This window comes from Pseudomonas sp. FG86 (assembly GCF_057808775.1).
The window spans coordinates 1-230,686 of sequence record NZ_JBMDIS010000001.1 but is presented as its reverse complement, the minus strand read 5'-3'; the positions used below and the strand labels follow the sequence as shown (position 1 = coordinate 230,686).

200 protein-coding genes and 4 pseudogenes (1 of these 204 cut by a window edge) are annotated in these 230,686 nt (G+C 59.8%); 105 read left to right on the top strand and 99 right to left on the bottom strand.

Annotated features, from left to right (window positions below):
* From alr to dadA, 3 genes are all read right to left on the bottom strand, one after another.
* Nucleotides 1-528, bottom strand: the start of a protein-coding gene (gene alr / locus ACODSV_RS01020; protein ID WP_150055499.1) for an alanine racemase. 546 nt of this gene lie to the left of the window's left edge; only the first 528 of its 1,074 coding nucleotides appear in the window; the start codon lies at nucleotides 526-528; its stop codon lies off the left edge, out of view.
* Between the two features lie 80 nt (nucleotides 529-608).
* Nucleotides 609-962 (bottom strand): RidA family protein, encoded by a 354-nt coding sequence (locus ACODSV_RS01015; protein ID WP_024078083.1) that lies wholly within the window; start codon nucleotides 960-962, stop codon nucleotides 609-611.
* Complete coding sequence (dadA, locus tag ACODSV_RS01010; RefSeq protein WP_024078084.1) at nucleotides 934-2,235, bottom strand: D-amino acid dehydrogenase; 1,302 nt, start codon at nucleotides 2,233-2,235, stop codon at nucleotides 934-936. The genes ACODSV_RS01015 and dadA overlap by 29 nt, the downstream gene beginning before the upstream one ends.
* A 155-nt stretch (nucleotides 2,236-2,390) precedes the next feature.
* Here dadA and ACODSV_RS01005 point away from each other — a divergent pair, with 155 nt between their 5' ends.
* Nucleotides 2,391-2,879, top strand: a complete 489-nt coding sequence (locus tag ACODSV_RS01005; protein ID WP_003176896.1) for an Lrp/AsnC ligand binding domain-containing protein — start codon at nucleotides 2,391-2,393, stop codon at nucleotides 2,877-2,879.
* A 60-nt stretch (nucleotides 2,880-2,939) separates the two neighbouring features.
* On the opposite strand, the gene ACODSV_RS01000 is transcribed toward ACODSV_RS01005, so the two are convergent.
* The gene (locus tag ACODSV_RS01000; protein WP_017135860.1) at nucleotides 2,940-3,293 is read right to left on the bottom strand and encodes a YkgJ family cysteine cluster protein; all 354 of its coding nucleotides are present in this window, start codon (nucleotides 3,291-3,293) and stop codon (nucleotides 2,940-2,942) included.
* 115 nt (nucleotides 3,294-3,408) lie between these two features.
* Between ACODSV_RS01000 and ACODSV_RS00995 the strand changes: the two genes are divergently transcribed.
* On the top strand, nucleotides 3,409-4,701 hold the full coding sequence (locus ACODSV_RS00995) for an NAD(P)/FAD-dependent oxidoreductase (protein WP_150295514.1): 1,293 nt from the start codon (nucleotides 3,409-3,411) through the stop codon (nucleotides 4,699-4,701).
* On the opposite strand, the gene ACODSV_RS00990 is transcribed toward ACODSV_RS00995, so the two are convergent.
* The gene (locus ACODSV_RS00990) at nucleotides 4,702-4,926 is read right to left on the bottom strand and encodes a DUF1127 domain-containing protein (protein ID WP_024078086.1); all 225 of its coding nucleotides are present in this window, start codon (nucleotides 4,924-4,926) and stop codon (nucleotides 4,702-4,704) included.
* Between the two features lie 165 nt (nucleotides 4,927-5,091).
* Between ACODSV_RS00990 and ACODSV_RS00985 the strand changes: the two genes are divergently transcribed.
* On the top strand, nucleotides 5,092-6,516 hold the full coding sequence (locus tag ACODSV_RS00985) for an aminotransferase-like domain-containing protein (RefSeq protein WP_150056380.1): 1,425 nt from the start codon (nucleotides 5,092-5,094) through the stop codon (nucleotides 6,514-6,516).
* Nucleotides 6,517-6,578: 62 nt separating this feature from the next.
* Nucleotides 6,579-8,147 (top strand): phospholipase D family protein, encoded by a 1,569-nt coding sequence (locus ACODSV_RS00980; protein ID WP_069077270.1) that lies wholly within the window; start codon nucleotides 6,579-6,581, stop codon nucleotides 8,145-8,147.
* Nucleotides 8,148-8,209: 62 nt separating this feature from the next.
* Here ACODSV_RS00980 and ACODSV_RS00975 read toward each other — a convergent pair whose 3' ends face one another.
* Both ACODSV_RS00975 and ACODSV_RS00970 read right to left on the bottom strand, forming a co-directional pair.
* Nucleotides 8,210-9,352, bottom strand: coding sequence for an MFS transporter (locus ACODSV_RS00975; protein WP_150056379.1), 1,143 nt, complete (start codon nucleotides 9,350-9,352; stop codon nucleotides 8,210-8,212).
* Between the two features lie 150 nt (nucleotides 9,353-9,502).
* Nucleotides 9,503-10,996 (bottom strand): aldehyde dehydrogenase, encoded by a 1,494-nt coding sequence (locus ACODSV_RS00970; RefSeq protein ID WP_024078090.1) that lies wholly within the window; start codon nucleotides 10,994-10,996, stop codon nucleotides 9,503-9,505.
* Between the two features lie 230 nt (nucleotides 10,997-11,226).
* On the opposite strand from ACODSV_RS00970, the gene ACODSV_RS00965 reads away from it, so the two are divergent.
* A complete protein-coding gene (locus tag ACODSV_RS00965) occupies nucleotides 11,227-11,589 on the top strand; it encodes a cupin domain-containing protein (RefSeq protein WP_024078091.1) in 363 nt (120 codons plus the stop codon).
* 71 nt (nucleotides 11,590-11,660) lie between these two features.
* Here the strand turns inward: ACODSV_RS00965 and rpmG are convergent, their stop codons facing one another.
* Together rpmG and rpmB are read right to left on the bottom strand one after the other, a co-directional pair.
* Complete coding sequence (gene rpmG, locus ACODSV_RS00960; RefSeq protein ID WP_003176906.1) at nucleotides 11,661-11,816, bottom strand: 50S ribosomal protein L33; 156 nt, start codon at nucleotides 11,814-11,816, stop codon at nucleotides 11,661-11,663.
* Nucleotides 11,817-11,827: 11 nt separating this feature from the next.
* The gene (gene rpmB / locus ACODSV_RS00955) at nucleotides 11,828-12,061 is read right to left on the bottom strand and encodes a 50S ribosomal protein L28 (protein WP_003176907.1); all 234 of its coding nucleotides are present in this window, start codon (nucleotides 12,059-12,061) and stop codon (nucleotides 11,828-11,830) included.
* A gap of 458 nt (nucleotides 12,062-12,519) precedes the next feature.
* On the opposite strand from rpmB, the gene ACODSV_RS00950 reads away from it, so the two are divergent.
* Nucleotides 12,520-14,112, top strand: a complete 1,593-nt coding sequence (locus ACODSV_RS00950) for an ABC transporter substrate-binding protein (RefSeq protein WP_069077268.1) — start codon at nucleotides 12,520-12,522, stop codon at nucleotides 14,110-14,112.
* A gap of 29 nt (nucleotides 14,113-14,141) precedes the next feature.
* Here the strand turns inward: ACODSV_RS00950 and ACODSV_RS00945 are convergent.
* Nucleotides 14,142-14,303, bottom strand: a pseudogene (locus tag ACODSV_RS00945) (JAB domain-containing protein); the annotation flags it as partial.
* A gap of 73 nt (nucleotides 14,304-14,376) precedes the next feature.
* Here ACODSV_RS00945 and ACODSV_RS00940 point away from each other — a divergent pair.
* Genes ACODSV_RS00940 through ACODSV_RS00925 form a run of 4 tightly spaced genes read left to right on the top strand, consistent with a single transcriptional unit; the run spans nucleotide 14,377 to nucleotide 19,898 of the window.
* Nucleotides 14,377-15,543 carry a tyrosine-type recombinase/integrase gene (locus ACODSV_RS00940; RefSeq protein WP_223817826.1) on the top strand — a complete coding sequence of 389 codons (1,167 nt, stop codon included), beginning with the start codon at nucleotides 14,377-14,379 and terminating at the stop codon, nucleotides 15,541-15,543.
* On the top strand, nucleotides 15,536-17,143 hold the full coding sequence (locus tag ACODSV_RS00935; RefSeq protein WP_003253494.1) for a site-specific integrase: 1,608 nt from the start codon (nucleotides 15,536-15,538) through the stop codon (nucleotides 17,141-17,143). Before ACODSV_RS00940 ends, ACODSV_RS00935 begins: the two co-directional genes overlap by 8 nt.
* Complete coding sequence (locus tag ACODSV_RS00930; RefSeq protein WP_003253492.1) at nucleotides 17,140-19,542, top strand: hypothetical protein; 2,403 nt, start codon at nucleotides 17,140-17,142, stop codon at nucleotides 19,540-19,542. The genes ACODSV_RS00935 and ACODSV_RS00930 overlap by 4 nt, the downstream gene beginning before the upstream one ends.
* A complete protein-coding gene (locus tag ACODSV_RS00925) occupies nucleotides 19,539-19,898 on the top strand; it encodes a hypothetical protein (protein ID WP_003253491.1) in 360 nt (119 codons plus the stop codon). The genes ACODSV_RS00930 and ACODSV_RS00925 overlap by 4 nt, the downstream gene beginning before the upstream one ends.
* Before the next feature lie 8 nt (nucleotides 19,899-19,906).
* On the opposite strand, the gene ACODSV_RS00920 is transcribed toward ACODSV_RS00925, so the two are convergent.
* Nucleotides 19,907-20,329, bottom strand: coding sequence for a hypothetical protein (locus tag ACODSV_RS00920; RefSeq protein ID WP_003253488.1), 423 nt, complete (start codon nucleotides 20,327-20,329; stop codon nucleotides 19,907-19,909).
* An 83-nt stretch (nucleotides 20,330-20,412) separates the two neighbouring features.
* Between ACODSV_RS00920 and ACODSV_RS00915 the strand changes: the two genes are divergently transcribed.
* The 3 genes from ACODSV_RS00915 to ACODSV_RS00905 all read left to right on the top strand — a co-directional run bounded on the left by ACODSV_RS00915 (nucleotide 20,413) and on the right by ACODSV_RS00905 (nucleotide 23,119).
* Nucleotides 20,413-20,733 carry a helix-turn-helix domain-containing protein gene (locus ACODSV_RS00915; RefSeq protein ID WP_003253486.1) on the top strand — a complete coding sequence of 107 codons (321 nt, stop codon included), beginning with the start codon at nucleotides 20,413-20,415 and terminating at the stop codon, nucleotides 20,731-20,733.
* A 149-nt stretch (nucleotides 20,734-20,882) separates the two neighbouring features.
* Complete coding sequence (locus tag ACODSV_RS00910; RefSeq protein ID WP_003253484.1) at nucleotides 20,883-21,242, top strand: histone-like nucleoid-structuring protein, MvaT/MvaU family; 360 nt, start codon at nucleotides 20,883-20,885, stop codon at nucleotides 21,240-21,242.
* A 956-nt stretch (nucleotides 21,243-22,198) separates the two neighbouring features.
* Nucleotides 22,199-23,119 (top strand): hypothetical protein, encoded by a 921-nt coding sequence (locus tag ACODSV_RS00905; RefSeq protein ID WP_003253479.1) that lies wholly within the window; start codon nucleotides 22,199-22,201, stop codon nucleotides 23,117-23,119.
* Nucleotides 23,120-23,249: 130 nt separating this feature from the next.
* Here ACODSV_RS00905 and ACODSV_RS00900 read toward each other — a convergent pair whose 3' ends face one another.
* The 3 genes from ACODSV_RS00900 to ACODSV_RS00890 form a co-directional block, all read right to left on the bottom strand.
* Complete coding sequence (locus tag ACODSV_RS00900; RefSeq protein ID WP_003253477.1) at nucleotides 23,250-25,079, bottom strand: CocE/NonD family hydrolase; 1,830 nt, start codon at nucleotides 25,077-25,079, stop codon at nucleotides 23,250-23,252.
* Nucleotides 25,080-25,123: 44 nt separating this feature from the next.
* Complete coding sequence (locus tag ACODSV_RS00895) at nucleotides 25,124-26,563, bottom strand: YfcC family protein (RefSeq protein ID WP_003253475.1); 1,440 nt, start codon at nucleotides 26,561-26,563, stop codon at nucleotides 25,124-25,126.
* 112 nt (nucleotides 26,564-26,675) lie between these two features.
* Entirely contained in the window at nucleotides 26,676-27,587 is a 912-nt protein-coding gene (locus ACODSV_RS00890) for a LysR family transcriptional regulator (RefSeq protein WP_003253472.1), read from the bottom strand.
* 202 nt (nucleotides 27,588-27,789) lie between these two features.
* On the opposite strand from ACODSV_RS00890, the gene ACODSV_RS00885 reads away from it, so the two are divergent.
* Complete coding sequence (locus ACODSV_RS00885; RefSeq protein WP_009682006.1) at nucleotides 27,790-29,016, top strand: OprD family porin; 1,227 nt, start codon at nucleotides 27,790-27,792, stop codon at nucleotides 29,014-29,016.
* 323 nt (nucleotides 29,017-29,339) lie between these two features.
* Here the strand turns inward: ACODSV_RS00885 and ACODSV_RS00880 are convergent, their stop codons facing one another.
* Both ACODSV_RS00880 and ACODSV_RS00875 read right to left on the bottom strand, forming a co-directional pair.
* On the bottom strand, nucleotides 29,340-31,037 hold the full coding sequence (locus tag ACODSV_RS00880; protein WP_003253466.1) for a phosphoethanolamine transferase: 1,698 nt from the start codon (nucleotides 31,035-31,037) through the stop codon (nucleotides 29,340-29,342).
* 440 nt (nucleotides 31,038-31,477) lie between these two features.
* Nucleotides 31,478-31,684, bottom strand: coding sequence for a hypothetical protein (locus tag ACODSV_RS00875; protein ID WP_003253464.1), 207 nt, complete (start codon nucleotides 31,682-31,684; stop codon nucleotides 31,478-31,480).
* Here ACODSV_RS00875 and ACODSV_RS00870 point away from each other — a divergent pair.
* The 3 genes from ACODSV_RS00870 to ACODSV_RS00860 all read left to right on the top strand — a co-directional run bounded on the left by ACODSV_RS00870 (nucleotide 31,664) and on the right by ACODSV_RS00860 (nucleotide 33,332).
* On the top strand, nucleotides 31,664-31,864 hold the full coding sequence (locus ACODSV_RS00870) for a zinc ribbon domain-containing protein (RefSeq protein ID WP_223255137.1): 201 nt from the start codon (nucleotides 31,664-31,666) through the stop codon (nucleotides 31,862-31,864). The genes ACODSV_RS00875 and ACODSV_RS00870 overlap by 21 nt on opposite strands.
* A gap of 54 nt (nucleotides 31,865-31,918) precedes the next feature.
* A complete protein-coding gene (locus ACODSV_RS00865) occupies nucleotides 31,919-32,824 on the top strand; it encodes a cation diffusion facilitator family transporter (RefSeq protein ID WP_003253462.1) in 906 nt (301 codons plus the stop codon).
* Nucleotides 32,825-32,981: 157 nt separating this feature from the next.
* Entirely contained in the window at nucleotides 32,982-33,332 is a 351-nt protein-coding gene (locus ACODSV_RS00860; protein ID WP_003253461.1) for a DUF3147 family protein, read from the top strand.
* Nucleotides 33,333-33,364: 32 nt separating this feature from the next.
* On the opposite strand, the gene ACODSV_RS00855 is transcribed toward ACODSV_RS00860, so the two are convergent.
* Entirely contained in the window at nucleotides 33,365-33,691 is a 327-nt protein-coding gene (locus ACODSV_RS00855) for a DUF2790 domain-containing protein (RefSeq protein WP_003253458.1), read from the bottom strand.
* A 689-nt stretch (nucleotides 33,692-34,380) separates the two neighbouring features.
* On the opposite strand from ACODSV_RS00855, the gene ACODSV_RS00850 reads away from it, so the two are divergent.
* Nucleotides 34,381-35,055, top strand: coding sequence for a heavy metal response regulator transcription factor (locus ACODSV_RS00850; protein ID WP_003253457.1), 675 nt, complete (start codon nucleotides 34,381-34,383; stop codon nucleotides 35,053-35,055).
* The gene (locus ACODSV_RS00845; protein WP_003253454.1) at nucleotides 35,052-36,458 is read left to right on the top strand and encodes a heavy metal sensor histidine kinase; all 1,407 of its coding nucleotides are present in this window, start codon (nucleotides 35,052-35,054) and stop codon (nucleotides 36,456-36,458) included. Before ACODSV_RS00850 ends, ACODSV_RS00845 begins: the two co-directional genes overlap by 4 nt.
* 68 nt (nucleotides 36,459-36,526) lie before the next feature.
* On the opposite strand, the gene ACODSV_RS00840 is transcribed toward ACODSV_RS00845, so the two are convergent.
* Entirely contained in the window at nucleotides 36,527-37,114 is a 588-nt protein-coding gene (locus ACODSV_RS00840) for a hypothetical protein (RefSeq protein WP_003253452.1), read from the bottom strand.
* 266 nt (nucleotides 37,115-37,380) lie between these two features.
* On the opposite strand from ACODSV_RS00840, the gene ACODSV_RS00835 reads away from it, so the two are divergent.
* Nucleotides 37,381-37,602, top strand: coding sequence for a hypothetical protein (locus tag ACODSV_RS00835; protein ID WP_003253450.1), 222 nt, complete (start codon nucleotides 37,381-37,383; stop codon nucleotides 37,600-37,602).
* Nucleotides 37,603-37,684: 82 nt separating this feature from the next.
* Here the strand turns inward: ACODSV_RS00835 and ACODSV_RS00830 are convergent, their stop codons facing one another.
* The 3 genes from ACODSV_RS00830 to ACODSV_RS00820 are packed head-to-tail and all read right to left on the bottom strand — an operon-like array spanning nucleotide 37,685 to nucleotide 40,501.
* Nucleotides 37,685-39,139, bottom strand: a complete 1,455-nt coding sequence (locus ACODSV_RS00830; protein WP_003253448.1) for an ArnT family glycosyltransferase — start codon at nucleotides 39,137-39,139, stop codon at nucleotides 37,685-37,687.
* Nucleotides 39,133-40,116 carry a glycosyltransferase family 2 protein gene (locus tag ACODSV_RS00825; protein ID WP_003253446.1) on the bottom strand — a complete coding sequence of 328 codons (984 nt, stop codon included), beginning with the start codon at nucleotides 40,114-40,116 and terminating at the stop codon, nucleotides 39,133-39,135. Before ACODSV_RS00825 ends, ACODSV_RS00830 begins: the two co-directional genes overlap by 7 nt.
* Nucleotides 40,082-40,501, bottom strand: a complete 420-nt coding sequence (locus ACODSV_RS00820) for a GtrA family protein (RefSeq protein ID WP_003253444.1) — start codon at nucleotides 40,499-40,501, stop codon at nucleotides 40,082-40,084. Before ACODSV_RS00820 ends, ACODSV_RS00825 begins: the two co-directional genes overlap by 35 nt.
* Nucleotides 40,502-40,758: 257 nt before the next feature.
* Between ACODSV_RS00820 and ACODSV_RS00815 the strand changes: the two genes are divergently transcribed.
* The 4 genes from ACODSV_RS00815 (at nucleotide 40,759) to ACODSV_RS00800 (ending at nucleotide 44,921) form a co-directional block, all read left to right on the top strand.
* Complete coding sequence (locus ACODSV_RS00815; protein WP_003253442.1) at nucleotides 40,759-41,727, top strand: LysR family transcriptional regulator; 969 nt, start codon at nucleotides 40,759-40,761, stop codon at nucleotides 41,725-41,727.
* Between the two features lie 210 nt (nucleotides 41,728-41,937).
* Nucleotides 41,938-43,245 carry an OprO/OprP family phosphate-selective porin gene (locus ACODSV_RS00810; RefSeq protein ID WP_003253440.1) on the top strand — a complete coding sequence of 436 codons (1,308 nt, stop codon included), beginning with the start codon at nucleotides 41,938-41,940 and terminating at the stop codon, nucleotides 43,243-43,245.
* 298 nt (nucleotides 43,246-43,543) lie between these two features.
* On the top strand, nucleotides 43,544-44,569 hold the full coding sequence (locus tag ACODSV_RS00805; RefSeq protein WP_150054644.1) for a hypothetical protein: 1,026 nt from the start codon (nucleotides 43,544-43,546) through the stop codon (nucleotides 44,567-44,569).
* Nucleotides 44,570-44,696: 127 nt separating this feature from the next.
* A complete protein-coding gene (locus tag ACODSV_RS00800) occupies nucleotides 44,697-44,921 on the top strand; it encodes a hypothetical protein (protein WP_003253436.1) in 225 nt (74 codons plus the stop codon).
* A gap of 90 nt (nucleotides 44,922-45,011) precedes the next feature.
* On the opposite strand, the gene ACODSV_RS00795 is transcribed toward ACODSV_RS00800, so the two are convergent.
* The 5 genes from ACODSV_RS00795 to ACODSV_RS00775 all read right to left on the bottom strand — a co-directional run bounded on the left by ACODSV_RS00795 (nucleotide 45,012) and on the right by ACODSV_RS00775 (nucleotide 53,473).
* Nucleotides 45,012-47,009, bottom strand: a complete 1,998-nt coding sequence (locus ACODSV_RS00795; protein WP_009682002.1) for a heavy metal translocating P-type ATPase — start codon at nucleotides 47,007-47,009, stop codon at nucleotides 45,012-45,014.
* A gap of 201 nt (nucleotides 47,010-47,210) precedes the next feature.
* The gene (locus tag ACODSV_RS00790) at nucleotides 47,211-47,534 is read right to left on the bottom strand and encodes a DUF2790 domain-containing protein (RefSeq protein ID WP_003253432.1); all 324 of its coding nucleotides are present in this window, start codon (nucleotides 47,532-47,534) and stop codon (nucleotides 47,211-47,213) included.
* A 162-nt stretch (nucleotides 47,535-47,696) separates the two neighbouring features.
* The gene (locus tag ACODSV_RS00785) at nucleotides 47,697-50,858 is read right to left on the bottom strand and encodes a CusA/CzcA family heavy metal efflux RND transporter (RefSeq protein WP_003253428.1); all 3,162 of its coding nucleotides are present in this window, start codon (nucleotides 50,856-50,858) and stop codon (nucleotides 47,697-47,699) included.
* 24 nt (nucleotides 50,859-50,882) lie between these two features.
* Entirely contained in the window at nucleotides 50,883-52,133 is a 1,251-nt protein-coding gene (locus tag ACODSV_RS00780; RefSeq protein ID WP_003253426.1) for an efflux RND transporter periplasmic adaptor subunit, read from the bottom strand.
* Between the two features lie 68 nt (nucleotides 52,134-52,201).
* Nucleotides 52,202-53,473 (bottom strand): TolC family protein, encoded by a 1,272-nt coding sequence (locus ACODSV_RS00775; protein ID WP_016712696.1) that lies wholly within the window; start codon nucleotides 53,471-53,473, stop codon nucleotides 52,202-52,204.
* Between the two features lie 404 nt (nucleotides 53,474-53,877).
* Here ACODSV_RS00775 and ACODSV_RS00770 point away from each other — a divergent pair, with 404 nt between their 5' ends.
* Complete coding sequence (locus ACODSV_RS00770; protein WP_003253422.1) at nucleotides 53,878-55,221, top strand: OprD family porin; 1,344 nt, start codon at nucleotides 53,878-53,880, stop codon at nucleotides 55,219-55,221.
* 489 nt (nucleotides 55,222-55,710) lie between these two features.
* Entirely contained in the window at nucleotides 55,711-56,385 is a 675-nt protein-coding gene (locus tag ACODSV_RS00765; RefSeq protein ID WP_003253420.1) for a heavy metal response regulator transcription factor, read from the top strand.
* A 535-nt stretch (nucleotides 56,386-56,920) separates the two neighbouring features.
* On the opposite strand, the gene ACODSV_RS00760 is transcribed toward ACODSV_RS00765, so the two are convergent.
* Nucleotides 56,921-57,157: a hypothetical protein gene (locus ACODSV_RS00760; protein ID WP_074059229.1), complete on the bottom strand. Its 237-nt coding sequence runs from the start codon at nucleotides 57,155-57,157 to the stop codon at nucleotides 56,921-56,923.
* Between the two features lie 275 nt (nucleotides 57,158-57,432).
* Nucleotides 57,433-57,972, bottom strand: coding sequence for a hypothetical protein (locus ACODSV_RS00755; protein ID WP_003253418.1), 540 nt, complete (start codon nucleotides 57,970-57,972; stop codon nucleotides 57,433-57,435).
* 99 nt (nucleotides 57,973-58,071) lie between these two features.
* Here ACODSV_RS00755 and ACODSV_RS00750 point away from each other — a divergent pair, with 99 nt between their 5' ends.
* Entirely contained in the window at nucleotides 58,072-58,605 is a 534-nt protein-coding gene (locus tag ACODSV_RS00750; protein WP_003253416.1) for a hypothetical protein, read from the top strand.
* On the opposite strand, the gene ACODSV_RS00745 is transcribed toward ACODSV_RS00750, so the two are convergent.
* The 4 genes and pseudogenes from ACODSV_RS00745 to radC form a co-directional block, all read right to left on the bottom strand.
* Nucleotides 58,598-59,494 (bottom strand): alpha/beta fold hydrolase, encoded by an 897-nt coding sequence (locus ACODSV_RS00745; RefSeq protein WP_014754857.1) that lies wholly within the window; start codon nucleotides 59,492-59,494, stop codon nucleotides 58,598-58,600. The two genes, ACODSV_RS00750 and ACODSV_RS00745, sit on opposite strands and share 8 nt — an antisense overlap.
* Nucleotides 59,491-59,865, bottom strand: coding sequence for a hypothetical protein (locus tag ACODSV_RS00740; RefSeq protein WP_223255136.1), 375 nt, complete (start codon nucleotides 59,863-59,865; stop codon nucleotides 59,491-59,493). The genes ACODSV_RS00745 and ACODSV_RS00740 overlap by 4 nt, the downstream gene beginning before the upstream one ends.
* On the bottom strand, nucleotides 59,831-60,868 hold the full coding sequence (locus ACODSV_RS00735; protein ID WP_003253411.1) for a hypothetical protein: 1,038 nt from the start codon (nucleotides 60,866-60,868) through the stop codon (nucleotides 59,831-59,833). Before ACODSV_RS00735 ends, ACODSV_RS00740 begins: the two co-directional genes overlap by 35 nt.
* Nucleotides 60,869-61,366: 498 nt before the next feature.
* A pseudogene (gene radC / locus ACODSV_RS00730) lies at nucleotides 61,367-61,879 on the bottom strand (RadC family protein); the annotation flags it as partial.
* A gap of 143 nt (nucleotides 61,880-62,022) precedes the next feature.
* Here radC and coaBC point away from each other — a divergent pair.
* From coaBC to argB, 4 genes and pseudogenes are all read left to right on the top strand, one after another.
* The gene (gene coaBC, locus ACODSV_RS00725) at nucleotides 62,023-63,231 is read left to right on the top strand and encodes a bifunctional phosphopantothenoylcysteine decarboxylase/phosphopantothenate--cysteine ligase CoaBC (RefSeq protein ID WP_024078094.1); all 1,209 of its coding nucleotides are present in this window, start codon (nucleotides 62,023-62,025) and stop codon (nucleotides 63,229-63,231) included.
* A gap of 5 nt (nucleotides 63,232-63,236) precedes the next feature.
* Entirely contained in the window at nucleotides 63,237-63,692 is a 456-nt protein-coding gene (gene dut / locus ACODSV_RS00720; RefSeq protein WP_041161320.1) for a dUTP diphosphatase, read from the top strand.
* 240 nt (nucleotides 63,693-63,932) lie between these two features.
* Nucleotides 63,933-65,354 (top strand): annotated as a pseudogene (locus ACODSV_RS00715) (phosphomannomutase/phosphoglucomutase); the annotation flags it as partial.
* A 21-nt stretch (nucleotides 65,355-65,375) separates the two neighbouring features.
* On the top strand, nucleotides 65,376-66,281 hold the full coding sequence (argB, locus tag ACODSV_RS00710) for an acetylglutamate kinase (RefSeq protein ID WP_024078097.1): 906 nt from the start codon (nucleotides 65,376-65,378) through the stop codon (nucleotides 66,279-66,281).
* 149 nt (nucleotides 66,282-66,430) lie between these two features.
* Here argB and pyrE read toward each other — a convergent pair whose 3' ends face one another.
* Nucleotides 66,431-67,078 carry an orotate phosphoribosyltransferase gene (pyrE, locus tag ACODSV_RS00705; RefSeq protein WP_024078099.1) on the bottom strand — a complete coding sequence of 216 codons (648 nt, stop codon included), beginning with the start codon at nucleotides 67,076-67,078 and terminating at the stop codon, nucleotides 66,431-66,433.
* Between the two features lie 82 nt (nucleotides 67,079-67,160).
* Between pyrE and crc the strand changes: the two genes are divergently transcribed.
* The gene (gene crc / locus ACODSV_RS00700) at nucleotides 67,161-67,940 is read left to right on the top strand and encodes a catabolite repression control protein Crc (RefSeq protein WP_003176915.1); all 780 of its coding nucleotides are present in this window, start codon (nucleotides 67,161-67,163) and stop codon (nucleotides 67,938-67,940) included.
* Between the two features lie 58 nt (nucleotides 67,941-67,998).
* Here crc and ACODSV_RS00695 read toward each other — a convergent pair whose 3' ends face one another.
* A complete protein-coding gene (locus ACODSV_RS00695; RefSeq protein WP_024078100.1) occupies nucleotides 67,999-68,367 on the bottom strand; it encodes a DUF4870 domain-containing protein in 369 nt (122 codons plus the stop codon).
* 22 nt (nucleotides 68,368-68,389) lie between these two features.
* On the bottom strand, nucleotides 68,390-69,112 hold the full coding sequence (gene rph / locus ACODSV_RS00690; RefSeq protein ID WP_024078101.1) for a ribonuclease PH: 723 nt from the start codon (nucleotides 69,110-69,112) through the stop codon (nucleotides 68,390-68,392).
* A gap of 228 nt (nucleotides 69,113-69,340) precedes the next feature.
* On the opposite strand from rph, the gene ACODSV_RS00685 reads away from it, so the two are divergent.
* The 7 genes from ACODSV_RS00685 (at nucleotide 69,341) to ACODSV_RS00655 (ending at nucleotide 75,454) form a co-directional block, all read left to right on the top strand.
* Nucleotides 69,341-70,204 carry a YicC/YloC family endoribonuclease gene (locus tag ACODSV_RS00685; protein ID WP_150055614.1) on the top strand — a complete coding sequence of 288 codons (864 nt, stop codon included), beginning with the start codon at nucleotides 69,341-69,343 and terminating at the stop codon, nucleotides 70,202-70,204.
* A 10-nt stretch (nucleotides 70,205-70,214) separates the two neighbouring features.
* Nucleotides 70,215-70,835, top strand: coding sequence for a guanylate kinase (gene gmk, locus ACODSV_RS00680; RefSeq protein WP_024078103.1), 621 nt, complete (start codon nucleotides 70,215-70,217; stop codon nucleotides 70,833-70,835).
* A 167-nt stretch (nucleotides 70,836-71,002) separates the two neighbouring features.
* On the top strand, nucleotides 71,003-71,266 hold the full coding sequence (gene rpoZ / locus ACODSV_RS00675; protein ID WP_003176920.1) for a DNA-directed RNA polymerase subunit omega: 264 nt from the start codon (nucleotides 71,003-71,005) through the stop codon (nucleotides 71,264-71,266).
* 60 nt (nucleotides 71,267-71,326) lie between these two features.
* On the top strand, nucleotides 71,327-73,432 hold the full coding sequence (gene spoT, locus ACODSV_RS00670) for a bifunctional GTP diphosphokinase/guanosine-3',5'-bis pyrophosphate 3'-pyrophosphohydrolase (RefSeq protein ID WP_024078104.1): 2,106 nt from the start codon (nucleotides 71,327-71,329) through the stop codon (nucleotides 73,430-73,432).
* A gap of 24 nt (nucleotides 73,433-73,456) precedes the next feature.
* Nucleotides 73,457-73,837 (top strand): RidA family protein, encoded by a 381-nt coding sequence (locus ACODSV_RS00665; protein WP_003176922.1) that lies wholly within the window; start codon nucleotides 73,457-73,459, stop codon nucleotides 73,835-73,837.
* A gap of 57 nt (nucleotides 73,838-73,894) precedes the next feature.
* The gene (locus ACODSV_RS00660; RefSeq protein ID WP_024078105.1) at nucleotides 73,895-74,638 is read left to right on the top strand and encodes a hypothetical protein; all 744 of its coding nucleotides are present in this window, start codon (nucleotides 73,895-73,897) and stop codon (nucleotides 74,636-74,638) included.
* A gap of 75 nt (nucleotides 74,639-74,713) precedes the next feature.
* The gene (locus ACODSV_RS00655) at nucleotides 74,714-75,454 is read left to right on the top strand and encodes a hypothetical protein (RefSeq protein WP_150055611.1); all 741 of its coding nucleotides are present in this window, start codon (nucleotides 74,714-74,716) and stop codon (nucleotides 75,452-75,454) included.
* Nucleotides 75,455-75,720: 266 nt separating this feature from the next.
* On the opposite strand, the gene ACODSV_RS00650 is transcribed toward ACODSV_RS00655, so the two are convergent.
* Nucleotides 75,721-76,578: an SDR family oxidoreductase gene (locus tag ACODSV_RS00650; protein WP_024078107.1), complete on the bottom strand. Its 858-nt coding sequence runs from the start codon at nucleotides 76,576-76,578 to the stop codon at nucleotides 75,721-75,723.
* A gap of 188 nt (nucleotides 76,579-76,766) precedes the next feature.
* Between ACODSV_RS00650 and exbB the strand changes: the two genes are divergently transcribed.
* The 9 genes from exbB (at nucleotide 76,767) to ACODSV_RS00605 (ending at nucleotide 85,377) form a co-directional block, all read left to right on the top strand.
* Nucleotides 76,767-77,726 (top strand): tonB-system energizer ExbB, encoded by a 960-nt coding sequence (gene exbB, locus ACODSV_RS00645; RefSeq protein WP_150055842.1) that lies wholly within the window; start codon nucleotides 76,767-76,769, stop codon nucleotides 77,724-77,726.
* Nucleotides 77,727-77,732: 6 nt separating this feature from the next.
* Nucleotides 77,733-78,158, top strand: a complete 426-nt coding sequence (exbD, locus tag ACODSV_RS00640; protein ID WP_003195519.1) for a TonB system transport protein ExbD — start codon at nucleotides 77,733-77,735, stop codon at nucleotides 78,156-78,158.
* The gene (locus ACODSV_RS00635; protein WP_102624892.1) at nucleotides 78,155-78,904 is read left to right on the top strand and encodes a TonB family protein; all 750 of its coding nucleotides are present in this window, start codon (nucleotides 78,155-78,157) and stop codon (nucleotides 78,902-78,904) included. Before exbD ends, ACODSV_RS00635 begins: the two co-directional genes overlap by 4 nt.
* 168 nt (nucleotides 78,905-79,072) lie before the next feature.
* Nucleotides 79,073-79,408, top strand: coding sequence for a cupredoxin domain-containing protein (locus ACODSV_RS00630; protein WP_024078110.1), 336 nt, complete (start codon nucleotides 79,073-79,075; stop codon nucleotides 79,406-79,408).
* A gap of 3 nt (nucleotides 79,409-79,411) precedes the next feature.
* A complete protein-coding gene (locus ACODSV_RS00625) occupies nucleotides 79,412-80,230 on the top strand; it encodes an FTR1 family iron permease (protein ID WP_150055841.1) in 819 nt (272 codons plus the stop codon).
* 20 nt (nucleotides 80,231-80,250) lie between these two features.
* On the top strand, nucleotides 80,251-80,781 hold the full coding sequence (locus ACODSV_RS00620) for an iron transporter (RefSeq protein WP_024078112.1): 531 nt from the start codon (nucleotides 80,251-80,253) through the stop codon (nucleotides 80,779-80,781).
* A gap of 113 nt (nucleotides 80,782-80,894) precedes the next feature.
* Nucleotides 80,895-81,815, top strand: coding sequence for a hydrogen peroxide-inducible genes activator (locus ACODSV_RS00615; RefSeq protein ID WP_024078113.1), 921 nt, complete (start codon nucleotides 80,895-80,897; stop codon nucleotides 81,813-81,815).
* Nucleotides 81,816-81,823: 8 nt separating this feature from the next.
* On the top strand, nucleotides 81,824-83,899 hold the full coding sequence (recG, locus tag ACODSV_RS00610; protein ID WP_454843998.1) for an ATP-dependent DNA helicase RecG: 2,076 nt from the start codon (nucleotides 81,824-81,826) through the stop codon (nucleotides 83,897-83,899).
* A gap of 77 nt (nucleotides 83,900-83,976) precedes the next feature.
* On the top strand, nucleotides 83,977-85,377 hold the full coding sequence (locus ACODSV_RS00605; protein WP_069077262.1) for an aminoacyl-tRNA deacylase and HDOD domain-containing protein: 1,401 nt from the start codon (nucleotides 83,977-83,979) through the stop codon (nucleotides 85,375-85,377).
* Between the two features lie 108 nt (nucleotides 85,378-85,485).
* Here ACODSV_RS00605 and ACODSV_RS00600 read toward each other — a convergent pair whose 3' ends face one another.
* The 13 genes from ACODSV_RS00600 to tagH form a co-directional block, all read right to left on the bottom strand.
* Nucleotides 85,486-85,860, bottom strand: coding sequence for a helicase (locus ACODSV_RS00600; protein ID WP_069077358.1), 375 nt, complete (start codon nucleotides 85,858-85,860; stop codon nucleotides 85,486-85,488).
* Between the two features lie 124 nt (nucleotides 85,861-85,984).
* Nucleotides 85,985-86,914, bottom strand: coding sequence for a type VI secretion system-associated lipoprotein TagQ (gene tagQ, locus ACODSV_RS00595; RefSeq protein WP_150055037.1), 930 nt, complete (start codon nucleotides 86,912-86,914; stop codon nucleotides 85,985-85,987).
* Nucleotides 86,915-86,998: 84 nt separating this feature from the next.
* Nucleotides 86,999-88,708: a formylglycine-generating enzyme family protein gene (locus tag ACODSV_RS00590; RefSeq protein ID WP_150095310.1), complete on the bottom strand. Its 1,710-nt coding sequence runs from the start codon at nucleotides 88,706-88,708 to the stop codon at nucleotides 86,999-87,001.
* Nucleotides 88,701-89,885: an ABC transporter permease family protein gene (locus ACODSV_RS00585; protein ID WP_150055039.1), complete on the bottom strand. Its 1,185-nt coding sequence runs from the start codon at nucleotides 89,883-89,885 to the stop codon at nucleotides 88,701-88,703. Before ACODSV_RS00585 ends, ACODSV_RS00590 begins: the two co-directional genes overlap by 8 nt.
* Nucleotides 89,885-90,589, bottom strand: coding sequence for an ABC transporter ATP-binding protein (locus tag ACODSV_RS00580; RefSeq protein ID WP_069077355.1), 705 nt, complete (start codon nucleotides 90,587-90,589; stop codon nucleotides 89,885-89,887). Before ACODSV_RS00580 ends, ACODSV_RS00585 begins: the two co-directional genes overlap by 1 nt.
* Complete coding sequence (locus tag ACODSV_RS00575) at nucleotides 90,589-93,600, bottom strand: serine/threonine-protein kinase (RefSeq protein WP_102624897.1); 3,012 nt, start codon at nucleotides 93,598-93,600, stop codon at nucleotides 90,589-90,591. Before ACODSV_RS00575 ends, ACODSV_RS00580 begins: the two co-directional genes overlap by 1 nt.
* Nucleotides 93,597-94,316 carry a PP2C family protein-serine/threonine phosphatase gene (locus ACODSV_RS00570; RefSeq protein WP_024078123.1) on the bottom strand — a complete coding sequence of 240 codons (720 nt, stop codon included), beginning with the start codon at nucleotides 94,314-94,316 and terminating at the stop codon, nucleotides 93,597-93,599. Before ACODSV_RS00570 ends, ACODSV_RS00575 begins: the two co-directional genes overlap by 4 nt.
* Entirely contained in the window at nucleotides 94,317-94,970 is a 654-nt protein-coding gene (tagF, locus tag ACODSV_RS00565) for a type VI secretion system-associated protein TagF (RefSeq protein ID WP_024078124.1), read from the bottom strand.
* Entirely contained in the window at nucleotides 94,967-98,467 is a 3,501-nt protein-coding gene (gene tssM / locus ACODSV_RS00560) for a type VI secretion system membrane subunit TssM (protein ID WP_150055040.1), read from the bottom strand. The genes tagF and tssM overlap by 4 nt, the downstream gene beginning before the upstream one ends.
* Nucleotides 98,464-99,753: a DotU family type VI secretion system protein gene (locus ACODSV_RS00555; RefSeq protein WP_024078126.1), complete on the bottom strand. Its 1,290-nt coding sequence runs from the start codon at nucleotides 99,751-99,753 to the stop codon at nucleotides 98,464-98,466. The genes tssM and ACODSV_RS00555 overlap by 4 nt, the downstream gene beginning before the upstream one ends.
* Nucleotides 99,754-99,759: 6 nt before the next feature.
* On the bottom strand, nucleotides 99,760-101,094 hold the full coding sequence (gene tssK, locus ACODSV_RS00550; protein WP_024078127.1) for a type VI secretion system baseplate subunit TssK: 1,335 nt from the start codon (nucleotides 101,092-101,094) through the stop codon (nucleotides 99,760-99,762).
* 18 nt (nucleotides 101,095-101,112) lie between these two features.
* A complete protein-coding gene (gene tssJ, locus ACODSV_RS00545) occupies nucleotides 101,113-101,622 on the bottom strand; it encodes a type VI secretion system lipoprotein TssJ (RefSeq protein WP_024078128.1) in 510 nt (169 codons plus the stop codon).
* Between the two features lie 51 nt (nucleotides 101,623-101,673).
* Nucleotides 101,674-103,029: a type VI secretion system-associated FHA domain protein TagH gene (tagH, locus tag ACODSV_RS00540; protein WP_150095311.1), complete on the bottom strand. Its 1,356-nt coding sequence runs from the start codon at nucleotides 103,027-103,029 to the stop codon at nucleotides 101,674-101,676.
* A 394-nt stretch (nucleotides 103,030-103,423) separates the two neighbouring features.
* Between tagH and tssA the strand changes: the two genes are divergently transcribed.
* The 13 genes and pseudogenes from tssA to ACODSV_RS00475 form a co-directional block, all read left to right on the top strand.
* A complete protein-coding gene (gene tssA / locus ACODSV_RS00535) occupies nucleotides 103,424-104,443 on the top strand; it encodes a type VI secretion system protein TssA (protein WP_150054569.1) in 1,020 nt (339 codons plus the stop codon).
* Between the two features lie 54 nt (nucleotides 104,444-104,497).
* The gene (gene tssB / locus ACODSV_RS00530) at nucleotides 104,498-105,004 is read left to right on the top strand and encodes a type VI secretion system contractile sheath small subunit (protein WP_003213340.1); all 507 of its coding nucleotides are present in this window, start codon (nucleotides 104,498-104,500) and stop codon (nucleotides 105,002-105,004) included.
* A 2-nt stretch (nucleotides 105,005-105,006) separates the two neighbouring features.
* Nucleotides 105,007-106,503, top strand: a complete 1,497-nt coding sequence (tssC, locus tag ACODSV_RS00525; protein ID WP_024078131.1) for a type VI secretion system contractile sheath large subunit — start codon at nucleotides 105,007-105,009, stop codon at nucleotides 106,501-106,503.
* Nucleotides 106,504-106,674: 171 nt separating this feature from the next.
* On the top strand, nucleotides 106,675-107,163 hold the full coding sequence (locus ACODSV_RS00520) for an Hcp family type VI secretion system effector (protein ID WP_024078132.1): 489 nt from the start codon (nucleotides 106,675-106,677) through the stop codon (nucleotides 107,161-107,163).
* 93 nt (nucleotides 107,164-107,256) lie between these two features.
* The gene (gene tssE, locus ACODSV_RS00515) at nucleotides 107,257-107,772 is read left to right on the top strand and encodes a type VI secretion system baseplate subunit TssE (protein WP_027608263.1); all 516 of its coding nucleotides are present in this window, start codon (nucleotides 107,257-107,259) and stop codon (nucleotides 107,770-107,772) included.
* Nucleotides 107,769-109,628, top strand: a complete 1,860-nt coding sequence (tssF, locus tag ACODSV_RS00510; protein ID WP_069077350.1) for a type VI secretion system baseplate subunit TssF — start codon at nucleotides 107,769-107,771, stop codon at nucleotides 109,626-109,628. Before tssE ends, tssF begins: the two co-directional genes overlap by 4 nt.
* Nucleotides 109,592-110,635, top strand: coding sequence for a type VI secretion system baseplate subunit TssG (gene tssG / locus ACODSV_RS00505; RefSeq protein WP_024078135.1), 1,044 nt, complete (start codon nucleotides 109,592-109,594; stop codon nucleotides 110,633-110,635). Before tssF ends, tssG begins: the two co-directional genes overlap by 37 nt.
* Nucleotides 110,628-113,282 carry a type VI secretion system ATPase TssH gene (tssH, locus tag ACODSV_RS00500; RefSeq protein ID WP_024078136.1) on the top strand — a complete coding sequence of 885 codons (2,655 nt, stop codon included), beginning with the start codon at nucleotides 110,628-110,630 and terminating at the stop codon, nucleotides 113,280-113,282. The genes tssG and tssH overlap by 8 nt, the downstream gene beginning before the upstream one ends.
* Nucleotides 113,283-113,439: 157 nt before the next feature.
* Entirely contained in the window at nucleotides 113,440-115,383 is a 1,944-nt protein-coding gene (locus ACODSV_RS00495) for a type VI secretion system Vgr family protein (RefSeq protein WP_150095517.1), read from the top strand.
* 14 nt (nucleotides 115,384-115,397) lie between these two features.
* Nucleotides 115,398-115,832, top strand: a complete 435-nt coding sequence (locus ACODSV_RS00490) for a DcrB-related protein (RefSeq protein WP_150055750.1) — start codon at nucleotides 115,398-115,400, stop codon at nucleotides 115,830-115,832.
* 12 nt (nucleotides 115,833-115,844) lie between these two features.
* The gene (locus ACODSV_RS00485; protein ID WP_150295491.1) at nucleotides 115,845-120,203 is read left to right on the top strand and encodes an RHS repeat-associated core domain-containing protein; all 4,359 of its coding nucleotides are present in this window, start codon (nucleotides 115,845-115,847) and stop codon (nucleotides 120,201-120,203) included.
* Complete coding sequence (locus tag ACODSV_RS00480; RefSeq protein ID WP_150095349.1) at nucleotides 120,196-121,338, top strand: ankyrin repeat domain-containing protein; 1,143 nt, start codon at nucleotides 120,196-120,198, stop codon at nucleotides 121,336-121,338. Before ACODSV_RS00485 ends, ACODSV_RS00480 begins: the two co-directional genes overlap by 8 nt.
* A gap of 83 nt (nucleotides 121,339-121,421) precedes the next feature.
* Nucleotides 121,422-121,713, top strand: a pseudogene (locus tag ACODSV_RS00475) (RHS domain-containing protein); the annotation flags it as partial.
* A gap of 294 nt (nucleotides 121,714-122,007) precedes the next feature.
* Here ACODSV_RS00475 and ACODSV_RS00470 read toward each other — a convergent pair.
* The 3 genes from ACODSV_RS00470 to ACODSV_RS00460 form a co-directional block, all read right to left on the bottom strand.
* Complete coding sequence (locus ACODSV_RS00470) at nucleotides 122,008-122,283, bottom strand: HU family DNA-binding protein (RefSeq protein ID WP_003176958.1); 276 nt, start codon at nucleotides 122,281-122,283, stop codon at nucleotides 122,008-122,010.
* Nucleotides 122,284-122,474: 191 nt separating this feature from the next.
* Complete coding sequence (locus ACODSV_RS00465) at nucleotides 122,475-123,623, bottom strand: NAD(P)/FAD-dependent oxidoreductase (protein ID WP_150056473.1); 1,149 nt, start codon at nucleotides 123,621-123,623, stop codon at nucleotides 122,475-122,477.
* 36 nt (nucleotides 123,624-123,659) lie between these two features.
* Nucleotides 123,660-123,827 carry a rubredoxin gene (locus ACODSV_RS00460; protein ID WP_003213373.1) on the bottom strand — a complete coding sequence of 56 codons (168 nt, stop codon included), beginning with the start codon at nucleotides 123,825-123,827 and terminating at the stop codon, nucleotides 123,660-123,662.
* Between the two features lie 197 nt (nucleotides 123,828-124,024).
* Here ACODSV_RS00460 and ACODSV_RS00455 point away from each other — a divergent pair, with 197 nt between their 5' ends.
* Nucleotides 124,025-124,588, top strand: coding sequence for a chorismate--pyruvate lyase family protein (locus ACODSV_RS00455; protein ID WP_024078144.1), 564 nt, complete (start codon nucleotides 124,025-124,027; stop codon nucleotides 124,586-124,588).
* Nucleotides 124,588-125,478, top strand: a complete 891-nt coding sequence (ubiA, locus tag ACODSV_RS00450; RefSeq protein ID WP_150056474.1) for a 4-hydroxybenzoate octaprenyltransferase — start codon at nucleotides 124,588-124,590, stop codon at nucleotides 125,476-125,478. The genes ACODSV_RS00455 and ubiA overlap by 1 nt, the downstream gene beginning before the upstream one ends.
* Nucleotides 125,479-125,597: 119 nt before the next feature.
* On the opposite strand, the gene ACODSV_RS00445 is transcribed toward ubiA, so the two are convergent.
* Nucleotides 125,598-125,978: a COG4315 family predicted lipoprotein gene (locus ACODSV_RS00445; RefSeq protein ID WP_150056315.1), complete on the bottom strand. Its 381-nt coding sequence runs from the start codon at nucleotides 125,976-125,978 to the stop codon at nucleotides 125,598-125,600.
* 154 nt (nucleotides 125,979-126,132) lie between these two features.
* Here ACODSV_RS00445 and phoB point away from each other — a divergent pair, with 154 nt between their 5' ends.
* From phoB to ACODSV_RS00430, 3 genes are all read left to right on the top strand, one after another.
* Nucleotides 126,133-126,822 carry a phosphate regulon transcriptional regulator PhoB gene (gene phoB, locus ACODSV_RS00440; protein WP_003176964.1) on the top strand — a complete coding sequence of 230 codons (690 nt, stop codon included), beginning with the start codon at nucleotides 126,133-126,135 and terminating at the stop codon, nucleotides 126,820-126,822.
* 94 nt (nucleotides 126,823-126,916) lie between these two features.
* On the top strand, nucleotides 126,917-128,203 hold the full coding sequence (gene phoR / locus ACODSV_RS00435; RefSeq protein ID WP_206379746.1) for a phosphate regulon sensor histidine kinase PhoR: 1,287 nt from the start codon (nucleotides 126,917-126,919) through the stop codon (nucleotides 128,201-128,203).
* A 258-nt stretch (nucleotides 128,204-128,461) separates the two neighbouring features.
* Complete coding sequence (locus ACODSV_RS00430; RefSeq protein WP_024078148.1) at nucleotides 128,462-129,802, top strand: hemolysin family protein; 1,341 nt, start codon at nucleotides 128,462-128,464, stop codon at nucleotides 129,800-129,802.
* A gap of 30 nt (nucleotides 129,803-129,832) precedes the next feature.
* On the opposite strand, the gene ACODSV_RS00425 is transcribed toward ACODSV_RS00430, so the two are convergent.
* From ACODSV_RS00425 to ACODSV_RS00390, 8 genes are all read right to left on the bottom strand, one after another.
* Nucleotides 129,833-130,495: a M23 family metallopeptidase gene (locus ACODSV_RS00425; protein WP_024078149.1), complete on the bottom strand. Its 663-nt coding sequence runs from the start codon at nucleotides 130,493-130,495 to the stop codon at nucleotides 129,833-129,835.
* 188 nt (nucleotides 130,496-130,683) lie between these two features.
* Nucleotides 130,684-131,592 carry a response regulator gene (locus tag ACODSV_RS00420; RefSeq protein WP_150054119.1) on the bottom strand — a complete coding sequence of 303 codons (909 nt, stop codon included), beginning with the start codon at nucleotides 131,590-131,592 and terminating at the stop codon, nucleotides 130,684-130,686.
* A 168-nt stretch (nucleotides 131,593-131,760) separates the two neighbouring features.
* A complete protein-coding gene (gene phoU / locus ACODSV_RS00415) occupies nucleotides 131,761-132,522 on the bottom strand; it encodes a phosphate signaling complex protein PhoU (RefSeq protein WP_024078151.1) in 762 nt (253 codons plus the stop codon).
* 70 nt (nucleotides 132,523-132,592) lie between these two features.
* A complete protein-coding gene (pstB, locus tag ACODSV_RS00410) occupies nucleotides 132,593-133,426 on the bottom strand; it encodes a phosphate ABC transporter ATP-binding protein PstB (RefSeq protein ID WP_024078152.1) in 834 nt (277 codons plus the stop codon).
* Between the two features lie 119 nt (nucleotides 133,427-133,545).
* Nucleotides 133,546-135,216, bottom strand: a complete 1,671-nt coding sequence (pstA, locus tag ACODSV_RS00405; protein WP_024078153.1) for a phosphate ABC transporter permease PstA — start codon at nucleotides 135,214-135,216, stop codon at nucleotides 133,546-133,548.
* A gap of 15 nt (nucleotides 135,217-135,231) precedes the next feature.
* A complete protein-coding gene (locus ACODSV_RS00400; RefSeq protein WP_173860558.1) occupies nucleotides 135,232-137,265 on the bottom strand; it encodes an ABC transporter permease subunit in 2,034 nt (677 codons plus the stop codon).
* Between the two features lie 386 nt (nucleotides 137,266-137,651).
* Nucleotides 137,652-138,638, bottom strand: a complete 987-nt coding sequence (locus ACODSV_RS00395) for a phosphate ABC transporter substrate-binding protein PstS (protein ID WP_016978637.1) — start codon at nucleotides 138,636-138,638, stop codon at nucleotides 137,652-137,654.
* 262 nt (nucleotides 138,639-138,900) lie between these two features.
* Nucleotides 138,901-140,190, bottom strand: a complete 1,290-nt coding sequence (locus ACODSV_RS00390) for an MFS transporter (RefSeq protein ID WP_024078155.1) — start codon at nucleotides 140,188-140,190, stop codon at nucleotides 138,901-138,903.
* Nucleotides 140,191-140,662: 472 nt separating this feature from the next.
* On the opposite strand from ACODSV_RS00390, the gene ACODSV_RS00385 reads away from it, so the two are divergent.
* Together ACODSV_RS00385 and ACODSV_RS00380 are read left to right on the top strand one after the other, a co-directional pair.
* Nucleotides 140,663-141,067 carry an acyl-CoA thioesterase gene (locus ACODSV_RS00385; RefSeq protein ID WP_010566936.1) on the top strand — a complete coding sequence of 135 codons (405 nt, stop codon included), beginning with the start codon at nucleotides 140,663-140,665 and terminating at the stop codon, nucleotides 141,065-141,067.
* 58 nt (nucleotides 141,068-141,125) lie between these two features.
* Nucleotides 141,126-142,025 carry a D-hexose-6-phosphate mutarotase gene (locus ACODSV_RS00380; protein WP_150055617.1) on the top strand — a complete coding sequence of 300 codons (900 nt, stop codon included), beginning with the start codon at nucleotides 141,126-141,128 and terminating at the stop codon, nucleotides 142,023-142,025.
* 119 nt (nucleotides 142,026-142,144) lie between these two features.
* Here ACODSV_RS00380 and ACODSV_RS00375 read toward each other — a convergent pair whose 3' ends face one another.
* The 5 genes from ACODSV_RS00375 to ACODSV_RS00355 form a co-directional block, all read right to left on the bottom strand.
* Nucleotides 142,145-142,681: a DUF3299 domain-containing protein gene (locus ACODSV_RS00375; protein WP_041161056.1), complete on the bottom strand. Its 537-nt coding sequence runs from the start codon at nucleotides 142,679-142,681 to the stop codon at nucleotides 142,145-142,147.
* Between the two features lie 78 nt (nucleotides 142,682-142,759).
* Nucleotides 142,760-143,005: a GlsB/YeaQ/YmgE family stress response membrane protein gene (locus tag ACODSV_RS00370; protein WP_024078158.1), complete on the bottom strand. Its 246-nt coding sequence runs from the start codon at nucleotides 143,003-143,005 to the stop codon at nucleotides 142,760-142,762.
* A 106-nt stretch (nucleotides 143,006-143,111) separates the two neighbouring features.
* The gene (locus ACODSV_RS00365; protein ID WP_024078159.1) at nucleotides 143,112-144,197 is read right to left on the bottom strand and encodes a 5-(carboxyamino)imidazole ribonucleotide synthase; all 1,086 of its coding nucleotides are present in this window, start codon (nucleotides 144,195-144,197) and stop codon (nucleotides 143,112-143,114) included.
* 11 nt (nucleotides 144,198-144,208) lie between these two features.
* On the bottom strand, nucleotides 144,209-144,700 hold the full coding sequence (gene purE / locus ACODSV_RS00360; protein ID WP_003213411.1) for a 5-(carboxyamino)imidazole ribonucleotide mutase: 492 nt from the start codon (nucleotides 144,698-144,700) through the stop codon (nucleotides 144,209-144,211).
* Between the two features lie 345 nt (nucleotides 144,701-145,045).
* Nucleotides 145,046-145,954: a LysR substrate-binding domain-containing protein gene (locus ACODSV_RS00355; protein WP_024078160.1), complete on the bottom strand. Its 909-nt coding sequence runs from the start codon at nucleotides 145,952-145,954 to the stop codon at nucleotides 145,046-145,048.
* Between the two features lie 182 nt (nucleotides 145,955-146,136).
* Here ACODSV_RS00355 and aspA point away from each other — a divergent pair, with 182 nt between their 5' ends.
* The 7 genes from aspA to ACODSV_RS00320 all read left to right on the top strand — a co-directional run bounded on the left by aspA (nucleotide 146,137) and on the right by ACODSV_RS00320 (nucleotide 158,473).
* Nucleotides 146,137-147,561, top strand: coding sequence for an aspartate ammonia-lyase (gene aspA / locus ACODSV_RS00350; protein WP_041161057.1), 1,425 nt, complete (start codon nucleotides 146,137-146,139; stop codon nucleotides 147,559-147,561).
* Between the two features lie 378 nt (nucleotides 147,562-147,939).
* Nucleotides 147,940-149,385 (top strand): alanine/glycine:cation symporter family protein, encoded by a 1,446-nt coding sequence (locus ACODSV_RS00345; RefSeq protein ID WP_150055877.1) that lies wholly within the window; start codon nucleotides 147,940-147,942, stop codon nucleotides 149,383-149,385.
* A gap of 80 nt (nucleotides 149,386-149,465) precedes the next feature.
* Entirely contained in the window at nucleotides 149,466-150,443 is a 978-nt protein-coding gene (locus tag ACODSV_RS00340; RefSeq protein ID WP_150055878.1) for an asparaginase, read from the top strand.
* Nucleotides 150,444-150,570: 127 nt separating this feature from the next.
* Entirely contained in the window at nucleotides 150,571-155,166 is a 4,596-nt protein-coding gene (locus ACODSV_RS00335; protein ID WP_150055879.1) for a dermonecrotic toxin domain-containing protein, read from the top strand.
* A 59-nt stretch (nucleotides 155,167-155,225) separates the two neighbouring features.
* Nucleotides 155,226-156,218, top strand: coding sequence for an AraC family transcriptional regulator (locus tag ACODSV_RS00330; protein ID WP_150055880.1), 993 nt, complete (start codon nucleotides 155,226-155,228; stop codon nucleotides 156,216-156,218).
* 132 nt (nucleotides 156,219-156,350) lie between these two features.
* Nucleotides 156,351-157,385, top strand: a complete 1,035-nt coding sequence (locus ACODSV_RS00325; RefSeq protein ID WP_024078166.1) for a histone deacetylase family protein — start codon at nucleotides 156,351-156,353, stop codon at nucleotides 157,383-157,385.
* A complete protein-coding gene (locus tag ACODSV_RS00320; protein ID WP_024078167.1) occupies nucleotides 157,382-158,473 on the top strand; it encodes a polyamine ABC transporter substrate-binding protein in 1,092 nt (363 codons plus the stop codon). Before ACODSV_RS00325 ends, ACODSV_RS00320 begins: the two co-directional genes overlap by 4 nt.
* A gap of 352 nt (nucleotides 158,474-158,825) precedes the next feature.
* On the opposite strand, the gene pdxR is transcribed toward ACODSV_RS00320, so the two are convergent.
* On the bottom strand, nucleotides 158,826-160,415 hold the full coding sequence (gene pdxR, locus ACODSV_RS00315; RefSeq protein WP_150053919.1) for a MocR-like pyridoxine biosynthesis transcription factor PdxR: 1,590 nt from the start codon (nucleotides 160,413-160,415) through the stop codon (nucleotides 158,826-158,828).
* 102 nt (nucleotides 160,416-160,517) lie between these two features.
* Here pdxR and ACODSV_RS00310 point away from each other — a divergent pair, with 102 nt between their 5' ends.
* Genes ACODSV_RS00310 through ACODSV_RS00300 form a run of 3 tightly spaced genes read left to right on the top strand, consistent with a single transcriptional unit; the run spans nucleotide 160,518 to nucleotide 162,290 of the window.
* Nucleotides 160,518-161,156, top strand: a complete 639-nt coding sequence (locus ACODSV_RS00310; RefSeq protein ID WP_150053920.1) for an FMN-binding negative transcriptional regulator — start codon at nucleotides 160,518-160,520, stop codon at nucleotides 161,154-161,156.
* The gene (locus ACODSV_RS00305) at nucleotides 161,153-161,599 is read left to right on the top strand and encodes a GNAT family N-acetyltransferase (protein ID WP_150053921.1); all 447 of its coding nucleotides are present in this window, start codon (nucleotides 161,153-161,155) and stop codon (nucleotides 161,597-161,599) included. Before ACODSV_RS00310 ends, ACODSV_RS00305 begins: the two co-directional genes overlap by 4 nt.
* Before the next feature lie 10 nt (nucleotides 161,600-161,609).
* Nucleotides 161,610-162,290 carry a GNAT family N-acetyltransferase gene (locus ACODSV_RS00300; RefSeq protein ID WP_150053922.1) on the top strand — a complete coding sequence of 227 codons (681 nt, stop codon included), beginning with the start codon at nucleotides 161,610-161,612 and terminating at the stop codon, nucleotides 162,288-162,290.
* Nucleotides 162,291-162,294: 4 nt separating this feature from the next.
* Here the strand turns inward: ACODSV_RS00300 and ACODSV_RS00295 are convergent, their stop codons facing one another.
* Nucleotides 162,295-163,194 (bottom strand): homocysteine S-methyltransferase family protein, encoded by a 900-nt coding sequence (locus ACODSV_RS00295; RefSeq protein ID WP_150053923.1) that lies wholly within the window; start codon nucleotides 163,192-163,194, stop codon nucleotides 162,295-162,297.
* 113 nt (nucleotides 163,195-163,307) lie between these two features.
* Between ACODSV_RS00295 and ACODSV_RS00290 the strand changes: the two genes are divergently transcribed.
* Both ACODSV_RS00290 and ACODSV_RS00285 read left to right on the top strand, forming a co-directional pair.
* Nucleotides 163,308-164,129 (top strand): ABC transporter substrate-binding protein, encoded by an 822-nt coding sequence (locus tag ACODSV_RS00290; RefSeq protein ID WP_024078174.1) that lies wholly within the window; start codon nucleotides 163,308-163,310, stop codon nucleotides 164,127-164,129.
* Nucleotides 164,126-164,956, top strand: a complete 831-nt coding sequence (locus ACODSV_RS00285; RefSeq protein ID WP_024078175.1) for an amino acid ABC transporter permease — start codon at nucleotides 164,126-164,128, stop codon at nucleotides 164,954-164,956. The genes ACODSV_RS00290 and ACODSV_RS00285 overlap by 4 nt, the downstream gene beginning before the upstream one ends.
* Here ACODSV_RS00285 and ACODSV_RS00280 read toward each other — a convergent pair.
* Entirely contained in the window at nucleotides 164,953-165,234 is a 282-nt protein-coding gene (locus tag ACODSV_RS00280; RefSeq protein WP_150053924.1) for a helix-turn-helix domain-containing protein, read from the bottom strand. The two genes, ACODSV_RS00285 and ACODSV_RS00280, sit on opposite strands and share 4 nt — an antisense overlap.
* Entirely contained in the window at nucleotides 165,231-165,476 is a 246-nt protein-coding gene (locus ACODSV_RS00275) for a hypothetical protein (RefSeq protein ID WP_024078177.1), read from the bottom strand. The genes ACODSV_RS00280 and ACODSV_RS00275 overlap by 4 nt, the downstream gene beginning before the upstream one ends.
* A gap of 301 nt (nucleotides 165,477-165,777) precedes the next feature.
* Between ACODSV_RS00275 and ACODSV_RS00270 the strand changes: the two genes are divergently transcribed.
* On the top strand, nucleotides 165,778-167,079 hold the full coding sequence (locus tag ACODSV_RS00270) for an autotransporter outer membrane beta-barrel domain-containing protein (protein WP_150053925.1): 1,302 nt from the start codon (nucleotides 165,778-165,780) through the stop codon (nucleotides 167,077-167,079).
* 109 nt (nucleotides 167,080-167,188) lie between these two features.
* Nucleotides 167,189-168,331, top strand: a complete 1,143-nt coding sequence (locus ACODSV_RS00265) for a hypothetical protein (RefSeq protein WP_150053926.1) — start codon at nucleotides 167,189-167,191, stop codon at nucleotides 168,329-168,331.
* A 75-nt stretch (nucleotides 168,332-168,406) separates the two neighbouring features.
* On the opposite strand, the gene oadA is transcribed toward ACODSV_RS00265, so the two are convergent.
* Entirely contained in the window at nucleotides 168,407-170,215 is a 1,809-nt protein-coding gene (gene oadA, locus ACODSV_RS00260; RefSeq protein ID WP_150053927.1) for a sodium-extruding oxaloacetate decarboxylase subunit alpha, read from the bottom strand.
* An 11-nt stretch (nucleotides 170,216-170,226) separates the two neighbouring features.
* On the bottom strand, nucleotides 170,227-171,642 hold the full coding sequence (locus ACODSV_RS00255) for an acetyl-CoA carboxylase biotin carboxylase subunit (protein ID WP_024078181.1): 1,416 nt from the start codon (nucleotides 171,640-171,642) through the stop codon (nucleotides 170,227-170,229).
* Between the two features lie 194 nt (nucleotides 171,643-171,836).
* On the opposite strand from ACODSV_RS00255, the gene ACODSV_RS00250 reads away from it, so the two are divergent.
* Complete coding sequence (locus tag ACODSV_RS00250) at nucleotides 171,837-172,811, top strand: LysR family transcriptional regulator (RefSeq protein ID WP_024078182.1); 975 nt, start codon at nucleotides 171,837-171,839, stop codon at nucleotides 172,809-172,811.
* Here the strand turns inward: ACODSV_RS00250 and ACODSV_RS00245 are convergent.
* From ACODSV_RS00245 to ACODSV_RS00235, 3 genes are all read right to left on the bottom strand, one after another.
* Entirely contained in the window at nucleotides 172,741-172,938 is a 198-nt protein-coding gene (locus ACODSV_RS00245; protein WP_081329271.1) for a PA3496 family putative envelope integrity protein, read from the bottom strand. The genes ACODSV_RS00250 and ACODSV_RS00245 overlap by 71 nt on opposite strands.
* A 152-nt stretch (nucleotides 172,939-173,090) precedes the next feature.
* Entirely contained in the window at nucleotides 173,091-173,957 is an 867-nt protein-coding gene (hexR, locus tag ACODSV_RS00240; RefSeq protein WP_010168370.1) for a transcriptional regulator HexR, read from the bottom strand.
* A 162-nt stretch (nucleotides 173,958-174,119) separates the two neighbouring features.
* The gene (locus ACODSV_RS00235; RefSeq protein WP_024078183.1) at nucleotides 174,120-176,993 is read right to left on the bottom strand and encodes an EAL domain-containing protein; all 2,874 of its coding nucleotides are present in this window, start codon (nucleotides 176,991-176,993) and stop codon (nucleotides 174,120-174,122) included.
* Between the two features lie 279 nt (nucleotides 176,994-177,272).
* Here ACODSV_RS00235 and uvrD point away from each other — a divergent pair, with 279 nt between their 5' ends.
* The 3 genes from uvrD (at nucleotide 177,273) to ACODSV_RS00220 (ending at nucleotide 181,057) form a co-directional block, all read left to right on the top strand.
* Nucleotides 177,273-179,456: a DNA helicase II gene (uvrD, locus tag ACODSV_RS00230; protein WP_024078184.1), complete on the top strand. Its 2,184-nt coding sequence runs from the start codon at nucleotides 177,273-177,275 to the stop codon at nucleotides 179,454-179,456.
* A 189-nt stretch (nucleotides 179,457-179,645) separates the two neighbouring features.
* Nucleotides 179,646-180,515, top strand: coding sequence for a Tim44 domain-containing protein (locus tag ACODSV_RS00225; RefSeq protein ID WP_024078185.1), 870 nt, complete (start codon nucleotides 179,646-179,648; stop codon nucleotides 180,513-180,515).
* Between the two features lie 134 nt (nucleotides 180,516-180,649).
* On the top strand, nucleotides 180,650-181,057 hold the full coding sequence (locus ACODSV_RS00220) for an SMI1/KNR4 family protein (RefSeq protein WP_150054999.1): 408 nt from the start codon (nucleotides 180,650-180,652) through the stop codon (nucleotides 181,055-181,057).
* A gap of 73 nt (nucleotides 181,058-181,130) precedes the next feature.
* Here ACODSV_RS00220 and ACODSV_RS00215 read toward each other — a convergent pair whose 3' ends face one another.
* Nucleotides 181,131-182,894 (bottom strand): cation:proton antiporter, encoded by a 1,764-nt coding sequence (locus ACODSV_RS00215; protein ID WP_150054436.1) that lies wholly within the window; start codon nucleotides 182,892-182,894, stop codon nucleotides 181,131-181,133.
* 291 nt (nucleotides 182,895-183,185) lie between these two features.
* Here ACODSV_RS00215 and ACODSV_RS00210 point away from each other — a divergent pair, with 291 nt between their 5' ends.
* The gene (locus ACODSV_RS00210; protein ID WP_003177014.1) at nucleotides 183,186-183,671 is read left to right on the top strand and encodes an acyl-CoA thioesterase; all 486 of its coding nucleotides are present in this window, start codon (nucleotides 183,186-183,188) and stop codon (nucleotides 183,669-183,671) included.
* 68 nt (nucleotides 183,672-183,739) lie between these two features.
* On the opposite strand, the gene pdxY is transcribed toward ACODSV_RS00210, so the two are convergent.
* Nucleotides 183,740-184,612, bottom strand: a complete 873-nt coding sequence (gene pdxY / locus ACODSV_RS00205; RefSeq protein ID WP_024078189.1) for a pyridoxal kinase PdxY — start codon at nucleotides 184,610-184,612, stop codon at nucleotides 183,740-183,742.
* A gap of 117 nt (nucleotides 184,613-184,729) precedes the next feature.
* On the opposite strand from pdxY, the gene ACODSV_RS00200 reads away from it, so the two are divergent.
* The gene (locus ACODSV_RS00200; protein WP_024078190.1) at nucleotides 184,730-185,125 is read left to right on the top strand and encodes a DUF3301 domain-containing protein; all 396 of its coding nucleotides are present in this window, start codon (nucleotides 184,730-184,732) and stop codon (nucleotides 185,123-185,125) included.
* On the opposite strand, the gene ACODSV_RS00195 is transcribed toward ACODSV_RS00200, so the two are convergent.
* The 4 genes from ACODSV_RS00195 to dksA are packed head-to-tail and all read right to left on the bottom strand — an operon-like array spanning nucleotide 185,119 to nucleotide 188,410.
* Nucleotides 185,119-186,081: a CobW family GTP-binding protein gene (locus ACODSV_RS00195; RefSeq protein ID WP_150054438.1), complete on the bottom strand. Its 963-nt coding sequence runs from the start codon at nucleotides 186,079-186,081 to the stop codon at nucleotides 185,119-185,121. The two genes, ACODSV_RS00200 and ACODSV_RS00195, sit on opposite strands and share 7 nt — an antisense overlap.
* Nucleotides 186,082-186,125: 44 nt before the next feature.
* On the bottom strand, nucleotides 186,126-186,770 hold the full coding sequence (locus tag ACODSV_RS00190) for a DUF1826 domain-containing protein (protein ID WP_150054439.1): 645 nt from the start codon (nucleotides 186,768-186,770) through the stop codon (nucleotides 186,126-186,128).
* On the bottom strand, nucleotides 186,770-187,978 hold the full coding sequence (gene zigA, locus ACODSV_RS00185; RefSeq protein ID WP_150054440.1) for a zinc metallochaperone GTPase ZigA: 1,209 nt from the start codon (nucleotides 187,976-187,978) through the stop codon (nucleotides 186,770-186,772). The genes ACODSV_RS00190 and zigA overlap by 1 nt, the downstream gene beginning before the upstream one ends.
* A gap of 27 nt (nucleotides 187,979-188,005) precedes the next feature.
* Entirely contained in the window at nucleotides 188,006-188,410 is a 405-nt protein-coding gene (dksA, locus tag ACODSV_RS00180; RefSeq protein ID WP_024078194.1) for an RNA polymerase-binding protein DksA, read from the bottom strand.
* Nucleotides 188,411-188,535: 125 nt separating this feature from the next.
* On the opposite strand from dksA, the gene ACODSV_RS00175 reads away from it, so the two are divergent.
* The gene (locus tag ACODSV_RS00175; protein ID WP_150054441.1) at nucleotides 188,536-188,904 is read left to right on the top strand and encodes a glutamine synthetase; all 369 of its coding nucleotides are present in this window, start codon (nucleotides 188,536-188,538) and stop codon (nucleotides 188,902-188,904) included.
* Here the strand turns inward: ACODSV_RS00175 and ACODSV_RS00170 are convergent.
* Nucleotides 188,901-190,112, bottom strand: a complete 1,212-nt coding sequence (locus ACODSV_RS00170; protein WP_024078196.1) for an N-acetylmuramoyl-L-alanine amidase — start codon at nucleotides 190,110-190,112, stop codon at nucleotides 188,901-188,903. The genes ACODSV_RS00175 and ACODSV_RS00170 overlap by 4 nt on opposite strands.
* Nucleotides 190,113-190,240: 128 nt before the next feature.
* On the opposite strand from ACODSV_RS00170, the gene folE2 reads away from it, so the two are divergent.
* The 6 genes from folE2 to ACODSV_RS00140 are packed head-to-tail and all read left to right on the top strand — an operon-like array spanning nucleotide 190,241 to nucleotide 195,450.
* A complete protein-coding gene (gene folE2 / locus ACODSV_RS00165) occupies nucleotides 190,241-191,131 on the top strand; it encodes a GTP cyclohydrolase FolE2 (RefSeq protein ID WP_024078197.1) in 891 nt (296 codons plus the stop codon).
* Nucleotides 191,128-191,796: a metal ABC transporter ATP-binding protein gene (locus ACODSV_RS00160; RefSeq protein WP_069077323.1), complete on the top strand. Its 669-nt coding sequence runs from the start codon at nucleotides 191,128-191,130 to the stop codon at nucleotides 191,794-191,796. The genes folE2 and ACODSV_RS00160 overlap by 4 nt, the downstream gene beginning before the upstream one ends.
* Nucleotides 191,796-192,662 (top strand): metal ABC transporter permease, encoded by an 867-nt coding sequence (locus ACODSV_RS00155; RefSeq protein ID WP_102623577.1) that lies wholly within the window; start codon nucleotides 191,796-191,798, stop codon nucleotides 192,660-192,662. The genes ACODSV_RS00160 and ACODSV_RS00155 overlap by 1 nt, the downstream gene beginning before the upstream one ends.
* Nucleotides 192,663-192,673: 11 nt before the next feature.
* Nucleotides 192,674-193,552, top strand: a complete 879-nt coding sequence (locus ACODSV_RS00150; RefSeq protein ID WP_102623576.1) for a metal ABC transporter substrate-binding protein — start codon at nucleotides 192,674-192,676, stop codon at nucleotides 193,550-193,552.
* Nucleotides 193,549-194,109 (top strand): gamma carbonic anhydrase family protein, encoded by a 561-nt coding sequence (locus tag ACODSV_RS00145; protein ID WP_150054442.1) that lies wholly within the window; start codon nucleotides 193,549-193,551, stop codon nucleotides 194,107-194,109. The genes ACODSV_RS00150 and ACODSV_RS00145 overlap by 4 nt, the downstream gene beginning before the upstream one ends.
* Nucleotides 194,110-194,112: 3 nt before the next feature.
* Nucleotides 194,113-195,450: a dihydroorotase gene (locus tag ACODSV_RS00140; RefSeq protein ID WP_150054443.1), complete on the top strand. Its 1,338-nt coding sequence runs from the start codon at nucleotides 194,113-194,115 to the stop codon at nucleotides 195,448-195,450.
* Here the strand turns inward: ACODSV_RS00140 and ACODSV_RS00135 are convergent.
* Nucleotides 195,447-195,968, bottom strand: a complete 522-nt coding sequence (locus ACODSV_RS00135) for a DUF3617 domain-containing protein (RefSeq protein ID WP_024078203.1) — start codon at nucleotides 195,966-195,968, stop codon at nucleotides 195,447-195,449. The genes ACODSV_RS00140 and ACODSV_RS00135 overlap by 4 nt on opposite strands.
* Nucleotides 195,969-196,098: 130 nt before the next feature.
* Between ACODSV_RS00135 and cls the strand changes: the two genes are divergently transcribed.
* Nucleotides 196,099-197,538 (top strand): cardiolipin synthase, encoded by a 1,440-nt coding sequence (cls, locus tag ACODSV_RS00130; RefSeq protein WP_024078204.1) that lies wholly within the window; start codon nucleotides 196,099-196,101, stop codon nucleotides 197,536-197,538.
* 78 nt (nucleotides 197,539-197,616) lie between these two features.
* On the opposite strand, the gene cfaB is transcribed toward cls, so the two are convergent.
* The 8 genes from cfaB to hflK (ACODSV_RS00090) form a co-directional block, all read right to left on the bottom strand.
* A complete protein-coding gene (gene cfaB, locus ACODSV_RS00125) occupies nucleotides 197,617-198,801 on the bottom strand; it encodes a C17 cyclopropane fatty acid synthase CfaB (RefSeq protein ID WP_024078205.1) in 1,185 nt (394 codons plus the stop codon).
* A gap of 87 nt (nucleotides 198,802-198,888) precedes the next feature.
* Complete coding sequence (locus tag ACODSV_RS00120; protein WP_150054188.1) at nucleotides 198,889-199,677, bottom strand: HvfC/BufC N-terminal domain-containing protein; 789 nt, start codon at nucleotides 199,675-199,677, stop codon at nucleotides 198,889-198,891.
* Nucleotides 199,668-200,513 carry an MNIO family bufferin maturase gene (gene bufB / locus ACODSV_RS00115; RefSeq protein WP_150054189.1) on the bottom strand — a complete coding sequence of 282 codons (846 nt, stop codon included), beginning with the start codon at nucleotides 200,511-200,513 and terminating at the stop codon, nucleotides 199,668-199,670. The genes ACODSV_RS00120 and bufB overlap by 10 nt, the downstream gene beginning before the upstream one ends.
* Before the next feature lie 65 nt (nucleotides 200,514-200,578).
* Nucleotides 200,579-200,830 carry a BufA2 family periplasmic bufferin-type metallophore gene (bufA2, locus tag ACODSV_RS00110; protein WP_024078208.1) on the bottom strand — a complete coding sequence of 84 codons (252 nt, stop codon included), beginning with the start codon at nucleotides 200,828-200,830 and terminating at the stop codon, nucleotides 200,579-200,581.
* Nucleotides 200,831-200,947: 117 nt separating this feature from the next.
* Entirely contained in the window at nucleotides 200,948-202,834 is a 1,887-nt protein-coding gene (locus ACODSV_RS00105; RefSeq protein ID WP_024078209.1) for a cation-translocating P-type ATPase, read from the bottom strand.
* A complete protein-coding gene (gene hflK, locus ACODSV_RS00100; protein WP_150054190.1) occupies nucleotides 202,831-203,865 on the bottom strand; it encodes a protease modulator HflK in 1,035 nt (344 codons plus the stop codon). The genes ACODSV_RS00105 and hflK (ACODSV_RS00100) overlap by 4 nt, the downstream gene beginning before the upstream one ends.
* Nucleotides 203,862-204,851 carry a protease modulator HflC gene (gene hflC, locus ACODSV_RS00095; protein ID WP_162163627.1) on the bottom strand — a complete coding sequence of 330 codons (990 nt, stop codon included), beginning with the start codon at nucleotides 204,849-204,851 and terminating at the stop codon, nucleotides 203,862-203,864. Before hflC ends, hflK (ACODSV_RS00100) begins: the two co-directional genes overlap by 4 nt.
* Nucleotides 204,852-204,860: 9 nt before the next feature.
* Nucleotides 204,861-206,786: a protease modulator HflK gene (gene hflK / locus ACODSV_RS00090; RefSeq protein ID WP_150054191.1), complete on the bottom strand. Its 1,926-nt coding sequence runs from the start codon at nucleotides 206,784-206,786 to the stop codon at nucleotides 204,861-204,863.
* A gap of 321 nt (nucleotides 206,787-207,107) precedes the next feature.
* On the opposite strand from hflK (ACODSV_RS00090), the gene ACODSV_RS00085 reads away from it, so the two are divergent.
* The 8 genes from ACODSV_RS00085 to pbpC all read left to right on the top strand — a co-directional run bounded on the left by ACODSV_RS00085 (nucleotide 207,108) and on the right by pbpC (nucleotide 221,025).
* Entirely contained in the window at nucleotides 207,108-207,731 is a 624-nt protein-coding gene (locus ACODSV_RS00085; protein ID WP_102623570.1) for a CDP-alcohol phosphatidyltransferase family protein, read from the top strand.
* A 10-nt stretch (nucleotides 207,732-207,741) separates the two neighbouring features.
* Complete coding sequence (locus ACODSV_RS00080) at nucleotides 207,742-209,496, top strand: bifunctional alpha/beta hydrolase/class I SAM-dependent methyltransferase (RefSeq protein ID WP_150095214.1); 1,755 nt, start codon at nucleotides 207,742-207,744, stop codon at nucleotides 209,494-209,496.
* 2 nt (nucleotides 209,497-209,498) lie between these two features.
* Nucleotides 209,499-210,794, top strand: coding sequence for a phosphatase PAP2/dual specificity phosphatase family protein (locus ACODSV_RS00075; protein ID WP_150054193.1), 1,296 nt, complete (start codon nucleotides 209,499-209,501; stop codon nucleotides 210,792-210,794).
* Nucleotides 210,784-211,227, top strand: coding sequence for a hypothetical protein (locus ACODSV_RS00070; RefSeq protein ID WP_024078216.1), 444 nt, complete (start codon nucleotides 210,784-210,786; stop codon nucleotides 211,225-211,227). Before ACODSV_RS00075 ends, ACODSV_RS00070 begins: the two co-directional genes overlap by 11 nt.
* A gap of 9 nt (nucleotides 211,228-211,236) precedes the next feature.
* Nucleotides 211,237-211,857 (top strand): lysophospholipid acyltransferase family protein, encoded by a 621-nt coding sequence (locus ACODSV_RS00065; protein WP_024078217.1) that lies wholly within the window; start codon nucleotides 211,237-211,239, stop codon nucleotides 211,855-211,857.
* Between the two features lies 1 nt (nucleotide 211,858).
* On the top strand, nucleotides 211,859-212,791 hold the full coding sequence (locus ACODSV_RS00060) for a phosphatidate cytidylyltransferase (protein ID WP_024078218.1): 933 nt from the start codon (nucleotides 211,859-211,861) through the stop codon (nucleotides 212,789-212,791).
* A gap of 148 nt (nucleotides 212,792-212,939) precedes the next feature.
* The gene (locus tag ACODSV_RS00055; protein ID WP_150095215.1) at nucleotides 212,940-218,747 is read left to right on the top strand and encodes an alpha-2-macroglobulin; all 5,808 of its coding nucleotides are present in this window, start codon (nucleotides 212,940-212,942) and stop codon (nucleotides 218,745-218,747) included.
* Nucleotides 218,728-221,025: a penicillin-binding protein 1C gene (gene pbpC / locus ACODSV_RS00050; protein ID WP_150095216.1), complete on the top strand. Its 2,298-nt coding sequence runs from the start codon at nucleotides 218,728-218,730 to the stop codon at nucleotides 221,023-221,025. The genes ACODSV_RS00055 and pbpC overlap by 20 nt, the downstream gene beginning before the upstream one ends.
* On the opposite strand, the gene ACODSV_RS00045 is transcribed toward pbpC, so the two are convergent.
* From ACODSV_RS00045 to ACODSV_RS00035, 3 genes are all read right to left on the bottom strand, one after another.
* Entirely contained in the window at nucleotides 221,022-221,399 is a 378-nt protein-coding gene (locus ACODSV_RS00045) for an avidin-fold protein (RefSeq protein ID WP_069077313.1), read from the bottom strand. The genes pbpC and ACODSV_RS00045 overlap by 4 nt on opposite strands.
* 266 nt (nucleotides 221,400-221,665) lie before the next feature.
* A complete protein-coding gene (locus ACODSV_RS00040) occupies nucleotides 221,666-222,106 on the bottom strand; it encodes a DUF6957 family protein (RefSeq protein WP_050587201.1) in 441 nt (146 codons plus the stop codon).
* 322 nt (nucleotides 222,107-222,428) lie between these two features.
* Entirely contained in the window at nucleotides 222,429-223,067 is a 639-nt protein-coding gene (locus tag ACODSV_RS00035; RefSeq protein ID WP_223817814.1) for an antitoxin Xre/MbcA/ParS toxin-binding domain-containing protein, read from the bottom strand.
* Between the two features lie 228 nt (nucleotides 223,068-223,295).
* On the opposite strand from ACODSV_RS00035, the gene ACODSV_RS00030 reads away from it, so the two are divergent.
* Nucleotides 223,296-223,844, top strand: a complete 549-nt coding sequence (locus tag ACODSV_RS00030) for a 3'-5' exonuclease (protein ID WP_150054195.1) — start codon at nucleotides 223,296-223,298, stop codon at nucleotides 223,842-223,844.
* Between the two features lie 29 nt (nucleotides 223,845-223,873).
* On the opposite strand, the gene ACODSV_RS00025 is transcribed toward ACODSV_RS00030, so the two are convergent.
* From ACODSV_RS00025 to ACODSV_RS00005, 5 genes are all read right to left on the bottom strand, one after another.
* On the bottom strand, nucleotides 223,874-224,356 hold the full coding sequence (locus ACODSV_RS00025) for a Mov34/MPN/PAD-1 family protein (RefSeq protein WP_150054196.1): 483 nt from the start codon (nucleotides 224,354-224,356) through the stop codon (nucleotides 223,874-223,876).
* A complete protein-coding gene (locus tag ACODSV_RS00020) occupies nucleotides 224,353-226,137 on the bottom strand; it encodes a HesA/MoeB/ThiF family protein (protein ID WP_150054197.1) in 1,785 nt (594 codons plus the stop codon). Before ACODSV_RS00020 ends, ACODSV_RS00025 begins: the two co-directional genes overlap by 4 nt.
* Nucleotides 226,121-227,371, bottom strand: a complete 1,251-nt coding sequence (locus ACODSV_RS00015) for a nucleotidyltransferase domain-containing protein (RefSeq protein WP_019334920.1) — start codon at nucleotides 227,369-227,371, stop codon at nucleotides 226,121-226,123. Before ACODSV_RS00015 ends, ACODSV_RS00020 begins: the two co-directional genes overlap by 17 nt.
* Nucleotides 227,372-228,538: an SAVED domain-containing protein gene (locus tag ACODSV_RS00010; RefSeq protein ID WP_032901848.1), complete on the bottom strand. Its 1,167-nt coding sequence runs from the start codon at nucleotides 228,536-228,538 to the stop codon at nucleotides 227,372-227,374. It abuts the gene before it with no gap.
* A gap of 370 nt (nucleotides 228,539-228,908) precedes the next feature.
* On the bottom strand, nucleotides 228,909-230,686 hold a 1,778-nt coding region (locus ACODSV_RS00005), incomplete at its 5' end, for an efflux RND transporter permease subunit (protein WP_489045438.1).

Genomic DNA, 230,686 nt, shown 5'->3' with positions numbered 1-230,686 from the left:
CACGGCTACCTGTTCATTGCTGCGCACACAATCGAGCTCATCGGCGCGAGCGAAATGGCTCATCAATACAATCTTGGCGACTTTGCCACTGGCCAGCAGCCGCTGGTACGCCGCAGGGTAATCCTTGGGATGCAGGCCCACGCGATGCATACCCGAGTCCAGCTTGAGCCAGATGGTCAGCGGCTTGCTCAGGGTGGCCTGTTCGATAGCTTCCAGTTGCCACAGCGAATGCACCACGCACCAGAAATCATGCTCAATGATCAGCGGCAGCTCATCGGCTTCGAAAAAACCTTCCAGCAATAACACCGGTGCGCGAATGCCGGCAGCTCGCAGTTCCAGTGCTTCTTCGATGCAGGCCACGGCAAACCCGTCGGCCTCGGCTTCCAACGCCTGGGCCACACGCACGGCACCATGGCCGTAGGCATCGGCCTTGATCACGGCGAGGGCCTTGGCCCCCGTGACTTCACGGGCCAATTGATAGTTGTGGCGCAGGGCTTGGAGGTCGATCAGGGCACGGGCTGGACGCATGGCGGCAGGCTTCTAGGCGGCAGAGTGGAGAAAAAACCGGCGCCGACTAACCGCGTCGGCACCGGGAGAGGGATCGTTGTTTATGGCAAAGCGGCCACGACGGACAGCTCTACCAGGATTTCCGGTTCGCACAGTTTCGCTTCAACCGTGGCACGGGCCGGGGCAGCACCTTTGGGCAACCACTTGTCCCATACCGCGTTCATACCGGCGAAGTCGGCATCGATGTCTTTCAGGTAGATCGTCACCGACAGCAACTTGGTCTTGTCGGTACCCGCCAGGTCCAGCAGGCGCTCGATATTGGCCAGGGTTTCACGGGTCTGCTGTTCAATCCCGGCGCTCATGTCGTCGCCGACTTGGCCTGCCAGATACACGGTACCGCTGTGGACAACGATCTGGCTCATGCGCTCATTGGTGAGCTGGCGCTGGATTGACATGTTTTGCGGACTCCTGGTGGTTGCCGTAACGGGAAATATCGAGGCCTTCGGCGCTGATCTGCGGGGTTTTCTTCGCCATCAGGTCAGCCAGCAAGCGGCCAGAGCCACAGGCCATGGTCCAACCGAGGGTGCCGTGGCCGGTATTGAGGAACAGATTCTTGAACGGGGTGGCGCCGACAATCGGTGTGCCGTCGGGTGTGGTCGGGCGCAGGCCGGTCCAGAAAGTGGCTTCAGTCAAATCGCCGCCCTGAGGATAAAGGTCGTTGACGATCATCTCCAGGGTTTCACGCCGACGCGGGTTAAGCGACAGGTCAAAACCGGCAATTTCAGCCATGCCACCCACGCGGATGCGGTTGTCGAAACGGGTGATCGCGACCTTGTAGGTTTCGTCGAGAATAGTCGAGGTGGGGGCCATCGCCGGGTTGGTGATCGGCACGGTCAACGAGTAGCCCTTGAGCGGGTACACCGGGGCCTTGATCCCCAACGGCTTGAGCAACTTCGGCGAGTAACTGCCAAGAGCCAGCACGTAGCGGTCGGCGGTTTCCAGCTTGCCGTCGATCCACACACCGTTGATGCGGTCGCCAGCGTAGTCGAGGCGCTGGATGTCCTGTTCGAAGCGGAACTCCACGCCCAGTTGCCTGCACATGTCGGCCAGGCGGGTGGTGAACATCTGGCAGTCGCCGGTCTGGTCGTTGGGCAGGCGCAGGGCACCGGCGAGGATATCGGTGACACTGGCCAAGGCTGGCTCAACACGGGCGATACCGGCGCGGTCGAGCAGCTCGAACGGCACCCCGGATTCTTTCAATACGGCGATGTCCTTGGCGGCGCCATCGAGCTGGGCCTGGGTGCGGAACAGCTGGGTGGTGCCGAGGCTGCGGCCTTCGTAGGCGATGCCGGTCTCGGCGCGCAGTTCGTCGAGGCAATCGCGGCTGTACTCGGACAGGCGCACCATGCGCTCCTTGTTCACCGCGTAGCGGCTGGCGGTGCAGTTACGCAGCATCTGCGCCATCCACAAGTATTGATCAATATCGGCCGTGGCCTTGATCGCCAGCGGGGCGTGGCGTTGCAGCAGCCACTTGATAGCCTTGAGGGGCACACCCGGCGCGGCCCATGGCGAGGCGTAGCCTGGGGACACCTGGCCGGCGTTGGCGAAACTGGTTTCCATGGCAGCGGCAGGCTGACGGTCGACCACGACGACTTCAAAGCCAGCCCGCGCCAAATAGTAGGCACTGGTCACACCAATGACGCCGCTACCCAAGACCAGAACGCGCATTTTTATATCCTCATCGCGGCTTGACCGCCGACGTGTGTTGTTCGAGCAATGATGTGCGCAGTATAAAAAGCAATCGCCAGTGCATTTCACTATATAACTGCCTATATTTGGCGACAATTCTCGGCAAAAACCCTTTTCACAGAGGCGTATCCCCTATGCGTACCAACACTCAGACCAAGCGGGAGCTGGACAAGATCGATCGCAACATCCTGCGCATCCTGCAAACCGACGGGCGAATTTCGTTCACCGAGCTGGGGGAAAAGGTCGGGCTCTCCACCACGCCGTGCACCGAGCGGGTACGGCGGCTGGAGCGCGAAGGGATCATCATGGGCTACAACGCACGGCTCAACCCCCAGCATTTGAAGGGAAGTTTGCTGGTATTTGTCGAGATCAGCCTCGATTACAAATCCGGCGACACCTTTGAAGAGTTCCGCCGCGCCGTGCTGAAACTGCCCCATGTGCTGGAATGCCACCTGGTGTCGGGGGACTTTGACTACCTGGTGAAAGCGCGGATTTCCGAGATGGCGTCGTACCGCAAATTGCTCGGCGATATCCTGCTCAAGCTGCCCCACGTGCGGGAGTCGAAGAGCTATATCGTGATGGAAGAGGTGAAAGAGAGCCTGAACCTGCCGATTCCGGACTGACTGACACAACGGGGTCAAAGGTGGGAGCAAGCCCCTCCCACATTTTGACCGCGTACATCGTTAGACCAGCACCTGCCGGGTACTCGCCATGTATTCATGGATCTGCTTCTCCACCCGTGGGTGAATCAGCTCCACCGGCCGCCGCCCATTGGGGCAAGGCAAGGTCTTGGTGGTGCCGAAAAGCCTGCAGATCAACGGCCGCTCGTCATACACCGTGCAGCCATTGGGCCCCAGGTGCACACAGTTCAGCTCGTCCATGGCGGCTTCCTGCTCGGCCGCGGTTTTGCGCGGCAGGCGGGACATTTCCTCGGGCGATGTAGTCACCGGCCCACAGCAATCGTGGCAACCGGGAACGCACTCGAACGAAGGAATCTGTCGGCGCAGCGCACTGATTTTCTGGCTGTTGCAACTCATCGAAACACGTACCGAACGGCGAATAGACGTAGATTCTGAAGCAAAACGCCCTGCGCAGACAGCTTCGTCCGACCGCTGTATCCTGCGTCAAATTTTCCAAACAGGGATGTTCCCCATGACTGCCAGCGCCCGGCACACCGCTTCCTACTACGCCGCCAGCAGCGTGCCGCAACCGGAATACCCGATGTTGACCGGCGAGGTGAGCGCTGATGTGTGCGTGATCGGCGGCGGTTTCTCCGGGCTCAATACGGCCCTGGAGTTGGCTGAGCGCGGCTTCAGCGTGGTGCTGCTGGAGGCGCGCAAGATCGCCTGGGGCGCCAGCGGGCGTAATGGCGGCCAGTTGATTCGCGGTGTCGGCCACGGGCTGGAGCAGTTCGCCAACGTGATTGGTAACGACGGCGTGCGCCAGATGAAACTCATGGGCCTGGAGGCCGTGGAGATCGTGCGTGAACGCGTCGAACGCTACCAGATCCCTTGCGACCTGACCTGGGGCTATTGCGACCTGGCCAACAAACCCCGCGACCTGCATGGCCTGGCCGAAGACGCCGAAGAACTGCGCAGCCTGGGTTATCGCCACGAAGTGCGCCTGTTGCAAGCCAGTGAGATGGGCAGCGTGATCGGCTCCGACCGCTACGTGGGCGGCATGATCGACATGGGCTCCGGCCATCTGCACCCGCTGAACCTGGCACTGGGTGAAGCGGCAGCCGCCGGGCAATTGGGCGTGCGCCTGTTCGAGCAGTCCGAAGTGACGCGCATCGACTATGGCCCCGAGGTCAACGTGCACACCACTCAGGGCAACGTACGCAGCAAGACCCTGGTGCTGGCCTGCAACGCCTACCTGAACGGCCTCAACCCGCAACTGAGCGGCAAGGTGCTGCCCGCCGGCAGCTACATCATCGCCACCGAACCCTTGAGCCCGGTACAAGCCGCCAACTTGTTGCCGCAGAACATGGCGGTGTGTGACCAACGGGTGACCGTGGATTATTTCCGCCTGTCCGCCGATCGTCGCCTGCTGTTCGGCGGGGCCTGCCATTATTCCGGACGCGATCCCAAGGACATCGGCGCCTACATGCGGCCAAAGATGTTGCAGGTGTTCCCACAGCTGGCTGACGTGAAGATCGACTACCAATGGGGCGGCATGATCGGCATCGGCGCCAACCGCCTGCCGCAGATAGGCCGGTTGGCGGATCAACCCAATGTGTATTACGCCCAGGCCTACGCTGGCCATGGCCTCAACGCCACACACCTGGCCGGCAAACTGCTGGCCGAAGCCATCAGCGGCCAACAGCAGGGCCGCTTCGATCTGTTCGCCCAGGTGCCGCACATCACCTTCCCCGGCGGCAAGCACCTGCGTTCGCCGCTGTTGGCGCTGGGGATGCTCTGGCACCGCCTTAAAGAATGGGTCTGATCAATCACGCCAGAAAGGCTTCAGGCCTTCCTGGCGTGCTTGCTCTGGGGTCAACCCAACGTCACGCAACTGCTCGCGGGTCAAGTGCAGCAAGGCCTTGCGCGTATGGCGGCGGTGCCAGAACAGACTCCAGCGGCTGATCTCGCGCGGCGACGTCGCCCGCTCTTGTCCAGCCTGCAATTCCTGACTGTGTAACATCAGCCGCACATCACTCATGCCGTTCATTTTGCTGCCCCTCATTTGCTTGTTGCCATGAGTGACTAGAATGGGCGAGCAGGCAAAACCATTACAGATCCAACCCATCTTTATTAAATCCATACAGAAACTGCCCATGCGCGGCTGAATCCTGTATTTTTCCCCTATCTGTACTGGTCTCCCGGAGCGACCGCCATGACGCTTTACGTTAACCTCGCCGAATTACTGGGCACGCGCATTGAACAGGGTTTCTATCGCCCCGGCGATCGACTGCCGTCCGTACGCGCCTTAAGCGTCGAGCACGGGGTCAGCCTGAGCACCGTGCAGCAGGCCTATCGGTTACTGGAAGACAATGGCCTGGCAATGCCCAAGCCTAAGTCAGGCTACTTTGTACCGGTGGGTCGGGAGTTGCCGGCGCTGCCCGAGGTCGGCCGCCCGGCCCAGCGCCCGGTGGAAATCTCCCAGTGGGATCAGGTGCTGGAATTGATTCGCGCGGTCCCGCGTAAAGATGTCATACAGATGGGTCGCGGCATGCCGGATGTATTGTCACCCACCCTCAAGCCCCTGCTGCGCAGCCTGGCTCGCGTCAGTCGGCGCCAGGATCTGCCGGGGTTGTATTACGACAACATCCTCGGCTGTATGGAATTACGCGAGCAAATCGCCCGACTGTCATTGGATTCCGGCTGCCAACTGAGTGCCGAAGACATCGTGATCACCACCGGCTGCCATGAAGCGTTGTCCGCCAGCATCCGTGCGATCTGCGAGCCCGGGGATATCGTGGCGGTGGACTCACCCAGCTTCCACGGTGCCATGCAGACCCTCAAGGGCCTGGGCATGAAGGCGCTGGAAATCCCCACGGACCCGCTCACCGGCATCAGCCTGGAAGCCCTGGAACTGGCGCTGGAACAGTGGCCGATCAAGGTCATCCAACTGACCCCCAACTGCAACAACCCCCTGGGCTACATCATGCCGGAGGCCCGCAAGCGAGCGTTGCTGACCCTGGCCCAGCGCTTTGACGTGGCAGTCATCGAAGACGATGTGTACGGCGAACTGGCCTACAGCTACCCGCGTCCGCGCACCATCAAGTCCTTCGACGAGGATGGCCGCGTGCTGCTGTGCAGTTCGTTCTCAAAAACCCTGGCGCCAGGCCTGCGCATCGGCTGGGTCGCGCCGGGTCGCTATCTGGAGCGGGTGCTGCACATGAAATACATCAGCACCGGCTCCACCGCCACCCAGCCGCAGATCGCTATCGCCGAATTCCTCAAGGGCGGCCATTTCGAACCGCATTTGCGGCGGATGCGCACGCAATACCAGCGTAATCGCGACTTGATGCTCGACTGGCTCAGCCGATACTTCCCGGCGGGCACCCGCGCCAGCCGGCCGCAAGGCAGTTTCATGCTGTGGATAGAACTGCCGGAGGGCTTCGACACCCTCAAGCTCAACCGCGTGCTGATGGAACAAGGCGTACAGGTGGCGGTGGGCAGCATCTTTTCGGCTTCCGGCAAGTACAGAAATTGCCTACGCATGAACTACGCTGCCAAGCCAACGCCACAGATTGAAGAAGCCGTGCGCAAGGTCGGCACCGCCGCGAGCAAGTTGCTGGCCGAGGCGGCCGACTGACCTTTCTTGGGAAATTGCCGTCATATGCCGACAACCGCCCTGATCTGGAAGCGACTCCCTTGATGATTCGACGGCTTTTACCGTTTTTCCTGCTGGGAGCCCTGGCCCTGGGCGGTTGCGCCACGGTCAATGCGCCACGCATCCCCAGCGACGCCCTGCCAGCGAAGGATTCGTCGTTCGGCCGCTCGATCCAGGCCCAGGCCGCGCCCTACCAAGGCCGCTCTGGCTTTCGCCTGCTGCCCAACAGCAGTGAAGCGTTCATGGCCCGCGCCGAGCTGATCCGTAACGCCCAGACCAGCCTCGACCTGCAGTACTACATCGTCCACGACGGCATCAGCACGCGCATGCTGGTGGATGAACTGCTCAAGGCCGCTGATCGTGGTGTGCGGGTGCGCATCCTGCTGGACGACACCACCAGCGATGGCCTCGACCAGATCATCGCCACCCTCGCCGCTCATCCCCAGATCGAGATTCGCCTGTTCAATCCTCTGCATCTGGGGCGCAGCACCGGCGTAACACGGACCATGGGGCGGCTGTTCAACCTGTCGCTGCAACACCGGCGCATGCACAACAAACTGTGGGTGGCGGACAACAGCGTGGCCATCGTCGGTGGACGTAACCTCGGGGACGAGTATTTCGACGCCGAACCCAACCTCAACTTCACCGATATCGACATGCTCAGTGTGGGCCCGGTGGCCGAGCAGCTGGGCCACAGCTTCGACCAGTACTGGAACAGCGCCCTGAGCAAACCCATTAATGAGTTCATCTCCAACCTGCCATCCAAAGGTGACCTGGCGACTGCACGGCTTCTCCTGGAGGAATCCCTGGCCCAATCCCGCCAGCAAAACCACGCCCTGTACAACCGCCTACGCGCCTACAAGACCAAACCGCGCATGGACATCTGGCGCCGCGAGTTGATCTGGGCCTGGAACCAGGCGTTGTGGGACGCGCCGAGCAAGGTGCTGGCCAAGAATGATCCGGATCCTCGACTCCTGCTGACTACCCAACTGTCGCCGGAACTGGAAGGCGTCAACCACGAGCTGATCATGATCTCGGCGTACTTCGTGCCTGGGCAGCCTGGGCTGGTGTACCTCACCGGTCGCGCCGACGCCGGCGTGTCGGTCAGCCTGCTGACCAACTCCCTTGAAGCCACCGACGTACCCGCTGTGCATGGCGGCTACGAGCCGTATCGCAAGGCGCTGCTGGAACATGGGGTAAAACTCTACGAATTGCGCCGCCAACCGGGTGCCCCTGGCGCAGGCAGCGGCCCACACCTGTTTCGCCGCGGCACGTTCAAGGGCTCGGACTCCAGCCTGCACAGCAAAGCGATGATCTTTGATCGGACGAAGTCGTTTATCGGCTCATTCAACTTCGACCCGCGCTCAGTGTTGTGGAACACCGAAGTGGGCGTATTGGTCGACAGCCCCGAATTGGCGGAACACGTACGCAACCTGGCACTGCAAGGCATGGCACCCGCCTTGAGTTATGAGGCGAAATTGCAGAATGGCCAAGTGGTGTGGGTGACCGAGGATAACGGTCAGTTACACACCTTGACCCGCGAGCCGGGCAGTTGGTGGCGCCGGTTCAATGCGTGGTTCGCCAACTCGGTCGGCCTGGAACGCATGCTCTAAGAACAGCGAAGATCCAATGTGGGAGGAGGCAAGCCCCCCTCCCACAGTTGATTGCTTCCAGATCAAGCGGGCTGCGCAGCACCAAATGCGCCCTGGCGCAACAACAGCACCACCAGCCCCAGCGCCCCGGCCGCCATCAGCCAAGGCAGGGCATGCCCGCTGATCCACTGGCTGCCTGCACCCGCCACCAACGGCCCGATCAAGCAGCCGATCCCCCACAGCTGCGCGATATGGGCATTGGCGCGCACCAGCGCATCGTCACGGTAGCGCTCGCCAATCAGAATCAGCGACAAGGTGAACAACCCTCCGGCACTGGCGCCGAACAGCACCCACACCGGCCAGATCAACACCGTCTGCATCAACAACGGAATCGCCAGGCTCGACGCCAGCAACAGCAGCGCACAACTCAAGAACAGCGTGCGCCGCGGCAAGTAATCGGCCAAGGCACCGATGGGCAATTGCAGCAGCGCATCACCCACCACCACGGTGCTGACCATCGCCAAGGCTATCTCGGCGGTGAAGCCCTGCTGCAGGCAATACACCGGCAACAGTGTCAGAATCATCGCTTCGAACGCGGCGAATAACGCCACCGCCCAGGCAATCGCCGGCAGTGTCAGGCAGAAGCGCCACAGGTCGCCAAGGGTCACACTGAAGGAATCGGCAGTCGGCGCGCCGGAACGCCCCAGCAGCAACAGCGGCGCGACCATCAGCAGCCCCGCACCCACCCAGAGACCGTAGTCATGATCAGTGCCGATCACACCCAGCAGCAGTGGCCCTGACAGCTGGCTCAAGGCATAGCTGCAGCCGTACAGCGCCACCAGCCGGCCGCGCCACTGCTCCACTACCAATTGGTTGATCCAGCTTTCACCCAGGATAAACACGATGGTCAGGATCACCCCGATCATCAACCGCAGCACCAGCCACACCGGGTAGCTGGGCAGGATCGCCAGCAAACCGATGGACACTGCACCGGCCCATAGGCACACACGCATCAGGTTGGCAGTGCCCAGCCAAGAGGCCAGGCGGCTGGAGACCTTGGCACCCAGCAGCACACCAAAGGCCGGCATCGCGGCCATCACGCCAATGGCGAAACTGCCGTAGCCCCAGCCCTCAAGGCGCAGGGATACCAGTGGCATGCTCACGCCCAGCGCCAGGCCGACACTGAGTACCGAGGCCAGGACGGCGAAATAAGTCGCCCAACGCATTTCCACGCTCCTGTGGATAATTCTTGAGAACACACAAAACAGTGTGGGAGGGGGCTCGCCCCCGATTGCGGTGGATCAGTGAGCACTGTTAGTGCCTGACACACTGCTATCGGGGGCAAGCCCCCTCCCACATTTGACCTGCGGTGTGGGCTAGAGCTTGATCCAGGTCGCCTTCAGCTCGGTGTACTTGTCGAACGCATGCAACGACTTGTCGCGACCGTTACCCGACTGCTTGAACCCCCCGAATGGCGCGGTCATGTCACCGCCATCGTACTGGTTGACCCACACGCTGCCGGCACGCAGGGCCTTGGCGGTCAGGTGCGCCTTGGAGATATCGGCCGTCCATACCGCCGCCGCCAGCCCATATTGGGTATCGTTGGCGATGGCGATGGCTTCTTCAGCGCTGTCGAAGGTAATGACCGACAGGACCGGGCCAAAGATTTCTTCCTGGGCGATCCTCATGGCGTTGGTCACACCATCGAAAATCGTGGGTTCGACGTAGGTGCCACCGGTTTCTTCGAGGGTACGCTTACCGCCTGCCACCAGCTTTGCACCGTCGGCATGGCCGGCTTCGATGTAGGACAGCACGGTGTTCATCTGTTGAGTGTCCACCAACGCGCCGACGTTAGTGGCCGGGTCCAGCGGGTTGCCTGGCTTCCAGCCCTTCAGCGCGGCGATCACCAGCGGCAGGAATTTATCCTTGATGGAGCGCTCCACCAGCAGGCGTGAACCGGCAGTGCAGACTTCACCTTGGTTAAAGGCAATGGCACCCGCGGCGGATTCGGCCGCGGCTTGCAGATCCGGGGCATCGGCGAACACGATGTTCGGGCTCTTGCCGCCCGCCTCCAGCCATACGCGTTTCATGTTCGATTCGCCGGAGCGGATCAACAGCTGTTTGGCGATCTTGGTCGAGCCGGTGAACACCAGGGTGTCGACATCCATGTGCAGCGCCAGCGCGTTACCCACGGTATGGCCATAGCCCGGCAGCACGTTGAACACGCCTTTTGGAATGCCGGCCTCAACGGCCAGGGCCGCAATGCGGATGGCAGTCAGCGGGGATTTTTCGGAGGGCTTGAGGATGACCGAGTTACCGGTGGACAGCGCCGGCCCCAGCTTCCAGCAGGCCATCATCAGCGGGAAGTTCCACGGCACGATGGCGCCGACGACACCAACCGGTTCACGGGTTACCAGGCCCAACTGATCGTGAGGGGTGGCGGCGACTTCGTCATAGATCTTGTCGATCGCCTCACCGCTCCAGCTCAGGGCATTGGCTGCGCCAGGCACGTCAATGTTCAGGGAGTCGCTGATCGGCTTGCCCATATCCAGGGTTTCAAGCAGCGCCAGCTCTTCGGCATTGGCCTTGAGCAACGCGGCGAAACGGATCATGACGGCCTTGCGCTTGGCCGGTGCCAGGCGCGACCAGGCGCCGGAATTGAAGGTGGCACGGGCATTTTCCACGGCGCGCTGGGCGTCGGCGGCATCGCAACTGGCAACGGTGGCGAGCAGGCGGCCATCGACCGGGCTGATGCATTCGAAGGTGTCACCGGAAGCGGCGGCAGTGTATTCGCCATTGATATAGGCGCGGCCTTCGATCTTCAGGTCCTTGGCGCGTTGTTCCCAGTCGGCACGGGTCAGGGTGGTCATGCGAGTGTCCTCCTCTTATTGAATACAAGGGCCAGGTGATGTCCCCCGGCAGCCTCAAAGAATTCTTGCCCGGCCAGCCTGCTGTTCGGCTCAAGGCAGCTGCCACCCTAAACCAGCGGCTGGGGATGTTTCAATATATTTGACATAACGGCGGTAAACGCCCTTGCGATGTTCATTTTAATAAACATAGACTTTGGGCTCTCCAACCGCAGGCCAGACGGGACACGCACATGAGCATCCAGGACATCGTCGACTTCAGCCAGGCCAACACGGCGCCCGACCGCTACCGCCCTGCCGCCGAGAAAATCCTCAAGGGCGACCCCGAACAAACGATCTACAACCACTACAACAGCCCATGCGGCCAGATGAGCGCCGGGGTTTGGGAAGGAGAAGTCGGGCAGTGGAAGGTCAACTATACCGAGCATGAATACTGCGAAATTGTGCAGGGGGTTTCGGTACTGCGCGACGGCGACGGTAACGCCAAGACCTTGCGCGCCGGCGACCGCTTCGTGATCCCCGCCGGCTTCAGTGGTACCTGGGAGGTGCTGGAACCGTGCCGCAAGATCTATGTGGTGTTCGAGCAGAAGGCCTGATCAACAAACGCCAGGCAAAAAAAAGCCCGCATCGTGAGATACGGGCTTTTTTTCACAAGGAAGAAAACCAATTACTTGATTTTGCCTTCTTTGTAGATCACGTGCTTGCGAACGCGCGGGTCGAACATTTTCTTTTCGAGCTTGTCCGGGGTAGTACGCTTGTTCTTGTCGGTAGTGTAGAAGTGACCAGTACCGGCGCTAGAGATCATTCGAATCAATTCACGCATGATAGAGCTCCTTAGATCTTGCCAGCGGCGCGGATTTCGGCCAGCACGACAGTGATGCCACGCTTGTCGATGATACGCATGCCTTTGGCAGATACACGCAGGCGAACAAAACGTTTCTCTTCTTCAACCCAGAAGCGGTGATGCTGCAGGTTCGGCAGGAAACGACGACGGGTTTTGTTATTTGCGTGGGAAATGTTATTCCCAGTCACCGGACCCTTACCGGTAACTTGACAGACTCTCGACATGCCTCAGCCCTCTAAAACCACATGCCCAACCCGGCATGGGTTGGCCGCTTAATCTCTCAGTCATTTGGCGCCAGGCGCCGCGTTTCTTTAGGGTCTTACCGGCTACACCTACAAGCGAAGGAACCGGGCCCCTAGAAAAGAGCGCTGCTTTATACCAGAAAGACCCAAGTGCAACAACAGCCCGTGTGTTTTTACCGGCGTAAATCTCGGCGACATACGCCCGAACCGTTGCCAGGAGGGGCCGCTGTAACAGCCGACCGCTCGTCGCACAGAATGACTTACAGCGCTCGCGCGCGCAGTGAGGCGCACAGCGAAACGCGCTGAGGCGCCATCAAAACAGCATTTGAGCCAAAAGCACAGGCAAAAATGGGCTAGTCATTTATGAATCAGACCACTACGGTAGGACTTTTCCAGACTGCACTCGCAGATGGGCCTTCGATCTGCAAAGGAAACCTAATATGCGCCTCGCTGCCCTACCGCTATTGCTAGCCCCTCTATTTGTCGTGCCGCAGGCCCTGGCGGCCACCAGTTTGAGCGTCTGCACCGAGGCCAGCCCCGAAGGGTTCGACGTGGTGCAATACAATTCGCTGACGACCACCAACGCCTCGGCCGACGTGCTGATGAACCGTCTGGTGGACTATGACGCCGCCAGTGGCAAGCTGGTGCCGAGCCTCGCCGATAGCTGGGAGGTTTCGCCGGATGGCCTGGCCTATACGTTCAAGCTGCACCCGGACGTAAAATTCCATCGCACCGAGTACTTCACCCCGAGTCGCACGCTGACTGCCGAAGACGTGCGCTTCAGCTTCGAGCGCATGCTTGACCCGGCCAACCCGTGGCACAAGATCGCCCAGAGCGGCTTCCCCCATGCCCAGTCGCTGCAATTGCCGACCCTGGTCAAGAAGATCGACGCCCTCGACCCACTGACCGTGCGCTTCACCCTGGACCACGCCGACTCCACCTTCCTGGCGGCCTTGAGCATGGGTTTTGCCTCGATCTACCCGGCCGAATACGCCGACAAATTACTCAAGGCGGGCACCCCGGAAAAACTCAACAGCCAACCGATCGGCACCGGGCCGTTCATCTTCACGCGCTTCCAGAAAGATGCCGTGGTTCGCTACAAGGCCAACCCCGACTACTTTGCCGGCAAACCGGCTGTGGATAACTTGATCTTCGCCATTACGCCAGACGCAAACGTGCGGCTGCAGAAATTGCACCGCAATGAATGCCAGATCGCCTTGTCCCCCAAACCGCTGGATGTCGGCGAAGCCGAGAAGGACCCCGCGCTCAAGGTGGAAAAAACCGCCGCATTCATGACCGCATTCGTTGCAATCAATAGCCAGCATCCGCCCCTGGACAAGCCGGAAGTGCGCCAGGCAATCAACCTGGCATTCGACAAGGCCAGCTACCTCAAGGCCGTGTTCGAAGGTACCGCCGAAGCCGCCGATGGCCCCTTCCCGCCCAACACCTGGAGCTACGCCAAAGAGCTGCCCGGTTATCCACAGGACCTCGCCAAGGCCAAGGCCTTGCTCGAACGTGCAGGGCTCAAGGACGGCTTCAAGACCACAATCTGGACACGCCCCACCGGCAGCCTGCTCAACCCGAACCCGAACCTCGGTGCGCAACTGCTGCAAGCGGACCTGGCCAAGGTCGGCATCCAGGCCGAAATCCGCGTGATCGAATGGGGCGAACTGATTCGCCGTGCCAAAGCCGGTGAGCACGACCTGCTGTTCATGGGCTGGGCCGGCGACAACGGCGACCCGGATAACTTCCTCACCCCGCAGTTCTCCTGCGCCGCCGTAAAATCCGGCACCAACTTCGCCCGCTACTGCGACCCGGCCCTGGACAAGCTGATCAGCGCCGGCAAGACCACCAGCGAACAAGGGGTGCGCAGCAAGCTGTACCAACAGGCCCAGGCGCAGATCCAGCAGCAGGCCTTGTGGTTGCCCCTGGCGCACCCGACGGCGTTTGCCTTGGCGCGCAAAACCGTCGAGGGCTACCAGGTGAGCCCGTTCGGGCGGCAGGACTTCTCGAAAGTCAGCGTCAAGCCCTGACCCAATAGCCCCCACCCAATGGGCGGGGGCTACATCCATCCGTATTCCGCCATCGACAACGGATCCCCATCCCCCACGATGATGTGATCCAGCACTCGCACATCCACCACTTCCAGGGCCTTTTGCAGCACCTTGGTCAATTTTCGATCAGCGGCGCTCGGCTCCACATTCCCCGAAGGATGGTTGTGACACTTATGGTATATGTTCGGAAACGTTGCAGATCTGGAGCTACCGATGCCAGACGTCCCTTTCTGCGAGATCCGAATGATTCGTACTGCCTCCAGCGGCCTCAGGCCATACCTGCTGGTGCAGGGGGTTCCAGTGATCCTAGCAAACCTCTGGGCGGAGGATTTGCTCCACAGATCGCGTCTCAATACCGTCGAAAATTACCTACGTGACATCGCTATCGCGTACGAGTGGGCTCTCAGCCGAGGTTCTCCACTGGAAGCGAAGCTTGAGCGCCTAGCGGTGTTCAGCTCAGCGGAACTGACATCGCTGGCCGAACGCCTCTGCTCCACCAAACGCGGTGCGGGTGCGAGCCAATCGACATGCACCCGACGACTCGAAGCTGTCAAATCATTCATAGATTTCTCCTTCGAGCACTACGTTGAGCTCAATCGACTAGGTCTACTTGAGCAAAGCCAAGCGGAAAAAAACAAAGCCAAGAATCTGCGAAATCTTCAAAAAAAAATCACCAAGATTGCATATCAATCAGAACCGCCGCTACCAGCAACGCCACTTGACTCCGGCGGACAAGCCTTATTCAAAGGGGTGCTCAGTCCTGATGACTTTAGGAACCCATTCCAAAGTAAACAGATACAGGCACGCAATTACTGTCTGTTCTTAGTAATGCTTGAAACACTTGCCAGGCGTGGCGAAGTGGTTCTCATAGAACTCGACGACGTTGACCTTGGTCCCTCACCTACAATACGCATCAAGCGCCCAAGCGATATCAACAGGGAGCGGAGACTGGACGGGGCTAGTCTCAAGACGCGCGGTCGGATAGTCCCCATAACCGCATCGGTAGCCGCGGTTCTGAACGAATACATTTCCGATCATCGCCCTAAACTGATCAAACCAAAAAGACCTTGTACAGCCCTATTCGTGAGTTCCCGTGACGGGAGACGGCTATCTGCGCGAACCGTAAACACCATTCTTCGTACCGTTGCAGCCAGCCTCGGCTTGCCAAACTTTTCAACACGAATTCATCCGCACGGCTTGAGGGCGACAGGGGCAAATATAGCTCGCAAAAAGTTTGAAAAAAGTGGCGCCAACAGCATTAATGTAAAAGATGCTCTGGCGTATCTGGGCGGATGGAGCCCCAGCAGCGAAAGTGTTCAGCGCTACTCTCGACAGGCCATATCTGATCGGCTCGGCGAAATAATCAGAAGCTCAGACAGCTCAAATTTTCGAGGCAATGAAGATGATTAAAATTTCGCCTGCCGAACTCGTAGCCGAGATTGAATGTCGCTTCGGCATCGAGGCCGATGCCTTTCCTTCCACAGTCAAATCCACCTTCGGTCAGGCTATAACAATTCACAACAATGATGCGTGGGTTGAGAGAATAACGGTAGAGATTGTCGGGTGTGCTCCGATGAATATTGCGTGGAGCAAGCCCCTACATTCTAACTTGTTAGTTGAGTGGCTACTCAGAGGGTGGTTCATCGACAGACTCCAAACCCACATCGACCTTAGGCCTCTGATTGTCGTCCAGCGGCTTCTGGCCCAGCATAAATTTTCGGGAAATGACGCGGATACTATTGGCAATAGGTTATCGACATTTGCTGTACGTGAATGCACTCGATTAAAAGCATCAAGCTGGTATGAGGAGCTAGTTGCTCTTCGAGTATTTTATCGATGGTGCTTGGATGAAGAAGTCCCAGGCTTCAACGAACATGACAGCCTTGAACTATCACAGCTTACAGTAAAGGCGCATGATAACAGGCATTTAGTCACGATGCGAGATGATGACTTTGGCCCTTTCACTCGCGTACAACTCGCGAACATTGAGATGAAGCTTGCCAACAATCCGCTCATCACTCATGCCCAACGCACGCTTTTTTTGCTCTGTCGCGACTGGGCTCTTCGCCCTATACAGTTGGCCCTAATGCAGGTTACTGACTTCGGGATCGATGAGGGCGGCCCCTTTGTAAAGGTGCCGAGTGTTAAAGGAATTAGACGTTCAAGGCTCAGGAGGCATCCGAGCAACCTGGTAAAACGTTACATCGCTAACGATACTGCAGAGGCAGTAGAACTTCAGTGCACTTTAGCTGAGACCCAATGCAATGCCGCATCGAAGGAAATCAACGCGATATGTGCCAGGCATGGAATAAGCACTCCAGTACTTCCTACGCCGTTGTTTCCCTCGGCGTACACAACCGAAAACCGCCTTTTACGCTTCCTCACCAACCCCAAGCTGACACCATTCACATTACATCTCGACAACCATAGAATAAGTTATGCGCTAACATCTCTCACTTGGATACTCCAGTTACCAGACCCTCATCGACCCATACAAAAAACAGAGCCCTTCATGCGGATCACCGCGTACCGACTGCGCAGGACCAAGGCTACTTCAATGGTTCTTTCCGGTGCATCCCCTGAAGAGGTCGCTGAAGCTTTAGATCATTCAAATCTGAACTCTATAAAGCACTACTTCCATTACAACCTTGAGCTGCAAGAGTTCATAAATACGACCCACATGGCAAGCCCGGAGATCAATGCAGCCGTGCAGATGTGGTGCGGCAAATTCATGGAAGAAATCCCTGACAGATCCGCGCTAAGGCCAATAAGTGGCTTAGGATCATGCAATTCTGAAGAGCCATGTCCTTACCACCCGACGGTCACTTGCTATGCATGCCCTAAATTCAGACCTAGCCGTCATGCTAATCATGAAGGGGCTTTAGCAGACATCACTAAATTCCAGCAGATGCTCGGGAGCAATTCCACTGGCGCTATGGCCCAACAGGTCGAAGCAGCAATTCACGGCGCTAAGTCAGTAATCATTGCTGTGAAGGAGTTGAAAGAATGAGCATATCAATGATGGTCTTAGACGACCGATACAAACATGCAGAGCAACAATTTAATGACCTCAAGGCCAACGGATTAGTAGCAGGAGATTTCGAGGGCAAGGTATGGCAGTATCGATCGAGTAATATTCCCTTCACATCACTCGATCCTCTCAACAGGCGAAATCAAGACCAACCCCCTCTCCCGCTAGTGATTGGCAAGCTTGCGCGCTGCTTTATAGTTAAAGAAATTCTGGCACATCCGTCAGCAGAGCTGATTATCGGCAGAATGGCCTCGATTAGGCATCTATCCGCAGTAATGGATAGCGAAAACATTGAGTGGAGCGACATAACGCGCAAAGTCTTCGACCGCACCGTAGACTCGATCAGGCATGGACGTTCAGACTCTACCATTTACCATAGAGCAAATGCCCTCAAGGCATTTGTTGATTTCCTCAACCAACTTAGCGTAATGGTCGATGGAGTACTGCTGCGATTCGTCGATAGGTTTATCAAATGGCAAACTGGGATACCCAACCCGACTCATAGTGCGCTTGAACTCACATCACGAGAGTTTCAGCAAAGAGAAGAAAATCTATACTCTTCTGACTTGCACAAAGGGATTGCACAAGCCAGGTGGTTGATCAAGCAGAACCCACATTTGGAGCCAACTGCGGGCTTCGATAGAATTCGACTTGAGGCGACCTGCTTTGGAATGGCGCTCGGTTTGAGAGTTGGTGAGATCGCGAATCTTCCAAAGAGTTGCCTTTTCCAAGATCCCAACACTCACACGACGTTCGTACGAGTGCCTGTAGAAAAAAACTGCATCCCCAACGCCGTACCCGTCGCAGACCTATGGAGCGCACCACTCACCGAAGCGTACGAGTACTTGCTGGCTGTCACTCAGGATGCTAGAGAGCGTGCTCTTGACATTGAAACCAATGGTTTCTCATTTATAGATAAAGCACTCGCAGCCTATCGCGCTAACCATCCGTTAGATCCCGGCGCGGTGGATCAACTCTCATCGTTGGATCTGCCCGTAGAACATCACTACTTTGTTGAGGAGATATGTAAGTGCTTCCCCGTATCTCCAAAAGAGCTCTACAGTGGTGGGCGATTTTACAGCAGCAGCGTTGAACTCCCTAGAATAACGGCCGCTCGAATCGCAATTTGGATAGATGAACGAATGCATAATTGGGATTGGTCTAATTTTCTCAATGAGTACAAAAAGAACTGTTATAGCGTATCCGTCATTGACATTGCAAAACACACAAAATCCTCCGAGGCGTCAGTAAAAAAGAGCAAATGGTTTGTAGATCACCTGCGCACCTTTCTCAAGGGAATGGTTCACGACGGGCTTTTCAAGCCTGGAAACAATCCTTCACATGCGCAACTCTTCGACATCCGGAATGAGTGGGCAAGCATCAGAGAACTTATGTTATCTCAAAGAGGATTCGGGGCGGGAGTACCATCCCTGGTCATAGATATCAGACTGCTCAAGCGCCTTTTAGAAGATAAATACAGATTTCACCTGCGACGCCATTTTGAAGAACAATTTTCAATGCCTGGTGATGGAAGTGAAGCACCTTATCATGCGAAGCACACTGCCAAAGGTTATCCTAGCAAGCTGAGTGACAACTTACTTGTAATCTGGGAAAACCAGTTTGACTCGATATCTGAGCTAGGGATCATCCCCCGCCCCCTATTTAGAGCCGATCTCTACAACTATCTCTCTTCGAACTCCTCAAAAAAAACAATCTTTCAGCGCCTTGACCTACGAGGGCAAGACGGTGAAATCTTTTCCATCACTCCTCATCAAATCCGTCGTTGGGTTACCACGGCAATTCTTCGTTCTGGTCCCTCTGAAACAGCTGTGGACCTATGGATGGGGCGAACCCCACGCCAAAGCCGTCAATATGACTACCGTACTGCCAAAGAGCGAGCAGAATATGTGAGATCTTTATACTTGGCCGTTGACCCTCCCCCAGACTTTTTGGGCAGGCTAGTAATCCGATGGCGGGAGGAGTCAATCGCTGACGAACAAATCGAAGAGATGATCATCGAGAAACTCAGCATTCTCAACCTAACGCCTTGGGGCGGGTGTACACGTGAGCTCTATATCAGTCCGTGCGACAGGGGCCTCATGTGTATCAGAGGCTTCGGTACAGATTCTGGATGTAAATCCTTTCACCTGAACCCTGATGATCTGGAAGCAAAGGCCGCTATCGAGAGCTTACTCAGCGAGTACGAGAAAATTTTGAGGGCAATTTTTGACAACCAAACTGACATCACGTCTAGTATTGAGGCTGAGCTCGATAATACTCACGCTTTCGATCAGCACGTTCTGTTTGTGATGGATATGGTTACGAGCTGCAAAACGGCCTTAGAAGCTTACTCAAAACCTAAGAAGGCTTCATCATGAAGCAGGAAAAAAAATGGAAGGACCACGTGCGGTCCATTCTCGCCGAATATGAGGCCGGACGGGTTCAGGAACCGCTCACCCAAAGTGGCCTTGCCCAGCAGGCGGGTGTTAGTCGTCAAACGCTCTGGAGAGATGAGGAAATACGATCTTTATATACGGCCACTCAGACCCATCTTAAAGACTTCAAAAAGGTCGGGCGTAAAAATAGTGATGCGAGAATTTATGCTCTCGAAGCACAGCTACAAAAAGCACGCATGGAGAACAATCGATTAATTCAGACAATCGTCAAAGCCGCTCAGCTAATGACCGAGGATGCAATTGACCCAAGACGATACTTCGAAGATACCACGAGCTGACTCACCAGCTATCCTCGTCTGTAAAGTTCCTTGAAGAAGCCATACTCACGGCACTCGGAGCTGTTAGGCTGGTAATACCGACGACCGCCTTGAACGGTGTAACACCTGTACAAACGATCCTCGCTTTCATGAATGACCTCCAGATGCTCCATCGCCCACCCGCTACTACCGTTCATCCACCCGGGAGTAACAATCTGAAGGGATAACTCAACGGCACCATTCAGGGTTAAACGCGTGAACTGCTCCAGCCCACGCATGTCCTCCAGAAAGAAGACCTCCACACACGTGTCCTCTCCCCGCTCCCTCGTCACCGTGATGTGAATCCATGGCGATGACAGCCGTTGCTCCACGAAATGCCAAGCCTGCTGATCCTCAGCCAGCCAGGCGAAGGAGCGATCCACCTCTGCCCATCGGTTGGTGATAAACATCATGACCCCCTCTCAAATGAACAGCATACATTGTAGTCATATACTGTTCACGGGTGCCTCATCTTTCCTTTTGCGGAAGATGCAAAGTGGAATTGAGACAGGCATTCGGTCGGGTTCTGAAGTGGATGCGAGTCCAGCAAAAGCTGACCCAAGAAGACTTCGCGACGGTGAGCAGTCGTACCTACATCAGCACGCTGGAAAGGGGACGATACGTCCCGACCATCGAGAAACTGGACACCATCGCACCAGTGCTGGGAGTTCATCCGATCACATTACTGGTTGGGAGCTATGCCCTCAAAGAGAACCGAGCAGTGGCAGAGTTACTCGCTCAAATCACTCAAGAAGCTGAACGCATGGACCTTGCAACGGCCTTCCCGGACTCAAGCAAAACCTCACACCAGAGCTGATCACCACCTGCTAATGCCGCGAAGCGATTGCCCAAGCGCCAATGGGGGGACTGGATTTTGCTCTATTGCAGGGCTGTTTAGGCCACAAGATACTTAGCACGCTTTCTGTCTAGCCTGATAAAATCTCAGGCCACTTCTTGGAGAATCTCATGTCCCGTCTCGCTGAATTTCGCCTTCTCGAACAACAGCTCGCCGCGCAGCTCGCCGAACTGGAAGCACTGAAGAATGATTCCGCCCTGAAGCAGGAAATGGAATTCGAAACGAAGCTCCGCAACCTGCTCAACGATTACGGCTACAGCCTGCGTCACGTGATCCAGATCATTGATCCGCAGCCCGTAGATTCCGGATCTATTGCACAAAAACCTGCACGGAAACCACGAGTAGTGAAAACCTACAAGAACCCGCATAGCGGAGAAGTCGTTGAGACGAAGGGGGGCAATCAGCGCACTCTGAAGGCCTGGAAGGCAGAGTACGGTGCCGAGGTGGTTGAGTCCTGGTTAGCCAACTGACTGTGCTGTAGTCGACCTGTGGCAGGAGCATAAACGTGAATCGTCGCCAAATGCGAATTCCCATTCTGGGGCGCGACGATTTTTTTGGTAGGTGGTAATGACACACCATTTATGCGCATTAAATAGAGGTCCACTTCAGAAACGGACGCTCCAAAATGCGCAATGCTCTCGTCACAATCTCAGTAAACACCCTCGCAAGCATCCTGGCTGGTCTCATGCTCCACTGGATCACCCCCCCTCCTACTGCCGAAGCCATTCGATCCGGGATCGCGACGCCTGTCTCACCGTCTAAGTCGGTTACCGAGCCTTGACATCTGCACCTCCGAATCATGTGGCCGGCTTACCCAGTGGATGCCTCAAAAAAGCAGAACTTGGGGACCAGTTCGCGCCCCGCCCGAAGCGCATGAAGTGATGTTCCGTTTTTAGACCAAGCGAGAGCACGCCAGGCTTACAAGTCAGTTGCATGATCAGCTGAACGAATTGCTGGAGCATTTCGTAAACCTCAACGAGGGGCTGTACTTCGGGGGCGGATGTCACGGTATTGCAGAATTTCACTATGCTCGATGCGGAGGATGAAGACTTCGTGCATTACAGCCTGCACGACTGGTTCAGTTTTGGAGACGCCATAGAAGACGACGATTTGCTGATTGAGCGGCCTTGATCGACGGTGCTGGGCCATAGCTGACGGCTGGTCTGCCTACCAACTGATCCGTTCCGTGGCAGGTGTTATTTTCTCTACAAGAATAGCCTCCACGCCTCGGGCGGGTCCCAGACCTGCACTGCGCACCAGGGGGTTAGTTGTTTCTGGGGCTCACAGACTCCTTACGGGGTAATCCCATGCTTCTGGCAAGGCCTGCCACCGGAGGGTGACCACCTAAGGGGCAGATAGGCCTTCCTGCTACCGAACTTCGCTGGGTACGATCAATAAACCCTCTATTGATACGGTTTTGGCAAAGATGGATGTGTACAAGCTCCGCATTGAAGACACTGAAAGCAAAACCATAGACAAGGATCGGTTCGAGTCTGAGACCTTCCGCAGGGAGCCGTGGTATCAGCCCGGAAGCGCGGGCAAGCTGGCTCAGTTCGCGGTGTGCCCGGCATGCGACAACCCTGTCCAGCTGGTAGGGCTGTATGAGTTACCCCCAAACGTAAAAAATCCCTTCGGAAAGCACGCGACGAAGAGCATTCGCGGTATCGCTCCATTTGATGGAGAGGCCCGTAACGATTGCCCATACTTCCAGCCCCGTCAGCACAAGAAGACCGACCGAAAAACCGGTTTTGACGGCGTACCGCGGAAGATTCTCAGGCTTTTGATAGAACAGTTTGACCGCGTGGTTTACATCCTGGAGAAGGAAACCCAGGTGGTGCTCTCGGAGAAAGCCTTGCGAGGCATGCTGCAGCGTTACAAAGGGGAGCGCGGCTACCTCTATACCGGTGCGACGCTACGCAACGTGCCATGGATCTTCGCCTATATGTCGGACGCCACTCGGCTCTTTGGCCAGAAGATAGGTGGGAATGCTGAGCTTGTGAAAGCGATAGAGTCTCAAGTGCCAGGGGCGGAAATCAGCACCAAAGGCCGGCTGGAGGCGAAGAGCCTTCCTGGGATGAAAGGCCCCTACTTCGATCTCAAGATGAGTTTCATCCGCCACCGGATCTCTAAGGATAACGAGGAATCCGGCCTGGTTGAGAGCATGGAGTTTGTAGTGTCCCAGCTTCGCAAAGGTGAGCTTGAGCACATTCACAAGCAGGTGCTCAAATTCGATCCGGCTTGGTTCGAGAGCCTCATCCGAATGCCTGTTGATCATCCCTATCGCAGGATGGACCGAGTGGATATGGCCCGTGAAGAGCTAGGCGATTTGCTGGTGTCGAACGGGTAGAGGTGAGCATCGTGTAAACCTATTTTTTTACCTGTTAACTACAGTGGTTAACAGGTAAAAAAACTGGTTTACAGGGACAGCGCTCGGCAGCTGTCCAGAACTGCTGCCAAGCGATAGCTCTATACCGCTATCAGCTACCAGCTGGTGCTTGGACGACCGTTAGCTGAATCCTGGAGGGCCGCTTAGCCCCCATATGTACGGTATTTCGAGCAGTCCTTTTTTTGTTCGCGCAGCCTTCCGGCTCACCGCTGTTGGGGTTTACGTCGAACCGTGGGAAATTGCTGCCGGCAATCTCAAGGCGCAAGCTGTGACCGCGCTTGAACAGGTTGCAGGTTGCAAACGGTTCGATCTGCACCTTGAAACATTCCCCAGGTACCGTCGGCTTCGGATCGTTCCAGCTGTCCCGGTATCGGCAACGAATGATGCCGTCTGTAATGTTCATGGCATACCCCTCTGGGAAGTCATCGCTTGGCGGATAGACGTCGACCACCTTAGCGGTAAAGTCAGTGTCTAAGCCGTCGGTCTCGACCCACAGCTGGATCGTTACCGGACCGGCGACAGCAAGGTCAGCTTCAAGCGGCTCAGTTTCGAAACACAGCACATCGCTGCGCTGGCAGATGGCACTGCCATCTCCGCGCGCGCCGAAGAAGCGTGGTGTTTCTCGCTGATCAAACGCTCCGCCTTCGAAGACAGGAGCGCCGGAAGTCAGCGCGCCGCCGATGGTCGGTACTGGATTAGATGGATCGGCGAGGAAGTGGCAAGCAGCATCGGTTGCCGCTGGCCCCCCTTTGCTCAACTGACCGTCAGGATGAAGATAAAGATCCAACCGCTGGCTGCCAGGTAATGGCCACTGCTGTGCATCAAGCCACTGACCACCATGATCTATTCGCGTGTCCTGAAGCTTGCGACCACTACCACCGCCCATCATGAATACCTGCACCTGTTGGGCTGGTGCAGTGATCTGTAGCTGCAGATGGTTTACAAACCACTCAATACGACAGGACAGCCAATCCTGCGCCACTTGCCCATCGAAAGCGGCGGCTGGGCCAAACTCGGCATCGCCGCTGTGGCTAATGTTGCGGTCGCCATGCAGCCAAGGGCCCATCACGAGTCGTTGTGGTGCCTTACCGTTCGCGACGAAGGCAGCAAAGTTATCCAGGGTTGAGCTGACATAGGCGTCATACCAGCTCGACATGTGCAGCACCGGAATATCGGGAATGTTGCTGCGATAGTGATCGGCGCAAATGCCCAACTGTTGCCAATAGGCATCGAAACAGCCGCGGCCCCATTGGTCGAACAGGTAGTCCTCATACGCTGGCGCATGACGCAGCGGTGAAAATCCTGGACGCCACGGCATATGGGCGAACCAATGCCGGATGTCTTCCTGCTCCAATGCTTCGCGCAATAGTGGATCGGCTTTGGCTGCCGGACTTTCCTTGGCCTGCTTGTATGCCCATGTGGCCTGTTTGAGCTCGAATGCGCCTCCTTGGCGGATGCCACATTGATAAGCGTTGGCGAAGCCTCCAGAGTCCAGCACCATCGTCTTCAGCCCTGGAGGATTTAAGCAGGCCATAGCGAGCTGAGTATGGGCTGCATAAGAAAGACCCATGCTTCCGACCTTCCCATTGCACCAAGGCTGCTCGACCAACCAGGCCAAAGTGTCGTAGCCGTCTTCTGCTTCGTTGACGTACTTGATGAATTCGCCTTCGGAGGCGTAGCGACCGCGGCAGTCCTGAAACACAGTGACGAAGCCATGTTCGGCAAAGGCTTGGGCCATCTCTTCACGCCCTAAGTGATGACCATTCAGGCATTTCTCCGAGCGTGAGGGCTTGCTCTTGTCGTATGGAGTGCGTTCGATCACCACTGGCCACACGCCGGTACTTTCATCAGGCAGGTAGACATCGGTGGCCAACCGAACGCCATCGCGCATCGGGACCATCAGGTTTCTGAGGATTTGCATGTTTGACACTCAAAGCAGTAGGGCCGCATACGCGGCCCGAGATTTCAGTAGCCGGTCAGAACGGCAATGGAGAGGAGGCACATGGCGATGGCCGCGAATACCAGGCACAACGGCCAGATGAATCGCGCCCATTGACCCCATCCGACTTGAGCGGTCGCAAGCAGCACTAGTAGGCCACTTGAGGTAGGAGTGATCAGGTTTGTTAGACCATTGCCCAGCAAAAAGGCATACACAGTGGTCTGAGCGCTCACACCTGACAATTGCCCCAACGGTCCGAAGATTGGCATGGTCACTGCTGCTTGCCCCGACGTGGACGGGATCAGGACATCCAGCCCGAGTTGTGCGAAGAACATGCCGTACGCCGAAACTAGAGGGCCGTGATCGCTGACCAGGTTGGAAAGGTTGTTGACGATAGTGTCGAGCACCTGGCCAGTGCTGAGGATGATCTCCACCGCAGTGGCGAGACCGATCAGCACGCCGGCCATTAGCACCTTCTTCATTCCGTCGACGAATGCGCCGGCAGCCTCGCTGGCACCGATGCCAGCCACCACACTGAACACCATGCTCATCGCCAAGTAGTACGCAGACAACTCTGGGTACTTCCAGTGCCAGCGATTGGAGGCATAAACCAGGAAGGCGACGCCCGCTCCCAGCAGTAGAAGGTTGAGACTGTGGCGTGGCGCTAGCGGTGTGCGCTTAAAAGTAAACTCAGCACTGGCGTCGTAACCCAGTCGGCGTACAGTCATTAACACGAAGCCAATGCCGACCAGCAGAAACACCAAGTAGGCTGCCACACGCATATTCAGCCCGCTGAACATTGGAACGCCCACTAGCGGCTGGGCAACCGCCAATGCCACGGGGTTGGTAATCGAACCCAGATAGCCGATTTTCACCGAGATCACCACGATCGCCAGACCAACAATGTTGGGCAGCCCCAGGCGATTGGCCATCGCTACCATTAGCGGGACGATCAGGATGAACTCTTTGGCCAGTCCCATGAACGTGCTACCGGCCGAGAACACCAGCATCAAGCAGGGTACCAGCACGTAGATGTTGCCCCGGGTAAGGCCAAGTATCCGCTCAAGACCAGCATCGATTGCCCCGGCCTTGTTCAGCACGCCAAACATTCCGCCGATGAACAAAACCATGAAGATCAGGCCGGCTCGCTTCTCGATGCCCTGTGGAATGGCCATGAAAGCCTCAACCAAGGAGACCGGACGTGCAGCAGAATCGGTTGTGGCACGCGGCTCTGTGGAAAATAGCTGGCTTAGAGAGGCGTCCTTTTCCAAGGTCTGGTACGAACCGGGGACAACAGCGATGTCTTTGCGCTGGAACTGGCCTGAATCGACGAAGTAGGTGAAGGCCAGAGCCATGAAAACAATGCTCAACAGGATCAACGCAGGATTGAGCTGCTTGGCCGGGCGAGGGATGTCTGCTTTTCCAGCAGGCGCGGCTTGCGCCGCCGGTGCATGAGGTAGGTTCATGGTGCGCGATCTCGATTATTGTTTTGTAGGGGCCCAGGGCTACAGGGCGCACACTAGTTCAATCGGATGCAGTCACTCAACGTTATGAGTAAATCGGGTTGGGCTATGCAATTTATTGCGTTGGCGTAGAACCATTCACCTCTGTGAGCCTGTTACGCATGTGCTCCGCGAAACTCTCAACCAGCAAAGAGCGTGGCTGGTCTTTGCGGAAAATCAGGCCAAAACGATAGCAAAGCGCAGGTCTCAGCGGCTTGGCGATCAAAGGAAGGCCACCAAACTCTTTGGCCAAAAGACCATTGATAATTGAGACCCCCATACCCTCTGCAACGAATGCGCAAGCAGCACTGACCGAGTGGACCTCTACGCGAACTTGAGGGGTAATTTCAGCCTCTCGGAAACGCAGGTCGAGTTCAGATCGAAGGCTCCTTTGCCGCCCCAGAAGCACGAGGGGTTCATACCGCAATGCTTCGAGACTGACCTCCGATAGCTCCGCCAGTGGATGGCTTTGGTGCATGACGCACATCCCTTCGGTCTCCAGTACCGGTAGCACTTCAAAATGCTGAAGTTCCGTAGGCAAACGCACGAAAGCGAAGTCAGCGCTTTTGTCGAGTACGGCCCTTTCCAGCGCATCGTATCCGCCGGTGATGACCTCTACGACGACGTCCTCACGGCCCTGCATGAATTCGGCAACGATCCTCGGTAGCAAGTGTTGAGACATGCTGGTCGGTACTGCAACCTTGAGCAGACTCCGGCGCGAATGACCCAGTCTCAGCTCATCTGCCATGCGTTGTACGCGCTGGAGGTTGTCTACGAGCTCCGCCACCTGTCCAAGGAGTTCTTCCGCCTCAGGAGTCGCCATCAATCTGCCCTTACGTCGAAGGAAGAGCGCGAGGCCTAAGTGATCTTCGAGCTGAGTTAACAAGCGGCTGACGGCCGATTGGGACAAGCCCATACGGGTAGCAGCTCCGATGGTAGAGCCCGTTGTCATGATGGCTTGAAAAGCTTCGAGTTGTTTGAGGTTCACAAGATACTCCGAGGTTTCTTACCAACTAAACGCATAGCCTCATGCGTATTACTCATAACGTTGTTGCCGATTCCACGACGGGTTAGTGTCCGCCGCATGAGTGAATCCCGTCCAGCATGACGCTGCGTAATCTGCGATGGATAGTACTGGGTCGCTCCATTTTGATGCTGCCAAAAATCACAATACACAGCAGAGATTTCCGATGAACACCCTCACAACATCGCGCACACTCGCGTGTGCAAGCGTCATTGCTAGCTTGTTCCCCAATTTTGCTGAAGCAGACTTCTTCAAAGACTCCGAGGGCCGGCTGGCTCTGCGAAATTACTATTTCAATGATGGATTTCGTGATGGGGGCGAAGATCGCAAAGAGTGGGCGCAGGGTTTTCTGCTCAAGCTACAGTCAGGTTACACCGAAGGACCTGTAGGCTTTGGTTTGGAGGCACTGGGACTTTCAGGAATCCGGCTCGACTCAAGCGCTAAGCATGCGGGGACAGGCCTTCTGCCGGTCCACGACGATGGTCGGGCAGCTAGCGAATATTCGAGTCTTGGCATTACCGCTAAGGCCAAATGGAATGACCTTTTGGTCAGTGGTGGCACTCTCCTCCCCAAAATCCCCGTCCTGGTTTACAACGATGGTCGACTACTACCTCAAACGTTCCGAGGTACCCAAGCGGAGTACACCGGTGTTGATCGGTTGTACCTTCAAGCTGGGCATCTAGACAAATTCAAAGCCCGAAACTCTACCGATAGCGTCGATATATTTCCTCAGGGATATTCCGGAGGTGGCGGTACGGACTTTGATTTTGCGGGGATGCGCTACGACCTCACCAAACAGCTCAGTTTTAGCAGCTACTACGGGGAACTTCGGGATTTCTACCGCCAACAATTTTTCGGGTTGGTTTACACACTGCCGCTTGGCCCAGGCAAGCTAACTAGCGATCTACGTTACTTTATCAGTGATGATGCTGGCGCAGCCCGTAATGGTGTAGTTGATAGCGATATGTTTAGCGGTTTACTCAGTTATCGTCTGGGTGGCCACACGTTCAGTGCTGGATATCAAAAGGTTGATGGCAGCACCGCACTTCCGTACGTGAGCGTAAGCACGGTCTACTCGTTCAGCAATGCTAGCGTTGGCAAATTCATTCAGCCCGGAGAGCGGACCTGGATGGCGAGGTACGACTACGATTTTACTAGCATGGGAATTCCTGGACTGAGCTTCATGACCCGCTACTACAAGGGCGAGGATGGGGTCTATCGTGGTCAGGAAGCCCGGGAGCACGAGTCCAATACGAACCTGAAATATGTGATCCAGGACGGGCTCTTCAAAGGTGTGGGGGCTGAGTTTCGATATGCAGTGGCCAGGAGCACGTACAGCAGCGACCGGGATAACTACCGCTTGTATCTGACGTACGACATTGCATTGTGGTGATAGCTTCAAGTTCCCCTTGAAGCCGTCATCTAAAGGCAGCTCCCGCAGTCGGGAGCTGCCTTGTTAACCTACTCCCCCTTTTTGTGCTTGTGGGGTTTCAGGTCCGGATGGTCCTTCTGCTTCTCAGGCGTGACTCGCTGCCTTTTATCCGGAGTGCCATCTTCGTTAGTTCGTTTAGGGCCTGGCTTGATGCTCATGCGAGATTTCCTTTATCGCTTGGGTTGGTGGGTGCTGCTATGTAGTTAGTCCAGCTTCTTATAGCTGTCAAAGCGGACGGGAGCAGAAGCACTTGGCATCCCAGAGGGGCCATCCTACTTCGTGTCTTAGAGGCCTGAGTAAGAGCCTCCTGGCAAGGGCTTGCACGGGGCAGTGAAATCCAAGGCTGAGCGGTACGAGGACGTCTGGACATTCATCATCCCGAGCACTGTGTGAAACAGGTTGTCGTGGCTAAGAGGTGAGCTTGCTTGAGCTTTCAAACAGCCGACGTTGAGCCTTTCACTCTTCGCAAGAGAATCGGACATCCAAAGCACCAATGGCACCTTGGTTTGCTCTTCAGGAGCCATCGCATAAGGCAGCCCATGCAGGTAGAGCCCACCCTCACCCAGTGATTCTCCGTGGTCAGAAACGTACAGGAGCCCAGTGTCGAATTTGGTGTTCGCTGCCAGGATGTCGATCAGCCCGGCTGTAACGTAGTCGGTGTAAAGGATCGAGTTATCGTAGGCATTGAGCACTTCCTGCTGCTTACATTTGTCGAGCTCGTTGGTCTCGCACACCGGCGCGAATTTCTTGAATTGCGCGGGGTAGCGCTTGTAGTAGGCCGGGCCATGGCTACCTTTGTAGTGGAGCACCAGGACAGCATCGCCTTCTTGACGCTTGATGAAGTCTTGCATCTCCGAGAGCAGCACCCCGTCCTTACACTCCTCGCTGGTGCAAAGTTGGGGATCCGCGTGAGAGGCAGCCTTGTGGTTGGGAACCCTGTCGCAGGCCCCTTTGCACCCCGAGTTGTTGTCAGTCCACATGACACTAATGCCTGCGCGTTGAAGCACGTCGAGCAGCCCTTCTCGGCTCTTGGCCAAGCCATCTTTGTACTCGGCCTTACCCACATCCAGGAACATGCATGGCAACGAAACTGCGGTGGCGGTGCCGCAGGAGCTGACGTTGGAGAAGCTGATGACGTTGCGTTTTTCCAGCTCCGGGTTCGTTTCACGGGTGTAGCCATTGAGGGAGAAGTTGGCGGAGCGGGCGGTCTCTCCTACAGCCAGTACCAGCAGCCTAGGTTTACGGGCCGCCCCCTGTCGATTAACTACCGCATCAGTTCCAATGGCCGTCAGCGTTTTAGGTGTGGCCAGCTGGCGCTTCAGGTAACCATGGCCAGCCGCAAACAAGTTGGTGGGTACCAGGATCAGTCGGATCTCCCGATTGTTGCGCAGCAAGGAGGCATATGACTGGTATTGACTCAGCACGATGCCAGACAAGGTCAACAGAGCGAGCGACAGAGCAATGACCCTGCTGACCAAAGCTCTGGCCCAAGGCTTGCGCCGGAGGGGAACCCGGGAGATCAGGTAGACGGGCAACACCCCAACCATTGCGACCCACAGACCGAGCTTCCAATTCAGCAGCTCGGTTGCCTCAGCGACGTCTGTCTCCACAACGTTGGTGAACATTGTGTAATCGATCACGATGCCATAGGCATTCATGAAGTAACTCGCAAAAGCCGCGCTGATCAGTACGAGACATAGAAAAGGTTTGGTCAGCCGCGCCCATGACAGCAAGCTCAGAACCGTAAACACCCATGCGAATACTATGACTGGGAGGCTAGCTGCTAGCAGCCAGTTCACTTCATCGGTTTTGAATACCAGCTTCCAGAGCACGCTCCAGAGCTCAGCATTCGCGAATAGCAGCAACCAAAGAGTTACCAGCCCAATGAGCAGATTAGTGCTGATGCCTTCCTGTCGGGCAGTGCGAATAGCAAAGATCCATTTACTTAACAGGGTGTGAACAATGGATTTTGAAGGTGTCATTATCAAACTCTGAGAGGCTGCTTATCCATGCGTTAGCTGTGGAGTTAGCGGGAGCTGCTTGGCAAACCATCGACAGATGCTGAGCGATTGCGCAATGTGCGGAGCGCCAGAGGCCTTAGGGCCTAGGCGTTGGAGACGCTTAGAATGTGTGAGGCATAGGGACAAAAGAGAAATAAATCTCGCTGAGCGCATTATTTCCGGCGCCTGATAACGACACGATGACCTCGTGATTACAATGCTGACAGAAATGCAATAACTGCTGTTTTAATTGCCATCGACCAGGCTATGATAAAAATTAGGGCGACACCATCTATTAAACGCAGAGCACCGCTCAGCTAGATAAATTTAATTTCACAAACAAAACGGCTTCGTTTTGACGTAGGCTAATTTTGAACTTTCACTTTAACTTACAAGTCTTTCTCGCGAGCAGAACATTCTTTTCAACTTTTGCTCGTTAATATGTCACCCATCAATGAGGGGCGAATACCATGAGCTTTTTCAAAAATATCCTGGGCGGGCACCATGGCCGTGGAAACCACGGTGGAGGCAAGCACCACAGCGGGGGACATGGGGCCGAGCAATACGATCGCCATGGCCGGCAGCAGGGCTGCGACGGCGGCAACCAGGTGTATGACGGCGGGCGCCATGCCACTCCAGCCCCCATTAAAGATCTGCAGGGCTGCAGGCAGTGCCGGACGGCCAACGATCCGTCAGCACGCTTTTGTCTAAACTGCGGAACACCACTATCGAGTGGTTGCACCGCCTGTGGCTCGTTGCTGAGCGCAGGAGCAAAATTCTGCAGTCAGTGTGGCCAAGCGACGCTCTAACGATAGGCAGACAGGAAGGCCAACGAGACCACAACCCTGCGCAAGGAGAAATACGTGGGTTCAAATCATGACCATGGCAGCGCTGCAGTACGCGAGGGGCATCAGAAGAAGCTAATCATGGCGCTCGCCTTGACTGGCAGCTTCATGATTGCAGAAGTGATCGGTGCGTGGATTACCGGCAGCCTGGCGCTGCTGTCTGACGCATCCCACATGTTCACAGATACTGCCGCCTTGGCGATCTCACTGATTGCACTTCAGATAGCCAAGCGCCCGGCGGATCAGAAAAGAACCTTCGGCTATGCGCGCCTGGAGATTCTGGCTTCGACGTTCAACGCCGTGCTGCTCTTCCTGGTGGCGATGTACATCTTGTACGAGGCCTACCAGCGCTTTTTCATGCCGGCGGAGATCGCTACCGGGGCGATGATGTGGATCGCAATCGCCGGCCTGATCATCAACCTAATCTCGATGCGCCTTCTGGCATCTGCGAGCAACGAGAGCCTTAACGTCAAAGGCGCCTACCTCGAAGTTTGGAGCGACATGCTCGGCTCGCTAGGCGTAATCATTGCAGCACTCATCATCCGCTTCACGGGCTGGACCTGGGTCGACACGATTGTCGCTGTGGCAATCGGACTTTGGGTACTGCCGCGGACGTGGCAGTTGCTTCGCGAAAGCCTGGGGATTCTCATGGAGGGTGTGCCGAGGGGGCTCGACGTTACGGCAATCGAGGCCACCATCCGCGGCGTAGATGGGGTCACGGACGTTCATGACTTGCACGTCTGGGCCGTCAGCAGTGGCAGCAACGTGATGACGTCGCACGTAGTGGTACGGGATTCTGCAGATGGGGATGCTGTGTTGGCGGCCGTCGTGGATGCTGTCAGCGATGGATTTGAAATCCATCACTGCACCATCCAGATCGAGCGGGCAGCTTTCCACGAGAGCGTTCCCTCGCCCTCGCACTGATCGATCGGTAAACACCATGCAGACACATCCCCTTCCTGGCTGAGGGGGATGTTGTAGAAGAAATGCGATGAGGGATGGCGTAAACGGCAGGAGCACTTCGAGAGGGGTTGGAGAATGGCTTCACCTCCCCCGTCCACAATCCCCAGAAGGTTCAGCGATGGCTTGGATCATCACGAAGTACCTACTCACTGCCGGAATAGTGATTCTCGTATCAGAGCTGGCGAAACGCAGTGACAAGCTGGGCGGCCTGGTCGCCGCCCTACCCCTGGTCACTGTCTTGACGCTGGTCTGGCTCTATTTGGAGAACCAGAGCATGGAGAAGATCTCCAATCATGCTTGGTACACGTTCTGGTACGTGCTTCCTACACTGCCGATGTTTATCGCGTTCCCGTTGCTGCTACCTAAGCTCGGCTTCTGGCCGACCCTTATCAGCAGCATCCTCATCACAATGGCCAGTTTCGGATGTTTCGCCGTACTGCTGCGCCGGTTCGGCATTGAGCTTCTATGATCCGGCGACCGCAGACATCATCTTGATGAGCCTTAACGGCTGTTAATACACTCGCCCTTCACCAGGTAGCGAACCATGTGCAGCTCGCCTTTCGAGTCTTCGTAGGTCATCATACTTCTTACATTACCGCAGTACCGCACGCTGGGTGATACATACACCAACTTACCAACGTCAAGGTCCATACCGTAGGCATAGTCTTCAAGTTGAGGCATGGGCTTTTTTACGCGCTGAGCATAATCCGCAGTAGCCTCTCTAGCAGAACGCTCAATGCGTTGGTTTATTTCCATACCGCTTTGTGCATTGGCTGTTAGTGATGTGAAGAGCATAAACACGGCGATCGCTGATACAGTAGTGTTCATAAGAAGTCCCTTAATAAAAAAGCGCCCGTAGGGGGGCGCTAAAATTCACCTACCAAAGGAGCGTATGGTTTACAGGTGAATGCATTGACGAGAACAACTGCCCGCTGCTCTTGCCAAGCTGCTTTGAAATGAGACAATTTCCAAAGCAGCGATGCCTCTTCCGCTGCCCTTAAACTAGCAAAGGAGGCTAACACCAAGATGATCGCGCAATTACAATTTGGACATGTAATAGATTGTAAGGTAATTATTCGGGAGACTACTGAGCCACCAAGTGAACTAATTCGCAGAAAGGCGTAGCAGTTCGCGGCCGTGCATGGGGACTGCCTGCGTGGCGCACTCGATGCAAGGCCAGCGCCAGTCTCTGCAAGCTGGCGACCGAAATACTGCCTGTCATGGCCGATTCCGCCTGTCAGGCGAAGCTGTCATACACCGTCGCAGACCCCAGAATCCGCTAAGCTCAGAGCTGGAGCCTGCATGACTGTCAGAAATCTTGCGGCTACATTACAAATTTGTAGGATTTCGCCGCGGCCAGCTTCTTCGCGTTAAGATTCAAGCGTCCTCAGGTGACCCGGCGTATGGACAGAGGTAGCGACTACCACATGCCATACCCTCAGCCTATCTTTCGAACAGCCTGCAACCATAATCTTGGCGGATTAGGCCAACTCCTTCCTCACACCTTGAGATAAGTTATGCGCGTTCTAGTTGTGGAAGACGAAATTAAAACTGCCGAATATCTTCAGCAGGGCCTATCCGAAAGCGGGTATGTCGTAGATATCGTGCACAACGGTGTAGATGCCCTGCACTTGTTCAACACTAATGTCTATTCGTTGGTCCTTCTGGACGTGAACCTCCCCGGTATCGACGGCTGGGACCTGCTGGAAACCATCCGTAAGACCAGCCGGGTCCGCATCATCATGCTGACCGCCCGCGGACGCATCAATGACAAGCTCAAGGGCTTGGACGGCGGCGCGGATGACTACCTTGTGAAGCCATTCGAATTCCCTGAACTGCTTGCTCGCATCCGTTCGCTGCAACGCCGTGGTGATGAGTTGGTCGAGAAGAGCTCGCTGAAAATTGCGGATCTGGAACTCGACTCCGTCCGCCATCGCGTCTTCCGCGGTGGCACACGCATCGATCTCACCACCAAGGAATTTGCGCTTCTGCACCTGCTCATGAGCCGAACGGGCGAAGCGCTGACTCGTTCCCAGATCATCTCGTTGGTCTGGGATATGAATTTCGATTGCGACACCAATGTCATCGATGTAGCCATCCGGCGCTTGCGCTCGAAGATCGATGACCCGTTTGAAACCAAGCTCATTCACACGCTTCGTGGCGTTGGGTACGTTTTTGAGGAACGCGCATGAGGCCATTCAGCCTGGCTGCAAAGCTGGGGTTAAAAGTTGGGTTGATGAGCGCAGCGTTGCTGCTTCTGTTCGCCACCTTTGGCTATCTGATGGTAGGTAAGGCTCTGGAAAGAAATGCCCGAGCGGACCTGGAAGTAAAGATGGCGGGGATGGCTCACAACCTGTCCACCATCCCGGATATCTCCGGCGTCAACGCAGATGCACATCAGCTTGTCGATTTGGTCATGGGCCACAACAACCTGTATGTGAGCATATTCGATACCTCACAGAATCAGACTCCTCTGCTCTCGATTGGCTCGAAACAGGTCAATCTGGAGGTGCACAAGTTTCAGCCGGCGGCCCAGCCTAAAGAGCATGAATGGCGTGATACGCAGGACCGTCCTCTGCTGAGTGCTTCTCGGATCATGCGCTTGGGCGATGGAACAGAGGTCAGCGTCTATATGACCATGGACCAGTCATCCAGTGAGGCACTGCTTGATGCGTTGCTGACTTGGGCCTTGATGATGTCCCCCGTCATCCTCGCACTGATCTTGGCCATTGGCTGGTGGACCGTGCGCAGAGGCCTGCTGCCGCTGACCAAATTCCTCAAGGTGGCGTCAAAGATCTCAACGGAGAGCCTCGACCATCGTCTTCCGACTGATGGGATGCCGGCAGAACTCAAGAAGCTCGCCGACGGCATCAACATCATGCTGGCTCGCCTGGATGATGGCGTTCAGCAGCTCTCGCAGTTCTCTGACGACCTTGCCCACGAACTTCGAGCACCGCTTTCCAACCTGATGGGCAAGGCCCAGGTTGCCTTGACCAGAGAAAGATCGCTTTCCGAGTACCGGGAGGTTCTAGAGTCGTGCACAGAAGAGTTGGACCGCATGAGCCGCATGGTTTCCGACATGCTGTTCTTGGCCCAGGTCAGTCACCCTGCGTCCATGGTGGAGTTCGAACCGGTGTCCCTGGTCGACGAGGTTCAGCGCGTATGCGACCTCTTCAGCATTTCGGCAGAGGAAGGCGAGATCCAGCTGCAGATTTCTGGGAGTGATGATGTGGTACGCGGGAACCGCCTGATGGTTCAACGGGCCGTCTCAAACCTCGTGTCGAACGCGATCCGCTACTGCCCTCGCGGCCGCACGGTCTACGTGAAGGTGCAGCATAGTGCGAGCGGTACGACCTTGAGTGTCGGCAACCCCGGCCGCGGTATTGCCAAGGAACACCATGCGCACTTATTTGAGCGGTTCTACCGTGTGGACAAGAGCCGAGCACGGAGCGAAGGCGGTACCGGTCTTGGCTTGGCCATTGTGCAGTCGATCATGAGCCTGCACCAAGGGTCGGCGAGCGTGGAGGTGACCGAAGAAAACTTCACCTGGTTCCACCTTCACTTTCCCGCAGCCAGCAACTGCAGCCAGCAATGACCGCCGCTTAAACCGCGCAGACATGATTAGGCCCGTCCATCGACGGGCCTTTTTGTTTGCTCAATGCATCAGTGCCGGAGGACCACAGGGTCCATAGGCGACCGCAGAATCACCGACTTGATGATCTTCTGCTCGTCAGGATTGGCGTTCTTCCACAGGTGTGAGAAGTACTGAGCATTCACTTTCTCTTGAGCACTTACGCTGCCGGCGGCATCGATCAGGCGCATGGTCGAGTAGACACAGATCAGCGCCAGAATGAAGAACGACGTGGCGACCACCATCACATAACGCTTGGCCAGCACCGGTGCCCGCTTGAGCTCCTGGATAGAGGCGTCCGCCGCCTTTGTCGCTGCTGTAAGCTCCGAGATCAGTGGCTGGATGGCGGTGTCGACTCCGCGGCATGCAGCTGAATACGCTGATGCAGCGGCGCGCAAGGCAACCTCCTCCGCGTTCGACCAAGCCTTCTCCGCCTTTCGCACCTCCTCCTGAATCTGCCGGCCGACAGCGTCCACCTGCTCCACCAGTTCGTTCGACCTCTCCAGAACAGCGCTGGAGGTCCGCGTCTGCGAGGTCAGCTCATCGAGCTGGACAGTGAGTTTTTCAGTGCAGCGGCGAAAGTCACCGATAGCAACTGCCCAGGGCTCTATGTCATTCATGGCTATCTCCTAGGGCGGCCAACAACGCCGCGCTGAATTAACGCGCTAGATATCAAAATTGTAATTTAAGAGAAAATTCTTAGTCGCCCTCGACAGTGCCGAGATAGACATGATCCTTCCAGATTTGAGGATTTAACGCATCCTGCCTGCCGCCAAAATTACGGAATTGTAATTATTGACTCACCTTGTCGTTAGCTTCGCGTTCCTAAACTACAAACCAACAAAGGCCGCTAATCAGGCAGGCCTAGTATGAACCGAGGTTCACAATGAAATTTGTCAAATCTATCGCTATTGGCAGCCTGCTGCTGGGTCTCATGGGTACCGCTTACGCTGAAGGTGGCTTCGAGCGAGCGAAACAGTTCAATGAAAACTTCCGAACCGAACAGGCTCGCCTATGGAGCGATGACTCTTCGGACCAGAACAAACAACAAGTCGCTCAAGAGCAAAAGAAAGAAAGCAAGGATGGTAAGGAACAAGCCGACAATTAATCGGCGGTTAAATAGGACTTCAAATGACGAAAGAAATCGACAAAAAAGCCAGGATAAAACCTGGCTTTTTTGTGCTTGGAATTTAGCCTTCGTTCTTGCGAGGCGTTTCCGCATTGCTTTCTCCAGCCAGACCCTCGGCACCTTGTACGGTACGTTTCCAATGGCACAGCATGAGCTGGCTGGCGTTCGCTTCGGTGATCGCTGTACATGCTAGATCAGCGGGCAGACCATCCTTGCTGTCTCGCAAGCGCCTGGACAGATAGAACGAGCCATCCTGCGGCCACTTGGCAGGATCCTTGATGTTCTCGGACTTTCCGCTGCTGTAAAACTCCGACGAGTATGAGCGGCGGCCAGGATAGATCAGGGGAGCGGAATGAGCAGACTGCACATTGAGCCAGGCTTGAACCACATCTCGCTGATTCTGAGGTCGCTCCTCAAGTACCCCGGCGTAGATGATGCCCGCACCGATGATTGGTAACACCAATGCACTCGCCGCGGCAGCCCATGTAGTCTTCGGGCCAACATCGCTGATCCGTCCGGATAGCAGCAATGCCCAGGCTGGCAGCGCAGGTAGCAGGTAGGTCCACAGAATGTTGCCTGCAAATGTGAAGAAGACCGGTGTCGCCAAGGCCCACAGCCAGAGGTAAGCCTCGAAGCGCTGCATTGATTCACGCTTGCGGATCAGTAATGGTAAGAAAAAGGCCCACGGCAGTAGCGACAGTCCGAGCTGGATCCAGATGGTGCCATATGGCTTGGCATGAGCACTGCCGTATAGGTCGCCCGCCCAGTTACTGACGACGTAGCGGCTCCAGTGCTCACCAACGAAGAAGTACTCCATGAAGCCGGGCGTTTTCATCTCGGCCGCGACATACCAAGGCACGGATATACCGAACATGAGTACAAGGCCGCTGATCCAGGGAAGCCTCAGTACCCGTCCCCATTCCTTGTAGATAACGAACCAGGCGAATGCCGGCGCCCCCATAAGCACTAGGGTCAGAGGGCCTTTGGCAAGCAAGCCCAGCCCGAGACCTGCGAACATCAGGTAGGCATCCGCCTTGCTGGCGCACTTCATCCAACGCCAGAAACCGTAGCTGGCCAGCAGAATCGAGAACGACAAAACAGGGTCGGTCAGCACGACACCGCTGGAGACTAGGCCAAGGGTGGTGCTGGAAAAGATAATGGCGGCCCAGATGCCGGCGTTACGGGAAATCTGCTGCGTGCCGAGTTTGATGATGATGAAACAGCTTGCCAGGTGCAGCAGCCACGCCGGGAAACGCGCAGCGAACTCGTTAACGCCGAAGACCGTCATGCTTGCGGCCTGGGTCCAGAAGGACAACGGTGGCTTGCCCCAGAACGGTACCCCGTAGTCGAACATGGGCGTGATCCAGTCATTCAACTCGACCATCTTGCGAGCCATTTCAGCGTAGCGAGCCTCCGATGTGTCCATCAGTGGATAGATGCCCAGCCCCACCAAACGCAAGAGCAAAATCGAACCCAGGATCCACCACAGCGTCCGCTCGTTTTTCAGGCTCAGCATTTCTTACCCTCGATCGAGGCCATCGAAGGGTGGAGTGACACGGGATCCGCCTTGCTGCTGTGCTTCAGGAAATAGAGAGGCCGGCGCTTCACTTCCGCGAGTGTCACGCCCAGGTACTCCCCCACCATGGCGACACCGACGCACATGAATGAAGCCATTCCGACGATCAGGTGATGGATGTCGAAACTTCCTGCCACAAGCGACGCAAGCATGTAGCAGATGCTGGAGACGAAAAGACCGAAACTGATGAGGCTGAAAATGCGCAGCGGTTTGCGAGAGAAGCTGACGATGCTTTCGATGGCCAGATTGAACAGGCCAGCTGCATTCCACTTGGTGCTGCCGGCATGGCGAACGGTGCGATTGTAGGGCAGCTCGATGGTACGGAAGCCTACCCAGCCGATCATGCCTTTGAGAATCCTGGAGCGTTCGTCCAGCGCCCGCAGTGCTGCCAGCGGCGCAGGCCCAATCAATCGGAAATCGCTGACATCGGCCGGCATGTCCACCTTCTCCACCAGGCGCTGCATGACCCAGTAGTAAGCCCGGGCACTCATGCGCTTAAACCACGAATCACCGACTCTCAGGTTGCGTTGCATGTTCACCACGTCGTAACCGCGTTGCCAGTGGTCCACCATGGCCGAGATGAGCTCTGGTGGGTCCTGCAGGTCGACATCGATGAAGATCAGCGCACTGCCACGGGCATGGTCTATCCCGGCGCTGAGTGCAGCCTCTTTGCCGAAGTTGCGACTCAGGGACAGACAACGTACAGATGACCCATCCTGATAGTGGCGAAGAATGTCGGCCGTTCGGTCGTTACTGCCATCGTCGATATAGAGGATTTCGCAGGAGACGGGTAAGCGCTTCACGACGCGGGTGATCCGCTGGTGGAACTCGGGGATGGTTTCCTCTTCCTGGAAGCAAGGGACGACGATGGTTAACAAGGGATCAGGGCGCTCGGGAAAGCGATGTAATGTCTGCATGATTGAATGTCCAAAAACGATGTGCAATGAATCCAAGTGCAGTGAGGCTTAAGGTCACTACAAGTTGGGAGATGAGCGGTGACAGATTCGACTTGATGAGGAACCACATACCCACGCCATTGCCGAAGTTTGTGGCTAACGCGACCAGTGCAAACCTGACAGGCTGAAACTTACGAGAGCCATCTGACACAAAGCAGAGCGCCCTATTTCCAATAAAGCTTGCGATAGCGCCAACCATGCCTCCACAGATACTGGCTAGCAATGGAGTAGATAATTCTGTCGTAACCAGCACTAGGAACACCGCATAATGGATTCCCGTTGCTATGAAGCCGATCCCCAGATAACGAATCAGTAAGGTAGTAAGAGGTAGGGTTTGATTTTCCATGCCCAAAGCCTATGGAGGCAAAGGTGAAAAAAAAGTGAACCAAATGTAAATGCGTAATTGGCTAAATTTAGATCTGCCAAGTAATGAAATTGGCGCGCTAGGCTAGCACGCTACAATATCAGCAAGATTGCTCGAAAATTACGCTTTCGAAATAAAACCTTCCGATAACGCATGCATGACCTGCGGATTACAATGCTGACAAGATAAGGAAATGCTGGGTGGCATTGAGATAGATTCCCCGAATTAAGGGGGACCCAATGGTTACACAAAATGAAACATTTACAAGCAGCGTTGTTCCTTACAGTCCTGACATATTGGATGATCTGCCAATTGATGATCAGCTGGCCGTAGAGTTTTTCGCAACAGCACGTTGTGCCAGTTTCAAACAGGCTGCCCGGGGGCTCAATGTGCCAGTGGTAGGCCTTCGGAAACGCTTGGAGAAACTGGAAGAGCACATTGGTGCTCCCGTGTTTGTATACAAACACAACAAGCTTGCCCTGACCCGCACTGGCGAGAGGGTCAGCCATTACCTGTGCCAGCTCTTCGGCCCAGACGGCCTTGGCAAGTCCGGTGAAAAGGAAGTCCCCAGGCTTACCATCGCGATCACGGAGCCAGTGTTGAGCGACATCGTAAACCGCGATCTAGTCGCCTACGTGCGCGATCATGCCGAAATGCAGCTTGAAATCCATTCAGAGTGCACAACGCAGATGCTCTCTGAGTGTGAAGTCGATGTGGGTATCGCTTTCGTGAGCCCAGATGATGAGGGCGCGTTTGATCGCCATCCTACGTATAGGTTTGAACGGCTTGGCCGGATTGGGCACTCGCTGTTCATTTCCAGCCGCTACTCAAGAAGCGTCACCCTTCCAGTGCAGAGCCTGGATTTGCACAACTTCATGCTCGTTATCCCTTGGGATGAAGAGATTTTGGCGGGCTCACGAAAGTGGGCATCGATAATGGCTGAGCATCAGGGCGGTACCACTCGGGTAAAGAACTATAACTTATCCCGTGGCCTTGTCGTAGGAGGCGCGTGTATCGGTGTGCTGCCCGACTATAGTCGAAAGATGGAGAGGAATATTCTGCCGATGCCGGGTTTTTTGGACGATCTGGAGGAGAAAGATGTCTATCTTGTTATCAAAACCAAGCTTGCCCGCAACCCGCACGTTCTGGAAATCCGTAGATTGATCAAGAAGAGCTTCTTTGATAAGAAGGACTGGCTTGTTCGGTAACAGTTTTGTTAGGTTTCAAACTCTCCTGTTAACACTACAGAAACACAACTGTCATATTCGCTTGCAATCTAGTCAGAGTGCTTAGAACAAAGGCATCTTGTTACAGCAGGTGACAACCGTGGCCTGCTCCCATCTGCAAGATAAATTTAGGCCGACGAAGGGCGAAATACAACGTCGGTAGCTAAGCACTTAACATACGAGAGGCAAGCAATGATCCGTTCTTCGAACATGCGGGAAAAGCTGTTGGCTGCCGCAATAATAGGCACATTTTCCTCGCAAGCATTCTCCGGAACAGTAACCACTGACGGAGCTGACATCGTTCTGAAGACCAAGGGCGGTCTTGAAGTATCGACTTCTGACAAGGAATTCAGTTTCAAACTGGGCGGTCGCGTTCAGGCCGACTACGGCCGTTTCGATGGTGTCTTCACCAAGAATGGCGATACCGCTGACGCCGGCTACTTCCGTCGCGCCTACCTTGAGCTCGGCGGCGTTCTGTACCGCGACTGGAAGTATCAGCTCAACTACGACCTTTCCCGCAACACGGGCAACGACTCCGACGGTTACTTCGACGAGGCCAGCCTGACCTACACCGGTTTCAAGCCCGTCCAACTGCGATTCGGTCGTTTCTACACCGACTTCGGTCTTGAGAAAGCCACCAGTTCGAAGTGGACCACTGCCATGGAGCGGAACCTCTCGTACGACCTGGCGGACTGGATCAACGACAACGCCGGCATGGGTGTTCAAGCCACCAGCACCATCGCTGACATGGCTTATGTCTCCGGTAGCGTTTTCAGCGAAACCAACAACAACTCGGATGGCGACAGCACCAAGCGCTACAACGCACGTGCCGTGTTCGCACCGCTGCACAGTGATGGCAACGTCCTGCACGTCGGTGCTCAGTACGCTTACCGCGACCTCAAAAACAGTGCGGTCGATACCCGGATTCGTTCGCGTCTTGGCGTTCGCGGTGTAGATACCAATGGCGGCGGCGATGCCGGCACCAACGGCAACCGCATGCTGTTTGGCGGTGCCGCCGCACAAGATGGCCTGTGGAAGGACGATTCGGTCTGGGGTCTCGAAGGTGCCTGGGCCACCGGCCCGTTCTCGGTGCAAGCGGAATACCTTCGCCGCAAGCTGAAAGCTGACCAGGCCAACAGCGACATGAAGGCCTCTGGTTACTACGCCCAGATGGCTTACACCCTGACCGGCGAGCCGCGTATCTACAAGCTCGACGGTGCCAAGTTCGACACTATCAAACCAGAGAACAAGGAACTGGGGGCCTGGGAAGTTTTCTACCGCTTTGACGATATCAAGGTCGAAGACGGCAACCTGGTCACCGCAGCGGATCAATCGAACGAGCGCAAGGCCAAGAGCCACACTGTGGGTGTGAACTGGTATGTCAACGAGGCAGTGAAACTCAGTGCCAACTACATCAACGTGCGTACTGACAATAACGAGAACACCGTGGGCGACGACAGCGGCAATGCAATCGTGACCCGCCTGCAATACGTCTTCTGATCCCTCTCATCAGTCTGACGTGAGAAAGCCGGAAGCGCTCAATGTGCTTCCGGCTTCCCTGTTTCTGACGTGATCGAGCTTGGAGCGTCCTCCTCCTACCTGCTCTCGCTCACCTGATGACCTCTCTTGCCAAAACTCGGCGAATCTGGTGTGATTGCCGCGTCGGGTTTTGCATGGTGGCCGTGCAAGCAAACCAAACCTGACTCCTACTCATGATTGAACCTGATTCGACGTCCAGCTTCGCGTCTAACGGCCCTACAAGCGCAGCTACCCCAACGTCGCTCATTAGGGGATAGTCATGTCTGCCAAAAAGCTGCTTCAACCTCTCGCTGCTCAGCTGCACGCCTCATTCTCGGCTTCCGGTCGCCCGTACGCTCACCAGCACATTCACCAGTTGCTCCACGCTGCCATTGGCTCCGTCTCCCCAGAAGTTGACTCCCAAGACAATCTGCCAATCCAGGTATGCCGTGACAGCGACAGGCAGTACAACCTCTACGAGACGATTGAGCGGGCGAAAAAGTGCTTGGGATTGACCGATCTTCAAGCAGTCGGCGTGGCTGAAGAAGTCATCGAAGTACTACGAGCTGCAGGGATAGGCGTGAACCAGGTTCGCCTGCTCCTCGACCCCTCCTTCACCTCGAAGACTCGTAAAAAGGCATTCAAAGCCCTTTGCAAGAATCTGGATCTGAACGAGCTCGGCGATCGATTCGTCCCGAAAACGGCGACGCTGGCCATTGCGGCGGGTATGGCACCGCCTCCGAAAATCACGTGGAAAGATCGCTTCGCACTGGCTGCAGATTTCCCTATACGGGGACAGAGCCAGCTCGTCGAAATGGTGACTCGAAGCGAGTGCTATCTGTGGGTATTTCCGCCGACTGATCATCAAGCTACGGCTTCGGCGAGTCACGAACGCTATTTCGGTGAACAGACCCATCCGAGCGCTGAGATGGGCATGGGGTTCACTATCATCGATTCCGGATCGACCCGCCCTAAATTTCCGATGCTCTCCAAACAGCCGGAAGAGACCTTCATCCAGTATTCACTTTCGGCGCCGATGTGGTTCTGGCGCGCACAAAGTAACACCTGGCGGCTGGGAAACATCCTGCGCTCCAAGATCCTTGACGGGGCTCCTTGGCATAACGAGCCCTTGAGCGATGTGCTGCCAGGTGGTCTGAAGTCTCTGCCGCGGATTTATGGGTGCACCACCTGCCAAACGCTGTTCGTCGAGAAACACAGCGGCTATCCGGATGTACCCACTCAGTGCCAATGCGGTGAGGCGAGCAGCACGCGTGACCAAAACGAGTCACCTGCTCTCAATAGCTGATTTTCCTTACGGTGGCGGGCTATGCCCCCCGTTAGGGATTGGCTATGGGAGCGGGATTCGCTCACCCCAAACCTGAAGGCGCCGCCATCTAACCGAGCGATATGAGCTGAATGCTCGCGGAGTAGATATGCAGAACAGTACCAACAAACAAGACACCCTGGCGGCGATCAATGCACTTGTGGAGATTGCGTATGATCAGGGATTTGCGAACGGACAAGGGGTCGGCAATCAAGTCGGTTTCGTAGCCGGTGTCATGAGTCTCAAAGCTGCGTTGGCCTGCGGCTTAAGGCACGGCTCACCTGAGTGTGGGAAGGCCCTTGAAAGCCTCAAGCGCATCGGGATCGACGAGTGAGAAAAGTACGGGTCGTGCGCTGATCGCGCACGACCCGTACTTCTACTTCAAGTCATTTCCCTGCTTAGCTTCATGATTGAAGCTCAGGGATCAGGAGCTTCTGCGGTAGGCCAACAACCGCAAGGCGTTGAAGACGACCAGCAGTGTGGAGCCCTCATGGATCGCAACGGCGGCACCAATGCTCAAGCCCATGATGGTAGACGGAACCAAGATGGCCACAATCCCCAAGCTGACGAACAGGTTCTGGCGGATGATCGATCGCGTGTGACGGCTCAGCCCCACCGCAAATGGGAGTTGCCTGATGTCGTCAGCCATAAGCGCGATATCAGCCGTTTCCAGGGCGACATCAGATCCGGCAGCCCCCATTGCGATGCCAACGCTCGAATTGGCCATGGCAGGGGCATCATTCACGCCGTCACCCACCATGGCCACCCTGGCGCTGAGGCGCAGGTTCTTGATGGCCTTGACCTTGTCTTCCGGCATTAGGTCTCCCCACGCCTCATCTAAGCCAACTTGTTTGGCTACCGCCTCTGCAACGCGGTTGTGGTCCCCAGAAATCATGACCATGCGGTCGATGCCCATCTCTCTGAGTTTCTGGAGTGCCTCTTTGGCACCCTCTCGGGGTGTGTCCAATAGCCCGATAGCGCCCAGATCCTTGTCAGCGCGACGTACCACCATGGTTGTGCGGCCCGACTGACGCAGACGCTCCGCAGCCTCCAAGGCTGCCTTGCTCAGTGCGGGAATACCATTGGTACCGAACATCTCGACCTTGCCAATCCAGACGAACTGCCCATCAAGCTCGGCACGTACGCCGCGGCCAATCATGTTGCTCATGTTCTTGGCTTGCAATCGGCGCCGTGTGCCAATCATCTCTTCACCGTCACGCACAATTGCCGCAGCCAGCGGATGGTCGCTCATCGACTCCACAGCGATGGCGACGTTTAGTAGATCCTCGATCTGCGTGCCGCCTACCGGTATTACATCGGTGATGCGTGGGCGCCCTTCGGTCAGGGTACCGGTCTTGTCGAATGCCATGGCATTCAAGGAGCCGAGCTCTTCAAGCGGTGCACCGCCCTTGATCAGCACGCCACCTCGGGCTGCCCTGGCGATGCCAGATAGAATGGCGCTTGGTGTTGCGATCGCCAGCGCGCAGGGGCTGGCTGCAACCAGTACGGCCATCGCCCGGTAGAACGAGTCACGGAACGGCTCATCAAGGAAAATGCCGGCAAATAGCAGCCCGACTACCAGCAGCAAAACCAACGGGACGAATATGCGTTGGAAGCGGTCCGTGAATCGCTGGGTCGGTGACTTCCTGACTTCGGCTTCACTGACCATCTTGATGACCCGCGCCAGGGTACTTTCCGTAGAGCGCCGTGTTACCTCAACCTCGATGAGCGTTTCGCCATTGATGGTACCGGCGAAGACTTTCGAGGCTGCATCCACTGCATCTGGCTTGCTGCGTGCGAGTTCGGCATCAGGGACAGGTTGCTTGTCCACGGGGACGCTCTCACCGGTTACTGGCGCCTGGTTGATACTTGAGGAGCCCACTACAACAAAACCATCGGCCGGTAGGCGGTCATTGGGGCGCACGATGACAACGTCACCGGGAACCAGCAGCTCCACAGGCATTTCCAACGTGCCATTTGCTCTGCGTACGATCGCGGTGGCTGGTGCGAGCTTGGACAGTGCCTCAATCGCTTTCTTGGCCCGCCCCATCGCGTAGCTTTCAAGGGAATGCCCCAGACTGAACAGGAACAGCAGCAGAGCCCCCTCCGCCCAGGCGCCAATGCTCGCGGCACCGGCTGCGGCGAGAAGCATCAGCGAATCGATCTCGAAGCGTTTCTGGCGGATGTTGCTGATCGCTTCCTTGGTGGTGAACCATCCACCGAACACATAGGCCGACACGTACAGAATCAGGGGCAGTCGATCAATCAGGTCAAGTTGTCCTGCGAGAGCTCCGGCACCCAGGAGGGCACCACAGATCAGCGCGAAAATCAGCTCCGTGTTCATGCCAAAAATGCCGCCATGCTCATGGCTATGACCTTCATGCCCAGCTTGGTCATCAGGGCGTTCAAGCAAACTCTTCATAACTCGTCCCTTCTGGGGTCAAGGCTTCCAATTGCCCTCTGCAGTTGGGAGCCGTCGCGGTTGGTTAGCTAAGACCTATTGCACGGTTTGCCCCGGCCCAGGCGTTAACATGTCAAAACCATGGGGCATCGGGCGTAATAAAAAATGCCAGGCACTGCCTGGCATTTATGAATTCTCTAATTGTTCTGTTCAAATCGTTTACTACTTGTTGTTGATGCATTGCGAATACATCGAGTAACGAACAGTCTTGAGCGTGCCCTGGGAGTCCTCGAAGGTCATCAACCGTGGGTAGACCTGGCAGGTACGTGGGTCCTGCGACTGACGTACGAACTTAGCAACGTCTATCTTCATGCCATATTTGTAATCCTGAATCTCTGGCATTGGCTTGCCATTTTTCTCCGCGTACTTGGCCACTGCGGTCTGGTGCTCCTTGGTGTATTGCAGCTGCTTGCTCTCGGAAAAAGTGTTGGCCTGCGAAGCCACCGAGAAAACAACAAGTGCAGCAGCGATAATTAGCTTTTTCATAAAACCCTCTCAATTTCAAAACTTCTCGGGCGTAACCTTAGCAATGCATAGGCATCACCGGCATGACGAGAAACTTACAATTTTGAAAGGTAAGTGCATCTACTTCACTTTAAACAAAAAAGCCCACAACACGTGTTGTGGGCTTCTCTTTAGCGGAGCCTGTTAGCTAACCACTTCGGCCTCGTCGCCGTCTTCATCCTTGCGGTGTGCCCAGTAATACAGGGCAGGCAGTACCAACAAGGTCAATGCGGTGGAGGACAGGATCCCGCCAATCACCACAGTCGCCAGTGGCCGCTGAACTTCTGCACCGGTACCGGTGGCCAAAGCCATCGGGATGAAGCCCAGGGAAGCTACCAAGGCAGTCATCAGAACAGGTCGCAGACGGGTTAATGCACCTTCATCGACTGCCTGCCTGAGCGTTCGCCCTTCCTCCCTTAGCCCGCGGATGAAGGCAATCATCACCAGGCCGTTCAGTACTGCAACGCCGGACAGTGCAATGAAGCCGACACCTGCCGAGATCGACAGTGGGATGTCCCGCAACCACAACGCCACAACACCACCGGTGAGTGCGAATGGAATACCGGTGAAGACCAGCATGCCGTCCTTCAGGTTGTTGAACATCAGGAACAACAAGGTCATGACCAGCAGCAAGGCGACTGGAACAACGATCTGCAGCCGTTTGGCAGCCGACTGCAGCTGCTCGAACTGGCCACCCCAAGTCGTCCAGTAGCCCGCAGGGATTTGCACCTTCTGATCCAGCGAAGCGGTCGCCTCCTCAACGAAGGATCCCAGGTCACGGCCTCGAACGTTGGCACTGACGATTACCAGACGCTTGCCGTTCTCGCGGCTGATTTGGTTCGGGCCCAGTTGCAGGTCCAGATTAGCGACCTGCGACAGCGGGATGAAACCGATCTGGTTGGCACCCTGAGCCGCATTGGCAGGCACCGGAATCAGCAAACTGGACATCCCCGCTACGTCGGTGCGAACGGTCTCAGGCAGGCGCACTACCATGTCGAACCGACGGTCGCCCTCATACAGCGTGCCGGCCTGGCGACCACCCACGGCGATAGCGATCGAGTTCTGAACATCCGCGATGTTCAGGCCGTAGCGTGCTGCTTTCTCGCGGTCGATGTTGATTGTCAGCACCGGCAGGCCGGATGTCTGCTCAACTTTCACTTCCGACGAGCCCGGTACCGCTTTGAGCGCTGCCGCGATCTTGTTGGCGGTGTTGTTGAGCACGTCCATGTCATCGCCGAAGACCTTCACAGCGACATCACTACGCACGCCCGAAATCAGCTCGTTGAAACGCAGTTGGATTGGCTGCGACAACTCGTAGTTGCTTCCTGGAACACCCGCTGCGGCCTTCTGCACCTCAGCAATCAGCTCATCGCGAGGCTTCTTGGGGTTAGGCCACTGATCCTGAGGCTTGAGCATGATGTAGGCGTCGGAGGCGTTCGGTGGCATCGGGTCAGATGCAATTTCCGCGGTACCCGAGCGTGCGAACATCCGCTCGACTTCAGGCACCTGCGCTATTACCGCTTTCTCCAGACGCTGCTGCATCTCGACGGACTGAGTGAGGCTCGTTCCAGGCACACGCATGGCCTGCATCGCAAAGTCACCCTCACTGAGGCTTGGGATGAACTCGCTACCCATACGACTTGCCAGCACACCACTGAGCACGACCAAGGCTACTGCGGCCGAGAAAGCGATGTTCCGATGTCCCAGCACCCATTGCAGAACCGGCTCATAGCGCAGTCGAGCTGTGCGCATGACCACGCCTTCCTCTTCCTTCACCTTGCCAGTGACGAACATGGCAATAGCTGCAGGAACAAAGGTAACGGACAGGATCATTGCGCCCAGCAGAGCCATCACAACGGTGAACGCCATAGGGTGGAACATTTTGCCTTCGACGCCGGTGAGGGCGAAGATCGGCAGGTACACCACCATGATGATCAGCTGACCGAAGATCAGCGGCCGGCGAGCTTCTCGCGCCGCGGCAAAGACCTCGTGGAAGCGTTCGGTTTTGGTGAGCATGCGGCCATGCTTATGCTGCGCATGAGCCAGTCGACGGATCGCGTTTTCTACAATAACCACGGCACCGTCGACGATGATGCCGAAGTCGAGTGCCCCCAAACTCATTAAGTTGGCACTGACCTTGTTGTTGAACATGCCTGTGAAGGTGAAAAGCATGGACAGCGGAATCACCATCGCGGTGATCAGGGCTGCACGGATGTTGCCGAGGAACAGGAACAGAATCGCGATTACCAAGATCGCGCCTTCTACCAGGTTCTTCTTCACCGTCGCGATGGCTTTTTCAACCAGGTTGGTACGGTCGTAAACGGTCACAGCCACCACGCCCTTTGGCAGGGTGCGGTTGATGTCCGCCAGTTTGGCGGCGACAGCTTGAGACACAGTACGGCTGTTTTCACCAATCAGCATGAACACGGTACCGAGCACGACTTCGCGGCCGTTCTCAGTAGCAGCACCTGTGCGGAGTTCTTTACCGATGCTGACGTCAGCAACGCTGCTGATGCGAATCGGTGCACCATCCACGCTGGTGATCACGATGTTGGCGATGTCTTCGATGTTGCCTACCTGGCCGGGCGCACGGATGAGCAACTGCTCACCATTACGTTCGATGTAGCCGGCGCCGACGTTGGCATTGTTACTTTCCAACGCTGCGACCAGGTCATTGAGGGTAAGCTTGTAGGTAGCCAGGCGCTTAGGATCTGGCGCAACCAGGAACTGCTTGGCATAGCCGCCGATGGTATTGATCTCGGCTACACCCGGGACGTTGCGCAGCTGAGGCTTGATGATCCAGTCTTGGATCACGCGCAGGTCGGTCGGGGTGTAAGGCGTACCGTCCTCTTTGACCGCGCCATCTTCGGCTTCAACGGTCCACAGGAAGATCTCGCCGAGGCCGGTAGATACCGGGCCCATAACGGCCTCTACGCCTTCTGGCAGCTGTTCCTTCGCAACCTGCAGCCGCTCGTTGATCAACTGGCGGGCAAAGAAGATGTCAGTGCCATCCTTGAAGATCACGGTGACCTGAGACAAGCCAGAGCGAGACAGGGAACGGGTCTGCTGAAGGCCCGGGAGACCGGCCATGGCCGTTTCAACTGGAAACGTGATCCGTTGTTCGGTTTCCAAAGGCGAATAACCAGGCGCTGCAGTGTTGATCTGCACCTGGACGTTGGTGATATCGGGTACCGCATCGATGGGCAGCTTTTGATAGCTGTAGATACCGATACCCGCCATGATCAGAACAGCGATCATTACTACGATGCGCTGCTCGATGGCGAATCTGATGATACGTTCAAACATGAGAAATCATCCTGTCAGTTCGCATCAGTGACCGTGTTCGGCAGAAGCTTTGCCGAGCTCGGACTTGAGTGTGAAGCTGCCACTGGTTGCTACCTGGGCGCCGGCTTCAATACCGTCGATGACTTCCACGTACCCATTGTCGCGACGACCCAGTTTTACCGGGCGGGTGTCAAACCCATCTGGGGTGCGTACGAATACCGAGGGTTTGTCTTCAACGGTCTGGACTGCGTGCTCAGGGACCGCTACGGCAACTCGATCAGTCTGGGAAGTGACCGCAATGTTCACGAACAGGCCTGGACGCCAGGCACCGTTGGGGTTGGTCAAGGTGACGCGGACAGTGGCTGCGCGGTTTTGCTCGCCCAGCAGGCTCCCGACATAACCCACCTTCCCTTCGACCTCGACATTCATGTCAGGCGAAGAGACTTTCACCGCACGACCAGTCGTGACCTTGCCCAGATCTGTAGGCGGGACGGCGAAGGTTGCCCAGACCTGATTCAGGTCAGAAAGGATGAAGGCGTTGGTCGCCTCGCTGACGACTTCGCCAACGGTCAGGTGTTTCTCCACCACCACGGCGTCGAAAGGAGCTCGGAGTTCGTAACGATTACCGCCAACGGAGTTAACCGAAGCACCGATCGCACCGACCTTCTGCTTGGCGTTGGCCAAGGAGATCTCCGCTTCTTGCAGCGCTTGGCGTGCTTGGAGGTAGTCTTGCTCCGCGGAAATCTTGTCCTGCCACAGCTGCTTCTCACGCTCGAAGGTCACTCGCGCCAGTTCGACGCGACGCTGTGCGGCCTGTTGTTCGCTGCGCAGGTCAGAGATCTGCTGGCTCGCGATTACAGCGAGGACCTGACCCTTTTTGACCGTCTCACCCAGGTCGGCTTGGACAGTCTCTACAACGCCAGGAACACGAGGAACCACGTGGGCGGTCCGGTCTTCATCGAAGCGAATTTCGCCCGGGAAGCTCACGACTGTACCCAAGTCACGCGGCGCTGCAGCTTCCAGGGCAACGCCGGCAGCCTTGATCTGCTCAGCGCTAAGCGTCAGCTTGCCCTCTTCTTCACCGCCCTCTTCGCTGTGGCCTTCTTCACCATGGCCCTCATCACCCTCCTCTTTGGCGGCAGATGCGGCTTTCTTTTCGTCGCCATGGCCATCGTTAGCGCCATGCTCGGCGGTACTAGCGGCCTGCTGTCCAGAACTGTTGTTCCAGGCAAGGCTGCCAAATCCGAGGGCTGCCACAGCGGCTACCGCGAGGGCGATCTTGCGTTTGTTATCCATTGCTACTCCTGCTGATCGTAGGCACCGGCTTGTTCAAGGCTGTGTGCCGAAGAAAATGTTTGGCCCGTTCAGCGAGCGCCGGCAGTTGAGCCGACTTCGCCATAAACCCTTTCCACCTGCGCACGCGCATTGGTCGCCGCTGCCAACGATTCGAGATATTGGCCACGAGCGACGATCAAGGTGCGCTGGGCATCCAGCACTTCGATGAAGCCGAATTTGCCCATCTCGAAGCCGCGGGTTGCGGTATCTACGGCTTGTTGGGCTGACGGCAGAATGGTCTTGTCGTAGGACTCGACCTCCTGCATGGCGGTGGACCACTGGTTCAACGCGGTTTGGGTTTCGGTGCGCAGCCGCAGCTCCACAGCATTGCGCTGGTCTCGGGCCTGATCTGCACGACGAGAAGCGGAAAGAATGTTGCCCTGGTTGCGATCAAACAGCGGCAAAGGCATAGAGACGCCCACAGTGTTGACACGCTCGCGCACAGAGCGGTCGTACTGGCTACCTACGCTGACGGTAAGGTTCGGGATACGCTGAGCTTTCTCTGAACCGAGCGAGGCATCGCTCTTGTCGATCTGTACCACGGCCTGGCGCATTTCTGCGGTCTGATCGAGCTTCGCCAGCAGCTCTTCAGTCCGCGGTGGCAGTCCCGGGGAGAGGGTTGGCGATTCGAGTCGATCAAAGACGGTGACCGAGCTCCCGGTAATTTGAGCGAGTTGCTGGTAAGCGGTCGTCTTTTCGGTTTCGGCACGTCGAACTTGCAGCTTTGCTTCGGCCAGTTGTACTTGGGCGCGGGTGGCCTCTACTGGAGACGATTTACCTGCGCGAACACGACCATCGACGATGCGGAGACCGCGCTCAGTCAGTTCGAGAGATTGCTTGGCCAGGTCAAGGCCTGTCTGGGCCCGCAATGCGGCGTAGAAGGCCTGTACGACGTCTGCCCGCAGACCGTTCACGCGACGGTCCAACTCCAGCTGTGCGGCGGTCTGCCCGTAAGTGGCGACGTCAACACGAGCTCCCCGCTTACCACCCAGCTCCAGGGTTTGGCTAAGCGACACGGTCGTCGTGCTGGTGTTACGACGGGTGTCTTCCACGTCGTACGAAATAGTGGGGTTGGGGATAAGCCCGGCCTGCTTGCGAGCACCATCAGCGATGCCAATCTCTTGCCGGGCCGCGGCCAGGTCAGGGTTGGCATCCATGGCCGTCGAAAGCGCCTGGGGCAAGCTGATGCTTTGAGCAAGAGCTGCAGGTGCCATCAATCCAGAGATGACTGCACAGAGTGCAGCGATCTTCCAGGGCGAGACGGAGGTCTTGGATAAGACATTGCGGTTATACCGGGGCACTTTGATGGTCCTCGTGCACAAACTTCGATAAAGCTTGGCGAGAACGCCGAAACAGCTGCCAAGCCCCACTTGATTAGGTGATGGCACTCTAATGAGCGGTAGCTATCAGAGGGGTGGCTAGAAAATTACAATTTCGTAAGAAAGTCCTGTAATGCCCGAAAATACTGGGAAACCAAACCCGGCACTAGGATTTCGTTACAAGCAACGGAGATGGCAAACACGCGGTGCGAAGGCGCCGAATAACAGGCAGATGACGAAATTGTAATTGTCCTATCACCCTCCCGTTATCTTCGGCCTGCAAATATGAGCTCGCGCTACGCTAGGCGCGCCGCCGGGTCAGAACAATTAACGACACCCGCGCCGGTAAACATAATAAAAACTGCCGTGAATCAAAGGAGCATCGGATGAAAATCAAAGTACCACTGTATTTGGCGGCAGTTTCTGCGCTGTCTGGAAGCTACGCTATTTCGGCACAAGCTGAAGACAAGCCAGAAGGCTTCATTGAAGGCAGCAGCCTTACAGTGTTGAACCGTAACTTCTACTTCAACCGTGATAATCGCGACAGCACCGCCCCCACTTACAACAGTGGCAAGGGCAATACCAACGGCTACTCCGAAGCCTGGGCGCACGCGATCATCAGTAAATTCAACTCTGGGTTTACCCAGGGTACCGTTGGCTTCGGCGTTGATGCCTTCGCCATGATCGGCCTCAAGCTCGACACCGGTGATGGGCGCAACGGCGGCCGTAGCTCCTTCGACGTGCTACCCGTTGATAACAAGGGCGAAGCTCGCGACGAATACACCAAGGTCGGCGGTGCAGCCAAAGTCCGCTTGTTCGATACCATCGTGAAAGTAGGTGATGTTTTCCCATCGACTCCGGTCGTTGCATCCGGTGACTCTCGCCTGCTGCCAGAAAGCTTCCGCGGCGTGACCGTTGAGAACACCAGCATCCAAGGCCTCACCCTTCAGGGTGGTCGACTGCACGCCATGAGCCAGCCAGTCTCCAGCAACCTGAACGACAACTTCGTGACCTTCTACGGCGGCCCGGTCAACTCGCCATGGATCGGTTACGGTGGTGGTGACTACTCGATCAACGACAACTGGACTGTGAGCGTCTACGCCAGCCAGCTGAAAGACGTCTGGAATCAGTACTACGCCGGCACCAGCGTTGTTTACCCGCTGAGCGACGATCTGGCGCTGATCGGTGGCTTCAACTACTACAAAGCCGTAGATGAAGGTAAGAAGCGCCTGGGTGAATTCGACAACAACATCTGGAGTGCCAAGGTCGGCGTGCGTTACGGCGCCCACACCCTGGCCCTGTCGCACCAGCGCAACAACGGCGACGACGATTTCGACTATCTGCGTCAGTCGGACTCGATTTTCGTCGACAACTCCATCCAGTACAGCGACTTCAACTCGCCGAAAGAGCGTTCCTGGATGCTGCGCTATGACCTGAACTTCACCAGCTACGGCATCCCAGGCCTGACGTTCATGACCCGCTACGCCAGAGGCTCGGGCGCGGATTACTCGAACGCTAACCAGTTCTACATGCGCACCGACGACAACGGCAACCCGCTCGACAATCAGAAGCGTTGGGAGCGTGACGTCGAAGTCAAATACGTTGTGCAAACCGGTCCGGCAAAAGACTTGTCCTTCCGGTTGCGCCAGGCAACCACGCGTGCCACTGCTTTCGAATCGGATCTGGATGAAACTCGTGTAATCATCGAGTACCCGCTTTCGATTCTGTAATTCGCTGAGCGGGCCAGTCTTTCGACGGCTGGTCCGATTAGTAAAACGAGCATTACGAATTCACCTTGAGTGGCTTAATTGCTCCTTTGGTAAAAGGTGGATATTTGGCGCCCATTGGGCGCCTTTTTTTTGCCTAAAATTCAAGTAAGCGTTCGATTGTACGCATTGCATGCCGGTGAAGTTCATGACTACACCAATGACCAGTCTCCTCAACATGAGCGACCTCGCCGTCATCCGAACGGAACGAAGCTAGCACAAAGAAGAAAATAACCCAGTATTTCATATGGTCAAATCATCCGCTGGAGAGAGGGCCCGCAACTGTCAAACCCAAGCCGCGACAAGATATACCTCCAGACTATCAACTGTATTACCTAGAAATTACAAATCCGTCATTTGAACCCCAACACGCTCATTTTGATTTACCATCCATTTCAATAATGCCGGCGCGCGTGCGCGGTTAATTGCTCAGTGATATCGAGACATAATCCCATGCGAATTCTGGTAATTGAGGATGAAGTAAAAACTGCGGAGTATGTGCGTCAAGGCCTTACAGAGTGTGGCTATGTCGTAGATTGCGTCCACACCGGATCAGATGGATTATTCTTGGCCAAGCAGCATGAGTACGAGCTGATTATCCTCGATATAAACCTACCAGAGATGGACGGTTGGCAGGTCCTTGAGTTGTTGCGCCGTAAAAACTGCCCGTCCCGCATCATGATGCTGACGGCGAGAAGCCGATTGGCGGATAAGGTCCGGGGGCTGGAGAACGGCGCAGATGACTATCTGATCAAACCATTTGAGTTCCCAGAGCTGCTAGCCCGGGTTCGCGCCTTGATGCGCAGGTCAGATCACCCCGCATCTGTGGAGGTCATTCGCGTGGCCGATCTGGAACTTGATCAAAGCCGGCACAGGGCATTCAGGGACGGTCAGCGTATTGATTTGACCACCAAAGAATTCGCGTTGCTGCACTACTTGATGCGTAACACCGGGGTGGTACTGAGCCGTACGCAGATTATCTCTCAGGTTTGGGATATGAATTTTGATTGCGACACGAACGTTGTAGAGGTGTCGATTCGAAGACTCAGAGCCAAGATAGATGACCCCTTCGAAACCAAGCTGATACACACACTTAGAGGCGTAGGGTATGTACTTGAAAAGCGTTAATTGCCAAACTATATAGTATCGAGATCGGCTAACTAATTCCGTCGCAAACGTGCCTACTGAACTGGATTTTACTATTTACGACCCGCGGCGCTGATTCCTTACCCCGCAAATGAGGTAGGCTGTGCATGAGGTATAGCATTGATTATCAGCAGGTCTCGGAGGATCAAGAGTTTGTCAGGCCTGATGACCGCTCAGCTGATATTGTCTTTAACAGTGAGCATGGCTTAGCTCTTATCCCATGTGTTGGCGATGTAGTCAACCTACCCTCTACGGCCGTCAAAGCGGGGGTTTGTGGCGTCGTCAGATCAAGAATTTTCAATTATCTCAGGGGTCCTGAAGAGTTTTACTGCCACGTCAATATTTTTGTTGAAGAGGCCGACATCAATTTCGGCAATCTAATATCCGAATATATGCGTAACCAGGCACGCTCACGATCACCCTCCTCATAGTGGTTTGAATAGTCAATACGGATTCCGTCCTTTTATTGAGTGCTCAGTAGAACCCACGTTGCAGAGCTCTACTGAGCCCAAAAACCTTATTTCCGCTGCTGTGCAAAAACCACTAACTGCCACTCAATCTTGCCCGCGCCAGGTGCATGCTGGTGATGGTTCTGTGGAGGAAGAACATGCCCTTTGGCAATACCGATCTCATCCCCGCAGGAGACGCATCGGTAAATGCCTGGATTTGGCGCTTCGGTACCAGGCGAATACTTTTTATCGTACTCCGAATGATCACTTTTGTGCAGAAAATTGCCGTGCTTATACTGAGCCATATCTATTCCCTTGAACTGTTGCTCTATATTTTTGTGCCACTTTACCGGGGCACAGAATAATTTTTATCACGTAATGACGAATAGATTCCAGCGAAGTTTTCCATAATCGCTCAGTACGCAGCCTACTTTCGTAGCATTTATTATTCTGATTGTGTCAGGCAGGAGATTTTTATGCCGGCGGAATTTTGGCGCCATGCTATGGCACCAGGATAGAGATCAAATCACGCCATCAAGTGACTCTTGCTATTCGAACCTGCCCCTACAAGAACAGGTAGTCACGGCACCCTGCTAGAGCGCGGGAGAGGCGGAGCACACAGAGCAGGCGTCATTGTTTTTTGAATAGCGCACTGAAAAATATAGAAGTACAAGAAGCCCGCAAAGAGAACAGTAGGCGCCATCAGAGCCAATTGAGGATCCATAAACCCTGAAATTACATACTGCTTAAGTGTAAGAGAAGCCAGGATAAAGGCCGAACAATACAAAGCACCTGTAAATTGATTCCCTAGAAAGCTTAGCACCCCACTAAAGGCATTATTGGCGCTCAATAACACTGCCTTCAATATGGTCCAACCGAAAAGCGGAAGGAAAATCTTCACCATAAAGGCAAATAAAGTTGTTGAGGCGAACAGTTTCAGTGGTATCTCTGCCCATGGCTTGATGGTACCGTCGTTTTCTACACCAAAGAATAGGATGGCATTCAGGATAATTGCTATAGAGCAGCATATGATGAGGCGTATCACCTCCCGTTTAAGCGGGGCCATCATTATAACTGAGTTAATGCTTTTCGCGATATATTGCTTTAGAGCCTGGGTCATTGACCTATTGCGTCCTATGCTAGCCGAGGTGATAATATTGTATTGATGCAGCAGTAATAGACTGACGCTTTATTTATTTCTCAGTCAAGGAGAATCCTGATGATTTACGAGTCTGATGATTGGAGGAAGTCACTTCTTCGTTCAGCTCGTTGGCTTGAGAAGGCTCGTGTAAAAGAGCGTTCTGAAGGGCGCATTTATGCGAAAGCAGAACGTGAAATTTTTGTCAGTTTTTATACGGTACGCAAGCTAATCGAGACCTACAAAATCTCTGAATCAACGAAGAAAATTAAGCTCCATCTACCGTACTACCCGATCACCAGTGGCAAGACAGTAGACTACTTCAATCGGCACAACATAATGGAAAACTACGAAACTACTAAAGTTTACAAAGAACTGCGGGATATGACTTTTGTCGCGAACCAGGTAATCCACTCGTACGTATTCGAATTCGCGACTAGTGAGGATGGACGGATTGACGGGGTGTTTGTGGCCTCAGACAAGGGACGACACCAGCGACTCTATTACTATTCTATGACGCTAATGCTCAGTATTTTTAGGTCCGTAGGCTTGGATGTCGTCTCAGAGCAGCATTTGGTAAGGGACCCTGAAACAGAGCAGTGGAAGATCAGGTGAGTAGCCACCAAGCCAAACCCGCTACGGCAGCTGTAATTAACCCAACGGTTGCATAGAAGGCAGGTCTGCCGATCCAAGGGTGACAAGCCAGCATGATTCCCAGATGGGTCTTCGGCTTTATGCTATCCCACTCAGACTCGACGATGGTCCCATCTAGAATATAAGGCTTCCAATATTTGACGATATGGTCCTTGTCGGGCTCAAAAAAATCGCTATGGCCGTAATCAAAGTAACGGTCAGCTACACGTGTATTTTTAAATCCGTTTCGACCAGTCCCGCCGTAGCCTATAGTCGAAAAGGTAGCTAGGACGGGGTAAAAATCTCGCGTCCCGACATCGTTGACGATGTTGCCTGCAGCCATGTGCCGAGCATGCTTCTCCCAGGCATAATTGCCTTTTATTATGGAGCCGCAGAGAACAATTCTCTCAATGTTGATGTCAGTGTATTTGGCGAGGATCCGACTAATGATATAGGTGCCGAAGCTGTGGGCAATGACCATAATGCGAGCAGTCGGTTCCATAAGCCGTGCGTCTCGGAAGTCATTTGCGATCTTATTGATTGGCGTAGATCGAAACGGACACGCAAGCTGCAGCGCGGTCACACAATGGTAGCCAAGACCTTTGACTCTGACATGAGCAACATCTCGGAAGGCTGCTTTTACCAGCTCGTGCCAGGAACCATCAGTTTGAATACCATGGACAAGCATGAGCGTGATGGCCTGAGCATCATCTTTGACATTAGAAATCTGCATATCGACTAACGAGTCAAACAGCTCCAGATGCTCGGCATCCAGAGTTGCCCTAATTGCCTGCAGCTGGGCCAGTCGTTTGGTCTCAATCGTATTTTCCCAAGTCGATCGAACAAGGGTAACAATATCAACAGGCTTCAATCGAGCACCAATCTATAGGTTGGTTCCACGTTGGCGGCAAGTACTTCAAATTCGGTATCCATCCCAGGATCACGAACAATCTCTGGGATATCGCCGTAAGATTGGAATGAGAGACCTTCGCCGCTGGGGCACCTAACAATAAGGAATCTCTTGATAATCCGGCCCGTTACCAAGATATTAATCAAGATTGCAAGGTGCGCGGAAGTACCGGCTTGCATAATATCGAACATGCGATTCGGGTTTAGCCGAATTCTAGGCAAAGCTTCGCCACCCTGGGATTCATAGCCCTGGATAAAACTAGCCAATCTTCGGAGGCCTTCAGCCTCGTCTGGATGGTTAAGTATTAAAGGCGATAACTTTTCCGCGAACATATTCGTATTCTCCGGCGGAGCACGCTACGGTCACCGCAAACTCGTTTCTCTCACCCGAAATCAAAAGCCTCAGTTCACGGGGAGGATCACTGTCTGGTAGTTTAACGTAAATATTGGCTCCCGTCACTTCGCCATCACGCTCCAAGAAGCGATCCAACGCAGACATCGAACCCTCATCCGATGAAAGGTTTTCATCAACCGATGCGGAGGTAATCTGCATTTGGGCCCCGAATTCATTTCGAGCCGTTGAATTGCTATATCTGATTTCTTGGGAGAGGTTATCGCGCTCGCGCAGAATCTTATTCTTAGCGGGGCTAAGCGAAACTTCAGCGAACCCATCGTCCGGTAGAAATTTCCTTACTTTGTTTTTCAACACCCACAAGAGCTCGGAATATTTCTTTGCCTGATTATCTTGAGAGGCAATACGAAACTCCAATAAACCAGTGTGGTCCAGGTGAACAATATTCACCGCACGTTTTTTTGTGGTCGCATAGCGTCGAATCAGTTCGCCAGTTGCTGGATCCGTCTCCACAGCGCTGAGACGATTGATGTCACGGCTTTCGACGACTTTGATCGTAAGCGAAACCGGTGTCTTCTGCGGGTCCGGACGGTACAGGCGGATGTCGACGATTGTGGCCTCGTCGGGCATCTCAAGATCCAGCGGGTGAGTAAACAGCCCCGAAAGGCCCTCAGCTGCTGCGATTGAAGCGATGCGCGTAGGAGACAGCAGGCCGATTGCCCGCTCTTCAGTGCACTGGAAAAGGAACGAGTGCTGCTTGCCAAACTCCTCCACCTGCTGCAGTAGATCACGGAGGTCTTTCAGGGCAAGTTTTTTATCCTTGAGGGCAGGCTCGATCCGCTTCTCATAGAGATCGTCCCAGTTTTGCGCAGAAACGGGGATGCCCTTCGTCCGGAGGAATTCCTTGACGACGGCTTGGCTAGTCGCATTTTTCAGAAGGCCAAAAAGGATCTTGGCTAGCTTTTGGTCGTCGTCACTCAGCACATCACTCTCCACAAATTGGCATTAAGCTTAAAGGCTCGTGCGAGCCTTGGCTGTGGAGGCATGAAGCCGGTGACATCCTGCCACGAGAGCGCCGACCTGCGCGCATCATGCCTTCCATTGCGCGCGCATTCTCGCCTTTTTATCCAGCGGTACACAATGAGTGGAGAAGGTCAAAATGCCATCAGCGATGTAGGATCCCTTGGCCACGTGGAGTAGGTTCCATCAGATTTTGCCGTAATGTTCAGCTTTTTCGGGAAGATGGGTAGGAATTCCCAGCTTTTCTGTGAACCGCAAGCAACAGCCTGAGCCCCAGTCATCCGGGACCTAGCATCACAATTGTTGGTGAAGCTGACTGCTGTGGTGGCCCGCCTGGGCCTAAAATCAAATTTGCTCTGCAACACTGAATATGGAACATCAAAATCTGAATAAGCATCAAGGAATGCTTCTATCTCGGGCACTTCAGCCGAGTGAAACACTAGAGTTGACACCATAACCCCGAAGGATCAGCGCCGCCGCGTTGTACGCCAGGGCGCGCTTGATCACCTGCCGGGGGTAAACCATGGCGGCGTCGATGGTGCCCTGGAACAACGCCTCGAAACCCAGTACACGATGTTTTGAATCGAGAAACAGGCAACCGAACGTCTCGTGGGGCTCATGGCGCAGCAACGCCTTGAGGTAATCACGCACGGCCACCGGGCTTTCCAATACGGAGTCACTCCGCAACCGCTCGGCCAAGTGGCGCCGGGACATTTCCAGCACCGCCTGCAACTGGGCAAACTTCGCCGGCCCCAGCCCCAGTTGCTGGCTGAACAGCGCCTGGCTGGCCTCCAGCAGCGGGCGCAGGCCACCGAATTGCACCAACAGGTGGCGTGCGAGGTCCACCGCACTTCGCCCGGAAACCCCGGTGCGCAGGAAGATAGCCAACAACTCGGCATCGGACAGACTCGCCGCGCCCCATTCCAGAAGTTTCTCCCGCGGACGTTCTGCTACGGGCCAATCGCGAATACTCATCCCTCTTTCCTGTATACGTGCGCCGCTGTTGCCTGGCAGGCGCTGTGTTATCGTAGGCCCTCTTTTTTGCGTGCGATTTCACCTGGGGAGGGGGCATCGCAGGCGTCACTGAACTGGCTTCACTGAACTGGAAAGGCAAACCAATGCAGCGTCTGTATCGGAAACGCATCGTTCTCGGCGTCGGCGGCGGCATTGCCGCCTACAAGAGCGCAGAGCTGGTTCGCAGGCTCCTTGACCAGGGCGCCGAAGTGCGCGTGGTCATGACCCGCGGTGGCAGTGAGTTCATCACCCCACTGACCATGCAGGCCTTGTCCGGCCACCCGGTTCACCTGGACCTGCTGGACCCGGCAGCCGAAGCCGCCATGGGCCATATCGAGCTGGCCAAATGGGCCGACCTGGTACTGATCGCCCCGGCCACCGCCGACCTGATCGCCCGCCTGGCCCAGGGCATCGCCGATGACTTGCTCACCACCCTGGTACTGGCGACCGACGCCACCGTCGCCATCGCCCCGGCCATGAACCAGGCCATGTGGCGCGACCCGGCCACCCAGGCCAACACCCAACTCCTGCAAAGCCGTGGCCTCAAGGTGTTCGGCCCGGCCTCCGGCAGCCAGGCCTGCGGCGACGTGGGCATGGGCCGCATGCTCGAAGCCACCGACCTGGCGCTGTGCGCCGCCGAATGCTTCCAGCACCTGGCCCTGACCGGCAAGCACGTGCTGATCACCGCCGGCCCGACCCAGGAAAACATCGACCCGGTGCGCTACATCACCAACCATAGCTCAGGAAAAATGGGCTTTGCCCTGGCCGAAGCCGCGGTTGAGGCAGGCGCGCGCGTCACCTTGATCACCGGTCCGGTGCATTTGCCAACGCCCGACAGAGTCACCCGAATCGACGTAGTCAGCGCCCGGGACATGCTGGCGGCCTGTGAAGCGGCGATTCCCTGCGACCTGTTTATCGCCTCGGCAGCAGTTGCGGACTACCGACCGGAAGTAGTCGCCCCGCAAAAGCTCAAGAAGGACCCTACAAGCGGCGACGGCCTGCTCCTGCAAATGGTGCGCAACCCGGACATCCTGGCCACCATCGCCACCCGTGCGGATCGCCCATTCAGTGTCGGTTTCGCCGCCGAGACCGAGCACCTGCTGGACTACGCCGCACGCAAATTGAAAGATAAAAACCTCGACCTGATCGTCGCCAATGATGTCGCCAACCCAAGCATCGGCTTCAACAGCGAGGAAAACGCCTGCAGCGTGATCGACCGCGAGCTGCACGCCACCCTTTTCGCCCAGACCAGCAAAGGCAAGATTGCCCGCCAACTGATCTCTTTTATCGCCCAACGGCTGAACCAGGTTTAATGTCCATGCACGCTTTGCAAGCCAAGATTCTCGACCCTCGCATCGGCAGCGAATTCCCACTGCCGGCCTACGCCACCCCGGGCTCCGCCGGCCTGGACCTGCGCGCCATGCTCAAGGAAGACACTGTCCTCGAGCCAGGCCAGACCCTGTTGATTCCTACCGGCCTGTCGATCTATGTCGGCGACCCTGGCCTGGCCGCACTGATCCTGCCGCGCTCCGGCCTGGGTCACAAACATGGCATCGTGTTGGGCAACCTGGTCGGCCTGATCGACTCGGACTACCAGGGTGAGTTGATGGTGTCGTGCTGGAATCGTGGCCAGACCGCGTTCAATATCGCGGTCGGCGAGCGCATTGCGCAGCTGGTGCTGGTGCCGGTGGTGCAGGCGCACTTCGAGCTGGTACAGGAATTCGACGAAACCCAACGTGGCGCAGGTGGCTTTGGGCACTCCGGCAGTCACTGACCCAGCTGAACCTGGCCGGGTACGTTCGTCCGGCCAGACGCCACCGCATGGCCTTTCAGGATGAAGAATGCGCGAATCTAATCAGCGAGATTTCCCCAGTGGAATCAATGCATTACGAAAGATAAACCATCGAGCTCCCGCTCAGGTGGCACTTTTGCACCACGAACTCTCTGCCGAAAACACCGTCATACCCTTCAGTTTGAGCCTGCCGGTCAGCCACATTATGGCCAGCCTTGCCCCCTTCAGATGGAGTTTCCCCCCGCGATGAGTAACGCAGCCCGAGTAGCCCCGACCTTTCCCGACAGCATCTTTCGCGCCTATGACATCCGTGGCGTAGTACCCAAGACCCTGACCGCCGAAACTGCCTACTGGATTGGCCGCGCCATCGGCGCCCAAAGCCTGGCCCAGGACGAACCCAACGTATCGGTAGGCCGTGACGGCCGCCTGTCCGGCCCGGAGCTGGTGGAACAACTGATCCAGGGCCTGGCAGACAGTGGCTGCCACGTCAGCGACGTCGGCCTGGTGCCTACCCCGGCGCTGTACTACGCGGCCAACGTACTGGCCGGCAAATCCGGCGTGATGCTCACCGGCAGCCACAACCCGTCGGACTACAACGGTTTCAAGATCGTCATCGCTGGCGACACCCTGGCCAACGAACAGATCCAGGCCCTGCACACACGCCTGAAGACCAACGACCTGACCAGCGGCCCCGGCAGCATCACCAAGGTCGACATTCTTCAGCGCTACTCCGACGAAATCACCCGCGACGTCAAACTCGCGCGCCGCCTCAAAGTGGTGGTGGACTGCGGCAACGGCGCGGCCGGCGTGATCGCCCCGCAACTGCTCGAAGCCCTGAACTGCGAAGTGATCCCGCTGTTCTGCGAGGTCGACGGCCACTTCCCCAACCACCACCCGGACCCAGGCAAGCCTGAAAACCTGGTGGACCTGATTGCCAAGGTCAAGGAAACCGGCGCCGATGTGGGCCTGGCCTTCGATGGCGACGGCGATCGCGTGGGCGTAGTAACCGAAACCGGCGAGATCGTATTCCCGGACCGCCTGCTGATGCTGTTTGCCCGTGACGTCGTGGCGCGCAACCCCGGTGCCGAGATCATTTTCGACGTCAAATGCACCCGCCGCCTGACCCCGCTGATCAAGGAATACGGCGGTCGTCCGCTAATGTGGAAGACCGGTCACTCGTTGATCAAAAAGAAAATGAAGGAAACCGGCGCCCTGTTGGCCGGCGAAATGAGCGGCCACGTATTCTTCAAGGAACGCTGGTTCGGCTTTGACGACGGTATTTACAGCGCTGCCCGTCTGCTGGAGATCCTCAGCAAGGAAAAATCCACCGCGCAAGGGCTGTTTGAGACCTTCCCGAATGATATTTCTACGCCAGAGATCAATATCCATGTGACCGAAGAGAGCAAATTCAGCATCATTGACGCATTGCACGATGCGCAATGGGGTGAAGGCGCCAACCTGACCTCCATTGATGGTGTGCGAGTCGATTACGCCAAAGGCTGGGGCCTGGTTCGTGCGTCCAACACCACACCGGTGCTGGTGCTGCGTTTCGAGGCGGATACCGAGGCTGAGTTGCAGCGCATCAAGGACGTGTTCCACGCCCAGTTGAAACGTGTTGCCCCTGATCTCCAATTACCGTTCTGATTTTTTGTACCGGAGCCCTGAATGACCCTCGAACGCGAAGCCGCTGCCAACACCGCCAAGGTCCTGTCCGAAGCGCTGCCCTACATTCGACGCTACGTCGGCAAGACGCTGGTGATCAAGTACGGCGGCAATGCCATGGAAAGCGACGAGCTGAAAACCGGCTTTGCCCGCGACATCGTGTTGATGAAAGCCGTAGGGATCAACCCGGTGGTAGTCCACGGTGGCGGCCCGCAGATCGGCGACCTGCTCAAGCGCTTGTCGATCGAGAGTCACTTCATCGATGGCATGCGCGTGACTGACGCACAGACCATGGACGTGGTGGAAATGGTCCTCGGCGGCCAAGTGAACAAGGACATTGTCAACCTGATCAACCGCCACGGCGGCAGCGCCATCGGCCTGACCGGCAAAGACGCGGAGCTGATCCGCGCGAAAAAACTGACCGTTACCCGTCAGACGCCGGAGATGACCCAGCCGGAAATCATCGACATTGGCCAGGTAGGCGAAGTGATCGGCATCAACACCGATCTGCTGAACCTGCTGGTCAAGGGCGACTTCATCCCGGTGATCGCGCCAATTGGCGTGGGCACCAACGGCGAGTCCTACAACATCAACGCCGACCTGGTGGCGGGCAAGGTGGCTGAAGCACTGAAGGCTGAAAAGCTGATGCTGCTGACCAATATTGCTGGCCTGATGGACAAGGAAGGCAAGGTGCTGACCGGCCTGACCACCCAACAGGTGGACGCGCTGATCGCCGACGGCACGATCTACGGCGGCATGCTGCCGAAGATCCGTTGCGCGCTGGAAGCGGTGCAGGGCGGCGTGGGCAGTTCGCTGATCCTGGACGGCCGGGTGCCGAATGCGATCCTGCTGGAAATCTTCACCGACACTGGTGTAGGTACGCTGATCAGCAACCGCAAGCGTCCTTAAACACTAAAAAGCCCCACCCTTTGTAGGAGCGAGCTTGCTCGCGAAAAACGTAAAGGCGCCGCGTTCATCCAGAATAAACGCGTCATCGTTGGCGTTCTTCGCGAGCAAGCTCGCTCCTACAGGGGGTGGGGCTTTTTGTTGTGCGGCGATTACTGGACGCCGAACTGCTCGCGGTACGCGCGCACTGCCGGCAAGTGCTGCTTGAGCTGCGGATCGTCTTCCAGGAACTGCAACACCTGGTTCAACGACACGATACTCACCACCGGGATGCCGAAATCGCGCTCCACTTCCTGGATCGCCGACAATTCACCGTTGCCACGCTCCTGGCGGTTCAGTGCGATCAACACACCGGCAGCCTTGGCGCCGTCCTGGGAGGCGATGATCTGCATCACTTCACGGATGGCGGTACCGGCGGTGATCACATCGTCGATAATCAGCACATCGCCAGTCAGCGGCGCACCCACCAGGCTGCCGCCTTCGCCATGGGCCTTGGCTTCCTTGCGGTTGAAGCACCACGGCAGATCCCGCCCGTGATGCTCAGCCAACGCCACGGCAGTCGCGGCGGCCAGGGGAATGCCCTTGTAGGCCGGACCAAACAAGACATCGAAGGAAATACCGCTTTCAACAATGGCTGCCGCGTAGAAACGACCCAGTTGGGCCAGGGCCGAACCCGAGTTGAACAAGCCTGCATTGAAGAAGTACGGGCTGGTGCGCCCGGACTTGAGGGTGAACTCACCGAAGCGCAAAACCCCGCGATCGATGGCAAAACGAATGAAATCGCGTTGATACGCCTGCATGAAAAAAGCCTCAGATACCACGGATTTAGCTAATTAGGTAGACGGCGTGTATCATACACGCACGCGATTTTTGGGGCCATTTATGCGGATCATCAGTGTGAACGTTAATGGTATTCAGGCTGCAGTCGAGCGTGGTTTGCTCAGTTGGCTGCAAGCCCAGAATGCCGACGTCATCTGCCTGCAGGACACCCGCGCCTCCGCCTTTGAACTGGACGACCCAGCCTTCCAACTGGATGGCTACTTCCTTTATGCCTGCGATGCCGAAGTACCCGCCCAAGGTGGCGTGGCTTTGTACTCGCGGTTGCAACCCAAGGCGGTCATCAGCGGCCTCGGCTTCGAGACAGCCGACCGCTACGGGCGCTACCTGCAAGCCGATTTCGACAAGGTCAGCATCGCGACCTTGCTGCTTCCATCAGGGCAGAACGGCGATGAAGACTTGAACCAGAAGTTCAAGCTAATGGACGATTTCGCCCGTTACCTGGATAAACAGCGACGCAAACGTCGCGAGTACATTTATTGTGGCTCGTTGTACGTGGCGCAACAAAAGCTGGATATCAAGAACTGGCGCGACAGCCAGCAATCCCCTGGCTTCCTGGCGCCGGAACGGGCCTGGATGGACGAGATTGTCGGCAACATGGGCTATGTGGATGCCCTGCGCGAAGTCAGCCGCGAAGGCGACCAGTACAGCTGGTGGCCAGACAATGAACAGGCTGAGATGCTCAACCTGGGCTGGCGCTTCGACTACCAGTTGCTGACCCCAGGCCTGCGTCGGTTCGTACGCAGCGCACGCCTGCCGCGCCAGCCACGCTTCTCGCAGCACGCGCCACTGATCGTGGACTACGACTGGACACTGACCATTTGAGGTCTTTTTCCAGGCACAAAAAAACCGACATCGCTGTCGGTTTTTTTGTGGGCGCTCATTATTTGATCAGGCGCCAGGTCCACGGGTAGCGGTAAGCCGTGCCATTGTTGGCCTTGATCCCGCCAATAATTGTCAGCACCAGCGCCGCAACCACCAGGATCAACATCAGCACAAAGCCGATCACCACGAACCCCAGCACCATGCACACCAGCCAGGCGATCGCCACGGTGATCTGGAAATTCAGCGCTTCCTTGCCCTGATCATCGATAAGCGGGTCCATGTCTTTCTTGATCTGCCACAGGATCAGCGGCCCCAAGAGACTGCCGAAGGGGAATACCAACCCCAGGAACGCCGCGAAGTGACATAGCATCGCCCACTGGCGAACTTCCTTGGACGGTGCCGGAACCGGCAACTGGCTGTCACTCATGGCACTTCTCCTTGAAGCGTGTTCAGTCAGCCAGTGCGGCGTTCTGCAGTTCGAAAATCTCAGTCATGCCCTTCTGGGCCAGGGCCAGCATCGCATTCAGGTCGGCCGGCTGGAATGGCGCGCCTTCAGCGGTGCCCTGCACTTCGATAAAACCACCGGTGCTGGTCATGACCACGTTCAGGTCGGTCTCGGCGGCCGAGTCTTCCAGGTAGTCCAGGTCCAGCACAGGCTCGCCCTGGTACATGCCCACCGATACGGCAGCGATCATCTGCTTGAGCGGATCGCCGCCTTTCAGGCCGCCACGCTTCTTGATCACTTTCAGCGCGTCGACCAGAGCGACCATGGCACCGGTGATGGACGCAGTACGAGTACCGCCGTCGGCCTGGATCACGTCGCAATCGACGTACAGGGTCACGTCGCCCAGCTTGGACATGTCCAACGCTGCACGCAGGGAGCGACCGATCAGGCGCTGGATCTCCAGGGTACGACCGCCTTGCTTGCCACGACTGGCCTCACGCTGGTTACGCTCGCCGGTGGCGCGCGGCAGCATGCCGTATTCGGCGGTCAACCAACCCTGGCCCTGGCCCTTGAGGAAACGTGGCACGCCGTTTTCGACACTGACGGTGCAGATCACCTTGGTATCGCCAAACTCGACCAGTACGGATCCCTCGGCGTGTTTGGTGTAGTTGCGGGTGATGCGGATCGAGCGGAGCTGATCGGCAACGCGACCACTTGGACGTTTCATAGGGGATACCTGTACGAAGGACGAAAAACTGCCGAGCATTATAGAGCCGCGAGCCGATTCGGGGCACTTCTTAAAATCTGGTTACGAATGCTCGGCTTGTGATGCGATGTCAGCACCCGCGTTTGGGGCCTATCGCACCACTGCGCTACACTCCTGCGCCTTCGCAGCCAGTCGGCTCCAATTTATCCATCAGCCCGCTTTCGCGGGACTGCAACGCGAGGTACCTCCATGGTGCACAGCATGACCGCCTTCGCCCGCGTCGAAAAAGCCGGCGCCCAAGGCACCCTGAGCTGGGAACTGCGCTCGGTCAACAGCCGCTACCTGGAACCGCACCTGCGCCTGCCGGAATCGTTCCGCGACCTCGAAGGCGCCGTACGTGAAGCCCTGCGCCAAGGCATCTCACGCGGCAAGCTGGAATGCACCCTGCGCTTTACCGAGGAAACCACCGGCAAGCCACTGCAGGTCGACCGCGACCGCGCCGCGCAACTTGTCACGGCCGCCGAGACTATCGCCAGCCTGATCCAGCAGCCCGCGGCGCTGAACCCCCTGGAAGTGCTGGCCTGGCCCGGCGTGCTGGTGGCCGATGCCGTCGACCCGCAAGCCCTCAACGCCGAAGCCCTCGCCCTGTTCACCCAGGGCTTGAAGGAGCTCAAGGCCGGCCGCGAGCGCGAAGGCGCCGAACTGGCCCGCCTGATCAACGAGCGCCTGACCTCGATTGAGGAGGATGTGGTCACCCTGCGCGAGCTGGTGCCACAAATGCTGGCGACCCAGCGCCAGAAGGTCCTCGATCGCTTCGCCGACATGAAAGCCGACCTTGACCCGGTGCGCCTGGAGCAGGAAATGGTCCTGCTGGCGCAAAAAAGTGACGTCGCCGAAGAACTCGACCGCCTCAGCACCCACATCCTCGAAGTGCGCCGCGTGCTCAAGTCAGGCGGTGCCGCCGGTCGGCGCCTGGACTTCCTGATGCAGGAACTCAACCGCGAAGCCAATACACTGGGCTCCAAGGCTTTCGATCCGCGCAGCACCACCGCTGCGGTCAACCTCAAAGTGTTGATCGAGCAGATGCGCGAACAAGTACAGAATATTGAGTAAGGCAACCTCCATGACCCATAGCACCGGCACCCTTTACATCATTTCCGCCCCTTCGGGCGCAGGCAAGAGCAGCCTGGTCAAGGCTCTGACCGACACCAACGATCAGATCCGCATCTCGGTCTCGCACACCACCCGCGCCATGCGCCCGGGTGAGGTGAACGGCGTGCACTATCACTTCGTCGAGCGCACCGAGTTCGTCAAGATGATCGAGCATGGCGACTTCCTCGAGCGCGCCGAAGTGTTCGGCAACCTCTACGGCACCTCGCAAAGCCACCTGCAGCAAACCCTGGACGAAGGCCACGACCTGATCCTGGAAATCGACTGGCAGGGCGCCGAGCAAGTGCGCCAACTGATGCCCAAGGCGCGCTCGATCTTCATCCTGCCGCCGTCTTTGGAAGCGTTGCACCAGCGCTTGACCAACCGTGGCCAGGACAGCGACGCGATCATCGAAGGCCGCATGCGGGAAGCCGTCAGCGAAATGAGCCACTACGTCGACTATGACTACCTGATCATCAACGACGATTTTGCTCACGCGCTGGACGACTTGAAGGCGATTTTCCGCGCCAATCAGCTCCAGCAAAAACGCCAACAGCAGCGTTTCGGCAAATTACTGGCCGAACTGCTCGGTTGATTGGCTCTTCCCAAAACTGCTGCAGGGGCCTTACATTGGCACTTGTAGCGGTTTTGCGAGGGCCTGCGAAAAATCAGCGCTTCCCTAAACGCTGGTGATTTTTTAAACTGTTTAGTCCGCTCGCCCAGCCGGGCAGCGCGCATCTTGCATTCGCTCCGAGGAATACCATGGCCCGCGTAACCGTTGAAGACTGCCTAGAACACGTGGATAACCGCTTTGAGCTGGTCATGCTCTCTACCAAGCGTGCCCGTCAACTGGCCACTGGCGGCAAAGAGCCCCTGGTCCAGTGGGAAAACGACAAGCCTACCGTTGTAGCCCTGCGTGAAATCGCTGAAGGCCTGATGAGCTACGAGTTCATCGCCAACGCTGAGATCGTTGAAGACGAACCGCTGTTTGCAGCGTTCGAGGACGAGTCCAACGAGGCCGTCTAAGCCTATGCCTGGTCGACGTAGCACGGCGCGGGGTCACAGCCAACGGCAGGAGTTCACACTTTGCCGAGCATAGACGCCCTCGCCGATCGCTTATCGGCCTACCTCGGCCCCGACCAGGTCAACCTGGTCCGCCGAGCGTATTTCTACGCCGAACAAGCCCACGACGGCCAACGCCGCCGGAGTGGCGAGGCGTATGTCACCCATCCTCTTGCGGTGGCAAATATTCTTGCCGACATGCACATGGACCATCAGAGCCTGATGGCCGCCATGCTGCATGACGTGATCGAAGACACCGGTATTGCCAAGGAAGCGCTCAGTGCGCAATTTGGCGAAACCGTGGCCGAACTGGTCGATGGGGTCAGCAAACTGACCCAGATGAACTTCGAGACCAAAGCCGAGGCCCAGGCGGAAAACTTCCAGAAGATGGCCATGGCCATGGCCCGGGATATCCGGGTGATCCTGGTCAAGCTGGCCGACCGGCTGCACAACATGCGCACGCTGGAAGTGCTGTCCGGCGAAAAACGCCGGCGCATCGCCAAGGAAACCCTGGAAATCTACGCGCCCATCGCCAACCGGCTGGGCATGCACGCCATTCGCATCGAATTCGAAGACCTCGGCTTCAAGGCCATGCACCCGATGCGTTCGGCACGCATCTACCAGGCGGTCAAGCGTGCCCGGGGCAACCGCAAGGAAATCGTCAACAAGATCGAAGAATCCCTGAGCCATTGCCTGGCGATCGACGAGATCGAGGGCGAGGTCAGCGGCAGGCAGAAACACATCTACGGCATCTACAAGAAGATGCGCGGCAAGCGCCGGGCGTTCAACGAGATCATGGACGTGTACGCGTTCCGCATCATCGTCGACAAGGTCGATACCTGCTACCGCGTGCTGGGCGCTGTACATAATTTGTACAAGCCCCTGCCGGGCCGCTTCAAGGACTACATCGCGATTCCCAAGGCCAACGGCTATCAGTCGCTGCATACCACGCTGTTTGGTATGCACGGGGTGCCGATCGAGATCCAGATCCGCACCCGGGAAATGGAAGAAATGGCCAACAACGGCATCGCCGCCCATTGGCTGTACAAGTCCAGTGGCGACGAGCAGCCAAAAGGCACCCATGCCCGCGCGCGCCAGTGGGTAAAAGGCGTGCTGGAAATGCAGCAACGTGCCGGCAACTCCCTGGAATTCATTGAAAGCGTGAAGATCGACCTGTTCCCGGACGAGGTCTATGTGTTCACGCCCAAGGGCCGGATCATGGAGCTGCCCAAAGGCTCCACGGCCGTCGACTTCGCCTACGCGGTGCACACCGACGTCGGCAACAGCTGCATCGCCTGCCGCATCAACCGTCGCCTGGCCCCGCTGTCGGAACCGCTGCAAAGCGGCTCCACCGTGGAAATCGTCAGCGCGCCGGGCGCACGGCCAAACCCCGCGTGGCTCAACTTCGTGGTCACTGGCAAGGCGCGCACCCATATTCGCCATGCGCTGAAACTGCAGCGCCGCTCCGAGTCCATCAGCCTGGGCGAACGCCTGCTGAACAAGGTGCTCAATGGTTTCGACAGCGCCCTGGACAAGATCCCGGGTGAGCGTGTTCAAGCGATGCTCCACGAGTACCGCCAGGAAACCATCGAAGACCTGCTGGAAGATATCGGCCTGGGCAACCGCATGGCCTACGTAGTAGCCCGCCGCCTGCTCGGCGAAGGCGAACAGTTGCCGAGCCCGGAGGGTCCGCTGGCGATTCGCGGCACCGAGGGCCTGGTGCTCAGTTATGCCAAGTGTTGCACACCGATCCCGGGCGACCCGATTGTCGGCCACCTGTCGGCGGGCAAAGGCATGGTCGTGCACCTGGACAACTGCCGCAACATCAGCGAAATCCGCCACAACCCGGAAAAATGCATCCAGCTCTCCTGGGCCAAGGATGTCACCGGCGAGTTCAACGTCGAGCTTCGCGTGGAGCTTGAGCACCAGCGTGGCCTGATCGCCCTGCTGGCCAGCAGCGTCAATGCGGCCGACGGCAATATCGAGAAAATCAGCATGGACGAACGCGATGGCCGCATCAGCGTGGTCCAACTGGTGGTCAGCGTGCACGACCGCGTACACCTGGCCCGCGTGATCAAGAAACTGCGCGCCTTGACCGGCGTGATCCGCATCACCCGCATGCGTGCATAGCCCACCTCTTACAAGGAGTCATTCATGACCAAGACTGTTATCACCAGCGATAAAGCCCCGGCCGCCATCGGCACTTACTCCCAGGCGATCAAGGCGGGCAACACCGTCTACATGTCCGGCCAAATCCCGCTGGACCCAAAGACCATGGAACTGGTTGAAGGCTTCGAAGCCCAGACCGTACAGGTCTTCGAAAACCTCAAGTCCGTCGCAGAAGCCGCGGGCGGTTCGTTCAAGGATATCGTCAAGCTGAACATCTTCCTCACCGACCTGAGCCACTTCGCCAAGGTCAACGAGATCATGGGCAAGTACTTCGAACAGCCCTACCCTGCTCGCGCCGCCATTGGCGTCGCAGCGCTGCCAAAAGGCGCGCAGGTTGAGATGGACGCGATCCTGGTCATCGAGTAAAACACCCGGCGCAGCCTCAACCAGGCTGCGCCGACTTCGTTTCAGAAGGATTTCATGATGCGCAAAGCGCTTGTAGCCTCCTCGTTGCTCGCCCTGTTGCTCGGCGGCTGTGCCAGCAATCCCGCCGACCTGGATGTGAGCGGCACCTGGATCAACCAGGTCGCCATCGATGCGGCAGCCAAGGGCGGCCCTTTGCGTGAAGCATTGCAAAGCTATGGTCCAAACCTCGAATGGGAGGTCAACACCAAGGCTTCGCAAGCGCGCTACTACAACGGTTTTGAAGTTGCCGAAGGCAAGTTGCTCGGCGAGCAATCCGGCGCCTGGAGCGTGGACTTCTACGGCAGCACCGCCACCGAACTCAAGCGCAAAAACAAACAACTGCTGCAAACGGCCAACGACAACGAGCCCGAACAGCTGTTCGCCCGCGCCAAAGACCCCGCACCGGAAGGCGCGCCACTGGGCGCCAACTTCGAACGGGCGCTGTACGCGGCCTATATGGGTGGCGACTGGAAGATCACCGACGGCTTCGGAAACGGCGCCACGGTACAGTTCCAGGCTGACGGCAAGGTCGCCGGCCTGCCTGGCGTCGATCGCTACTCACTGTGCCTGGCGGGCGATTGCGCCTCCATGAGCGGCGGCTATGACAGCATCTGGCTGCAACTCAACGGCCAGGGCAACCCCTGGATCTTCGTGCGCAAGGGCAAACAACTGGAAATCTTCCAGGCCGTCAACACCGCACAGACGGATGAAGTGCCCTCGTTTACACCGGGGCCACGGCAGTGGTTGCTCGAGAAACCGTGATACACAACAAAGGAGCCCACCGGCTCCTTTTTCTTTAGCCTGCGCCATTGTTTTCACGCATAAGCGGATGGCCTCATGCACAAGTTACTCGCGCTCAGCCTCAGCCCGTTCCTGCTGGCCGGTTGCACGCACACGTCGCAACCTGCCGACATCAGCGGACTGTGGATCAACCAGGCCGCTATTGATACCGCCGCCCAAGGCCGTCCATTACTCAAAGCACTGGACGCCAATGGCCTGAATCTGGAATGGAACATCGACGCCCGTGGCGGCAAAGCGTTATTCAGCAATGCATTCGAAGCCGGCGAAGGTCAACTGCGGTCAAAGGCACCAGGCGTATGGGTTGTCGACTATGACGGCCACGGCACCGACGAACTGCACTGGGATGGCAACCAGCTTATCCAGCAGGCCAAAGCATTTTTTGCCGGCCAAGTGTTCCGGCGCCCGGCCCAGCCAGCCCCCGAGGGTGCAAGGTGGGGTACAACTTTCAGACAGGCACTGAATTCAGCCTACATGGGCGGGAAGTGGAAAATCATTGAAGGCCAAGGCGTCGGCAACAGCGTGGTGTTCCATGCTGATGGCAGCCTGTCCGGGCTGGCACAAAATGACCGGTACGAGCTCTGTCTGGGCGGCGATTGCGCCACTCAAGGCGCTGGCAATGACACGCTCTCTCTCGGCAAGGGCGATGTCGCAGACGTATGGATTTTTGTCCGTCACGGCAAGCGGATGGAAATTTTGAACGCGATCAATCATGCCCAACCGGACGAAATTCCCCAACTCGCTCCAGGCCCGCGCCAATGGCTGCTGGAACAACAGTGACGAAAAAAGAGCCCTTGTTCGGGTAATGCCAGCCAGTAAAGGAAGAACACTGCAACTGTGGCAAGCGGGCTTGTTGTGGCGAGCGGGCTTGCCCCGCGTTGGGCTGCGAAGCGGCCCCAAAAAACAGCCCCGGAGCTGCCTGGCACACTGCAGCGCTCTTATTGGGGCTGCTGCGCAGCCCAACGCGGGGCAAGCCCGCTCGCCACAGGTTACTGTTTGCTCGTTCTATCTCTTAACTGACTGGCATTCGCCCTTGGGCTCCTCTGTCAGCGCTGACCTTCGAGAATCGCCGCATACCCCTCGCGATAGGTCGGATAGACCGGCGCCCAGCCCAGCGCCTTGGCCCGCGCATTACTGCATTGCTTGCTGCCCGCGCGGCGCACACTGGCGTCGTCGGCCCATTCGGTCACGCCCAAATAGTCGCGCAACCAACCGACCACCTCCGCCAATGGCGCCGGCGCATCGTCAACACCGATGTAAATCTTCTCCAACGAGCCGCCCTGCTCCACATGCCGCAGCAAAAAGGCCAGCAGGCCCGCCGCGTCATCGACATGAATCCGGTTGCCATATAAAGGCGGATCGATCGCCACGCGATAACCCTGGCGCACCTGGGTCAGCAGCCATTCACGGCCCGGGCCATAGATCCCCGTCAACCGCACGACGCTCGCCGGGATACCACTGTTCAGCGCCACTTGCTCAGCTTCCAGCATCACCTGCCCGGAATAGCCTTTCGCCTGGGTCTCGGAGGTTTCATCGACCCACTCGCCATTCTGCTGCCCATACACACTGCTGCTGGATACAAACAACAGATGCTTGGGCTCCTGGCCGTAATCCTTCAGCCACTCCAGTACGTGCTGCAACCCTTGCACATAAGCGGCGCGATAACCGGCCTCATCGTGATCCGTCGCGGCGGCGCAATACACCAGGTAATCCACCCCGCCGATTGGCCAGGTGTCAGGGCAATCCTTGTTGAACAGGTCGCCGGCAATGCCAATCACGCCATCGGGCAGGCGCGAAATATCACGCCGCAGGCCATGAACCTCCCATTCCGAGGCGAGCAGTTGGCTGGCCAGCCGACTCCCCACATCGCCACATCCGGCAATCACAACAGAAGGCGCAGACATCACAAAACTCCGAACTGAAAGGTCTAGATTAGCCGTCTCCGTAGACCGGCGGCCAGAAAAAGGGCAAATAAAGTTACTGTATTACTTTTGTTAACAAGAATTACTTGCAATAATAACCGCCCATTTGTCCTCGACCTCGCACGGTCTGGAAGGACGATCACTCATTTTTTCTCTCAGGTCCGGCCAGCATGACACGTCATACAAACCCCGCTTCGCCAACCAAGCCTCACAGCCCATCCCGCGCCTGGCGTGCGATTGCTGCGTTGCTGTTCAGCGTACTGCTGGCACCGACCGCCGCATTCGCTGATGCCACGGCGCCGGCCACCCCGCCTGCCGCCGAACAGAACGCCGCCCCTGCGGCTGCACCTGCCGCGACCGATCCGGCAGTACCAGCCGCTGCCGACGAGCCCGGCGTAGTACTGGAAGAAGACAACACCCTGGGCATGGCCCACGACCTGTCCCCATGGGGCATGTACCAGAATGCTGACGTGGTGGTGAAAGCCGTGATGATCGGCCTGGCCATTGCCTCGATCATTACCTGGACCATCTGGATCGCCAAGGGCTTCGAACTGCTGGGCGCCAAGCGTCGTCTGCGCACCGAGATCGTCCACCTGAAAAAAGCCACCACCCTCAAGGAAGCCAGTGAAAGCGCGACCCAAAAGGGCACCCTGGCCAATACCCTGGTGCACGACGCGCTGGAAGAAATGCGCCTGTCGGCCAACACCCGCGAAAAAGAAGGTATCAAAGAGCGCGTAGCCTTCCGCCTGGAGCGTTTGGTCGCAGCCTGCGGTCGTAACATGAGCAGCGGCACCGGCGTGCTGGCTACCATCGGTTCCACTGCGCCGTTCGTCGGCCTGTTCGGTACCGTGTGGGGCATCATGAACAGCTTCATCGGCATCGCCAAAACCCAGACCACCAACCTTGCCGTCGTTGCCCCCGGCATCGCCGAGGCCCTGCTGGCTACAGCCCTGGGCCTGGTTGCCGCGATTCCTGCGGTGGTGATCTACAACGTCTTCGCCCGTTCGATTGCCGGCTACAAGGCCCAGGTATCGGACGCGTCGGCAGAAGTCCTGCTGCTGGTGAGCCGCGACCTCGACCACCTGCCTACCGAGCGCAGCTCGCAACCGCACATGGTGAAAGTGGGGTAATCGGCCATGGGCCTGCATTTGAATCAAGGCGACGACGAACTCGTCGAGAACCACGAAATCAACGTCACGCCATTCATCGACGTGATGCTGGTGTTGCTGATCATCTTCATGGTGGCGGCACCCCTGGCCACCGTGGACATCAAGGTCGACCTGCCCGCCTCCAGCGCCAAGCCGGCGCCGCGGCCGGAGAAGCCGATCTTCCTCAGCGTCAAGGCGGACCAGCGCCTGTTTCTGGGCGAAGAAGAAGTCAAAGCCGAAACCCTGGGGCCAGTGCTCGATGCCAAGACCCAAGGCAAAAAGGACACGACGATCTTCTTCCAGGCTGATAAAGGCGTGGACTACGGCGACCTGATGAGCGTGATGGATGCCCTGCGGGCGGCCGGCTATCTGAAGGTGGGCCTGGTCGGACTTGAGACGGCAGCCAAGAAATGATCACGACGCGCCACAAACTGACGCGTTATGGCACCAGCCTCGCCGTCGTGCTGGGCGTGCACGCCATCGCGATTGCCATCGCACTCCACTGGTCGGCACCGCGCCCGGTCCTGCTGCCACCGGCAGCCATGGTCATTGACCTGGCACCCGCGCCAGCGCCACCACCGCCAGCGCCGCCGAAAGTGGTGACGCCGCCGCAACCGCCTGCCCCGGTGGAAGAGTTGCCGCTGCCAAAACTGGCCGAGGCGCCCAAACCGACGATCCAGGTGCCCAAGCCGGTCAAGCCCAAGCCCAAACCCCAGCCGCCCAAGCCGGTGGAGAAGAAGCCCGAGCCACCCAAGGAAAAACCTTCCGAGGACCCACCGAGCGAATCGCCACAGACCAACGCCCCGGCGGAAAAATCGGCGCAGCCGGTTCCTGGCCCATCGCCGCAACAGGTGGCGGCCAAAGCGTCCTGGGAAGGCACCCTGCTGGCGCACTTGCAGAAGTACAAGAAGTACCCGCCGGGCGCCCAGGCCCGAGGCAAGGAAGGCCTGAACCGCTTGCGCTTCGTGGTGGATGCCGATGGCAACGTGCTGTCCTATGAACTAGTGGGCCGTTCCGGCAACGCCGACCTGGACCGTGCCACCCTGGACATGATCCGTCGTGCCCAGCCACTGCCCAAGCCACCGGCCGACATGTTGAAAGGCGGCAGCATCGAGATCGTTGCGCCGTTCGTTTACAACATCGAAAAACGTCGCCGGTAATCCTCACCGTGGGCACTCTCGGGTGCCCACGGCTGCTGCTCCCTCCCCCGCGTATTGCTGCAACCTGAACCAGGGTTGAACAGCCTGCGACCTATCTCCATCTTCACTTGTAACATTTAAATACAAAGCCAATTATCCGCGAATCGTTCTCATTAGCGGACATTCGGCATGCCCACTCTTGCCCGGCTGGCTCTCCTCCTGCTGGCTTTTCCCGTCGTTGCGCAGGCGGATCAACTGGTCACCCTGGTCATTCAAAACCACACCTTCAGCCCCTCAAGTTTCGAGGTGCCGGCCGGTGAGCGCTTTCGCATTCAACTCACCAGCCACGACGAAAGCGTCGATGAGTTCGAAAGCTATGACATGAAATTCGAAAAAATCATCGTCCCCGGCAACACCGTGACGGTGTTCGCCGGCCCGCTGCATCCCGGCACTTACACCTTCTTCGATGACTACCACCCCGACCAGGCCAAAGGCACGGTCACTGCCGTCGAGGCCAAGGAGTAAGCCATGCTGGCCTGTCTGTTGATCGTGTTTCGAGAAGTGCTGGAAGCCGGGATTGTGGTGGGGATCGTGATGGCCGCCACCCAGGGCCTGGCGCGGCGCGGGTTGTTTATCGGCGGCGGGATCGCAGCCGGCGTACTGGGTGCCGGGATCCTCGCACTCTTTACCGGCGCAATCACCCAGGCACTCCAGGGCTTTGGCCAGGAGATTTTCAACGCAGCCATTCTGGTGGTCGCCGTGGTCATGCTGGGCTGGCACAACCTGTGGATGGCCAGCCATGGTCGCGAGTTGGCCACCCAACTGCGCAGCGCCGGCAATGCGGTACTCAACGGCGAAAAATCACTCTGGGCGCTGGCCGTGGTAATCACCGTGGCGGTGCTGCGCGAAGGCTCGGAAATCGTGCTGTTCCTCTATGGCATCGCCGCGTCGAGCCAGGCAGACCCACTGTCGATGCTGGCCGGTGGCGTGCTCGGCATCGCCGCCGGCGCCGCGCTGTCCTGGCTGATGTACCGCGGCCTGGTCGCCATCAGCCTCAAGCGTCTGTTTTCGATTACCGGTTGGATGATCGCCTTGCTCGCCGCCGGCATGGCGGGGCGGGCGGCCGCGATCCTCGCCGGTATCGACCTGATCCCCGCCTGGGGCTACCAACTCTGGGACACGTCCTGGCTGGTCTCCGACGCCAGCCTCACCGGCCGCGCCCTGACCGCGCTGGTGGGCTACACCGACCGGCCGCTGGGCGTCCAACTGGTCGCCTGGTCCGTCACCCTTGCGCTCATGGTGCTGGGTAACCGCTTGCTGCATTCACGCCCGACGCAATCACGTTAACTGCCTCAAGGAGCCACGCCATGAAACACCTGCGCAACCCCTTGGCCACCGCACTGGTACTTGTCAGCGCCCTGGCCGCCTCAACCCTGACCCAAGCCCGCGAGTACCCGATTGGCGGGCCCGTCCAGGTCAACGACATGGAAATCGCCTCCTCCTACCTGGTGGGCATCGAAATGGCCCCCATGCCACCGGGCATGGTGATGAGCAAGGATTCGGTGCACCTTGAGACGGATGTGCATGCCACCGCCGACAATAAGTACGGCCTGTCCAATGGCGAGTGGGTGCCCTACCTGACCATCACCTACTCGCTGGTCAAGCAGGGTTCGCCCGACTACAAGGAAATCGGCACGCTGCTGCCGATGGTGGCCAAAGACGGCGCCCACTACGCCAACAACGTGAAAATGGACGGCCCCGGCACCTACACTGTGGTACTGCGCTACGAAAGCCCGCAGATCAAAGGCTTCTTCCACCACGTGGACAAGGAAACCGGCGTACCGGAATGGTGGGGGCCGTTCACCAAAACCTTCACCTTCAAATACCCGCAAAGCTGAAAGCATGAACGCGACACCTGATTACCAGGTGTCGTAACCCCCATCCTCTCTGATAACGTGCGTCTATCGATTGCAGCCGGTATGCTTGGCTTGCAACCTCATGGACGCCCGCTATGACTCTTACAGAATTACGCTACATCGTGACCCTCGCCCAAGAACAACACTTCGGCCACGCGGCCGAGCGTTGCCACGTCAGCCAGCCGACGCTATCGGTGGGCGTGAAGAAGCTTGAAGACGAACTCGGTGTGCTGATTTTCGAGCGCAGCAAAAGCGCCGTGCGCCTGACCCCGGTGGGTGAAGGCATTGTTGCCCAGGCCCAGAAGGTCCTGGAACAAGCGCAAAGCATTCGCGAACTGGCCCAGGCCGGCAAGAACCAGCTGACCGCACCGCTGAAAGTCGGCGCCATCTACACCGTCGGCCCCTACCTGTTCCCGCACTTGATTCCGCAACTGCACCGCGTCGCGCCGCAGATGCCGCTGTATATCGAAGAAAACTTCACCCACGTGCTACGCGACAAACTGCGCAACGGCGAGCTGGACGCGATCATCATTGCCCTGCCGTTCAACGAGGCGGACGTGCTCACCCTGCCGCTCTACGACGAGCCGTTCTACGTATTGATGCCGGCCTCGCACCCGTGGACGCAAAAAGACACCATCGACGCGGCCCTGCTCAACGACAAGAGCCTGCTGCTGCTCGGTGAGGGCCACTGCTTCCGCGACCAAGTGCTGGAAGCCTGCCCGACCCTCACCAAGGGCAACGATGGCGCCAAGCACACCACGGTGGAATCCAGCTCCCTGGAAACCATTCGCCACATGGTCGCTTCCGGCCTCGGCATCTCGATCCTGCCGCTGTCGGCGGTGGACAGCCATCACTACGCCCCCGGCGTGATCGAAGTGCGCCCACTCACGCCACCGGTGCCGTTCCGCACCGTGGCAATCGCCTGGCGCGCCAGTTTCCCGCGGCCCAAAGCCATCGAGATCCTCGCTGACTCGATCCGCCTGTGCTCGGTGGCCAAGCCGCCTGCCGCGAGCTAAGCAACGGTATGACAGAGCTGTCGCAGGTGCCAGTGACGGCACTCAAGGGTGTCGGTGAAGCCATGGCCGAGAAGCTGGCCAAGGTCGGCCTGGAGAACCTCCAGGACGTGCTGTTCCACCTGCCCCTGCGCTATCAGGATCGCACCCGCGTAGTACCCATCGGCCACTTGCGGCCTGGACAGGACGCAGTGGTCGAAGGCACCGTCAGCGGCGCCGACGTGGTCATGGGCAAGCGCCGCAGCCTGGTGGTGCGCCTGCAGGACGGCACCGGTGGCCTGAGCCTGCGCTTCTACCATTTCAGCAACGCGCAGAAGGAAGGCCTCAAGCGCGGCACCCGCGTGCGCTGCTACGGCGAGGCGCGGCCCGGCGCTTCTGGCCTGGAAATCTATCATCCGGAATACCGCGCCATTACCGGCGACGAGCCACCGCCGGTCGACACCACGCTCACACCGATCTACCCGTTGACCGAAGGCCTGACCCAACAGCGCCTGCGCCAACTGTGCATGCAGACCCTGACGATGCTCGGCCCCTCCAGCCTGCCCGACTGGCTGCCCCAGGAGCTGGCGCGCGACTACCAGCTGGCGCCGCTGGCTGATGCGATTCGCTACCTGCACCACCCACCGGCCGACGCCGATGTCGACGAATTGGCTCTGGGTCATCACTGGGCCCAGCATCGCCTGGCGTTCGAAGAACTGCTGACCCACCAACTGTCCCAACAGCGCCTACGCGAAAGCATGCGCTCCCTGCGCGCGCCCGCGATGCCCAAGGCCACGCGCCTGCCCGCGCAGTACCTGGCCAACCTCGGCTTTGCGCCGACCGGCGCCCAGCAGCGCGTGGGCAATGAAATCGCCTACGACTTGAGCCAGAAAGAGCCCATGCTGCGGCTGATCCAGGGCGACGTGGGCGCAGGCAAGACCGTGGTTGCCGCCCTCGCCGCCTTGCAGGCCCTGGAAGCCGGGTACCAAGTCGCGCTGATGGCGCCCACCGAGATCCTCGCCGAGCAGCACTTCATCACCTTCAAGCGCTGGCTCGAACCCCTGGGCCTGGAAGTGGCATGGCTGGCGGGCAAGCTCAAGGGCAAGAACCGCGCAGCCGCCCTCGAACAGATCGCCGCCGGCGCACCGATGGTGGTGGGTACCCACGCGCTGTTCCAGGACGAAGTGACGTTCAAGAACCTGGCCCTGGTGATCATCGACGAACAACACCGTTTCGGCGTGCAACAACGCCTGGCCCTGCGTCAGAAAGGCGTGGGCGGCCGCATGAGCCCGCACCAACTGATCATGACCGCCACGCCGATCCCGCGCACCCTGGCCATGAGTGCCTACGCCGACCTCGACACCTCGATCCTTGACGAACTGCCCCCCGGCCGAACCCCGGTCAACACCGTGCTGGTCACCGACACCCGCCGCGTGGAAGTGATCGAGCGCGTGCGGGGCGCCTGTGCCGAAGGGCGCCAGGCGTACTGGGTGTGCACGTTGATTGAAGAATCCGAAGAGCTGACCTGCCAGGCCGCCGAGACCACGTACGAAGACCTCACCAGCGCCCTCGGCGAGCTCAAGGTCGGGCTGATCCACGGCCGCATGAAGCCGGCAGAGAAAGCTGCGGTGATGGCCGAATTCAAGGCCGGCAACCTGCAACTGCTGGTGGCCACCACGGTCATCGAAGTCGGTGTGGACGTGCCCAACGCCAGCCTGATGATCATCGAAAACCCCGAGCGCCTGGGCCTGGCGCAACTGCACCAGTTGCGCGGCCGCGTCGGCCGGGGCAGCGCCGCCAGCCACTGTGTGCTGCTCTACCACCCTCCACTGTCGCAGATCGGTCGTCAGCGCCTGGGCATCATGCGTGAAACCAACGACGGTTTTGTCATTGCCGAGAAAGACCTCGAACTGCGCGGCCCCGGCGAGATGCTCGGTACCCGCCAGACCGGCCTGCTGCAATTCAAGGTCGCCGACCTGATGCGCGACGCCGACCTGCTGCCCGCTGTGCGCGATGCGGCGCAAGCGCTGCTGGAGCGCTGGCCGCATCACGTCAGCCCGCTGCTGGATCGCTGGCTTCGCCATGGGCAGCAATACGGCCAAGTGTGACGCCTGACTCACTTATCCGACCTACAGTTGTATCAAGCTGGTTATACTTCGTTGACTGTAAGAAATTGGATCAGGCCATGTCAGAAGTTGCCCTCGCCACAACCCCACTGACCGCCCCGCCGGTTATTCGGGCGTTGCTTGCAAAACTCGCCATCAGCTACACGGAAGTCGCCGAACAACCGGGCCTGAATCCTGCGCAAAAGGTCCAGGCGGTGTTGCTGGAAGATGCCGTGGGCGCACTGATGGTGCTGTTCCCACAGAGCCAGTTGCTCGACCTCAACCGCCTCACCGAACTCACCGGGCGTCGCCTCACGGCGGTATCACCGGATCGCGTCAAGCGCATGCTGGGCAAGCACGACCTGAGCCTGTTGCCGGGCCTGCCACCACTGACCAGTTCACCGTGCCTGTACGAAGGCAGCCTGCTCAACGAACCCAGCCTGCTGGTGCATTCAGGCGAAGCCGGGGTATTGCTGGAAATCTCCAGCGAAGCCTTCAAGACCATGCTCACCAAGGCCAGCGCCGGCCAGTTCGGTGAGCCGCTGAGCAACATCCGCCCCAACCTCGACCGCCCCAATGATGACCGCGAGGAAATCACCCAAGCGATGCAGGCGTTCACAGCCCGCCGCATCCAGCAACGCCTGGAAGCGACCATCGAGATTCCGCCGCTGGCTGACACCGCGCAGAAGATCATCAAGCTGCGCGTCGACCCCAATGCGACCATCGACGATATCACCGGCGTGGTGGAAACCGACCCGGCCCTGGCCGCCCAGGTGGTCAGCTGGGCCGCATCGCCCTACTACGCCTCGCCGGGCAAGATCCGTTCGGTGGAAGACGCCATCGTGCGGGTGCTGGGCTTTGACCTGGTGATCAACCTGGCGCTTGGCCTGGCCCTGGGCAAAACCCTGAGCCTGCCCAAGGACCACCCGCACCAGGCTACGCCGTACTGGCACCAATCGATCTACACCGCCGCCGTGATCGAAGGCCTGACCCGTGCCATGCCACGCGCCCAGCGCCCCGAGGCCGGCCTGACCTACCTGGCCGGCTTGCTGCACAACTTCGGCTACCTGCTGCTGGCCCATGTGTTCCCGCCGCATTTCTCGCTGATCTGCCGGCACCTGGAGGTCAACCCGCACCTGTGCCACAGCTATGTCGAGCAGCATCTGCTGGGCATCAGCCGCGAGCAGATCGGCGCCTGGCTGATGCGCTACTGGGACATGCCGGACGAACTGTCCACCGCCCTGCGCTTCCAGCACGACCCGACCTACGACGGCCAGTATGCCGAGTACCCGAACCTGGTATGCCTGGCCGTGCGCCTGTTGCGCAGCCGCGGCATTGGTTCCGGCCCGGATGAAACGATCCCGGATGTGCTGCTCGAGCGCCTGGGCTTGAGCCGTGACAAGGCCGAGGAAGTGGTGGGCAAAGTGCTGGATGCCGAAGTGCTGTTGCGCGAATTGGCGTCCCAGTTCAGCCAGGGCTGAATCGGTAGCTTGTCAGATCGCTATCGGGGGCAAGCCCCCTCCCACATGTTGATCTGCGAACACAGTCAAGTGTGGGAGGGGGCTTGCCCCCGATGAATCCACCTCGATCTACTTCTTTTTCTTCGGCTTCAAATACTTGGTCAAGCCCTGGAACCAGATCACCAACGCCGGGTTGCCCTTGATCTGGATCGACTTGTCCTGAATCCCCGTCATGAACGCCAATTGCTTGTTCTTCGCCTGCAGGGTGGCGAAGCCGTAGGCCGCATCCTTGAACGCGATGGCAAACGCCGGCGCCGGGTGGACACCCGAGCGGCTGGTGATGCGCTGGTCTTTGACGATGAAGTGACGGGCAACCTTGCCATCGAGGGTCTGCAACTGGAACGCCAGGTCTTTGTCACCCAGCTGTTGCTGGAACGCGGGGTTGGTGCGGCTGGCTTTGCCCATCATCAGGCCCAGCACCCACAGGAGAAGACGAAATTTCATGCACACGGCCTCGGTGTAATTATTGAGTGGCCGCAGCAGTTTAACGAATTGCAAAAAGAACGCTACCGATCTTGCGCATTAGCGGAAGATCGGCTGGCGTTTGACGCTTATAGCAGCATATTACTTAAACGTTAGGGCAAGGCACCGGCGCCCAGTCGGCCAGGTTTGGATCGCGGCAAGTGCCTTCGATCTGCGCTTTACCGGCGCTGGCGACCTTCTTGCTTTCATCTTGCTTGGTCTGGGCGGTCTGGAAGGTTTTCTCGGTGCTCACCGCTTCTGTCGGCACGGTTGGAAGAGGCGGCTTTTTCGGCGGTTTGGTGCCTGTACCTTTCTTCTTGTTGCCCGGTGTCACCGCGGGTGTTGCATCGGCCTGGGCCACGGTGACCACGTCGGCACGCTGTACGCCAACCTGCTGCAGGTCTTTCTCGTAGGCCTGGGTGTAGTTGTTCAGGTCTTCGGCGGCTTTGCCGTTGACCGCAACGATCAGGTCATTGGATTCCTTCAGGCCCGAGACGATTTCCGCCAGGCGCTTGCGGCCTTCGGTGTCGTTGACGGTCTTGGCTTTACGATCAGCCACCAGCTTGGTGAATGCGCTCTGGTAGCACTGCTGGGACGCCCTGGCGTACGCGGTGCTGCGGTCGATGTCAGAGGCGCTTTTGTTCACGTCAGCCGCATACGAGGCAATGCGCTGGTTGTCATCGGCGATCTGCTTCTGACGCTCGGTGTAGTAACCCGCTGCGCCGCCGGCCAGGGCGCCGCCCGCTGCGCCGATGGCGGCGTTACGGCCACGTTTTTCCTTGTCGCCGGTCAGGGCGCCGAGCAGGGCGCCGCCGGCAGCGCCGATGGCTGCACCGGTGACGACCGACTTGGTCATGTTCGAATCGGTGGCGCGCAAGTGCTGCACCGGCTCGTAGCAGTTGGGGTAGTACTCGACCTTGGTGCTCGACGCGACCTTGGAGGCCGGCGACGTGGCGCAACCGGTCAGCACCGTGCTGAAGCCGGCTGCGATCAGCAGCAAGTGACGCTTGGAAACCGCCTTACGGGAAAAAAGCATAGGTGTGTTCTCTTCTAAGTTTGACTTGCCCAGCACGGCCCACTGCCGCCTGAGTCCCTTCCAAGCTCGCCATACAGCCAGCGATCATCGCTGACCGCTCGCTGCGAGCAATTCCTTCAAGATCGTCGCCGGGTCGGCCCGCTGTTGCTTGCGGTAGTTGCCGACATGGCGGACGAACAGTGTCGCGCGCGTCACCAGGCTCTTGCCGAGCACTGGCTTGCGATCCAACTCTTCCTTGATGCGTTGAAACTGCGCCTGGATCACCGCGTCGGTGTAGCGCGTGCCGGTGGCCAGGTTGTCGATATAGATCGCCACCGCGCCATCGAGGGCGCTGCGCCCGTTGTCGATGGCCGTGGCAAACAGCGCCGCGCTGGCCTCGTCCTTATTGTCCAGGGCCTGCTGGCGACTCTTCTGCAGGTTGGCCAGGCGGATGTTGTAGTTGCTGATGGTCTCGGCCACCAATGCCGCCGACTGAATCAGGTTGCCCGCCGCCTCTTCGCGTTGCTGGGCGATCAGCGAGACATTGCGCTTGAGCTCTTCGTTGACCAGCCCCAGCTCGGCCTGCAACTTGGGGTCGACGCTGGCGGCGATGATGCTGTCCAGGCGCTTGGTCGGGTCCTGGGCATCGTCAATGGCGTCGGTCAACGAGGCCAGGCGGCCCTCTTTCTGCCACTGGGCGAACAACTCCTTGTAGCGTGAGCGCGGTGCCGACAACGCACCAACCGCCACGCGGAAACCGGTGGTCTCATTGCTTTGTTCGGTGCCGTCGGCGGCGAACAACGGGTATTCGCGGCGCATGCCGGTAAACAGCGTGCCCTCGCCTTCCAGGTAGTTGCCGCCCTTGACCACAAAGCCGCCGTAGGTGCCCTGGCGGCGTCCGGCGTGTACCAGTTGGAAAGATTCCTGGACCATTTCCGCGGCGTTACCGATCACGTCGAACATGCCGATCGGGTTGGGCAATTTGGTGCCGATGGGCATCAGGCGCGCGGCCTGGCCGGTGCCACCGGCGACCTGGTTGAACACCGCGTAATCGCCGAGCGGGCCGTCGCTCTCGCTGCCTTCGACGCGGCGCGGGAACAGGCGCCCTTCCAGGTCCTGGCGGCTGACCGCATGGCCACCGCGGGCCGCGAACTCCCATTCCACTTCGGTGGGCAGGCGTACAAAGCCCAGGCCGCCCTCTTCTGCCGACGAACCGCGCCCGCTGACCGGTAGCAAGTCGCGGTGGTATTTCATCAGCCAGGCGCTGTACACCGCCGAGAAACGCTCGGCCTCAAAGCGCGACAGTTTCACCTTGGGCAAACGCGCGGCCATGCCGGTGGGCGCATCGCAGGCCGGCGCGGGCTCGCCACTGGCCAGCGACTGCGCCTGGGACATCACCTGGGCATATTGGCGCGCGGTCACTTCGTACTTGCCGATGAAGTACAGCATCGGCTTGAGCGGGGTCTTGGCGTCGGTCTTGGGCATCAACGGTGCGATGACTTTGTTCCAGTCTTTCGGCAAGTCCTTGAGGGTGAATTGGCCGTTGATGAAGTCGCGGCGATAGCCGGAGATAAACGACTGCTGATAGCCCGCCTCGCCTTCGGCAAACGGGTAACCAAGGCTGATCTCGCGGTCGTCCAGGGTGCCCTGAGCCAATACGTAGGCGTAGCGGAACACCATATTGCCTTCGCACGGCAACGGCAGGCTGACGTCGTCGGGCAACGGCTTGGGGTTGTCGAGCTTGTCACTCGCTTCATCGGCCCAGGCCATCGAAGCCAAGGTCAGCGCCACACAGGCGCCCAGTAACTTATACATCTCTGATTCCTTCAGAAGCCTGGATACGCGCCACTCGCCAACCGCCACAGGCCGCCGCCACGGCGCTGACGCCGAGGACTGCAACCAGGGCCAGGCCGTAGTGACGCGCCAGCAGGTGGCTGGCGTATTCGCCCGGCACCTGCACGAATAACTTATTCACCGCTGTCTCGGCCAGGCCATACAGCCCGGCACTGAGCAAGGCGGCAAACCCTGCGCTGTACAGCGCCTGCACCACCACAAACAGCAACAGTGCGCCGGTGGAAAAACCCAACAGGCGCAACACCGACAATTCCCGGCGCTTGCGCGCCACGGCGGCCAGCGCCCCGGCGAAGATCGCCGCAAACGCCCCCGCCAAGGCCAACCCGGCGATGATCCAGAACACGATCGACAGGTTGCGGCTCAACGACTGCACCTGGGCGATGGTCTGCGCCTGGGTCGACACCAGCAGATTCTGCGCGGCGAAATACACCCGCAGCGGTTCCACATCGGTGAGGCTGCGCGCATACAGGCGAAATGCCGGGTATACCCGCTGCTCGCTCACAGCCACCTCATCACCGGCCCAACCCAACGCCGGTACCGCACGGCCATCGCGGTAATCTTCCGCCGCTTCCAACAATCTCAAATCGGCAAACAACCCATCACGCGCGAAGGCTTCCAGCGGCAGCACCGCCAGTACCTGCAAGCGTGTGCGCTGGGCTTCTACACGTCCCGCCACTTGCCGCGCAAAACTGGTCTCCAACCAATCCCCCGGCCGTGCCGCGAGCTTCTCGGCAGCGGTGTGGCTCAGCACGATCTGGTCCAGGCCCGTGGGCATCGGCAGGCCGCTCAACAACGGGTCACTCGCAGCCGTCGGCAGCATTTCCAAGGTCAGCGCGCCGACCTGCGCCGTCGCCGCAATCTGCCGCGTGCGTGGTAAGGCGAACGCCACATCGCTGCGCTGGCCGAGCTGTTCGACAAATGCGCTGCTGAATCGACCACCGCCCAACGGAATAATTTCACGGGTGGCCGGATCGGTCTCCAAACGTTCGGTCAAACTGCTAACCAGTCCAAATTTCAGGCCGAATAACACCAGCAACGGCGCGATCACCGCCACCAGCGCCAACACCGAGCAGGCCGACAGCCAGGCATCGTTGCGGTAATCCTGCCAGGCCAGGGACGCCACCAGAGGGATACGCATCAGCACGCCTCCCCGAGGGTCGCGGTGACGCCGCCGTCGGCGTCGCGGCGACAGCTGATGCGCCGCACCTGCAAGCCGCTGGCGCGGGCCAGGGGTTCGTCATGGGTGGCGATCACACAGGCGGCGCGATGCTCGCGGGCCTGGGCCAGCAGCGCCTGCATGACGCGTTCGGCATTCAATGGGTCAAGGGACGCGGTGGGTTCATCAGCCAGCACCAACTGCGGCGCATGGGCCAAAGCGCGCGCGCAGCTCACGCGTTGGCGCTGGCCCACCGACAGGGCCGCCGGCTTCTTGGCCAACTGGTCGCTGATCTCCAGCTGTTCAGCCAGGCGCGCCACGCTGCCATCGTCCTTCAACCCCAGCAGTTGCCGCGACAGCGCGATATTGCTGCGTACATCCAGAAAGCCCAGCAGCCCGCCGGTTTGCAGCACATAGCCCAGGTGCTGGCTGCGCAGCGCGGCCAGGGTGGATTGCTGATCGGCACGCCACAGCCCGCCAATGTCCTGCTGATTGAATTCGAACCGGCCCACCTGATCAGGCGCCAATACCAGCGCCAGCAGATCCAGCAAGGTGCTCTTACCACACCCGCTCGGCCCGACAATCGCCAACTGCTCCCCGGCACGCAGGTGCAGCGCCGGGATCACCAAGCTGTAACGCTGGCTGCCGACACCCCGGCTCTTGTGCACCGCACTCAGGTTCAGCATTACGGCAGCGTCGACAAGGGTACGCGGTACAACGCATCACCCGGCTCGGCATCGCCGAAACGGACCCAGTTGGCCACGTCATTGTGGAAGGTTTCGTAGAGGCGGATCTTCGAATCCAGCTCGTCGATAAAGTCTTCCTGCTCGGCCACGCTCAACGACAACCACAAATCCTGGGTCATGTTCAGCGACTTGCTGCGGTACGGCAGGCCTTCCAGGTACTCGCCGAGAATCCCGCCATCGGCCAGGTTGCCGCCCTTGCGCAGGGCTTGCGGGTCGCGGCTCATATAGGCTGAGGCGCTGGCGATTTCCTGGAAGAAGTCCTTGGGTGAAGTCTGGGTTTTGCGCGCGGCATCGACGATCAGTTTCAGCGACTGTTGCAGGTCATTGAGCTGCAATTTGGTCAACATCACACACACCTGGAACGCCGGCAGTGCCGGGTTGGTCAGGTCGCGGTCGGCGGTCCAGGCGCTGACCAGTTGCGGCGCCTGGCTCGCGGCTTTGCGGCCGAGGAAGTCCATGTGCATGGCATAGCCGACCGCCGCGGATTTATCCGCCAGGCTCGGCGCGCCACTCAGCAACGGCACCGGCTGCGGCGTGTTGCTGCGCACTTGGTGCACTAGGTTGGCGAACACCGTGCCGATCTCATCGACCCGCTCACCCAACTTGCGCACATCCCCCCCCGGTACCGGCGTGTACAGGTCGCCGATCTGTGGGTTGGCGTCGGCGGTGAGGACACGGTATTGGCTCTCGGCGCCGGCGTGGGTTTTCTTGCCAGCGTCGGTGCGCAGGTGCAGGGCGTAGATCTTGATCTGCTTGCCCAGCGCGGCCTGGCGCACTTCGGCTTCGTTCATCTGAGTGGCGGCGAACGGGTCGTTCTTGCGCAGGGCGCCAGCGTCGGTGACCAGCAGGATGATCCGCCCGCCATAGCCGGACCAGTCCATGCCTTCCACGGCCTGCATCACCCCGGCAAACGCATCTTCGTTGAAGGAATGGCTGGACACCGTGGACGCCTTGACCTGGCGCGCCATGTCGAGGAAGCGTTGCGGGTCGCGGCCCTGGTCAAGGCTGATCAGGGTCTTGGCCACGTATTCCAGGCCCGGGGTTTTCTTGATGCTGTTGCGAAAACCGACCAGGCCGAAGCTGACACTGTCCAGTTCGCCACGCTCGGCAATGCGGGTTTGCAGTTCGTGCACCACGTCGCGAACCTGGTCGATATAGGGCTGCATGGAAACGGTGGTATCGACCACCAGCACCACGGCGGTGCGGAAGGCGTCGGCATTGGCGCTCATCACCGGCGTTGCAGGCTTGGCGGCCGCGCTGCTGCCAGGGTCGATGGACGCGACATTCAGCAACTGCACCGGCTGGCCGTTTTCGTCGAAGCTCTCTTTGGAGTCGAAGATCGGCAACAGGTAGAACTGGTTCTGCGGCACCGCACTGGCAGCCGGCTCCAAGGCCAGGACCTGGCCGTTGTCTTCGCTGTTTTTCTGCGCCTTGGCCAACACGCCTTTGGCCGCGGCAGGATCAGCCAGCAGCTTTTCCACTTCGGCGGATTGGCGCAGGAACATCACCGGCGCCCGGCCGGAGCGCTCGGTGAACTTGAGCACCAGGCTTTGCTTCCAGTCGCTGACCTGGGCGGCGGGCAACCAACCGTCGCTGCGGCCATCGGTGGCGGCGCCGACGCGTACCCACGGGCTGCCGTCGACGTCTTTGCGCTGATACACGTAGAGCACGGAGAACGCCGGCAGGGCCTTGCCCGACGCGCTGCCGGCCTCATTCGACAGTTTGGCGCCGGGCTTGCTGAGGACGCGCTGGAACAGGGTCTTCTTGCCGGCCATCAACAACGGACGTTGGCCGCCATCCACTTCAGCCACCGCCACAGGTGGCGTTGCCTGTGGCACTTCGGCTACCGCCGCAGGCGGCTTGGCCTGCGGCACGACGGCAACCGGCGGCTTGGCCGGTTCATCACGGCCGCTCAACCACCAGTAGCTGCCGCCACCAATGGCCAATGCCACGGCCACCGCCACGGCGGCCAGTGCCAACACCGGCCCACGGCGCTGCTCGGACACGGCGTTATGCTGGGTCGGTGTCACCACCGGCTGGCGCACCGGTTGCGGCTGGGGTTTATCGGTCGGGATGTCGATGGTGACGGGCGTCATGCCCGCCAGATCAAAACTCAGCGGGATCGGCAACGGCCGCACCAGCGTGGCCTCTGGCGAGTCCGCCGGCAGCTGGTCCAGTGCCGCCAGCAACGCCGCCGCATCCGGGAAACGCTCCGCCGGGTCCTTGGCCAACAGCTTGCGCAGCACGCCCTGATAACGGCCATGGTGCACCGGCAACTCCGGCAAGGGTTCGGTCAGGTGCGCCAGCGCCGTGGACAGCGCATCGGTGCCGTTATACGGCAGCTTGCCGACGAGGATTTCATACAGCACCACGCCCAGGGCGTAGAGGTCGGCACGGCCATCGATCTCCTGGCCCCGTGCCTGCTCCGGGCTCATGTAGCTCGGCGTGCCCACCGCAAACCCGGCCTGGGTGAACTGGGTACGGTCGTCCAGGGACTTGGCGATACCGAAGTCCGACAACACCGCAGTGCCGTCAGCACGGAACAGGATGTTCGCCGGCTTGACGTCGCGGTGCACCAACCCCTGGGCATGCGCATAGCCCAGCGCCGAGGCAATCTGGCGAATCAACGTCACGCCCTGCTCTGGCGTCAGGCCCGCGGCGATGCGCTCCTTGAGCGTGCCGTTGGGCAGGTACTCCATGGCCATGTAATACAGCTCACCGACATTGCCGATGTCATGGATGGTCACCGTATGCGGGTGCGACAAGCGCGCCAGGGTCTTGCCCTCGCGCAGGAAGCGTTCGCAAAAACTCGGGTCGGCCGCCAGCGCCGCCGCCATCACTTTCAACGCCACCTTGCGCTCCAGCGAGCGCTGGGTCGCCAGGTACACGCTGGCCATGGCGCCTTCGCCGATCTCGCCTTCGATGTCGTAGCCCGGAATCACAATGTTCATGCCGATACCTTCACGACGATGGCGGTGATGTTGTCCGGCGCGCCGCGGTTAAGCCCCAGGTGCACCAGGCTGCGCACGATTTCGTCCGGCGCGTCGTGGCTGAGCACTTCGCGGATCTCATGGTCTTCGACGGTCTTGTTCAGGCCATCGCTGCACAGCAGGTAGCTGTCACCCGGGGCGATCAACAGGTCGACCACCGCCAGTTCCAACTGGGCCTCTACGCCAATGGCGCGGGTGACGATGTTGGCGCGCGGGTGCACGCGCGCGTCGGCTTCGCTGAGCAGGCCGCTGTCTTGCAGGTCCTGCACGTAGCTGTGGTCGCGGGAGATGCCTTCGAGCACGCCGTCGCGCAGGCGGTACAGGCGACTGTCGCCAGCCCACAGGCACACACCGCGCAAGCCGCGGGCGGCGAGCACCACCACGGTGCTGCCCATCATGGTCACACCACGGTTGGCGGTTTCTTCACGCACGGCGGCATTGATACGGAGCAGGTCATTGCGCAAGGCCGCCGAGTATTCCTCGAGGGACCGACCCAGCGGCACGCTGCGCAAGCTGTCGACGATCAGGCTGCTGACGTAATCCCCCGCCGCATGCCCGCCCATGCCGTCGGCCACCACCCACAGGCGGTTTTCCGGCAGGTCCAGGCAGGCGTCTTCGTTGACCTGGCGGACCATGCCCACATGGCTTTTGCTCGCGGATACATACGTCGCCCCCATCTACATCACACCCTCTTGTCCGAGCAAAAACTGCGCAAAATCGCCGGTGGCGGGCAGGCCCTGACACCGCAATAAACCAGGGGAAATCGTCTGCGAACCACGGCCCCACCACAGGCTGGCACCGTCGCAGGCCTGTTCGGCGAGCGCGGTCATGCGCTGGTGGGGCTCGGTGGCGGCCACGCGTTGCAGGCCGGCGAAACGGCTGTCGACCGCTCGCGGCTCAATCGCCGGCAAGCCCAAGCTGTCGAGGCCATCGTTGAAGCGTTCAAAGGTAGCGTCGGCATCGAGGGTGCCGAGCAACAGCTCTTCGGCCTGTTCGAACCAGGTGTCCGGACCGCCCACCAGGGACGCCGGGTTGGTGTCGTGATCGAGCAAGGCCACCACCGCCAGCGGGAAATACCGCCCCACCCGATCGATGCTCGGCATCACCACGCCCGCCGCCGCGTTCGGTCCGCACACACCCGGCGCCAACACAAAGCGCCACAGCGGGCTGACCAGGTACACGTTGAGCCACTCGGCGCCCAGGCTCTGCTGGCTGGCGAGCAAACCCGCCGCCAGCCAGCTGTCCCATGGGCCAATAAAGCTCTGGGGCAAGGCGCGGCTGACAAAGTCCCCACGACTGGCCAACTTGCCGTAGAAACCCAGCGTCGTCATAACCGCTCCGGCAGGCTGAAGCCGCTGAGCACGCGACTCTTGAACGGATTGAAGGCGCTGTTGGCGCGCAACTCGTAGGCGATGCTCGCCCCATCCACACGCAGGCGCAGGTTAAAGCGATCAGGCGAGTTGCCGGCGGTAAGGTCCGATTGCTCCAACAGGCGGAACCAAGCCCACGGGCCATCCAGGGTCACACCGGAGCGGCCACTGGCCGACGGCGGCATGATGGAAATTCGCACCACACCAATGCTGCCGGGGTTTGGCCATTGCATCGCCACCGGGCGGCTCGGGCCGTGGTCGTAGCTCAGTTGCTGGCCGTCAAGGTCAAGCAGGAACTGGGTAATGCTCGGGTCCATCGACACTGGCTTGAGTTCGAAGCGCACGATGGGTTGGGTACCCCCGGAGCGGAAGAACGCATCGCGGATCGTCGCGGCACGCTGGAAGGTTTGCAGCACGCCCGGTGCAATCCCGAGCTTCTGCGCCGCGCCCGGCTGCCAGCGCCAGGTCTGCGCCGAGGTGTCCACGTACGGCTGCAGGTACTTGCGGAAGTAATTGTCCATCACCCCGCCCACGCCAAAGAACTGCCCGAAGTCATCCAGGGTGGCGTCACGCGTACTGCCCGGCGACATCGGGTAGCGCCCTGCCAGGGACTGGCGATACACGTTGACCACTTCACTGACCCAGGCCGCGTTCAGTTGGTTACGCACTCCGCCCATCATGCTGTTGGTGGTGGAGTTGACCACCGACTTGACCATGCCTTGCACCAAAGGGGGCTGGCGCTCGGCATTCAGGCTGACCCGCGTGGCCGCAGCCGCCGCCTGGTTCTTCGCCTCACCCAGCAAGGCGTCGCCGCTGGCACCGACCATGGCGCTGACCTGCACATATAGCGCATTCATGTCCGACAACAGGCCGTCGATGGCAGCCGGTTCGCCTTCGTTCTTGCTGACGATGCTGTTGAGTTCGGCGAAGTGTGCGGTCACCGGGTCATCCGCGGCGGCCGGCGCATTCGCGGTCGGTTGCTCCTGGCCGAGCAGGCTGCCCAGGCGCTCCTTGAGCTTGTCCACCCCACCTTCCACCGGTACACCCTTGGCGGCCAATTGGCGCTCTTCCGCTTGCAGGTCGGTTTCCTTGGCCACCGCCACCAGCAGTTTTTTCAGCGGCGAGGTGGGTCCGGAAATCACCCGCAGCACATCGGCTGCCTGGGCCACGCTGGTGATCGGTACAAAGTCGATGTCGGCGAGCAACGCATCCCACTGGCGCTGGTAGTCCTGGAAGTACAGGCGACGCACATCGGCGGCCAGGCTGACCACGTTCTGCTGGTCGGCCTGCTCACGGCCCAGTACCCATTGCTCTTCGGCCAGGGTACCGGTCTGGTTCAGGCTGCTCAGCAGGAACGCCTGGCGATAGCCCTTAGCGGTAAAGAAACCACTCAGCGGCTCACCCAGCGGCTTGCCACTTTTGCGGCTGAACACCAGCGCAGCATCACGGCCGGCGGCTTCGTTGATGCGGAAGTCCGGGATGCCTTCAGGCAATTTCTGACGTTTGACCCGGTCGTAGACGCGCTGGGCCACCGGCAGTTGTTGCAACTGGCGACGCAGGTCGTCGATCAAACGCGGATCGAGGCGTGCGCTCGGCGGGTGCCGTTCGAACAACGCCTGCAGGTGCCCGGCCAGCGCCTGGCGCTGATCGGCGGGCAGGTCACGGGGCAGGTTGCGGTCCCAATCGAGGGCGATCCAGGCCTTGATGAAGTCCGGGTCGTAATGCTCGGTGTCGGCGAGCATCAGGTAGGCCTTGAGGCCCTCGTAAAGGAAGTCGGAATTGCCGCCGCCGTGCAGTTGCTCTTCGATACGCGTCACCAGGCGTGGCGCGAAGACCGCGATCAGCAGCTTGCGGTAGACGCTGGCGGACTCGGCTTCCAGCATGTCGCCTTGATACAGCCCAAGGCCCTCGGACCAGCTGGGCGAATCGCCTGCCAGGTTCTTCACCGCATTGAGCAGCGGTAGCACGGCCAGCACTTCGCGCTGCGCCGGGCTGAGGTTCTGGACGGTCTGGCCCAGGGGCGCTACCTTCTGATCGACCTGGGCGATATACGCCTGGTTGGCGCGATAGCTCACCCACCACAAGCTGCTGACCACGATCACCAAGGCCACGGTGGCCGCGAGCACACCGCGTGCGATCCACTTGCGCCGGCGCTCAACTTTCGGGTTCACACCCACCAGTCCACGTTCGGCAAAAGCCACGGCGGTGAAGAGTTTTTCGATGAAGTAACTGCGCCCGGTACCGCTCTGGCGCGCCAGGTGCTGGCGGTCCAGGTTCATGCTCTGGGCCATGGCGCCAATCAGGCGGTCAATCGGGCTGCCTTCCTGGGTACCGCTGGTGAAGTACACCCCGCGCAGCAACACGCGTTCTTCAAAGGCGTTGGGCTTGAATACACCTTCGAGGAAGCTTTGCAGGCAATCCTTCAGGGCGCCGAACTGTTGCGGGAAACCGTAGATCAGGTCGCGCCGCGCCGGGTCGCGCTCCTGTTGCAGGCGTTCCACCAGGCGTTCGTTGAGGCGCTGCTCCAGGCCGGCGAATTCGCTTTGCAGGTGGGCCAGCGGGCTGTCGCTGTTCTTGCCGTCATCCAGGGCAAAGGTCATGCCCCACACCTGGGCGCGTTCTTCCTTGCTCAGGTTGTCGAAGAACTCCATGAAGCCCGGCACCAGGTCGAGCTTGGTCAGCATCAGGTAGATCGGGAAACGCACGCCCAATTGGGTGTACAGCTCCTGGACACGCAGGCGGATCGCCGCCGCATGGGCGGCGCGTTCGGCGTCGGTGCCCAGCAGCAGGTCAGACAGGCTGATCGCGATAAAGGCACCATCGATCGGGCGACGCGAGCGCTGCTTTTTCAGCAGGTCGAGAAAGCCCAGCCAGGCGGCTTTATCCACCGTGGAATTGCTGTCCTGGGTGGTATAGCGGCCTGCGGTGTCGAGCAATACCGCCTGGTCGGTAAACCACCAGTCGCAATTGCGCGTGCCGCCGACACCACGCACCGCACCGGCGCCCAGTTGCGCGGCCAGCGGGAAATGCAGCCCGGAATTGACCAGCGCAGTGGTCTTGCCCGAGCCTGGCGGGCCGATGATCACGTACCACGGCAGCTCATAGAGATTGCGGCGTTCGTCACCACCTAGCTTGGCCTTTTTCAACAGGGCCAAGGCTTCGTCCATGCGCTGGCGCAAGCTCGACAATTCTTCGGCGGTGGCCACGCTGTTGGGGTCGGCCGGGGTTTCCGCCGCCAGGCTGCGCATCACTTCGGCCGCCTGACGGCGCGCCTGGATGATGCGGAACACCCGATAGGCAATCCACACCGCAAAGATCAGCACGATCAGCGCCCAGCGCCGCCCTTCCGGAACCAGCCCATCGAGCAACGGCCCCACAAACCAGATGATCAGGCTCAGGGCGATCAGGCCCAGTACGGGGATCACCCAGCGAATCATGAAACTGAAAAACGCCTTCACTCGACGCCCTCCGCCAATACGGTGATTTCAACCCGGCGATTGCGGGCACGGCCTTCGGCGGTGGCGTTGGTGGCCACCGGCTCGGTGTCGCTGCGGCCTTCGGCGCTGAAGCGGTCGCCTTGGCCGGTCTTGGCTGCCAGGATGTCCAGCACCGACTTGGCCCGCGCTTCGGACAGCGCCCAGTTGGACGGGAAGCGCAGCGTGGCAATCGGGCGGTTGTCGCTGTGCCCGGTGACACGCACCTGGCCCTTGACCTTGCGAATGGCGTCGGCGATGCGCAGCATCAGCGGCTGGTAGTCATCGACGATGCTGGAGCTGGCGGACGCAAAGAGTTCGTCGCCACGAATGGTCACGACTGAACGGTCGACCTGATCTTCTACTGCCACACGACCCGCCTTGATGTCCTCCGCCAGGAAGCCGGCCAGGCGTGGCCGCTCGATGACTTTGGGCTGCGCCACCGGACGGTCGATGGCCTGCACCGGGATCTCGCCCAAGGCATGAATGTTCTTGAACACCGGCTCGGCGTCCGATGCCAGCTTCATGCGCAAGCCGAACAGCAACGCCAGCAGCAGCGCCAGGCCGATAGCCACCGCGATCCATGGCGGCATGAACTGCGCCAGGCGATCCCGCGCGACGCTGACGCCGCGCCAGTGCGGCGATAACTCGCGCTCGTGGTCGCCACGGGCACTACGAATCGCCGCAGCGGTGCGCTCACGCAGGGCTTCCAGCTGGCTGCGACCGTCGTTGATCACGCGGTAGCGGCCCTCGAACCCGAGGCACATGCACAGGTACAACAATTCCAGCAGGTACAGGCGCTCGCGCGGGCTTTGCAGGCAGTGGTCGAGCAACTGGAAGACTTTTTCGCCGCCCCAGGCTTCGTTATGCACGGTGATCAACAGGCTCTGCTTGCCCCAGTCACTGGTGCTGCCCCACGGCGTGCTCAACACCGCTTCATCGAGGGCGGTGCAGAGCGCATACCGCGCCAGCAGCACTTCATTGCGTGCCACACCGGCCGCTTCCGCGCGTTCTTCGAACTGGCGCAGGTAGGCCAGCAGCTGCGCACGCAAACTGGCCGGTGCGGGGTGGGCAATGGTGTTGCGCAGGCGTGTCAGCAACGCCAATAGCGGGCCGGCGGCGCTTTCCAGCGGGTTAAGCCCCTGGCTTTTGCCGGTCAGGATCGGTGCCGCCGGCATCGACAGCGGCGCCGGCTCTGCACGCACAGGTTCCGGCGCACGGCCACCCGGGCGCGGCATGAACTGGGTGCGGTCATCATCATTGGGATGCATCGCGAATTATCCTCGGATCGCCCAGAAGGCCAGGTTCAAACCCGGGAACTGCCCGGCGATATGGAAGGCGAAACCGCCGGAGTTGCCCAACTGCTGCCAGTGCTCGCTGCCGCGGTCCAGCTCGTAATAGGTACTGCCCGCGTGGTAGGGAATCTGACGTGGCGCCACCGGCAACGGCAGCAGGCTGATGCCCGGCAGTTGCAGGTTGACCAGGTCACGGATGTGCTCCACCGAGCCGACCTTGCTCTGCTGGCCGAAGCGCGCGCGCAGGGTTTCGCCGGGCACATCGGCACGCACCACGAGGATGAAGCTGGCGCTGTCGAGCAGGGTCTTGTCGGCCAGCATGGCCACATGGATGCCATAGGCTTTCTCCACGATCGGGATCGGCGTGGCCTTGCTGTCGATCAGCATCGACAACGCTTCGCGCAGCGCCGCCATCACCGGGGCGAAGCTCAGGGCCAGGTCGTCGTGCTGGTACTGCGGGTATTCCTGGGGGCGACGGCCACTGGTGGAAAAGGTGGAAAACTCACCGGCCAGGCTGACCAGTTCGCTGAAGAAGCGCTCCGGATGCAGCGGGCTCAACTGGTTGAAATGCTGGATCAGCGGTTGGGCACGGTTGACCAGTTGCAACAGCATGAAGTCGGCAATCTCCGACGCCCCACCGGCACCCGAGGCCACCACACGGCCCGCCAGGGCTTCGCCACGCTGGTGCAGCAGGCCAAGCAGCTCACTGCGAAATGCGCTCAGTGGTTTGCTCGCGGCCACGTCCAATACCGGCGGGATATAAGTGTCGTCGAGGACCAGCGCGCGGTCGGCGCGTTTTTCCTTGATGCGCACCAGCCCGATGGCGGCGTAATCGCTGATGCCATCCTGCGCGGTCAGCAGGCGCAAGGCACGGGAGCCAACGGCCACTGGGGCGCGGTTCTCGAACGGGGCGTTGTCGTCGCGCACTTCGCGCACCTGGCTCACGTAACGCGCGGCGCCAAGGTCTTCGCCGTCGTCGACGGTGTCGCGGGCACCCGCGCGCTTGAGGGGCAAGGCCAGGTAGACCAGGCCGTCGCGCAGGTTGTCGTCGATATTCAACGGGCTCGGCGCGAGGTCATCCTGGGGAATATTGAACGGCGTGCCGTCGGGCAACAGGCCGCGTGCCGACACGATCGCCAGCTTGCCCTGGGCCAGCAGGCCCTGGTCGATCAGCAACTCGGAAAAGCCCCAGGCGCCGGCGGACAGCGGACGGCTGCGGGCGTCGATCAGGTTTTCCAGGTAACGGTCATGCTGCTGGAAGTGCTGCGTTCCGATGAACATGCCTTCCGACCAGACCACGCGATTGTTCCAGGACATGGGGGCTCCGATTGCTTCTTATTGGGCAGGGCTGGATGGGGTAGCCACGACGTCGGCGCGCACGGCACGCACATCGAGGCTGATCTGGTATTCGGTGTATTGGCGCGCGGGCACGTTGATCACCGTGCGCCATTGCGCGCGGTCCAGCTCGCGATAACCCACCAGCAAGCCGATCTGGCGCGTGGAGGGGTCGAGGTCGCGCTGGATGCTCAGTTGCTGGCCGGGTTGCACCATGACTTCGTCCTGGTCCAGCAGGTCCAGGCCGAGGGTGGATTGCGCACGGTCGGCCAGGGCGAAGTAATCGGAGCGGGCGAAGGTGGCGGCGTTTTTCAGTTCGAAAATGCGCACCCGCACCGGGGCGGCCTGGCCGTTGGCGCCGGGGTTAAGCCCGGCAATGGCGTGGAAATGCAACTCGACGGCGGCGGTGTCCACTTCAGCCTCAGCGGCTGTTTCGGGTTTGGCCGCGTCCTTGGCACACGCGGTCAGCAGCAGCGCGGTAGCGACTGCGAGTAAAAACCTGGGAATCATCCTGCGTCCTCAATGACGTACTTAGCTATCCGTTAATCCATGTGCTGCGGGTCAGCGACGCTGGCGTGCGCTGTGTTCTTCGTAGGCTCGGCTGAATTCGCGGCCGAACAGGTCCTGGAAATCTTCCTGGGCCTCGCGGGAAATATTGCTGTAGAGCTCGGTGAATTGTTGCCAGTACTGGGCCTGGCGCGAACCGTTGAAAAGGCTCGACAGCCCGCCGGGTTTGCCCATGCGTTCTTCCAGTTGTGCCGGTTCGAAGCGGCCGAGCAGGTGTTTGATCGCCGCTTCCACCCCGGCCATCACCGCCAACTGATGGGCGCGCAGATCGTCGAAACTGTCACGCACGGCGAGATCCGGAGCCATAAACGCTTGGTTGCCATGGCGAAGCAGCAGCAGTAACGCTTCGTCGGCGTTCGGTGCGAATTTCAACGGATTGTTTTCGGCGGGTTGGATCATCGTCTGCTGCATGCGGAACTCGCCCTTGAGACTGGCGCGGGCGCGCAACACGTCGATCAAGCCCTCGACCATCAGGCGGTAGCTGCGGCCGATGCTTTCCATCTGCGCACAGGCATCGGCCTTGTCCAGGCGCAGTTGGTCCAGGCCCGCGCCGCGCAGGAAGGCGTGCAGGAGGTCGGGTTGCCGGGTATCGGCCACGGGGAGCACGGGCTCGACCACGGGGGGCGACGGCACGCTCGGTGCAGGCGGCGGTGTCGGTACGGGGGGGGGTGTCGGCGCGGGCGGCGGCGCGCTGGTCAACGGCGCTGGCGTATCGCCAAACAGGTCCCAGTCTTCGGGAATCACCGCGCCGGATACCGCAGGCTTCTCGACCAGCGGCACCGCGACCGGCGTAGGTGGGCGGAAGTCGTGTTGTTCGCTGGGGACGTGGTCAGCCACAGTGGGCGGCGGCACGGCGGTGGGGCTGAGGAAGTCGAACAGGTCAGGCAGGGTATCCATCGACGAAGCGCCGTGGAACTGCGGCGCAATCACGGGCGTCGGCGCGGGCTTATTCGCCACCGCGCCCATCAAGGCCTCAAAACTGTTCGGTGAATCACCGGCAAACGGCTGGCTATCGACGGCCTGCACATTGAAATCGATACGTGCCTGGATTTCGTAATCGCCGATGCGGATCAACTCACCATTCTGCAGCGGCTCGCTATTACCCCGGCGCATACGAATACCGGCGTTAACCAACTCCACACCATTTGTACTGTTATCGGTTAAATAATAACGGCCATCTTTGTATTGAATAACGCAGTGTTGCGAAGACACCAAGCGCTCAGGGTCGGGCAATACCCAGTCATTATCCGAGCTGCGGCCGATAGCCATCGAGCCCTGGTTCATGGACTTTTCGGAGCACTGCCCCGGGGTAATCTTGTGATAACTAGTGATAGTCAAACACAGCGACATCTTGCCTCCTTGCTGATACTTCGCGCGCAGTCGATCCAAGGGACAGCGATTCCCGAGAGATCCCCATCAGGTCGTGCAATCGACCTTCCACAACCTGCTTTTGTCAGCATGATCGCTGATCTTAACTGGCCTTCATGACAAAAATCCTGTTCCGGTGCGTCGTTCGACCCACCAGTCGCGCAGGTTGTTAAACACCGCACATCTGTCACAGAGCGCGAATAGCTTACCTTGACAAGGCATAAGTACTACACCAAAAATGCACAACTTCTTGAATACCAGTGATGGCACATTAGTGGCGTCTTGCTTATATGACCAAGAAAACATGCAAAGTTCCTCGCGCAACTAATGCATGAATTGCCCGCCATTTAACGGGCTGATAGGGAGATCGATTTCAGTGGATGTGCCGTTGCTGCTCACCGCCGTTTCCGCGACTTCGCCATGTGGTGAAGACATGGAATATGACGCGCAATTTTTGCAACTGGAGCGTGATGCCAAGGGCCAGCCCGAGCGCAGCATGGGTGACTCGATCCTGCCCGCTGAACCGCCGGAGTGGCGCAGCATCCAGCAGCAAAGCCTTGATTTGCTGCAACGCAGCAAAGACCTGCGCATTACCCATTTCCTGCTGCAAAGCTCCCTCGCCCTGCAAGGCGTGGCCGGGCTGGCGGAAGTCCTCACCCTGATCAATGCGTTGCTGCGCGAATACTGGGCCGACCTGCACCCGCGCCTGGATGCCGACGACGATAACGACCCCACCGTGCGCATCAACGCCCTCTCCGGCTTGACCAGCGACGCAACCATTCGTCTGCTGCGCGAAAGCATCCTCACGCGCTCGCGCACCTTCGGCCCCGTGAGCCTGCGCGCTGCGCTCAGCGCCAGCGGCCTGATGAATTTCCCCGATGAACAGCTCGGCGCCCAGCAACTCAACGCCGCGTTCCTCGACAGCGATCCCGAACAACTGCAGGCCACCCGTGACGCCTTGAGCACGGCGCGCGCCGCTTGCGAAGCCATCGAGCAGCAGGTCAGCGACCAGGTCGGTTCAGCCCAGGGCGTGGACCTCAGCCTGCTGAAGCAGCCGCTCAAGCAGGCGTTGCAAATACTCAACCAAGCCGTACCCGACCCTACAAGCAGCCGCGAACCCGAGGCCGTCAGTGACGACAATGCCCCCTCGGTCGATTTCGCCGCTGCCCCCGCCGCACCTCGCCCCACTGGCGACATCGCCAACCGCGACGACGTGCTGCGCAGCCTCGACAAGATCCTTGCGTACTACACCCGGCATGAGCCTTCGAGCCCGCTGCCGGTGTTGTTGAACCGGGCCAAACATCTGGTGCACGCCGACTTCGCGGCCATCGTGCGCAACCTGATTCCCGATGGCATGTCCCAATTTGAAAACCTGCGCGGCCCGGACGGCGAGTAAACCGCCCGGCTGTGCAGTAACAACACCGTCGCTCAAGCGACCAGGAGCAGCAACGTGGCGAAGCAAAGTTCTCAGAAATTCATCGCGCGCAACCGCGCGCCTCGAGTGCAGATCGAGTACGACGTCGAGCTCTACGGCGCCGAGAAAAAGGTCCAGCTGCCCTTCGTGATGGGTGTGATGGCCGACCTCGCCGGCAAGCCTGCCGAGCCTCTGGCGCCTGTGGCCGACCGCAAGTTCCTTGAAGTGGATGTCGATAACTTCGACTCGCGCCTCAAGGCCATGCAGCCACGCGTGGCGTTCCACGTACCCAACGAGCTGACCGGTGAAGGCAACCTGAGCCTGGATATCACCTTCGAAAGCATGGACGACTTCAGCCCGGCCGCCGTGGCCCGCAAGGTCGACTCGCTCAAGCAACTGCTCGAAGCCCGCACCCAACTGGCCAACCTGCTGACCTACATGGACGGCAAGACTGGCGCTGAAGAAATCATCATGAAGGCGATCAAGGACCCGGCACTGCTTCAGGCACTTGCCAGCGCGCCTAAGCCTGCAGGGGAGCAGTAATCATGACTGACAATACCGCCCGCGAAGGCGCCCAGAGCCTGGGTGCAATTGAGGAAACCAGCGAGTTCGCATCCTTGTTGATGCAGGAATTCAAGCCTAAGACCGAGCGTGCCCGCGAAGCCGTGGAAACCGCCGTGCGCACCCTGGCCGAACAGGCCCTGGCGCAAACCGACCTGGTGTCCAACGACGCGATCAAGTCGATCGAATCGATCATCGCCGCCATCGACGCCAAGCTCACCGCCCAGGTCAACCAGATCATCCACCACCCGGATTTCCAACAGCTGGAAAGCGCCTGGCGTGGCCTGCACTACCTGGTCAACAACACCGAGAGCGATGAGCAGCTCAAGATTCGCGTGCTCAACATCTCCAAGCCGGACCTGCACAAGACCCTGAAGAAATTCAAGGGCACGGCCTGGGACCAGAGCCCGATCTTCAAGAAGATGTACGAAGAAGAATACGGCCAGTTCGGCGGCGAACCGTACGGTTGCCTGGTAGGCGACTACTACTTCGACCAGTCGCCACCCGATGTCGAGCTGCTGGGCGAGCTGTCGAAAGTCTGCGCCGCCATGCACGCCCCGTTCATCGCTGCGGCTTCGCCGACCGTGATGGGCATGGGCTCGTGGCAGGAACTGTCGAACCCGCGCGACCTGACCAAGATCTTCACCACCCCGGAATACGCCGGCTGGCGCTCGCTGCGTGAATCGGAAGACTCGCGCTACATCGGCCTGACCATGCCGCGCTTCCTGGCGCGCCTGCCGTATGGCGCCAAGACCGACCCGGTGGAAGCCTTCGCTTTCGAAGAAAACACCGACGGCGCCGACAGCTCCAAGTACACCTGGGCCAACGCGGCCTATGCGATGGCGGTGAACATCAACCGTTCGTTCAAGCACTACGGCTGGTGCTCGCGCATCCGTGGCGTGGAGTCTGGCGGTGAAGTGGAAAACCTGCCGGCCCACACGTTCCCTACCGATGACGGTGGCGTGGACATGAAGTGCCCGACCGAAATCGCCATCAGCGACCGCCGTGAAGCGGAACTGGCGAAGAACGGTTTCATGCCGCTGCTGCACAAGAAAAACACCGACTTCGCCGCGTTCATCGGTGCGCAGTCGTTGCAGAAACCGGCCGAATACGACGACCCGGACGCCACCGCCAACGCCAACCTGGCCGCGCGCCTGCCGTACCTGTTCGCCACCTGCCGTTTCGCTCACTACTTGAAGTGCATCGTGCGCGACAAGATCGGTTCCTTCAAAGAGAAGGACGAGATGCAGCGCTGGTTGCAGGACTGGATCCTCAACTACGTCGACGGCGACCCGGCGCACTCCACCGAAACCACCAAGGCCCAGCACCCGCTCGCTGCCGCTGAAGTGATCGTGGAGGACGTCGAAGGCAACCCGGGTTACTACAACTCCAAGTTCTACCTGCGCCCGCACTACCAGCTCGAAGGGCTGACCGTGTCGCTGCGCCTGGTATCGAAGCTGCCTTCGGCGAAAAGCGCGTAAACCACGGATGAGCTAGCTCTTCTGTGGGAGGGGGCTTGCCCCCGATAGCATCACTGGGTTGTGACTGACACACCGAGGTGCCTGCATCGGGGGCAAGCCCCCTCCCACACAAAGGCACTGCCCATTTGGAGTTACCCAAATTCAGTGGCAAGAGCCACACAGGGAGAAAACATGGCTGTTGATATTTTCATCAAGATCGGCGACATCAAGGGCGAGTCCATGGACAAGGCCCACAAGGACGAGATCGACGTGCTGAACTGGAGCTGGGGCATGTCCCAGTCCGGCAACATGCACGTCGGCGGTGGCGGCGGCGCGGGCAAGGTGAATATCCAGGACCTGTCGCTGACCAAGTACGTCGACAAGGCGTCGCCGAACCTGATGATGCACTGCGCCAGCGGCAAGCACATCGACAAGGTCAAGCTGACCGTGCGCAAGGCCGGTGGCGAAAGCCAGGTCGAGTACATGATCATCAACCTGGAAGAAGTGCTGGTCACGTCCCTGAGCACCGGCGGTTCGGGCAGCGATGACCGCCTGACTGAAAACGTCACCCTGAACTTCGCCCAAGTGATGGTCGACTACCAGCCGCAGAAAGCCGACGGCACCAAAGACGGCGGCGCGATCAAGTTTGGCTGGAACATCCGTTCCAACACCAAGCGCTGATAGCCTTTGTGGCCGTGGGTTTGCGCCCCGGCCACAAGCCCCTGCCCCTCTGAACGAGCGTCCCTCTCACAACCCGTCCGTGGAGCTGCTTTGGTGGTAACTGAAATCGCTTCCCGCGACCGTCTGCAACCGTCCCTGCTGGACCGGTTGACCGACGACGACCCAACCAATCCCAAGGAAAGCGCGGATAAACGCGTATTGTCCCTGACCCAATTGAAGGCCTCGGTGCTGCGCGACCTGGCGTGGCTGCTCAACACCACGTCGTTGCTCGATGCCGATGCCACGCTGCACACACAAGCAGGCACCTCAGTGGTCAATTACGGCCTGCCGGCGCTGGCGGGCAACAGCGTTTCCAGCGTTGATATCAAGGCCCTGGAAGCCCTGATCTACCAGGCGATCGCCACCTTTGAACCACGCATCCTGCGCCACACCCTGCGCGTCAAAGCCCGCGTCGGCCATGGCGAGATGAATCACAACGCCCTGAGTTTCGAGATCGAAGGCGACCTGTGGGCGCAGCCGGTGCCATTGCGCCTGTTGCTGCAAACCGACCTCGACCTGGAATCCGGCCATGTGCGCGTGGTCAATGCCGACCAGCGGAGGCGCCCATGAACCCGCGTCTGCTGGAGCTGTACAACCAGGAACTGCACCACGTGCGCGAAAGCGCCGCCGAGTTCGCCAAGGAATACCCGAAGATCGCCAGTCGGCTGACCCTGTCCGGTATGGACTGCGCCGACCCGTACGTCGAACGCTTGCTGGAGGGCTTTGCCTACCTCACTGCCCGCGTGCAGCTCAAGCTCGACGCCGAGTACCCGACCTTCACCCACAACCTGCTGGAAATCGCCTACCCGCACTACCTGGCGCCGACCCCGTCGATGACCGTGGTGCAGTTGCAGACCGATCCCGATGAAGGCTCCCTGGCCAGCGGCTTCCCGCTGCCGCGCGACACCGTGTTGCGCGCCGCCTTGGGCCGCGAAACCCAGACCTGCTGCGAGTACCGCACCGCGCATCCGGTGACGTTGTGGCCGTTGCAGGTCAGTGGCGCCGAGTACTTCGGCAACCCCGCCGCCGTGCTCGGGCGCCTGGCCGCCAGTGAGCCGAAAGCCAAGGCCGGCTTGCGCCTGACCCTGCGCACCGGCGCCGAATTGCCGTTCAACAGCCTCGACCTGGACAACCTGCCGCTGTACCTCAGCGGTGCCGACGAGCAGCCGTTCCGCCTTTACGAACAACTGCTGGGCAACGCCTGCGCGGTGTTTGCGCGCAAGCCCGGTGGCGATTGGGTCGAACGCCTGCCACAAGGCGCATTGCGCTCGCGGGGCTTCGACGACGCCGATGCCGCCATGCCAGTGGTGGCGCGGGCGTTCCAGGGCTACCGCCTGTTGCAGGAGTACTTCGCCCTGCCCCACCGCTTCCTGTTCGTCGAGTTCGCCGAGCTGAGCCGTGCGGTCAAGCGTTGCGACGGCCAGGAACTGGAACTGATCGTGCTGTTCGACCGTCACGAACCGAGCCTGGAAGGCAGCGTCGGCGCGGCGCAGTTTTTGCCGTTCTGCACCCCGGCGATCAACCTGTTCCCGAAGCGCGTGGACCGCATCCACTTGTCCGACCGGGTCAACGAACACCATGTGATCGCCGACCGCACCCGGCCGATGGATTTCGAGATTCATTCGTTAAGCGGCATCACCGGCCACGGCACCGGGCCAGAGCAGCCATTTTTGCCGTTCTATGCGGTACGCGATCCATCGCGGTATGGCCGCGACCAGGCTTACTACACCGTGCGCCGCGAGCCACGGGTGTTGTCCAGCGACCAGCGCCGCAACGGCCCGCGCTCCACCTATGTGGGCAGCGAAACCTTTGTCAGCCTGGTCGACAGCCGCCAGGCGCCGTATCGCCACGACCTGCGCCAGCTTGGCGTGACCGCGTTGTGCACCAACCGCGATTTGCCGCTGTTCATGAGCGTGGGCAACGGCAAGACCGACTTCACCCTGGCCGACAGTGCGCCGGTTTTATCCGTGCGTTGCGTCGCCGGGCCAAGCCGCCCGCGCGCCAGCCATGCCCATGATGCCAAGGCCTGGCGCCTGATCAGCCAGTTGTCCCTCAACTATTTGTCCCTGAGCGAACAGGGCCAGGGCGCGGCGGCATTGCGCGAACTGCTACGCCTGTACGGCGACAGCAACGACGCCGCCCTGCAATTGCAGATCGAAGGCCTGCGCGAGGTCAGCAGCAAGGCGGTCACTCGCCGCTTGCCGATGCCCGGCCCGATTGTGTTTGGTCGTGGCCTGGAAATTACCTTGGAGTTTGATGAAAACGCGTTTCGCGGCACCGGCGTGTTCCTGCTCGGTGCGGTGCTGGAACGCTTCCTGGCACGCTACGTGTCGATCAACAGTTTTACCGAGACGGTGATCCGTACCACCGAACGCGGCGAGATCATGCGATGGAAAGCCAAGCCCGGGCGTCGTCCGACCCTGTGAGTACTTTGGATGCGATGCATCAGGAGCCCTGGGAATACGATTTCTTCCAGGCATTGCGGCGTATCGAGTGCGAATCGCCCGAGCTGCCGCGCCTGGGCCATTCCCTGCGCCTGGCGGATGACCCGCTGCGCCTGGGGCAGCAGGCCGATTGCACTTTCGCCCCGGCTACGCTGGCCTCGGTCGATCCCGGTGGCGACGGCAAGCCGGCGCGGCTGGAGCAATTCTTCTTCGGCCTTGGCGGCCCCAACGGCCCGCTGCCGCTGCATATCACCGAATACGTGCGCGAACGCCAGCGCAACAACGCCGACAGCACCAGCAAGCAGTTCCTGGATATCTTCCACCACCGCCTGCTGAGCCTATTCTACCGGGCCTGGGCCGAGGCACGGCCGACGGTCAGCCACGACCGCCCGGACGATGACTACTGGTCTGCACGCCTCGCCGCACTGAGTGGTCGCGGGATGCCAAGCCTGCTGAATCAGGGGCTCATCCCTGATACCGCGAAGCTGCATTACAGCGGCCATCTGTCGGCGCAAACCCGCTACCCGGACGGTTTGAAGGCGATCCTCGGCGAGTATTTCGGCCTGCCGGTGGAGATCGAAGAATACGTGGGCCAATGGCTGGAACTGCCCGAGCGCAGCCGCGTGGGCGTCAGCGCCAACCAACTGGGCGTGGACTTCTGCCTGGGCAGCCACGTGTGGGACCGCCAGCATAAATTCCGTATCCGCCTGGGTCCACTCAAGCTGGACGACTACATGGGCATGCTGCCTGGCCAGTCGCCGTTCAATGAGCTGGTGGCCTGGGTGGCCGAGTACCTGGGCCATGAATTGGACTGGGACTTGAACCTGGTTTTGCAACAACCCGAAGTGCCGGCGCTGCAACTCAACGGCCAGTTCCGCCTGGGCTTCAACACCTGGCTTGGCCGCCCTGCGGTTGATGCCAACGACCTAATCCTGGCCCGGCATTACGCCGATCAAGCCACCACCTCAAGGAATCCAGAGCATGGGTGAAATCAGTCGCGCCGCGTTGTTCGGCAAACTCAACAGCGTGGCCTACAAGGCCATCGAAGCCGCCACCGTGTTCTGCAAGCTGCGGGGCAACCCGTACGTGGAACTGGCCCACTGGTTTCACCAGTTGCTGCAACTGCAGGACTCGGACCTGCACCGCATCATCCGCCAGTTCAACGTGGAACCGGCGCGCCTGGCCCGTGACCTCACCGAAGCCCTGGACCGCCTGCCGCGTGGTTCGACCTCGATCACCGACCTGTCTTCCCATGTGGAAGAAGCCGTGGAGCGCGGCTGGGTCTATGGCAGCCTGATGTTCGGCGAAAGCCAGGTGCGCACCGGTTACCTGGTGCTGGGCATCCTCAAGACCCCAAGCCTGCGCCATGCGTTGCTCGGCCTGTCGTCTGAGTTCGACAAGATCAAGGCCGAAGCCCTGAGCGAACGCTTTGACGAATACGTCGGCGACTCGCCGGAAAACGCCCTCAGCGCCAGCGATGGTTTTAATGCCGGCGTTCCAGGCGAAGCCAGCGGTGCCATGGCGCCGAGTGCGATGGGCAAGCAGGAGGCCCTCAAGCGCTTCACCGTCGACCTGACCGAGCAGGCACGCAGCGGCAAGCTCGATCCGATCGTGGGCCGTGACGAAGAGATCCGCCAGCTGGTGGACATCCTCATGCGTCGCCGCCAGAACAACCCGATCCTCACCGGCGAAGCCGGCGTCGGCAAGACCGCCGTGGTCGAAGGTTTTGCCCTGCGTATCGTCGCCGGCGACGTGCCGCCCGCGCTGAAAGACGTGGAACTGCGCAGCCTCGACGTGGGCCTGCTGCAAGCCGGCGCCAGCATGAAAGGCGAGTTCGAACAGCGCCTGCGCCAGGTCATTGAAGACGTCCAGGCCTCGCCCAAGCCGATCATTCTGTTTATCGACGAAGCCCACACCCTCGTAGGTGCCGGTGGTGCCGCCGGGACCGGTGATGCCGCCAACCTGCTCAAGCCCGCCCTGGCCCGTGGCACCCTGCGTACCGTGGCCGCGACGACCTGGGCCGAGTACAAAAAACACATCGAGAAAGACCCGGCCCTGACCCGTCGTTTCCAAGTGGTACAGGTGGCCGAGCCGTCGGAAGACAAGGCGCTGCTGATGATGCGCGGCGTGGCGTCGACCATGGAGAAACACCACCAGGTGCAGATCCTCGATGAAGCCCTGGAAGCCTCGGTGAAGCTGTCTCACCGCTACATCCCCGCGCGCCAGTTGCCGGACAAATCCGTAAGCCTGCTGGACACCGCCTGCGCCCGCGTCGCTATCAGCCTGCACGCGGTGCCGGCCGAAGTGGACGACAGCCGTCGCCGCATCGAAGCCCTGGAAACCGAGCTGCAAATCATCGCCCGCGAGCATGCCATCGGCATTGCGATTGGCGCGCGCCAGAGCAACAGCGAAGCCTTGCTGAGCGCTGAGCGCGAGCGCCTGGCCACGTTGGAAAGCCGCTGGGCCGAAGAGAAAGCGTTGGTGGATGAGTTGCTCGCCACCCGTGCAACCCTGCGCGAAAAGGCCGGGGTTGTGGACAGTGGCAACGATGAGCTGCGTGCAAAACTGGTCGATCTGCAACAGCGCCTCACCGCGCTGCAAGGCGAAACCCCGTTGATCCTGCCGACCGTGGATTACCAGGCCGTGGCCTCGGTGGTCGCCGACTGGACCGGTATCCCGGTGGGCCGCATGGCCCGCAACGAACTGGAAACCGTGCTCAACCTCGACCAGCACCTGAAAAAACGCATCATCGGCCAGGACCACGCCCTGCAGATGATCGCCAAGCGCATCCAGACCTCCCGCGCCGGCCTCGATAACCCGAGCAAGCCGATTGGTGTGTTCATGCTGGCCGGCACCTCAGGCGTGGGCAAGACCGAAACCGCCCTGGCCCTGGCCGAAGCCATGTACGGCGGCGAGCAGAACGTGATCACCATCAACATGAGCGAGTTCCAGGAAGCCCATACCGTGTCGACCCTCAAGGGTGCGCCACCGGGCTATATCGGCTACGGCGAAGGCGGCGTGCTGACCGAAGCGGTGCGGCGCAAACCTTACAGCGTGGTCCTGCTGGACGAGGTGGAGAAAGCCCACCCGGACGTGCATGAGATCTTCTTCCAGGTGTTCGACAAGGGCGTGATGGAAGACGGCGAAGGCCGGGTGATCGACTTCAAGAACACCCTGATCCTGCTGACCACCAACGCCGGTACCGAGCTGATTTCCCAGGTGTGCAAGGACCCGGCGAACATTCCCGAGCCGGAAGAAATCGCCAAGGCCCTGCGCCAGCCGCTGCTGGAGATCTTCCCGCCAGCCTTGCTCGGCCGCCTGGTGACCATTCCTTACTACCCGCTCAGCGATGAGATGCTCAAGGCGATCACCCGCCTGCAACTCAACCGCATCAAGAAGCGTGTGGAAAATACGCACAAGGTCGCCTTCGACTACGACGACGCGGTGGTCGACCTGATCGTCTCGCGCTGCACCGAAACCGAAAGCGGCGGGCGCATGATCGACACCATCCTCACCAACAGCCTGCTGCCCGACATGAGCCGTGAATTCCTCACGCGCATGCTTGAGGGCAAGGCGCTGGCGGGTGTGCGCATCAGCAGCCGGGATAATGAGCTGCACTACCAGTTCAACGATTGATCTGACGGAATACAGCTCAACATGTGGGAGGAGGCTTGCCCCCGATGGCGGTGAATCAGTCACCAATGCATCACCTGACACACTGCTATCGGGGGCAAGCCCCCTCCCACATTTGAACTCAGTTTCTTCAGTTATTTAGTCATTTTCGAGACGCCCGATGCTATTCAACCAAGCCTCACGCCTGGCCAAGATCACCAGCCCCCTCGGGCCGGATGTGCTGCTGCTCAATGAAATGGGCGGCGGCGAAGAGTTGGGGCGCCTGTTCACCTACGAGCTGCAACTGACCTCACTGGACGCCAACATCGACCTCAACCAGTTGCTCGGCAAGCCGATGAGCGTGGGCCTGCAACTGGCGGACGGTGGCGAACGGCATTTCCACGGCATCGTCGCGCAGTGCAGCCAGAGCATCGACCAGGGCCAGTTCGCCAGCTACCAGGTGACGCTACGCCCATGGCTGTGGCTGCTCAGCCGTACGTCCGATTGCCGGATTTTCCAGAACCTGAGCATCCCGCAGATCATCAAGCAGGTGTTCCGCGACCTGGGCTTTTCCGACTTCGAAGACGCCCTGAGCCGGCCGTATCGCGAGTGGGAATACTGCGTGCAGTACCGCGAGACCAGTTTCGATTTCGTCAGCCGCCTGATGGAACAGGAAGGCATCTACTACTTCTTCCGCCATGAGCAGGACCGCCATGTGCTGGTGCTGGCCGATGCCTATGGCGCCCACACCACGGTGCCGGGCTACGCGTCGATCCCCTACTACCCCAAGGACGAGCAGCAACGCGAACGCGACCACATGCACAACTGGCACCTGGCGCAGCAAGTGCAGCCGGGCTCGCTGGAGCTCAACGACTACGACTTCCAGCGCCCCAGCGCGAGCATCGACGTGCGCTCGGCCATGCCACGCCCGCACACCGCGGGCGACTACCCGCTGTACGACTACCCCGGCACCTACGTGCAAAGCGCAGACGGCGAACACTACGCACGTACCCGCATCGAAGCCCTGCAAACCCTGCATGAGCAGATCGAGTTCAGCGGCAACGCCCGCGGCCTGGGGTCCGGCCACCTGTTCAGCCTCACCGGCTTCAGCCGCCAGGACCAGAACCGCGAATACCTGATCGTCGGCTGCCGTTACTACATCGTCCAGGAAAGCCTGGAAAGCGGCGGCGGTTCAGGCGCGGCGCAGTTCGAAAGCAGCCTGACCTGCATCGACGCCCAGCAAAGCTTCCGCCCACTGGCGAGCACCCACCGCCCGATCGTCAAAGGCCCGCAGACCGCGCTGGTGGTGGGCCCCAAAGGCGAGGAAATCTGGACCGACCAGTACGGCCGCGTGAAGGTGCACTTCTACTGGGACCGTCACGACCAATCCAACGAAAACAGCTCGTGCTGGATACGCGTCTCGCAATCCTGGGCCGGCAAGAACTGGGGCTCGATGCAGATTCCACGCATCGGCCAGGAAGTGATTGTGAGCTTTCTGGAAGGTGATCCCGACCGGCCGATCATCACCGGGCGGGTGTACAACGCGGAGCAGACGGTGCCCTACGACCTGCCGGAAAATGCGACCCAGAGCGGCATGAAGAGCCGCTCGAGCAAGGGCGGCACGCCGGCCAACTTCAATGAAATCCGCATGGAGGACAAGAAGGGGTTGGAGCAGTTGTACATCCATGCCGAGCGTAACCAGGACATCGTCGTCGAAGTGGACGAAAGTCACTCGGTGGGGCATGACCGCAACAAGAGCATCGGCCATGACGAGGTAGTGACGATTGGCAACGACCGCGTGCGTGCGGTCAAGCATGACGACATGCTTATGGTGGGATTCAGCAAAACCGACGCCATCAGCAAGAGCTATCTAATTGAAGTGGGCGAAAACTTGCGCCTGGTTTGCGGCAAAAGCGTGCTGGAGCTCAACGCCAGCGGCCAGATCAATCTCACTGGTGTGCAGATCAACGTGTATTCCGAGGGCAGCTCCGAGATCAACACCGGAGGCAATCTGCATTTGAACATTGGGGGCAAAGGCGGCACCACACCCATGGGCCAAGGGGTCAAGGGTGAAATCGACGCGGCCGTCAATTCCATGTTTCCCAAGCCACCTTCCGGCCAATAACGAGATTCCGTTTCATGACCTATCAACTCAATGAACTGCAATTCACGCTGCCCAGCGATGACGTTCAAGATGCTTCCATCAATATCCTGAAGTTCGCCGCTCTGGGTACGTCGTTGATCGTCAGCCGTAGCCTTCTAGGTGATGGTGAGACGCTGCAAAGCAACTTCGAAGAGCAACTGGCGAAGCTGGAGAAGCAGGTACAGGACCTGCGCTACCAACCGGCCAAGGCACTTCGTGTAGGCGCGGCGCAGGATATAGACGCCATCGAAGTGCATAACCAGTTCAGCAAGGGCACCGAGCGTATCCATCAATACCAGTTAGCGCTTGTGATACCTGGCACTCGGCAGATGCTTGCCCTGAGTTATGTCAAAGCCCAACCCCTGGGCGATGCTGAAAGCGCCCATTGGGCAACCATCAAAAACACCTTGCAGCTGAATCCCAAGCCTTGAAGCCCCTAATCCATGTCTGACGCTCTCTGGGCCGCACGTCTCGGCGATGGCCTGCTGCACACCTCGGCGATGGCCGACATCCTGGGCGGTGTGCTGGAAATTGCGGCTAACATCGCTATTACGGCCGTCGCCACTGCTGCAATTGTGGCCGCCACCGGTATTACGGTCGTAACCGGCGGGCTAGGCTGCTTTGTGCTGGGCGCCGTAGTGGGCATCATCGTCGGCATTGGCATGAGCAAGACGGGGGCGGACAAGGGACTGACAAAGGTTTGTGACTGGATAGGCAATGCGTTATTCCCGCCGGTGGTGATGGCAACAATCGCCACTGGCTCCCACAACACCTTTACCAACGGCATACCCTCTGCACGTGCCGCAGGCGCTATCGGCCCAGTCAGTTCGCAACCCGCCGAAGGGGGTAGTCCCGAAGAAGCCAGCTACCTTGACATGGCCAAGGGTTTCTTCTCGCAGATGTGGCGACCCACAGTGGCGGTTCCTGCACCAGGCGCAGTACCCAAACCGCTGGATATTGTGATATGCACCAAACATCCCCCGATGCCGCCGCAGTTTATTGCCGAAGGCTCCAGCAAGGTCACTATCAACGGTCAGCCGGCCGCCCGCAGCGGGGACCGAAGCACCTGCGACGCCTCGATTGTCGAGTCGGGGATGATCTCCAGCAACGTGCGTATTGGCGGAAGCCCCGTGGTGGTACGCGAGATCCGCAGTGGCAAAACACCCGGTGTCGGGCTGGCGGTGACCGCACTGTTGATGCTGCGTGGTGGCGGCTCCAAGTTTTTCAGCAAGCTGCCGTGCATGGTCGTTGGTGGACTGGTGTCGTGGGGCACTAGCCAAGTGACCAATGCCATTACCTCTGCAGTAGCAGGCTCGCCCAACCCGGTACACAGCTCCACTGGCGCGAAAATTCTTGATGGGGAAGACGATCTGGACTTCGCCCTGCCCGGCCTGCTCCCTATCGAGTGGCAGCGCTACTACAGCAGCCGGGACGAGCGTCGCGACGGTCTGTTCGGTGCCAGCTGGAGCGTGATCTACGAGGTCTGCGTCGAGATTGGCGTACACCCCGATGGTGGGGAACGGCTGGTCTATACCGATGAGCAAGCACGACAGATCGACATGGGCGTCATCCCGCTGGGCGGTGCCGTATTCAGCGCAGGAGAAGGCTTGAGCGTACGGCGCAATACCAATGGCCAACTACTGATTGAAAGCGTTGATGGGCTCTATCGGCTATTCGAACCAACACCAGGCACCGCCTCACGCCTGCGCCTTAGCCAATTGGGGGATCGCAACGACAACCGAATCTTCCTCGACTATGACATTCAGGGTCGGCTGAGCCACTTACGAGATACGTTCGACCATGTGCGTGTCGAACTTGTTTACAGCCAGCAATGGCCGGCACGAGTGGAGCAAGTCGAGCGGCTATACCCCGATCACAGCCGGGAAACCCTTGTCAGTTACAGCTACGATTCTCGCGGCGACCTGGCCGAAGTTCGCGATACCGACGCAAACGTGCAACGCCGCTTCGCCTATGACAACGGCCAACGCATGGTCGAGCATCAACTGCCCACCGGGCTGCGTTGTTACTACCAATGGGACTGCGTGGACGGCAGCGAATGGCGCGTGGTGCGGCACTGGACCGATGAGGGTGACGAATACCTGTTCGACTATGACTTGCTTGCCGGCGTGACGCGCATTACTGATGGCTTGCAGCGTCTCAGCACACGCCGCTGGAACTCGCAGTACCAGATCACCGAGTACACCGACAACCTGGGAAAGACGTGGCAATTCGAATGGAATGAGGAACGTCAGTTGCTCGGCGCGACTGACCCACAAGGCGGCAAATGGCAGTTCGGCTACGACGAGTCCGGCAACCTGTGCAGCACCCAGGATCCGTTGGGGCGTATCGAGTCGACGTTGTGGCTGGAGCATTGGTCGTTGCCGTTGGTGGAGACCGATGCGGCAGGCCACGCGTGGCAATATCAGTACGACCAGCGGGGCAATTGCGTCAGCGAAGTAGACCCCTTGGGGCATGCCACACGTTATCGGTATGACACCTTTGGCCAAGTGGTGGAGATCATCGATGCAACGGGTAAAAGCAAAACCCTGCGCTGGAATGAAACCGGGCAGTTAATCCAGCATATCGATTGTTCAGGGTATCCCACAGCGTTCGAGTACGACCGCCAGGGCCATTTGCAGGTGGTCATCGACGCCTTGGGTGAACGGCAGCGCTATCGACACGACGGCCAAGGCCGGCTGTTGCAGACCGAAATGCCGGACGGCCGCACCGAACAGTACCTACGCGACACCAGCGGTCTGTTGATCGGTTATACCGATGCAGCGGGTCACACCACCCGCTACCAATACGGGCGCCGCGGGCAAGTGCGCCAACGAATAGATGCACACGGCCGGCAGATTGAGTTCCGCTACGACGCCTACGGGCACCTCCAAACCTTGACCAATGAAAATGGTGAGAGTTACCGCTTTACCTGGGACCCGTGCGACCGTCTCGTGGAGCAACAAGACCTCGACGGCAGCGCCCGACGTTATGCCTATGACCTTCTGGATAACGTAGCCGCCGTTGAGTACGTGCCCACCGGGCAGACACCTGAGCCTTCAATTGTGCATCGACTCGAACGAGATGCAGTGGGCCGCTTGCTGTTGAAACAAACCGATGATGGTCGCACCGAATACGCCTACGACCCGTTGGACCAACTCACCGCTGTCACCTTCATCGGTAATGACGAAACCACCCAGGCACTGGCCTTCGCCTACGACGCGCGCGGCCAACTGCTCATCGAACAAAGCGCCGCCGGCAGCCTGAACTACCACTACGATGAGCTCGGCAACCTGATCCAGACGCAGTTGCCCGACGGCCGTTGGCTCAACCGCCTGTACTACGGCAGCGGCCACCTACACCAGATCAACCTCGACGGCCGCGTCATCTGCGACTTCGAACGCGACCGCCTGCACCGTGAAGTCCTGCGTACCCAAGGCCAGATCACCACACGCAGCGAATACGACCGCAGCGGCCGCCTGCGCTCACGGATACGCCGCCCCAATGGCCAGCCCACGCAACTGCCAGCTGCCCAGCAAAAACACTTCGACTATGACCCGGCCGATAACCTGATCGGCCGCCTGGAGCGTGACCGGGAAAAACACCGAGACCAACGCCAACTGCTGCACTACGACGCCACTGGACGCATTATCGCCAGCCAGGACAACATCCAGGGCCAGCGAGAAAATTTTGCCTACGATGCGGCCGCGAATCTGCTGGACGGTCCGCCAGCCAGTGCGGGCCTTGTGGTGCATAACAAGCTGTTGACCTATCAGGACAAGCGTTATCGCTACGACGGTTTCGGTCGAATGATCGAAAAGCGCAGTGCCGCGCGTGGCATACAGTATTTCGCCTATGACGCCGAGCATCGCCTGATCGAAGTCCGCAGCCAGAAGGATGGGCGCGAAACGGTCGTGAAAATGACCTACGACCCACTCGGCCGGCGCATCGCTAAAACCGAACATGACAGCAACGGTTATCCGTTGGGTGAAACCCGCTTTGATTGGGAGGGGTTGCGCCTGTTGCAGGAGCACCGACATAGCCAGACCAGCCTCTATATCTATGAAGAAGATGGCTATGCACCGCTGGCTCGGGTGGATGGTACGGGCGAGCATCAAAGTGTGCGCTATTACCACAACGACCTGAACGGATTGCCTGAGCAACTGACCGAAGCCGATGGGAAAACGGTGTGGCAGGCGCGGTATCAGGTGTGGGGGAATGCGGCCGAAGAAGTGCGTGAGGCGTACTTTATCGAAGAGCAGAATTTGCGGTTCCAGGGGCAGTATCTGGATCGGGAGATTGGGCTGCACTACAACACATTTCGGTTTTATGATCCGGATGTGGGGAGGTTTACGACCCGAGATCCGATAGCGCTGACGGGTGGTCTGAACCTCTACCAGTACTCACCAAACCCTATTGGTTGGATTGACCCACTTGGTTGGGAAACCTGCCGACTGTCCAAGGTCGATAAAGCGAAGATGGGACCTAAACCCAAGGCACACGAAATGACGAATCCGCATCGTCACCATATCGTGCGCGAAAAAGCGCCCAAGAATTGGACAGACAGTAACCGTCGTTATGTGGCACATGCCCAGGGAATTCTGAAGAAATTCGGTATTGGTTTGAACGACGACCCACGCAACTTTGTCTGGGCTCCCAACGGTAGCGGAAACCATACAATCGCAGCATCGAAAAAGGTCTCTGAAGCCCTTGCTATAGCCCGCAAAGGCGGTAAGAGCGAGGTAATCAAGACGTTACAATCCATGGGCAAAGAAATGAGAAAGGGAGTGTTTCTAGATGACTAGCCTAGAGAAAACATATGGTGAGGACGCCCCCCTTATTCGAGAACTTTATGCTCATATCGAATCCGGGGATCTTGCCTTTATACGTACCGAGTTAGCCAAACACCCGCAGCTTATTGAGCCTCCTCGTTTGAACCTAGTCAGTTACCCTGGCCTCCTTCATCACGCTGCCGAATATAACCAACTTGCCATATGCCAATTGCTAGTTGAACTGGGTATCGATATCAATCAACCCACCGTAGGCTCAGGAAACACGACGCCGCTAGCGGTGGCGGCCGAAAATGGGCACTTGGAAATCGTTCGATGGCTATTGGAGGCTGGTGCAGAGGTCGACGGTTCACCTCTCTCGGTGACATCGCCCCTGATAACAGCCGTCACGTTCGGACAGGCTGCGGCTGTTGATCTATTGCTGGAGCACCATGCAGACGTCAATCAACTGCACGCCAAATTCAACCGAACCGCCTTGGATCTAGCTCGATCTTGGAATTTCCCGAAGATAGCCGAACGTCTTGAAGCACAGGGAGCTGTTTCTGCGATTGAAAAAGATGCCAACGAAGAATCCATTCCCGGCGCCCCTATAGTCAGCTTTGTTAGTGAAACAGCCGGCTGGGTGCTCCCTGAAAAAGTCACTCCCCAACTGCAAGGTGCGGGCGTGAAACTAAGAGTCAGTTGCATCGCGGATAAAAACGACTACAAGCTACTGTTCACCCTTGGGCTGTTTACGCAAAAGCCACGAACAGAACTTTTTATCTGCCTGCCTGGGAATTGGCGGATGCCCAGACAAGGCTTTGCTATCGATAGTCCCTGGATGTTTCCTCAAGGCCTACTTTCTGAGCTTTCAAAACGTACAACGGAAAAGGCTCCTTTATCTGAAGGCCAAATCATATTGCGCTCAGAACCATGCTTAAGCTCGCTGGGCTGGCCAGCCGATATTGACGCGCTGGTTGTCGTGGACAAGATCTGGACTACAAATTCTGAGATCGACCATCACGATGACTCGGTAAAACTCTTCGTTTTGGTGCCACTTAAATTGCCGAAGAAAGGACCACCAGAAGGTACCGCCCTGGACACCCTTCTTGAGAAAAAACGCAAAGCCAGCTGGAAAAGCATTGCGCTAACCTCGCCATTACAATTTTGATAAGGGAAAACGGCGTAGGAGAATGGGGCAATTTATTTAGCTTTCTAAATCGATTCGCCCCCTCACCCACTGAGGCGCTCGGCTTCGCCTACGACGCCGCCGCCAACCTGCTCGACGGCCCGCAGGCCGGTGCCGGGTTGGTGGTGCATAACAAGCTGCTGACCTATCAGGACAAACGTTATCGCTATGACGCGTTTGGGCGGATGATCGAAAAACGCAGCGCGGCGCGGAGCTTGCAACGTTTTACCTACGACGCCGAGTACGGGCGAGCATCAAAGTGTGCGCTATTACCACAACGACCTGAACGGATTGCCTGAGCAACTGACCGAAGCCGATGGGAAAACGGTGTGGCAGGCGCGGTATCAGGTGTGGGGGTGCTGACAACGAGTGGACCACTTGAAATTGAGCAAAAAAGGGTAGGAAAAGCAGGAAAAGGGGACGTGTTTATTTACGAATCGTGTCCCACCCCTTTCTCCGCTTAAACGTTGATGGGCCCCGAGCAACTTTAAAACTCCGTTGCACAAGAATTAAAGCAGTTCAAACTGAGCCATTTCCCGGATCATTCGCTTGTGTGTGATTAACCAGCAAGGCTCCACAAAAAATGGGCACCCGACCCAGTCGGCGTGCCCATTTTTCCTACCACCCCGCCCCCTGTCGAGACGGCACTGCTTACGCGTTGACGGTGTCTTTAAGCGATTTACCCGGCTTGAACGCAACGGTGTTGCTCGCCTTGATTTTCACAGGCTCACCGGTTTGCGGGTTTTTGCCGGTGCGGGCGCCACGGTGGCGTTGCAGGAAGGTGCCGAAACCAACCAGGGTGACGCTGTCCTTGCGGTGCAGGGCGCCGGTGATTTCTTCGAGAACGGCGTTGAGGACGCGGTTGGCCTGTTCTTTGGTGAGATCCGCTTTTTCAGCGATGGCGGCTGCGAGTTCTGGTTTACGCATAAATGAAGCCTCTTTGACGGTTTTTTGTTGTTATGTCCGTGCTGCTCGTCTGTGGAGCAGCGCCCAAAGCGCCGCAGGCTCTACTCTGCGGCAGACGGGAGTGAGGATGGCATGCCCTCGTACGCCGCGCCAGTCTCGCGGCGACCTTTCTAGGGTAAAAAATGTGCTTATTCCGACAGAACGACCGGTATTTACGCCAGCAACGGCGGAAGTTCTTTGTTGAGGGCAAGTTTTTCCATCACGGCGCTGCCGGTCAGCGCATAACCCAGCAGGCGGCCGCTGGCGTCGCGGCACAGGGCCTTGATGTCGGCACCCTGGCCTTCGACGCTCCAGACCCCTTCGGCGCCCCGTGGCGGTGGCGAAACCACCAGCGGGCAGACCGGGGTCTTCACGGTGACGGGCATCGGGCCGTAGCTGACGGCGGTGGCGTTGCCGGCCAGGGTCTGGGCCAGGGCGCGGGCACAGGTCATCAGGGGCATGACGTAGAGCAGGTTCAAGCCGTCGACTTCGGCGCAGTCGCCCAGGGCGTAGATATTGGCGTGGGAGGTCTTGAGGTGGCGATCCACCATGATCCCGCGGTTGGTTTGCAGGCCGGCGGCAGCCGCCAGGTCGATGCGCGGGCGCAGGCCGATGGCTGACACCACCAGGTCACAGGCGACCACCTCGCCGTCGGACAAGTGGGCTTCAAGCCCGTCTGCCGTGCGTTGCAGGCGATTGAGCACCGGGCCCAGGTGGAAACGCGCCCCCAGGCCTTCCAGCCCCGCCTGCACTGCCGCTGCCGCCGCGGGGTGCAACAGGGTCGGCATGACTTGCTCGCAGGGCGCGACCAGGTCGATTTCATAGCCGCCGAGGATCAGGTCATTGGCGAATTCGCAGCCGATCAGGCCCGCGCCCAGCAGCAGTACGCGGCGCTTGCCGGCGGCCGCAATGCGAAAGCGTGCGTAATCTTCAAGGTCGTTAATGGGGAAAATCAGCTCGGATGCATCGCCTTCCACCGGCACCCGCACGGTTTCTGCGCCCCAGGCCAGGACCAGGTCGCGATAGGCCACGGCTTCCTCGCCAATCCACAGGCGCTTGTGACCTGGGTCGATGCCAGTGATGCGTGTGTGGGTGCGCACTTCAGCCTTGAGTTGCTCGGCCATCGCGCCCGGTTCAGCCATGCTCAGGCCATCGGCGTCCTTGTTCTTGCCAAAGCCGGTGGAGAGCATGGGCTTGGAGTAGGAGCGCCCGTCATCCGCGGTGATCAGCAGCAATGGGGTCTCGCTGTCGAGCTTGCGAAACTCCCGGGCCACGTTGTAGCCGGCCAATCCTGTGCCGATGATCACGACAGGTGCGTTCATTCCTTTCTCCTTGTAGTACGGTTCTGAATCTGAAAATTAGCCGATTTCGATCATTTCGAAATCCATCTTGCCGACGCCGCAGTCCGGGCACAGCCAGTCTTCCGGGACGTCCTGCCACAGGGTGCCCGGAGCGATACCATCATCCGGCCAGCCGTCTTTTTCGTCATAGATCAGGCCGCAGACTACACATTGCCACTTCTTCATTTACTTGCTCCCTCAGGGTCCAGGCAGGTTGGCCGGCGGTCGATGGATCCAGCGTTGCCGCGCGGCTCAGGGCGTTTTGTACTGATCGGGGCCGGGAGATGCAAGCTCGATCGACGCAAGGCGCTGGCTCGGCCCGGCAAAAGGTCAGGACGCCATGGTAAGCTCGCCGCCTCTTTTGCTGCCAATACTGACTCACCGTGCCGCACTCAATCGCCCTTCCCGATGTTTGCCAATGGCTGACCCAGAGCCTTCTGACCCCTGCGCCCGCGCCCGTGACCCTCGACTGGCTGTTCGACGAAGGCTCGCTGACGCGCCGGCTGACGTGGCTGTCCAACGATGGCTTCAGCGTGACGCCGCTGTTCGAAGGCTGGCAGCCGCTGCGCGATGATGAATGCGCGGCGCTGCACATGCCCCCGGCCAGTATCGGTTGGGTGCGCGAGGTGTATTTGCGCGGGCATGGCCAACCGTGGGTATTTGCCCGCAGTGTGGCGGCGCGCAGCGCATTGCAGGGCGACGGCTTGCATATGGACGAATTGGGCAGCCGCTCCCTGGGCGAATTGCTGTTTTGCGATCACGCGTTCACCCGCCAAGCCATCGAGGTATGCCGTTACCCTCGCCAATGGCTGCCCACTACGGACCAGGCCGACGGGCTGTGGGCACGCCGCTCACGCTTTGATCGTGGGCCGCTGAGCGTGCTGGTGGCGGAAGTCTTCCTGCCGAGTTTCTGGCACGCGCTGCATGACCATCCGGAGAATTGCTGATGTATCAACGTCTGCTCAAATCCTTGAACCGCCTGAACCCCAGGGCCTGGGATTTCATTCAGTTGACCCGCATGGACAAGCCCATCGGCATCTACCTGTTGCTGTGGCCGACGCTGTGGGCGCTGTGGATCGCCGGCAAGGGCTCGCCGGCCCTCCTCAATATCGTGATTTTCGTATTGGGTGTGGTGCTGACCCGCGCCGGCGGTTGCGTGATCAACGACTGGGCGGACCGCAAGGTCGACGGCCATGTGAAGCGCACCGCGCAACGCCCGCTGGCCAGCGGCAAGATCCGTTCAAAAGAGGCCCTGGTGTTCTTTGCGGTACTGATGCTGATCAGCTTCCTGCTGGTACTGCTGACTAATGCTACAACCATCTGGTTATCGCTGGGCGGCCTGGCACTGGCGGTCAGCTACCCGTTCATGAAGCGCTACACCTATTACCCGCAGGTGGTGTTGGGCGCGGCGTTTTCCTGGGGCATGCCGATGGCGTTCACCGCCGAAACCGGCCACCTGCCCGCCACCGCCTGGCTGCTGTATATAGCTAACCTGTTGTGGACGGTGGGCTACGACACCTATTACGCAATGACCGACCGCGACGACGACTTGAAGATCGGCGTCAAGTCCACGGCCATTCTGTTCGGCGATGCTGACCGGGTGATCATCCTCACCCTGCAAGGCCTGGCGCTGCTGTGCCTGTTGCTGGCCGGCGCAAGGTTTGAGCTGGGGGGCTGGTTCCACCTGGGGCTGCTGGCGGCGGCAGGCTGCTTTGCCTGGGAGTTCTGGTACACCCGCGACAGGGACCGGATGAAGTGCTTCAAGGCGTTTTTGCACAACCACTGGGCCGGGTTGGCGATTTTTGTCGGGATTGTGGCGGATTACGGGTTTCGCTGAGGTGTTTGCAGTGTCTGGTCGGGCCTCATCGGGGGCAAGCCCCCTCCCACATTTGAATGTATTCACACATCAAAAGGTGGGAGCGGGCCTACCTGCGATGTTTTAGCCGCGCAGCAGGATCAGGGCTTGGCGACTTTCCAGGCCCCGTCCATTTTGCCGTCGCCGGTCATGTCGCCGGCCTTTTTGTCCATGACGAAGGTATAGAGGGGCTTGCCGCTGTAGGCCCATTGGCTCTTTTGATCGTCACGGGTGATGACGGTCCACTTGCCCATGGGCTTGTCGGTGGATTCGGCCATCAACGGCGGCCAGTTGGCAGCGCACTTGTCGTTACACATGGACTTGCCATCGGCGTCCTTGGCGAAGGTGTAGAGCGTCATGCCCTTGTGATCCACCAACACCCCGTCTTTCGGCATCGCCGGCTCTGCGGCAAACGCCAGGGTCGGCAGCGTCAACGCCACCGTTACCAGCAAGGCTTTCCAGGAAAAAGTACTGTAAGTCATCGGAACCTTCCTTTTGTGGTTGTCAGGATTCGGACCCAAAGCGTAGTCCACACGGGCGGGAATTGCCCAAGCGGCTAAATTACTGTCACACGACTGCAATAATTCCGTTATCTAATGCGGCGCAAGACAGTTAAATGACAAGAGGATTTTAGGCATGGTTGGCAGGAGCATTCTGATCGTTGACGACGAAGCGCCCATTCGCGAGATGATCGCCGTTGCGTTGGAAATGGCCGGCTATGACTGCCTGGAGGCGGAAAACTCCCAGCAGGCCCATGCCATCATCGTCGACCGCAAGCCGGACCTGATCCTGCTGGACTGGATGCTGCCCGGCACCTCCGGTATCGAACTGGCCCGCCGCCTCAAGCGCGATGAGCTGACCGGGGATATCCCGATCATCATGCTCACCGCCAAGGGCGAAGAGGACAACAAGATCCAGGGCCTGGAAGTCGGCGCCGATGACTACATCACCAAGCCGTTTTCCCCACGGGAGCTGGTCGCTCGTCTGAAAGCCGTACTGCGCCGTGCCGGCCCTACCGATGGCGAAGCACCGATCGAAGTGGGCGGCCTGCTGCTGGACCCGATCAGCCACCGCGTGACCATCGACGGCAAGCCTGCCGAGATGGGCCCGACCGAATACCGCCTGCTGCAATTTTTCATGACCCACCAGGAGCGCGCCTACACCCGTGGCCAATTGCTGGACCAGGTGTGGGGCGGCAACGTGTATGTGGAAGAGCGCACCGTGGACGTGCACATCCGTCGCCTGCGCAAAGCCTTGGGCGACGCTTACGAGAATCTGGTACAAACCGTGCGCGGCACCGGCTATCGGTTTTCCACCAAGGGCTGAGCCAGCCACTTCCTGATTTAAGAGCCTGACTTAACAGCTGACAAGGACGCATGTTCAAGTGAATCAAAACTGGCATGGCACCCTGATCCGCCACATGCTTCTGTTGATCACCGGCTGCCTGCTGGTGGGCCTGGTCAGCGGTCAATACGGCTGGAGCCTGGCTGTTGGCATCGGCCTGTACCTGGGCTGGACGCTGAAGCAATTGCTGCGCCTGCATGAATGGTTGCGCCAGCACAAACCCGATGAAGCACCACCCGACGGCTACGGCCTGTGGGGCGAGGTGTTCGACAGCATCTACCACCTGCAACGCCGCGACCAACGCGTCCGCGGGCGCCTGCAAGCGGTGATCGACCGGGTACAGGAGTCCACCGCCGCGCTCAAGGACGCGGTGATCATGCTCGACAGCGATGGCAACCTGGAATGGTGGAACCGCGCCGCCGAGACCCTGCTGGGCCTCAAGACACCCCAGGACAGCGGCCAGCCGGTGACCAACCTGGTGCGCCACCCGCGCTTCAAGGAGTACTTCGAACAGGAGAACTACGAAGAAGCCCTGGAAATCCCCTCGCCCACCAACGACCGCGTGCGCATCCAGCTGTACCTGACGCGCTACGGCAACAACGAACACCTGATGCTGGTGCGCGACGTGACACGCATCCACCAGCTGGAGCAGATGCGCAAGGACTTCGTCGCCAACGTCTCCCACGAACTGCGTACCCCATTGACCGTGATCTGCGGCTACCTGGAGACGCTGCTGGACAATGTCGACGAGATCAACCCGCGCTGGAGCCGCGCCCTGCAACAGATGCAGCAACAGGGCTCGCGCATGCAAACCCTGCTCAACGACTTGCTGTTGCTGGCCAAGCTGGAGGCCACCGATTACCCGTCGGACAACCAGCCGGTCGCGGTGCAGAGCCTGTTGCAGACCATCAAGAACGACGCCCAGGCCCTGTCCGGCCAACGCGGGCAACAGATCACCCTGGAAGCCGACCCGTCGATCCTGCTCAAAGGCAGCGAAGGCGAATTGCGCAGCGCGTTTTCCAACCTGGTGTTCAATGCGGTGAAATACACCCAGGACAAGGGCAATATCCGCATCCGCTGGTGGGCCGATGAACACGGCGCCCACCTGAGCGTGCAGGACTCCGGCATCGGCATCGATGCCAAGCATCTGCCGCGCCTCACCGAACGGTTCTACCGTGTCGATTCCAGCCGTAACTCCAACACCGGCGGCACCGGCCTCGGCCTGGCCATCGTCAAGCATGTGCTGCTGCGCCATCGCGCGCGGCTGGAGATCAGCAGCGTGCTGGGGCATGGCAGTACGTTCACCTGCCATTTTCCGCCGACTCAGGTGGCGCGCTCGCGAGTCCTCAGCCCCGACGAATAAACCCAATACTGTGGGAGGGGGCTTGCCCCCGATATAGGTAGGGTGTCATGCAGCACATTCATATCTGACCCGCCGCCATCGGGGGCAAGCCACCTCCCACAGTGGATCGGTGTTGTCTTAGAGAGTGCATTCCATACCCCACCTGGCAGCAACCACTAGGCAAGCGCCCCGTCAGCCGCTACATTGGCCCACTTGTGTCTGCCTTTCAGGCTCTCCTGTCACCCCTAATTGAACACACGGAACCCGCAAAACCCCATCATGGACCCTTCCCCTGGTATCACCCTCGCCACACTCTTCGCCGACTTCGGCATGATTCTTTTTGCACTGGTCCTGGTACTGCTCAACGGATTTTTCGTTGCAGCGGAGTTCGCCATGGTCAAATTGCGCTCCACCCGGGTCGAGGCCATCGCCCATACCAACGGCTGGCGCGGACAGATCCTGCGCACCGTGCACAGCCAGCTCGACGCCTACCTGTCGGCCTGCCAGCTGGGTATCACCCTCGCCTCCCTGGGCCTGGGCTGGGTCGGTGAGCCGGCCTTTGCGCATATCCTCGAACCGCTGCTGGGCGCCGTGGGCGTCGAATCGCCGGAAGTGATCAAGGGTGTGTCGTTCTTTGCCGCGTTCTTTGTGATTTCCTACCTGCACATCGTGGTCGGTGAACTGGCGCCCAAGTCCTGGGCGATCCGCAAACCCGAGTTGCTGTCGCTATGGACCGCCGTGCCGCTGTACCTGTTCTACTGGGCCATGTACCCGGCGATCTACCTGCTCAACGCCAGCGCCAACGCCATCCTGCGCATCGCCGGCCAAGGCGAACCCGGCCCGCACCACGAGCACCATTACAGCCGCGAAGAACTCAAGCTGATCCTGCACTCCAGCCGTGGCCAGGACCCCAGCGACCAAGGCATGCGCGTGCTGGCGTCGGCCGTGGAAATGGGCGAGCTGGAAGTGGTGGACTGGGCCAACTCCCGGGAAGACCTGGTGACCCTGGACTTCAACGCCCCGCTCAAGGAAATCCTCGCGCTGTTCCGTCGCCACAAATTCAGCCGTTACCCCGTGTATGACGCGGTGCGCAACGAGTTTGTCGGCCTTTTGCACATCAAGGACCTGCTGCTGGAACTGGCGGCCCTGGACCACCTCCCCGAGTCGTTCAACCTGGCCGAGCTGACCCGCCCGCTGGAACGCGTGTCACGGCACATGCCGTTGTCACAGTTGCTGGAGCAGTTCCGCAAGGGCGGCGCGCATTTCGCCCTGGTGGAAGAAGCCGACGGCAAGGTCATCGGCTACCTGACCATGGAAGACGTGCTGGAAGTGCTGGTAGGCGATATTCAGGACGAACACCGCAAGGCCGAGCGCGGTATCCTCGCCTATCAGCCGGGCAAGCTGCTGGTACGGGGCGATACGCCGCTGTTCAAGGTGGAACGCCTGCTGGGCGTCGACCTGGACCACATCGAGGCTGAAACCTTGGCCGGGCTGGTCTACGACACCCTCAAGCGGGTGCCTGAAGAGGAAGAAGTGCTGGAGGTTGAGGGCTTGCGGATCATCATCAAGAAGATGAAAGGACCGAAGATCGTGCTGGCCAAGGTGTTACTGCTCGACTAACCGCAGGCGCGGGCTTGCCCGCTCCTGCCGTCAATTGCCCAATGCAAAATTGGGCAATGCGCCGACGGGCTGGTTGAATTCATACGGGATCGACACCAGCCCCGCCTCGGTGGGCCGCTGCACCACGAAGTGCAGATGCGGCCCGCTGCTGTTGCCGGTATTGCCCGATAACGCCAGCGGGCTCCCCACTGCCACGCGTTGCCCTACCCTCACACTGACCGACCCTCGCTTGAGATGCAGGTACACGCCCTCGGTGCCATCGTCGTGCCGCACCCGCACAAAATTCCCCGACGCATCATTGCCCCGCCCGGCCTGCTCGTTCTCGGTCTTCACCACCACACCGCTGCGGGCGGCAATAATCGGCGTGCCTTCAGGCATGGCAATGTCCATGGCGTAGCGGCTCTTGGCGTCGGTGTGGCTGAAGCTGCCGTTGGGGCCCTGGGTCAGGCGGAAAGGGCCGCCGCGCCAAGGCAAGGGGTAGCGGTAAGCTTGTTGTGGACGATCGGGCCTGGGCACGACAAGCATCGGTCGCTCAACCTTGCGCTCCCGGATCACGAACGCCTGGGCGCCAGGCGTATACCGGTCGCTGAAAAACACCAGGCCATTGGCATCGACGGATTTGTAGAGGGTCATGGCCTGGGTCGACACGGCGACCGTTGCAAGCCCGCAGCACAGCAAAAAGCGCATGAGCATGGTGTGAACCTGCCGGGATGACTGAGCGGCAGGTTAGCAACGGATCATGACAACTTTGTACGCCACAATGGAGATCCAATGTGGGAGAGGGCTTGCCCCCGATAGCAGTCCTTCAGCCAAGTATTCGTTAGCTGACACACCGCTATCGGGGGCAAGCCCCCTCCCACATTTTTCAGTTGTCTCGAGGGTCAGGCGCCCGGCACAAAATGCTTCTGCGCCGTGCCGCGCGCGATCAGGCGCGAGATGTAGTCAAGCTTTTGCGCATCCTGGTCGATGAACCGGAAGGTCAGTTGCAGCCAGTCACTGTCGGGCTTGGGCTCGAACGCCACAATGGCGTGCAGGTAGCCGTTGAGGCGCGCGACTTCGGCGTTGTCGCCCTGCTCAAGGTCGAGTACCGCGCTTTCCAGTACCTGGGGCAGGACCTCACCGCGACGCACCACCAGCAGCGCCTCCTTGATGCTCAGCGCCTTGATCACACACTGTTGGGTGCCGCTGGACAGGCGCAATTGGCCCTGGCCACGACCACCCGACGGCGCCCCCGCTGCTGGCGCCGCTTGCACGGGTGGGCTGTTGAGCAAGCCGCGGCTGGGCGCCACGGCCGCGACCGGAGCGGCCTTGACCGCTTCAGGCTTGCCGCCGGTCAGGGCGCTCAGCGAGTCGTTGCCGAAAGCCGAGTTCATCTTGGTCGGTGCGCTGGCGACTAAGGCGTCGAGACGGCCGATTTTGTGCAGGGCCTGCTTGACCTTGTTCAGCAACTGCTCGTTGGTGAACGGCTTGCTGACGTAGCCGGATACACCGGCCTGGATCGCCTGGACCACGTTTTCCTTGTCGCCACGGCTGGTCACCATCACGAATGGCATGGCCTTGAGGTGCGCCTGTTCGCGGCACCAGGTCAATAGCTCAAGCCCGGACATCTCCGGCATTTCCCAGTCGCACAGCACCAGATCGAAGGTTTCGCGCATCAGGATGGCCTGGGCCTTTTTACCGTTCACCGCATCTTCGATCTTGATGCCCGGGAAGTAGTTGCGCAGGCACTTCTTCACCAGGTCGCGAATAAACGAGGCGTCATCCACCACCAATACACTGACTTTACTCATCGACCCTTTATCCTATAAAAACCGCGGCACGCAGAACGCCTGACTAATGGCATTTTGCCAAAACTCTATCGTCACGTTCGGACTTTCTTTCGTCCGATCCGTAAAAAATTCAGCTGCCACGAACAAAAACGCCCGACCAAAGGCCGGGCGTTAATTTCTCGGGCAACCTTACTTATCGTCAGATTCGCCAGGAACATTAGGGATTTGATCGACTGAACCTTCAACTTCCGCTTTCATGCGCTTGAGGCCCATGTGCCGTACGTCGGTGCCGCGTACCAGATAGATCACCAGTTCCGAGATATTGCGCGCGTGGTCGCCGATCCGCTCCAGGGAGCGCAGCACCCAGATAATGCTCAAGACCCTTGAGATAGAGCGCGGGTCTTCCATCATGTAGGTCGCCAGCTCACGCAACGCCGTCTTGTACTCACGGTCGATGATCTTGTCGTACTGGGCCACTGACAATGCCAGCTCGGCATCGAAGCGGGCAAATGCGTCAAGCGCGTCGCGCACCATGTTGCGCACCTGGTCGCCGATATGGCGCACTTCCACGTAGCCGCGCGGGGCTTCGCCTTCTTCACACAGCTGGATGGCGCGACGGGCAATCTTGGTGGCTTCGTCGCCGATGCGCTCAAGATCGATCACCGACTTGGAAATGCTGATGATCAAACGCAAGTCGGACGCCGCCGGCTGGCGACGGGCAAGAATGCGCAGGCATTCTTCATCGATGTTGCGTTCCATCTGGTTGATCTGGTCATCGATCTCACGCACTTGCTGGGCCAGGCCCGAGTCGGCCTCGATCAGCGCGGTGACCGCATCGTTGACTTGCTTCTCCACCAGCCCGCCCATCGCCAGGAGGTGGCTGCGCACTTCCTCAAGCTCGGCATTGAACTGCGCGGAGATGTGATGGGTAAGGCCTTCTTTGCTAATCATGTTGGCGTCCTTGGAGCGTCCGGTAAGGTGCGGAGAACCGCAGCGTCAGTGCAATGTGAACCACGGCTTCCTAGCCGTAGCGACCGGTGATGTAGTCTTCGGTCTGTTTTTTTGCCGGATTGGTGAACAGGGTATCGGTATCGCCGAACTCCACCAGCTTGCCCATGTACATGAACGCGGTGTAGTCGGAAACCCGCGCCGCCTGTTGCATGTTGTGGGTCACGATGACGATGGTGAACTTGGACTTGAGCTCGTAGATCAGTTCTTCCACTTTCAGCGTCGAGATCGGGTCGAGTGCCGAGCACGGTTCGTCGAGCAGCAGCACTTCCGGCTCCACGGCGATGGTGCGCGCAATCACCAGACGTTGCTGCTGGCCGCCGGACAGGCCCAGCGCTGACTCATGCAGGCGGTCCTTGACCTCATCCCACAGCGCCGCGCCCTTGAGTGCCCACTCCACGGCCTCATCAAGGATACGTTTCTTGTTGATGCCTTGGATGCGCAGGCCGTAGACCACATTTTCGTAGATGGTCTTGGGGAACGGGTTGGGCTTCTGGAACACCATGCCCACGCGACGACGCAACTCGGCCACGTCTTCGCCCTTGCGGTAGATGTTGGTGCCGTAGAGGTTGATCGCACCGTCCACGCGGCAACCGTCCACCAGGTCGTTCATGCGGTTGAACGTGCGCAGCAGGGTGGACTTGCCGCAGCCCGAGGGGCCGATAAAGGCGGTCACGCGCTGCTTGGGGATGTTCATGCTGACGTCGAACAACGCCTGCTTTTCACCGTAGTACAGGCTCAGGCCGGGCACTTCGATGGCCACGGTCTCCTGGGCCAGGCTCAGGCTCTGCTTGTCACGCCCCAGGGCAGACATGTTGATGCCGTGGGATTGGGTTTCGTGTTGCATGGGATGCTCCCTGTGCTGTTGTGTGGGAGGGGGCTTGCCCCCGATAGCGGTGTATCAGGAGCATGTGTGCTGGCTGGCACACCGCCCCCTCCCACAAATAAGTCCGCGTTCAATTCCGATCAGCTGTCCAACGCCTTGTACTTCTCGCGCAGGTGGTTGCGAATCCACACCGCCGACAGGTTCAACGTAGCGATCACCAGCACCAGCAACAACGCGGTGGCGTACACCAGCGGCCGTGCGGCCTCGACGTTGGGGCTCTGGAAGCCGACGTCATAAATATGGAAGCCCAGGTGCATGATCTTCTGGTCCAGGTGCAGGTACGGGTAGTTGCCATCCAGCGGCAGCGACGGCGCCAGCTTGACCACACCCACCAGCATCAGCGGCGCCACTTCACCGGCGGCGCGCGCCACGGCGAGGATCATGCCGGTCATCATCGCCGGGCTGGCCATCGGCAGCACGATCTTCCACAACGTTTCCGCCTTGGTCGCGCCCAGTGCCAGGGACCCCTCACGCACGGTGCGAGGAATCCGCGCCAAGCCTTCTTCAGTGGCCACGATCACCACCGGCACCGCCAGCAGCGCCAGGGTCAGCGAGGCCCAGAGCAGGCCTGGGGTGCCGAAGGTCGGGGCCGGCAGGGCTTCGGCGAAGAACAAACGGTCGACCGAGCCACCCAATACATACACGAAGAACCCCAGGCCGAACACGCCGTAGACGATGGCCGGTACACCCGCCAGGTTGTTCACGGCGATGCGGATAATCCGCGTCAGGGTGTTCTGCTTGGCGTATTCACGCAGATACACCGCTGCCAGCACGCCGAACGGGGTCACGATCATCGCCATGATCAGGGTCATCATCACGGTGCCGAAGATGGCCGGGAAGATCCCGCCTTCGGTGTTGGCTTCCCGTGGGTCGTCGCTGAGGAACTCCCAGACCTTGCTGAAGTAGAAGCCGATCTTGGTCATCGTGCCCATGGCGTTCGGCTGGTAGGCGTGTACCACTTTGCCGATGCCGATTTCCACTTCCTTGCCGTTCGCATCGCGGGCGGTCAAGGCGTCGCGGTTGAACTGGGCGTGCAGGTCGGCCAGGCGCGCTTCGATGTCCTGGTAGCGGGCGTTCAGTTCGGCGCGGTCGGCATCCATGTCGGCCTGGGCGGCGGCGTCGAGCTTGCCTTCCAGTTCCAGCTTGCGACCGTGCAGGCGAATACGTTCGAGGCCGGCGTTGATCGCGCCGATGTCGGACTTCTCCAGGGTCTTGAGTTGAGCCGCCAGCTTGTTCACGCGGTCGACGCGGGCTTGCAGTTCCGGCCACGCGGCCTCGCCTTCAGCGATGACCTTGCCATCCTGCTTGACGTTGACCAGGGTGCCGTAGAAGTTGCCCCACTCGCGACGCTCGATAGTCATCAGGTTCTTCGGCGTGCTCTGGTCCTTCAACCACTCGCCGACGATCCAGGTGAAGTCGTTGCCGTTCAGGTCACGGTTGCCGACCTTGATCAGCTCGCGGGTCATGAATTCCGGGCCCGCATCGGGCACCGGCAGGCCAGCGCTTTTCAGGCGCTCGCGCGGCACTTCTTCTTTCTGCACCACTTCGCCGATGACGATATGGTTTTCCTGGCCCGGCACGTTGTAGTTGGCCTGGATCAGGTCAGCCGGCCAGAAGTGGCCCAGGCCACGCACGGCAATCACCGCCAGCAAACCAATGGTCATGATGACCGCGATGGACACCGCGCCACCGCTGATCCAGACGCCGGGAGCGCCGCTCTTGAACCATCCATTCAGGGAGTTCTGTTTCACAGACTTCTACCTTTCTTAAAGCGACGAGTATTTCTTGCGCAGACGCTGACGGATCAGCTCGGCGAGGGTGTTCATGATGAAGGTGAACAGCAGCAGCACCAGTGCCGAGAGGAACAGCACGCGGTAGTGACTGCCGCCCACTTCCGACTCGGGCATCTCCACGGCGACGTTGGCCGCCAGGGTGCGCAGGCCTTCGAACAGGTTCATCTCCATCACCGGCGTGTTACCGGTGGCCATCAGCACGATCATGGTCTCGCCCACGGCGCGGCCCATGCCGATCATCAGCGCCGAGAAAATCCCCGGGCTGGCGGTCAGGATGACGACGCGGGTCATGGTCTGCCACGGCGTGGCGCCCAGGGCCAGGGAGCCCAGGGTCAGGCCGCGCGGCACGCTGAACACGGCGTCTTCGGCGATGGAGTAGATGTTCGGGATCACTGCAAACCCCATGGCCAGGCCAACCACCAGGGCGTTGCGCTGGTCGTAGGTAATGCCGAGGTCATGGGAGATCCACATGCGCATGTCGCCGCCGAAGAACCAGGTTTCCAGGTACGGGCTCATGTACAGCGAGAGCCAGCCCACCAACAGGATCACCGGGATCAGGATCGCGCTTTCCCAGCCATCGGGTACCCGCAGGCGGATAGACTCAGGCAGGCGGCTGAAGATAAAACCGGCCACCAGGATGCCAATCGGCACCAGCATCAGCAGACTGAAAATCCCCGGTAGATGCCCTTCGACATACGGCGCCAGGAACAGGCCGGCGAAGAAGCCAAGGATCACCGTCGGCATCGCTTCCATCAGTTCGATCACCGGCTTGACCTTGCGGCGCAGGCTCGGGGCCATGAAGTAAGCGGTATAGATCGCGGCGGCAATGGCCAGTGGCGCGGCCAGCAGCATGGCGTAGAACGCGGCCTTCAAGGTACCGAAGGTCAGCGGGGCCAGGCTCATCTTGGGTTCGAAGTCCGTGTTGGCGGCGGTCGATTGCCAGACGTATTTAGGCTCGTCGTAGTTTTCGTACCAGACCTTGCTCCACAACGCGCTCCAGGACACTTCCGGGTGCGGGTTGTCCAGCAGCAGCGGTTGCAGCTTGCCGCCGGCTTCGACGATCACACGGTTGGCGCGAGGCGACAGGCCGAACACGCCCTGGCCGTCGACCACCGGATCCACCAGCAGGGTGCGGTGGGCGGTGCTGTGGAACACGCCGAACTTGCCGGAAGCATCGAGGGCGGTGAAGCCTTTGCGACGCTCTTCGGCGGTGATTTCCACGATGGGCGCGGTGCCCATCTGGAAGGTGCGGATCTGCTTCAGGCGCTGCTCGCCATCCGGGTCGCGGGCCATGAACCACTGGGCCAGGCCACCCTTGGAGTTGCCGATAATCAGCGAGATACCGCCTACCAGTTGAGTGCTGGCGGTGATTTCAGCGTTGGCGTCTTCCAGCAACTTGTAGCGACCATTGAGGCTCTTGTCGCGCAGGCTGAACACATCGGCCAGGGCGCGACCGTTAATCACATACAGCCACTGCTGTCGCGGGTCGATGAAGATCGCCTTCACCGGCTCAGTCATCTGCGGCAGCTCGATACGCTTCTGCTCGCTGGTGACGTCGCCGGTCATCATGTTTTCTTCACGGCTCAGGGTCAGCACGTTCAAGTGCGAACCCGCCGAGCCGGCAACCACCAGCGACGAGTCGGTGGCGTTGAGGGCGACGTGCTCCAACGGGCGGCCGGCATCGTCGAGCACGATGGGCGTTTCACCGTAGGGGTATTCAATCGCAGGCGTGATGGTTTTCTTGCCGTCCGGGTACGACACCTTATAGGTGTGGCGGAACACCAGGGACTGGCCATTGGAAAAGCCGAGGATCACCAGCGGGCTGCCCGGCTGGTCTTCACCGATTGACGCTACGCTCGCACCCGCCGGCAGCGGCAGATCGAAACGCTTGAGTTCGGCACCGGTGGCGACATCAAAGAACAGCGCCTGGCCCTTGTCGGAAACCCGCATGGCCACCTGGTTCTGTTCCTCCAGGGAAATCATCAACGGCTTGCCGGCGTCCTGGATCCAGGCCGGGGTCAGCGCGTCTTCCTTGGTCAGGGAAGCACCTTGGAACAGTGGCGCAACCACATAGGCAAGAAAGAAGAAAATCAGGGTAATGGCGCCGAGGACGGCGAGGCCGCCAATCAGTACGTACCAACGGGTCAGGCGATCCTTGAGCGCGCGGATGCGGCGCTTGCGTTGCAGCTCAGGCGTATTGAAATCAATGCGCTTGGGGGGAGAAGTTGTCGTCATGGTGGAATTGGCCAGATCATTCATGCGCACACCCTAGCGATCCTGTATGACAGAAAGATGACAATGCAGTGACGCAAGAAATCCGCCGCGAAGCAGGGCTGGCAGCGGATTGAAAATTAGTGATGCGGGAACCGGCGTACCGGTTCCCGCAGAGGCAATCAGTTGCCTTCTTTCAGACCCAGGTCAGCCAGGGCCTTGGCGGCAACTTTGGCTGGCAGCGGGATGTAGCCGTCTTTCACTACAACTTCCTGGCCCTGTTTGGACAGAACCAGTTTCACGAACTCAGCTTCCAGCGGGGCCAGAGGCTTGTTCGGGGCTTTGTTGACGTACACGTAGAGGAAGCGCGACAGCGGGTATTTGCCGTTCAGGGCGTTTTCTTCGCTGTCTTCGATGAAGTCAGTGCTGCCTTTCTTGGCCAGGGCCACGGTTTTCACGCTGGCGGTCTTGTAGCCGATACCCGAGTAACCGATGCCGTTCAGCGAGGAGCTGATCGACTGCACGACCGAAGCCGAGCCAGGTTGTTCGTTCACGTTAGGCTTGTAGTCGCCTTTGCACAGGGCTTCTTCCTTGAAGTAGCCGTAGGTGCCGGACACCGAGTTACGACCGAACAGTTGCACTGGTTTGTTGGCCAGGTCGCCGGTCACACCCAGGTCGCCCCAGGTTTTCACGTCGGCTTTGCCACCGCACAGGCGAGTCGAGGAGAAGATCGCGTCGACTTGCTCCATGGTCAGGTGCTGGATCGGGTTGTCCTTGTGCACGAACACCGCCAGGGCGTCCACGGCAACCGGGATAGCGGTTGGCTTGTAGCCGTACTTCTGCTCGAAGGCCGCCAGTTCGGTGTCCTTCATCTTGCGGCTCATCGGGCCCAGGTTGGAAGTGCCTTCAGTCAGCGCAGGAGGCGCGGTGGCAGAACCAGCAGCTTGAATCTGGATGTTGACGTTCGGGTATTCCTTTTTGTAACCCTCAGCCCACAGGGTCATCAGGTTGGCCAGGGTATCGGAACCGACGCTGGACAAGTTGCCCGACACACCAGTGGTCTTCACATAAGCCGGAATTGCCGGGTCAACACCAGCGGCCACCGCGTTGGCGGTCGCAACGCCAGCAGCGACAAAAGTCATTGCCGCCATCAAACGTTTCAGTTTCATGCCTTGCTCCTAGCAGATAGGGATAATTGGATCGGGGCCAAGTATCGAGAGGCCGTGTGAACACTCTATGTCTGGAATATGACAATTAGATGAAAGGCCATCATCGATGATGAAACGCAGCAACGCGGGGAAAACTTCGGAAACACAGGGGTTCTGCGAGGGTTGAGGCGGGCGTAACGGTTATTCGGAAACACTCTGACATTATTGATGAGGCAAACATCACCTGTGGCGAACGCGCCCGCCACAGGTGATCAGTCGGCCGTCAGCGCCCGCGCTTCCACAGGTACCCACCCACCACCATCCCCATCACACACAGGACGGCAACGTAGTAAGCCGGGCCCATCGGGCTTTCCTTCATCAGCAACGACACGGCCAACGGCGTCAGCCCACCGAACACCGCGTAGGCCACGTTGTAGGAGAATGACAAACCACTGAAGCGCACCACGGGCGGGAAGGCTTTGACCATCACGTAAGGCACCACGCCAATGGTGCCGACGAACAGACCGGTCAGGGCGTACAGCGGGAACAACCAGTCGGGGTGGTCCAGCAAGCTGTGGTAAAGCGTCCACGACGTCGCCAGCAACAGCGCGCAACCGGCAACCAGTACGCGCCCGGCACCGAAACGGTCGGCCAGGGCACCGGAGGCAATACAGCCCAGGCTCAGGGTCACGATGGCCAGGCTGTTGGCTTGCAGCGCAATGGTCGGAGTGAAGTGGTAGATGGTCTGCAGCACGGTCGGAGTCATCAGGATGACCACCACGACGCCGGCCGACAACAGCCAGGTCAACAGCATCGACAGCACGATGGCGCCACGATGGTCACGCAGTACGGCGCGCAATGGCAGCTCGGCGGCCAGGGTCTTGCGCTGCTGCATCTCGGCAAAGATCGGGGTTTCGTGCAGCCAGCGGCGCAGGTACACCGACAGCAGGCCAAATACACCGCCCAGCAAGAACGGAATCCGCCAGGCGTAATCCGAGACCTGCTCGGGGCTATAAATAGTGTTGATGGCGGTGGCCACCAGCGAGCCCAGCAGGATGCCGGCGGTGAGGCCGCTGGTCAGGGTACCGCAGGCGTAGCCGATGTGACGCGGCGGAACGTGTTCGGAGACGAACACCCAAGCACCCGGCACTTCGCCGCCGATGGCCGCCCCCTGGATCACGCGCATCAGCAGCAACAGGATCGGCGCCCACAGGCCGATCTGCGCGTAGGTCGGCAGCAGGCCCATGATCAGGGTCGGCACGGCCATCATGAAGATGCTGAGGGTGAACATTTTCTTGCGGCCCAGCAGGTCACCGAAGTGCGCCATGATGATGCCGCCCAATGGGCGTGCCAGGTAACCGGCGGCGAAAATGCCGAAGGTCTGCATCATGCGCAGCCATTCGGGCATGTCGGCGGGGAAGAACAGTTTTCCGACCACCGTGGCGAAAAACACGAAGATGATGAAGTCGTAGAACTCCAGCGCCCCGCCCAAGGCAGACAGCGACAGGGTTTTGTAGTCGTTGCGGGTCAGCGGGCGCGACGGTTGCGCACTGCTTGCGGGCACGGAGGACATGGCAGAGCTTCTCTTATAGTAATCAGCGTAATAAGGACGACATGCCCGCGACTGGCGGCGGGTCTGGCAAGATAGCAAATCGTTGGAAAAAGCACAGCGCCGAACGGTTAACTGTGCAGATGGACGAAATAATCCCGTCGCGGGACACCCGTTAAGCTGGATAGAAGAACAGTTGCCCGAAAAAGCCCCATTACAGCGTCTATTTACCGACCAAATGAGCGCCGGGAGGTCGTCGTGGCGTCAGGGTCTCGATATACTCGGCCCTTGCATGCGCAAGACCCGCATCCTTGACGGGCTGCTGTGCCAAAACGCCGTTGGGTGCCACCCAGCCGGTTTGGCAGAGTTTCCCTTTAGTACGCCTTACGAGAAACGTATCGAACGGAGTATGTTTGTGCTGAAACGTTTTTCCACCAGTCGGCTATCCACTTTGCACCATCTATAAAAAGCTTCACGGGTCAGAGGCACCCCCGGCATGATCGAACTCGAACAAGAAGATCCTATCCCGCAAGGCGATCTCGCCCTGCAAATCACCGCGCTTCCGCGTGAAACCAACGGTTTCGGCGATATCTTCGGCGGCTGGCTGGTCTCGCAAATGGACCTGGCCGGCACCGCGATGGCAAGTAAAGTCGCCGGCGGTCGTGTCGCCACCGTGGCCATTGATCGCATGGCGTTCCTGGTGCCGGTCGCCGTGGGCGCGCAATTGTCCTTCTATACCCAGGCCCTGGAAATCGGCCGCAGCTCGATCCAGATGATGGTCGAAGTGTGGAGCGATGACCCGCTGTCCAGCGAATGGCGCAAGGTGACCGAGGCGGTATTCGTGTTCGTTGCCATCGATGGCAGTGGCCGCACACGTTCGGTGCCGTCGCGCGCGCGTTAAACCTCGCCGGGTTTTGACGGTCAATTGCCCCATTGCCTGCCATTGAGAGTGCTTTTGTATGCCTACGCCCCACGTTGAAACCGTGAAAGTCGACGAGCTGGACTGCTGGCGCATCCGCCACAACGGTGCGCAACTGATGGTGGCCCAGCAGGGCGCGCACATCATCAGTTACCAACGCGCAGGCGAGCAGCCGCTGATCTGGCCGAACAAGGCCGCCGTGTTCAAGACAGGCAAAGGCATTCGCACGGGTGTGCCGGTGTGCTGGCCGTGGTTTGGCGTGTTCGATCGCAACCCTCAAAGCGTCAAGGCGATGCGCCAGAGTGATACCCCGGCCGGCGCCCACGGTTTTGTGCGCACCGCCCTATGGGCGTTGGCCGGGACCGCACTTGAAGGCACAGGGTTGCGCGTCGACCTGGTGCTGCCAGTGCCCACAGGCGGCTTCCCCGGCTGGCCCCATCAGGTCGACCTGAAGCTGAGCCTGCTGTTGGACGACCAACTGCATATCCATCTGACCAGCCATAACCGTGGCGACCACACTGTCACGCTCAGCCAGGCGCTGCACACCTACTTCGCCGTCAGCGACGTACGCAACGTGCAGGTCGAAGGCCTGGACGGCTCGGCGTACATCGATACCGCCGATGGCTGGAGCGAGAAGACGCAAACCGGCCTGCTGCAGTTCAGCGCCGAGACCGACCGCATCTACCTCGATACACCCGCGCAACTGAACATCGTCGATAACGACTGGCAGCGCCGCATCCAGCTCACCAGCCAAGGCTCGAAATCCACCGTGATCTGGAACCCCTGGACCGAACGCGCCAAGGCTTTCGACGACATGGCCGACGATGGCTGGCAGGGCATGCTGTGCATCGAGACGGCGAATGTGCTGGATGATGTGGTGGCGTTGGCGCCGGGTGAAAGCCACACGCTGGGCGTGAGCATCACCAGTATCACTTTGTAAACCCAATCAAAATGTGGGAGGGGGCTTGCTCCCGATTGCAGGGGGTCAGTCACTGTCTCTGGTGACTTCATCACCGCTATCGGGGGCAAGCCCCCTCCCACATTGATTTGCAGTGTGGTTTAGAGATCCGACTCCTTCACCACCCGCACCTTGCCCGCATCCAGCGCATACGCCGCATCCGCCAGGTCGTTATTCACCTTCTCCACCTTCAACGTGCCCGTGACCCACAGCGGCGTGTAGATATCATCCAACTTCAAGCCCTTGGGATAGCGCACCAGCACCAACTGGTTAGGTGGCGGTGGCGGCACGTGGATACACGCGCCTGGGTAGGGCACCAGGAAGAACAGCGTACTGCGGCCCTTGGCATCGGTTTCCAACGGGACCGGGTAGCCGCCGATGCGGATGTTCTTGCCGTTCATGGCGGCCACGGTCTTGGTGGAATACATCACCGCCGGCAAGCCTTTGCTCTGCTTCAAGCCACCTTTATCGGTGAAGGTGCCTTGGGCTTCGGGGGAGTTGTGGTCGATCTCGGGCATGGCCTCGAGGGCCTTCTGGTCCGACAGCGGCATCAGGTCGAGCCAGTCGGTTTCCGGCAGTTCGCCGGCGTGTGCCAGGCCAGAGCCCAGCAAGAGAAGAGTCAACAGAAAACGGCGCATGGAAAGGCTCGGCAAGTAACAAGTGCCGAGCATTCTAGCCCTCTGCGCCTGCGCAGCGCAGAGGACTTTGTCGGCTGATCAGTTCTTTTTGATCAGGCCGTAGATCACCAGCAGGATGATTGCGCCGACGAGTGCGCCGATAAAGCCCGCACCTTGGCCTGCCTGGTAGATACCCAGTGCCTGACCACCGTAGGTCGCGGCCAGGGAACCGGCGATACCCAACAGGATGGTCATGATCCAACCCATGCTGTCGTCGCCGGGCTTGAGGAAACGCGCCAGCAGGCCGACGATCAAGCCGATAAAGATGGTTCCGATGATACCCATGGCATTTCCCTCTGAATGAAGTGAGCTATGCCAAAGCCTGGACAGGCTTTGGCATCCTGCAATCAGAGGACGGCGATAGCCGAATGGTTCCCGCCGCCCCCTGTGTTTATTGCTCGGCGATCAGCGCTTCGACCTTGAGGATCTGCGCTTGCAGCGTTGCGCGATCCTTGCAGCGCAGGTTGGCGTGGCCGACCTTGCGCCCGGCCTTGAAGGCCTTGCCGTAGTGATGCAGGTGGCAGTCATCGATGGCAATGACGCGCTCGACCGACGGCACGACGCCGATAAAGTTGAGCATCGCGCTCTCGCCCACCTTGGCCGTGGAACCCAGGGGCAAGCCTGCGATAGCACGCAGGTGGTTTTCAAACTGGCTGCACTCGGCGCCTTCGGTGGTCCAGTGCCCGGAGTTGTGTACACGCGGGGCGATTTCGTTGGCCTTGAGGCCACCGTCGACTTCAAAGAACTCGAACGCCATCACACCGACATAATCCAGCTGCTTGAGCACGCGGCTGGAATAGTCTTCGGCCAGGGCCTGCAACGGGTGATCGGTGCTGGCCACGGACAGTTTGAGGATGCCGCTGTCGTGAGTGTTGTGCACCAGCGGATAAAAGCGGGTTTCGCCATCACGGGCGCGCACGGCGATCAACGACACTTCACCGGTGAAGGGTACGAAGCCTTCCAGCAGGCAAGCCACGCTGCCCAGCTCGGCGAAGGTGCCGACCACATCCGCTGGGGTGCGCAGGACTTTCTGGCCCTTACCGTCGTAACCCAGGGTGCGGGTTTTCAGCACAGCCGGCAGGCCGATACTGGCAACGGCGGCGTCCAGGTCCGCCTGGGACTGGATATCGGCGAAGGCCGGGGTTGGAATGCCCAGGTCCTTGAACATGCTCTTCTCGAACCAGCGGTCGCGAGCGATACGCAAGGCTTCGGCGCTCGGGTATACCGGCACGAACTGCGACAGGAACGCCACGGTTTCAGCCGGGACACTTTCGAACTCGAAGGTCACCAGGTCAACTTCGTCCGCCAGCTGGCGCAGGTGATCCGGGTCGCTGTAGTCAGCGCGCAGGTGTTCACCGAGGGCCGCCGCGCAGGCGTCCGGCGCCGGGTCCAGGAAAGCAAAGTTCATCCCCAGCGGGGTTCCCGCCAAGGCCAGCATGCGGCCCAGTTGGCCGCCACCGATTACACCGATTTTCATCGTCAACAACCTCAGGCAATGCGTGGGTCTGGATTGTCCAGCACGCTGTCTGTCTGCTCAGCACGGAATTTTTTCAGCGCAGCGTGGAACTGCGGATGCTTGGCGCCCAGGATGCTGGCAGACAGCAAGGCGGCATTGATCGCGCCGGCCTTGCCGATTGCCAGGGTCGCCACCGGGATGCCGGCCGGCATCTGCACGATGGACAACAGCGAATCCACGCCCGAGAGCATCGACGACTGCACCGGCACGCCGAGCACCGGCAGGTGGGTCTTGGCCGCACACATGCCTGGCAGGTGCGCTGCACCGCCGGCACCGGCGATGATCACCTCAATGCCACGGGATTCTGCTTCATCGGCATACTGGAACAGCAAGTCCGGGGTGCGGTGGGCAGAGACCACTTTCACTTCATACGGAATGCCGAGTTTTTCCAGCATATCGGCGGTGTGGCTAAGGGTGGACCAATCGGACTTGGAGCCCATGATCACGCCAACCAATGCACTCATCGTCGTGCCTCTTCTCTCTGGGCGCCCGCAGGCGCGTCAAAAAACAACAAGCCACGCGGGAAATCCGGCGTGGCTTGTTGTACGAAATTTGGCCGGTTGGACCGGCCGAAGGCCGCGCAGTATACCGTAATAACGCAGATAAACAGCCCCTGGGATGACCATCTGTCTAGCCGCGCAAACCGGCGGTTTTATTGACTTTCAAGTCAGCCAGATCACCACAAAACCCTGTGGGAGGGGGCTACACCCCGATAGTAGTGTAGTAGTGACATAGTCAGTGCCTGACACACCGCAATCGGGGGCAAGCCCCCCTTCCACATTTGCCCTGCATTCGGCCCGAGATTGGGCTCAGGTGTTCTGCGCCGCCCCACCTTCCAACTTACGCCACAACAACCGCACATTCGCCTTACGCACCAACGCACAGCGATACAGCCGAATTTCCAGCGGCACATGCCATTGCGGCCCGCCGCACACCACCAATTCACCGCGCGCCAGTTCGGCACGCACACTCAATTGCGGCACCCAGGCAATACCCAGGCCTTCCAGGGCCATGCTCTTGAGGCTGTCGGCCATGGCCGTTTCGTAAACCGTGGTAAAACGCAGGGCGCGTTGACGTAACAGCAAATGCACCGAACGGCCGAGGAACGCGCCAGCACTGTAGGCCAGCAACGGCACGCTGCCCTCGCCTTCCAGATCGAACAGCGGCTTGCCCTCGGCGTCGGCCGCGCACACCGGGAGCATTTCGGTGTTGCCCAGGTGCAGCGACGGGAAGATCTCGGCGTCCATCTGCATCGCCGCATCCGGGTCATAGAACGCCAGCATCAGGTCGCAACCACCTTCGCGCAGGGCGTGTACGGCGTCGCCGACGTTGGTGGCCACCAGCCGCGTGGCGATGTTCAGACCTTCATTGCGCAGTTGTGCGATCCAGCGCGGGAAGAAGCCCAATGCCAGGGAGTGGGCAGCGGCCACTTGCATGACCTCGCCCTGCCCGCCTTCCAGATGATGCAAATGGCGCAGCACTTCACCGAGTTGTTCGACCACGGTGCGCGCGGTGACCAGGAACAGTTGCCCGGCCGCCGTCAGCTCAACCGGCGTGCGCGAGCGGTTGACCAGGGTCAGGCCCAGTGCGGCCTCAAGGCTGCGAATACGTCGGCTGAACGCTGGCTGGGTGACAAACCGTCGCTCCGCCGCCTGGGAAAAGCTGCGAGTCGCCGCCAAGGCGCTGAAGTCTTCCAGCCATTTGCTCTCAAGGTTCATCACTGCCTCCCACGGATACGCACCATTTTGGCACACACGCCCGTCATGATAGCCGGGTCACACCTGCATTATGCCGTTTATGCATAGGCCAGTGTTTAACAGCATTGGCCCAAAATTTCCTACAGGCCTAGCATTCGCAGCGTTCCGGCCTGTTCCGGGTCCATATCGAGATGATTTCCGTCATGTCCTCCGCTGCATCATTCCGCACAGAAAAAGACCTGCTTGGCGTACTCGAAGTACCCGCTCAAGCGTATTACGGCATCCAGACCCTGCGAGCGGTGAATAACTTCCGCCTCTCGGGCGTTCCGATTTCGCATTACCCGAAATTGGTGGTCGGCCTGGCAATGGTCAAGCAAGCTGCCGCTGACGCCAACCGTGAGTTGGGCCAGCTCAGCGAAGCCAAGCACGCCGCTATCAGCGAAGCCTGTGCCCGTCTGATCCGCGGCGATTTCCACGAAGAATTCGTGGTGGACATGATTCAAGGCGGCGCCGGCACTTCAACCAACATGAATGCCAACGAAGTCATCGCCAACATCGCACTGGAGGCCATGGGCCACCAGAAGGGCGAGTACCAGTACCTGCACCCCAACAACGACGTGAACATGGCGCAGTCGACCAACGACGCCTACCCCACCGCGATCCGCCTGGGTCTGCTGTTGGGCCATGACGCGCTGCTGGCCAGCCTCGACAGCCTGATCCAGGCGTTCGCCGCCAAAGGCGTCGAATTCAGCCACGTACTGAAAATGGGCCGCACCCAACTGCAAGACGCCGTGCCGATGACCCTCGGCCAGGAATTCCGCGCGTTCGCCACCACCCTCGGTGAAGACCTGGCCCGCCTGAAAACCCTGGCACCCGAGCTGCTGACTGAAGTGAACCTGGGCGGCACCGCCATCGGTACCGGCATCAACGCCGACCCGCGCTACCAGGCCCTGGCCGTACAACGCCTGGCCGTTATCAGCGGCCAGCCCGTGGTCCCGGCTGCCGACCTGATCGAAGCCACCTCCGACATGGGCGCCTTCGTGCTGTTCTCCGGCATGCTCAAGCGTACCGCTGTGAAGCTGTCGAAGATCTGCAACGACCTGCGCCTGCTGTCCAGCGGCCCACGCACCGGTATCAACGAGATCAACCTGCCGGCGCGCCAGCCAGGCAGCTCGATCATGCCCGGCAAGGTCAACCCGGTGATCCCGGAAGCGGTCAACCAAGTGGCGTTCCAAGTCATCGGTAACGATCTGGCCCTGACCATGGCGGCCGAAGGTGGCCAACTGCAGTTGAACGTGATGGAGCCACTGATCGCCTTTAAGATCTTCGACTCCATCCGCCTGCTGCAACGCGCCATGGACATGCTGCGCGAACACTGCATCGTCGGCATCACCGCCAACGAAGCCCGCTGCCGCGAGCTGGTGGAGCACTCCATCGGCCTGGTCACCGCGCTGAACCCGTACATCGGCTATGAAAACGCCACCCGCATCGCGCGTATCGCCCTCGAAAGCGGCCGCGGCGTACTGGAACTGGTGCGCGAAGAAGGCTTGCTCGACGACGCCATGCTCGACGACATCCTGCGCCCCGAAAACATGATCGCTCCACGTTTGGTCCCGTTGAAGGCCTAAGCGTTTGTTGCACCGCTCACCAGGTTGAGGGACTAGACACCTCTCACCTTTTGAGGGCCTGAAGGCTCGTTCTTCAGGCCCTTTTTTTTGCCTCAAGGTTGTGAAATGACGCCCATAAAAATTCCAACATCGCCCCTACCCGACACCCCTTGGCTGAAACCTTTAATCAGTCCGAGCAGACGGATCACGTTCGCCTAGGTATAGTGCCGCCCCTCTTCGCGCCAGCGGCCGTCGGCAACGAGGCCCGGACACGCGCGAAACCGCATGAATAACAACACCCGCAAAAGGATGGGTCGAACCGTCGCGCACTGCCTGGTGCTATGCGAGGGGTAGGACCGTCCTGCGTTTGCCATTAGAAAAATCAGCGAGGAACACTCCATGCTCGAAGTCATCAACGACTTCCTCTCAGGGAAAGTACTGATCGTGCTCATTGTCGGGCTCGGCGGTTATTTCACGATCCGCTCGCGTTTCGTCCAGTTGCGTCACTTTTTCCACATGTTTTCGGTGTTTCGCGACAGCCTGAAAAACAGCTCCGACCAGCTCAGTTCGTTCCAGGCGCTGATGCTCAGCCTCGCCGGACGTGTGGGTGCCGGTAACATCGCGGGTGTCGGCATCGCCGTGACCCTGGGTGGCCCGGGTGCCGTGTTCTGGATGTGGGTCACCGCGCTGGTGGGCATGTCTTCGAGCTTTATCGAGTGCTCCCTCGGCCAGCTGTACAAGCGCACTGACGCTGAAGGCACCTACCGTGGCGGCCCGGCCTATTACATCCAGCACGGCCTGCACAAACGCTGGTTGGGTATGGTCATGGCGTTCCTGCTGCTGGTGACCTTCGGCTTTGCGTTCAACGGCCTGCAAGCCCACGCCGTGACCCACTCGCTGAACAACGCCTTTGGCCTGGATACCACCTACACCGGCCTGGCCCTCGCAGTCCTGCTGGGCCTGGTGTTCATCGGCGGGATCAAGCGCATCGCGTCGATCGCCGACCTGCTGGTACCGGTCAAGACCCTGGTGTACATCGCCGTGACCCTGTATGTGATCGTGCTGCAATTCGACCATGTGCCGGCCATGCTCGCGACCATCGTCAAGAGCGCCTTCGGCCTCGACCAAGCCTTCGGTGGCCTGGTGGGCAGCGCGATCATCATGGGTGTGAAGCGCGGCGTGTTCGCCAACGAAGCCGGGCTGGGCAGTGCGCCGAACGTGGCAGCGGTCGCGTCGGTGGAACATCCGATCGCCCAAGGCGTGGTGCAAGCGTTCAGCGTGTTCCTCGACACCTTCGTGATCTGCACCTGCACCGCATTGCTGATCCTGCTCTCCGGCTTCTACACCCCAGGCTTTGAAGGCGACGGCATTGCCCTGACCCAGAACTCCCTGGCGGCTGTAGTGGGTGACTGGGGCCGCATGTTTATCTCGGTGGCCCTGGCGTTGTTCGTGTTCACCTCGATCATGTACAACTACTACCTGGGCGAGAGCAACCTGCGCTTCCTGGTGGGTAACAACCGCAAGGTGCTGATGGGCTACCGCGCGCTGGTGCTGGTGCTGATTTTCTGGGGCTCGATCGAGAACCTGAGCACCGTGTTCGCCTTCGCCGACATCACCATGACCCTGCTGGCGTTCGTCAACCTGTTCGCCCTGGCGTTCCTGTTCAAGATTGCCATGCGCATCCTGAATGACTACGACAACCAGCGCGCGGCAGGCATCAAGACCCCGGTGTTCGACTCCAGCCAGTTCCCTGACCTGGACCTGGACCGCAAGGCCTGGCCGGCCAACCCGGTAAAGCCGCAAGCGGCCCCGGCAGCTGAACTGAACGTTCAAGTGCAACGCTGAGCCCAGGTAGATAGATGACACGCCGCCCGGCCTTGGGCATGCTCTGGGCCCGGCGGCGTTTTTCGTTCAGGAGAAAACTCATGTCCCCATCCCACAACATCATGGTGCTCTACACCGGTGGCACCATCGGCATGCAGGCCAGCGCCAACGGCCTGGCGCCCGCGTCCGGTTTCGAAGCGCGCATGCGCGAACAACTTGCCAACCAGCCATTGCCCGCCTGGCGCTTCCGGGAAATGTCGCCGCTGATCGACAGCGCCAACATGACCCCCGCCTACTGGCAGCACCTGCGCACCGCCGTGGTCGAGGCCGTGGACGAGGGTTGCGACGCGGTACTGATCCTGCACGGCACCGACACCCTGGCCTACAGCGCGGCCGCCATGAGTTTTCAATTGCTGGGCCTGCCCGCGCCGGTCGTGTTCACCGGTTCCATGCTGCCTGCCGGGGTACCCGACAGCGATGCCTGGGAAAACGTCAGCGGTGCCTTGCAGGCGCTGGGCGAAGGCCTGGCACCGGGTGTGCAACTGTACTTCCACGGTGCGCTGATGGCGCCGACCCGTTGCGCGAAGATCCGCAGCTTTGGTCGCCATCCGTTTGCGGCGTTGCAGCGTAATGGTGGCGTCGCCCAGGCCGAAATGATCCCGGCCGCCCTGCATTACCGCCAACCCAAGGCCATCGCGAATGTGGGCGTGCTGCCATTGGTGCCAGGTATCGCCGCCGGGCAACTGGATGCACTGATCGACAGCGGCCTTCAGGCGCTGGTGCTGGAATGCTTTGGCAGCGGCACGGGACCGAGTGATAACCCTGCGTTCCTCGCCAGCCTCAAGCGGGCGCAAGACCTGGACGTGGTCGTGGTTGCAATCACCCAATGCCACGAAGGCGGCGTTGAACTGGACGTGTACGAGGCCGGCAGCCGGTTGCGCGGTGCAGGTGTGCTTTCCGGCGGTGGCATGACCCGTGAAGCCGTCTTCGGCAAGCTCCACGCGCTGCTCGGTGCAGGGCTTGCAACGGATGAGGTCCGACACCTGGTGGAGCTTGACCTGTGCGGTGAGCTGGCCTGAGCTGCGCTGTAAACCTGAGTAAAAACACCGGCCCACTACATAGTTAGCCTCATGCCTGCCTTGCGCCTTTCTAGCATGCCGAAGCTGTTCTTTCGGCAGCATTCATGAAACGGCAAGGCAGGACCCCATGAGCCAACTACCTTCTACCGCTCCTCACAGCCCCACTGATTCGCTGATCACTCAGCTCTGCGTAGGCCCCGCCTTCAGGGAAGCCGCCAGCGTACTGTTGCGCTGGTCGCTCCGGGAGCTTTACCCAAACCTGGGTATCGATCCGGATATTGCCACGGTCGTCACGCCGGTCGTTGACCTCGTTGACGACGCAGTCGTCGCCCGCACTCCGACGCACCAACACCTCACCGACATTCTTGCCAATCAGGCGGTCTCGGGCATACCCACGCTCTTCATAGAAGGCGTGCACTACCTCATCCAGCAAAAAAATAGCCATCCCGCCGTACACCTGCCTGTGCGTATCGCTCAAATAGCGCAGTTGATCAATTCGCTCGCCCCCGTGATGCTCACCGCCTATCAAGAGCTACAAGTGGATTTCTGGAACTCCACCAACGGAAGCTCCGAGCAACGCTGGCAAGCGCTGTCTCATACGTTGCAATCACTCTGGAACGTCACCGCCATCGAAGGCTGGAGCGCGCAGGAATGCACGATGGCCCGTAGTCTGTTCATATCACCGGAGCACAAGCTGCGTCAGGTCAACGACGCTTATACCAGCCGCGCCTACCTGATCGATGTTGACAGCGTTGACGGTGAAACCGTCCAGCACCTGACGGTGCTATCAATGGCCGTGCTGATCGGCAGCCATGAAGGGAACTCGATCATCCTCACCTACTCGCTGCTCAACGGCTTTGAAAAGTTCACTTCGCTGGAGCAACTGGGCCGCAGTTTATCCAGTCACTTGCCATCCCCCCCATCAACAGACATACAGTGGCGATTGTTCGAACCCGATGGCCACTTTTTTGATCATCAGGCCTGCGCGTTAATCGCCCAACAACTTGCGTTCATCGAGCAACTCGACCTTGCGCAACTGCGTCGCGTCGACCCCTCCGAATCCTCACTCAACATCCCGGCAGCCGCTGAAGAACTGGCGGGTGAAAAACACCCGGACCTGACACAGTTGAGTAAGCTGTTACCCAATTGGCTGAAGGATGCCTCCACCACCGACCTGGATCTCTATGGGCGCCACCTGAAGGACCTCGCCGCCCTGCACAGCCTGAATGCCGGCAAGTCCTTTCAAGATGACATCCCCTCCATTCAGGCGTACGCCTTGAACAGGCTACGCACTGAAATGCTCGAAGAGCACAGCGATGCCGCGAATCTGCGCCTGGATAAAATCGAGATTCGGGTACAGAGCCCATTGGTTTGGGGCAGCTTTACGCTTCCGGGCAGGGTCGACGTCACGACCTTCAGCCTCACCGACCTTGCCCTGCAAAGCCTGGTCAGCCTGCCTGTCGGTAACAAAAGCATTCACTCCGACAACGCCAATACCTTGCCGGCCTGGATGACGGTGGCATACATCGAGACCCTGATTCGCAAGGTGGACATTGGCCAGCAGTACCCAGCCCTGGTCAAACAGAAATTGCTCGACAACCCGCTGGAATCCATACGCCGGCAACACCTGTACAGCAACCACTTGAGCATCCAGCTACCACTTCAGGCGTTGCAGTCCAAGATCCGTCAGGAAGACGGGATTGACGAACTGGGGTATCGCTATGTTGCCGTCGCGTTGGCTCAACAAATATCGGACCGTCAGGTCGACGGTCAGACCATCGTCGTTCGCCCATTGGCTTTCGTCCTGAAGTACCGCGATAACACCACGCACGACACGGTGGCCAACATGTTTGTGATTGGCCCGCAGGACCCCGAAACCGGTCCTTGCCTGTTGTATCGTCCAATGCTGGAGCCGCAGTTGGTGCAATACCCATCACCGGCCAACCTGCTGTATGCGATCCGGCAATCGCGAGAGTTGCGCGACTCAGTGCTGGCCTGGCTGCCCGACACCGTCCGCAGCGACTATGCCCGCTACGCCTTTCCCGGCGAACTGCCCTCCCCCTGGACGGCCGTGGACCTTCTGACCGACCCGACGAAAGTCCTGATGATGAGCGGCCCCATTGGCCTGGGCAGCCAAACGCTCAACGGCCACCTGACCGGCCAACTGTTCAAGGCCAACGCCGATGCACTGGTGACATTGGCAGACCGTGAATCGGTTTCAAACGCCGAAGCCCGTTGGGCCTCGCTCAAGCAGGCAAGTTGGCTGGCGTTTAATGCCGTACTGCCTTTTTTGGGACGAACCGTGAACACTGCAGCCTGGATCTGGCAGATCCTCGATCAACTCCAAGAGGCCGTCGACGCACACGACCAGCAAGACAAACCGGCCGAATGGACGGCCCTCACAGGACTGCTCCTCAACCTGGGCATGGCATTGACCCTGCATGTCGCCAGCCGCAACGCCCCCTCACGCCCGCCCTCCGAGAGCGAAAAACCGGTGGTGGAAGCGCCCTCCAAGCTCCCGGTGGCCGCAAAACCGGTGACGATCAAACAGCTTGCCAACCTCTCTGCGCCAGCCCTGCCAAGCGATCACTCACATGCACTGCATACCCTGGGCGCAATCAACCGTAATGCCACCGACCTGGCCAGCCTGCTGGACAGTTTCAAAGTCGAAAAACCCGCCGTGCAAAACCCAGCCTCGTCACGCACCGCCCCCCATCGATACCTCTATCCACTTCGCAGTCAGTGGTACGCACCGATCGGCCAACGTTGGTTTGAAGTGACGATTGATGAGAATGACGAGGTGCGGATAATCGACCCCAAGCAACCCACTCGTTCTGGCCCCTTTGTGATCGGCAACCTTAAGGGTGAGTGGTTCATCGACACCAGGCTGCGCCTGCGCGGGGGCGGTTCGAAGAGTCTGGAGAAAATAGCCCGGGCCCAAGCCGAACGTGAAGTGAGCCATATACGCAACCAGCTCACGACCTTCGAACAACAGAAAAAAACCGCGCAAGAAGACCTGCAACGCGCGCTGCAAGCCATGCTCGACGCTCCCGCGTCCACGGCCCAGGCCAAGCGCGATGCCTACCTCGAACTGTTGGACAGCCAATGCTCGGGCTACGAAACCGCCCTGCAACACCTCAAGACCTTAAGTGTTTTTGCACCGACGCCAGACTTTCAACATCGCGCCATCGGCTACATCAAGGCTCAGTTGAGTTTGAGCCAGGCGGGCCTCAACGAAGTGCTGAAAACCTTCACCCCCAAACTCAGGACAACGCTGGAACAGATCGAACGCCAGGCCAAAGCCCCACAAGAGCGGGAGATCACCCACTCACGCGAGATGACTGAAATGCTGGGAGGGATGATTCGGTGCACGGATTACTTCGAGTCGCGATTCACCCAACTGCGCGATCTTTCAGGCGAAGGGTTACTCCTGATACAACACACCAAAAGCCTGCTGCCCAGTTACCGCAGTGATGACCTCAAGGCGTTGCAGGTCTCCCTCGCCCGCAACCTGTGCCTGCGTGAAAACACCACCCTGAGCGCACCACTGGCGTGGGCTGCCATCGACCAGATTGTCGACGCCTGCGACATCGCCATCCAGGCCCTGCGCGATACGTTGCGCGAGCGCAGTGACAGGCGGATCGACGAGCAGATCGAGACACTGAGCAGCCTGATCGAACAGTTCACTGTGCTCGACGAACGCCTGCAAGACTTTCCCACCGAATTCCCCGGCATTTCCCAGGTGCAAGCCCTGACTCGCTTGCGCGCCCAGCTCAGCGAGTACGCAAAACATACCGCAGTTCAGCTTGCGTTATTGGCCGCCAACCGCAGCACCCTGAGAGCCAGCCCCCGCCCGTTGCCCACCCCGCCACGCCCACAGAATAAATTCATCAGGACGCGTTACCACGGCATGGTAGTCGGCGAGCCGCAGTTGTCTGCAACTGGCCTGGAAACCGGGCTGGTTGATGTTCGTTCGCCGCTGTCCAATACCGTGGTGGCCACGTTTCACGAAAAACCGGACGGCTTTTGGGTCCAAAGGGCCAAGACCGTACCAACAGTAAGCGTGCCGATCGACCTGCAAACCAGCGTGGACGTTGGCAAAACCCTGCTCGACGGCTTACCGGCCTTCAAGCAACGGATCACCGACCTGGCCAATCAAGCCCAACGCACACCCATCGGCATCGAGTACCTGCACAGTCAACACGCCCATCGCCTCGAACAAGCCGGCCGTGACATCGAAGAAGCACTGACCCAGAAAAACCTTGCACAGGGCGACGTCACCCTGGCCAGCAGCGTCAAGAAGTCACTCACCGAGGCTACCGCCGCCCTCTATCAACAATCCATAGAGAACGTGCTGAGAATGACCAAGCAGCACCCACCCACGCCTTCCGGCGTGCAATGGCTCAAGGATCGCAATGCCATCAGCCTCAAAAAAACCATCAGCCGACGCCGCATCAAATCCGCCACATCAGACTACCTGGACGAGTACACCATTACCGAAAGCGGCACTCATAAGGTGCTCTGGTATGCGCATTTCCACTACTCGACCGACTGGACCACACCAAGGTCGTTTCTCAGTGCGCGCCTCAAGACACCGCAAGAGCACAGCCTGGGTGCGGCAGCCGATACCACCAAAGGCATGAACAGCGCACAACGTTTGGCATTCCACCGCAGCGAGATCAACGAGAGCCAAGCCCGGACGTTATTTTTCAACCTGGCCTGACGCCCGAACGACGGCACACAACTTGCTCCTTCACCGCACCTGCCACGTTGGAGCAATCGATGCTGCACGCTCATCTCACCACCCTCAACGCGGTGTCGCTGGTGCTCAACACCTTCAAGGCCGAAGGCCAGACCAGCGAGGCGTTGCTTGCGGGCAGCGGCATCTGTGCGGCGGACTTAAGCCGTGCCGACACGCGCATCACCACCAATCAGGAAATGCGTGTGTGCGCCAACGCCGTGGCCCTGCGTCGCGATGTCGGCCTGGAGCTGGGCCGCCAGATGCATGTGTCGGCCTACGGCATGCTGGGTTACGCGCTGCTCACCAGTGCCACCTTCGGTGACGCTTTGCGCCTGGCGCTGCGTTATCCAGCGCTGTTGGGAACACTCTTCGAACTGAGCCTTGAAGAAGAGGGCGAGCGCATCTGGTTCACTGCCAGTGGCTACCGGGAAAACCCGACGCTGGAGACGTTCAACGTCGAACTGTGCCTGGCGTCGCTGAAAGTGATCTGCGACGACCTGCTCGGCCAGCCCCTGCCGCTGCTCGCCGCACGCTTCGAACATGACGCCCCGGACTACCGCGCGCGCTATGCGGAACGTTTCCCCTGCCCGCTGCAATTCCAGGCCACCGCCAATGCTTTCGCATTCGACAGGCACTGGCTCGAACAGCCGCTGCCCCTGGCTGACGCGATTACCCACCGGGCCATGGCCGAACGCTGCCGCAAACACAACCTGGAGTTCACCGGGCGCCAGGCTTGGCTGGGCAGGATTCGCCAACTGCTCACCACTCAGCTCCACGCCGCGCCCGGCGTGGAGGGCTTGGCCACGCAGATGAACTGTTCAGCGCGAACCTTGCGCCGGCACTTGCATGACCTGGGTTGCAGCTACCAGGACCTGCTCGACGAGTTGCGCTTCGAGCGTGCCAAGCAACTGTTGGCGCAAGACCAATGGCCGATCTACCGGATTGCCGAGGCGCTGGGCTTCAGCGAGACGGCAAGCTTCCGGCACGCATTTGTGCGCTGGAGCGGCGTGGCGCCGAGCCAATTTCGCGCATGACGCCCCACGGAGGGGCGAATTGCGGACAGATAATTTGGCCGTATTTATCCCCTTTTGGCCGCTCCTGCCGTTCTCATAAACCGCGTCCGCCGCAAGACTGCATGCACCGACACAGCCTGCGGAGAACAACAAATGCTGACGATCTACTCGGACGATCACCACCTGCACCACGGCCGTTGTGAACTGATGGACGGGCAACTGATGCCCTGCTTCGAGATGCCTTCGCGTGCCGACCACGTGCTGCAACGGGTCAAAGACCGCGAACTGGGCCCGGTCCACGGGCCGCGGGACTTCGGCCTGGCGCCGCTGCAACGGGTCCACAGCCACGCCTACCTCGACTTCTTCCAGGGGGCCTGGCAACGCTGGACCGAATTCGGCCAGGACGGCGACCTGTTGCCCTACACCTGGCCCGCCCGCACCCTGCGCCGGGTATTGCCCGCCAGCCTGCACGGCCAGCTCGGCTACTACAGCTTCGACGGCGGCGCGCCGATTACCGCCGGCACCTGGCAAGCCGCCTACAGCGCGGCGCAAGTCGCCCTCACGGCCCAGGCTGCCATCCAACAAGGCGCCCACAGTGCCTTCGCCCTGTGCCGCCCGCCGGGGCACCATGCCGCCAGCGACTTGATGGGCGGCTACTGCTACCTCAACAATGCCGCCATTGCCGCCCAAGCCTTCCTCGATCAAGGCTGCAAGCGCGTCGCGATCCTCGATGTGGATTACCACCACGGCAACGGCACCCAGTCGATTTTCTATGAACGCAGCGATGTGCTGTTCACCTCGATCCACGGCCACCCCGAAGCGGAGTTTCCGTTTTTCCTCGGCTATGCCGATGAACTGGGCGAAGGCGCAGGCACTGGCTTCAACTTCAACTACCCCTTGCCGGCCGGTTCAGGCTGGGAACGCTGGAGCGCTGCCCTTGAAGAGGCTTGCACAGAAATTGAGCGCTATGGCGCCGACATCGTTGTCGTTTCGCTGGGGGTGGACACGTTCAAGCACGACCCCATCTCGCAATTCAAACTCGACAGCCCGGACTACCTGGCGATGGGCGCGCGCATCGCGCACTTGGGCAAGCCGACGCTGTTCGTGATGGAAGGCGGCTACGCCGTCGAAGAAATCGGCATCAATGCCGTCAACGTTCTCGAAGGTTTTGAGGGGGCTGCCCAATGAAGATGCTCAAGTCACTCGTGCTGTGCGCCGCCGTTATCAGCGGCATGGTCCACGCTGAAGAAAAAACCCTGCGAGTCTACAACTGGTTCGACTACATCACGCCCAAGGCACTGGAAGATTTCAAGGCACAGAACCCCAACCTCAAGCTGGTGTACGACATCTTCGACACCAACGAAGCCCTGGAAGCCAAGCTGCTCACCGGCAACTCCGGGTATGACGTGGTGGTGCCGTCCAATGTGTTCCTGGCCAAGCAGATCGAAGCCGGGGTGTTCCAACCACTGGACCGCAGCCAACTGCCGAACTGGAACCACCTTGATCCCAAGCTGATGAAGCTGATCGAGGCCAATGACCCCGGCAATAAATTCGCCGTGCCCTATATGTACGGCACCATCCTGATCGGCTTCAACCCGGACAAGGTCAAGGCCGCGCTGGGCGCCGATGCGCCGGTGGACAGCTGGGACCTGATCTTCAAGGAAGAGAACATCAGCAAGCTCAAACAATGCGGCGTCGCACTGCTCGACTCGCCGTCCGAGATCCTGCCGCTGGCCCTGCAGCACCTGGGCCTGGACCCCAACAGCCGCAACCCCAAGGACTATGACAAAGCCGAAGCGCTGCTGCTGAAGATCCGTCCCTACATCACCTACTTCCACTCCTCCAAATACATGGCGGATATCGCCAATGGAGACATCTGCGTGGCCGTCGGTTATTCCGGCAGCTTCTCCCAGGCTGCCAACCGCGCCAAGGAAGCCAAGAACGGCGTGACCGTTGACATGCGCCTGCCCAAGGAAGGAGCACCGATCTGGTTCGACATGCTCGCCATTCCCAAGGGGGCGAAGAACCCGCAAGACGCCTACACCTTTATCAACTACCTGCTGCAACCGCAGGTGATCGCGCCGATCAGTGATTTTGTCGGCTACCCCAACCCCAACAAGGACGCCACCGAACAGGTCGACCCCTCGATTCGCAACAACCCCAACCTGTACCCGACTGAGGCGGCGATGGCCACGCTCTATACGCTCAAGCCGCTGGGGCGTGACGCCGAACGCGCCCGCACGCGGGCCTGGACCAAGATCAAGTCCGGGACATAACGACGGCGTAATCCTTTAGACCGCCGGGCTAAAGCCATCGAGGTCGCGCTTTAGCCTGCATGGGTATCTAGGCAACCTTTCTGCCCCTGACAAATCTCCCTGTGGCGAGCGGGCTTGTCCCGCGCTGGGCTGCGTAGCAGCCCCAGTAAAGAAGAGCGCGGTGTATCAGACACTCTGTAGAGGCTGGTTTTGGGGCTGCTACGCAGCCCAACGCGGGACAAGCCCGCTCGCCACAACAGCCCTATCTGCCGCGCGTTCAGCGTTGAGCCAACGCTGTGTAGATACCCATGCTTTAGCCTGGGCACACGCTGGATTTTCCACTGGCCATCGGCGTCTGGAACATCTGGCCCGCTTACTCTTCGTCAAAAAAGCCGTTCGGTCGGAGCCCACGCCCTGACGGCGGCTGGCAATGCCAGGCCTCGTAGAGACGCGCCAGGGCCTGTGCGATATCCGCCTGCGGCACCGCGGCAAACCCCAGCACCAGCCCGGCCCGCAGGTCCGGCGGCGTGCTGGAGTCGGGCAGCCAATAGCTGCTCAAGCCGTTGACCTCCACCTCTACCGCACGAGCCTGTGCCACCAACTGTTGTTCACGGGCCAGGCTGTCCACCCGCACGGTAAGGTGCAGGCCCGCTGCGACATTCGGCAGGCCGCTCACCCCCTCGAGTCCGCTCGGCCATCCGTTCAGCAGCGCATTACGCCGGCTGAGGGCGGCGCGGCGCATGCGGCGGATATGGCGTTGGAAATGGCCCGCCGCCATGAACTCGGCCATCACCGCCTGGGTGCTGACCTCTGAGTGCCGCACATCCACGGCACGACGCCGAGCAAACGCATCGACCAAGGTTGGCGGCAATACCAGGTAGCCCAAGCGCAATGCCGGAAACGCGACTTTGCCGAAGGTGCCCACATACAGCACGCGCCCGCTACGGTCCAACGCCGCCAGCGGCGACAGGGGCGCGCCGCTGTAGCGATACTCGCCGTCATAGTCATCCTCGACGATCCAGCCACCGCTGCGTTCCGCCCAGGCCAGCAACTCCAGGCGTCGGGCCAGGCTCATGACCACACCCAGGGGGTACTGGTGGGACGGAGTGACATAGGCCAGACGGCAGTCGATGAGGCGGCTCAACGCCGCGCAATCAATGCCCTCCCCGTCCACCGCCACGCCATGCAAACGCCCACCGGCAAGCGCAAAGGCATGCCCGGCCGCGCGGTACCCTGGGTTTTCAACCGCGACCCCATCGCCAGGCGCCACCAGCAACTGTGCACAAAGGCTGATTGCCTGCTGCGCGCCACTGGTGATCACAATTTGCTCAGCCGTGCACTGCAAGCCTCGGGAGGTGCGCAAGTAGGCAGCGATCAACCCGCGCAGTCGTTCATCCCCCGCCGGGTGGCCGTAACACAGGTGTTCTAAGTTCGGCTTGCGCCAGAAAGCCGCATTCAGCTTGGCCCAGACATCGAAAGGGAACAGATCGAATGCAGGCACCCCCACTCGAAATGCCCGAGGTGGCCCCACAGGCGGCAGGGGCAAATGATTGGTTTCAAGGCGTCCCATGGCCGGGCTGTGGATAACTTTTTCGGCTGCTGAAGCCTCTTTTTGAAGGTCATTTGTGGATAACCCTGGGGATAAGCCTGTTGAAAACCCTGTGGATAGTTTTGTGGATAGTTTTTTTGAGGTGGGCAGTTGTGCCACATAAGTGCCGTCGCCGACCCGGCTCTCAATAAACCCCTCGGCGTAGAGCTGATCGTAGGCGCGCACCACACTGTTGCGAGAAATCGACAGCGCCGCCGCCAGGTCACGGCTGGCGGGCAACCGCGTGCCACTGACCAGACGACCGTCCAGCACCCGTTGGCGCAACGCTTCGTACAGCTGGCGGGTCAGCCCTTGGCGGCGATCCAGCTCAATGCCGGCTGGGTTGAACGATAACGGCGGCGCACTGGATGACATGCTGGACTCTCACGAATTGGACCTATGAAATTGGCCCTAGATGGCTCTTACAACGAACCATTAGCCTGCCTAGGATGCAGGCATTCGCCAAGGAATATTTCCATGTACACACCCCGCGCCTTTGTTCTCGACGATTTGCCCGAACTGCAGCAACTGATCCAGCACACCCGCCTGGCGCAGTTGGTGACCTTTGGTGAGCAAGGCCTGCAAGCCAGCCACCTGCCGCTGTTGATCAACCCCGACGAAGGCCCCAACGGCACACTCTACGGGCACTTGGCCAAAGCCAATCCCCAGTGGCACGACCTGCAAAATGGCAGCGATGCGCTGGTGATCTTTGCCGGCGCAGACGCCTACATCAGCCCGGCGTTTTACCCAGCGAAAGCCGAGCACGGCAAAGTGGTGCCCACCTGGAATTACATCGCGGTGCATGCCTATGGCAAGGCCGAGGTATTCACCGACGCCGAACGTGTGCTCGCCGTGGTCACCGCGCTGACCGATCGTCATGAAGGCAACCGCCCCCAGCCATGGAAAGTCAGCGACGCCCCGGCCGACTACATTGACGGCATGCTCAAGGCCATTGTCGGCTTCGCCCTGCCGATCGAGCGCCTGGTCGGCAAACGCAAACTCAGCCAGAACCGCAGCGCGGCGGATATCGCCGGCGTGCAGGCGGGCCTGGCCACCAGTGTCGACGTGCGCGACCAGACCCTCGCCCGCTTTATGCCTCAAGGAACGCCAGAATGAGCCAGATCGATATCCGCCCCGTTACCGCCGCCGACCACGCCGCCTGGCTGCCACTGTGGCAAGCGTACTTGAAGTTCTACAACACCGAACTGCCGGACGCCGTGAGCCAGAACACCTGGCAACGCCTGATCGATCCCCAGGAGCCAACCCATTCAGCCCTGGCCTGGCAAGACGGCAAGGCCGTGGGCATGGTCAACTTCATCTACCACCGCTCCAACTGGAGCATCGAGAACTCCTGCTACCTGCAAGACTTGCTGGTGGACCCGGCCCAACGGGGTACGGGTGTCGGCCGCAAGCTGATCGAATTCGTCTACACCACCGCCAAGGTCGATGGTTGCTGCAAGGTGCATTGGCTGACCCACGAGACCAACGCCACCGCGATCCAGCTCTACGAGCGCATCGCCGAACGCCCTGGTTTCATCCAATTTCGCAAAGGTCTTTAAGGAGCGCAGCATGCCCACTTCTCTCGTCGACTGGAAAGGCGTCCCGGCGCCCACCGTTCAACTGCTCGAAGGGCGCTTCATCCGCCTGGAAAAACTCGACCCGGCCCGCCATGGCGACGATCTGTTCAACGCCCTGCAAGGTCCCGGCGCCGATCCCAAGCTGTGGGACTATCTGCCCTACGGCCCCTTCCCCGAGCGCAGCGCCTTCAATGACTGGCTGAACAACCATGCTGCGCACAGCGACCCCTATTTTTTCAGCGTGATCGACCGTGCGACCGGCCAGGTCCAAGGCATCCTCAGCCTGATGTCCATCGTCCCGGAGCATGGCCGCATCGAAATCGGCCACGTGACCTTCGGTGCCCCGATGCAACGCTCGCCGAAAAGCACCGAGGCGGTGTACCTGCTGGCCAAGTACGCCTTTGACCAGGGCTATCGCCGCCTGGAATGGAAGTGCAACAACGCCAACGACCGCTCCAAATACGCGGCCGAACGGTTGGGCTTCAGTTTTGAGGGGGTGTTTCGCCAGCATACGGTGGTCAAGGGCAAGAACCGGGACACCGCGTGGTATTCGATCATCGACTCGGAATGGCCAACCGTTGGGGCGGGGTTTGAAACGTGGTTGTCGCAGGCGAACCAGGCAGGTTCAGGCCAATTGAAAAGCCTGGCGGAGTGTCGTCGCCAGGCACTTTAAACGGTTAAACCAGCTTCTGGGCCAACACCGCAATATGCTCCGGCCCGATCCCGCAGCAACCGCCCAGATGGCTGGCGCCGCGCGCCTGCCAATCGGCGGCCCAGTGCAGGTAGCCGGGCGGGTCGAGATCATCACGCAACGGGTCGAGGCCGTCGTTGGCCGTGGCCTCCTTGGGTTGCGGCGGGAACGCATTGGCGTAGGCCCCGATCTGGATCGCCACGCCCAAGCGTTCGAAGGTCTGGCGCGCCGCATCGATCGCCGCGCCAATCACTTCGGGTTGGCTGCAGTTGAACAGCAGGACCTCCACCCCCAGTTGCGCCGCCGCTTCGGCCGCGTCTACCACCGGCTCGCCGGAGCGCAGGCGCGGGACTTCGTCGGTGTCTTCATCCTTCAAGGTAAATGACAGCCAGAACGGTTTCCCATCCCGCGGCAGACCGCCATGGATGGCCCGCGCCTCGACGATCGAACTCTGGGTTTCCGCCAGCCACAGGTCGACGTGGGGAGCCAGGCCCTGCACCAGTGGCGTCAGTAACTCGTTGACTCGGTCGGCCTCAAACAGGTCTGGCCGATAAGAACCAAACAGCGGCGGCAATGAGCCTGCCACGCGTACGGCCTGGCCGGAAGCCTCCACCGCGCGCCGCGCCAACTCACCTGCCAGCGCCGCCAGGGCCTGGCCCTCGGCGGCAAACCGGGCTTCGCCAATATGAAACGGCACAACGGCGTAGCTGTTGCTGGTGATCACATTGGCGCCGCTCTGGATGTAAGCCGCATGCACCGCCTCCACGGCCTGCGGAGCTTCACTCAACGCCAGCGCTGACCACTCCGGCTGCCGAAACGGCGCGCCTCGGCGTTGCAGTTCGCGGCCCATGCCACCATCGAGAATTACTGTGCGTGTTGCGGGCATATGCTTTTTACTCATAAGCTTATGAAAATAACTCACTATGAGAGTCGTTCTTATAACTATTTAATACGTACACTTCGGTTCATCACAACCTCTTTTTTATTTAGGTGTCGCCCTTGAAACTAAAACCGCTCCTGGCCTTGGGCCTCACGATTCTGGCTGCCTCCACCCAAGCCTTCGGCGGTGCGACTCTGGACCGGGTTGAACAGAAGAAAGAACTGGTGGGGGTGCTGATGGAAAGCTACCCGCCTTTCTCGTTCCTCAACGAACAAAACCAACTCGATGGTTTTGACGTCGATGTGGCGAAGGCCGTGGCGCAGAAACTGGGCGTGAAACTGCGCCTGGAAACCCCTTCCTGGGACGTCATTGCCGCCGGCCGCTGGAGCGGGCGCTATGACATTTGCATCTGCTCGATGACCCCGAGCAAAGCCCGCGCCGAAGTGTTCGACTTCCCGGTGGAGTACTACGCCTCGCCTGCGGTGATCGTGGTCAACGCCCAGGATGAGCGCATCCACGGCGCCAAGGACTTGAGCGGCAAAAAAGTCGGCCTCACCAGCGCCTCCAGTTACGAAAGCTACCTGAACAAAAACCTGGTGATCGAAGGCGCCGAAGACACGCAACTGCAGTACCCCTTCGAGAACGTCCAGATCGCCCCGTACGATACCGATAACGTGGCCTTCCAGGACCTGGGCCTGGGCGCTGGCGTACGCCTGGACGCCATCCTGACCAACCTGGTCACCGCCCAACCACGCCTGAACCAGGACAAACGCTTCAAGCTTGCCGGCGAACCGCTGTATGCCGAACCCAACTCGGTGGCCATCGAAAAAGGCGACCCGCAGTGGGACGCCAAAGTGCGTGAGGTCTTTGCGCAGTTGAAGCAGGACGGCACCTTGAGCCAGCTGTCGAAGAAATGGATTGGCGCCGACATCAGCCAATGACAGCGTTCCCCACTCCTCCCAAGCCACCCGTGACCGAGTCGCGACGCCAGCGACTCCTGGGTTTTCGTACGCGCCTGTACCTGACCTGGGCCGCGCTGTTTTGCCTGTTCGCCAGTTTCTTCCTGAGCTTTGACCTGAAGTTCTCGATCATCCTCGACAAGCTGCCCAACCTGGTTGGCGTGCACTTGGCGCCCAACGGTTTTCTGCAAGGCGCGGCGCTGACGGTATTCCTGTGCCTGTGCTCGATTGTGGCATCGTCGATACTGGGTTTCATCACTGCGCTGGGGCGTCTGTCGAAAAGCGCCGTGGCCTTTGGCATTGCGAGCTTTTACGCCTCGTTCTTTCGGGGGACGCCTTTGCTGATCCAGATCCTGCTGATCTATCTGGGACTGCCGCAACTGGGCCTGGTACCGGGCGCCATCGTCGCCGGGATCATCGCGCTGTCGCTGAACTATGGCGCCTACCTGAGCGAGATTTTCCGCGCCGGCATCCTCGGGGTACCCCATGGCCAACGGGAAGCAGCCCTGGCCCTGGGCATGCGCGACAGTGCGATCTTCTGGCATGTCACCCTGCCCCAGGCCATGCGCACGATCATTCCGCCCGCCACCAACCAATTTATCTCGATGCTCAAGGACTCGTCCCTGATCTCAGTGATGGGGGTATGGGAAGTGATGTTCCTGGCCCAATCCTATGGTCGCTCCAGCTATCGCTACATCGAGATGCTCACCACTGCAGCGATCATCTATTGGGTGATGTCCCTCGGGCTGGAGCTGATCCAGGCGCGCATGGAGCGGCATTACGGCAAGGGCTACGTACGACGGACCTAGTCATCCCTTTTGCGACGCACCTTGACCACGCCCATCTGCAAACCAAAGGGGCGGAACACGGCGTTCAGCGATTTCAAGGTTTGATTGCCTTCGCCATGCTCGATATGCACCAGGGTACGCACGGATATCTTGCACATCTGCGCGAACTGGCTCTGGTGCAGGCCTGTGACTTCGGTACGCAGGCGGCGTGCGGCGTCGCCTATTTCGAGCGAACCGTCAGACAAGCCCTGCTCGATGCTTTCAATCACTTGTGCACGCTGACTGAGCGAGAGACTCATTGGAGAAAGGCCGGCGCGTGCTTGGGTGTCTCCTGTGACCAGTTCAATGGCACCCTTACACTCACCGCCTTGGCAAAAAGGGTATCCATCTCGTCCAGGTGATCGACCAGGTAGGTGGACTCGTAGCCAAAACGGCAGGGGCTTGCAAAACCTTTATCAGGCTCGGAAAACTCAAGCGTCATCGCATCCTGCCAATGACCGGCATCGAATATCTGCAAGGTAAGCCTGTAGGCATTGTCCATACGCAACTAAATGCACCTCGAGGTAATTGACCGGCCTGATAAACGCAATATAGTGCATAAAGCTGACTGTAGCAGCAGACGAAGCGCAATATAATGCAATCAAAGCGCTAAAGTTGGACCCTTAGCTGCATTAAAATGCATATCTATCAAGGTCCCGTACACCATCGTTCGGTAAAACAGATCCGTTTTTAATCGCCCCGGACTAGAGACAACTCCCGCAAACCAGCGGTCGATGGCCTGACAGTTATCACCCCGCCATCTCGCTAAATTCCCGGCCTCACTTATCAGAGGTCAGGAATTCATGCCCTTTACACTCCAGAAACTCACGCGTGCTGTCATCCTTGCCATTGGTATTGCCAGCGCTCCCCTCGCCCAGGCGCAAACAGGCACGCCTTATCAGTTCGAACTGCTTGTGCCTGACTACGACGACTATGACGATTACGACGAATGGATGTCGGCCCCGATCGAGCAAGCCACTCCCCTCGACGGCTACCTGACTCGCCAAGCCACAACCCTTAATGGCCTACGGGTGGCCCAGGTGCTGGAGCCTGCCTTGATTCGGTTACTGGAATCCGGCGAGCTGACCTCAGAGCAGATCAAAGAGTTGGAACGCTTCAATGAGGCATTGATGCAGCAGCCCGGAGGGGTCGGTGCGGCCCTTGAACAATTGGCCGGCAGCCAGAATGCCAACCTGGCGGCGGCGACCCAGAACATCACACAGCAACTGGGCAGCCAATTGCTGTCGACCCTGCGCGCCCTGCCCACCAATGACGACGCTCATGTCTGGGTACAGGGACTGGGCCAAGACGGCCGCCTCGACAAACAAGGCGGCAGTGCGGGCCTGAAGTACGCCAACCGAGGCCTGCTGACAGGCGCCGACTGGGCACTGGAGCACGCCTGGCGGATCGGCGTAATGGGCGCAAAATCCACCAGCCGCCTCGACGCCCAGCGTTTTTCCGCCGACCTGGACAGTTGGCACCTGGGCGGTTATGCCGTGCACCAGGACGGCCCGCTGGGCCTGCGCCTGGGGGCGATCTATAGCCACCACGCCGGGCAGAACAAACGCAGCGTCCAGTTGCTCGATAACAAACAGCAACTCAAGGGCGACTACAAAGCCCAGAGCCAAACCCTGTTCTCGGAAGTGGGCTATCAGTTGGGCAGCGCGGACTTGAGTGTCGAGCCCTTCGGCGGCCTTGGTTATCAACGCTATCACCGCGACCGGTTCCAGGAAAAAGGTGGCCTGGCGGCACTGAATGTAGGCTCACAGACCCAGCAAAACCTGAACAGCACCCTGGGCCTGCGCCTGGCGAGCCAGTATCGGTTCGATAACCAGGTCAGGCTCATCCCTCATATCAGCGCCGATTGGAAACGCCTCTATGGCAAGGTCGACAGCCGCGTCCGCCAGTCCTACCGCTACATGCCGTTCGCGATTGATGACTTCACCCTGGTCGGCGCTTCCCTGGACCGCAACAGCCTGAACTGGCAGGCCGGGCTGGACCTCGCGCTGTCGCCGCAACACACCGTCGGCCTGGCCTACCGGGGTGAAGCGGGCACCAACAGCCACAGCCAGGGCCTGATGGGGCAATGGCAAATGAGGTTTTAACCTCATGAAACCGAGGAACATTCCCTCATAGCGTTGTTATCAGGCCTGACAGCCGCCGGCTACGTTACTGGCTACATTCCGGTCTCCTACACTCGCGAGGCCGGAAATTATGTCGTCAATCTTCCCGTACATCCCTTCCGTCGGTGCCCTGATGGGGTATGGCATACACACACTGGCACAAGCCATATCGCAGGCGCCGCCTGGCACCGCCGCGGGTACCCGCCAGGACAAGCCGGCCGGCCGCACAGACATCGCCGCTGCGCTCAATGATCAACCTGCGATCAAGCCCGACGCCCGGTTCAGCTCGGCAACCATCACACTCAACAATGGCCATGGCCTGGACATCGACAACGCCGCCAGGCTGCTTATCCCTAGTGCTCCAGCCGGCACTGCAACCTCGTTGCGCGGCATCGAGATTATCAACAGCGCGACGGCCAAAACCGTTGGCGAGCGCAACGGCTTCACCAGCACCGGCCTGGCACCGGTGTGGCTCGAAAACCACGGCAGCATCACCGGCAAGAATGGCGCCGGGGTAAGGCTGGACGGCGACCAGGATGATGAAGTGGTCAACGCCGGCTTGATCATTGGCAGCCATGGCGTAGCGCTGAGCATGGGGGGCGGCAACGATATGCTTATCGTCCGAAGCGGCGGGCGCTTCGAAGGCGTGGTTGACGGGGGCAGTGGCACCAACCAGGTAATTCTGGACGATGCCAGGGGTGGCACATTCGATGGTGCCCGCCAGATGCAGCATCTGTGGGTGGGCTCTGGCAACTGGACCCTCACAGGTGAAGTCCCGGTCAATCAGCAAGGTGCGGTCTACAGCGGTGCAACCCTGGTCAACCAGAGCAAAATCGGCGGTTCCATGACCGTCCAACCTGACGCCACCTACGCCGGCGGCACCGTGGCCAACCTTGAGGTCGCGGGAACATTGCGTCTGGATCCAGCCACCCACGTCGAGCAGGACCTGCGCATGCAACATGGCTCGACGCTGGCCCTGACGCTGGGCGCAGACCAAACCCATACCCCCTCGAACATTGGCAACACCGCCGACCTGCGCGGGGCGACGCTGGCTATCCACGTCGAAAACGAAAACGATGCGCTGCTCTCGCAACCCTTGCAGCTCCTCAGCGCCAAGCACGTCGAAAGCCCGTTCGCCGGCATCACCAGCAACTTGAAGACCCTGGTCCCTACGCTGACTTATCGCCCTGACGGCGTCTTCGTCACCTTCAAACGCAGTGATCCCACCGCCTGAGTACCAAATCGCGGACAAAAAAAAGGGGGGCACCTGCCCCCCCGAGGATTAAGCGGTAGTGTCGAAGGCTAGGGATCAGCCTTCGATTTCAATCAGGATTTCACCCGGGTTGACCCGGTCGCCCTTGGTCACGTGAACCGCAGCCACCTTGCCGGCAATGGCAGCCTGCACTTCGGTTTCCATCTTCATCGCTTCGGTAATCAACACGGCCTGGCCGGCCTTGACCACGTCACCAACCTTGACCAGCACGTCTACGATATTGCCCGGCATCGCCGTGCTCACATGACCCGGCTCGGTGGCTTGCTTGCGCTTGCTGCTGCCGCCGCTGACAAACTCGTTGAGCGGTTCGAACACCACTTCTTCAGGCATGCCGTCGATGGACAGGTAGAAATGGCGCTTGCCTTCAGCCTTCACGCCAACACCGGTGATGTCCACGCGGTAGCTCTCGCCGTGCACGTCGATGACGAACTCGGTCGGTACGCCTTCGCCACCGGCACGGGCCACGCCGCCTGCTTCGGGGATCGGCAACAGCACTTCCGGGGTGAGGGTGCCGGCGTCGCGCTCTTCGAGGAATTTGCGACCGATGTCCGGGAACATGGCGTAGGTCAGCACGTCTTCTTCAGACTTGGCCAATGTGCCGATTTCACCGCGCAGCTTGGTCATTTCCGGCTTGAGCAAATCGGCTGGGCGCACGTCGATCACGTCTTCGCTGCCGATGGCCTGGCGGCGCAACTTCTCGTTCACCGTGCCCGGCGCCTTGCCGTAGCCGCCTTGCAGGTACAACTTCACTTCGTTGGTGATGGTCTTGTAGCGCTCGCCAGCCAGCACGTTGAAGAACGCCTGGGTGCCGACGATCTGCGAAGTCGGGGTGACCAACGGCGGGAAGCCGAGGTCCTCACGCACCCGAGGAATTTCAGCCAGCACTTCCCCCATGCGGTTGAGCGCGCCCTGCTCCTTGAGCTGGTTGGCCAGGTTGGAAATCATTCCGCCCGGCACCTGGTTGACTTGCACGCGGGTATCGACGGCGGTGAATTCGCTTTCAAACTGGTGGTACTTCTTGCGCACGGCGTAGAAGTACAGGCCGATTTCCTGCAGCAATTCCAGGTCGAGCCCGGTGTCGAACTCGCTGCCTTTAAGGGCGGCGGCCATCGACTCGGTACCCGGGTGGCTGGTGCCCCAGGCGAAGCTGGAGATAGCGGTGTCGATATGGTCGGCGCCGTTTTCGATGGCCTTGAGTTGGCACATCGCGGCCAAACCCGCCGTGTCGTGCGAGTGGATGAACACCGGCAGGTTCTGCTCGGCTTTCAGCGCCTTGACCAGTTCGCCCGTGGCGTACGGGGTCAGCAGGCCGGCCATGTCCTTGATCGCCACCGAGTCGCAGCCCATGGCTTCCATTTGCTTGGCCTGGGCCACAAAGGCGTCGATGGTGTGCACCGGGCTGGTGGTATAGGCGATGGTGCCCTGGGCATGCTTGCCGGCGGCCTTGACCGCTTCAATGGCCACGCGCAGGTTACGCACGTCATTCATGGCGTCGAAGATGCGGAACACGTCGATGCCATTCACGGCGGCCTTGGCGACGAAGGCCCTGACCACGTCGTCGCTGTAGTGGCGGTAGCCCAGCAGGTTCTGGCCACGCAGCAGCATTTGCAGGCGCGTGTTAGGCAATGCGGCGCGCAGTTTACGCAGGCGTTCCCACGGGTCTTCCTTCAAAAAGCGCACACAGGCATCGAAGGTCGCGCCGCCCCAGACTTCCAGGGACCAGTAGCCGACTTTGTCGAGCTTGTCGCAGATCGGCAGCATGTCGTCGGTGCGCATGCGGGTCGCCAGCAACGATTGGTGAGCGTCGCGCAGGATGGTGTCAGTAACGAAGATTTTCTTGCTCATTATTATGTTCCTCACAGGCCTGCGTGGGCGGCGATGGCGGCGGCGATGGCCAGGGCCAGCTCTTCGGGTTTGCGCTTGATCGAGTAGTTGGTCAGCTCAGGATGGCTTTCCACAAAACTGGTGTTGAATTGGCCGCTGCGGAATTCCGGGTTGCGCAGGATTTCCTGATAGTAAGCGGCGGTGGTCTTCACGCCTTGCAGGCGCATGTCATCCAGGGCACGCAGGCCGCGGTCCATGGCTTCTTCCCAGGTCAACGCCCACACCACCAGTTTCAGGCACATGGAGTCGTAGAACGGCGGGATGGTGTAGCCGGTATAGATCGCCGTGTCGGTGCGCACGCCGGGGCCGCCGGGCGCGTAGTAACGGGTGATCTTGCCGAAACTGGGCAGGAAGTTGTTTTTCGGGTCTTCGGCGTTGATACGGAACTGCAACGCGAAACCACGGTGCTGGATGTCTTCCTGCTTCACCGACAGCGGCAGGCCCGAGGCGATGCGGATCTGCTCGCGGACAATGTCGATCCCGGTGATTTCTTCGGTGATGGTGTGTTCCACCTGCACCCGGGTGTTCATCTCCATGAAGTACACCTCGCCCTCGGCGAGCAGGAACTCCACGGTGCCGGCGTTTTCGTAGCCCACAGCCTTGGCCGCGCGCACCGACAGGTCGCCGATATAGGCGCGCTGTTCCGGGGTCAACTGCGGGCTCGGGGCGATTTCGATAAGCTTTTGGTTGCGGCGCTGGATCGAGCAATCGCGCTCGAACAGGTGCACCACATTGCCAAAGCTGTCACCGAGGATCTGCGCCTCGATATGCTTGGGGTTGACGATGCATTTTTCCAGGAACACTTCCGCCGAACCGAACGCCTTGGTGGCTTCGGAGATCACGCGGGGGAAGGCTTGTTCGAGTTCTTCGCGGCTGTTGCAACGACGGATGCCGCGACCGCCACCACCGGAGGTGGCCTTGAGCATCACCGGGTAACCGATACGGTCGCCTTCAGTGAGGGCTTCGGCGATATCGGCGACATTGCCTTCAGTACCGGGCGTGACCGGTACGCCGGCCTTGATCATGCTGCGGCGCGCTTCGGTCTTGTCACCCATACGGCGAATCACTTCAGCCGAAGGACCAATGAATTTGATCCCACGTTCGGCACAAATGTCTGCCAGTTCGGCGTTTTCCGACAGGAAGCCGTAGCCGGGGTGCAAGGCATCACAGCCGGTTTCCACCGCCAGGTTCACCAGCTTGCGCGGGTTCAGGTAGCCGGACAGGGGCTCGGCACCGATGCTGTGGGCCTCGTCGGCACGCTTGACGTGCAACGCATGGCGGTCGGCGTCGGAATAGACCGCGACCGAGCGAATGCCCATCTCGGCGCAAGCACGCACGATTCGTACGGCAATTTCACCACGGTTGGCGATCAGGATCTTTTTTATCACTTGGAAATTCCCTTGAGCCGATTGCTGCGTTCTTCGACCCGCTAGACCCGGGTCGGCGCGTGACCAAATGTTTCAAGCCAGTCGCAGCCCCACACTAAGCCCGTAGAGGGATTAACAAAAATCAATAATTATTGGGTCGCGCATAAGTAAAGACTTATAGTCGACACACTGGATGGGATCGAGGGGATTTAAAAATGCGTAAGTCATTGATGAGGCTGACATTACGGCAATTGCAGATCTTCAATGAGGTGTGTGATTTGCGCTCGTACAGCCGTGCCGCCGAGGAAATGTCTCTCACCCAACCGGCCGTCAGCCTACAAATTCGCCAGCTGGAAGAGCTGATCGGCCAGCCGTTGTTCGACTATGTGGGCAAAAAGCTCTACATGACCGAGGCCGCCGAAGCCCTGCAACGGGCCAGTCGCGATATTTTCGGGCGCCTGGAAAACCTCGATATGCAGCTATCGGACATGCAGGGCTCGTTGCAGGGCCAGTTGAAGCTGGCCGTGGAATCCAGCGCCAAGTATTTCGTACCGCACCTGTTTGCCGCGTTCAAGCGCCAGCATCCCGAAGTGCAGTTGCACCTGACGGTGGTCAACCGTGCCCAGGTGATCCGCAGGCTTTCGGACAACCGTGATGACTTGGTGATCATGTCCATGGTGCCTCAGGACATGGGCCTGGAGTTCCTGCCGTTCCTTAACAACCCCATCGTTGCCGTGGCGCCACCCGATCACCCTTTGAGCCTCCAGGGCCCCTTGCGCTTGCAGGACCTGGAACCCTACACGCTGCTGCTGCGCGAACCGGGCTCCGGTACGCGACTGGCCTGCGAGGAGTACTTCAAGGAAAAACGCGTGCACTTCACCCAGACGGTGGAGGTGGCCTCGGCCGAGGCGCAGCGTGAGTGCGTGGTGGCAGGGTTGGGCGTGGCCTTGTTGACGCGCCACGCCCTGAACCTGGAACTGGCCACCGGCGGGCTCAAGGAGCTGCCGGTGGAAGAGCTGCCGCTGTACCGCAGTTGGTGCCTGGTGCAGGCCAAGGCCAAGCGCCTGTCACCGGTGGCCCATGCATTCCTGGGCTTTATCCGCAGCGAGCGGGTGCAGATCAGCGCGTTGGCTGAGCGCTTCGCTGGGCAGCCGCGGGTGCCTGCCAGTGCAGTTCCGGGTAGTCACTGATGCTCTGCTGCAGCTGGCGCTGGTCGCAGCGGTCTTCGATTGCGCGACGGAACGCCATGCGGCGCTGGTCTTCCTGTTGACGACGGGTCTTGACGGAGCTGTTGCTGTCTTCGTAGTGCCGGGTCATTTTGGAGTCTCCCAATGCGAGTACGGGGAGTACAGGATCGGCTCGGCGGATGACATGACGATGACAGCCTGGTGAAGATTCTGGACACACAGAAGATGCAAAGGTGGGAGGGGGCAAGCCCCTCCCACCTTTGAAACGAATGCAACCTTGAATCAGTCGTCGAGGGCTTTGACGGACTTGGGCGAGAGTCGCAGGCTGCGCAGACTGCGCTTCACGCTCTTGAGGTGATTGACCAGGCTCGGACCGCGCGCCATGGCCACACCCATCGCCAACACGTCGATCACCACCAGGTGGGCGATGCGCGACGTCAGCGGCGTGTAGATTTCCGTGTCTTCATGCACGTCGATCGCCAGGTTGACCGTGGACAGTTCCGCCAACGGCGTCTGGCTCGGGCACAAGGTGATCAACGTGGCGCCGCTTTCACGCACCAGGTTGGCGGTGATCAGCAGGTCTTTGGAGCGACCGGACTGGGAAATGCAGATGGCCACGTCGGTCGGCTTCAAGGTCACGGCCGACATTGCCTGCATATGCGGATCGCTATAGGCCGCAGCGGTCAACAGCAGGCGGAAGAACTTGTGCTGGGCATCCGCGGCGACAGCACCTGATGCGCCAAAACCGTAGAACTCGACACGCTGGGCCTGGGACATGGCGGTCACGGCCTTTTGCAGCTCCACCGGGTCGAGCTTCTCACGCACTTCCATCAGGGTGTGCAGGGTGGTGTCGAAGATTTTCAGGCTGTAGTCAGCGACCGAGTCGTCTTCATGGATCGCAAACTGCCCGAAGCTCGCGCCAGCGGCCAGGCTTTGGGCCAGCTTGAGCTTCAAGTCCTGGAACCCGGAGCAACCGATGGCGCGGCAAAAACGCACGATGGTCGGCTCACTGATGCCCACGCTGTGGGCCAGGTCGGCCATGGAACTGTGCATGACGGCCGCAGGGTCTAGCAGCACGTGATCGGCAACCTTGAGTTCCGATTTGCGTAACAGGTGGCGCGACTGGGCGATATGTTGCAACAGGTTCAAAGGGCAGGACTCTTGTTATTGGCAGGCGCCAGGGATGTAGCAAGCTTGTAGTTATACTACAAGAATTGTCGTTTTGCCCGTCCGATGCATCACTTAATCGCCCTGCTGCCCTTTGAATCTAAGGGCAGGCGAGTTGTAGCCACAATGGCTGAAGGCCCGGCGCTAGGAAAAATCTGCTTTTTTTCGTAACAACTCTGCCAGGCCATCGGCTTCCATCGGCCGACTGATCAGGTAGCCCTGCACCTCGTCACAACGCTCCCCCCGCAGGAAATCCAACTGCTGTTGGTCTTCCACGCCTTCGGCCACCACCTTAAGCGCCAGCCCGTGGGCCATTGCAATGATCGCCCGCGTAATGGCCGCGTCTTCGCGCCCCTGGCCGAGGCCACGAATAAAGGTCTGGTCGATCTTCACGTAGTCCACCGGGATGCGCTTGAGGTAGCTGAGGGACGAATAACCGGTGCCGAAATCATCAATGGCCAGCTTCACCCCCAGGTCCCGCAGTTGCTGGAAAGTCGCGATGATGTGTTCCACGCTGTCGAGCAGCTGGCTTTCGGTCAGCTCCAGTTCGAGGTATTGCGGGTCCAGCCCGGTTTCTTCCAGCACCTGGCGCACCAGGCTGACCAGCTTGCCCTGGCGCAACTGGTGCACCGACAGGTTCACCGACACCCGGATCGGCGCCAACCCTTGGCGCTGCCACTCGCAGGCCTGCCAGCAGGCCTGGCGCAGCACGAACTCGCCCAGCGGCACGATCAGGCCGGTTTCTTCGGCCAGGCCGATAAAGTCCCCCGGTGGCACCATGCCCCATTGCGGATGCTCCCAGCGAATCAACGCCTCGGCGGCGTTCAGTTGGCCGGTGGCCAGGCATAATTTGGGTTGGTAGAACACCGTGAGCTGGCGCTCTTCAATGGCTTTACGCAGATGGTTTTCCAGTTGCAAACGCTCCAGCGTGCTGGCTTGCAGGCTGTCGGTGTAGAACTGGAAGTTATTACCGCCCAGGTGCTTGGCATGCTGCATGGCCATGTTCGCCTGGCTGACCAAGGCTGAAATTTCCCGCGCGTTGTCCGGTAAAAGGCTGACCCCCATAGAGGCACTGACTACCAGCTCATGCCCTTCCACTGCCACCGGCACACGCAGCTTGGCCAGTAGCCGCGTGGCGACCCGCGCGAGGCTCGACAAGTTGCCATAGGCATCGAAGAGCACAGCGAATTCGTCGCCGGACAATCGCGCAATGGTGTCGGCTTCCGGCAGGGCGTTGATCAAGCGCCGCGCCATTTTCTGTAACAACTGGTCGGCCACTTCATGGCCCAGGCTGTCATTGAGCAACTTGAAGCGGTCCAGGTTGATATGCAGCAGCGCCAGGCTACGCCCGCCCTGGCGGACGCGCTGGTGGGCTTCGCGCAGGCGTTCGCGAAACAGCGAGCGATTGGCCAGGCCGGTCAATTCGTCATAGTGGGTGAGGTAGCGCATACGCTCCTCGGACTCACGCCGCGCGGACAGATCGGCGAAAAAGCCCACGATATGGCTGACTTTTCCTCGAGCATCCCGCACGACATTCAGTTGCAGCCACTGCGGATACAACTCGCCGCTCTTGCGTGTCTCCACCAGTTCACCCTGCCAGGTGCCGTGGCTGAGCAGCGCCTGGCGGATCACCGGGAAGTGACGCCGCGCATCACGACTGCTGGGCAACTCCACGACATTGCGACCCAGCATATCGTCGATGTCGAAGCCGGTGACGCGGCTGAAAGCCCGGTTGACGGCGATCAGCACGTAGTCCGGGTCAAGGATCACAATGCCTTCACTGGCGGCTTCGAACACGGTCGAGGCCAGGCGCTGTTGTTCTTCCAGGGCCTTGCCGGCACTGATATCGCGACGGGTACCCAGCATGCGCGTGACCCGTCCGCTGGGCGCACGCTCCACGGCGCGGCCACGGTCTTCGATCCACACCCAGTGGCCATCGCCATGGCGCACGCGGTATTCCACCTGGTAGTCCTCACTGCGGCCCTTGAGGTGCTCCACCAGGGCACGCTTGAGCAACGGCAGGTCGTCGGGGTGCAGGCGCGGCTTGAGGTGGCTGAGCATCGCCGTGACGTACTCGGGCTCCAGCCCGAACAGCTCTTTGAGCTGGGTGTGGTGCACCTCGTCGGTTTGCAGGTTCCAGTCCCACAGCCCCAGTTCGCTGGCTTGCAAGGCCATCGCCAGGCGCGCTTCGCTTTTGTTCAGGGCCAGGCTGGCCGCGTCCAGTTCCTGGCTGCGTTGCGCCACCCGGTCTTGCAGGCCGATTTGCGCTTCGCGCAGTTCCTGTTCGACTTGGCGGCGTTGCTCGACTTCGCGCACCAGGTCCTGGTTCAACTGCTCACTGCGCTGTTGCGCCTGCTGGAGATGTTCGATCAGCGCCTGGTTTTGGAAACGTCGCAACAGCCCGCGCTGGATCAGGCGATTGACCTGCCACGCCACCACGCTCAGGGACGCCAGCAGGATCAGGCCAAGTACCCCCCAGCCTTGTTGTTGCGGGGCACCGTTCCAGAACAGATAGACGATGGCCGGCACCAGGCATGGCAAGGCGAATGACAGGAATGCGGGCAAGCTCACCGCGTAGGCCACGCTGGCAGACAACGTGGCCGCACCGATCAGACCGAACACCCAGGCCTGCTGCGTAAAGCTGTCCACCGGCACCAGGGCAATGGCGGCAGTGGCCAGGGTCAGCCCGCTGGCGGCCGAGCCGAGCATGAACCTGCGGCGCCAGATCGGCTGCGCCTGGCGGCTGGGCATGGCCGAATCAAAGGCCGCCACCTGGATCACGCGCATGGCCACCAGGGCGAGCAGCCAGACCAGCCAAATGCTGTCCAACAAGTATTGCGTGGGGTTCCAGAGCAGCCAGGCGCAGACCAGGCCGTTGACCAGCATCAACAGGGTCGGCAGCAGCGAGCCCTGATAGAGCAGGCGTGTGCGCTCGACCGCCATCTCGGTGGCGTAGTGTTTGTGGATGACCTGCGCTGGCGCCGCCGAGGGGCTGAACAGATCGGTGCTGAGAGTCATAGGCAGTGTTCTTATAATGGTGAGCCCGAAACGTCGACGGAGCATACACAAGCAAGCGCTTGGGCCAAACTGCTCCACGTCATAAAAACTGCATGGTCATCCGGCGCAAACCCAGGGGCCAGACAGCTTGAGCGAGACGCTGCGCGGGCTGCGGCCATTGACTGACCGGTCATCACCCCATGCAGAATGTTCAGCCGCCCGGAATCACCGTGGATGTTTTCCGTCGACCACCCGGCATTGGGGTTTGCCCCACTCCCCCCAGCACCCTAGAATGCGCCGATGCGCGATGATCTCTCTCTTTTGCTGAACTCCCTCAACGATGCCCAACGCCAGGCCGTAGCGGCCCCCGTTGGCCGTCAGTTGGTCCTGGCCGGTGCTGGCTCCGGTAAAACCCGAGTGCTGGTGCACCGTATCGCCTGGTTGATCCAGGTCGAGAACGCGTCCCCGCACTCCATCCTGTCGGTGACCTTCACCAACAAGGCCGCTGCCGAGATGCGCCACCGCATCGAGCAGTTGATGGGCATCAGCCCGGCCGGTATGTGGGTAGGCACCTTCCACGGCCTGGCGCACCGCCTGTTGCGGGCGCACTGGCAGGAGGCCGGGCTCGCCCAGACGTTCCAGATCCTCGACAGCGATGACCAGCAACGCCTGGTCAAGCGCGTGATCCGCGAACTGGGGCTCGACGAACAGCGCTGGCCTGCGCGCCAGGCCCAGTGGTTTATCAACGGCCAGAAAGACGAGGGCCTGCGCCCGCAGCATATCCAGGCCAGCGGCGACCTGTTCCTGGCCACCATGCGCAGCATTTATGAAGCCTATGAGGCCGCCTGCGCGCGTGCCGGCGTGATCGACTTCTCCGAGTTGCTGCTGCGCGCCCTCGACCTGTGGCGCGACAACCCAGGCTTGCTGGCCCATTACCAGAAGCGCTTCCGGCATATCCTGGTGGACGAGTTCCAGGACACCAACGCCGTGCAGTACGCCTGGTTGCGCCTGTTGGCCAAAGGCGGCGACAGCCTGATGGTTGTGGGCGACGACGATCAGTCGATCTACGGCTGGCGTGGCGCGAAAATCGAGAACATCTACCAGTATTCCGAAGACTTCCCCGACGCGGTCACCATTCGCCTGGAGCAGAACTACCGCTCCACCGCCGGTATCCTCAAGGCTGCCAACGCCTTGATCGCCAACAACACCGGGCGCCTGGGCAAAGAGCTGTGGACCGACGGTGGCGAAGGCGAAGCGATCAACCTGTACGCGGCCTTCAACGAACACGATGAAGCACGCTACGTGGTGGAAACCATCGAGAGCGCGCTGAAAACCGGCCTGGCGCGCAGTGATATCGCGATTCTGTACCGTTCCAACGCCCAATCGCGGGTATTGGAAGAAGCCCTGCTGCGCGAGCGCATCCCGTACCGCATCTATGGCGGCCAGCGCTTCTTCGAGCGTGCGGAAATCAAGAACGCCATGGCCTACCTGCGTTTGCTCGAAGGCCGCGGCAACGATGCGGCGCTGGAGCGGGTGATCAATATCCCGGCCCGTGGCATCGGCGAAAAAACCGTTGAAGCCATTCGCGACCACGCGCGTCATGCCGATGTGTCGATGTGGGAAGCCATGCGCTTGCTGATCGCCAACAAAGGCTTGACCGGCCGGGCTGCCGGGGCGTTGGGGGTGTTTGTCGAGCTGATCGAGAACCTGGCGGCCAAATGTTCGGAAATGCCGCTGCATTTGATGACCCAGACCGTCATTGAACAGTCCGGGCTGATTGCCTATCACGAAGCCGAAAAGGGTGAAAAAGGCCAGGCCCGGGTAGAAAACCTTGAGGAATTGGTCAGCGCCGCCCGTGCATTTGAAAACACCGAGGAAGATGAAGAGCTGACCCCGCTCGCAGCCTTCCTCGGCCACGCCTCGCTGGAGGCGGGTGACACCCAGGCCGACGAGCACGAAGACAGCATCCAGCTGATGACCTTGCACAGCGCCAAGGGCCTGGAGTTTCCCTATGTGTTCCTGGTGGGCATGGAAGAAGGCCTGTTCCCCCACAAGATGAGCCTGGAAGAACCCGGCCGCCTTGAGGAAGAACGCCGCCTGGCCTATGTGGGCATTACCCGGGCGATGCAGAACCTGGTGATGACCTACGCTGAGACCCGACGCCTGTACGGCAGCGAGACCTACAACAAGGTGTCACGCTTCGTACGTGAAGTGCCGAAAGGGCTGATCCAGGAAGTACGCCTTTCCAACAGCGTCAGCCGCCCGTTCGGCGGTGGCCAGCAGCAGAACTCCAGCAGCATGTTTGCGGGTTCCGAGATTCCGGAAACGCCGTTCAGCCTGGGCCAGCAGGTCAAGCATGCGATCTTCGGCGAAGGGGTGATCCTCAACTTCGAAGGTGCCGGCGCCCAGGCACGGGTGCAGGTGAACTTCGCCGAAGGCAGCAAATGGCTGATGATGGGCTACGCGAAACTCGAAGCGGTCTGAAACAATTCCAAACATGAAGGTTGCTGGCCCGCCCTTGTTTTTAACGAGCGCGGGCCAATATCTGTAACAAGTCCTACAGACCATCCTGAATCGATCTTACGCAAAAGCCCGAAACATTATGTTGCTAGCCACTGTCACGACACCTGTGCAACATGGCGCGCGTGCAATCCACAAATGGGAATTCCCTTTATGAAACGTTTTCTTAGCATCGCCATGGCGTTATGCATAGGCCTGACGATGAGCCTCGACGCCAACGCCAAACGCTTCGGTGGCGGCAAAAGCATGGGCTCGGCACCGACTCACCAGACCAGCCAAATGGCCCCATCCGCCGGTGTAGGCGGTGCTGCCGCTACCGCAGGCGCAGCCGGTGCTGCTGGCGCTGCTGCCAAGGCCGGCGGTGCTTCGCGCTGGTTGGGCCCTCTGGCCGGTATCGCGGCCGGTGGCCTGCTCGCCTCCATGTTCATGGGCGGCGGCTTCCAGGGCATGCAGATCTTCGACATCCTGATCATGGCGGTCATCGCCTTCCTGATCTTCCGCTTTATCGCCGCCCGTCGCCGCAAGCAGCAGGAGCACCTGGCGCCCGCCGGCGCGCCGATGCAGCGTGAAGTGTTCGAGCAGAAACCCGCCATGGGTTCGATCTTCGGTGGTTCGTCAGCCCCTGCTGCCGCCCGCCCAGTGATCAACGCACCGGCCTGGTTCAATGAAGAGCGTTTCGTCGAAGCGGCCCGCAGCCACTTCCAGTCCCTGCAACAGCACTGGGACGCCAACGAAATGGACAAGATCTCCGAGTTCGTGACCCCGCAACTGCTGGAGTTCCTCAAGCGCGAACGCGCCGACCTGGGCGACGGCTTCCAGTCGACCTACATCGATGACCTGCATGTCCAGCTGGACGGTGTGGATGACCGCGCCGACAAGACCATCGCCACCCTGACGTTCAGCGGTGTGTCGAAAACCTCGCGCTTCGACCAAGGTGAAGTGTTCAGCGAAAGCTGGAACATGGAACGTGCCCAAGGCGACAACCAGCCATGGCTGGTCGCCGGTATCCGTCAGAACGGCTGATACCCGCACGCTTGTGCAAGCCGTAACAAAAACCCCGGACTTGTCCGGGGTTTTCTATTTCACGGTTGCACTTATAGCGAGCTACTGTATAAAACGCCCCTATAACCGCGCCATCTAGCAAGAGGATCCCGGACGTGGAAGAAGTCATCGAACAATTGCGTGAAGCCAACGAACCGGTTCCGGTTCCTCTGGAGCTGCCTGATGAAGACCATCTGGTGGAAATCGAAGAAGAGCTGTTCATCAATATTCCGTTCGTCTTCAAGGAGTTTCTGCTGACCGTCAGCGACGTGGTGTACGGCAGCCTTGAGCCGGTGACCGTCACCGACCCGCAATCCCACACCTACCTGCCGGAAGTCGCAGCAAATGCCTGGGATAGCGGCGTGCCGCGCGAGTTGATCCCGATCTGCCAGGACGGCGACGACTATTACTGCGTTGAAGAAGACGGCACGGTGGTGCTGTGGTCCGGCGAAGAAGAACTTGTCACCGAGGAGTCTTGGGAATCGGTATGGCACTGGGCGCGGGACGTCTGGTTGGAAAGCTAAGACCTGATCCCCGTGGCGAGCGGGCTTGTCGAATCGTCGCACCGCCCGCGTTGGGCTGCGCAGCAGCCCCCCATCAGTGCTCCGGCGTATCCTTATGGTTATCCAGCGTCTCCAGCAAGGCGACCTGCATCCGCGTATGCACACGGATAAACCAGCGCCACAGCACAGCCGCCACCGCCGCCGCGACCACAGCGATCAGTACCAGCAGCTTGTTGGTCGGCAGAATACTCGCCGACAAGGCGGCCAATAGCAGGAAAATCACCAGCAGCGACAGGATCGGGATCAGCTCGGCGATCACTCGACGCACGCGCTGGGTATGCCGTCCGGCCATCTCCGGCTTGACGCTCATCTCTGCCAGCAACATCGACAATGCCTTGAGCTTGCGGTACGCCGCAATCAGGAACGGCAGCGACAACAATAATGCCCCGCCCCAGATCAATGCCTTCTGCCAGCTTGGATCACTGATCCAACCTTCCAGAGACGCGCCAATACGCACCGCGAAGTAGCTGCCTGCAAAAAAGATCGACACCACCAGCGCCAGGTTCACCCCCACTTGCAGGATGATCTTGCGGATCATCGACACCAGCATCGCGCCTTCACCCTGAGGCTGAATGCTGCGCAACCATTCACCATACAACCCGAACACTCGGCTCATACGCTTGGGCATCACTGCCGCGATCTTCAACGACAATGGGTCGGCACCGCGAATCAGGTACGGCGTGAGCAGCGTGGTGATCGCCGAAACGGCCACCGCCACCGGATACAGGAAGTCGCTGGTCACCTGTAACGTCATCCCCAGCGCGGCGATGATGAAGGAAAACTCGCCAATCTGTGACAGCCCCATGCCAACCCGCAACGAAGTGCGGCCATCGTTGCCAGCGATAAACGCGCCGATCCCACAGGACAGCATCTTGCCCAACACCACGGCGACGGTGATCACTGCAATCGGCCAGGCGTATTGCAACAGGATCTGCGGGTCGATCATCAAGCCAATCGCCACGAAGAAGATCGCGCTGAACATGTCGCGAACCGGCTCGATCAAGCGCTCGATCTTAATCAACTCGCGGGACTCAGCCATGATCGCGCCGATCAGGAACGCCCCCAGCACCATGCTGTATTCCAGCTTGACCACCAGCAGGCAAAAACCGAAGCACAGGCCCAATACAGTGATCAGCAGCATCTCGTTGCTGTCGAACTTGGCCACATAGGCCAACAAGCGCGGCACCAGCAAAATGCCGATGACCAACGCGACGATCATGAACAGCGAGAGCTTGCCGACCGTGGAAAACACTTCGCCCGAGCTGACCGTGCCACTGACAGCGATACTCGACAGCAAAGCGATGATGCCGATGCCGAGGATGTCTTCCACGATCAGCACGCCGAAAATCAGCTGGGCGAAGCGCTGGTTTTTCATCTTCAGGTCATTGAGTGCCTTGACGATGATGGTGGTCGAGGAGATCGCCAGGATCGCGCCGAGGAACAGCGAGTCCATCGTGCTCCAATCGAACCAGCGGCCAATCTCGTAGCCGATCCAGATCATCAGGATGATTTCAAGGAAGGCGGCAATAAACGCCGTGGCGCCCACCTTGAACAACTTGTGCAGGCTGAACTCCAGGCCCAGGCAGAACATCAGGAAGATCACCCCCAGCTCGGCGAGGGTCTTGATGGTGTCTTCGTCGTGGATCAGGCCAAATGGCGGGGTGTGGGGCCCGATGATGAACCCGGCGACGATGTACCCCAGCACCACAGGTTGTTTGAGACGGTGAAACAGGATGGTGACAACCCCGGCCACCAACATGATCACGGCCAGGTCCTGGATAAAGCTGATGGCGTGCATGGCGAGGGCCTCCTTGAGCGTGCTGGCGCTTTTCCCACTTCCGCCCGCACCTTTGAACGGTCGCAAAGTGCGGAAGGAAAAGTCTGCCTTGATCGTAAGAAATGCCCTGATATGGGCTTTTGAAGGTTAACACCGCGACTTCCGCCGGAAAGCCGGTGCAATATATGGAAACAGATCGGTGCAGGCGTGACGGCAAGGCGCCCACCGGCGTCCCGTTAGGGATGGCGCTGCAAAGATTCCAGCACCCGAAGAGGTGCCTCCCCAACCAATGCCTACAACCGTGAGTGTGCTATGGAACCCGGAAACGCCCAACTGTCGATGACGGTATTGATGACCCCTGATATGGCCAACTTCTCTGGCAATGTCCACGGGGGCACCCTGCTCAAGTACCTCGACGAAGTGGCCTACGCCTGCGCCAGCCGTTACGCCGGCCGCTATGTGGTGACGTTGTCGGTAGACCAGGTGATTTTTCGCGAACCGATCCATGTCGGCGAGCTGGTGACCTTCCTCGCGTCAGTCAACTACACCGGCAATACGTCGATGGAAGTGGGCATCAAGGTGGTGACCGAGAACATCCGCGAACGCTCGGTGCGCCATACCAACAGTTGCTTCTTCACCATGGTAGCCGTGGACGATCAGCGCAAACCCGCCGCCGTGCCGCCGCTGCAACCGCATAACAGTGAGGACAAACGCCGGTTCGTGCAGGCCCAGCAACGCCGGCAGATTCGCCAGGAGCTGGAAAAGCGTTACCAGGAAATAAAAGCCGACGCGCTATAAACCCCAAGCGGTAAACCCAATCAAAATGTAGGAGGGACTTGCTCCCTCCCACATGGGGTTCTGCGTATTTACAGGCCGATCGGCGTCGCTTCGAAGCGCACGCGCGGATGAGCAATACGATCCTGGGCTCGCACCAATTCCAACTCGTAACTGGCACAGGCCTGGGTTTCCAGCAGCACTTCATGCACCGCCGCGGCGGTGAATTCGAAGGCGGCCAGCAGGCTATCGCCCAGCAGCACCCGCGCCAGGAACAGCCCCGAGGTCAGGTCGCCCACGCCCACTGGCTGGCGGGGGAACGCCAACAGCGGGCGGCGCAGGTGCCAGCTGCCGTCGGCAGTAACCAACAGCATTTCGAAGCCATCCGGCAGCTTGCCCGGATAATCCAAGTGCTTGACCAGCACCGCCTTCGGCCCCCGGGCCAGCAACGCCTTGGCCATGCCCAGGCAGTCGAACAGCGACTGCGGCTTACGACCGGCAAAGCTGTCCAGCTCCAGTTGGTTTGGGCAGAGGAAGTCGGCCATGGCGGCGGCCTCCTCCAGCAGGAAATCGCTGACCTCCTGCGGCACGATGCAGCCTTTTTCCGGGTGCCCCATGACCGGGTCGCACAGGTACAGGGCCTTCGGGTTGATCGCTTTGATCCGCGCCACACCGGTGAGAATGGCGCGGCCCTGATCGGCACTGCCCAGGTAACCGGACAAGATAGCGTCGCAGTTGCCCAACTCACCAATGGCCGCAATGCCTTCCACCAACGCCGGAATCTGCTGCGGCGCCAACACTTCCCCTGCCCACTGTCCATACTGGGTGTGGTTGGAGAACTGCACCGTGTTCAGCGGCCAGACGTTCACCCCGACGCGCTGCATGGGAAACACGGCGGCGCTGTTTCCGGCGTGGCCAAAGACCACATGAGACTGGATCGCAAGCAGATGAGGTGTGCGTTTCATGCAGGAGATTTCCGTAAAGCCGTTTAAATTCTGGCCGCGCAGTATGCGACTAAACGCAGCCTATACGACAGACCGGCGACACAGTTAAGCTGCTCTCACTTTGTTGGAGTTTTTCGCATGCTGACCTTGGGAAACATCTTCGTGTTGATGCTGCTGGCGACCGGTGCCGCCTGGGTCTGGCACAACCACGGCCTGCGCGAGCGGGCGTTGGAGCGGGTCAAGCAGCATTGCGCCAAACTCGACATCGAGCTGTTGGATGGCGCCGTGGCACTCAAGCGCATCGGCTTTGTGAAAGATGCCAACGGCCGCCGGCGCCTGGCGCGGGTCTACAACTTTGAATTCACGGTGACCGGGGAAACCCGCCATCCGGGAACCATCACCCAGTTCGGCGCCCACAGCGCACAAATCGAACTGGCGCCCTACCCCTTCGAGATCAAGACGCCACTGCCCAGCGCCGAGGTCATCGAGCTGAGCCAATGGCGCCAGGACCACGCCACCAAGCATCGTCACTGACGGCAGGCGGCCAGCGAACGCTGTAGCAGGGCCACGTCCTGGGGTTCGCTGAAGATCAATTCGATGCGTGAGTCGCGCCGCCATTCGCTGGGTTGCCAGGCAATCGGGCTGTTATCCACAGCGTTGGCGGATAGCCAGCCCTCGCCACTGTGGATAACCAGTTTGGCGCGGCGCCAGCCGAGACCGGTCAGCCACTGATGCAGGCGCTGCGGGTCGAATTGCTGGCTCGGGTGCCAGCGCCAGCCGATGCTCCAGCCACCGTCCTGAGCCTGGCTCAGGCAGATCGGCAGCAGGGGGTCGCTCCAGATGGCCGGTATTTGTGCGAGGCCTTTGGGCACCGTGAAGTTATCCACAGTGGCGCCGGCCCGTGCGCTTGAGCCTGGTAAGCGGTTCAGCGGCAATTGCGCCTGGCGGGTCCAATACACCGGGCAATCGGGTAACTGCCGTTCGATGGCCTGACGCTGTGCGGTGTCCAGCGCCTCATCTTTGTTCAAGACCAACAGCCCGGCACTGGCCAGCGCTTCCAGCTGCGCAGGTGGCAAGGGCTTGCCCGCCGCCAGGGCTTGGGCATCCAGTACCAGGACGCAGGGTTGAACCGCCAGCACGTCCTGCCACGGCGGGTCCCGCAGTTGCTTGAGCAATTGCGCCGGGTGGCCCAGGCCCGAAGGCTCGATAAAGACACGGTCAGGCTTGGCCTTACGCAGCAGACGGCCAAGGCCCACCTGGAACGGGGCGCCATTCACACAGCACAGGCAGCCACCGGCAACTTCGCCCAAGGCAATGCCATCGTCATCCTGAGTCAGCAGCGCGGCGTCCAGGCCAATCTGCCCGAACTCGTTGATCAACACCGCCCAGCGCTCGTTGGCCGGACGTTGAGCGAGCAGGTGCTGGATCAGGCTGGTCTTGCCGGCACCCAGGGGCCCGGCAATCACGTGGGTGGGAATGTTCTGCAGCATAAGAGGCATCATTTTGACCGTGTAGAGAGCTTGATCCTACGCGGTTATGCCAGCCAATCCAGCGTCAGGATCAAGCGTCGCTCATCCGCCTTCAAGGCCGGCGAGCGGTGAATCAGGCCATGACCCTCGTTGCCATGCCATTTCGTACCCTTGAGTAGAGCCACCTCACCGCAGAGGATTTGCTCGATGCGGTCAGTGGGTTCAGCATCCGACTGGCCCAACGTGCGACGGTCCATCACCCCCTCGCGCAACCACTGGCTGCCGATGCCGGCATAGGTGGTGATCAGCCGCACAGGCACATGATCAACATGAAAACGCGGGCACATGGCCTTGTCCAACAACCGCAGGCGCACGCCGATGCGCCTGGCGCCCAGCAGGCAGGCAAAGGCGCTGATCAGCCACGACACATCGGCGATAAAGCCCTCATAACCCTCAAGATCGCGGCAACTGGACGCCAGGCCGTGCAGATTTGGCTCGGCGCCTTCGCTGTCCAGCTCGATCACCAGCGATTCAGCCAACGGCTCATTGAGCGCCACCAGCAAGGCGCCGAAGTCGGCGATATGCAGGGGTAATTGGCGCTGCCACAGCGCCAGGTTCACGCCATCCTCAAGGATATCGGACAGCGCCAGCGGGGTTTCACCGCGGGTCTGGCGAATCACGGGGCGCAGGGACATGACCGGCGCCAGCATCAGGCGGCCGCCTCTTCATACCAAGGGCCGAAAGGATCGGCCAGTAAGCGCCAGGCGTCGACGCCCAGGGCCATTTCTTCGTCGGTGAGCAAACAAGCGTCCAACTCGGCACGCATCTGTGCGAAGTCGATGTTCTGCCCGATAAACACCAGTTCCTGGCGGCAGTCGCCCGTGCTCAGTTGCCAGTTGCCCATGATCGCGGCGACGCTTTCTTCATCCTGCGGCCACTGGCTTTTCGGCACAAAGCGCCACCAGCGTCCAGCAAAGCCATGGCGCATCAGGCCACCCGCCTGTGACCAACTGCCAGCGTCCTGGTGCTTGCTGGCCAGCCAGAAAAACCCCTTGGAGCGCAGCAACTTGCCGTTCACCCACGGGCGATCGATAAAGTTGAAGAAGCGTTGCGGATGAAAAGGTCGGCGGGCGCGATAGACAGTGGATGCGATGCCATATTCTTCGGTTTCCGGTACGTGTTCGCCGCGCAATTCCTGCAACCAGCCTGGGGCCTGGGCGGCGCGTTCAAAGTCAAAGCGGCCGGTGTTGAGGATCTTGTTCAGCGGCACTTCGCCCATGACCATCGGGATGATTTCCGCCTGGGCATTCAGGCGTTCGAGGATGGCCATCAGTTCCTCACGTTCGTGGCTGCTGATCAGGTCGATCTTGCTGATCAAAATGACGTCGGCGAACTCGATCTGCTCGATCAGCAAGTCGGTGATGGAGCGTTCGTCTTCTTCTCCCAGGGTTTCGCCACGAGAAGCGAGGCTTTCGGCGGTCTGGTAGTCGAGCAGGAAGTTCATGCCGTCAACCACGGTGACCATCGTGTCCAGGCGCGCGATATCGGCCAGGCTTTGTTCGTTTTCATCACGGAAGGTAAACGTTTCGGCCACGGGCAAGGGTTCGGAGATGCCGGTGGACTCGATCAACAGGTAATCAAACCGCCCTTCTTTGGCGAGTTTTCCGACTTCTTCCAGCAAGTCTTCGCGCAAGGTGCAGCAGATGCAGCCGTTGCTCATTTCCACCAGTTTTTCTTCGGAACGATTAAGGGTGACGTCGCGCTGAACCTCGCTGCCATCAATGTTGATTTCGCTCATGTCGTTGACGATCACCGCAACCCGCAGGTTGTCGCGGTTGCGCAGGACATAGTTGAGCAGCGTGCTTTTACCGGCGCCGAGAAAGCCGGACAACACGGTAACTGGGAGACGATTGGGCATCAGGTAGTCCTCATCAGGGTTGGCCGGTCAAATCGCCCGTTTATGGCGTTCGCGCAGCTCTTCGCGTTCTTTGGCTTCGATACACAGGGTGGCGGTGGGGCGTAGCAACAGGCGTTGCAGGCCAATGGGTTCGCCCGTTTCGCGGCACCAGCCGTATTCGCCGCGGGCCAGCCGTTCCAGGGCGTCATCGATCTTGTCCAACAGCTTCTTTTCCCGCTCCAGCAGGCGCAGTTGCCATTGGCGCTGTTCTTCGGCGCTGCCCACATCGGCAGGGTCGCTGTTGGGTTCCTGTTCGCGCAGCACCAGGAACTCAGCGTCGATTCGAGCTTGCAGCTCGTTGCGCTGGGCCAGGAGCAGCGTGCGGAAGAAGCCTTGCTGGGCTTCGTTCATGTAGTCGGCGGGCGGTTGGGCCAGGAGGTCTTGTTCGGTCATGGGAACGGTTCACGGGTCAGGCTGTTCTTTTATGTTATATTATAACAACACAAATAAGCCAATCCCCCTTGCTCGTCACGACGAAGGGCGCAATGCTTGATCATCTTCCTGCCCCGAGACCCCCTATGAAATACCTGGTGTGCGGCCTGTTATTGGCAGCAGCAGGATCTGCCTGCGCCCAAGTACCGAGCCTGTTGGCCAACTGCACGCGCAGCGCCAACCTGCTGGCGTGTGTGGACTCGCAAGGCAATGCCTACAGCGTGGCGACGGCCGGCAGTACCACGTATTTGCGCGGTTTCGAAGTCATCGGCAAACGCTATTGGGCCCAGACCAATAGCCGCTATGGGCAACTGACGTTCTTTACCGGGTTGGCGTCGGACGGTGAAGCGTGGGTCGGCTACACACGGCGCGTGGGCTGGACCACCCTCAACCGGTTTTCCAGTTCCGGTGGCGCCAGCGCCAAGTTCACCTGCAGCCGGATAACCGGCTGTTAGACCTGGCCGTTTTTCTGCTCCTGCAGCCAGGCCACGTAGCTGTTCATCGGCGGGTTCTTCTGGAAGTATTTTTTCAACCCTTCGAACAAGCCATCGGCTACCGCCTGTTGATGACGCGCGGTGACCAGGCGCGCACTGTCCCGCGCATTGGAGATAAACCCGGTTTCCACCAGGATCGACGGCACATCCGGTGACTTGAGCACCGCAAACCCGGCCTGTTCCACGCGTTTCTGATGCAACGAGGTGATGCCCTCCAGGCTGCCGAGGATCGAGCTGCCCAATTGCAGGCTGGAGGCGATGGTGGCGTTCATCGACATATCGAGAATCACCCCGGCCAGCATCGGGTCCTTGTCCTTGAGGTTCAGCAGACTGGTGGCGCCCAGCAGATCGGCGCCGTTTTCCCGTTGTGCCATGAACCGCGCAGTGGCCGAGGTAGCCCCCCCTTCGGACAAGGCATACACCGACGCCCCCGAGGCGGTGATCCGCGGTGCCGCATCTGCGTGTACCGAGATAAACATGTCGGCGTTGTACTTGTGGGCAATCTCCACGCGCTTGCGCAGCGGCACGAAGAAGTCGTCGTTGCGCACCAGTTTCACGTCAAAGCCCCTCTCGCGTTTCAAGCGCTTGGCCAGCAATTGCGCGATCGACAACACCACGTCTTTTTCGCGCTGGCCCTTGGAGCCGACCGCGCCGGGGTCCTTGCCGCCGTGGCCCGGGTCGACTACCACAATGATGTCGCGCTTGGGATGCGCCTTGTCGATCGGAGCGACCAAGGGCGCCGGTTCAGCGGCGATCTGGCGTGGCGCGTGGGTGGCGCTGGTCAGGTCCAGTACCAGGCGATGACCTTGGCCATCCTGAGGCGGTAGTAGAAAACTGTTGAGCTGCATCGGCGCAGCCAGGTCGAGCACGATCCGCGTATCGCCTTTGCCGAAATGCCCCGAGCGAATCGAGGTGATCCCACTGTTTTTCAAGGCCAGTTGAGAAAAGTCACCACTGAGGCCGGCACCGCTCAGGTCGATGATCACCCGTTCGGGTGCAGCCAGGGAGAAAGTCTTGTACTGCACCGGGCCGCTCAGGTCGAACACCAGCCGCAGTTTGTCGTCCGAGCGCCACAGGCGGGCATTGCGAATCTGCGTGGCCGATGCGGCGAACGGCAAGGTGAACAGCGGGCTGACCAGGAGCAGGTTGAGGAGCTGACGTCTGTGCATGACATATACCGCAAATAAAGGAGCGTCCCTGCTCGACATGACTGAACAAAGGCTGGAGCAGAAAATTCATCGTCGACTCAATAGTTATAATATAACATGTCTTTTTATTTCCAACGATGGACCTGCTTATGAATGCGCTGACTCTGCCGGATATCGCCGCGCAAGCATCACGCCAAGCCTTGCCCCTCGACTGGGTCGGCATGTGCGGCATCGCCCTGCCCATCTTGATCGATGGCCAGCGTCTGACGGCCAAAGCCGATGCCGGCGTCAGCCTCGACGACGGCACCGCCCGTGGCATTCATATGTCACGCCTGTACCTGGCGCTGGAAATGCTCGGCCAACAGCCCCTGACGCCGACACTTCTGCGTAATGTACTGCAGCATTTTCTTGCCAGTCATGAAGGTTTATCTAAGAACGCCTACCTGCGTATCCATACCGATTTGCTCCTGAATCGTCCGGCCCTGGTCAGCCCACTGGCCGGCTGGAAGGCCTACCCGGTGAGCATCGAGGCGCACCTGGAAAACCAGATGTTCCACGTGGAACTAAAAATTGACGTTACTTATTCCTCAACCTGCCCCTGCTCTGCTGCCCTCGCCAGGCAGTTGATTCAGCAGCAATTTGTCGATGACTTCGCCAACACACCGTTGCGACATGAAGACGTGCTGACCTGGCTCGGCAGCGCCAATGGCATTGTGGCCACGCCCCACAGCCAGCGCAGCAGCGCACAGCTGCGCGTCCACCTGCAAGGCGAGCATCTGGCGCTGACCGAGTTGATCAACGACGCAGAAGCCGCCCTTGGCACTGCCGTGCAAACCGCCGTAAAGCGTGCAGACGAACAAGCCTTCGCCCTGGCCAATGGGCAGAACCTGATGTTCTGCGAAGACGCCGCCCGCCGCCTGAACCTCGCCTTGAAACGCTCGGATGCCGTCAAAGCCTTCCACCTCAAAGTGATCCACGCCGAAAGCCTGCACGCGCACGATGCCGTGGCTGAAAGCCGCTGGACGAGACCCTCTGCATGATCACCTGTACCGCTTTACGCTGGGGTGCCCCTGGGCAACCGCTGACCCCCGCCGTGGATTTCACCCTGGAAAAAGGCAGCCTCACCGGTGTGATCGGCGCCAACGGCACCGGCAAAAGCAGCCTGCTGAAGGTTATCGCCGGGCTGCAAAAGCCATTGGCGGGCAAAGTCACCGTGAATGTGCCACGGCGAGGCGGCCTGTCGTTCCTGCCCCAGCAGCAGCACCTCGACCGCCAGTTCCCCATCAGCCTGCAAGAGTTGGTGGCCGCCGGCTTTTGGGGCACCCAACTCACCCCGCAACAACGCAGCCAACGCCTGCAAGCGGTGCTGGAGGATTGGTGCCTCAGTGGCCTGGAACATCGCCCGTTGATGGCCTTGTCTGGCGGCGAACTGCAACGTGCCCTGCTCGCCCGCATGAGCCTGGCCGAGGCGTCGGTGCTGTTGCTCGACGAACCCCACGCCGCCCTCGATGAAGATGGCCAGGCCTTGTGCTGGAAACATATCCACGCCTGGCATGCCCAAGGTCGCACGCTGGTAGTGGTGTGCCATGACCTGGCCGCCGTGCGTGAACATACCCAGCAAGTGGTGCAGATCAAAAGCACCGGCTGCGTCGTCGGCCCCAGTCAAGAACTGATCCGTCCACACCCTCGCATGCAGGTGGCCTGATGCACTTCGCCTCCCATCTGTGGATGCCCTTTGCTGACTTCGTCTTCATGCGTCGCGCCCTGATCGGAGGCCTGGTCCTCGCCTGCAGCACCGCGCCGCTGGGCGTGTTCCTGATCCTGCGGCGCATGAGCCTGATTGGTGACGCCGTCGCCCACGGCATCCTGCCCGGTGCAGCCCTGGGCTTCTGGTTCGCCGGGCTCAGCCTGCCCGCGCTGACCGTCGGTGGCCTGGGTGCCGGCCTGGGCATGGCCGGGCTGGCAGCCTGGATCACTCGCCGCACCGGCCTGCGTGAAGACGCCAGCCTCGCGGCTATCTACCCCATTTCACTGGCCGCCGGCGTGCTGATCCTGGGCATTGCCGGCAAACGCCTGGACCTGCTGCATCTGCTGTTCGGCTCAGCGCTGGCCGTCGACGAGGCCACCCTGACCGGCATGCTCTGGGTCTCCGGGTTCAGCCTGGTGGCCATGGCGCTGATCTACAAGCCGCTGCTGCTGGATACCCTCGACCCGCTGTTCCTGCAAACCGTCAGCCGCCTGGGCCCGCTGGCCCACGGTTTGTTCCTGACCCTGGTGGTGTTGAACCTGGTCATCGGTTTCCAGGCCATCGGCGCGTTGATGGTAGTGGGCTTGATGATGTTACCGGCCATCGCGTCACGGTTCTGGAGCCGGCGCCTGCCGGTGTTGATCGCGATATCGGCGGTGCTGGGATGCCTGTCGGTATGGCTGGGTTTGTTGCTGTCGTTCTACTACTCACTGCCCAGCGGCCCGGCGATTGTGCTGGTGGCTGGCGGCGGGTACCTGCTGTCCGTGGTCTTCGGTCCGGTGCACGGCTTGCTGCGCCGCCCCCCCTTGCTGTCATCCCAATGAGGTGTCTCCCGATGCGCGCTTTACTCGTGCTGTTCAGTCTCGTCCTGTCGTTATCGACGGCCCAGGCCGCCGACAAACTCCAAGTGGTTACCAGCTTCAGTATCCTCGATGACATCACCCACCAGATTGGTGGTGATCACATCCAGATCAGCAATATGGTCGGCCCCGACGCGGACGCCCATACCTACGAGCCCACCCCGGACGACGCCAAGGCGTTGCTCAAGGCCAGGCTGATCATCAAGAACGGCCTCGGTTTTGAACCCTGGCTGGACCGCCTGGTCACCAGCACCGAAACCAAGGCCACAGTGGTCACCGCCAGCAAAGGTGTGATCTCCCACACCATGGAGGAGGACGGCGAAACCATCCCCGATCCGCACGCCTGGCACAACCTGGCCAACGCCGAAATCTACGTGAACAACATCACCAAGGCGCTGGTGGCCGCTGACCCGGCCAACAAGGCCGACTACCTGCACAACAGCCAAGCCTACCTGAAAGAAATCTACCGCCTGCTCGCCGAAGCCAAGACCAAATTCGGCGCACTGCCACCGGGCAACCGTCGCATCGTGACCTCTCATGACGCCTTCGGCTACCTGGGCCAGGCCTATGGCATCCAGTTCCTGGCGCCTCAGGGCCTGTCCACCGAACGTGAGCCTTCGGCCGCCGAAGTCGCTGCGCTGATCACCCAGATCCGTAAAGACAAGGTCAAAGCCGTGTTCATGGAAAACATCAAGGACTCACGCCTGCTCAAGCAGATCGCCGACGAAAGCGGCGCGCAGATCGGCGGCACGCTTTACTCCGACGCTCTTGCAGCAGAAGGCCCGGCCAGCACCTTTACCGGGCTGTTCGAATACAACCTCAATACCTTATGCGCCGCGTTGGGTAAGCCATGATTCGCAAGAACCCTTCCGGTGATCTGCCGGTGATCGCCGAATCGGCCTACGTCGACAAGACGGCGATCATCTGCGGCAAGGTCATCATTGGCGAGAACGTCTTCGTCGGCCCCTACGCCGTAATCCGCGCCGATGAAGTCAACGCCAGCGGCGCCATGGACCCTATCACCATCGGCGCCAACTCCAATATCCAGGACGGCGTGGTGATCCACTCCAAATCGGGCGCGGCGGTGACCGTCGGCGAGTTCACCTCCATCGCCCACCGCTCCATCGTCCATGGCCCCTGCAGCGTCGGCGACCGTGTCTTCATCGGCTTCAACAGCGTGCTGTTCAACTGCACCGTCGGCGACGGCTGCGTGGTGCGTCATAACTCGGTGGTCGACGGCCGCGACTTGCCCACCGCGTTCTACGTGCCCTCCACTACCCGCATCGGGCCGAACACTGACCTTTCGCAGTTCCCGCCGGTCAGTGTCAGCGCCTCGGAGTTTTCCGAAGACGTGGCACGCACCAACGTCGACTTGGTCCGCGGTTACAAAGCCCTGCAAAACGAGTTCTGAACCATGAGCCGCCTGCTGATCCGTAACGCCCGCCTGGTCAACGAAGGCCAGGTATTTGACGCTGATGTACTGGTCGCCAACGGCCGCATCGAGAAAATCGCCAGCAGTATCGAGGACTGTAATGCGCCCCTGGCGATCGACGCAGAGGGCCAATGGCTGCTGCCAGGGATGATCGATGACCAGGTGCACTTTCGCGACCCTGGCGCACCCGACAAAGGCAGTCTCTACAGCGAATCCCGGGCGGCTGTAGCCGGTGGCATCACCAGTTTCATGGACATGCCCAACACCCAGCCGGCCACGCTGACCCTGCAAGCCCTGGCCGAAAAAAAGCGCCGCGCCGGCCTGCATTCAGTCGCCAACTACGGTTTTCACTTTGGCGTCAGCAACGACAATCTCGACATCGTCGCCGCGCTCGATCCCCGCGAAGTGGCTGGGGTCAAAGTGTTCATGGGGGCCTCCACCGGCAATATGTTGGTAGACGACCCCCGGATTCTGGAGCGGCTGTTTGCAGAAGTGCCGACCATCCTGCTGGCCCACTGCGAACACACGCCGAGCATCCTGGCCAACGAGCGGCGCCTGCGCGAGCGTTTCGGGGACAAGATCCCCGCCGTCGCCCACTCGCTGATCCGGGACGCCGAGGCCTGTTATCGCTCCTCCTCTTTGGCCGTGGAGTTGGCCAGGCACCACGGCACACGCCTGCATGTGCTGCACCTGACCAGCGCACGCGAATTGGCCTTGTTCGAGGACAAACCCCTGGCGCAAAAACGTATTACCGCTGAAGTCTGCGTGCACCACCTGCTGTTCGACGACCGCGACTATCACCGCCTGGGCCATCAGATCAAATGCAACCCGGCGATCAAGACCCACGCCGACCGCGACGCCCTGCGCCAAGCCTTGCTCAGTCATCGTCTGGATGTGATTGGCACTGACCATGCGCCGCATACCTGGGCGCAAAAACAGCTGGGGTATTGTGAAGCGCCATCGGGCTTGCCGCTGGTGCAACATGCGTTGCCGGCGCTGCTGGAGTTGGTGGCCGACGGGCTGCTGCCCTTGACCACCCTGGTGGCGAAGACCAGCCATCGGGTCGCCGACCTGTTCGCCATCCCGGATCGGGGTTATCTACGCGAAGGCTATTGGGCCGACCTGGTGCTGATCAAACCAGAGCCGGCGGGCAAGCCCGTCAGCAGCCAGCCGATCCTGGCTCGCTGCGGCTGGACACCCTTCGCCGAGCGCAGCTTCCGCCACAGCGTCAGCACCACGCTGGTCTCCGGCCACCTGGCCTGGCACAACGGCAAGGTGGTCGACAGTTGCCAGGGTTTACCGTTGCAGTTCCTGCGTTAAGCGCGAGGCTTGACCGTACCGCAATTGCTGCCCAGCCACTGGGCATGGCTGTCCAGGCTACCCTTCTGTTGAATGCCAGTGGCATTGAAGGTGCCGTTGACGGTGGTGGTGAATTCCTTCTGGCTCTGGAAGGTGGCAACCCCCGTGCCCTGGGCTTTGGGGCAACTGAAACGGAATTTCCACTGGTTACCGGTCTTGTCGGTGACTTCCTGTTTGCAGCCCGATTGCGGGTCGGTCAGGGGGATCGTGTCAGAGGCAACCTGGGCGGGCGTGAGGCACACCTGCACGCCTTTGCCGGCCATGGTGACGCCCTGCTTTTCCAACATGGCGCGCTGTTCGGGGGTCATCTGTTGCTTGAGCTGACCCAGTATCAGCGACAGGTCCGGCAGGTCCTGGTTATCGACTTTCATATTGCTGGTGGTCAATTCCCACAAGCCCGGCGCCAGCATCTGCGCCTGCGCTGCCACCGGCAACGACAAACCAACAACCATGGCCAAACCAAGCAGACGAGCATTCATCGGGTAACTCCTGGGCAATTGTTGGCGTTAGACGCCGTAAACGTGCCAGTGTTGCACGACAAATAAAATAGCGACATTCGTGGCCGAACATGGTCTGTTACGCATTGGATTGTCTGGAGTCATGTCGTCCATGGATTTTTTTGGCCCGCACCTGCTCGCCTACTTCATCGCCACGCTGCACTTTCTCGGGACCCTCGCCGCGATCCATGCGGTGCTGACCGTCAGGACCGCCCAAGGCTCGATCGCCTGGGCCTTGTCGCTGATGTTCATGCCCTACCTGACCCTGATCCCCTACCTGATTTTCGGCCGCAGCACCTTCGACGCCTACATCCAGGCGCGGCGCCAGGCCAACCAGGAAATGCACACTGCTATCACCGAACTGAACTGGCGCCCGTGGGTCGAGGAAGCCTTGGCCGCGCGCAACTCCAGCGCCTACGCCTCCCTGCGCGCCATGCCCAAGCTGGGGCGCATGCCATGCCTGGCAAACAATGAAGTGCGTTTGCTGATTAATGGCGACGCCACCTTCAGTGCGATCTTCGACGCCATTCGCAACGCCAATACTGCCGTGCTGTTTCAGTTCTTCATCATTCATGACGATGAACTCGGCCGCCAACTGCACGCCTTATTGAAGGAAAAGGTCGCGCAAGGCGTAGGCATCTACGTGCTCTATGACCGAATCGGCAGCCATGCCCTGCCCCATCGCTACGTGCAATCGCTACGCGACGCCGGGGTGCAGGTCAAGGCGTTCGCCACCCGTAGCGGCTGGCTCAATCGCTTCCAGGTCAACTTCCGCAACCACCGCAAGATCGTAGTGGTGGATGGCATCACCGGCTTTGTTGGTGGGCACAACGTCGGTGACGAATACCTGGGCAAAAAACCGCCGCTGGCTCCGTGGCGCGATACCCATGTGCAAGTCACCGGCCCGGTGGTGGCCTGCCTGCAGGAGTCGTTCGCTGAAGACTGGTTCTGGGCCGCACGAGAACTGCCGCCGTTGATCCTGCCGGACACCTACCCCGACGACGGTGTGCTCTGCCAATTGCTCGCCAGCGGCCCGGCAGACCCGTATGAAACCTGCTCGCTGTTTTTTGTCGAGGCCATCCACGCGGCGACCGAGCGTGTGTGGATCACCAGCCCGTATTTCATTCCCGACGAAGCGGTGTTTGCCGCCCTGCGCCTGGCGGTCCTGCGCGGGGTGGACGTACGCCTGCTGCTGCCATCCAGGCCCGACCACCGAATCGTGTATGCCGCGTCCAGCCTCTACGCCATCGAAGCCGTACGCGCCGGGGTGCGGGTATTCCGCTATACGCCAGGTTTTCTGCATCAGAAGGTGGTGTTGGTGGACAGCGAAATCAGCGCCATCGGCAGTGCGAATATGGACAACCGTTCCTTCCGGCTGAATTTCGAAGTGATGTTACTGACCGTCGACGAAGCCTTCGCCAAGGAAGTGGAGCACATGTTGCTGGACGACTTTGCCCTGGCGCATGAAGTCAGCCAAGAGGAAAGCCGCGAAACCCGCCGCCTGCAACACCTGGGCATGCGGATCGCGCGCTTGATCTCACCGATTCTCTAACAGCCAACGCAGTAGAAAAAAGGTGGGAGGGGCACCGCCCCTCCCACCTTTAGTTCTTTAGTGCTTTCGTCATCGTGATCAGCGGTAGATATCTTCCCGCGTCCACGGCAGTTCATGGCTGCCATCCGCGTGAGGTTTCACCGCCAGGATCTGGTGCAAGTTGATCCAGCCCCGTGCAAACGCATACGCGCACCCCGCCAGGTACAACCGCCAAATACGCAACGCTTGCTCCGGCACCATCTTCGCCGCCGCTTCCAGGTTATCCTCCAGGCGTTCGCTCCAATGGTCCAGGGTGCGGGCGTAGTGCAGGCGCAGGCTTTCCACATCAACCACTTCCAGACCGGCTTCGCTGATCTCTGCGGTCATCATCGCCAGGTGCGGCAGTTCGCCGTTGGGAAATACGTAGCGCTCGATAAAATCCCCGGCGCCACGGCCTACGGGACGACCATCGGTATGTTTGGCGGTAATGCCGTGGTTCATCACCAGGCCGCCTTCACGCACCGCGCCAAACAGGGTCTTGCAGTATTGCGCCAGGTTGGCGTGGCCGACGTGCTCGAACATGCCCACGCTGACCACTTTGTCGAAACGGCCGTCCTGGGGCAGGTCACGGTAGTCGAGCAACTGCAGGTCGACCTGACCTTCCAGGCCCTCGGCTTTTACCCGCTCTTTAGCCAAGGCCAGTTGGGCCTTGCTCAGGGTGATACCAAACACCTTGGCCCCGAACTCCCGCGCCGCATAACGCGCCAGCCCGCCCCAACCACAGCCGACGTCGAGCAGATAGTCCCCCGGCTGCAACCGCAGCTTGCGGCACAGATGGCGAAATTTGTCTTGTTGGGCCTGGTCGATGGATTCGCTGCCGGTTTCGAAATATGCGCAAGAATAGGCCATGTCCTGGTCCAACCAAAGCTGGTAGAACTCGTTGGACAGGTCGTAATGGTAGGAAATCGCCGCTGCGTCAGTGGCCTTGTCGTGGATCGAGCGCACCGGACGATTCCCTGCGTCGTCATCGACCAAGGCGTGACTCAATTCGTCACAAACCCGGATCACTTCGGTGATGGAGCCTTCCAGCTCCAATTTGCCCTCGACGAAGGCCTCGCCCAGTGAGTCGAGCGTTGGATGGCTAAGCTTGGACACAACCGTGGGGTCCTTCACCACGATGGTCACACTGGGCTCAGGGCCCAAGTTGAATTCATGGCCATCCCAGAGTCGAAGACGCAGCGGTAGCTGAAGATTCTGTAAGGCCGGTGGAAGTTGCGCGAGCATGAGTAGTCCCCCCTTGTTTCAGACGTCTGGAATGAGGGTAGACCATCCGAAGACAAAGTAGGAGGCTATCGATTTAATAGCAGCCTTCTATGGGGCTCGGCGCTCGAGCAAACCGTCCTGGACCCACTGTTTCAGCCACGTGACCGCTTGCAGTGGTGCGCCCTCTCCATAAGTGACTAGCAACTGCGCACACAGTTCTGAAAAACTCCAACCGGTGGTCACCATTCCGGCCAACGCACAGATTTGCGCCGAGTCCATGCTGCGGTAATGGCAGATTTGCCGATGACGCCATACCAGGCAGATTTGCGCCGGCTCCAGCGCCTGGCTGCCGGGGAATTCCGATTGATCCTTGCTCGCACGCCAGATCGCCACCGTGTTGAAGCGACAGAGCAGTTGTTGCACGGTCGGCGCCAACTGAACCTTAAGCCCAGGCCACTCGTCAGGCGGCAACGACGCCATGGCGTCCAGGGTCAACGGCTGCCCCAGCGGCGCATCGAAGGCCAGGGTAAACGCCCACTCCAGGCGCGCCAGCTCAGCCAGCGGCGCACTTTGTGCAGCCACCAGGTGCTCAAGGATAAACGCGGGAAACCGCTCACCCAGCCAGCGCAGGCTGTAATGAGCCGAGGGATAACGACGTACATAGGCTTCGGCCAGCCGCGCAAACTCATCATCCCCCAACCAATACCAGATGGCGCCGAAGTCATGCCGCATGACATCCCGCAACCGTTCCAGATAGGCGTTGTGGTAAATCGCCAGGCCGGTGTCCACATCCAAAGTGGGCCCGCCGAGCAAGGTCGCGGCAAAGCCGCTGTCGGCAGTCGAGGTGTCCGATAACAGGTGCTGTTCGAAGGCCATCTGCCAATCGATCAGGCGCATCGCGACCTCCTGGCCAACGCGGTGGCGCCCAGTTCGCGGGCCTTGCTCAACTCGGTCAGCAGCTCTTCGAAGGGCGGGAAATGATCGTCACGCTCCAACAGTGTCGAGACCGGCCCCAGGTGCTCCAGCGTCCGTTGATACAGCGCCCATACCGGATCGCACACCGGCTGGTCATGGGTATCGACCACATAGTCGCCGTAGTCCCTATGCCCGGCCAGATGCAACTGCCGAATGCTCTCGGGCGGCAGGCTGAGAATGAAGGTCCAGGCGTCGAAACCGTGGTTACGGGCGCTGACATACACATTGTTGACGTCCAGCAAAAGCTGGCAGCCCGACAGATGGGACAGGGCGTTGAGGAATTCCCACTCGGTGAATTCATCCAGCTTGGAACGCACATAGCTGGAGACATTCTCCAGCACCAACGGGCGCTGCAACACGTCTTGCACCTGGCGGATACGGTTGGCGACGTAGTAAAGGCTTTCTTCGGTGTAAGGCAGCGGCAGCAGGTCATGCAGCTGATGCGCGTTGCCGCGGCTCCAGCACAGATGGTCGGAAATCCACGCTGGCTGGATACGCTCGGCGAGCTGCTTGATGTGCTGGAGGTAATCGGTATCGAGGGCATGGGGGCCACCGATGGACAGGGACACGCCGTGCATCACCAGGGGGTAGCGCTCGGCGATTGCGTCCAGGTAGTACAAGGCTTTGCCGCCCTGCACCAGATAATTCTCGGAGATCACTTCGAACCAATCCACCGCAGGGGATTGCTCAAGGATCTGTTCATAGTATTCGTTGCGTAAACCCAGGCCGTAACCCAGGGAGGGGAAAGAGCTGGCCATCATGGACTCCTGGAAAGGTGTCCGCAGCGGTCGGAATACCCGCTGCGGGTGCACTCGGCTTGCGCTTACTCGCCGACCTTGCCACCAGCCTTGTCGCACTCAGCCTTGGTCATGGCCTTGAAGCCGTGGCCCTTGCACACCGCCTGGCCTTTGCAGGCGTTTTCAGCGGTCTTGCAGTCGTTCATGCCTTTGCAGGAAGTCACGCCGTAGCAATGAACCGCCGCGTCTGCGGCCTGCGCCTGAGTGGCGACACCGGCAAACATGGAAGCGGCAGCGATCGCCAGGGCAGCACCGGAAACGGCTTGTTTGATGTTCATTGTGTAGTCCTCATCAATCAGTAGTGGAGTCGGTCTGAACGGATTGCTCAGTCTCGACACACCACTAGAGTGAGGCCCCCTATCGGCGTTACAGCCGCCTGCAAAAATTCCTCGGAATTATTCGTCGAGCTTCAACAGCGGCTCCTGGAAACGCAGCAAACGCCCGGCGTTACCCAGCACCAGCAAGGTGCTGAGGTTGTGCAGAACCGCCGCAATCATTGCCCCCGCGGCCCCCAGCCAACCGAATGCGGCAAACACCACGATGGCCAACGTCCAACCCAGCCCGATGATCACATTGACCTGCAATGTCTTGCGGCACTGGCGACTCAAGCGCACACAGGTGCCCAACCGGCGCAGGTCGCTGCCGATCAACACCACATCCGCCGACGCGAGTGCAATATCCGCCCCACCCGCGCCCATGGCGACGCCGACCACGCCGGCCTTGAGTGCCAGGGAGTCGTTGATCCCATCACCCACCACCATCGGCCGGAAGCCGCTGCTGATCTCCCCCAACACGCGATTGAGCTTGTCTTCCGGCAATGCCTGGGCTTCGACATCACTGATGCCGACGTCCAGGGCCAGGCTGTCGGCCACGCTCTGGCGGTCGCCGGTGAGCAGCAATTGCCGGCCCAGGCCCAGCTCCCGCAGCTCTTGCAGGGCCTGGCGGGCTTCCGGCTTGACGCTATCAGCCAGCAGCAACCAGGCGAGGAATCGCCCGTTCAGCGCCAGCCCGGCAATCGGGCCGTCGTGGTTCGGCACGGTCGTGGTGACAATACCCAATTGTTCGAACAACTCCGGGCGCCCCAACGCGGCTTCACCCTGCTCGGTCTGTGCCACGACGCCCAGGCCCTGGCGTTCGCGGATATCAGTCAGCACCAACAATTGCGCCTGGGTCGCCAACCCCGCCAACGCCCGACTGACCGGGTGACTGCTGGCCGAGCCGAGGCTGGCGGCAAGGTTCAGCAACCCCTGGCGGTCCGGCACGCTGGTTTCGATCGACTGCAAGCGCAGGGTGCCAAAGGTCAGGGTGCCGGTCTTGTCGACCACCAACGAAGTCAGGTCCGCCAACTCTTCCAGGAACGCTGAACTGCGAATCAGAATCCCATGCCGTGCCGCCACGGCAATCCCGGCAATTGCCGTGGCCGGTGCCGACAGCACCAGCGCACACGGGCATGCCGCCACCAGCACCGCGAGCATCGCCTGGGCGTCGTTGGTGACAAACCAGGTGACCGCCGCCAGCAACAGCACCAACACCATATAGCTGCCGGCATAGCGCTCCAGCAGCCGCGTGATCGGTGGCTTGGAACGCTCGGCGTTCTGCATCAGGGCGATGACCTTGCCCAGGGTCGATTCATTACCGGTGCGGGTCACTTGCAGGCGCAGCAAGCCGTCGAGGTTGATCGCCCCACCAAACACCTGCATGCCGACACTGGCCTCCAGCGGCACCGACTCACCGGTGATCGGCGCCGTGTCCAGGCTCGCCTGGCCAGATAACACCACCCCATCCGCCGGCACCCGGTCACCCGCACGCACTTCGACAATATCGCCGGTGTTCAGCGTGCCGTTGTCCACTTCAATGATGCTCCCGTCAGCCTGCACCCGGCGCGCATGGCTGCGGGTCAGCTTGCCCAAGGCATGGATCGCTTCCTGGGAGCCGATCACACTGCGCTCTTCCAGCACATGGCCAAAGATCATGATGATCGGCAGCAGCGCGGCGGTCAGCAGATCGCCCGTCGCCCAGGCGCCGAGCATGGCCAGGGCGATCAGTTGGTCGGTGATGCCATGCAGGCTGGGAAACCGCAGGCTGTACCAGGCCGAACGCATCACCGGCACGGCCACCAGCAGCGAAGCGACACCCAACAACAACTGGCTCACCCCCTGCTGGTCCGGCGCCAGCCAGCGCCACACCAGGCCCAGTACCAGCAAACCCAAGGCGAGCATGGCCAGGGTCAATTGCCGGGCGGCGCTGCGCTGCTCGGCGGAAGTCAGCATAGGTGCGCTCATTGGTCGGCTCCCTGGATGATCAAGCGGGAGTCGTCTTTGGGATCGACCGTGGTCACTGAGCCGGCCTGGCCGAGGATCTTCGGCAAGCGCTCGCGGTACAGTCGCAGCAGCAGGCCGGGGTCTTTGACCTGGGCCAGGCTTGCGACAGTGGCGGTTTGCGCCTGGGCATTGGCCAGGCGCTCACTGGCCTGGGCATGGGCGACTTGCACCATGCGGTCGGCTTGCTGGTTGGCGGTTTGGGTGAGCTTTTCCGCGTCGGTACGCGCATTGGCCACCGCTTTGTCAGCCTGCTGGCTGGCAGTGAGTACCGCATTGAACGCATTCACCGCCGGGCTCGGCAGGCTCGATTGCACATCGACACGGGTCACTTCGATACCCAGGCCCAGGCCGCTGGCGGTCAACTCGGCCAAGCGTTTATTGATGCCCTGCACCAGGTCCCCACGCAGCCGTTCACGGCGCTCGGCGGCGCCGTTGTCGGTACCGATCAGTTCGGGGCGCGCCACCAGGATCGTGTCGAGGTCACGGGCGGCGGTCAGTGCCACGGCGCTGCGGGTCACCAGGCGATCCAGGGCCGGCAGTACATGCTCGCCCTGCAACACAAACGCGTAGGGTTCGGTGACCTTATAGAACACCCGCACATCCAGCTGCACCACGCCGGCATCGCCGGTCAGCAGGTAGCCGGAGCCGGCCAGCGCATCGCTCAACGGCGTGGCGAAACTGGCCACGCGGTCGGCCTGTACCGCCGCATCGGAGCGCAGCAGGTTCTCGACGCGGCGTTCGATCACACGGTCTGCCGCCGGCAACAGCACCACGTGCTCGAAGGGTTGCGGCCACGCCAGCAATAGCCCCGCGTTCTGGATTCGATCCAGTGCGCCGAAGTGCAAGACTACGGCGCGGTTCTGGGGGTCGATCTGGCGCACATTGGAAAATGCCCAGGCCAGCGCCGCCAACACAGTCACCGCGTACAGCGCCAGGAACGTCAGGCGGCCGGCCTGGATCCAGGGGCTGTCCGGGCTGTCACGCTCAGTCATGGTTGAACGTCCTTCGGCCCGTCCACCAAGACGCGAAATGGCGCGGCGTCAGTGCGCAGGATGATCTTGGTACCCGGGGTGACCACGGTGCCCAAGGTATCCAGGGAGCGCAGCAAGTTATACAGCTGCGGGTTGCCGGCGTAGGCACGACCATAAATCTGCGCGGCTTCGACCCGCGATTGGGCTTCGATATCGGCGGCTTTTACCGTGGCGTCAGCCTGCACGATCCGCGCATCGCGCTCGGCAGCGGAGCGAATCTGCGCCGCTTCACGCTTGCCCACGGCGGTGCGTTCAGTGGCGATGGTTTCACGCTCGGCGCGCATGCGGTCGACGGTGGCAGTGAGGGTCACCGACGGCAAGGTCAGCCGCTCAATACCCACCTGCGCCACGCGTACGCCATAGGTGGTCAGCAATTGTTGATCGATCTGCTGGCGCAACTGCGCCTCGAATTCGGCGATGCGCACCTGGCTGGCATCCGTATTGATCAGGCTGGACAGGTCGAAGCTGGCCGCCGTGGTTTCCAGTGCCGAACCGACAAAGGTGCGAATCTGCCGCGCCGCTTCATCCGGTTGGTTCTGCACTGCACGCATAAAGCGCTGCACATTGTCGGCATCGCCTTGTACCTGCCATGCCACATAGGCCTGCACGATAATGCGCAGGCCATCGCGGGTGCCCACGTCCTGCAAACCGCTGGAAGTGGTGCGCAAGCGCAGGTCAACCGGGATCGCCGCTTCGAACGGTGCCGGCCAGCGCCAGCCCAGGCCCGGCTCCAGCAGCACTCTCGATGGGTTGCCGAAACGGGTAATCACCGTGGCCTCGCCCGACCGCACCTGCACCAGGCTGGCGGCAGCGACCGCAAACAGCACCAGCAATACGGCCCAGGCCATGCGGCGCCAAGGGAATGGGCCGGCGGGTTGTTCATCACCATGATGGTGATGATGGTGGCCGTGGTGGTGACCATGATCGTGAGAATGAGCGCTCAACAGACAGACTCCTTATTGAACGGCTTTACGCGGTACCGAGGGATCGGCCGGCAAGGTAAAAGAACGCAGATCGATCGTCGGCGCACTGTTGGCGCCCAGGCGATGATCCAGAATCAGCAGTTTGGCGTGGGCCAGGCCCTGGCTGAGTTGGCCAAGGTACTGTTCCAACACAAAGGCCCGGCCGGCCGTGGCGTAGGCCTTCTGTTCGGCGCTAAAACGCAGGTCTGCCGCCTGTGCGCCGGCACTCACTTCACGGGCGATGGCCAATGCCTGGTCGCGGGCGGTGCTGGCTTGCAACAACGCCTGGTTGGTTTGCTCACTGGCAGCGCCGCGCTCACGGGAAATCAGGGCCTGGGCGCCGATCTGTGCCGCTTGCACGCCGTGGTAAGCATTGGCGGCACCGGCCGGCGGGTGGATCGCCTCCACCACGGTCGCCAAGATTTCCACCCCGCTGTCGAGCGTTTGCAGGTCGGCTTGTACGGCGTGGCCGATCTCGTCGGCCAAGCGGGTGCGTTGTTCGCCAAGCAATTCATCGAGGGTGCGTGAAGCGAAGTCATGCACGAGGATGCGGCTGGCAGTGCTGCGGATCAGGGTCGGCACATCGGCGCTGTTATAGGTGGCGGCCAGCGCGGCCTGGTCGGTCAGGCCGATACGGTAGACGAAGCGCACGTCCATATTGACGATCTGGAAGCTCTGCTTGTCGCCACTGCTGCTGGCGATCACCTGGGATTTGTCATTGACATGGCTGGCGTCCCACAAGCGGTTGGCAATCAACGGCGCAGGGCCTTCGGCGGCGGCAAGCTCCGGCATGGCAGCCTCGCTGACGCTGGTCGCCAGCTCATGCACCACACCGTTCTCCACACTCAACACGCGGCCCAGCGGCCAGGGCAAGCCGGCATGCAGGCCAGGGCCGAAGACCTCCACGGGTTTGCCGAAGCGCTCATAAATCCCACGGCCTTGCAGGGGCACTTCGTGTACGCCGGTCAGTGCCCAGCCTACGGCCAACACCACCAGCAATACCGGCAGGAACGCCCGGCGCATGTAGGTAAACGCCCAGATCTGGCGCAAGTCGATGCCGAAGCGGTTGTGCAATTCGTGCTGCAGCGCCTGCAAGGGTTGTGGCGGCCAGCGCAGCAACCCGGCGATAAAGCTCTGCGCCATCAGGCGCGGTTCCAGGCGCGGCTGCCGTGGGCTGAACAACGAGAGTACGCCGCGTAACAGAAACTCCAGCGCCACCAGCGCCGGCAACAGCCCGATCAGCGTGGCCAGGCGCAATGGCCAGACCGCTTCGGCACCCGCGAACAACAGGCAAATCGCACTGACCACCAGGCAGATGATCGCGACTCGACTGAGCTGCACCAACTGCGCGGCTTCCGGCCACTGCGCAGCGGTTTCCTGAGCCAGGCGGCGCTCGAACACCAGCAAGCCGAAGGCCAATGCCAACGCCAGCGCCGCGCCGATGCTGGCAGACTGACTAACCGCCGCCGCAGGCAAGGCCAGGTTCCAGAACTCGAGGACGCTGACCAGCGCCAGCAGCGACCAACCGACGAGCCACAACACGGGTGCGCCGATCTGGGCAAGCAGCCCGCTGCCGAATCGATTGATCAGGTCGCGGTGCCAGGCGGCGGGCTCAACAGGTGGCTCGATCAGCTCGACGCTGGTCCCTTCCAGCGCCTGAGCGCGCCAATCGGCCACCCACCATGCCGACTGCAAGCCGGCCACCAGCACCAGCAGGGCCGACGCGCAGTTGATCAACACCACCGGCCAGATCGACAGCGGCGCAAACAGCGCGACAAACAGCGCCAATACCCAGCCACTGATAGCCAGCAGGGTCAGGCCGATACCGGCTTGTCTCAATCGACGGGCATGGAACAGCCCTTGCTGAAAACGCGGCAGGCCTTCTACCGAGGCGCCTTCAGCTTCTAGATCCAGTTGCATCCACTCAACGCCCGCTCATACACAATTCGTTACGATATAACACGGATAGTGAAATTTTTGTTCGATAAACACCCGTTTTCAAGCCGCCCACAGATCCCCTGTTGGAGGGGCTTGCCCCCGATGGCAATGGATCAGCCAACACCGGCATCAACTGACAGACCGCTATCGGGGCAAGCCCCCCTCCCACATTTGCTCTTCCGTGCTTTCCAGATCGTGACTAACCCCCCATAAACACAAGCCATCACTGGTACAGGCCACGAATAATCGGCACACTCCAAACCAGTTTTTCGCGGGCTCACGGACAAGGAAGCGTCACCTCCCATGATTTCGATCTATCAGCTCAAACCGCGTTTTCAAAACCTGCTGCGCCCCCTCGTGCAGCGCCTCTACGACAACGGCACCACCGCCAACCAGATCACCGTACTGGCCGGCGTCGTTTCCCTGCTGGTCGGCCTGCTGATCGCCGGCTTCGCCCAGCACCTCTGGCTGTTTGCACTGATCCCGCTGTGGATGATCCTGCGCATGGCCCTCAACGCCATCGACGGCATGCTCGCGCGGGAATTCGGCCAACAGTCGCGCCTGGGTGCCTACCTCAATGAACTGTGCGACGTGATCGCCGACAGCGCGCTGATCCTGCCCTTTGCGCTGATCCCCGGCGTCAGCCTGGTGCCCGTACTGCTGGTGACCTTGCTTGCGGTGTTCAGCGAATACGCGGGTGTGCTGGGACCGATGATTGGCGCATCACGGCGTTACGACGGGCCAATGGGCAAGAGTGATCGGGCGTTCGTCCTTGGCGTACTGGCCATGGGTGTGGCGCTGGGCTGGCTTGGCGCCGGTTGGGTCGATGCGGTGATGTGGCTGGTCGCCGCCCTGCTCGCCTACACCTTGGTCAACCGGGTGCGCCAGGGTCTCAAAGAAGAACACTCCATCTCCCCTTCTGCATAAGGATTTTGCGATGCGCGAACAGCAAGAACACACCTTCGCTACCCATGATGGCGTCGAGCTTTTCTACCGGCACTGGCCGGCCACCGCCCCCGCGGACGGCGAGCCACGCAAGGCGATCCTGCTGTTCCATCGCGGTCACGAGCATTCGGGGCGCATCGCCCACCTGGTCGATGAACTGAACCTGCCGCAGTTCGACTTCTTTGCCTGGGACGCCCGTGGCCACGGCCAATCGCCTGGCGCACGCGGCGACAGCCCCAGCTTCGCCACCAGCGCCCGCGACGTGCAGACCTTCTGCGACCATGTCGGCGCCACCCACGGTATCGAGGAAGAAAATGTCGCCGTGATCGCCCAAAGCGTCGGCGCCGTGATCGCCGCCACCTGGGTCCACGACTACGCCCCTAAAATCCGTGCCCTGGTGCTGGCCTCCCCGGCGTTCAAGGTCAAGCTGTACGTGCCTTTCGCCCGCCCCGGCCTGGCACTGATGCGCAAGTTTCGCGGCAACTTTTTCGTCAACAGCTACGTCAAGGCCAAGTTCCTCAGCCATGATCCGGAGCGCGTGGCGTCCTACGACAGCGACCCGCTGATCACCAAGGCGATTTCGGTGAATGTGCTGCTGGGCCTGTACGAAGCCGCCGACCGGGTTGTAGCCGATGCCCAGGCGATCCAGGTCCCCACCCAGTTGCTGATCTCCGGCTCCGACTTCGTGGTGCACCGCAAACCCCAGCAGCAGTTTTTCGATCGCCTGGGTAGCCTGAAAAAAGAGCTGCATATCCTCCCCGGCTTTTTCCACGACACCCTCGGCGAACGTAACCGTGCCGTGGCCGTAAGCAGCGCCAGGCGCTTTATCCTGCAAAACTTCACCCAGCCGCTGGACCGCGCTTCTCTGCTGGACGCCGACAAGCTGGGCGCCACCTGCGCCGAGTCCGAAGCCCTCGCCGCGCCACTGCCGCGCAACTCCCTGCGCGACCTGTACTGGCGCATGACCCGCGCCAGCATGGGCCTGGGCAAGAACCTGTCGGATGGCGTAAAGCTGGGCTTCGACACCGGGTTCGACTCCGGCAGCACCCTGGACTACGTGTACCGCAACACGCCCACCGGCAAAGGCGCGCTGGGTCGGATGATCGACACCAATTACCTCAACTCCATCGGCTGGCGCGGTATTCGCCAGCGCAAGCTGAACGTCGAAGAACTGCTGCGCCTGGCCATGGCCAAGCTGCGGGATGAACAGCGTGAAGTACGCATTGTCGACATCGCCGCCGGCCACGGCCGCTACATCCTTGAAGCGTTGCAAGGCGTGTCGCCGCTGCCGGAATCGATCCTGCTGCGCGACTACAGCGACATCAACGTGCGCGACGGTGGCGCGTTGATTCGTGAGAAAGGCCTGGGGGAGATTGCGCAGTTCGTCAAAGGCGATGCGTTCGACCGCGCCGACCTGGCCGCGCTGGCGCCCAAGCCGACGCTGGCCGTGGTCTCCGGGCTGTATGAATTGTTCGCCGATAACGCCATGGTCGGCGGTTCGCTGGCCGGCCTGGCTGACGCGGTGGAACCCGGCGGCTACCTGGTCTACACCGGCCAGCCATGGCACCCGCAGTTGGAGTTGATTGCCCGCGCACTGACCAGCCATCGCCAAGGCCAGGCCTGGGTGATGCGTCGCCGCAGCCAGGCGGAAATGGACCAACTGGTGGAGGCCGCCGGTTTCCGCAAAATCACCCAGCGTGTAGATGAGTGGGGCATCTTTACCGTGTCCCTGGCACAGAAGATCTGAACATGCGCGAACCCGGCCTGTTAAAGCCAGCCGTCCTGTGGCTGCTGCTCTTGGCGCCGCTGTTTTTCAGCACCTATGGTTTCGCCACCTGGGTCACCAGCCAGCGCAGCGACGTCGGCACGCTGGTGTTCGGCTGGGAAACCCATATGCCATTCTGGGCATGGACCATCGTGCCCTACTGGTCCATCGACCTGCTCTACGGTTTCTCACTGCTGCTGCCCAGTACCCGCCATGAACTGAAGCAACATGCGCTGCGCCTGCTCAGTGCCCAGGTCATCGCCGTGAGCTGCTTCTTGATCTGGCCACTGCGCTTCACCTTCGAGCGGCCGGAACTGGACGGCGTGTTCGGCTGGCTGTTTGCCGTGCTGGCGGGTTTCGACAAACCGTTCAACCAGGCCCCCTCGCTGCATATCGCGCTGCTGGTAATCCTGTGGATCATGTACCAGCGCCATGCCCAGGGCGTGTGGCGCTGGGTGGTGCATGCTTGGTTCGGGTTGATCGGTATTTCGGTGCTGACCACTTATCAACACCACTTTATTGACTTACCCACAGGCGCCCTCGCCGGCTGGCTGTGTGTGTGGCTGTGGCCGCTGGAACATCCCAGCCCGTTGCTGAATGCGCGGCTTAGCCGCGACCCGAAGCGCTGGCGGTTGGGTCTGCGCTATGGCCTGGGCGCCCTGACGCTGGTGATCCTCGCCTGGGTACTGCGCGGGTGGTGGCTATGGCTGCTGTGGCCGGCGATGTCCCTGGCCCTGGTCAACGCCAATTACTGTGTGCTCGGCGCGGCGGGCTTTCAGAAGCGTGCCGATGGTCGTCTCACCCCGGCGGCTCGCTGGTTGTATGCGCCCTACCTGGCGGCCGCGTGGATCAATTCACGCCTGTGGACACGTCAGCATCCACAGCCCGACCAGATTGTGGATAACATTTGGCTTGGAAGGATTCCTGCCACGAACGAGCAGGCTTCATTCAAGGCAATCGTCGATCTGTGTGCCGAACTGCCGATTAATCCACAGGGGGCTTATCAATGCGTTCCGGTGCTGGACTTGATCGCCCCAACCGCCGCCGAATGCCTGCAAGCGGCACACGCCATCGAACGCCTGCGCTCCAGCGGCCCGCTGCTGGTGTGTTGCGCCCTCGGTTACTCGCGCAGCGCCACCGCCATGGCCGCCTGGCTGCTGCACAGCGGGCGCGCCGCCACGGTGGATGAAGCACTGGCTATTATTCGTACAGCGCGGGACCAAGTGGTCCTGCATCCTGCTCACCGTGAAGCGTTGGAGGGTCTGCTCCATGCCCGCTGATATGGAACTCCAGGTCGTCGCCAGCCTGCTGCGCCGCGGCCGTTCGCTGGATCAGTTATCCACAGGCCTGACATTACTGGGGGTATTGTTCGGCCTGGCGCAACTGCTGCTCGCCAGCATTTCGTCCATCTGCCTGTTGCTCAGCCTGTGGATGATTATCCTCGGCCTGCTGCAAAAGTACTGGTCGCTGCGGGTAGCCTTCGACGCCGACCTGTTCGCCCTGCTGGCCCGCGACACCGAGCGCACCCCGGACCTCGACCAGGCGTTGCAAACCCTCGGCCTGCAATCGCCCAAACGCGCCGGTCGACCCTGGACCGAACGCCGTCGTGGTGCTCTCAAACTGTTGCGCAAACAAGCCTGGCTGCTCGGCGCGCAAGTGCTGCTGACCCTGGCCGTGATCCTCGCCAGCCCTTGGCTACCTTTCGCAGGATAAGGAATCCCCATGTTCGAACCCGTGGTTGCCACGCTGATTACCTCGATGGCCCGCACCGTCACCGGGGCTCGTAGCCTGTGGCTGGGCTGCGCACCGGTGCCGGTGCAACGCATCTACTTCGCCAACCACAGCAGCCACGGCGATTTCGTGTTGCTGTGGGCGTCGTTGCCGCAGAACCTGCGCAAATTCACGCGCCCAGTGGCCGGCAGCGACTACTGGAACAAAAGCGCACTGCGCCGCTACATCATCAACCGCGTATTCAACGGCGTGTTGATCGACCGCGAACGCAAGGACCCTGTGGATAACCCCTTGCAACCCATGCTCACCGCGCTGGAAGGCGGGGACTCGCTGATCATCTTTCCCGAAGGCACGCGCAACCTGGAAGACGGCCTGCTGCCGTTCAAAAGCGGCTTGTACCACCTGGCAAAAAGTTACCCACAGGCTGAGTTGATCCCGGTGTGGATCGCCAACCTCAACCGGGTCATGCCCAAGGGTCGTGTGCTGCCACTGCCGCTGCTATGCACCACCAGCTTCGGTGCACCGCTGCAACTGGAGGAAGGCGAAGACAAGGCGCTGTTCCTGGCCCGTACCCGCGACGCCCTGCTCGCCCTCGCCCCGGAGCACTCCTGACATGGCTAGCCAAACCCTGATGTTGTTCGGCGGGATCGGCGCGATCCTGGTACTCGCCTCGCTGATCGGCCTGATCCTCAAGCTGCGCAGCCGTGGCGCGCCGAATGCGGTGATCGACAACCTCAACGCGCGCATCAACGCTTGGTGGGTGATGGTGGTTGTGATCGGCATTGCTTTCTGGCTGGGTACCGGCGCGGTGATCCTGCTGTTCTACGCGGTGTCGTTCTATGCACTGCGCGAATTCCTGACCCTCACCCCCACCCGGCGCAGCGACTACCCGGCCCTGGTGGCCGCGTTCTACCTGGCCCTGCCGCTGCAATACCTGCTGATCTATGCCGACTGGTACGGCCTGTTCTCCATTTTCATCCCGGTATACGTGTTCCTGCTGCTGCCGATCCTCGCCTCCCTCGGCGGCGACAGCACGCACTTCCTGGAACGCGCGTCGAAGGTGCAATGGGGCCTGATGATCGCGGTGTTCTGCGTGTCCTTCGTGCCCGCCCTGCTGACCCTAGATATCCCCGGCTACGAGGGCCGTAACCTGCTGCTGATCGCGTACCTGGTGATCGTGGTGCAACTGTCGGACGTGCTGCAGTACGTGTGCGGGAAGCTGTTCGGCAAACACAAGATAGCGCCCAACCTGTCACCGTCGAAAACCGTGGAAGGCTTTGTCGGCGGGATCTTGCTGTCCTCGCTGATCGGCGCGGCACTGTGGTGGACCACGCCGTTCAACCCATGGCAGTCGTTTTTGATCGCCCTGCTGATCAACCTGCTCGGCTTCGCCGGCGGCATCGTCATGTCGGCAATCAAGCGCGACCGCGGGGTCAAGGACTGGGGCCATATGATCGAAGGGCACGGCGGCATGCTGGATCGGCTGGATTCGGTGTGTTTCGCCGCCCCCATCTTCTTTCACCTCGTACGCTACTGGTGGACCTGACACACACCCCTCTCAAGCCCAATGACGATCAAAATGTGGGAGGGGCCCCGCTGACCCGGTAAACATCCCCGCCGTGCGGCGTATCGGTGTCATCTTTTGTATCAAAGACGCGTGTAAGATACGCCGCACTTAGCCAGGGATGCTCACCATGTTCGATTCGCTCAAAGCCATCAGCCGTCGTGTTGTCGGTGTGTTTCTGACTGTGGTGGGGGCCGTTTTCGGTCAATGGCATCCGCCGCTATGGCTGCGTGCCATTGGCCGCGGCCTGGCGAACCTGGGCAACAAAGCCCGCGCTTATCCGCGCCAGGCCGGTGCCGGCGTATTGGGCCTGGTGCTGCTGGCCGCCGCGGCTTTCTATGGCTGGCACTGGTACACCCACCTGCCGCAGCCCCACACCGTGGGCTATTCGCTGCATAAACCCAACCTGACCGACTACACCCAGCAGCCACCGGTTGTGGATAACCTGCAGGTGCGTTTTGCCGAATCCGTGGCACCGTTGGCCGCCATCGGCAAACCCGTGAGCGAGGGCATCAGCCTCAAGCCCGCGATAGCGGGCACGTGGCGTTGGTCGGATGATCGCAGCCTGGTGTTTGTGCCGGAAAAAGACTGGCCCGTTGACGCCCACTACACCCTCGACCTGGCGAAGAAAAGCCTGCTGGCCGACGGCGTGTTGCTCAGCCAGTACAGCAGCCAATTCTCCACCCAGCCGTTCCGCGCCAGCCTGGCGCAAAACGAGCTGTACCAGGACCCATCCAACCCAACCCTGAAACAACTGGTAGCGACCTTCCGTTTTTCCCACCCGGTTGATGAAGAAAGCGTGCGCAAGCGCGTATCGGTCGCCCTCGGAAAAGGCTTGGCCTACCGCGATGCACAGCTGCACAACCGCCCGGAAATCACCTTCGACGACACCAAGCTCAACGCCTTCGTCCGCTCTGCCGCCCTGGCTACACCGCTGGAAAGCACGCCGGTCAGCGCCAAGCTCGATGAAGGCATCAAGGCCCGCGACGGCGGTAACGCCAGCACCGCACCGCTGGTGGCGGAAGTCACCGTACCGGGTCGTTATCGCCTGACCTTTACCGGCGCCGAAGTCAGCTTTGTGGACAACGAACGCGGCGAACCGGAGCCGGTGCTGATGTTCAGCAGTTCCAGTGCCGTAGCCGATGACACCATCGCCAATAAGGTCCAGGCCTGGCTGTTGCCGGAAAAAGCCCAGGACGACACCCGCCCCTATAACAGCAACGATATCGACGATGCCCTGCTCGCCCGCAGCACCAAGGTCAACCTGACCCACGTGCCCAGCGTCGAGCCGCTCAACACCCTGCACGCCTTCAAGTTCAAGGCCCCGGCCGGCCGAGCGCTGTATGTGCGAGTGCCCGCCAACCTGGAAGCCATCGGCGGCTACCTGGCGAAAAACCCCACAGCGTCCCTGATCAGCATGCCGGCGTATCCGCGCACCTTGCAGTTCCTCTCCGACGGCGCCCTGCTCAGCCTCAACGGCGAAAAACGCCTGGGTTTCATGGCCCGTGGCGTGCCGGGTGCCCATGTGGAAATCGCGCGCCTGCTGCCCAACCAATTGCAGCATCTGGTCGACCAAAGCAGCGGCAGCTTCGCCCGGCCTAACTTCGGCAACGAGTATTTCGATCGCATGGTCGAGCGTCAGGCGCTGGATATTCCGCTTTCGTCCAATGACCCGGCGAAAACCGTCTATGACAACGTCGACCTCAGCCATTACCTCACCGCCAACGGCGGTCGTCGCGGCATCTTCGTGCTCAAGCTCAGCCCGCAGGATGAACCGGCCGAACGCACCTTCGATTATTCGCGCAGCAGTACCAGCGACCTGCGCTTTATCGTGGTCACGGACCTGGGGATCATCGCCAAACGCTCCAGCGACGGCAGCCATGATGTGTATGTACAGTCCATCGGCAATGGCTCGCCGGTCGCCGACGCCCAGGTCGATATCATCGGGCGTAACGGTTTGCCGGTCGCCAGCGGCCACACCGATAACGAAGGCCACGCGCATTTCGCCAAGCTCGATGAACTGCGCCGTGAGAAAACGCCGCTGATGTATGTGGTCAGCCGTGGCAATGACCAATCCTTCCTGCCGATTGCCCGTCAGTCCCAGCAGCTGGATCTATCGCGCTTCGATGTCGGCGGCCTGGAAGAGGACGGTGCGATCGATCGTCTCAGCGCCTACTTGTTCACCGACCGTGGCCTGTACCGGCCAGGTGAAACCGCGCACCTGGGCATGATCGTACGCAACGGCAACTGGAAAGGCGCCCTGCAGGGCCTGCCGGTGGAACTGCAGATCACCGACCCACGCGGCCTGGAAGTGATTCGCCAACCGCTGAAGCTGTCCACCAGCGGCTTTGAAGCCTTTGATTTCCCCAGCAGCGAGACCGCCCCCGCCGGGGATTACACCGCCACCTTGCAGTTGATCGGCCAGAAGCAGACCCGCACAGACCTGGGCAGCGTCAGCTTCAAGGTTCGCGATTTCGAGCCGGACCGTATGAAGGTCAGCCTCAGCCTGCATGACACCCCGGTGCTGGGCTGGATTCCACCGGACCAGGTGGTGGCCAAAGTCACCGCGATGCACCTGTTCGGGGCCCCGGCGTCCGGCCGTCGCGTCACCGCGAAAATGTCCCTGAGCCCGACGCTGGCAGCCTTCGATCGCTACCCCGATTATCGCTTCCGCCTCAACAACTCGCTGGACGAGGCCAGCACCGAAGACCTGGCCGAGACCACCGTCGACGATAACGGCCAGGCGCTGCTGGACCTCAACCTGCAACGCTTTGCCAACAGCACCTACCGCCTGCAAGTGATGACCCAGGTATTTGAAGCCGAAGGTGGACGTAACGTGGCGGCGCAAAGTGCGTTGCTGGTGTCGTCCGCGCCCTATCTGGTCGGTGTGAAAAGTCAGGACTCACTGTCGTATGTCGCCAAGGACGCTCCCCGCCAGGTGCACTGGCTGGCCGTGGCGCCGGACCTCACGCCGCTGGCGGTGGATGGCCTGACCAGCGAAGTGGTCGAGCACCGCTACGTCTCGGTGCTGGTCAAGCAGTCCAACGGCACCTACAAATACGAGTCGCGCATCAAGAACATCAGCCAGCCGGCCTCGCCGGTGGTCATGACCCAGGAAGGCGCCAAGCAGACACTGAACACCGCCACGCCGGGCGATTTCACCCTGCAACTCAAGGATGCCAACGGCAACCTGCTCAACCAGATCGACTACAGCGTGGCCGGGCGTGGCAACACTTCGCGCTCCCTGGAACGCAACGCCGAGCTGCAACTGCGCCTGGATAAACGCAGCTACGCCACCGGGGACGAGATCGCGATCAGCATCCGTGCCCCGTATACCGGTGCGGGCCTGATCACCATCGAACGCGACAAGGTCTATACCCAGCAATGGTTCAAGGCCGACAGCACCAACAGCGTGCAACATATCCGCGTTCCCGCAGGGCTTGAGGGCAATGCCTACGTCAACGTGCAGTTTGTACGCGACATGGGTTCGGCCGAGGTGTACATGAGCCCGCTGTCCTATGGCGTGGTGCCGTTCAGCATCAACCTCGACGCACGGCGCATGGCGCTGAAGGTGGAAGGCCCGGCGAAGATCGAGCCGGGGCAGACCCTGGATATCAAGGTCACCGCCGACCGCCCGGGCCGGGCGGTGGTCTACGCGGTGGACGAAGGGATCCTGCAAGTAGCGCGCTACCAGACGCCGGACCCGTTGGGCTTCTTCTTCCAGAAGCGTGCACTGGAGGTCGGCACCAGTCAGATCCTTGACCTGATCCTGCCGGAATTCAGCCGCCTGCTCAGTGGGGCCGCGCCCGGTGGCGATACCGAAGGCGCCCTAGCCAATCACCTCAACCCGTTCAAGCGCAAACATCAGCCGCCTGTGGCCTGGTGGTCCGGGCTGGTGGACCTGCCCGCCGGTGAAAGCGTGCTGCATTACCAGGTGCCAGACAGCTTCAATGGCAAGCTGCACCTGTTTGCGGTGGCCGTGGATGCTGACAGCGTCGGTGTCAGCGAGGCTAACACCGAAGTACGCGGGCCGATCGTCATTACCCCCAACGTACCGGCCTTTGTCGCGCCGGGGGATGTGTTCAACGTGAGTGCCGGGGTGTTCAGCAACCTGGATGCCGCGGCGGATGTGAAGTTTGAAGTGCAGACCAGCGACGGACTGGTAGTCCAGGGCGGCAAGGGCACAACCTTGTCACTGCAACCGCGCAAGGAGGGTACCGCCGAGTTCAAGATCAAGGTCGGCGAGCACCTCGGCTCGGCGGATCTGCGCTTTGTCGCGGTGCTGCCGGACGGCAAGCGTATCCAAGTGGCGGAAACCACGTCGATCCGCCCCCTGAGTGAGCATCGCGTGGCCCTGAGCCTAGGACGTTTCGACAGCGCCAGCAAAGAGCTCAAGCCCACCCGCGAACTGTTCAACCAACTGCGCGATGTACAGGTGGGTGTGGCGGCCTCCCCGTTAGTGTGGGCCAATGGCCTCAAGCACTACCTGGATGATTATGGCTATGCCTGCACCGAACAACTGGTGTCCAAGGCCATGCCAGCGTTGATCTGGGGCGGTACGGCGCCAGAGGCCGAGCAAGCCTTCGGCAGCGCGGTGCGCATGCTGCGCCAACGCCAGAACCAGGCCGGCGGCTTTGGTTTATGGGCGGCCAACCCGGATGTAGCACCCTACGCCAGCCTGTACGCCACCGACTTCCTGATCGAAGCCAAGGAGCGTGGGCTGCCAGTACCGGAAGACCTGTTGGTGCGGGCCAACGCCTATCTGACGGACCTGGCCAACGGCCCGAGCGAAGGCCTGTCGGAATTGCGCAACCGTGCCTACGCCAGTTACCTGCTGAGCCGTCAGGGGATTCTCGTCAGTGGCGCCTTGAGCGATATCCGCGAACGCTACGAAAGCACCTTCAAGGACAGCTGGCAGAACGACCTCGGTGCCGCCTACCTGGCCGCCAGCTACAAGCTGCTCAAGCAGGATCGCCAGGCCGATACGTTGTTGCGCAAAATCCCATGGCGTTCGCTTGTGGATAAGTGGGACAGCGACGGCCTTTATTACGACCCGCTGGTGCACGATGCCGAACACTTGCACCTGCTGGCTCGGCACTTCCCCGAGCTGCTTGACGAGGTACCCACGGCGTTGCTGGATAAACTCGGCAAGCGCCTGAACGAACAGCGCTACAACTCACTCTCGGCCGCCCTGCTCCTGCGGGCCTTGGACAACTATGGCCAGCGCGCGCAAAGCGACATGTCCCTCAAGGCCACCGCGTGGCTGGGTGACAAACAGCAACAATTACTGGAGATGGCCGGCCAGCCACCGCGTGCCGCCGTGCCCGTGGGTACGCAAAAACTGCTGATGGAAAAAACCGAAGGCCCGGCAGCGTTCTACATGCTCAGCGAAGCCGGTTTCGATAAGGGCGCCAAGCTCAAGCCCATCAACAACGGCCTGGAAATCATCCACGAGTACCTTGACCTCAAAGGCGAGCCGGTGAGCAAGGTCGCGGTGGGCGACGAATTCCTCGTACGCCTGCGCCTGCGCGCAACGGATCGCGATCAGGTGCAGCAAGTGGCCGTGGTTGACCTGCTGCCCGGTGGCGTCGAGCCTGTGTATAACTTGCCGCCGGAGCCGGAAACCGCCAGCGGCGAGGACAGCGAAGGTGAAGGCGAAGAGTCTGAATACGTCGAAGACAACCAGGAAGCCGACACCTGGCAAGCGCCGATCGGCGAGACCGCGTTGAGCAACTGGCAGCCGGATTATGTGGATGTACGCGATGATCGGGTGGTGTTGTACGGCACCGCGTTGCGCGATGCAGGCACCTTCGTCTACCGCGTGCGCGCCACCAACGCCGGCACCTTCAATACACCACCGGCCTACGCCGAAGGTATGTACGAAACCACCCTGCAAGGGCGTGGCAAAGTAGGCCAGCTTGAAATTACCAAGCCTTAAGTGCCTGACGCCGCTGCTCGCAGCGGCGGTGGTACTGGCGGGGTTGCGGCTTTGGCCCCATGCCCCGCTGGAACAGGCGGTAACGTCCTCCAGGGTCGTGCTGGCGGATGATGGCTCGCTGCTGCGCATGACCCTGGCGGATGATGGGCAATACCGCCTCTGGCTGCCGCTGGAGCGGATCTCGCCGTCATTGGTCGAAGCCTTGCTGCTCAAGGAAGACCGCAATTTCTATTGGCACCCGGGGATCAATCCCCCGGCGCTGCTGCGCGCGGCCATGGCCACCTACAGCGGCGGACAGCGCCAGGGTGGCTCGACCTTGAGCATGCAACTGGCGCGGCGCCTATGGGACCTCAATACGCGCCAGGTGCCGGGCAAATTGCAGCAGATGGCCTTGGCGTTGTGGCTGGAAGCGCGCTACAGCAAGCACGACATCCTGGAGGCCTACCTGAACCTCGCCCCCATGGGCGGCAATATCGAAGGCGCGGAGGCGGCCAGTCGCATCTATTTTGGCAAGTCAGCGGCGCAGCTTTCGTTATCCGAGGCCCTGGCGCTGGCAGTGATCCCGCAACAGCCGGGAAGGCGTGCGCGCTTCGGCCCCTCGCTGCAAAACGCACGGCTGCGCTTGATGAATGACTGGCGGAGTACTTATCCACAGGACGTGCGTAACGACAGTTTGCTGGACTTGCCCCTGGAAGCACGCAACCGCCAGCAGATTCCGTTCCTGGCACCGCACCTGAGCGAACAACTGCTCGCGTCCCAACCGGGTAACGAACTCAACAGCACCCTCAACCTGCCCTTGCAGCAATTGCTCGAGCGCCTGATCAGCGGGTTTATCGCCGAGCGGCGCAGCACCGGTGTGGAAAACGCCACCGCCATCCTGATCGACAGTCGCGACCAGAGCGTCAAGGCGCTGGTGGGTTCGGCGGATTATTTATCCACAGGCATCCACGGCCAAGTTAACGGCGTGTTGTCGCGCCGCTCGCCTGGGTCGACCCTGAAGCCGTTTCTGTATGGGCTTGCGCTGGACCAAGGGGTGATCCACCCCATGAGCATCCTCAAGGACCTGCCCAGTAGTTTCGGCTACTTCCAACCGGAAAATTTCGACGGCAGTTTTGTCGGGCCACTGACGGCGCGCGATGCGTTGATCCGTAGCCGTAATATCCCGGCCGTGTGGCTGGCCAGCCAGGTGAAATCGCCCTCGCTCTACGGATTACTGCAACAGGCGGGCATCAAGGGCCTGCGCAACGAGAGCCATTACGGCCTGGCGCTCGCGCTGGGTGGCGGTGAGATGACCCCGGAGGAACTGGCGCGGCTGTACGTGATGCTGGCCGGTGACGGTCATTTGCGGCCCTTGCGCTATTTACAGGAACAGCCGCAAACCACCGGAGCGGCGCTGCTCACGCCCCAGGCCGCCTTTATGGTGCGCGACATGCTGCGACGCAACCCGCGCCCGGATGGCCTGCCCGGCCGCCACTGGCGCACTGCCTGGAAGACCGGTACCTCGTGGGGTTTTCACGATGCCTGGAGCGCCGGCCTGGTGGGCCCCTATGTGCTGGTGGTGTGGGTGGGCAACTTCGACGGTCGCCCGAACCCCGCGTTTATTGGCGCCAAGACCGCCGCGCCGCTGTTTTTCCGCATCGCCGATGCCCTGCCCCTGGCCTTGCCCAACACCGTCATCAAGCCCGACAAGCCGCCCGCCGGGCTGGTGCGCATCGACGTGTGCGCCGCGTCCGGCGAGTTGCCCAACCGCTGGTGCCCGCAAACCCGCAAGACCTGGTACATCCCCGGCGTCTCGCCGATTCGCGTGTCCAACCTGCATCGCCCGGTGCTGATCGACACCCGCACCGGCAAGGCCGCGTGCCCGCCGTTCGATCCACAGTACACCCGCGAAGAAGTCTTCGAATTCTGGCCCAGCGACGTGCAACGCCTGTACCGCGCCGCCGGCCTGCCCCGCCGCACGCCGCCCGGCGTGATGAAAAACTGCCAGCCCAACCGCATCAGCGACCAGAGCGAAGCCCCACAGATCCGCTCGCCCCTGACGCAAGTGAGTTATCAGTTGCGCCTGTCCCAACCCCAGGAAAGCATCCCGCTGAACGCGAACGCGGCCAGCGATGCGACGACGCTTTACTGGTTCGCCGACCAAACCCTGATCGGCCAGGGCCCGCCACAAGCCACCTTGAACTGGCGGCCGGGCAAGTCGGGCGAGTATCGGTTGCGGGTCAGTGATGATCAGGGACGGAGTGTGAGCCGGGGGTTGAGGGTGGAGTTTGTGCCTTAGGTGTGGCCATCACCCTCTGCAATCTCCACATAGTTCGACTCCCCACCTCCTGTCGCCCCCGACAACCACCCCCACACGAAACTCAGCGTGGTACGCCCGACAGCATCCACACCGACGATGCCTCGCGACCAGCCGGCCAGCAGTTCACCTTCCAGCGTCAGGCACTGATACAACAGCTCGATAGAGTCTGGACCTGTGACGCGCCCAACCTGCGTACCCAAGCGAATTCGACCGCCTTGGTACGTACCGGAAACCGCATCGCCCTCAACCAGGTAATGAAACACCGTGCCCGCGCCGGATAGCCCGTGGGTGTTGTTGGCGACGGTGAATCGGCGGTTGTTCAAACGCTTGTGGATTTGCGAGGGGGTGTTCATCGAAGGCGCGTCCTTTCGCGGGGGCCTGGAGACCCGGTTGTGGTTATCAACAACATAGTTTGACACAGCCCCTCCCGTAAATCGGGGTCTGTAGGATGATTCGGGGTAAAGGCAACAGCAACATAGATTGACACAGACAGGTCGCACTTCAAATACGGGGTTCGATTGGTAACAACATAGATTGACACAACAGCGAGAGCGTTCATTCAGGCCGAAATATTATGTAAGCGCGACCGGTAACTCACCTGTGCGGAAATAGTCTTTTTTCAGCACAGGCTCAGTGCGATGTCTAAATGCGTGCGCAACCTTCGACCGGTCCCCATCAGCACATAAACTGTGTTTTTTGTTCGAAATAAGCAGTCATGGGTGAAGGAAGCACCCAGCGTTGTTCGGACCCAATCACCAGGCAGGAAGCGGCCTTTACTGTCTTGGATAACGGTCAAAGCGTAAACGAGAGCAGGTATTAGCTGTCTATCCGTAATGGCTTTTCGCTGACGTAGTGTAATGTCGAGATCCAATATTGCCCAATCAGCAACAAGACAATAGGCACTGGAAGGAAAATGCAGACTGGCGAGGTCCACAGCATCTGAGGTGGTAAGTTGGCAACCATCTATTTTCTCACCCGCAGAAAGCACTGAAACATAATCTGCCAAATTCATTTGTACCTCCTGCCGATCAAAAAAACCGATTCGAACGAGAAGCATCATTCAGCTTAGCTCCTAGCGGATCACCAGGTTCCGATGCCGACGGATAGCAGCAGGGTGATCTCATGGCTGTTCCGTCTTCTCCCTTCATCTCACTGAACGGGATGATTTCTATCGAGCTGTCACCGGATAAAGTGGTTTGCGCCAGTACCCAGCTATGCCATTGCCGCGCGTGATCCCTACCTAGCGGTAGGTGCCAATGTGGGTGAAACCTAGTGCTTCATGGATGCCCGTGCATGCCGTATTCGGCAAGGCGACGCCGGTATTAGGCGCATGAAATCCATGTTACTCAAGGAGCGGTAGAAGCCGTTTGGCTGCGACTGAATCAAAATGACATGCCCTCAGACACTTGAATCAGCATTTCTTCGACTAGATGTGTGCCAAAGGTTGTAGTGACCATCGCCAATGGGCTTTCTCCCAAAAAACGGGATTTGGGTTTGGAAAGCCATTGTTTGGCCTTCCCTTTGTCACCGAAGATCACCTCGGCCATGGCGGTAATATGTGCAAACCGGAACAGGCGATCGCTCTCATGCAAAGTTAAAAGCTGATTGGCTGACAGTTTTGTTTTGAGCGTTTTGGGTTGAATGATTCTGTCGCGTTCTTCGTCGCTGAGGGTTCCATCATCACAAAGCATTTTGATCAGGCTGACCGAGAAGCCAGCTACTATCATGTCGTGAATGTCCAGATCCGAAGCATTGACAGCGATATGAAGAAGCGTCTCCAGCCGCATGCGGTAAGCATGATAGGCATCCTGACGCAGGACGCCTGCAAACATGGGCCGCACTGATGTTGCGTTGCGCACGGGCGTCAGGACTAATGTGCCATTCAATACCGTTAGCTCCAGGTCGTCCCCAACACCTAACCTCATTTGGTCAAGCAACTCTTGAGGCAGATCAATGATGATGTCGCCAGTACCGTCCTCAGTTTTCTGGCATTTGACTATCCAGCGCTCAGTTTCACTCATGATCGTCCGGCCCTCATCCGCCATCAGAGAATGACACACATCATTATGCTTGGGCCCAGAGCTGACCAAAGGAACGCGCAATCCGCTGGTAGACAGGCACTGCCGCTGCTCGAACGCCGGCTAGCGAGTGAAACAGCAAAAAATGTGGCAATGGCTATACCTGCCTTTCCACCTTCACATGGTTAAGAGCCTGAGCGTGATCAGGTAACTACACGAAAAGGATATGACATGCACCCTGATGAGCTTTATGTTTCCGTCGACGTCGAGACTTCTGGGCCTATACCCGGCGAATACAGCCTGCTTTCCATTGGAGCTTGTCTTGTAGCCCAACCTGAAACGTCCATCTATCTTGAACTACGACCTGACAGTCCGAAACACGACCCCGAAGCGCTGGCAGTATCGGGGCTGAGTTTGGAGAAGCTGGAGCGCGATGGCCTCGCTCCGCAACAGGCGATGCTGACATTTGATAAGTGGCTGAAGTCGTCCTGCAAAACGGGGCAAAAGGTCATTTTCGTAGGACTCAATGCACCGTTTGACTGGTCATTCGTCAACTACTACTTTCATAAATACTTGGAAACCAACCCCTTTGGTTTTACCGCTATCGACATGAAGGCCTACTTTATGGGCGCTGTAGGTTGCAGCTGGCAGGAAACAAAATCATCTAAAATGACCGCTGCGCTGAAGCCACTCAGCGAGCCGAACCATAACGCATTGGATGATGCTCGCTTTCAGGCAGAGCTATTCGCCCTGATGCTAGCGGGTAAAGCTAAACGCTGACCTGCCTTCCACCCTCACGGACTTAAAGCTCATCTGACCCAGGTTGCCTCTACATATCTGCCGTCCCTGAACGACCACGCCTTGATACCTTCGGGTTTTTCGGACTTGCCGACAATAACGGCTATCGGGCGCGGCAGATCCTGCGTGTAACGTGCAGCAAATTTTGAGAAGCTGCCGATATCTGCCGGAGAGATCACCGGAACGAATTGGGGATGCGTATGCCAATACCCCACTAGACGTAACCCTTGTTCGTTGGCAGCCTGGATCTCCTGGCGGCAACGCTCCGCATCCAACTCTAGCCAAGACCAGCCTGACCGATCGGCGCGATGAGGCACCGTGGCCAAGGCCAGCAGCAACCCTTTCGGATCAACCGGGTTGACAAATAACTGTCCCCCTCGCTCCACGCCAAAAAGGCCCTGCCGATGACTAACCAAGATGTCCGCGACAGCTTGGGACACCAATAGCTCGGAATTCACCTCCGGCCATCGCCAGCGCCATGCGATATCCGTCATACCGTTTCGTCCTTATCTTCCGGCCATCCACGCTCGAGTAGGATTTGCTGCGCCCCCTCTGGCAGTTTGGGCCCTTGGTATTGGCCTCCCAGGCTCAGCACATCTTCAGGTCTGTAAATGCTGCTGATCCAAGATGCAGTGGCGATGTTGCCAGTCAATGCGCGTAGGGCCGTGTGCGACACCATAGAGGCGATATTGGTCATCCCCAGTGAGCCACCTGGGATGAAGCTCTCCCCACAGGCGGGCAGCGGAACAACACCTCCTCCCGGCCATTCTGTGAATCTATGCACGAAATCGCCGACGTCCGTGAATAGATGACGGCCATCAAAGGTGCCGGCTGGTGCAAATAGCGCATGACCTACTTGGGTATGCGGTTCGCTCCAGGCTTGTACAAGCCCCCAAGGAGCACCGCTGGATTTGACTCGCCATACAGTGACTTCCGACTGCCAGTCTGCTGTCGTGATCACCACCAGATCTGCGTTATCGAACACTTCTGGTTTGCTGCTCATTACCACTTCGGCAAAAGTCGAATATGCGGTGCATTCTGTCGTTGGAAGATCTAACAGAATCTTGCCCCTTAACGCTGAAGCTTTCAGTCTCCCTAGACTATCCGCTCCCAGAACGTGCCTCCCCAGATTGGCTGACACCAAGGTGTCAGGATCGATGAGAGTAAGGTGGCCAACACCGGATCGTGCCAACTGTATTGCTACCGCACTGCCTAGCGAGCCAACACCAACGCAAACTACCCGAGCATTTTCGAGGCGCTGTGCTGTGCCGCTTATATCGCGGGACAGAATGGACGCTCGATCAAGCACGTCCAGGGTAGTTGCTCGAACGAGCGCCGGTGGATGTGCATTTGCGATAGCTGGCCGGCGCCGCGCTGTACGCAGGCCAAACTTTGCCCCCCGCTCCTGCTGTACGCCGAGCGAGTGCACATTCAGGCAATATGTTGGAGCATCTGCCCCTCCTGGAAGCTCCAGAACAATCCATCGACTCGCCAACGTTCCATTCTGCTCAAACCATGCCAGCAATTGCTCGGCATCGTCGGGTTTAAGGTGGGGCGTTAGCCACGGCAATAAATCTTCTGGATCCGGGGTGCGGATATCCGGATAAGTCTGAAGCTTGACGTAAAAACCGGGAGTTTCGGCCGCGCGAATGACAGCGGAACGCCCGACAACCCGTCGGTAATGCCCTTTGAGTGCAGCTACGTTCGATGCTAACCAAACCGTTTCCTGACCGGATGGCACAGCCCGGCGCGGATCGCTGAGTGCAAACAACTGCGAGGCAGCCTGAGGTCGATCCAACAGTAAAAGGTTCTGGAATGACTGACCGTGCTGAAAAGACCAGTAGGTAGTGATCTCATTCTGAAATTCGATATCGCGCGTTGCCTGGCTTGATCCCAGCTTGGACAACGAAACGATCTGTGCCAAGCGAGCAAGGCTGTCCTCTACCACGACCTCCGGGGAGCCCATGATGGGGCGTTCCTGAAAGCCATGAAGGCAAAGCCCCGACTTGGTGGCATGCGGCCAAACCAGCCATGGAGAGGGTTCGACGTTTAGGCGCAAGAGCCCACGGGGAAAGTTGGAGGGGAAACCAATACGCAGTCGCCGCTCCTGCCCCGTGTAATCGATGGGCAAGGGGAAGTGAAAGCACGCCGCTTCGTCAGCCCGCATGGGTGCGGGCTGGAGCAATGCATCGGCAGCATCCTGACCTAGGGCGTTTCGCAGTGCGGCGATTCCGTGCTGCAATGGCGTCTTAATAGGATCAGCCAAGGCGTCCAACTGGCTTTACGCTCGACTGAGAGGTTCCGCCACCGCTGGCCCCTCCGAAGAGCGAACCCATCGAAGCAGAGTTTCGAGTAGTGCCATCCGGTCGGCCGGGCATCGTCCAATTCGCAGGGATTTCATTGTTCACTGCCGTGATGAATGCCGGTGCTATACCGAAATTCTTTTTCACTGCCTCGGCAAAGGAATCATTGGATTCAAAACTTTCCAAACCTAATGACACAGACGCACTGGCGTCCGCATGCCACTTGGCGAATGCCTGACGATAGCCTTGCCCCTCGCCCGGTCGATTCCACTTCTCTGCAAAGTTTTCGCCGTTATCGGCAGGGTTGCAGACATAGCAGTCGCTACCTCTATGCGCGATGTGCTGCGGCATTCTGCGAACGATTTCCAAAATTGCATCGAGCGGTGCCAGAGGCTTCGACTGCGACTCCTTTACGACATCCAGGTATGCGTGCGTAGCTAGGGTGGTGATGACCGCAGATATTGGGCGAGTATCAGCGCTCCTTGTCTTGATGGCCCATTCATCGCGATGCCGCTTGAGCAGCTTAATTGTCGCACGCAGGGGATCTTGATCGATGTAATCCTGATAATGCGGCAAAGGATCTTGTGTCGCGGCATCAAGCATCCGCTGGCTTTTGGCAACCACCAAGCTTTCCAAAGAGATTTCCTGGGCAGAAGCAACCTGCAACCAATTCGAGTAAGGGATAGGGCTGCTTGCTTTCCACCCTGTGACCCGATCCGGAACCTCTAGCTTACCCTCGCCGTTTGCTTCGCCATTTCCGTTGATCGCGCGGGCAGGCGTGACATCAATGTGGAAACCTGGATTTTCGTCGGCATAAACGATCCGGATGCCACGACGTAATTGCTTAACTTCTTCCTGAACGCGGGAGCCTTCCCTAAAACGCTGCTCAATCGCTTCTAGAACTTCCTTCGCACCAGCGCCTTGAGCGTGAGGGAGCCAGATAATCGCGTCCGCATCAATGGTGTCCAGATCCGCAGGCGCGCCGGGGATTGGCTTGATGGTCGTTTTCAACCGCATCGAGCCTTGCACAAAGATATGGGCCTCAGCGAGCAGCGGGTTGTCGGAAGCCGAGAGGATTTTTTCCAGTTGGGAGTAGCGGTCATTAATTTTTTCGTACTGCGCTTCCGACAGCGAGATTTCCCGCGCAGCGCGAAGCAGAAAATATTCCCAACTGCTGCGCTTGGTCTGTTCGTTGCTCAACAGCATTTACCTAGCCTCCTGGGCCACCGAGCCCAATTGCAGTGTTTGCGTAAACCGATCTTGGTTTTCTTTGTCCCGATCGAAGATCAGGTACGTATGTTGATGCTGCGTTGTGAGCAACGCGCCAAACTCGATGGCAAATGCCGCAGGAATAGCGGCGAAGACGTGAATAGGGTCAGGAGTCGAAGCTTCAAGCTGGCTCAGTCGTATTTGAAGTGCGTCACGAAAGGCATGAATCACCCGACGGTTTTGTACCATCGCATAGCTTGGCTCTGGGATCGACAGCTCTGCAATACGTGCACCGGGTAGAGCGTCGGTCACGTCGCGAACTGGAACTTGCGCAGAAATGGAGAGCACCAACGCCAGTGGACCATCGCCGTTGGGTGGAGGCGTAAACAGAAAACTGGGCGACTCAGCAGACTGATCGGGCCAGCGCAAAAGATGCTCGCGGTGAAAAGAGAAGATTAAGCGTTTGGAACGATCGCCGATGCTCTGGCCCAACATCATCAAAGCTGGGATATCGGCCAAGCCTACTACTGCTAGCGCGGGCGAGTCGCCATAGGTGCCGCCGCGACGCTTGAGTTGCTGCTCCAGCTCATACTGGATGCTGTCTTTGACGTTCTGCCAATAGGCAGCGTCCCTGCCGCGCGGTCCGGGCGCAGGGAAGGCAATTTTGATGCCTTGATCGAAGGCGGTTAATCCCTCCGCAGACATCGCAGTCAACAGATCGCGAACGGGAATATCGTTGATCGTCTGGAAATGCTGACTCTGGACAATGAGAGGAATCGCTCTGCCACCATCAGGGGTCGTTGCGGCGATTCGGATGCGCTCTAGGTATGCTTGGTGTAAACCACTCAAATCATTTTCAGGATAACCGTCTGCGTCACGATCAATTTTGTCATGACAGCCTGGGCACAGGAGCATCAGGTTAGCAGTATCGTTCGTGTGCGCCTCAGCATCATGATCCGCGCGTCCCCGAGGGCCTTTGGGACTGGCGGGCAGGATATGCGCCACTTCGCCCCATTTCATTGGCTTGCCGGCACGATAATCGAACGTCAGATCCGTGCCGCACAGTTCACAATGACCAGCGGTCTGTGTCCATACGATCCGCTTCGTCTCATCATTTGTGTTGAAACGCCCGCTTGCGGGTTTAGCGTCTTCTTGTTCTGCCATTCCGACCTACCCCAGAGAAACATCCATGATTGAAAATGATGATGGCAATATAAGATCATATTAAGGTCATTCGCCTCGATTTCAAGAGTGATCTGAGGGTGACGAATGCTGAGTCGGCTTTGAGCAGGATGCTGTTTGTGGCTCATCGAGACGCAGTGGCGGCAGCGTTCGTTTTTCTGGCAAGTGCAGGTGGGTAACGGCACTGACCACAGCGTATGTATCGAAATTAGCGAGTTTATGCAAAAGACATAAACTTGCTAATTTCAATACATACCGCGCGTAGGACCGATGAAAACGGGCTGTGCAGCTCAAACGAGGCTGCAAGCGCAGCCCCTTTTGTATGCATTTTTACGCGTCAGTGCTTGCCAGACTAAACGGACAAGTGTCGACGACGCATGAGGTGATACGCCGCCGGGATCACAAACAGCGATAGCAAGGGCGCCGTAACCATACCTCCAATCATCGGGGCGGCAATGCGGCTCATCACCTCGCTGCCGGTACCGCTTCCCAAAAGTATTGGTAACAAACCAGCGATAACCACCGCAACGGTCATGGCCTTGGGTCGAACGCGCTGCACAGCGCCTTCACGAATCGCGGCCATCAACCCGCGTTCTGTGTTGTCACCGAAGTCTTGACGCTCGGTCCATGCATTTTTCAGGTAGAGCAGCATGATCACGCCAAATTCGGCAGAAACACCGGCCAAGGCGATAAAGCCGACACCAGTGGCGACCGACAGGTTGAATCCCAATAGATAGAGAAACCATACCCCACCAGTCAGTGCGAATGGCAGAGTGGCCATGATCAGCAAGGCCTCATCGAAGCGAGCAAAGGTTAAATAAAGCAGCACGAAGATGATCAACAGCGTGGCAGGCACCACCAGCTTGAGTCGTGCGTTGGCCCTTTCGAGAAATTCGAACTGTCCTGCGTAGCTCAAGCTCATACCAGGCTGCAACTTAACCTGCTCGCTGACGACCCGTCGTAGATCGGCGACTACCGAAGCAATATCCCGTCCCCGCACGTCGATGTACACCCAGCCTGAAGGTCGGGCGTTTTCACTCTTAAGCATCGGCGGACCATCGCTGACCTTGATCTTCGCAACGGTGCCAAGGGTGATCTGGCTGCCTAGCGGGGTGTAGATCGGCAACTGCTCCAAAGCGCCGAGCGAATCCCGCCACTCACGAGGGTAACGTACGTTAATTGGGAAACGAGCCAACCCTTCAATCGTCTCCCCGACATTTTCACCGCCGATTGCGCCGGCCACGATCGATTGCACATCGGCAATATTTAACCCATAACGGGCCGCAGCTTTACGATCGATATCCACATCAATATAGCGGCCACCGGTCAGTCGTTCGGCCAACGCTGAACTCACACCTGAGACGTCCTTGGCAACACGTTCGATGGCTTGGGTGACGGCATCGATCTCCGTCAGGTTGGTACCGGCAACCTTCACACCAATAGGGCTTTTTATGCCAGTGGCCAGCATGTCGATGCGGTTACGAATCGGCGGTATCCAGATGTTGGTCAATCCTGGGACACGCACCACTTGGTCTAGCTCCTCAACGAGCTTTTCTTGGGTCATGCCTGGGCGCCACTGCTCGTGTGGTTTGAATTGGATGGTGGTCTCGAACATTTCCAAAGGTGCGGGGTCAGTCGCGGTTTCAGCGCGGCCGGCTTTTCCGAAAACGTGTTCGACCTCTGGAACTGTCTTTATCAGACGGTCAGTCTGTTGAAGCAGTTGCGCTGCCTTCTGCGCCGATAATCCAGGCAGAGCTGATGGCATATAGAGCAGGTCGCCTTCGTCCAGCGGGGGAAGAAACTCACCACCCAGACGAGAGATCGGCCACAACGCGCTGACAAAGACTAGCAACGCAACCAGCAGCGTTACTTTAGGTCGACGTAATACGGCGTCCAGAGCGGGCTCGTAGATCCGGATCAACCAGCGATTTAGCGGATTCTGTTGCTCATTGGGAATTCGTCCACGAATCCAATACCCCATCAACACCGGTACGAGAGTTACCGACAGTCCAGCCGCCGCGGCCATAGCGTAGGTTTTGGTAAACGCTAATGGACCGAATAGACGTCCTTCCTGGGCCTCCAGCGTGAACACCGGAATGAACGACAGGGTGATGATCAGCAGACAGAAGA

Bases quoted from the DNA above. Each gene is read 5' to 3' on its own strand.
- ACODSV_RS01015 (WP_024078083.1), bottom strand. From the start codon at position 962: ATGTCAATCCAGCGCCAGCTCACCAATGAGCGCATGAGCCAGATCGTT.
- dadA (WP_024078084.1), bottom strand. From the start codon at position 2,235: ATGCGCGTTCTGGTCTTGGGTAGCGGCGTCATTGGTGTGACCAGTGCC.
- ACODSV_RS01005 (WP_003176896.1), top strand. From the start codon at position 2,391: ATGCGTACCAACACTCAGACCAAGCGGGAGCTGGACAAGATCGATCGC.
- ACODSV_RS01000 (WP_017135860.1), bottom strand. From the start codon at position 3,293: ATGAGTTGCAACAGCCAGAAAATCAGTGCGCTGCGCCGACAGATTCCT.
- ACODSV_RS00995 (WP_150295514.1), top strand. From the start codon at position 3,409: ATGACTGCCAGCGCCCGGCACACCGCTTCCTACTACGCCGCCAGCAGC.
- ACODSV_RS00990 (WP_024078086.1), bottom strand. From the start codon at position 4,926: ATGAACGGCATGAGTGATGTGCGGCTGATGTTACACAGTCAGGAATTG.
- ACODSV_RS00985 (WP_150056380.1), top strand. From the start codon at position 5,092: ATGACGCTTTACGTTAACCTCGCCGAATTACTGGGCACGCGCATTGAA.
- ACODSV_RS00980 (WP_069077270.1), top strand. From the start codon at position 6,579: ATGATTCGACGGCTTTTACCGTTTTTCCTGCTGGGAGCCCTGGCCCTG.
- ACODSV_RS00975 (WP_150056379.1), bottom strand. From the start codon at position 9,352: ATGCGTTGGGCGACTTATTTCGCCGTCCTGGCCTCGGTACTCAGTGTC.
- ACODSV_RS00970 (WP_024078090.1), bottom strand. From the start codon at position 10,996: ATGACCACCCTGACCCGTGCCGACTGGGAACAACGCGCCAAGGACCTG.
- ACODSV_RS00965 (WP_024078091.1), top strand. From the start codon at position 11,227: ATGAGCATCCAGGACATCGTCGACTTCAGCCAGGCCAACACGGCGCCC.
- rpmG (WP_003176906.1), bottom strand. From the start codon at position 11,816: ATGCGTGAATTGATTCGAATGATCTCTAGCGCCGGTACTGGTCACTTC.
- rpmB (WP_003176907.1), bottom strand. From the start codon at position 12,061: ATGTCGAGAGTCTGTCAAGTTACCGGTAAGGGTCCGGTGACTGGGAAT.
- ACODSV_RS00950 (WP_069077268.1), top strand. From the start codon at position 12,520: ATGCGCCTCGCTGCCCTACCGCTATTGCTAGCCCCTCTATTTGTCGTG.
- ACODSV_RS00940 (WP_223817826.1), top strand. From the start codon at position 14,377: ATGATTCGTACTGCCTCCAGCGGCCTCAGGCCATACCTGCTGGTGCAG.
- ACODSV_RS00935 (WP_003253494.1), top strand. From the start codon at position 15,536: ATGATTAAAATTTCGCCTGCCGAACTCGTAGCCGAGATTGAATGTCGC.
- ACODSV_RS00930 (WP_003253492.1), top strand. From the start codon at position 17,140: ATGAGCATATCAATGATGGTCTTAGACGACCGATACAAACATGCAGAG.
- ACODSV_RS00925 (WP_003253491.1), top strand. From the start codon at position 19,539: ATGAAGCAGGAAAAAAAATGGAAGGACCACGTGCGGTCCATTCTCGCC.
- ACODSV_RS00920 (WP_003253488.1), bottom strand. From the start codon at position 20,329: ATGATGTTTATCACCAACCGATGGGCAGAGGTGGATCGCTCCTTCGCC.
- ACODSV_RS00910 (WP_003253484.1), top strand. From the start codon at position 20,883: ATGTCCCGTCTCGCTGAATTTCGCCTTCTCGAACAACAGCTCGCCGCG.
- ACODSV_RS00905 (WP_003253479.1), top strand. From the start codon at position 22,199: ATGGATGTGTACAAGCTCCGCATTGAAGACACTGAAAGCAAAACCATA.
- ACODSV_RS00900 (WP_003253477.1), bottom strand. From the start codon at position 25,079: ATGCAAATCCTCAGAAACCTGATGGTCCCGATGCGCGATGGCGTTCGG.
- ACODSV_RS00895 (WP_003253475.1), bottom strand. From the start codon at position 26,563: ATGAACCTACCTCATGCACCGGCGGCGCAAGCCGCGCCTGCTGGAAAA.
- ACODSV_RS00885 (WP_009682006.1), top strand. From the start codon at position 27,790: ATGAACACCCTCACAACATCGCGCACACTCGCGTGTGCAAGCGTCATT.
- ACODSV_RS00880 (WP_003253466.1), bottom strand. From the start codon at position 31,037: ATGACACCTTCAAAATCCATTGTTCACACCCTGTTAAGTAAATGGATC.
- ACODSV_RS00875 (WP_003253464.1), bottom strand. From the start codon at position 31,684: ATGGCGCCCGCCGTCATACACCTGGTTGCCGCCGTCGCAGCCCTGCTG.
- ACODSV_RS00860 (WP_003253461.1), top strand. From the start codon at position 32,982: ATGGCTTGGATCATCACGAAGTACCTACTCACTGCCGGAATAGTGATT.
- ACODSV_RS00855 (WP_003253458.1), bottom strand. From the start codon at position 33,691: ATGAACACTACTGTATCAGCGATCGCCGTGTTTATGCTCTTCACATCA.
- ACODSV_RS00850 (WP_003253457.1), top strand. From the start codon at position 34,381: ATGCGCGTTCTAGTTGTGGAAGACGAAATTAAAACTGCCGAATATCTT.
- ACODSV_RS00845 (WP_003253454.1), top strand. From the start codon at position 35,052: ATGAGGCCATTCAGCCTGGCTGCAAAGCTGGGGTTAAAAGTTGGGTTG.
- ACODSV_RS00840 (WP_003253452.1), bottom strand. From the start codon at position 37,114: ATGAATGACATAGAGCCCTGGGCAGTTGCTATCGGTGACTTTCGCCGC.
- ACODSV_RS00835 (WP_003253450.1), top strand. From the start codon at position 37,381: ATGAAATTTGTCAAATCTATCGCTATTGGCAGCCTGCTGCTGGGTCTC.
- ACODSV_RS00830 (WP_003253448.1), bottom strand. From the start codon at position 39,139: ATGCTGAGCCTGAAAAACGAGCGGACGCTGTGGTGGATCCTGGGTTCG.
- ACODSV_RS00825 (WP_003253446.1), bottom strand. From the start codon at position 40,116: ATGCAGACATTACATCGCTTTCCCGAGCGCCCTGATCCCTTGTTAACC.
- ACODSV_RS00820 (WP_003253444.1), bottom strand. From the start codon at position 40,501: ATGGAAAATCAAACCCTACCTCTTACTACCTTACTGATTCGTTATCTG.
- ACODSV_RS00815 (WP_003253442.1), top strand. From the start codon at position 40,759: ATGGTTACACAAAATGAAACATTTACAAGCAGCGTTGTTCCTTACAGT.
- ACODSV_RS00810 (WP_003253440.1), top strand. From the start codon at position 41,938: ATGATCCGTTCTTCGAACATGCGGGAAAAGCTGTTGGCTGCCGCAATA.
- ACODSV_RS00805 (WP_150054644.1), top strand. From the start codon at position 43,544: ATGTCTGCCAAAAAGCTGCTTCAACCTCTCGCTGCTCAGCTGCACGCC.
- ACODSV_RS00800 (WP_003253436.1), top strand. From the start codon at position 44,697: ATGCAGAACAGTACCAACAAACAAGACACCCTGGCGGCGATCAATGCA.
- ACODSV_RS00795 (WP_009682002.1), bottom strand. From the start codon at position 47,009: ATGAAGAGTTTGCTTGAACGCCCTGATGACCAAGCTGGGCATGAAGGT.
- ACODSV_RS00790 (WP_003253432.1), bottom strand. From the start codon at position 47,534: ATGAAAAAGCTAATTATCGCTGCTGCACTTGTTGTTTTCTCGGTGGCT.
- ACODSV_RS00785 (WP_003253428.1), bottom strand. From the start codon at position 50,858: ATGTTTGAACGTATCATCAGATTCGCCATCGAGCAGCGCATCGTAGTA.
- ACODSV_RS00780 (WP_003253426.1), bottom strand. From the start codon at position 52,133: ATGGATAACAAACGCAAGATCGCCCTCGCGGTAGCCGCTGTGGCAGCC.
- ACODSV_RS00770 (WP_003253422.1), top strand. From the start codon at position 53,878: ATGAAAATCAAAGTACCACTGTATTTGGCGGCAGTTTCTGCGCTGTCT.
- ACODSV_RS00765 (WP_003253420.1), top strand. From the start codon at position 55,711: ATGCGAATTCTGGTAATTGAGGATGAAGTAAAAACTGCGGAGTATGTG.
- ACODSV_RS00760 (WP_074059229.1), bottom strand. From the start codon at position 57,157: ATGGCTCAGTATAAGCACGGCAATTTTCTGCACAAAAGTGATCATTCG.
- ACODSV_RS00755 (WP_003253418.1), bottom strand. From the start codon at position 57,972: ATGACCCAGGCTCTAAAGCAATATATCGCGAAAAGCATTAACTCAGTT.
- ACODSV_RS00750 (WP_003253416.1), top strand. From the start codon at position 58,072: ATGATTTACGAGTCTGATGATTGGAGGAAGTCACTTCTTCGTTCAGCT.
- ACODSV_RS00740 (WP_223255136.1), bottom strand. From the start codon at position 59,865: ATGTTCGCGGAAAAGTTATCGCCTTTAATACTTAACCATCCAGACGAG.
- coaBC (WP_024078094.1), top strand. From the start codon at position 62,023: ATGCAGCGTCTGTATCGGAAACGCATCGTTCTCGGCGTCGGCGGCGGC.
- dut (WP_041161320.1), top strand. From the start codon at position 63,237: ATGCACGCTTTGCAAGCCAAGATTCTCGACCCTCGCATCGGCAGCGAA.
- argB (WP_024078097.1), top strand. From the start codon at position 65,376: ATGACCCTCGAACGCGAAGCCGCTGCCAACACCGCCAAGGTCCTGTCC.
- pyrE (WP_024078099.1), bottom strand. From the start codon at position 67,078: ATGCAGGCGTATCAACGCGATTTCATTCGTTTTGCCATCGATCGCGGG.
- crc (WP_003176915.1), top strand. From the start codon at position 67,161: ATGCGGATCATCAGTGTGAACGTTAATGGTATTCAGGCTGCAGTCGAG.
- ACODSV_RS00695 (WP_024078100.1), bottom strand. From the start codon at position 68,367: ATGAGTGACAGCCAGTTGCCGGTTCCGGCACCGTCCAAGGAAGTTCGC.
- rph (WP_024078101.1), bottom strand. From the start codon at position 69,112: ATGAAACGTCCAAGTGGTCGCGTTGCCGATCAGCTCCGCTCGATCCGC.
- ACODSV_RS00685 (WP_150055614.1), top strand. From the start codon at position 69,341: ATGGTGCACAGCATGACCGCCTTCGCCCGCGTCGAAAAAGCCGGCGCC.
- gmk (WP_024078103.1), top strand. From the start codon at position 70,215: ATGACCCATAGCACCGGCACCCTTTACATCATTTCCGCCCCTTCGGGC.
- rpoZ (WP_003176920.1), top strand. From the start codon at position 71,003: ATGGCCCGCGTAACCGTTGAAGACTGCCTAGAACACGTGGATAACCGC.
- ACODSV_RS00665 (WP_003176922.1), top strand. From the start codon at position 73,457: ATGACCAAGACTGTTATCACCAGCGATAAAGCCCCGGCCGCCATCGGC.
- ACODSV_RS00660 (WP_024078105.1), top strand. From the start codon at position 73,895: ATGCGCAAAGCGCTTGTAGCCTCCTCGTTGCTCGCCCTGTTGCTCGGC.
- ACODSV_RS00655 (WP_150055611.1), top strand. From the start codon at position 74,714: ATGCACAAGTTACTCGCGCTCAGCCTCAGCCCGTTCCTGCTGGCCGGT.
- ACODSV_RS00650 (WP_024078107.1), bottom strand. From the start codon at position 76,578: ATGTCTGCGCCTTCTGTTGTGATTGCCGGATGTGGCGATGTGGGGAGT.
- exbB (WP_150055842.1), top strand. From the start codon at position 76,767: ATGACACGTCATACAAACCCCGCTTCGCCAACCAAGCCTCACAGCCCA.
- exbD (WP_003195519.1), top strand. From the start codon at position 77,733: ATGGGCCTGCATTTGAATCAAGGCGACGACGAACTCGTCGAGAACCAC.
- ACODSV_RS00635 (WP_102624892.1), top strand. From the start codon at position 78,155: ATGATCACGACGCGCCACAAACTGACGCGTTATGGCACCAGCCTCGCC.
- ACODSV_RS00630 (WP_024078110.1), top strand. From the start codon at position 79,073: ATGCCCACTCTTGCCCGGCTGGCTCTCCTCCTGCTGGCTTTTCCCGTC.
- ACODSV_RS00625 (WP_150055841.1), top strand. From the start codon at position 79,412: ATGCTGGCCTGTCTGTTGATCGTGTTTCGAGAAGTGCTGGAAGCCGGG.
- ACODSV_RS00620 (WP_024078112.1), top strand. From the start codon at position 80,251: ATGAAACACCTGCGCAACCCCTTGGCCACCGCACTGGTACTTGTCAGC.
- ACODSV_RS00615 (WP_024078113.1), top strand. From the start codon at position 80,895: ATGACTCTTACAGAATTACGCTACATCGTGACCCTCGCCCAAGAACAA.
- recG (WP_454843998.1), top strand. From the start codon at position 81,824: ATGACAGAGCTGTCGCAGGTGCCAGTGACGGCACTCAAGGGTGTCGGT.
- ACODSV_RS00605 (WP_069077262.1), top strand. From the start codon at position 83,977: ATGTCAGAAGTTGCCCTCGCCACAACCCCACTGACCGCCCCGCCGGTT.
- ACODSV_RS00600 (WP_069077358.1), bottom strand. From the start codon at position 85,860: ATGAAATTTCGTCTTCTCCTGTGGGTGCTGGGCCTGATGATGGGCAAA.
- tagQ (WP_150055037.1), bottom strand. From the start codon at position 86,914: ATGCTTTTTTCCCGTAAGGCGGTTTCCAAGCGTCACTTGCTGCTGATC.
- ACODSV_RS00590 (WP_150095310.1), bottom strand. From the start codon at position 88,708: ATGTATAAGTTACTGGGCGCCTGTGTGGCGCTGACCTTGGCTTCGATG.
- ACODSV_RS00585 (WP_150055039.1), bottom strand. From the start codon at position 89,885: ATGCGTATCCCTCTGGTGGCGTCCCTGGCCTGGCAGGATTACCGCAAC.
- ACODSV_RS00580 (WP_069077355.1), bottom strand. From the start codon at position 90,589: ATGCTGAACCTGAGTGCGGTGCACAAGAGCCGGGGTGTCGGCAGCCAG.
- ACODSV_RS00575 (WP_102624897.1), bottom strand. From the start codon at position 93,600: ATGAACATTGTGATTCCGGGCTACGACATCGAAGGCGAGATCGGCGAA.
- ACODSV_RS00570 (WP_024078123.1), bottom strand. From the start codon at position 94,316: ATGGGGGCGACGTATGTATCCGCGAGCAAAAGCCATGTGGGCATGGTC.
- tagF (WP_024078124.1), bottom strand. From the start codon at position 94,970: ATGACGACGCTGGGTTTCTACGGCAAGTTGGCCAGTCGTGGGGACTTT.
- ACODSV_RS00555 (WP_024078126.1), bottom strand. From the start codon at position 99,753: ATGCATCCCAATGATGATGACCGCACCCAGTTCATGCCGCGCCCGGGT.
- tssK (WP_024078127.1), bottom strand. From the start codon at position 101,094: ATGTCCTGGAACAATCGCGTGGTCTGGTCGGAAGGCATGTTCATCGGA.
- tssJ (WP_024078128.1), bottom strand. From the start codon at position 101,622: ATGATTCCCAGGTTTTTACTCGCAGTCGCTACCGCGCTGCTGCTGACC.
- tagH (WP_150095311.1), bottom strand. From the start codon at position 103,029: ATGTCGCTGTGTTTGACTATCACTAGTTATCACAAGATTACCCCGGGG.
- tssC (WP_024078131.1), top strand. From the start codon at position 105,007: ATGACTGACAATACCGCCCGCGAAGGCGCCCAGAGCCTGGGTGCAATT.
- ACODSV_RS00520 (WP_024078132.1), top strand. From the start codon at position 106,675: ATGGCTGTTGATATTTTCATCAAGATCGGCGACATCAAGGGCGAGTCC.
- tssF (WP_069077350.1), top strand. From the start codon at position 107,769: ATGAACCCGCGTCTGCTGGAGCTGTACAACCAGGAACTGCACCACGTG.
- tssG (WP_024078135.1), top strand. From the start codon at position 109,592: ATGGAAAGCCAAGCCCGGGCGTCGTCCGACCCTGTGAGTACTTTGGAT.
- tssH (WP_024078136.1), top strand. From the start codon at position 110,628: ATGGGTGAAATCAGTCGCGCCGCGTTGTTCGGCAAACTCAACAGCGTG.
- ACODSV_RS00495 (WP_150095517.1), top strand. From the start codon at position 113,440: ATGCTATTCAACCAAGCCTCACGCCTGGCCAAGATCACCAGCCCCCTC.
- ACODSV_RS00490 (WP_150055750.1), top strand. From the start codon at position 115,398: ATGACCTATCAACTCAATGAACTGCAATTCACGCTGCCCAGCGATGAC.
- ACODSV_RS00485 (WP_150295491.1), top strand. From the start codon at position 115,845: ATGTCTGACGCTCTCTGGGCCGCACGTCTCGGCGATGGCCTGCTGCAC.
- ACODSV_RS00480 (WP_150095349.1), top strand. From the start codon at position 120,196: ATGACTAGCCTAGAGAAAACATATGGTGAGGACGCCCCCCTTATTCGA.
- ACODSV_RS00470 (WP_003176958.1), bottom strand. From the start codon at position 122,283: ATGCGTAAACCAGAACTCGCAGCCGCCATCGCTGAAAAAGCGGATCTC.
- ACODSV_RS00465 (WP_150056473.1), bottom strand. From the start codon at position 123,623: ATGAACGCACCTGTCGTGATCATCGGCACAGGATTGGCCGGCTACAAC.
- ACODSV_RS00460 (WP_003213373.1), bottom strand. From the start codon at position 123,827: ATGAAGAAGTGGCAATGTGTAGTCTGCGGCCTGATCTATGACGAAAAA.
- ubiA (WP_150056474.1), top strand. From the start codon at position 124,588: ATGTATCAACGTCTGCTCAAATCCTTGAACCGCCTGAACCCCAGGGCC.
- ACODSV_RS00445 (WP_150056315.1), bottom strand. From the start codon at position 125,978: ATGACTTACAGTACTTTTTCCTGGAAAGCCTTGCTGGTAACGGTGGCG.
- phoB (WP_003176964.1), top strand. From the start codon at position 126,133: ATGGTTGGCAGGAGCATTCTGATCGTTGACGACGAAGCGCCCATTCGC.
- phoR (WP_206379746.1), top strand. From the start codon at position 126,917: ATGCTTCTGTTGATCACCGGCTGCCTGCTGGTGGGCCTGGTCAGCGGT.
- ACODSV_RS00430 (WP_024078148.1), top strand. From the start codon at position 128,462: ATGGACCCTTCCCCTGGTATCACCCTCGCCACACTCTTCGCCGACTTC.
- ACODSV_RS00425 (WP_024078149.1), bottom strand. From the start codon at position 130,495: ATGCTCATGCGCTTTTTGCTGTGCTGCGGGCTTGCAACGGTCGCCGTG.
- ACODSV_RS00420 (WP_150054119.1), bottom strand. From the start codon at position 131,592: ATGAGTAAAGTCAGTGTATTGGTGGTGGATGACGCCTCGTTTATTCGC.
- phoU (WP_024078151.1), bottom strand. From the start codon at position 132,522: ATGATTAGCAAAGAAGGCCTTACCCATCACATCTCCGCGCAGTTCAAT.
- pstB (WP_024078152.1), bottom strand. From the start codon at position 133,426: ATGCAACACGAAACCCAATCCCACGGCATCAACATGTCTGCCCTGGGG.
- ACODSV_RS00395 (WP_016978637.1), bottom strand. From the start codon at position 138,638: ATGAAACTGAAACGTTTGATGGCGGCAATGACTTTTGTCGCTGCTGGC.
- ACODSV_RS00390 (WP_024078155.1), bottom strand. From the start codon at position 140,190: ATGTCCTCCGTGCCCGCAAGCAGTGCGCAACCGTCGCGCCCGCTGACC.
- ACODSV_RS00385 (WP_010566936.1), top strand. From the start codon at position 140,663: ATGATCGAACTCGAACAAGAAGATCCTATCCCGCAAGGCGATCTCGCC.
- ACODSV_RS00380 (WP_150055617.1), top strand. From the start codon at position 141,126: ATGCCTACGCCCCACGTTGAAACCGTGAAAGTCGACGAGCTGGACTGC.
- ACODSV_RS00375 (WP_041161056.1), bottom strand. From the start codon at position 142,681: ATGCGCCGTTTTCTGTTGACTCTTCTCTTGCTGGGCTCTGGCCTGGCA.
- ACODSV_RS00370 (WP_024078158.1), bottom strand. From the start codon at position 143,005: ATGGGTATCATCGGAACCATCTTTATCGGCTTGATCGTCGGCCTGCTG.
- ACODSV_RS00365 (WP_024078159.1), bottom strand. From the start codon at position 144,197: ATGAAAATCGGTGTAATCGGTGGCGGCCAACTGGGCCGCATGCTGGCC.
- purE (WP_003213411.1), bottom strand. From the start codon at position 144,700: ATGAGTGCATTGGTTGGCGTGATCATGGGCTCCAAGTCCGATTGGTCC.
- ACODSV_RS00355 (WP_024078160.1), bottom strand. From the start codon at position 145,954: ATGAACCTTGAGAGCAAATGGCTGGAAGACTTCAGCGCCTTGGCGGCG.
- aspA (WP_041161057.1), top strand. From the start codon at position 146,137: ATGTCCTCCGCTGCATCATTCCGCACAGAAAAAGACCTGCTTGGCGTA.
- ACODSV_RS00345 (WP_150055877.1), top strand. From the start codon at position 147,940: ATGCTCGAAGTCATCAACGACTTCCTCTCAGGGAAAGTACTGATCGTG.
- ACODSV_RS00340 (WP_150055878.1), top strand. From the start codon at position 149,466: ATGTCCCCATCCCACAACATCATGGTGCTCTACACCGGTGGCACCATC.
- ACODSV_RS00335 (WP_150055879.1), top strand. From the start codon at position 150,571: ATGAGCCAACTACCTTCTACCGCTCCTCACAGCCCCACTGATTCGCTG.
- ACODSV_RS00330 (WP_150055880.1), top strand. From the start codon at position 155,226: ATGCTGCACGCTCATCTCACCACCCTCAACGCGGTGTCGCTGGTGCTC.
- ACODSV_RS00325 (WP_024078166.1), top strand. From the start codon at position 156,351: ATGCTGACGATCTACTCGGACGATCACCACCTGCACCACGGCCGTTGT.
- ACODSV_RS00320 (WP_024078167.1), top strand. From the start codon at position 157,382: ATGAAGATGCTCAAGTCACTCGTGCTGTGCGCCGCCGTTATCAGCGGC.
- pdxR (WP_150053919.1), bottom strand. From the start codon at position 160,415: ATGTCATCCAGTGCGCCGCCGTTATCGTTCAACCCAGCCGGCATTGAG.
- ACODSV_RS00310 (WP_150053920.1), top strand. From the start codon at position 160,518: ATGTACACACCCCGCGCCTTTGTTCTCGACGATTTGCCCGAACTGCAG.
- ACODSV_RS00305 (WP_150053921.1), top strand. From the start codon at position 161,153: ATGAGCCAGATCGATATCCGCCCCGTTACCGCCGCCGACCACGCCGCC.
- ACODSV_RS00300 (WP_150053922.1), top strand. From the start codon at position 161,610: ATGCCCACTTCTCTCGTCGACTGGAAAGGCGTCCCGGCGCCCACCGTT.
- ACODSV_RS00295 (WP_150053923.1), bottom strand. From the start codon at position 163,194: ATGCCCGCAACACGCACAGTAATTCTCGATGGTGGCATGGGCCGCGAA.
- ACODSV_RS00285 (WP_024078175.1), top strand. From the start codon at position 164,126: ATGACAGCGTTCCCCACTCCTCCCAAGCCACCCGTGACCGAGTCGCGA.
- ACODSV_RS00280 (WP_150053924.1), bottom strand. From the start codon at position 165,234: ATGAGTCTCTCGCTCAGTCAGCGTGCACAAGTGATTGAAAGCATCGAG.
- ACODSV_RS00275 (WP_024078177.1), bottom strand. From the start codon at position 165,476: ATGGACAATGCCTACAGGCTTACCTTGCAGATATTCGATGCCGGTCAT.
- ACODSV_RS00270 (WP_150053925.1), top strand. From the start codon at position 165,778: ATGCCCTTTACACTCCAGAAACTCACGCGTGCTGTCATCCTTGCCATT.
- ACODSV_RS00265 (WP_150053926.1), top strand. From the start codon at position 167,189: ATGTCGTCAATCTTCCCGTACATCCCTTCCGTCGGTGCCCTGATGGGG.
- oadA (WP_150053927.1), bottom strand. From the start codon at position 170,215: ATGAGCAAGAAAATCTTCGTTACTGACACCATCCTGCGCGACGCTCAC.
- ACODSV_RS00250 (WP_024078182.1), top strand. From the start codon at position 171,837: ATGCGTAAGTCATTGATGAGGCTGACATTACGGCAATTGCAGATCTTC.
- ACODSV_RS00245 (WP_081329271.1), bottom strand. From the start codon at position 172,938: ATGACCCGGCACTACGAAGACAGCAACAGCTCCGTCAAGACCCGTCGT.
- ACODSV_RS00235 (WP_024078183.1), bottom strand. From the start codon at position 176,993: ATGACTCTCAGCACCGATCTGTTCAGCCCCTCGGCGGCGCCAGCGCAG.
- uvrD (WP_024078184.1), top strand. From the start codon at position 177,273: ATGCGCGATGATCTCTCTCTTTTGCTGAACTCCCTCAACGATGCCCAA.
- ACODSV_RS00225 (WP_024078185.1), top strand. From the start codon at position 179,646: ATGAAACGTTTTCTTAGCATCGCCATGGCGTTATGCATAGGCCTGACG.
- ACODSV_RS00215 (WP_150054436.1), bottom strand. From the start codon at position 182,894: ATGCACGCCATCAGCTTTATCCAGGACCTGGCCGTGATCATGTTGGTG.
- ACODSV_RS00210 (WP_003177014.1), top strand. From the start codon at position 183,186: ATGGAACCCGGAAACGCCCAACTGTCGATGACGGTATTGATGACCCCT.
- pdxY (WP_024078189.1), bottom strand. From the start codon at position 184,612: ATGAAACGCACACCTCATCTGCTTGCGATCCAGTCTCATGTGGTCTTT.
- ACODSV_RS00200 (WP_024078190.1), top strand. From the start codon at position 184,730: ATGCTGACCTTGGGAAACATCTTCGTGTTGATGCTGCTGGCGACCGGT.
- ACODSV_RS00195 (WP_150054438.1), bottom strand. From the start codon at position 186,081: ATGCTGCAGAACATTCCCACCCACGTGATTGCCGGGCCCCTGGGTGCC.
- ACODSV_RS00190 (WP_150054439.1), bottom strand. From the start codon at position 186,770: ATGCTGGCGCCGGTCATGTCCCTGCGCCCCGTGATTCGCCAGACCCGC.
- zigA (WP_150054440.1), bottom strand. From the start codon at position 187,978: ATGCCCAATCGTCTCCCAGTTACCGTGTTGTCCGGCTTTCTCGGCGCC.
- dksA (WP_024078194.1), bottom strand. From the start codon at position 188,410: ATGACCGAACAAGACCTCCTGGCCCAACCGCCCGCCGACTACATGAAC.
- ACODSV_RS00175 (WP_150054441.1), top strand. From the start codon at position 188,536: ATGAAATACCTGGTGTGCGGCCTGTTATTGGCAGCAGCAGGATCTGCC.
- ACODSV_RS00170 (WP_024078196.1), bottom strand. From the start codon at position 190,112: ATGCACAGACGTCAGCTCCTCAACCTGCTCCTGGTCAGCCCGCTGTTC.
- folE2 (WP_024078197.1), top strand. From the start codon at position 190,241: ATGAATGCGCTGACTCTGCCGGATATCGCCGCGCAAGCATCACGCCAA.
- ACODSV_RS00160 (WP_069077323.1), top strand. From the start codon at position 191,128: ATGATCACCTGTACCGCTTTACGCTGGGGTGCCCCTGGGCAACCGCTG.
- ACODSV_RS00155 (WP_102623577.1), top strand. From the start codon at position 191,796: ATGCACTTCGCCTCCCATCTGTGGATGCCCTTTGCTGACTTCGTCTTC.
- ACODSV_RS00150 (WP_102623576.1), top strand. From the start codon at position 192,674: ATGCGCGCTTTACTCGTGCTGTTCAGTCTCGTCCTGTCGTTATCGACG.
- ACODSV_RS00145 (WP_150054442.1), top strand. From the start codon at position 193,549: ATGATTCGCAAGAACCCTTCCGGTGATCTGCCGGTGATCGCCGAATCG.
- ACODSV_RS00140 (WP_150054443.1), top strand. From the start codon at position 194,113: ATGAGCCGCCTGCTGATCCGTAACGCCCGCCTGGTCAACGAAGGCCAG.
- ACODSV_RS00135 (WP_024078203.1), bottom strand. From the start codon at position 195,968: ATGAATGCTCGTCTGCTTGGTTTGGCCATGGTTGTTGGTTTGTCGTTG.
- cls (WP_024078204.1), top strand. From the start codon at position 196,099: ATGGATTTTTTTGGCCCGCACCTGCTCGCCTACTTCATCGCCACGCTG.
- cfaB (WP_024078205.1), bottom strand. From the start codon at position 198,801: ATGCTCGCGCAACTTCCACCGGCCTTACAGAATCTTCAGCTACCGCTG.
- ACODSV_RS00120 (WP_150054188.1), bottom strand. From the start codon at position 199,677: ATGCGCCTGATCGATTGGCAGATGGCCTTCGAACAGCACCTGTTATCG.
- bufB (WP_150054189.1), bottom strand. From the start codon at position 200,513: ATGGCCAGCTCTTTCCCCTCCCTGGGTTACGGCCTGGGTTTACGCAAC.
- bufA2 (WP_024078208.1), bottom strand. From the start codon at position 200,830: ATGAACATCAAACAAGCCGTTTCCGGTGCTGCCCTGGCGATCGCTGCC.
- ACODSV_RS00105 (WP_024078209.1), bottom strand. From the start codon at position 202,834: ATGAGCGCACCTATGCTGACTTCCGCCGAGCAGCGCAGCGCCGCCCGG.
- hflK (WP_150054190.1), bottom strand. From the start codon at position 203,865: ATGACTGAGCGTGACAGCCCGGACAGCCCCTGGATCCAGGCCGGCCGC.
- hflK (WP_150054191.1), bottom strand. From the start codon at position 206,786: ATGCAACTGGATCTAGAAGCTGAAGGCGCCTCGGTAGAAGGCCTGCCG.
- ACODSV_RS00085 (WP_102623570.1), top strand. From the start codon at position 207,108: ATGATTTCGATCTATCAGCTCAAACCGCGTTTTCAAAACCTGCTGCGC.
- ACODSV_RS00080 (WP_150095214.1), top strand. From the start codon at position 207,742: ATGCGCGAACAGCAAGAACACACCTTCGCTACCCATGATGGCGTCGAG.
- ACODSV_RS00075 (WP_150054193.1), top strand. From the start codon at position 209,499: ATGCGCGAACCCGGCCTGTTAAAGCCAGCCGTCCTGTGGCTGCTGCTC.
- ACODSV_RS00070 (WP_024078216.1), top strand. From the start codon at position 210,784: ATGCCCGCTGATATGGAACTCCAGGTCGTCGCCAGCCTGCTGCGCCGC.
- ACODSV_RS00065 (WP_024078217.1), top strand. From the start codon at position 211,237: ATGTTCGAACCCGTGGTTGCCACGCTGATTACCTCGATGGCCCGCACC.
- ACODSV_RS00060 (WP_024078218.1), top strand. From the start codon at position 211,859: ATGGCTAGCCAAACCCTGATGTTGTTCGGCGGGATCGGCGCGATCCTG.
- ACODSV_RS00055 (WP_150095215.1), top strand. From the start codon at position 212,940: ATGTTCGATTCGCTCAAAGCCATCAGCCGTCGTGTTGTCGGTGTGTTT.
- ACODSV_RS00045 (WP_069077313.1), bottom strand. From the start codon at position 221,399: ATGAACACCCCCTCGCAAATCCACAAGCGTTTGAACAACCGCCGATTC.
- ACODSV_RS00040 (WP_050587201.1), bottom strand. From the start codon at position 222,106: ATGATGCTTCTCGTTCGAATCGGTTTTTTTGATCGGCAGGAGGTACAA.
- ACODSV_RS00035 (WP_223817814.1), bottom strand. From the start codon at position 223,067: ATGAGTGAAACTGAGCGCTGGATAGTCAAATGCCAGAAAACTGAGGAC.
- ACODSV_RS00030 (WP_150054195.1), top strand. From the start codon at position 223,296: ATGCACCCTGATGAGCTTTATGTTTCCGTCGACGTCGAGACTTCTGGG.
- ACODSV_RS00025 (WP_150054196.1), bottom strand. From the start codon at position 224,356: ATGACGGATATCGCATGGCGCTGGCGATGGCCGGAGGTGAATTCCGAG.
- ACODSV_RS00015 (WP_019334920.1), bottom strand. From the start codon at position 227,371: ATGCTGTTGAGCAACGAACAGACCAAGCGCAGCAGTTGGGAATATTTT.
- ACODSV_RS00010 (WP_032901848.1), bottom strand. From the start codon at position 228,538: ATGGCAGAACAAGAAGACGCTAAACCCGCAAGCGGGCGTTTCAACACA.